Source organism: Pseudomonas sp. HP_08 (genome assembly GCF_055284095.1).
Window position 1 is genome coordinate 57,216 of the sequence record NZ_JBTOQC010000003.1, and the last position, 172,475, is coordinate 229,690.

Annotated in this window: 155 protein-coding genes, 5 tRNA genes, 2 pseudogenes and 1 riboswitch (1 of these 163 only partly in view); of the genes and pseudogenes, 54 read left to right on the top strand and 108 right to left on the bottom strand. The window is 60.5% G+C overall.

Features of this window, described 5'->3' with window-relative positions; genetic code table 11:
* Nucleotides 1-205, top strand: partial view of an NAD(P)/FAD-dependent oxidoreductase gene (locus ACYAS9_RS04295; protein ID WP_463567082.1) — the final stretch only. 1,064 nt of this gene lie to the left of the window's left edge; the window shows 205 of its 1,269 coding nt (coding positions 1,065-1,269); its start codon lies off the left edge, out of view; its stop codon occupies nucleotides 203-205.
* Here ACYAS9_RS04295 and ACYAS9_RS04300 read toward each other — a convergent pair.
* The 4 genes from ACYAS9_RS04300 to kynB are packed head-to-tail and all read right to left on the bottom strand — an operon-like array spanning nucleotide 202 to nucleotide 4,446.
* The gene (locus ACYAS9_RS04300) at nucleotides 202-1,620 is read right to left on the bottom strand and encodes an amino acid permease (protein WP_463567083.1); all 1,419 of its coding nucleotides are present in this window, start codon (nucleotides 1,618-1,620) and stop codon (nucleotides 202-204) included. The genes ACYAS9_RS04295 and ACYAS9_RS04300 overlap by 4 nt on opposite strands.
* Nucleotides 1,621-1,676: 56 nt before the next feature.
* Entirely contained in the window at nucleotides 1,677-2,531 is an 855-nt protein-coding gene (gene kynA / locus ACYAS9_RS04305; RefSeq protein ID WP_463567084.1) for a tryptophan 2,3-dioxygenase, read from the bottom strand.
* Nucleotides 2,532-2,541: 10 nt separating this feature from the next.
* Nucleotides 2,542-3,798, bottom strand: coding sequence for a kynureninase (gene kynU, locus ACYAS9_RS04310; RefSeq protein WP_463567085.1), 1,257 nt, complete (start codon nucleotides 3,796-3,798; stop codon nucleotides 2,542-2,544).
* Between the two features lie 6 nt (nucleotides 3,799-3,804).
* Nucleotides 3,805-4,446, bottom strand: a complete 642-nt coding sequence (kynB, locus tag ACYAS9_RS04315) for an arylformamidase (protein WP_463567086.1) — start codon at nucleotides 4,444-4,446, stop codon at nucleotides 3,805-3,807.
* 137 nt (nucleotides 4,447-4,583) lie between these two features.
* Between kynB and ACYAS9_RS04320 the strand changes: the two genes are divergently transcribed.
* Both ACYAS9_RS04320 and ACYAS9_RS04325 read left to right on the top strand, forming a co-directional pair.
* Nucleotides 4,584-5,081 carry an Lrp/AsnC family transcriptional regulator gene (locus tag ACYAS9_RS04320; protein WP_463567087.1) on the top strand — a complete coding sequence of 166 codons (498 nt, stop codon included), beginning with the start codon at nucleotides 4,584-4,586 and terminating at the stop codon, nucleotides 5,079-5,081.
* Nucleotides 5,082-5,158: 77 nt separating this feature from the next.
* Nucleotides 5,159-6,259, top strand: coding sequence for a M50 family metallopeptidase (locus ACYAS9_RS04325; RefSeq protein WP_463567088.1), 1,101 nt, complete (start codon nucleotides 5,159-5,161; stop codon nucleotides 6,257-6,259).
* Here the strand turns inward: ACYAS9_RS04325 and ACYAS9_RS04330 are convergent.
* Nucleotides 6,243-6,965, bottom strand: coding sequence for a FadR/GntR family transcriptional regulator (locus tag ACYAS9_RS04330; protein ID WP_463567089.1), 723 nt, complete (start codon nucleotides 6,963-6,965; stop codon nucleotides 6,243-6,245). The two genes, ACYAS9_RS04325 and ACYAS9_RS04330, sit on opposite strands and share 17 nt — an antisense overlap.
* A 94-nt stretch (nucleotides 6,966-7,059) precedes the next feature.
* On the opposite strand from ACYAS9_RS04330, the gene ACYAS9_RS04335 reads away from it, so the two are divergent.
* Nucleotides 7,060-7,803: a FadR/GntR family transcriptional regulator gene (locus tag ACYAS9_RS04335; RefSeq protein WP_463567090.1), complete on the top strand. Its 744-nt coding sequence runs from the start codon at nucleotides 7,060-7,062 to the stop codon at nucleotides 7,801-7,803.
* Nucleotides 7,804-7,819: 16 nt separating this feature from the next.
* Here the strand turns inward: ACYAS9_RS04335 and ACYAS9_RS04340 are convergent, their stop codons facing one another.
* From ACYAS9_RS04340 to ACYAS9_RS04380, 9 genes are all read right to left on the bottom strand, one after another.
* Complete coding sequence (locus ACYAS9_RS04340; protein ID WP_463567091.1) at nucleotides 7,820-9,634, bottom strand: glycosyl hydrolase family 28 protein; 1,815 nt, start codon at nucleotides 9,632-9,634, stop codon at nucleotides 7,820-7,822.
* 56 nt (nucleotides 9,635-9,690) lie between these two features.
* Nucleotides 9,691-10,059: a 5-carboxymethyl-2-hydroxymuconate Delta-isomerase gene (locus ACYAS9_RS04345; protein ID WP_463567092.1), complete on the bottom strand. Its 369-nt coding sequence runs from the start codon at nucleotides 10,057-10,059 to the stop codon at nucleotides 9,691-9,693.
* Between the two features lie 310 nt (nucleotides 10,060-10,369).
* Nucleotides 10,370-11,143 carry an ABC transporter ATP-binding protein gene (locus tag ACYAS9_RS04350; protein ID WP_463567093.1) on the bottom strand — a complete coding sequence of 258 codons (774 nt, stop codon included), beginning with the start codon at nucleotides 11,141-11,143 and terminating at the stop codon, nucleotides 10,370-10,372.
* Nucleotides 11,144-11,153: 10 nt separating this feature from the next.
* On the bottom strand, nucleotides 11,154-11,993 hold the full coding sequence (locus ACYAS9_RS04355; RefSeq protein WP_463567094.1) for an ABC transporter ATP-binding protein: 840 nt from the start codon (nucleotides 11,991-11,993) through the stop codon (nucleotides 11,154-11,156).
* Nucleotides 11,994-12,004: 11 nt separating this feature from the next.
* Nucleotides 12,005-12,919: an ABC transporter permease gene (locus ACYAS9_RS04360; RefSeq protein WP_463567095.1), complete on the bottom strand. Its 915-nt coding sequence runs from the start codon at nucleotides 12,917-12,919 to the stop codon at nucleotides 12,005-12,007.
* Between the two features lie 62 nt (nucleotides 12,920-12,981).
* Nucleotides 12,982-14,592, bottom strand: a complete 1,611-nt coding sequence (locus ACYAS9_RS04365) for an ABC transporter substrate-binding protein (protein ID WP_463567096.1) — start codon at nucleotides 14,590-14,592, stop codon at nucleotides 12,982-12,984.
* 53 nt (nucleotides 14,593-14,645) lie between these two features.
* Nucleotides 14,646-15,683, bottom strand: a complete 1,038-nt coding sequence (locus ACYAS9_RS04370; protein WP_463567097.1) for an ABC transporter permease — start codon at nucleotides 15,681-15,683, stop codon at nucleotides 14,646-14,648.
* 65 nt (nucleotides 15,684-15,748) lie between these two features.
* On the bottom strand, nucleotides 15,749-17,359 hold the full coding sequence (locus ACYAS9_RS04375; RefSeq protein WP_463567098.1) for an ABC transporter substrate-binding protein: 1,611 nt from the start codon (nucleotides 17,357-17,359) through the stop codon (nucleotides 15,749-15,751).
* A 69-nt stretch (nucleotides 17,360-17,428) separates the two neighbouring features.
* Entirely contained in the window at nucleotides 17,429-18,583 is a 1,155-nt protein-coding gene (locus ACYAS9_RS04380) for a mandelate racemase family protein (protein WP_463567099.1), read from the bottom strand.
* A 351-nt stretch (nucleotides 18,584-18,934) separates the two neighbouring features.
* Here ACYAS9_RS04380 and ACYAS9_RS04385 point away from each other — a divergent pair, with 351 nt between their 5' ends.
* On the top strand, nucleotides 18,935-19,660 hold the full coding sequence (locus tag ACYAS9_RS04385) for an oligogalacturonate-specific porin KdgM family protein (protein ID WP_463567100.1): 726 nt from the start codon (nucleotides 18,935-18,937) through the stop codon (nucleotides 19,658-19,660).
* A 65-nt stretch (nucleotides 19,661-19,725) separates the two neighbouring features.
* Nucleotides 19,726-20,538, top strand: coding sequence for an NAD-dependent epimerase/dehydratase family protein (locus ACYAS9_RS04390; protein ID WP_463567101.1), 813 nt, complete (start codon nucleotides 19,726-19,728; stop codon nucleotides 20,536-20,538).
* A gap of 22 nt (nucleotides 20,539-20,560) precedes the next feature.
* On the opposite strand, the gene ACYAS9_RS04395 is transcribed toward ACYAS9_RS04390, so the two are convergent.
* Nucleotides 20,561-21,916, bottom strand: coding sequence for an amidase (locus ACYAS9_RS04395; protein WP_463567102.1), 1,356 nt, complete (start codon nucleotides 21,914-21,916; stop codon nucleotides 20,561-20,563).
* Nucleotides 21,917-21,929: 13 nt separating this feature from the next.
* Nucleotides 21,930-23,261 (bottom strand): MFS transporter, encoded by a 1,332-nt coding sequence (locus ACYAS9_RS04400; protein ID WP_463567103.1) that lies wholly within the window; start codon nucleotides 23,259-23,261, stop codon nucleotides 21,930-21,932.
* A 210-nt stretch (nucleotides 23,262-23,471) separates the two neighbouring features.
* Here ACYAS9_RS04400 and ACYAS9_RS04405 point away from each other — a divergent pair, with 210 nt between their 5' ends.
* From ACYAS9_RS04405 to ACYAS9_RS04415, 3 genes and pseudogenes are all read left to right on the top strand, one after another.
* Nucleotides 23,472-24,515 carry a LacI family DNA-binding transcriptional regulator gene (locus ACYAS9_RS04405; RefSeq protein WP_463567104.1) on the top strand — a complete coding sequence of 348 codons (1,044 nt, stop codon included), beginning with the start codon at nucleotides 23,472-23,474 and terminating at the stop codon, nucleotides 24,513-24,515.
* Between the two features lie 1,270 nt (nucleotides 24,516-25,785).
* Nucleotides 25,786-25,908 (top strand): annotated as a pseudogene (locus ACYAS9_RS04410) (HAMP domain-containing protein); the annotation flags it as partial.
* A 159-nt stretch (nucleotides 25,909-26,067) separates the two neighbouring features.
* Nucleotides 26,068-26,772 (top strand): methyl-accepting chemotaxis protein, encoded by a 705-nt coding sequence (locus ACYAS9_RS04415; protein ID WP_463567233.1) that lies wholly within the window; start codon nucleotides 26,068-26,070, stop codon nucleotides 26,770-26,772.
* A gap of 123 nt (nucleotides 26,773-26,895) precedes the next feature.
* Here ACYAS9_RS04415 and ACYAS9_RS04420 read toward each other — a convergent pair.
* The 5 genes from ACYAS9_RS04420 to ACYAS9_RS04440 all read right to left on the bottom strand — a co-directional run bounded on the left by ACYAS9_RS04420 (nucleotide 26,896) and on the right by ACYAS9_RS04440 (nucleotide 27,463).
* Nucleotides 26,896-26,971, bottom strand: a tRNA-Gly gene (locus tag ACYAS9_RS04420).
* 80 nt (nucleotides 26,972-27,051) lie between these two features.
* Nucleotides 27,052-27,127, bottom strand: a tRNA-Gly gene (locus ACYAS9_RS04425).
* Between the two features lie 4 nt (nucleotides 27,128-27,131).
* Nucleotides 27,132-27,207 (bottom strand) — tRNA-Glu (locus tag ACYAS9_RS04430).
* Between the two features lie 99 nt (nucleotides 27,208-27,306).
* A tRNA-Gly gene (locus ACYAS9_RS04435) sits at nucleotides 27,307-27,382 on the bottom strand.
* Between the two features lie 5 nt (nucleotides 27,383-27,387).
* Nucleotides 27,388-27,463 (bottom strand) — tRNA-Glu (locus ACYAS9_RS04440).
* A gap of 272 nt (nucleotides 27,464-27,735) precedes the next feature.
* Here ACYAS9_RS04440 and ACYAS9_RS04445 point away from each other — a divergent pair.
* Nucleotides 27,736-28,506, top strand: a complete 771-nt coding sequence (locus ACYAS9_RS04445) for a hypothetical protein (RefSeq protein ID WP_463567105.1) — start codon at nucleotides 27,736-27,738, stop codon at nucleotides 28,504-28,506.
* A 48-nt stretch (nucleotides 28,507-28,554) separates the two neighbouring features.
* On the opposite strand, the gene ACYAS9_RS04450 is transcribed toward ACYAS9_RS04445, so the two are convergent.
* Nucleotides 28,555-29,037 (bottom strand): GAF domain-containing protein, encoded by a 483-nt coding sequence (locus tag ACYAS9_RS04450; protein WP_463567106.1) that lies wholly within the window; start codon nucleotides 29,035-29,037, stop codon nucleotides 28,555-28,557.
* Nucleotides 29,034-29,924: an ATP-binding protein gene (locus ACYAS9_RS04455; RefSeq protein ID WP_463567107.1), complete on the bottom strand. Its 891-nt coding sequence runs from the start codon at nucleotides 29,922-29,924 to the stop codon at nucleotides 29,034-29,036. Before ACYAS9_RS04455 ends, ACYAS9_RS04450 begins: the two co-directional genes overlap by 4 nt.
* An 86-nt stretch (nucleotides 29,925-30,010) precedes the next feature.
* Here ACYAS9_RS04455 and ACYAS9_RS04460 point away from each other — a divergent pair, with 86 nt between their 5' ends.
* Nucleotides 30,011-32,383 (top strand): hybrid sensor histidine kinase/response regulator, encoded by a 2,373-nt coding sequence (locus ACYAS9_RS04460; RefSeq protein WP_463567108.1) that lies wholly within the window; start codon nucleotides 30,011-30,013, stop codon nucleotides 32,381-32,383.
* A gap of 21 nt (nucleotides 32,384-32,404) precedes the next feature.
* On the opposite strand, the gene ACYAS9_RS04465 is transcribed toward ACYAS9_RS04460, so the two are convergent.
* Nucleotides 32,405-32,887, bottom strand: a complete 483-nt coding sequence (locus ACYAS9_RS04465; RefSeq protein ID WP_463567109.1) for a glutathione peroxidase — start codon at nucleotides 32,885-32,887, stop codon at nucleotides 32,405-32,407.
* A 13-nt stretch (nucleotides 32,888-32,900) separates the two neighbouring features.
* Entirely contained in the window at nucleotides 32,901-33,314 is a 414-nt protein-coding gene (msrB, locus tag ACYAS9_RS04470; RefSeq protein WP_463567110.1) for a peptide-methionine (R)-S-oxide reductase MsrB, read from the bottom strand.
* A 189-nt stretch (nucleotides 33,315-33,503) separates the two neighbouring features.
* On the opposite strand from msrB, the gene ACYAS9_RS04475 reads away from it, so the two are divergent.
* From ACYAS9_RS04475 to ACYAS9_RS04485, 3 genes are all read left to right on the top strand, one after another.
* Entirely contained in the window at nucleotides 33,504-34,715 is a 1,212-nt protein-coding gene (locus ACYAS9_RS04475) for a pyridoxal phosphate-dependent aminotransferase (RefSeq protein WP_463567111.1), read from the top strand.
* A 213-nt stretch (nucleotides 34,716-34,928) separates the two neighbouring features.
* Nucleotides 34,929-35,816, top strand: coding sequence for a protease HtpX (htpX, locus tag ACYAS9_RS04480; RefSeq protein ID WP_463567112.1), 888 nt, complete (start codon nucleotides 34,929-34,931; stop codon nucleotides 35,814-35,816).
* Nucleotides 35,817-35,983: 167 nt separating this feature from the next.
* On the top strand, nucleotides 35,984-36,751 hold the full coding sequence (locus ACYAS9_RS04485; protein WP_463567113.1) for a DODA-type extradiol aromatic ring-opening family dioxygenase: 768 nt from the start codon (nucleotides 35,984-35,986) through the stop codon (nucleotides 36,749-36,751).
* Nucleotides 36,752-36,820: 69 nt separating this feature from the next.
* Here the strand turns inward: ACYAS9_RS04485 and ACYAS9_RS04490 are convergent, their stop codons facing one another.
* A complete protein-coding gene (locus ACYAS9_RS04490) occupies nucleotides 36,821-38,539 on the bottom strand; it encodes a DEAD/DEAH box helicase (RefSeq protein WP_463567234.1) in 1,719 nt (572 codons plus the stop codon).
* 408 nt (nucleotides 38,540-38,947) lie between these two features.
* A complete protein-coding gene (locus ACYAS9_RS04495) occupies nucleotides 38,948-39,703 on the bottom strand; it encodes a spermidine synthase (RefSeq protein WP_463567114.1) in 756 nt (251 codons plus the stop codon).
* Between the two features lie 163 nt (nucleotides 39,704-39,866).
* Between ACYAS9_RS04495 and ACYAS9_RS04500 the strand changes: the two genes are divergently transcribed.
* Nucleotides 39,867-41,213, top strand: coding sequence for a class II 3-deoxy-7-phosphoheptulonate synthase (locus tag ACYAS9_RS04500; RefSeq protein WP_463567115.1), 1,347 nt, complete (start codon nucleotides 39,867-39,869; stop codon nucleotides 41,211-41,213).
* 1 nt (nucleotide 41,214) lies between these two features.
* Here the strand turns inward: ACYAS9_RS04500 and ACYAS9_RS04505 are convergent, their stop codons facing one another.
* The gene (locus ACYAS9_RS04505) at nucleotides 41,215-41,961 is read right to left on the bottom strand and encodes a sulfite exporter TauE/SafE family protein (RefSeq protein WP_463567116.1); all 747 of its coding nucleotides are present in this window, start codon (nucleotides 41,959-41,961) and stop codon (nucleotides 41,215-41,217) included.
* Between the two features lie 107 nt (nucleotides 41,962-42,068).
* Here ACYAS9_RS04505 and ACYAS9_RS04510 point away from each other — a divergent pair, with 107 nt between their 5' ends.
* From ACYAS9_RS04510 to ACYAS9_RS04525, 4 genes are all read left to right on the top strand, one after another.
* Entirely contained in the window at nucleotides 42,069-42,518 is a 450-nt protein-coding gene (locus ACYAS9_RS04510; RefSeq protein WP_463567117.1) for a MarR family winged helix-turn-helix transcriptional regulator, read from the top strand.
* Between the two features lie 174 nt (nucleotides 42,519-42,692).
* Nucleotides 42,693-44,792 carry a TonB-dependent receptor gene (locus tag ACYAS9_RS04515; RefSeq protein ID WP_463567118.1) on the top strand — a complete coding sequence of 700 codons (2,100 nt, stop codon included), beginning with the start codon at nucleotides 42,693-42,695 and terminating at the stop codon, nucleotides 44,790-44,792.
* A gap of 114 nt (nucleotides 44,793-44,906) precedes the next feature.
* Nucleotides 44,907-45,326, top strand: coding sequence for an organic hydroperoxide resistance protein (locus tag ACYAS9_RS04520; RefSeq protein ID WP_459749195.1), 420 nt, complete (start codon nucleotides 44,907-44,909; stop codon nucleotides 45,324-45,326).
* Nucleotides 45,327-45,407: 81 nt separating this feature from the next.
* Nucleotides 45,408-46,154 carry an SDR family oxidoreductase gene (locus tag ACYAS9_RS04525; protein WP_463567119.1) on the top strand — a complete coding sequence of 249 codons (747 nt, stop codon included), beginning with the start codon at nucleotides 45,408-45,410 and terminating at the stop codon, nucleotides 46,152-46,154.
* A gap of 71 nt (nucleotides 46,155-46,225) precedes the next feature.
* Here the strand turns inward: ACYAS9_RS04525 and ACYAS9_RS04530 are convergent, their stop codons facing one another.
* Nucleotides 46,226-46,795, bottom strand: a complete 570-nt coding sequence (locus ACYAS9_RS04530; protein ID WP_003226785.1) for an elongation factor P — start codon at nucleotides 46,793-46,795, stop codon at nucleotides 46,226-46,228.
* A gap of 99 nt (nucleotides 46,796-46,894) precedes the next feature.
* Nucleotides 46,895-48,028, bottom strand: coding sequence for an elongation factor P maturation arginine rhamnosyltransferase EarP (gene earP, locus ACYAS9_RS04535; protein WP_463567120.1), 1,134 nt, complete (start codon nucleotides 48,026-48,028; stop codon nucleotides 46,895-46,897).
* 117 nt (nucleotides 48,029-48,145) lie between these two features.
* On the opposite strand from earP, the gene ACYAS9_RS04540 reads away from it, so the two are divergent.
* From ACYAS9_RS04540 to ACYAS9_RS04550, 3 genes are all read left to right on the top strand, one after another.
* Nucleotides 48,146-48,535, top strand: coding sequence for a hypothetical protein (locus ACYAS9_RS04540; protein WP_463567121.1), 390 nt, complete (start codon nucleotides 48,146-48,148; stop codon nucleotides 48,533-48,535).
* A 3-nt stretch (nucleotides 48,536-48,538) separates the two neighbouring features.
* Nucleotides 48,539-49,021 (top strand): GreA/GreB family elongation factor, encoded by a 483-nt coding sequence (locus tag ACYAS9_RS04545; protein WP_463567122.1) that lies wholly within the window; start codon nucleotides 48,539-48,541, stop codon nucleotides 49,019-49,021.
* 167 nt (nucleotides 49,022-49,188) lie between these two features.
* A complete protein-coding gene (locus ACYAS9_RS04550; protein ID WP_463567123.1) occupies nucleotides 49,189-49,386 on the top strand; it encodes a hypothetical protein in 198 nt (65 codons plus the stop codon).
* Between the two features lie 51 nt (nucleotides 49,387-49,437).
* Here the strand turns inward: ACYAS9_RS04550 and ACYAS9_RS04555 are convergent, their stop codons facing one another.
* Nucleotides 49,438-50,715: a serine/threonine transporter gene (locus ACYAS9_RS04555; protein WP_463567124.1), complete on the bottom strand. Its 1,278-nt coding sequence runs from the start codon at nucleotides 50,713-50,715 to the stop codon at nucleotides 49,438-49,440.
* A 295-nt stretch (nucleotides 50,716-51,010) separates the two neighbouring features.
* Here ACYAS9_RS04555 and ACYAS9_RS04560 point away from each other — a divergent pair, with 295 nt between their 5' ends.
* A complete protein-coding gene (locus ACYAS9_RS04560; RefSeq protein WP_463567125.1) occupies nucleotides 51,011-51,565 on the top strand; it encodes a TetR/AcrR family transcriptional regulator in 555 nt (184 codons plus the stop codon).
* Between the two features lie 4 nt (nucleotides 51,566-51,569).
* Here ACYAS9_RS04560 and fabF read toward each other — a convergent pair whose 3' ends face one another.
* From fabF to mtnA, 15 genes are all read right to left on the bottom strand, one after another.
* Nucleotides 51,570-52,844 carry a beta-ketoacyl-ACP synthase II gene (gene fabF, locus ACYAS9_RS04565; RefSeq protein ID WP_463567126.1) on the bottom strand — a complete coding sequence of 425 codons (1,275 nt, stop codon included), beginning with the start codon at nucleotides 52,842-52,844 and terminating at the stop codon, nucleotides 51,570-51,572.
* Between the two features lie 163 nt (nucleotides 52,845-53,007).
* Nucleotides 53,008-53,346, bottom strand: coding sequence for a ComEA family DNA-binding protein (locus tag ACYAS9_RS04570; RefSeq protein ID WP_463567127.1), 339 nt, complete (start codon nucleotides 53,344-53,346; stop codon nucleotides 53,008-53,010).
* 151 nt (nucleotides 53,347-53,497) lie between these two features.
* On the bottom strand, nucleotides 53,498-55,492 hold the full coding sequence (locus ACYAS9_RS04575) for a polysaccharide biosynthesis protein (RefSeq protein ID WP_463567128.1): 1,995 nt from the start codon (nucleotides 55,490-55,492) through the stop codon (nucleotides 53,498-53,500).
* A 115-nt stretch (nucleotides 55,493-55,607) separates the two neighbouring features.
* Nucleotides 55,608-56,624, bottom strand: a complete 1,017-nt coding sequence (locus tag ACYAS9_RS04580; protein ID WP_463567129.1) for an MraY family glycosyltransferase — start codon at nucleotides 56,622-56,624, stop codon at nucleotides 55,608-55,610.
* Nucleotides 56,617-57,597: a UDP-glucose 4-epimerase family protein gene (locus ACYAS9_RS04585; RefSeq protein WP_463567130.1), complete on the bottom strand. Its 981-nt coding sequence runs from the start codon at nucleotides 57,595-57,597 to the stop codon at nucleotides 56,617-56,619. The genes ACYAS9_RS04580 and ACYAS9_RS04585 overlap by 8 nt, the downstream gene beginning before the upstream one ends.
* 347 nt (nucleotides 57,598-57,944) lie before the next feature.
* Nucleotides 57,945-59,417, bottom strand: a complete 1,473-nt coding sequence (locus ACYAS9_RS04590) for an MBL fold metallo-hydrolase (RefSeq protein ID WP_463567131.1) — start codon at nucleotides 59,415-59,417, stop codon at nucleotides 57,945-57,947.
* A 404-nt stretch (nucleotides 59,418-59,821) separates the two neighbouring features.
* Complete coding sequence (locus tag ACYAS9_RS04595) at nucleotides 59,822-60,064, bottom strand: lipopolysaccharide assembly protein LapA domain-containing protein (RefSeq protein WP_463567132.1); 243 nt, start codon at nucleotides 60,062-60,064, stop codon at nucleotides 59,822-59,824.
* Nucleotides 60,065-60,068: 4 nt separating this feature from the next.
* The gene (ihfB, locus tag ACYAS9_RS04600) at nucleotides 60,069-60,383 is read right to left on the bottom strand and encodes an integration host factor subunit beta (protein ID WP_463567133.1); all 315 of its coding nucleotides are present in this window, start codon (nucleotides 60,381-60,383) and stop codon (nucleotides 60,069-60,071) included.
* A 286-nt stretch (nucleotides 60,384-60,669) separates the two neighbouring features.
* Entirely contained in the window at nucleotides 60,670-62,355 is a 1,686-nt protein-coding gene (gene rpsA / locus ACYAS9_RS04605; RefSeq protein WP_463567134.1) for a 30S ribosomal protein S1, read from the bottom strand.
* 121 nt (nucleotides 62,356-62,476) lie between these two features.
* On the bottom strand, nucleotides 62,477-63,166 hold the full coding sequence (cmk, locus tag ACYAS9_RS04610) for a (d)CMP kinase (protein WP_463567135.1): 690 nt from the start codon (nucleotides 63,164-63,166) through the stop codon (nucleotides 62,477-62,479).
* Nucleotides 63,163-65,370: a bifunctional prephenate dehydrogenase/3-phosphoshikimate 1-carboxyvinyltransferase gene (locus ACYAS9_RS04615; protein WP_463567235.1), complete on the bottom strand. Its 2,208-nt coding sequence runs from the start codon at nucleotides 65,368-65,370 to the stop codon at nucleotides 63,163-63,165. Before ACYAS9_RS04615 ends, cmk begins: the two co-directional genes overlap by 4 nt.
* 28 nt (nucleotides 65,371-65,398) lie before the next feature.
* A complete protein-coding gene (pheA, locus tag ACYAS9_RS04620) occupies nucleotides 65,399-66,493 on the bottom strand; it encodes a prephenate dehydratase (protein WP_463567136.1) in 1,095 nt (364 codons plus the stop codon).
* On the bottom strand, nucleotides 66,493-67,578 hold the full coding sequence (serC, locus tag ACYAS9_RS04625) for a 3-phosphoserine/phosphohydroxythreonine transaminase (RefSeq protein ID WP_463567137.1): 1,086 nt from the start codon (nucleotides 67,576-67,578) through the stop codon (nucleotides 66,493-66,495). The genes pheA and serC overlap by 1 nt, the downstream gene beginning before the upstream one ends.
* 122 nt (nucleotides 67,579-67,700) lie before the next feature.
* Nucleotides 67,701-70,484 carry a DNA gyrase subunit A gene (gyrA, locus tag ACYAS9_RS04630; protein WP_463567138.1) on the bottom strand — a complete coding sequence of 928 codons (2,784 nt, stop codon included), beginning with the start codon at nucleotides 70,482-70,484 and terminating at the stop codon, nucleotides 67,701-67,703.
* Nucleotides 70,485-70,796: 312 nt separating this feature from the next.
* Nucleotides 70,797-71,873 carry an S-methyl-5-thioribose-1-phosphate isomerase gene (gene mtnA / locus ACYAS9_RS04635; protein WP_463567139.1) on the bottom strand — a complete coding sequence of 359 codons (1,077 nt, stop codon included), beginning with the start codon at nucleotides 71,871-71,873 and terminating at the stop codon, nucleotides 70,797-70,799.
* 177 nt (nucleotides 71,874-72,050) lie between these two features.
* Here mtnA and ACYAS9_RS04640 point away from each other — a divergent pair, with 177 nt between their 5' ends.
* From ACYAS9_RS04640 to ACYAS9_RS04660, 5 genes are all read left to right on the top strand, one after another.
* On the top strand, nucleotides 72,051-73,382 hold the full coding sequence (locus ACYAS9_RS04640) for a TRZ/ATZ family hydrolase (RefSeq protein ID WP_463567140.1): 1,332 nt from the start codon (nucleotides 72,051-72,053) through the stop codon (nucleotides 73,380-73,382).
* Between the two features lie 82 nt (nucleotides 73,383-73,464).
* Entirely contained in the window at nucleotides 73,465-74,163 is a 699-nt protein-coding gene (ubiG, locus tag ACYAS9_RS04645; RefSeq protein WP_463567141.1) for a bifunctional 2-polyprenyl-6-hydroxyphenol methylase/3-demethylubiquinol 3-O-methyltransferase UbiG, read from the top strand.
* A 2-nt stretch (nucleotides 74,164-74,165) separates the two neighbouring features.
* Nucleotides 74,166-74,837, top strand: a complete 672-nt coding sequence (mupP, locus tag ACYAS9_RS04650; RefSeq protein WP_463567142.1) for an N-acetylmuramic acid 6-phosphate phosphatase MupP — start codon at nucleotides 74,166-74,168, stop codon at nucleotides 74,835-74,837.
* Nucleotides 74,838-74,874: 37 nt separating this feature from the next.
* Nucleotides 74,875-75,615, top strand: coding sequence for a YciK family oxidoreductase (locus tag ACYAS9_RS04655; protein WP_463567143.1), 741 nt, complete (start codon nucleotides 74,875-74,877; stop codon nucleotides 75,613-75,615).
* 211 nt (nucleotides 75,616-75,826) lie between these two features.
* Complete coding sequence (locus ACYAS9_RS04660) at nucleotides 75,827-76,762, top strand: GGDEF domain-containing protein (protein ID WP_463567144.1); 936 nt, start codon at nucleotides 75,827-75,829, stop codon at nucleotides 76,760-76,762.
* A gap of 12 nt (nucleotides 76,763-76,774) precedes the next feature.
* Here the strand turns inward: ACYAS9_RS04660 and ACYAS9_RS04665 are convergent, their stop codons facing one another.
* From ACYAS9_RS04665 to ACYAS9_RS04695, 7 genes are all read right to left on the bottom strand, one after another.
* Nucleotides 76,775-77,566, bottom strand: a complete 792-nt coding sequence (locus ACYAS9_RS04665) for a TenA family transcriptional regulator (protein ID WP_463567145.1) — start codon at nucleotides 77,564-77,566, stop codon at nucleotides 76,775-76,777.
* Nucleotides 77,567-77,600: 34 nt separating this feature from the next.
* On the bottom strand, nucleotides 77,601-80,084 hold the full coding sequence (locus ACYAS9_RS04670) for an EAL domain-containing protein (RefSeq protein WP_463567146.1): 2,484 nt from the start codon (nucleotides 80,082-80,084) through the stop codon (nucleotides 77,601-77,603).
* A gap of 111 nt (nucleotides 80,085-80,195) precedes the next feature.
* The gene (locus ACYAS9_RS04675; RefSeq protein WP_463567236.1) at nucleotides 80,196-81,986 is read right to left on the bottom strand and encodes an ABC transporter ATP-binding protein; all 1,791 of its coding nucleotides are present in this window, start codon (nucleotides 81,984-81,986) and stop codon (nucleotides 80,196-80,198) included.
* Between the two features lie 31 nt (nucleotides 81,987-82,017).
* Nucleotides 82,018-82,650 carry a DsbA family protein gene (locus tag ACYAS9_RS04680; protein WP_463567147.1) on the bottom strand — a complete coding sequence of 211 codons (633 nt, stop codon included), beginning with the start codon at nucleotides 82,648-82,650 and terminating at the stop codon, nucleotides 82,018-82,020.
* Between the two features lie 3 nt (nucleotides 82,651-82,653).
* Nucleotides 82,654-83,592, bottom strand: coding sequence for an oxygen-dependent tRNA uridine(34) hydroxylase TrhO (gene trhO, locus ACYAS9_RS04685; RefSeq protein ID WP_463567237.1), 939 nt, complete (start codon nucleotides 83,590-83,592; stop codon nucleotides 82,654-82,656).
* Nucleotides 83,593-83,815: 223 nt separating this feature from the next.
* Nucleotides 83,816-84,112 (bottom strand): BolA family protein, encoded by a 297-nt coding sequence (locus ACYAS9_RS04690; protein ID WP_463567148.1) that lies wholly within the window; start codon nucleotides 84,110-84,112, stop codon nucleotides 83,816-83,818.
* A 16-nt stretch (nucleotides 84,113-84,128) separates the two neighbouring features.
* Nucleotides 84,129-84,653 (bottom strand): DUF2059 domain-containing protein, encoded by a 525-nt coding sequence (locus ACYAS9_RS04695; RefSeq protein WP_463567149.1) that lies wholly within the window; start codon nucleotides 84,651-84,653, stop codon nucleotides 84,129-84,131.
* A 206-nt stretch (nucleotides 84,654-84,859) separates the two neighbouring features.
* Between ACYAS9_RS04695 and ACYAS9_RS04700 the strand changes: the two genes are divergently transcribed.
* On the top strand, nucleotides 84,860-86,254 hold the full coding sequence (locus tag ACYAS9_RS04700; protein WP_463567150.1) for a class II fumarate hydratase: 1,395 nt from the start codon (nucleotides 84,860-84,862) through the stop codon (nucleotides 86,252-86,254).
* On the top strand, nucleotides 86,247-86,861 hold the full coding sequence (locus ACYAS9_RS04705; protein ID WP_463567151.1) for an NAD(P)H-dependent oxidoreductase: 615 nt from the start codon (nucleotides 86,247-86,249) through the stop codon (nucleotides 86,859-86,861). Before ACYAS9_RS04700 ends, ACYAS9_RS04705 begins: the two co-directional genes overlap by 8 nt.
* Before the next feature lies 1 nt (nucleotide 86,862).
* On the opposite strand, the gene ACYAS9_RS04710 is transcribed toward ACYAS9_RS04705, so the two are convergent.
* Nucleotides 86,863-87,816, bottom strand: a complete 954-nt coding sequence (locus ACYAS9_RS04710; protein WP_463567152.1) for a DMT family transporter — start codon at nucleotides 87,814-87,816, stop codon at nucleotides 86,863-86,865.
* A 99-nt stretch (nucleotides 87,817-87,915) separates the two neighbouring features.
* On the bottom strand, nucleotides 87,916-88,506 hold the full coding sequence (locus tag ACYAS9_RS04715; protein WP_463567153.1) for a tRNA-uridine aminocarboxypropyltransferase: 591 nt from the start codon (nucleotides 88,504-88,506) through the stop codon (nucleotides 87,916-87,918).
* Nucleotides 88,507-88,689: 183 nt separating this feature from the next.
* Here ACYAS9_RS04715 and ACYAS9_RS04720 point away from each other — a divergent pair, with 183 nt between their 5' ends.
* On the top strand, nucleotides 88,690-89,004 hold the full coding sequence (locus ACYAS9_RS04720; protein WP_463567154.1) for a hypothetical protein: 315 nt from the start codon (nucleotides 88,690-88,692) through the stop codon (nucleotides 89,002-89,004).
* Between the two features lie 61 nt (nucleotides 89,005-89,065).
* Here the strand turns inward: ACYAS9_RS04720 and ACYAS9_RS04725 are convergent, their stop codons facing one another.
* Entirely contained in the window at nucleotides 89,066-89,188 is a 123-nt protein-coding gene (locus ACYAS9_RS04725; RefSeq protein WP_463567155.1) for a PA1414 family protein, read from the bottom strand.
* Nucleotides 89,189-89,376: 188 nt separating this feature from the next.
* Nucleotides 89,377-90,741, bottom strand: coding sequence for a DNA recombination protein RmuC (locus ACYAS9_RS04730; protein WP_463567238.1), 1,365 nt, complete (start codon nucleotides 90,739-90,741; stop codon nucleotides 89,377-89,379).
* Between the two features lie 1,073 nt (nucleotides 90,742-91,814).
* Between ACYAS9_RS04730 and ACYAS9_RS04735 the strand changes: the two genes are divergently transcribed.
* The 3 genes from ACYAS9_RS04735 (at nucleotide 91,815) to ACYAS9_RS04745 (ending at nucleotide 94,153) form a co-directional block, all read left to right on the top strand.
* A complete protein-coding gene (locus ACYAS9_RS04735) occupies nucleotides 91,815-92,042 on the top strand; it encodes a hypothetical protein (protein WP_463567156.1) in 228 nt (75 codons plus the stop codon).
* 216 nt (nucleotides 92,043-92,258) lie between these two features.
* Nucleotides 92,259-92,738 (top strand): hypothetical protein, encoded by a 480-nt coding sequence (locus ACYAS9_RS04740; protein WP_463567157.1) that lies wholly within the window; start codon nucleotides 92,259-92,261, stop codon nucleotides 92,736-92,738.
* A gap of 152 nt (nucleotides 92,739-92,890) precedes the next feature.
* Nucleotides 92,891-94,153, top strand: a complete 1,263-nt coding sequence (locus tag ACYAS9_RS04745) for an OmpP1/FadL family transporter (RefSeq protein ID WP_463567158.1) — start codon at nucleotides 92,891-92,893, stop codon at nucleotides 94,151-94,153.
* A gap of 76 nt (nucleotides 94,154-94,229) precedes the next feature.
* On the opposite strand, the gene ACYAS9_RS04750 is transcribed toward ACYAS9_RS04745, so the two are convergent.
* The 27 genes and pseudogenes from ACYAS9_RS04750 to cobO form a co-directional block, all read right to left on the bottom strand.
* Nucleotides 94,230-94,781 carry a glutathione peroxidase gene (locus ACYAS9_RS04750; protein ID WP_463567159.1) on the bottom strand — a complete coding sequence of 184 codons (552 nt, stop codon included), beginning with the start codon at nucleotides 94,779-94,781 and terminating at the stop codon, nucleotides 94,230-94,232.
* A 45-nt stretch (nucleotides 94,782-94,826) separates the two neighbouring features.
* Nucleotides 94,827-96,050, bottom strand: coding sequence for a glycosyltransferase family 4 protein (locus ACYAS9_RS04755; RefSeq protein ID WP_463567160.1), 1,224 nt, complete (start codon nucleotides 96,048-96,050; stop codon nucleotides 94,827-94,829).
* Nucleotides 96,047-97,273 (bottom strand): glycosyltransferase family 4 protein, encoded by a 1,227-nt coding sequence (locus tag ACYAS9_RS04760; RefSeq protein ID WP_463567161.1) that lies wholly within the window; start codon nucleotides 97,271-97,273, stop codon nucleotides 96,047-96,049. Before ACYAS9_RS04760 ends, ACYAS9_RS04755 begins: the two co-directional genes overlap by 4 nt.
* Nucleotides 97,266-99,194 (bottom strand): asparagine synthase (glutamine-hydrolyzing), encoded by a 1,929-nt coding sequence (gene asnB / locus ACYAS9_RS04765; RefSeq protein WP_463567162.1) that lies wholly within the window; start codon nucleotides 99,192-99,194, stop codon nucleotides 97,266-97,268. The genes ACYAS9_RS04760 and asnB overlap by 8 nt, the downstream gene beginning before the upstream one ends.
* Before the next feature lie 58 nt (nucleotides 99,195-99,252).
* Nucleotides 99,253-100,452 carry a glycosyltransferase gene (locus ACYAS9_RS04770; RefSeq protein WP_463567163.1) on the bottom strand — a complete coding sequence of 400 codons (1,200 nt, stop codon included), beginning with the start codon at nucleotides 100,450-100,452 and terminating at the stop codon, nucleotides 99,253-99,255.
* Between the two features lie 40 nt (nucleotides 100,453-100,492).
* Nucleotides 100,493-101,473: a hypothetical protein gene (locus ACYAS9_RS04775; protein WP_463567164.1), complete on the bottom strand. Its 981-nt coding sequence runs from the start codon at nucleotides 101,471-101,473 to the stop codon at nucleotides 100,493-100,495.
* 72 nt (nucleotides 101,474-101,545) lie between these two features.
* Nucleotides 101,546-104,563 (bottom strand): glycosyltransferase, encoded by a 3,018-nt coding sequence (locus ACYAS9_RS04780; RefSeq protein WP_463567165.1) that lies wholly within the window; start codon nucleotides 104,561-104,563, stop codon nucleotides 101,546-101,548.
* On the bottom strand, nucleotides 104,560-106,272 hold the full coding sequence (locus tag ACYAS9_RS04785) for an ABC transporter ATP-binding protein (protein ID WP_463567166.1): 1,713 nt from the start codon (nucleotides 106,270-106,272) through the stop codon (nucleotides 104,560-104,562). Before ACYAS9_RS04785 ends, ACYAS9_RS04780 begins: the two co-directional genes overlap by 4 nt.
* Before the next feature lie 64 nt (nucleotides 106,273-106,336).
* Entirely contained in the window at nucleotides 106,337-107,119 is a 783-nt protein-coding gene (locus ACYAS9_RS04790) for an ABC transporter permease (RefSeq protein WP_463567167.1), read from the bottom strand.
* A complete protein-coding gene (wecB, locus tag ACYAS9_RS04795) occupies nucleotides 107,116-108,201 on the bottom strand; it encodes a non-hydrolyzing UDP-N-acetylglucosamine 2-epimerase (protein WP_463567168.1) in 1,086 nt (361 codons plus the stop codon). Before wecB ends, ACYAS9_RS04790 begins: the two co-directional genes overlap by 4 nt.
* On the bottom strand, nucleotides 108,198-109,292 hold the full coding sequence (locus tag ACYAS9_RS04800) for a DegT/DnrJ/EryC1/StrS family aminotransferase (protein ID WP_463567169.1): 1,095 nt from the start codon (nucleotides 109,290-109,292) through the stop codon (nucleotides 108,198-108,200). The genes wecB and ACYAS9_RS04800 overlap by 4 nt, the downstream gene beginning before the upstream one ends.
* Nucleotides 109,289-109,873 carry an acyltransferase gene (locus ACYAS9_RS04805; RefSeq protein WP_463567170.1) on the bottom strand — a complete coding sequence of 195 codons (585 nt, stop codon included), beginning with the start codon at nucleotides 109,871-109,873 and terminating at the stop codon, nucleotides 109,289-109,291. Before ACYAS9_RS04805 ends, ACYAS9_RS04800 begins: the two co-directional genes overlap by 4 nt.
* A 7-nt stretch (nucleotides 109,874-109,880) precedes the next feature.
* On the bottom strand, nucleotides 109,881-110,828 hold the full coding sequence (locus tag ACYAS9_RS04810; protein WP_463567171.1) for a Gfo/Idh/MocA family protein: 948 nt from the start codon (nucleotides 110,826-110,828) through the stop codon (nucleotides 109,881-109,883).
* Nucleotides 110,829-110,879: 51 nt separating this feature from the next.
* Nucleotides 110,880-112,190 (bottom strand): UDP-N-acetyl-D-glucosamine 6-dehydrogenase, encoded by a 1,311-nt coding sequence (wbpA, locus tag ACYAS9_RS04815; RefSeq protein ID WP_463567172.1) that lies wholly within the window; start codon nucleotides 112,188-112,190, stop codon nucleotides 110,880-110,882.
* A 395-nt stretch (nucleotides 112,191-112,585) separates the two neighbouring features.
* Nucleotides 112,586-112,708, bottom strand: a complete 123-nt coding sequence (locus ACYAS9_RS04820; RefSeq protein ID WP_463567174.1) for a hypothetical protein — start codon at nucleotides 112,706-112,708, stop codon at nucleotides 112,586-112,588.
* Complete coding sequence (locus ACYAS9_RS04825; RefSeq protein ID WP_463567175.1) at nucleotides 112,705-113,913, bottom strand: MFS transporter; 1,209 nt, start codon at nucleotides 113,911-113,913, stop codon at nucleotides 112,705-112,707. The genes ACYAS9_RS04820 and ACYAS9_RS04825 overlap by 4 nt, the downstream gene beginning before the upstream one ends.
* Before the next feature lie 135 nt (nucleotides 113,914-114,048).
* Nucleotides 114,049-114,501 (bottom strand): annotated as a pseudogene (locus tag ACYAS9_RS04830) (glycoside hydrolase family 5 protein); the annotation flags it as partial.
* 120 nt (nucleotides 114,502-114,621) lie between these two features.
* Nucleotides 114,622-115,350 carry an adenosylcobinamide-GDP ribazoletransferase gene (locus tag ACYAS9_RS04835; RefSeq protein ID WP_463567176.1) on the bottom strand — a complete coding sequence of 243 codons (729 nt, stop codon included), beginning with the start codon at nucleotides 115,348-115,350 and terminating at the stop codon, nucleotides 114,622-114,624.
* 1 nt (nucleotide 115,351) lies between these two features.
* On the bottom strand, nucleotides 115,352-115,936 hold the full coding sequence (gene cobC / locus ACYAS9_RS04840) for an alpha-ribazole phosphatase family protein (protein WP_463567177.1): 585 nt from the start codon (nucleotides 115,934-115,936) through the stop codon (nucleotides 115,352-115,354).
* The gene (gene cobT / locus ACYAS9_RS04845) at nucleotides 115,933-116,985 is read right to left on the bottom strand and encodes a nicotinate-nucleotide--dimethylbenzimidazole phosphoribosyltransferase (RefSeq protein ID WP_463567178.1); all 1,053 of its coding nucleotides are present in this window, start codon (nucleotides 116,983-116,985) and stop codon (nucleotides 115,933-115,935) included. Before cobT ends, cobC begins: the two co-directional genes overlap by 4 nt.
* On the bottom strand, nucleotides 116,982-117,503 hold the full coding sequence (gene cobU, locus ACYAS9_RS04850; RefSeq protein WP_463567179.1) for a bifunctional adenosylcobinamide kinase/adenosylcobinamide-phosphate guanylyltransferase: 522 nt from the start codon (nucleotides 117,501-117,503) through the stop codon (nucleotides 116,982-116,984). Before cobU ends, cobT begins: the two co-directional genes overlap by 4 nt.
* A 1-nt stretch (nucleotide 117,504) precedes the next feature.
* The gene (locus ACYAS9_RS04855; protein WP_463567180.1) at nucleotides 117,505-118,965 is read right to left on the bottom strand and encodes a cobyric acid synthase; all 1,461 of its coding nucleotides are present in this window, start codon (nucleotides 118,963-118,965) and stop codon (nucleotides 117,505-117,507) included.
* A complete protein-coding gene (cobD, locus tag ACYAS9_RS04860) occupies nucleotides 118,962-119,966 on the bottom strand; it encodes a threonine-phosphate decarboxylase CobD (RefSeq protein ID WP_463567181.1) in 1,005 nt (334 codons plus the stop codon). Before cobD ends, ACYAS9_RS04855 begins: the two co-directional genes overlap by 4 nt.
* A complete protein-coding gene (cbiB, locus tag ACYAS9_RS04865; RefSeq protein WP_463567182.1) occupies nucleotides 119,959-120,867 on the bottom strand; it encodes an adenosylcobinamide-phosphate synthase CbiB in 909 nt (302 codons plus the stop codon). The genes cobD and cbiB overlap by 8 nt, the downstream gene beginning before the upstream one ends.
* The gene (gene bluB, locus ACYAS9_RS04870; RefSeq protein ID WP_463567183.1) at nucleotides 120,864-121,514 is read right to left on the bottom strand and encodes a 5,6-dimethylbenzimidazole synthase; all 651 of its coding nucleotides are present in this window, start codon (nucleotides 121,512-121,514) and stop codon (nucleotides 120,864-120,866) included. The genes cbiB and bluB overlap by 4 nt, the downstream gene beginning before the upstream one ends.
* Nucleotides 121,511-122,809: a cobyrinate a,c-diamide synthase gene (locus ACYAS9_RS04875; RefSeq protein ID WP_463567185.1), complete on the bottom strand. Its 1,299-nt coding sequence runs from the start codon at nucleotides 122,807-122,809 to the stop codon at nucleotides 121,511-121,513. The genes bluB and ACYAS9_RS04875 overlap by 4 nt, the downstream gene beginning before the upstream one ends.
* Nucleotides 122,806-123,417: a cob(I)yrinic acid a,c-diamide adenosyltransferase gene (gene cobO, locus ACYAS9_RS04880; RefSeq protein WP_463567186.1), complete on the bottom strand. Its 612-nt coding sequence runs from the start codon at nucleotides 123,415-123,417 to the stop codon at nucleotides 122,806-122,808. Before cobO ends, ACYAS9_RS04875 begins: the two co-directional genes overlap by 4 nt.
* Before the next feature lie 95 nt (nucleotides 123,418-123,512).
* Nucleotides 123,513-123,725: riboswitch (cobalamin riboswitch) on the bottom strand.
* A 104-nt stretch (nucleotides 123,726-123,829) separates the two neighbouring features.
* Between cobO and ACYAS9_RS04885 the strand changes: the two genes are divergently transcribed.
* Nucleotides 123,830-125,143, top strand: a complete 1,314-nt coding sequence (locus ACYAS9_RS04885; RefSeq protein ID WP_463567187.1) for a PQQ-dependent sugar dehydrogenase — start codon at nucleotides 123,830-123,832, stop codon at nucleotides 125,141-125,143.
* A gap of 21 nt (nucleotides 125,144-125,164) precedes the next feature.
* Here the strand turns inward: ACYAS9_RS04885 and ACYAS9_RS04890 are convergent, their stop codons facing one another.
* The 6 genes from ACYAS9_RS04890 to ACYAS9_RS04915 form a co-directional block, all read right to left on the bottom strand.
* Complete coding sequence (locus ACYAS9_RS04890) at nucleotides 125,165-125,707, bottom strand: C40 family peptidase (RefSeq protein WP_463567188.1); 543 nt, start codon at nucleotides 125,705-125,707, stop codon at nucleotides 125,165-125,167.
* 72 nt (nucleotides 125,708-125,779) lie between these two features.
* On the bottom strand, nucleotides 125,780-126,481 hold the full coding sequence (locus ACYAS9_RS04895) for a C40 family peptidase (protein WP_463567189.1): 702 nt from the start codon (nucleotides 126,479-126,481) through the stop codon (nucleotides 125,780-125,782).
* A 75-nt stretch (nucleotides 126,482-126,556) separates the two neighbouring features.
* Nucleotides 126,557-127,303, bottom strand: coding sequence for an NAD-dependent deacylase (locus tag ACYAS9_RS04900; RefSeq protein ID WP_463567190.1), 747 nt, complete (start codon nucleotides 127,301-127,303; stop codon nucleotides 126,557-126,559).
* 23 nt (nucleotides 127,304-127,326) lie between these two features.
* Complete coding sequence (gene hda / locus ACYAS9_RS04905) at nucleotides 127,327-128,031, bottom strand: DnaA regulatory inactivator Hda (RefSeq protein ID WP_463567191.1); 705 nt, start codon at nucleotides 128,029-128,031, stop codon at nucleotides 127,327-127,329.
* A 136-nt stretch (nucleotides 128,032-128,167) separates the two neighbouring features.
* Entirely contained in the window at nucleotides 128,168-129,241 is a 1,074-nt protein-coding gene (locus ACYAS9_RS04910) for an AI-2E family transporter (RefSeq protein WP_463567192.1), read from the bottom strand.
* A gap of 39 nt (nucleotides 129,242-129,280) precedes the next feature.
* Nucleotides 129,281-130,309 carry a DUF2066 domain-containing protein gene (locus ACYAS9_RS04915; protein ID WP_463567193.1) on the bottom strand — a complete coding sequence of 343 codons (1,029 nt, stop codon included), beginning with the start codon at nucleotides 130,307-130,309 and terminating at the stop codon, nucleotides 129,281-129,283.
* A gap of 308 nt (nucleotides 130,310-130,617) precedes the next feature.
* On the opposite strand from ACYAS9_RS04915, the gene purM reads away from it, so the two are divergent.
* The 4 genes from purM to ACYAS9_RS04935 all read left to right on the top strand — a co-directional run bounded on the left by purM (nucleotide 130,618) and on the right by ACYAS9_RS04935 (nucleotide 133,485).
* A complete protein-coding gene (gene purM, locus ACYAS9_RS04920; RefSeq protein WP_463567194.1) occupies nucleotides 130,618-131,676 on the top strand; it encodes a phosphoribosylformylglycinamidine cyclo-ligase in 1,059 nt (352 codons plus the stop codon).
* Entirely contained in the window at nucleotides 131,676-132,338 is a 663-nt protein-coding gene (gene purN / locus ACYAS9_RS04925) for a phosphoribosylglycinamide formyltransferase (protein WP_463567195.1), read from the top strand. The genes purM and purN overlap by 1 nt, the downstream gene beginning before the upstream one ends.
* An 8-nt stretch (nucleotides 132,339-132,346) precedes the next feature.
* Nucleotides 132,347-133,060, top strand: a complete 714-nt coding sequence (locus ACYAS9_RS04930) for a DUF3108 domain-containing protein (RefSeq protein WP_463567196.1) — start codon at nucleotides 132,347-132,349, stop codon at nucleotides 133,058-133,060.
* A 245-nt stretch (nucleotides 133,061-133,305) separates the two neighbouring features.
* The gene (locus ACYAS9_RS04935; protein WP_463567197.1) at nucleotides 133,306-133,485 is read left to right on the top strand and encodes a DUF3110 domain-containing protein; all 180 of its coding nucleotides are present in this window, start codon (nucleotides 133,306-133,308) and stop codon (nucleotides 133,483-133,485) included.
* A gap of 149 nt (nucleotides 133,486-133,634) precedes the next feature.
* Here the strand turns inward: ACYAS9_RS04935 and ACYAS9_RS04940 are convergent, their stop codons facing one another.
* The 5 genes from ACYAS9_RS04940 to cysM form a co-directional block, all read right to left on the bottom strand.
* The gene (locus tag ACYAS9_RS04940) at nucleotides 133,635-134,174 is read right to left on the bottom strand and encodes a DUF2058 domain-containing protein (RefSeq protein WP_463567198.1); all 540 of its coding nucleotides are present in this window, start codon (nucleotides 134,172-134,174) and stop codon (nucleotides 133,635-133,637) included.
* 29 nt (nucleotides 134,175-134,203) lie between these two features.
* On the bottom strand, nucleotides 134,204-135,037 hold the full coding sequence (gene mazG / locus ACYAS9_RS04945) for a nucleoside triphosphate pyrophosphohydrolase (RefSeq protein WP_463567199.1): 834 nt from the start codon (nucleotides 135,035-135,037) through the stop codon (nucleotides 134,204-134,206).
* A gap of 112 nt (nucleotides 135,038-135,149) precedes the next feature.
* Nucleotides 135,150-137,390: a GTP diphosphokinase gene (relA, locus tag ACYAS9_RS04950; protein WP_463567200.1), complete on the bottom strand. Its 2,241-nt coding sequence runs from the start codon at nucleotides 137,388-137,390 to the stop codon at nucleotides 135,150-135,152.
* A gap of 155 nt (nucleotides 137,391-137,545) precedes the next feature.
* Nucleotides 137,546-138,901: a 23S rRNA (uracil(1939)-C(5))-methyltransferase RlmD gene (gene rlmD / locus ACYAS9_RS04955; RefSeq protein WP_463567201.1), complete on the bottom strand. Its 1,356-nt coding sequence runs from the start codon at nucleotides 138,899-138,901 to the stop codon at nucleotides 137,546-137,548.
* Entirely contained in the window at nucleotides 138,901-139,803 is a 903-nt protein-coding gene (gene cysM / locus ACYAS9_RS04960) for a cysteine synthase CysM (RefSeq protein ID WP_463567202.1), read from the bottom strand. Before cysM ends, rlmD begins: the two co-directional genes overlap by 1 nt.
* A gap of 241 nt (nucleotides 139,804-140,044) precedes the next feature.
* On the opposite strand from cysM, the gene ACYAS9_RS04965 reads away from it, so the two are divergent.
* The 3 genes from ACYAS9_RS04965 (at nucleotide 140,045) to ACYAS9_RS04975 (ending at nucleotide 143,726) form a co-directional block, all read left to right on the top strand.
* On the top strand, nucleotides 140,045-142,798 hold the full coding sequence (locus tag ACYAS9_RS04965; RefSeq protein WP_463567203.1) for a response regulator: 2,754 nt from the start codon (nucleotides 140,045-140,047) through the stop codon (nucleotides 142,796-142,798).
* Nucleotides 142,799-142,887: 89 nt separating this feature from the next.
* The gene (locus ACYAS9_RS04970) at nucleotides 142,888-143,325 is read left to right on the top strand and encodes a hypothetical protein (RefSeq protein ID WP_463567204.1); all 438 of its coding nucleotides are present in this window, start codon (nucleotides 142,888-142,890) and stop codon (nucleotides 143,323-143,325) included.
* Complete coding sequence (locus ACYAS9_RS04975; protein ID WP_463567205.1) at nucleotides 143,322-143,726, top strand: META domain-containing protein; 405 nt, start codon at nucleotides 143,322-143,324, stop codon at nucleotides 143,724-143,726. The genes ACYAS9_RS04970 and ACYAS9_RS04975 overlap by 4 nt, the downstream gene beginning before the upstream one ends.
* Nucleotides 143,727-143,729: 3 nt before the next feature.
* Here the strand turns inward: ACYAS9_RS04975 and ACYAS9_RS04980 are convergent, their stop codons facing one another.
* Nucleotides 143,730-144,197 (bottom strand): TlpA disulfide reductase family protein, encoded by a 468-nt coding sequence (locus ACYAS9_RS04980; RefSeq protein WP_463567206.1) that lies wholly within the window; start codon nucleotides 144,195-144,197, stop codon nucleotides 143,730-143,732.
* A 124-nt stretch (nucleotides 144,198-144,321) separates the two neighbouring features.
* On the opposite strand from ACYAS9_RS04980, the gene arsC reads away from it, so the two are divergent.
* The 3 genes from arsC to ACYAS9_RS04995 are packed head-to-tail and all read left to right on the top strand — an operon-like array spanning nucleotide 144,322 to nucleotide 145,962.
* The gene (gene arsC, locus ACYAS9_RS04985) at nucleotides 144,322-144,675 is read left to right on the top strand and encodes an arsenate reductase (glutaredoxin) (RefSeq protein ID WP_463567207.1); all 354 of its coding nucleotides are present in this window, start codon (nucleotides 144,322-144,324) and stop codon (nucleotides 144,673-144,675) included.
* Nucleotides 144,672-145,271: an NAD(P)H:quinone oxidoreductase gene (wrbA, locus tag ACYAS9_RS04990; RefSeq protein ID WP_463567208.1), complete on the top strand. Its 600-nt coding sequence runs from the start codon at nucleotides 144,672-144,674 to the stop codon at nucleotides 145,269-145,271. The genes arsC and wrbA overlap by 4 nt, the downstream gene beginning before the upstream one ends.
* Nucleotides 145,272-145,290: 19 nt before the next feature.
* Nucleotides 145,291-145,962 (top strand): DNA-3-methyladenine glycosylase I, encoded by a 672-nt coding sequence (locus ACYAS9_RS04995; RefSeq protein ID WP_463567209.1) that lies wholly within the window; start codon nucleotides 145,291-145,293, stop codon nucleotides 145,960-145,962.
* Here ACYAS9_RS04995 and ttcA read toward each other — a convergent pair.
* Complete coding sequence (ttcA, locus tag ACYAS9_RS05000; protein ID WP_463567210.1) at nucleotides 145,959-146,783, bottom strand: tRNA 2-thiocytidine(32) synthetase TtcA; 825 nt, start codon at nucleotides 146,781-146,783, stop codon at nucleotides 145,959-145,961. The genes ACYAS9_RS04995 and ttcA overlap by 4 nt on opposite strands.
* 312 nt (nucleotides 146,784-147,095) lie before the next feature.
* Here ttcA and ACYAS9_RS05005 point away from each other — a divergent pair, with 312 nt between their 5' ends.
* Together ACYAS9_RS05005 and ACYAS9_RS05010 are read left to right on the top strand one after the other, a co-directional pair.
* Entirely contained in the window at nucleotides 147,096-147,695 is a 600-nt protein-coding gene (locus ACYAS9_RS05005; protein ID WP_463567211.1) for a Yip1 family protein, read from the top strand.
* A gap of 73 nt (nucleotides 147,696-147,768) precedes the next feature.
* A complete protein-coding gene (locus ACYAS9_RS05010; protein WP_463567212.1) occupies nucleotides 147,769-148,263 on the top strand; it encodes a SprT family zinc-dependent metalloprotease in 495 nt (164 codons plus the stop codon).
* 60 nt (nucleotides 148,264-148,323) lie between these two features.
* On the opposite strand, the gene ACYAS9_RS05015 is transcribed toward ACYAS9_RS05010, so the two are convergent.
* The 3 genes from ACYAS9_RS05015 to ACYAS9_RS05025 all read right to left on the bottom strand — a co-directional run bounded on the left by ACYAS9_RS05015 (nucleotide 148,324) and on the right by ACYAS9_RS05025 (nucleotide 151,972).
* The gene (locus ACYAS9_RS05015; protein ID WP_463567213.1) at nucleotides 148,324-149,670 is read right to left on the bottom strand and encodes a dicarboxylate/amino acid:cation symporter; all 1,347 of its coding nucleotides are present in this window, start codon (nucleotides 149,668-149,670) and stop codon (nucleotides 148,324-148,326) included.
* A gap of 281 nt (nucleotides 149,671-149,951) precedes the next feature.
* Nucleotides 149,952-151,298, bottom strand: a complete 1,347-nt coding sequence (locus ACYAS9_RS05020; protein WP_463567214.1) for an ATP-binding protein — start codon at nucleotides 151,296-151,298, stop codon at nucleotides 149,952-149,954.
* Nucleotides 151,295-151,972, bottom strand: coding sequence for a response regulator (locus tag ACYAS9_RS05025; RefSeq protein WP_463567215.1), 678 nt, complete (start codon nucleotides 151,970-151,972; stop codon nucleotides 151,295-151,297). The genes ACYAS9_RS05020 and ACYAS9_RS05025 overlap by 4 nt, the downstream gene beginning before the upstream one ends.
* A gap of 167 nt (nucleotides 151,973-152,139) precedes the next feature.
* On the opposite strand from ACYAS9_RS05025, the gene ACYAS9_RS05030 reads away from it, so the two are divergent.
* Nucleotides 152,140-152,928 carry a dienelactone hydrolase family protein gene (locus ACYAS9_RS05030; RefSeq protein ID WP_463567216.1) on the top strand — a complete coding sequence of 263 codons (789 nt, stop codon included), beginning with the start codon at nucleotides 152,140-152,142 and terminating at the stop codon, nucleotides 152,926-152,928.
* Nucleotides 152,928-153,644: a 4'-phosphopantetheinyl transferase family protein gene (locus ACYAS9_RS05035; RefSeq protein ID WP_463567217.1), complete on the top strand. Its 717-nt coding sequence runs from the start codon at nucleotides 152,928-152,930 to the stop codon at nucleotides 153,642-153,644. Before ACYAS9_RS05030 ends, ACYAS9_RS05035 begins: the two co-directional genes overlap by 1 nt.
* Nucleotide 153,645: 1 nt before the next feature.
* Here the strand turns inward: ACYAS9_RS05035 and fhuF are convergent, their stop codons facing one another.
* Complete coding sequence (fhuF, locus tag ACYAS9_RS05040) at nucleotides 153,646-154,350, bottom strand: siderophore-iron reductase FhuF (RefSeq protein WP_463567218.1); 705 nt, start codon at nucleotides 154,348-154,350, stop codon at nucleotides 153,646-153,648.
* Nucleotides 154,351-154,656: 306 nt separating this feature from the next.
* On the bottom strand, nucleotides 154,657-154,872 hold the full coding sequence (locus ACYAS9_RS05045; RefSeq protein ID WP_463567219.1) for a hypothetical protein: 216 nt from the start codon (nucleotides 154,870-154,872) through the stop codon (nucleotides 154,657-154,659).
* A 75-nt stretch (nucleotides 154,873-154,947) separates the two neighbouring features.
* Between ACYAS9_RS05045 and ACYAS9_RS05050 the strand changes: the two genes are divergently transcribed.
* The 4 genes from ACYAS9_RS05050 to ACYAS9_RS05065 all read left to right on the top strand — a co-directional run bounded on the left by ACYAS9_RS05050 (nucleotide 154,948) and on the right by ACYAS9_RS05065 (nucleotide 160,630).
* On the top strand, nucleotides 154,948-157,863 hold the full coding sequence (locus tag ACYAS9_RS05050) for a ribonucleoside-diphosphate reductase subunit alpha (protein ID WP_463567220.1): 2,916 nt from the start codon (nucleotides 154,948-154,950) through the stop codon (nucleotides 157,861-157,863).
* Between the two features lie 121 nt (nucleotides 157,864-157,984).
* Entirely contained in the window at nucleotides 157,985-158,155 is a 171-nt protein-coding gene (locus ACYAS9_RS05055; RefSeq protein WP_463567221.1) for a YhfG family protein, read from the top strand.
* Nucleotides 158,155-158,751 (top strand): putative adenosine monophosphate-protein transferase Fic, encoded by a 597-nt coding sequence (locus ACYAS9_RS05060; RefSeq protein ID WP_463567222.1) that lies wholly within the window; start codon nucleotides 158,155-158,157, stop codon nucleotides 158,749-158,751. The genes ACYAS9_RS05055 and ACYAS9_RS05060 overlap by 1 nt, the downstream gene beginning before the upstream one ends.
* Before the next feature lie 628 nt (nucleotides 158,752-159,379).
* Nucleotides 159,380-160,630: a ribonucleotide-diphosphate reductase subunit beta gene (locus ACYAS9_RS05065; RefSeq protein WP_463567223.1), complete on the top strand. Its 1,251-nt coding sequence runs from the start codon at nucleotides 159,380-159,382 to the stop codon at nucleotides 160,628-160,630.
* Between the two features lie 69 nt (nucleotides 160,631-160,699).
* On the opposite strand, the gene ACYAS9_RS05070 is transcribed toward ACYAS9_RS05065, so the two are convergent.
* The 3 genes from ACYAS9_RS05070 to ACYAS9_RS05080 form a co-directional block, all read right to left on the bottom strand.
* Nucleotides 160,700-162,148, bottom strand: a complete 1,449-nt coding sequence (locus ACYAS9_RS05070; protein WP_463567224.1) for a short-chain fatty acid transporter — start codon at nucleotides 162,146-162,148, stop codon at nucleotides 160,700-160,702.
* Between the two features lie 67 nt (nucleotides 162,149-162,215).
* Nucleotides 162,216-163,163 carry a bifunctional Delta(1)-pyrroline-2-carboxylate/Delta(1)-piperideine-2-carboxylate reductase gene (lhpI, locus tag ACYAS9_RS05075; protein ID WP_463567225.1) on the bottom strand — a complete coding sequence of 316 codons (948 nt, stop codon included), beginning with the start codon at nucleotides 163,161-163,163 and terminating at the stop codon, nucleotides 162,216-162,218.
* Nucleotides 163,163-166,570, bottom strand: a complete 3,408-nt coding sequence (locus ACYAS9_RS05080) for a molybdopterin-dependent oxidoreductase (RefSeq protein WP_463567226.1) — start codon at nucleotides 166,568-166,570, stop codon at nucleotides 163,163-163,165. The genes lhpI and ACYAS9_RS05080 overlap by 1 nt, the downstream gene beginning before the upstream one ends.
* A 100-nt stretch (nucleotides 166,571-166,670) precedes the next feature.
* Here ACYAS9_RS05080 and ACYAS9_RS05085 point away from each other — a divergent pair, with 100 nt between their 5' ends.
* Complete coding sequence (locus ACYAS9_RS05085; protein ID WP_463567227.1) at nucleotides 166,671-167,582, top strand: LysR substrate-binding domain-containing protein; 912 nt, start codon at nucleotides 166,671-166,673, stop codon at nucleotides 167,580-167,582.
* Here ACYAS9_RS05085 and ACYAS9_RS05090 read toward each other — a convergent pair.
* The 3 genes from ACYAS9_RS05090 to ACYAS9_RS05100 form a co-directional block, all read right to left on the bottom strand.
* Nucleotides 167,557-169,002 carry an aldehyde dehydrogenase family protein gene (locus ACYAS9_RS05090; RefSeq protein ID WP_463567228.1) on the bottom strand — a complete coding sequence of 482 codons (1,446 nt, stop codon included), beginning with the start codon at nucleotides 169,000-169,002 and terminating at the stop codon, nucleotides 167,557-167,559. The two genes, ACYAS9_RS05085 and ACYAS9_RS05090, sit on opposite strands and share 26 nt — an antisense overlap.
* Nucleotides 169,003-169,218: 216 nt before the next feature.
* Nucleotides 169,219-170,832 carry a 5-guanidino-2-oxopentanoate decarboxylase gene (locus tag ACYAS9_RS05095; RefSeq protein WP_463567229.1) on the bottom strand — a complete coding sequence of 538 codons (1,614 nt, stop codon included), beginning with the start codon at nucleotides 170,830-170,832 and terminating at the stop codon, nucleotides 169,219-169,221.
* Nucleotides 170,829-172,346 carry an amino acid ABC transporter permease/ATP-binding protein gene (locus ACYAS9_RS05100; protein WP_463567230.1) on the bottom strand — a complete coding sequence of 506 codons (1,518 nt, stop codon included), beginning with the start codon at nucleotides 172,344-172,346 and terminating at the stop codon, nucleotides 170,829-170,831. Before ACYAS9_RS05100 ends, ACYAS9_RS05095 begins: the two co-directional genes overlap by 4 nt.
* Nucleotides 172,347-172,475: the final 129 nt, after the last annotated feature.

Genomic DNA, 172,475 nt, shown 5'->3' on the forward strand with positions numbered 1-172,475 from the left:
TCGGCCCTCGCTGCCGGACTCGCTGCCGATCATCGATCATGTCGAGAACGGCCGGGTGTTGCTCGCCTTCGGCCATCAACACCTGGGGCTGACCCAGGCGGCGGTGACTGCCGAATGGGTCGCTGCGATGGTCCGGCGCCAAGCAACCGGACAGCCGGCCGAAGCGTTACCGGCACTGGCGCCTTACCGGCTGGGGCGCTTCTAGCGATTGGCGCCTCTCGCGGGCTGGAAAATGTTGACGCCTGGACCCGAGGGCCGCTTGAGCCTGAACGCGCACCACAACAGCAGTATCCAGAGCGGAATCATGAACACCGAAATGCGGATGCCGGGAATCATCAGCATGATGATCAGGATCATCGCCATGAACGCCAGGCACAGGACATTGCCGGCCGGGTACCACAGCGCCCTGAACAACAACGCCTCGCCCTTCACGTTCATCGCCTTGCGAAAGCGCACATGGGTCAAGGTGATCATCACCCAGTTGATCAACAGCGCGGCCACGGCCAGGGTCATCATCAGTTCAAAGGCATTGCCCGGCACCAGGTAGTTGATCAGCAGGCACACGCCGGTGACCGCCGCGCTGGCAATGACCGCCGGCACCGGCACGCCGCTGCGGTTGACCTTGAGGAACACCCTGGGCGCGTTGCCTTGTTCGGCCAGGCCAAACAGCATGCGGCTCATGCAATAGGTGCCGCTGTTATAAACCGACAAGGCGGCGGTCAGGATCACGAAGTTGAGGACATGGGCGGCAACATCGCTGCCGATCAACGCGAAGATTTTCACGAACGGGCTGGCACCGTAGGCATCCTGCGACGCCGACAGGCTGACCAGCAACTGATCCCACGGATAAAGCGACAACAGCAGGGTCAGGGCGCCGACATAGAAAATGATGATGCGGTACACCACCTGGTTGATCGCTTTGGGAATCACCCGCTGTGGGTTGTCGGACTCGGCAGCGGTGATGCCGATCATTTCCATGCCGCCAAAGGCAAACAGGATGAAGGCCATCGCCATCATCATTCCGCCAAATCCGTTGGGAAAGAAGCCGCCGTGCGCCCACAGGTTACTCACCGAGGCCTGCGGCCCGCCGTCGCCGCTGACCAGCAGGTAACTGGCCAGGCCGATCATGCCGATGATGGCGAACACCTTGATGATCGCGAACCAGAACTCGGTCTCGCCAAAGGCTTTGACGTTGGTCAGGTTGATCAGATTGACCAGTACAAAGAACGCCGCCGCGCTGGCCCAGATAGGAATTACCGGCCACCAAAACTGCACGTATTTGCCCACGGCGGTCAATTCGGCCATGCACACCAGGGCGTACATCATCCAGTAGTTCCAGCCCGACAGAAAACCGGCAAAGCGTCCCCAGTACTGCGTGGCGAAATAACCGAAAGAGCCTGCCACCGGTTCCTGAACCACCATTTCGCCCAGCTGGCGCATGATCAGAAAAGCGATGAATCCGGCAATCGCGTAACCCAGAATCATGGAGGGCCCGGCTGTTTTCAACACACCGGCCGAGCCCAGGAACAGCCCGGTGCCGATCGCACCGCCCAGCGCAATAAGCTGGATATGCCGGCTGCTCAGGCCGCGTTTCAACTCGGCCGTTTGATGGTTGTTCATGGCGTACCTTTTTTATTATTGGCGTATCAAACTGCCGAGATGAACACGACAGGCCATCACAAGGTGGAGCGCAGGCTCCAGAGTTCGGGAAAGAGTTCGGTGTCGAGCATCTTGCGCAAGTAACCGACGCCCTCGGTGCCGCCGGAGCCTTTCTTGAAGCCGATGATGCGTTCCACGGTGGTGACATGGCGGAAGCGCCATTGCCGGAACGAGTCTTCAAGGTCGATGAACTTCTCGGCCAACTGGTACAGGTCCCAGTATTGATGCGGCTGCTGGTAAACGATTTTCCACGCCGCCTCCACCGACTCATCGTGCTGAGTGCGTGAATGTGAAACCCGCGCCAGGCGCTCGGGGCTGATTGCAAGCCCGGCCTTGGCCAGCAGGCCGATGGCTTCGTCGTAAAGAGAAGGCGCCTCAAGGGTCTTTTGCAGCTCGGTCATCAGCTCGGGACGGTGCGCATGCGGCTGCAACAGCGGCACGCTCTTGTTACCGAGGATGAATTCGATCTCGCGGTACTGGAATGACTGAAACCCCGACGACTCGCCGAGCGAGGGCCGAAACGCCACGTACTCGCTCGGCGTCATGGTCGCCAGCACCGTCCAGGCATGCACCAGTTGATCGAAGATCCGCGACACCCGCGCCAGCATCTTGAATGCCGGTGGCAGGTCGTTGAGTTTCAGCTGCTCACGCGCGGCGCGCAGTTCATGCAGCATCAGCTTCATCCACAGCTCGGAGGTCTGGTGCTGGATGATGAACAGCAATTCGTTGTGGTCGCTCGACAGCGGATGCTGGGCGCTGAGAATGCGCTTGAGGTCCAGGTAATCGCCATACGACATGGCGTCGGTGAAATCCAGTCTGGCGTCGTGCCAGGCTTGAGTGGCATTGGCCTGCGAGTAAGGGCATTGGCTCATGGGGCGCTCCTCAGGTCACTGAATGACGGGTCTGGAATTGCGGATCGCGCCATTGCTCGGTGTCTAGCACCTCGACCAGCGCCTGCACCGCCCGCCCGACATCGGCAAACGAGGTGTACAGCGGGGTAAAACCGAAGCGCATGATGCGCGGCTCGCGGTAATCACCGATCACGCCCCTGGCTATCAGCGCCTGCACCACGGCGTAGCCTTCAGGGTGTTCGAAGCTGACATGGCTGCCGCGCTGCGCATGTTCACGCGGAGTGATCAGGGTCAGCGGGTGATCCTTGCAGCGCTCTTCAACCCGCTGGATAAACAGGTCGGTCAGCGCCAGCGATTTGCTGCGCAAGGCCTGCATGCTGGTCTTGGCGAAGATATCCAGGCCGCACTCGACCATGCCCAGCGACACCAGCGGCTGGGTGCCGCACAAGTAGCGGACAATGCCCGAGGCCGGCTCGTAATGAGGCTCCATCGCAAACTGTCGCGCATGCCCCCACCAGCCCGACAGCGGCTGCCAGACCTTGTCGCACAGCGCTGGCGACACCCAGACGAAGGCCGGCGAACCGGGCCCGCCATTCAGGTATTTGTAGGTGCAACCGATCGCATAGTCGGCCTTGGCGGCCTTGAGCTGCACCGGCACGGCACCGGCCGAGTGCGCCAGGTCCCACAAGGCCAGGGCGCCGTGCTGATGGATCAGCTCGGTGGTCGCGGTCATGTCGTACATGTGGCCGCTCTTGTAGTTGACGTGGGTGAGCAGCACCAGCGCCACCTGGTCGTTCAGCAGCGACGCCAGGTCGTGCGGCGTGTCGATCAGGCGCAGCTCGTAGCCTTGCTGCAGCAGGTCGGCCAGGCCTTCGATGACATACAGGTCGGCCGGGAAGTTGTGCAGCTCGGACAGAATGATTTTGCGTTGCGGGGCGCGTTCGGCCTGAATGCGCAGGCCGGCCGCGAGGATCTTGAACAGGTTGACGGTGGTGGTATCGGTGATCGCCACCTCGCCGCTGTCGGCGCCGATCAGGGTCGCCAGCTTGTCACCCAGGCGGGTCGACAAGGTGCTCCACTGCGCCGTGTTCCAGCTGCGGATCAGGCCTTCGCCCCATTCCTGTTCGATCATCTGCGCGGCCCTGGCCAGCGCTGCTTTCGGGCGCGCGCCTAACGAGTTGCCGTCCAGGTAAATCACGCCTTCGGGCAAGGCGAATTCATCGCGCAGTGCAGCCAGCGGGTCGGCGAGGTCCAGCTCGCGCCAGTGTTGTTCTTGTTCTGTCGACATGGGTGGTTATCCTTTCAGGGGCCGCAATACGGCGCGAACCGGACTGGCGTCCAGATGAGAAAAGCGCAGGGGCAAGGCAATCAGCTCATAGTCGCCTTCGGGCACGGCATCGAGGACGATGCCTTCCAGAATCGCCATTTCGAAGCGCTCGACCGTGTGGTGAGCGTCCAGCGTCTTGGATTCCTGAGGGTCGAGCGACGGGGTGTCGATACCGATCAGGCGCACGCCACGGCTGGCCAGCAGCTCGATGGTGGCGGGCGCGACGGCGGTGAAATCCGGGTCCCAGTGGGTCAATGGCGCCGTTTGATAAGTGCGCAACAGCACGCGGGCGGGCAAGTCATCGAGCTGGTGTTCGATATCGCCCGGCTCGACCAGTGCGCCACTGCCCAGGCAGTGAATGACCCGGCAAGGCCCCATGTAGATATCGAGCGAGACCTCACCGATCGGCAGGCCATCTGCGCTGTAGTGCAGCGGCGCATCGACGTGCGCGCCGGTGTGGGGAGACAGTGTGATGCGTCCGACATTGACCGGGCATTGCGGCCCGAATGCCCAGACGCGCTCTTCCTGAAACGGCGTGTCGCCGGGCCAGGTCGGGGTGTGCGTATTGAGTGGCGGACTGATGTCCCACCAGGGGTTTTGCTGTTTCATTGTTGTTTTCGTCCCTGCAGCCTGAACAGAATTTTATCTGCGAGGGAACAGAATTATCTTGCCAATTCATCGAGCCGATGCGATTTAATCCGCAGATTATTCGAACAAGAACATAAAAAACGAAGGATTCTGCACCCATGAAACTGGACAGTATTGACCTGCGCATCCTGGCGTTTCTGAATCAGGATGGGCGCATGAGTAATCAGGACCTGGCCGAGAAAATCTCGCTATCGCCTTCTGCGTGTTTGCGTCGTTTGCGCCATCTGGAAAACGAAGGAATCATCGCCGGCTACGGCGTGCGCCTGGACGCCGCCAAGCTGGGCATCGAGGTGCATGCGATGGTCAACGTCAATGTGCGGCAGGATATCGAAGGCTGGCACGAGCGCTTTGTCGAAGCCCTGCAACGCTGGCCGGAAGTGGCCGATGCCTGGATCGTGACCGGGGCCAGCAACTATCTTTTGCGGGTGCGCACCCGCAACCTCACTCATTACACCGACTTTATCGTCAATCAGCTGAATGCCACGCCGGGGGTAACAGACATTCGCTCCGACATCATCCTGCAAAGCCTGAAATCCAGGGACAACCTGCTCGACCTGGTGCGGCCTACCCGCCAGGTCGGCAAGGCAACGGGCTGAACAATAACGGGTTATCGATTACCCGGAGAAACCGTAGTAGGGTCTGTCAAACGCAAATCCCCGACCTAAGGTTGCTCATGACGACCCTGACGACACGCCTGTACAAGGGGCTGATGACGGCACTGCAAGTGCTGGTCTACGGCGCCGGCTGCGCCATTACCGGCATTTTGCTGGGCTCATCCTTTGACTGGGCAAGCCCGCTGCTGGCCACCGTGGTGTTGATCGTCATCATGCTGCTGCTCGCCACGTGCGTGCATGAGGCCGGTCACTGGCTGGGCGCTCGCCTGGCCGGGATGACCGTGTTGTATGTGCAGGTTTTTGGCATCGAGCTGCAATTGCACAAGTACGGTTGCCGGGTGCGCGGCTGGCGCGGTTTCAGTGGCCTGTCGTTGCTCGGCTATGTGTTTGCGGTGCACACCCCTCACCAGCCGATGCGGCCGGCGCAATTGCTGTTTGTTGCGATGGGCCCGTTGCTGAACCTGCTGGTGGGAGTGGTCTCATTGGGTGTGGGAGCGCTGCTTTGGCCGTCTCCCAACCTGCTGCTGGCCTTTGCCACGATCAACATGACGCTGGGGCTCTGTAACCTGATCCCCACCCAAAGCCGGGTGCACAGCGATGGGTTTCAGTTGCTGACGTGGTGGCGCAAACCGGACGAAAGCAAACCCGAATTTGCCCACGCGCGCCTGCTGGCCTTATACACCGCAGGTGTTGCTGCCGAACAACTGCCGGCCGCCGATCTGGCGCAGCTGGACCAGCAACCGATGCCCATGCCGTTGATTGCCCTGTCGCTGAGGCTCAGCGCCTTGCAAACCGCCGGTGACTGGCCGGGTACCTTGCGCCTGAATGAAGAGATGAAAGCGTTGCTGGCCGCCAACCCTGCTGCGCTCAAGCCCTGCGCGGCGACCATTGCGCTTCTGGAACAGGAAATGCGTTTCTGCCAGGCCATGGCTCAGGTAAACGCCGACAGCCTCGACACCCTCAAGCCCCACCGCGATGTCGAGTGGTACGCGCCCATCCTGACCCCGCGCTGCCATGCGCTGCGGGCTGCGCTGCACGGCGACAAACGCCTGGCCGAGCGGTTTTTGGGCGAAGCGCAGCGGCTCGCCGAGCAATCGCAAGTGCGGGCGCTGGCGCCGTTTGAAGCGGCGATGGCGGTGCATATCAGGGCGTTGATGTGACCTGTGCAGCCACAGCGATGCGCGCATGGTGCAGGCAATTGGTCAGGTGCAGGCGCATCGCGGCGCGCGCGCCTTCGGTGTCTGCATGGGCAATGGCGGCGTAGATCTGCTCGCGTTCACGAATATGCCAGGTGCGTTCTGTCTCGGTCACGGCGGCGGTTGCCTGCTGTACAGCGGTCATGCGCGTATTGCGCATGTGGGTCATGGCATCGATAAAGAAGCTGTTGCCGGTGCACAGGGCAATCTGCAGGTGAAACTCAAAATCCAGACGGGCGCTTTCTTCGCTGGCCGGCGCAAGCGCATTGGCCTCATCCAGTGCGGCGCGCAGGGCCAGTAACTGGCGAGGTGTGGCGCGCTGCGCGGCAATGGCCGCCGCTTCGATCTCCAGGCTCAAGCGCAGTTCGATGAGCGCCACCACGTCCAGCGCACCGCCCTCTTCATCGCGGCTGCCCTGGAAATCGCCAGAGCCGGTGGCGTCGACCACGAAGGTGCCAATGCCACGCCGGGTCTCGACCAGGCCCTCGGCCTGCAAGCGCGACATGGCTTCACGTACCACGGTGCGGCTGACGCCGCGCTCAAGGGTCAGCGCTTGTTCGGTCGGTAACTTACTGCCCGCTGGCAGCTCGCCGGCAAGGATTTTACGCGACAAGTCGAGCACCAGTTGCTGGGCCAGACTCAGGCGTCGTTCAGGAGAAGAACTCGGCATGCAGGGATCCATTCAAACCAGAAGATGTCGGAGTTAAACACAGAGTTGTACCGAATCGCACTATAATGCCCATCGGTCTTACTAGAGCCTGACAATGCCGGATTCATTAGCGCACGCCCCGAACAAACCTCGCCGTCTCGCGGAATCTCTGGTTGAACGCTTTGCGCAGCGCATGCGCGATGGCACGCTCAAGCGTGGCGAAAAAATGCCCACCGAAGCACACATCATGCAGACCGAAGGGGTCAGCCGCACGGTAGTGCGCGATGCCCTGTCACGCTTGCAGGCGGCAGGTCTGGTCGAGACCCGTCACGGCGTCGGCACCTTTGTGCTCGACATGCCTGCGCCCGAGGGCTTTGCGATTGGTCCTGCAACGATTGTGCAGTTGTCGGATGTGCTGGATTTGCTGGAATTTCGCCTGAGCCTGGAAGTGCAGGCCGCTGGCATGGCCGCCGAACGCGCCACCCCGCAAGCCCTTGCAGAGGTCGAGCATGCCCTGAAGGCGTTGTTGCAGGGTCCGGAAAAATCCGGCAGTACCACCAATGCCGACTTTCAGTTTCACCTGCAGATCGCCAAGGCTGCCGGCAACCTGTACCTGATCGACATCATGAAGCACCTGGGGACCAAGCTGATCCCGCGCACCCGGATGAATTCGGCCTATATCGGCCAGACCAACCGCAGCACCTACCTGGCCGGGATCAACCTGGAACATCAACAGATCTTCGACGCCATTACCAGCCGGCAGGTGGATGCGGCGCGTGCGGCCATGTATTTGCATCTGAGCAATAGCCGCATGCGCCTGCGCGAGGCGCAACAAGTGCAAGCGTTTTACCGCGAGTGAAACAGGCTCGCCTGCTTCACTCGGGTTTTGGCTCTACGTTGCGAAAGGTCAGGCCCTGGCTGTTACTGACCTGCCATGGCGACGCCTGACCGGTTTCGCTGAAGCGCACGTTGTCGAAGCGTGAATCCTTCAGGCCATTGATCTTCGCCACGGCCGGGCCGCTGAAGCGTACGCGCTCGAACACCAACTGTTGATGGTAGGCATCGTGCTCGCTGTCGCCCTTGACCTCAATCGCGGTGTTGGCGTTTTCCACCGTCACGTCGCTGACCCGTACATCGCGGAACTGGCCGGGAATGGTCGAGCGCTGGTAATCGAGCTTGGCGTTGGGGTCGTGGTAATCGAGGGTGAAGATAAAAGCCTGCTTGACGGTGTTGCGAATCGCCGAATCACGGAAGGTGATGTTGCGCGCGCCGCCGCCCATGAAATTGGTGCTCTTCATGCGCAGGCCGGCATCGGTGCCGTCGGACACATTGTCTTCAGCCACGATGTTCTGAATCCACGCCCCGGTATGACTGCCGGCAACGACCATGCCGTGGCCCTTGCGGAAATAGTTATTGAAGATCCACGCATCTTCCTGGGGCTTTTGCTTGACGGCATCGGCGCCGGTGCCGGCTGCGAAGTTGACGCAGTCGTCGCCGGTGTCGAAGAAGTTGTTGAACACCATGGCGCCGCGACTGTTGGCGAACTCGATGCCGTCGCCGTTGTTGGCGTCGTAGGTCTTGTGCGTGGTGTTGGCCATCACCACGTTCTCGGTTTCCAGGTTCATGATGCCGTGGTACGCCGGGTTGAGCACGGTGAAGCCGCCGTAGAAGACGTTCTTGACGTCGCGCAGGGTGATCAGCGACGAGCGCATCTGGCCGTAGGCGTCCTTGACGTTCAGGCCCTCGGCCACTGCGCGTTCGACCTGGGCCTTGGCCAGAATGCCGTCCTGCATATAGCGGGTGTTGTCGCTGGGCAGATAGAACGGCAGCGACTGGCCACGCTCGTCGACGACATCGGCCTTGCGCTTCCAGCCGTTGCCGTCGATGGTGCCCTTGCCGACGATGCGGATGTTCTCGAACGCCTGGTGCTTGCGCGGGTCACGCGGCAAGGCGTTGATCAGCGAGGCCGGGCGCACGGTGGTGGAATACGGGTACTGGATATAACCGTCGCGCGGGTAATCTTCGGCGCGCTCGGAGCCAAGCAGGGTCGCGCCCTCGGCGATTTCCAGGGTCATGTTGCTCTTGAGGTACAGCGCGCCACTCTTGTAGGTGCCCGCCGGCAACAGCACCTTGCAGCCGGCGGTGCAGGCGTCGATGGCGGCCTGGATCGCGGCGGTGTCCAGCGTGCTGCCGTCGCCCTTGGCGCCATGCTTTTTCACATCGAACAACGCCGGCACCGCCGTGGTTCGCTGCACGACGGTGGCGCTGTCAGCCGACTCCTTGCCGTCGCGGCCCACCGAACGCACCGTGAAGCGGTACTCGGTGTCAGGCGCCAGGCCTTGCGCGGTGAAGCTGTGAATGGAGATACGGTGATGGAAGTTGCGCGTGTCCTGCTCGTAGAAGCGGTCGATATAGGGCTTGGCCGGCGACACCTGGTCATTGTTGGCATTGCTGGCGCCCAGCAGCTTGCCATTGGCGTACACGCGGTAATCCTGGATATCGGCGTGGCCGGCCGGTTTTTCCCAGACCAGAATGATCTGTTGATCGTCGTAGGCAAGCGTGGGCACCTGCACCTTGACCGGCGCTTCCAGCGCCAGCAGCGGCAGGCTGAAACCCATGAGCAGCGCGGCAAAGGCCGATTTAGCCAGCGGGAAACGGGGCAGCGTTACAGCAGGGTGTACAGAGGGCATGGGGTCTTCCTTGTTATTGTATGAATCGTTGCAACGGTGGGGTTGACGCAGCGGGGTCAGGCCGACAACCCGGCCTCTTCGAGGTACTGGCTGCGGTTGACGAAGGTCGCCTTGGGCATTTCCCGTACATCCATGGATAGCGCCTCGACCGTTGGCAACAACGCCACCAGTGCCGCCACGGTGGCCGAGGCCAGGCTGCGTTGTTGCTCGGCGCTGCGGCCGGCGAACAGGTACAGCGCGACATGGACGAAATCGTCCTGCGTGTCACCGCAGCGGTAATGGGCAAAGGTGTTCAGACGCACCTTGATATCGCCCGGCTTGAACACGCCAAAGGCGTCCAGGGCATCGTGTACGGTGGCCAGCAGTACGTGCTCGCCCACTTGCCGGGCCAGGCTGACGGGACAATCGATGATGCAATGCGGCATAGCGTTTTTCCTTGAGTGATGGGGCAAGACTACAAGCGAAAGCGCGCGACCGACTCACGCAAATGCGGGGCGCTGCGCCAGCGCTGGTCTGGCTGGCAATGTTGCTGATCGCACAAGCAGACCCAGTACGGCACACGACACCATAAGCGTGAGTCGATGATGGAGCTTCATTACGCCTTCCTGTGCGTTTGAACGGGTTGCGAAAGCGACACCCGCAGTCCTCCTGCGGGCAGCGTGCTGATCAGGTCCGCAGACTTGAAAAGCACGACCCGTCAGGTCGACAAGAACAGTTTGCTGAAACTGCCGGCAATCAGACCGCAGCGCGCGGTGACTCGGCGCTGAAGTCGCGGCTGGCTTGTACCAGCATGCGCGTGTAGTCGTGGCTGGCGAGGTCCTGGCTCAACGCCTGGCTGTCGAGGCGCTCGACGATGCGGCCCTGCTGCATCACCGCGACCTTGTCGCACAGGTGGCTGACCACGCCCAGGTCGTGGGTGACCATCAGGTAGGTGAGTTTCTCGCGCTGGCGCAGGTCCGACAGCAGGTTGAGGATCTCGGCCTGCACCGACACATCGAGGGCCGAAGTCGGCTCATCGAGCAGCAGTACGCGCGGTTCCAGAATCAGGGCACGGGCAATCGCCACGCGCTGGCGCTGGCCACCCGACAACTGGTGCGGGTAGCGGTAGCGGAAGCTGTCGTTGAGGCCGACCTTGAGCAGGATGTCGTTGATGCGGTCATCACGCTCGTCCATGCCGTGGATGGTCAGCGGCTCGCGCAATGCCGTGTCGATGGTATGGCGCGGGTGCAGCGAACCATAGGGATCCTGGAAGACCATCTGCACCTTGCGAAAGTGGTCCTTGGGGATCTTGTGCTGCAGCGGCACGCCGGCAATGCTCAGCGCCCCGCTCCAGTGCCGGTACTGGCCGGCCAGGCAGCGCAGCACGGTGGTCTTGCCGGAGCCCGACTCACCGACCAGGCCGAACGACTCGCCGTCCTCGACGCTGAGGTTGACGTCGTGCAACACCTGATTGAGTGCAGGCCCTACGCCGAAGCTCAGGTTCAACGATTGTGCTTGGATCATGGACATGTCAGTTACCTCAGGCGGTGAGCCATTGCGGGTCGCGTTGCAGCACCGGCAAGCGCGGGCGGCGGTTGTCCATGCTGGGCAGGGCAGCCAGCAGGCCTCGGGTATACGGGTGTTCGGCGTATTGCAGGTCGCAGGCGGCCAGCGACTCGACCACACGGCCCGCGTACATCACCAGCACGCGGTCGCAATAGTTGCGCACCAGGTTGAGGTCGTGGCTGACGAAGATCAGCCCCATCTGCTGCTCGACCACCAGCTCTTCAAGCACGTTGAGCACCTGCTGGCGCACCGACACATCGAGGGCCGAGGTCGGCTCGTCGGCGATGATCACCTCAGGGTTGGTGATCACCATCATGGCGATCATGATGCGCTGGCCCATGCCGCCGCTGACTTCATGCGGGTACAAATCGTAGACGCGCTTGGGGTCGCGGATGTGGACCTTCTCCAGCATCAGCAGCACCCGGTCGCGGGCTTCGGCACGGCTGGCCTTGTGGTGCGCCAGGTACGCTTCGGCGATCTGGTCGCCGACCTTGACCACCGGATTGAGCGAGTACTTGGGGTCTTGCATGATCATCGAGATGCGCTGGCCACGAATCTTCTGCATGGCCTTTTCGCTGGCGTTGAGCAGGTCGACATCGCCGAACTGCAAGGCCTTGGCGGTGATCTGCGTGCTGCCGGGGTGCAGCTTGAGCAGGCTGCGGCCGACGGTCGACTTGCCCGAACCGGACTCACCGACGATGGCGAGTTTCTCACGGCCCAGGGTGAACGACACATCGCGGACCGCGTGCATTACTTTCTTGCCGTTGACGAAACGCACATTGAGCGAATCGACATTGAGTTTGATCGTCGACATAAAGCCTCCAGTTATTCGCTGCGCGGATCGAGGATGTCCCGCAGGCCATCGCCCAACAGGTTGAACGCCAGGCTGACCAGCATGATCGCGCCACCCGGCACGGCCACCAGCCACCAGCACTCGAGCATGTAGCGACGACCGGTGGAAATCATGGCGCCCCACTCGGGCAGCGGCGCCTGTGCGCCAAGGCCCAGAAAGCCCAGGGCAGCGGCGGTGAGGATGATGCCGGCCATGTTCATGGTCAGGCGGATGATTACCGACGACATGCACATCGGCACGATGTGCTTGAGGATGATGCGGGTCGAAGACGCGCCTTGCAGCTCGACCGCAACGACGAAGTCGGCCTTGCGCAGCGACAGGGTTTCAGCCCGTGCCAGACGCGCGATCGGTGGCCAGGAGGTCAGCGCGATGGCGACCACCGCATGCTCAAGGCCAGGGCCGAGGGCGGCGATGAAGGCCAGGGCCAGGACCAGGCTGGGGAACGAAATGAAGATGTCGGTGATGCGCATGAACACCGTGTCGACAATGCCGCCGAAGTAACCGGAAACAGTGCCGATGAACAGCCCGATGGGGCCGACGATGATGGTCACCAGGGCAATGATGTACAGGGTGATGCGCGAGCCGTACACCAGCCGGCTGAAGATGTCGCGACCGTATTCGTCAGTGCCGAACCAGTGGGCGGAGCCTGGCGCCTGCAAGGCACCGGCAAGGTTTTGCACCACCGGGTCGTGGGTGGCAATCCACGGCGCGAAGGCCGCGACCACCACCAGCAGCAACGCCACCAGCAATCCGGCGAGGGTCATCGGGTTGCGCAACAGGTGGTTGAGCACCCGCAGGCTGCTCTTGTACAGCGCTTCCATACTGGAAGCGGGCGTGTCGGCCTTTGGCTTAACGGCTGATTCGGTAGAAGACATGTTGGCAATCATCGGCATGCTCTCGATTTGAAATCATGGCCACCCAAAGCGCCCGCAGGCGCCCGGGGCGGTGTTCAGCGTTGTTTGTAGACGCCCAGGTAGCGGGTCGCTTCGGCGTCATCGCCGGTGAAACCCTTGACGTCCACCGCGCTGACGGCGGTGTCGGTCATTTGCGAGACGATCATGATCGGGCCAACGTCCTGGTCGTACAGCTTCTGCACCTGGTGGTACATGCTCAGGCGTTTGCCGGCGTCACGCTCCACGCCCAGCTGGTCGATCAGCTCGTTGATCTGCTGATTGAAGAACGACGCGCGCCAGCCCTGGAAGTTGGGCAAGCCTGCGTTGTCGCTGTTGTCGGGGTTGTAGACGAAGGTGCGCAGGCTGAAGTACGGGTGCGGATAACGCTCGGCACCACGGGCCACGATCATCTCGAAGTTACGGGCGCGCATGGCGCCGTAGACCTGGTTACCGGTGCCGGTGACGATGCTCGCCTTGATCCCGCCTTCGGCCAGGGTCGACTGCATGCGCGCTGCAATATCAATGAACGGCGGCTCGGACAAGGTGCGGATGGTGGTGCTGAAGCCTTGCGGGTAGCCAGCTTCGGCCAGCAACGCCTTGGCCTTGGCCACGTCCATTTTGTAGCCAGGGTCGGGCAGGCGCGCTGCCAGGCCGAGCTGCATCGGTTGCTGGTTGAGCGTGCCGTAGTGCGGCATGACCTGCTCGTCCAGGCCTTTGTAATCGATCAGGTTGCGCACCGCTTCACGGACTTTCTTGTTGGCAAATTCCGGCTGCTTCATGCTCATGGCCACGTAGTACATGGTGCCGCGTTGCAGCGGCTGGACCTGCAGCTTGTCGGAGCTTTCGATGGCCTTGATGTCGGGCGCGGCCATGCCGTAGGCCAGGTCGAGGTCGCCGCGCTCCAGCATCAGGCGCAACGATTGCGACTCGGTCATGTGCCGCACCAGCACCCGCTTCATTTTTGCAGGGCCGCCCCAGTAACCGTCGAAGCGGGTCAGCACCAGTGAGTCGTTGGCGCTCCATTTGGTCAGGGTGAACGGGCCACTGCCGGCTTCGTTGGTGACCAGCCAGGCGGCGCCCAGGTCGCCGTTTTTCTCGTGTTTCAACGCTTGCACGCGGTCGACGATCACGGCGCTCGGCGAGACCGCCAGCGAGTCGATCATCAGCAGCGGATCGGTGGGCTGAGGCAGGTCGACCACCAGCGTGTGCGTGTCGGTGGCACGGATCAGCCTCTGAATATTCTCGGCGCTGTAACCGTAGGCTTTCCAGGTCGTGGCCAGGCCGAAGTTGAGCTTCATGACCCGGTACAGCGACCAGGCCACGTCTTCGGCGGTCAGCGCATTGCCGGAGTGGAACTTGACGTCGGTGCGCAGGTGAAAGGTGATCTGCTTGCCGTCGTCACTCACGGTCCAGCGCTCGGCCAGCTGTGGCAGGTGCTTGTCGGGGCTGCCGTTGTCGCGCTTGATCAGCGTGTCATACAGGTTGGCGTTGACGCCTGAGGCATCCAGGCCCGGTGCGTTGGCAGGGTCGATGGAGAACAGGTTGACCATGCTCATGCCGACGATCAACTGGTCGGCCGGGGTCTTGGCCTGCGCCGCGGCTATCGGGCCCAGCGCCAGGATCACCCCTAGCAGGCTCATGCGCAGGGTCGGAAATACAGTCTTCATGTGAACGTCCTTCTTTTTATAGTTATTCGTGGTGTTCGCGCAGCCCTCCTGGGCTAGCGGGTCCTTGGGTCGAACACTTTGTACAAGGCATCGCTGATCAGGTTGAGGGCGACAAAGATCAGGCCGATCACCAGTACGCATCCCATCACCGCGTTCATGTCACCCAGCATCAGGCTGCTGGTCAGGTACTGGCCAAAACCGGGCCAGGCAAACACGGTCTCGATCAACACTGCACCTTCGAGCAGCGAGCCGTAGGCCAGGGCGACGACGGTGAGCAGTTGCACGAGGATGTTGCGAAACGCATGGTTCCAGACCACCTGGCGCCGCGACAGGCCTTTGACCCTGGCAGTGATGATGTATTCCTGCGACAGCTGTTCAAGCATGAAGCTGCGGGTCATGCGGCTGATGTAGGCCACCGAGTTCAGGCCCAGAATCAAGCCCGGCAGGACGATGTGGCGCAGCGCACTGGAAAAGGCATCCCAGTCGCGGGCAAGGGCGGTGTCGATCAGCAACAGGCCGGTGACGTCGGGCACCATGCCGTCGTAGGCCAGGTCGATACGCCCTGCTCCGCCCGCCCAGCCAAGCCAGGCGTAGAAGATCAGCAGGCCCATCATGCCGACCCAGAAAATCGGTGTGGAATAGCCGAACAGGGTGATCACCCGCGCCACATGGTCGCCGATGCGTCCCTGGTTGCTGGCGGCGATCACGCCCAGCGGCAAGCCGATGACGATACCGAACAGAATGGCCAGGGTGGCCAGTTCGATGGTCGCCGGGAACACCCGGCGGATGTCATCCAGTACCGGGTGACCGGTGAGCAGCGCGTTGCCGAAATCACCGTGCAGCAAATCGCTGAGGTACATCCCGAACTGGGTCCAGATCGGTCGGTCCAGCCCCATCGAGCGGTACACCTGGTCATAGGTGGAGCTGTCGGCGTCCGGGCCGACCACGGCCAGCACCGGGTCCAGCGGCATGACCCGACCAATGAAGAACGTCAGCGCCAGCAGACCCAGCAAGGTCACCAGAACGGTGCTTGCCCGGCGGGCAGTTCCGGACACGCGGGCGCCCAGAACAGAGGCAGTCGAAAGAAACATAACAGGCTCCTGAGATAGCTTTACCAATCACCGAGGTGTAAGGGGCGCGCACGCCCCTCTGCCACTCAACGCGACTTGTAGACGTCTTTATAGCGGGTGGTGGCCGCGGTGTGGCCCTGATAGTTCTGAACGTCGTGATACAGCACCACGGTGTCCGTCATCTGCGACACCGGCATGATTGCGCCCACTTGTTCGTCCAGAAGCTTCTGAACCTGCTGGTACTGCGCCAGTTGCTGGGCCTTGTCGGGCTCGACTTCAGCCTTTTCGATCAGGCTGTTCAACTCCGGGCTGTAGAACGAGGTGCGCCAGCCCTGGAAGTTGCTCAGCTTGGCTTCGTCGCGGTTGTCCGGGTTGTACACCAGCGTGCGCAGGCTTGAATGCGGATGCCGCTCGGCACCGCCACCGCCGCGCCCGACCATGATGTCGAAGCTGCGCTCACGCATGGCGCCGTAGATCTGGTTGCCGGTGCCGGTGATGATGGTCGCCTGAATGCCGGCCTGGGCCAGGGTCGATTGCAGGCTGGAGGCAATGTTGATGAACGGTGGCTCGGTGAGCACGCGGATGGTGGTCTTGAAGCCGTCGGGGTAACCGGCTTCGGCCAGCAGCTTTTTCGCCTCGGCCACGTTCAGGGTGTAGCCCGGATCATCCAGGCGCGCCGGCAGGCCCAGCGGCAGCGGGCGCTGGTTGATCAGGCCGTAGTGCGGCATTACCGTCTGGTTGATGCCTTGATAGTCGATCAGCGAACGGACGGCCTTGCGTACGCGGGCATCGTCATACGGCTTGTTCTTGACGCTCAGGGCCACGTAATAAAGGGTGCCGCGCTGCACGGTCTCGGCACGCACCTTGTCGGATTTCTCCAGCGCGGCGATGTCGGGTGCGGACATGCCCTTGGCCAGGTCCAGGTCGCCGCGCTCGACCATCAGGCGCAGCGATTGCGACTCGGTCATGTTGCGCATGACGATGCGCTTGAGCTTGGCAGGGCCGCCCCAGTAACCGTCGAAACGGGTCATCAGGATCACGTCGTTGGCGCGCCAGTCATTGAGAATGAACGGGCCGCTGCCGGCGGCATGGGTGGTCAGCCAGGCGCCGCCCATGTCATCGCCCTTCTGGTTCTTTTGCACGACCTTGCGGTCGAGAATGAACGCGCTTGGCGAGGTGGCCAGGGTGTTGAGCACCAGCATCGGGTCGGTCGGGCGAGGCAGTTCGACGACGAAGGTGTAGTCGTCGGTGGCGCGCATGTACTGGGCCACGTTGCCGGCGGTGAAGCCGTAGGCTTTCCAGGTCGAGGCCAGGGCGAGGTTGAGCTTGAGCACCCGCTGCAAGGACCAGGCGACGTCTTCGGCGGTCAGCAGGTTGCCGGACTGAAACTTGACGTCCTTGCGCAGGTTGAAAGTCAGGGTCTTGCGGTCGTCGCTGATGGTCCAGCTCTGGGCCAGGGCCGGTTGCAGGATGTCAGGTTGCTTGACGTCCTGTACCAGCAGCATGTCGTACAGGTTGGCGTTGACTTCGGACACATCCAGGCCGGTGGCGGCAGCCGGGTCCAGCGACAGCAGGTTGATCATGCTCATGCCGACGATCAGCTGATCGGCAGGTGTCTTGGCGAATGCAGCAGGGACTGAGGTCATCGCCAGCGATGCGGCAAAAACCCCCGCCCAGAATTTGGGGAGAACGGTCATGTGAGATAGCCTTTTTATAGTTATTGGACTCTCGGGCGGCACGCGATGGCGCGTGCCGCCATGCACGAATCAGTAGCTTTGTAGCGTGTTGGTTTCCACGAAGTTGAAATCGATGTCTTCGCCCAGGCCCGGCAGGTCGGACAGGTGTACGAAGCCGTCCTTGTCCATCGGGTCGACCAGGCGCGTGAGGTACGCCGGCACTTCGTCATAGTCCAGGAACGGGTGCAGCAGGCCGCGCTCGTACCAGGTGCAGTTCTTGATGGCGCCGACCACGGCGAGGTTCGCCGCACCGTTGCCGTGGATCTCGCAATCCATGCCGAACGACTCGGCCATGTGCGCCACTTTAAGGCACGGGGCGATACCGCCGACACCGGCGACACCGGCACGCAGGATGTCGCAGACATCGTTCTTCACCCAGCTGGCACGGCTGAGGTGTTTGCCGCCCAGGCTTTCAGGGCCCAGGATCGGGATATCCAGTTGCCCCGCCAGCCAGGCATAGGACTCGGCGGAGTCTTCCATCATGGGTTCTTCGAACCAGGCGAAGTCGAGTTTTTCCAAGGCGCGGCCGATGGTCAGTGCTTCGGTGCGGCTGTACCAGTGATAACCGTCGATCATCAGCGCGATGTCGGGACCGACGGCTTCACGGACGGCGGCGCAGGCCTTGATGTCCATGCTCACGCTTGGCGCGAACGAGACCGGCGGCATCCAGGTGTGCAGTTTGATTGCCTTGTAGCCGCGCTTGACCAGGGTCTCGGCGAAGCGGCCGTATTCTTCAGGGGTCGACAGACCGCCTTCCAGCTCGTCACCGCACATGGTCGAACCGTAGGCCGGAACCTTGTCGCGATAACCACCGATCAGCTTGTGTACGGGCAGGTTCAGCTTGCGCCCGGCCCAGTCCCACAGTGCCTGTTCAACCAGCGCCAGGGCGCGGTCGGTCAGCTGGCTGGCGCTGCCACGCTGCCAGTGCGCCAGGTCGTGCCAGATTTTTTCACGGTCGAATGCATTGGCACCCACCAGCACTTTGCGTACGAAGTTATCCAGCACATAAGGGCGGATGAGTTCCGGGGCACCCAGTGCATAACCTTCGTTGCCGCATTCGGTCTTGATCCGCAGCAAGGCCATCTTGGCCTGGGTCACATCGCCCGGGTGGGCATGGCCGGCGCTGTCGACAGCGCGGCGGGTTGGGTAGGAAAACACCTGGACGTTAACAGCAGTAATGATCATGGACGTTGAGCCTTTTTCTTGGATTTATGGCCGGTGTGTCGTGCCGTGAGAGCGATCCTACGTCATCATACAACGTTTGAAAAGCACCCCCCGCAAAACTTTTAAAGAGGGAGTTTTCTACGCTTATCCCTCTCATCAACCCACCGATCAAATCACTAACACCCCCTGAAAACACTGATATAGAGCCATCAATACAAGTGATATGACAACATTTCAATAAATCGTAGACAACTGAAAAGTCGTACGATAACTTATTTGGAAATTCACCACGGAGCCCGCCTACCCCTCTACACACCCGATAGCCGCACACGCCTCATACCGACCTCAACAACAACAAAAAAAGAAGATCGCATGAACACTACACTCCGCAACCTGATTGCTGTCAGCGCACTAGGCCTTTCCTTCTACGCTTGTGCAGACTCAGCCAGTATCAACTACCGCCACGGCTTCACCGAAGACGACAGCATCCACTCCGACCGGATCAAGCTCAGCTACCGGATGGACAATGGCCTGGGGCTTGCCGCCGAAATCAAATACAGGACGGCCGGCGACCGCGAAGACGTCGCTTACGACAACATGGTTAACAACGGCCATGAATTCACCGCGGACTACAACTACAAGTTGAGTGCCAATTCGTCGCTGCAGCCGGCGTTCCAGATGGACAGCGGCAAGGATTTCACCACCTACAAATTCGGCATGAAGTACAACTACAAGATCACTGATGAGTGGTACGTCGCCACCCGCGTGCGCTACGACGCCAAAAGCCTCGACCGCGACCAGATCGATCGCAGCAAGGATGACCGCGCCAAGGACAACCAGAACACCACCCGTCTGGAAGGCTGGCTGGGTTACACACCCAAAGGCCCGTGGGGCTTCGAGTATCAGTACATCTATTTCGATACCGACTACATCCGCTACGACAACAAGAAGAGCGACTACGAACAGAACCTGATCGTGCGCTACAGGATCAACAAGCAGTGGCAGCCGTTCATGGAAGTGGGCGACATCAAAGTCAGCTCCACCACCGATGACCGTCAGGCCCGCTGGCGCCTGGGCATCCAGTACAACTTCTTGTAATACCCCGCTACCGGGCAGCCTCAAGTGCTGCCCGGCTGTGCTTTCATCAAGCAAAGGCACCCGCCATGACCACGAAAAAACCCTTCAATCGCCTGCTGTTGACCGGCGCCGCCGGTGGACTCGGGCAGATCCTGCGCGAAACGCTGCAAGCCCATGCCAATGTCGTGCGCGCATCCGACATCAGTCCGATGGCGCCGCCTGCCGGCGATCACGAAGAAGTCATCAGCTGCAACCTGGCCGACAAGGCCGGCGTGCTTGCACTCGCAAGCGACGTGGACGCCATCGTGCACCTGGGCGGGATTTCTACGGAGCGCGCCTTTGAAGAGATTCTTGAGGCCAATATCCGCGGCACCTTTCATATTTATGAAGCGGCGCGCAAACACGGGATCAAGCGGGTGATTTTCGCCAGCTCCAATCATGTCACCGGCTTCTATCCACAGACCGAGCAGCTCGATGCGCACTCGCTGCGCCGCCCGGACTGCTACTACGCATTGTCCAAGTCGTACGGCGAAGACCTGGCGACGTTCTATTTCCACCGCTACGGCATCGAAACCGTCAGCCTGCGCATTGGCTCTTCATTTCCTGAACCCCGCAACCTGCGCATGCTCAGCACCTGGCTGAGCTACCAGGACCTTGCGCACCTGGTAGAACGCGCCCTGCTCGCCGAAAACGTTGGCCACACCGTGGTGTATGGCGTTTCGAACAACCGCGATTTGTGGTGGAACAACCGCTACGCGGCGCACTTGGGCTTCAACCCGCAGGACAGCTCGGAGCAGTTTCGCAGCAAGCTGGAAGCGCAGCCGGCCTCGACCACCGACGACCGCACCGCCGGCCTGCAAGGTGGCGCCTTCACGGCGGCGGGTCCTTTCGGCGACTGAGGCCTTGCAGGCCGCCAGGCCGCTATTGCCTTGAGAATCGCTGCGCCATCACCTGTAACAAGTGATCATCTTTTCCCGCCGCCCCAATCACCTGCAGCCCCACCGGCATGCCCCTCACCTGCCCCACCGGCAGGCTGATCGCAGGCAGGCCGGTGAGGTTCCAGGCGCTGGTATGACTGAGCACGGCAGCGCGCACATCGATGTCCTGCTCGCCAACCCGCACCTCGCGCGCATCCACCGCTGTCGCGGTGATTGGCACGCTGGGCGAAACCAGCACGTCAAAGCGCTCGAACAGTTGCGCCATCAAAGCCTTGAGTCGCACCTGACTGGCCTGGGCACGAATGTATTGCCAGCCCCTGACCTCACGCGACAACACGAGGCGCTCGCGCACCTCTTGCTCGAACATCTGCGGTGCATGCTGCATGCGCTCGGCGTGTACATCGTAGGCTTCGGCACGTTGCAGCATCAGCAAGGTGTCTTTCATTTCGGCCGACAGCCGTTGCAGGTCGTCGACCGCTTGCAGCCCCTCGCCAAACAGCTGTTGCGCCGCCTGGTACACCTCGCGCTCCACCTCTACGTCGACCGGGCCGAAGCTACCGGAAGTGATCCAGCCAACCCGCAGCGGTCGGCTGTCGACCAACGGCGCGCACGCCCGCCCGGCGATGACCTCGAACAACAGGCGAGCATCCTCGACCTGGCTGGCGATCGGGCCGACGTGATCCAGGCTCGACGCCAGCGGGAACACGCCCGCAAGCGGCACGCTGGCAAACGACGGCTTGAAGCCGACCGCGCCGCACAATGCCGCCGGAATACGGATCGACCCGCCGGTGTCGGTGCCCAGCGCCAGCGGCACCATGCCGCTGGCCACCGCCGCCGCACTGCCGGCGCTGGAACCGCCAGTGATGCAACGGGCATCCCAAGGATTGCGCGCGGCGCCCTGCAGTGAGCGGTCGCCCGTTGGCCCGTAGGCAAATTCATGCGTCAGGGTCTTGCCGACGATAACCGCGCCCGCCTCACGCAACCGCTTCACGCATTCGGCATCGTGCTCGGGCCTGAAACCCGCAAAATGCGCCGAGCCGTAGGTGGTGACATAGTCGAACGTATCGATGTTGTCTTTGACCGCCACCGGAATACCTTGCAACGCCCCCCTGTCCTGACCGCGCTCGAACAGCTCATCGGCCTGGCGCGCCTGCGCCAGCGCCACGGGCGCATCGACGCAAACGAAGGCGTTCAACAGCGGATTCAGGCGTTCGATACTATCAAGAGCCGCCTGCGTCAGTTCGACACTGGTCAGGCTGCCCGCGCGCAGGCGCCGGGCCAGCTCGACGACCGACTGACCGAAAAAATAACCAGCGTGAGCAGGCTTCACAAAATTCATACAAACAACTCCATCAAACCGTTGCAGGCAAAGGGGAAGGCGCAACGTTGCGCGCACCGGGACGCACCATCAGCATCGCGCTCATGCCCAGCGCCGTGGCGACCGCCGCGGCCACGAACATCGACGAGTAGCCGTAGCGTACGGTCAGGTAGCCGGTCAGCATCGGCGCGATAAACGAGGCGGTGTTGGCAATGAAGTGCGTCATGCCGCTGTAGGCGCCGACCCGGTTCGACGGCGCGGTGTCGATCACCACCGCCCAGTACACCGAGTTCGGCAGCGCATTGAGCGCATTGGCCACGGTCATCAGCGCAATCACGCCCCACACTGTCTCGGCCTGCGAGACCAGGATGAAACACAGCGTGGTCAACAGCAGGCAGGTCGCGGCCAGCCAGCTACGCGCCACTTTCAGGTTGCCGGTACGGCGCAGCAGCAGGTCGGAGATCTTGCCGCCCAACAACACGGTGAAGCAGGCGCCAGTCCACGGGATCATGCCCATGTACCACAGCGACGACAGGTTGTAGTGAAACTCGTCCTGTAGGTATTTGGGGGTCCAGGTCAGCAGCAGAAAGGTCACGTACACGAACGAGAAGTAACCGACAGCGTTGAGCAGCAGGTCCTTGTTCTTGAAGAAATGCCACACCGGTGTAACGCGGGCATCAGGTGGCGAGGCGTGAGCTGACGCGGCACGCTCCTGACGCAGGAACTCACGCTCGGCCTTCGACATGCGCGGGTTTTCATCCGGGGTGTTGGTGAAGCGTGTCATGAAGAAAATCAGCAGCGCCAGGCTGACCACGCCAAGCACCACGAACATGCTGCGCCAGTCGCCGGTCAGGGTTTGCAGACCGACCGCCACCGGCGCCGTCAGCAGCGCGCCGAGCGGTGTGCTCAACAGACCGACCGACACCACGAAACCCCGCTCTTTGGGCGTGGCCCAGTTGGCGACGCTCTTGTTGATCACCGAATAAGCCGGACCTTCGGCAAAGCCGAACAAGACACGAATGGTGGCGAACCCCGCCATGGCCGAGCCGCCCATGAACGCAAGCCCAAGATCACCTGCAAACGCAGTGGCGATCTCGAAGATCGACCAGGCCGCACCGGCGATCAGCCAGATGCGCTTGGCACCGAAACGGTCGGCCAGAATGCCGCCGATCAGCGCGCCGAGAATGTAGCCGTAACCGAAGAACCCCAACACATTGCCCCAGTCAGCCTTGTCGAAGCCGTACTCGGGAAGAATGCTCGCCGAGGCGTAGGAAATCGCGCCGCGGTCAATGTAGTTGAGCAATGCCATCAGCATGATCAGGAAGAAAATCTGGTAGCGGAAACGCGGGATAGCGGGACTGTTCATAGGATCTGACTCTTCAAATGATGGCAGAAGTCAAAAAATCGGCCGCGTCCGGCGTATTTTTATTTTTTTACCCAAACGTTTGGGTTGTCGAAATGTAGAGTCTGGAAAAGTGTTAGTCAATCGTTTGGGTAAAGATTTATATCGAGGGCCCGCGCAGCGATTGGGATAGAATCGCGCGCAGGAAAACAGACGGTTGGAAGCCTCTCAGACATGCCGAATCAAGCTCGCCCCGCCACACTGAAGTCCATGGCGACCACGCTGGGGATACACGTTTCCACGTTGTCCCGGGTACTCAATGGCGACCCGGCAGGCGTCGAGCGAGCCGCTTCGGCCGAGGTGGTAGCGCGCATTCGCGCGCTGGCCAAAGAGCTGGACTATCAGCCGAACACGCAGGCATCCAACCTGAAATTGCGCAAAAGCCAGGAGATCTGCGTGCTGATGCCGCGCCTCACCGACCTGGTGATGGCGACCATTTACGACAGCATCGACAGCGCCGCCGAACAAGCGGGCTTTCACACGTTCGTCTCCAACACCGACGACCAGCCGGTGCGACAAATGGCGCGCGCCGAGCACGCCTTGCGTCGCTCGGTGGCCGGGCTGATCGTCGGTGACTCGCACGTGGGTGAAAACCAGCCACTGCTGGACTTGCTACAGCGCAAGCACATTCCCTATGTGCTCGTCAGCCGCCAGATTGCCGGCCACCTGATGGCGGGCAGCGACGACGAATTGGGCGGCTGGCTGGCGGCCGAGCACCTGTATCAGCAGGGCTGCCGCGATGTGGCGATACTGGCAGGCGAACGGCATGCTTCCACCGGCGCAGACCGCACCCGCGGGTTCATCCGCTACTACCGCGAAAAAGGCATCACACTGCGCCCGGAGTGGATCCTCAATGGTCCCTTCGACAGCCTTACCGGGCACCGGCAAGGCGAACACCTGTTGGGGCTCAACCCTGCCCCGCAGGCGTTTTTTGCGGTCAACGACTTCCTCGCCATCGGCCTGATGGGCGCGGCGCGCGACAAGGGACTGGAGCCGGGCAAGGACATTGCCGTGGTGGGCTTCAACGACACCCCGCTGGCCAAAGAACTTTTTGTGCCGCTGACCAGCGTGCGCCTGCCATTGGCGCAAATGGGCGTGCATGCAGTGGAACTGCTGCAAAAGCGCATCAAGGGCGAGCCCGCTGAGTCGATCATTCTCGCGCCGCAATTGCAGGTGCGAGCGAGCTCCGCCATGAAGGGCCGAGGTCTGAAGCAGTGATGTCATTGCGACATTAATCGAAAAAAATCGTTCTCGAACTGTACAAAAATATACTTTTGTACAAGTAATTTGAAAGTTATTAGGATCCCCTCCACGCAGCGTCCGACATGTCTAGCCACATAAGAACGCTGTCGGCCAGAAAGCCGGAAAAGGCTCGGCCGCATGAGAAAAAGGACCGTTCTCACTCCTAAAACATTTCAAAAGCGCCCCGCTTCGGGCCGTGAGAACGTCTATGAATATTTTGACTCCTGCCATAAGCGTGGCCAACCGGCTGCGCTTTCCTGCCAAGTTCAGCCTGCTGGCAATCATTGTCCTGATTCCCCTGCTGATGCTCGGTACACGCCTCATCCATCAGATCAACAACAGCCTTGAAAGCATCAACTCTGAACAGCTGGGTCAGCGCTATCTGATGGATGTGACGCCGGTGCTCAGGCTATCGATGCTGCAACGAGCCCTGACCAATCGCTTGCTGAGCGGTGATCCAACCGCGCAATCCGACGTGTCGGCGAACCAGGTCAAGCTGGAAGATGCCTTCACCAGGCTTGAAGCCACCGACATGCAGTTCAATCGCCAACTGGAAACCGGCGATCGTGTACCGCGTCTTCATTCAGGGGCGCGACAACTGATCGAACGCGCCCGGAACAATGCCGACCAGGCCAAAATGTTCGACGACTGGAATGATCAACTGACCGAGACATTGAATTTCGTTTACTTCGTGTCTGCGACATCAGGGATGGTACTGGATGAAGATTTCGCATCGCTGTTCATGATCGACCAAAGCACGATCAGGCTGCCCCGGCAAATCAACATCGTCGGACAACTGCGCGGCATCGCGAGCGGGCTGCGCAATGGCGAGGTGCTCAATGACAGCACCCGCTCAGTGATCAAGTCATTGCTCAAGCAAGAAGTGCTGATCCGTAAAGAGTTGCAGCAAAGCCTGAGTTTGTTGCGCCGCAAGGAACCTGCACTCGCCGACACAATTCAGGCACCGGTGACCCGCTCACTGGCGGACCTGGACAGCTTTCGCGAGGACCTTGAGTCGGTCATCGCCTCGACCAGCGAAACACTGGGCGGCGTACAAAACCTTCCCGCCAAGGGCAATGCTGTCGTGGCCGAACTGTATAAGGCTCAGGACATCCTGCAGGATGCACTGCTGAACCTACTGGCCCAACGGGCCCAGGAGCAGGCCACTGAACGAGCCTTGCTGCTCGGTATGTTTGTCTTGATGGGCTTGCTGCTTGTCTATGCATTCAGCGGCATTTACAGCGCCATGCGCCACGCCATCAATCAAGTGCTGGAGGCTACGCGCCTTATCGCTCAGGGTGACCTGACGGCCCGCGCTCAAGTGCCAGGCAAGGATGAAGTCGCCGATGTGGGGAACGCCCTGAATCATATGGTCCAGGCCTTCAGCCTTTCACTTGCCCAGGTAGAGCGCAGCTCGCAATCGGTAGCGGATGCCGCCATCCGCATGGGCCTGTCGATCGATCGTGCCAAGCACTCGATGCATGCCCAGCAAAGCGAAACCGAGCAAGTCGCTACCGCCATCAACGAGATGACCACCAGCGTTGCCGATGTTGCGCAAAACACCGAAGGTGCAGCCCAGGCCGCAGCGCAGGCCAGCCAGGCATGTGGCTCGGGCCTTGCCATGATGCAGCAAACCCGGATAACCGTTGAAACATTGACTCATGAAGTCGAACTCAGCGCTCAAAAGGTGTCGGCGCTCGCTGAACACAGCAATCAGATCGGCGGGGTCATCGAGGTCATTCGCAATATTGCCGACCAAACCAATCTGCTGGCGTTGAACGCCGCCATCGAGGCCGCTCGTGCAGGCGAACAGGGTCGCGGCTTTGCCGTGGTGGCCGATGAAGTCCGGACCCTGGCCTCACGCACGCAAAATTCCACGGAGGAAATTCGCCGGATCATTCAGGCATTGCAACTGGCAACCTCAGCGACCGTCGAGCAAATGAAAGCGAGCAAACAACGCACCCAGGAATGCATTGAATCCGCCGATCAGGCCTCAACGAAGCTGGATGCGATCAACGAGGGCGTCGATCAGATTGTGGGCATGAACACCCAGATTGCCAGCGCGGCAGTGCAGCAACATGCCGTGTCGGAGGACATCAATCGCAACGTGACCGAAATCCGTAATGGCAGCCAGGCACTGATGGAAGGCATTGAAGATAATGCGCACACCGCAGAAGAACTCTCGCAGCTAGCAATGGAGCTGCGCACCGTGGTGGCGCGCTTCAAACTGTGAATGCACAAGGCCGGTAGCGGCTATCGCCGGACTTTGCGATAGCCCACAACGAAAAAAGGACCCGAAGGTCCTTTTTTCAATCGCTTGCAGAACTCATCAGAACCCTACAGCGCACTACGTATATGGAGCGGGAAACGAGACTCGAACTCGCGACCCCGACCTTGGCAAGGTCGTGCTCTACCAACTGAGCTATTCCCGCATTGTTGCTGTAAAAAAAACACCCCGAACAAGTCGAGGCGTTTTCTTTGCCTTGAAGCCCTAAAGCTTCAACGCCATATTTGGAGCGGGAAACGAGACTCGAACTCGCGACCCCGACCTTGGCAAGGTCGTGCTCTACCAACTGAGCTATTCCCGCTTAATGGCGTCCCCTAGGGGACTCGAACCCCTGTTACCGCCGTGAAAGGGCGGTGTCCTAGGCCACTAGACGAAGGGGACGTTGCCCGAAACATATTCATAATGTTTCAAACTACCAGAAGGTGACAAATGGTCACTTTCTGTTTTCACCAGTACCGCCTGAGCAGTGCTGCTTGAAACTGGAGCGGGAAACGAGACTCGAACTCGCGACCCCGACCTTGGCAAGGTCGTGCTCTACCAACTGAGCTATTCCCGCTTATATGGCGTCCCCTAGGGGACTCGAACCCCTGTTACCGCCGTGAAAGGGCGGTGTCCTAGGCCACTAGACGAAGGGGACACACTACAACTTCACTCCCTACCGCGTTTCGCTGTGTGCTTTACGCTGTAAGTGGCGCGCATTCTATGGATGGATTGAAAGGTCGTCAACCCCCATCTGAAAATTTATTTAAATCAAATACTTCGTGATGATTGATGGTCCAACCGCAGGTCGCCTCATGCGCTGCAAGCATCAAGATTTTGCCGCGCAAGCGGATAACAACATCTAGGCGCAATAGTGCTTAGCCACTACACTCGCCATCAATTACCTGGACTACAAAAGAGGTCTGCACAGTGACACCACTCATGATCACGGTGCTCATACTGGTTGGTATCGCACTGCTTATAGCAATCGGTTACCTGAACCATGTGTCTGAGAACAAAAAGCTGGACAAGGCACGCCATAAAGTCGAACTCAACGACCGCCTGCGACGCTGCTCGGAAATAAGTGAAACCTTCCCCGGGCAATTGATGACGCCTGCTCTCAAGCTGTTGCTGACGCGCCTTGAGCTTAATGTTGTGCAGCGCATGCTGAACCTGGAAAAGACCAATGCGCAGCTCAAGTTTCGCGCAGAAGAACTTGAAGAGCTGGTTGCCAAGGGCGAGGCGATTCCGATCACCAACCCCGTGGCGGCGATTCAGACCGAAGCCAAGGCCAAGGATGTGCGCTTCCTGCTTGAGGCGCTGCATGCCCAAGTGACCCGCGCCGCCCACGATGGCTTTCTGCACACCAGCGAAGCGAAACACTGGATTCGCGAGATCCGCCATATCCTGGTGCTGCTGCACATCGAGTTCTTCAATACCCTTGGCCAGGAAGCGATGAACCAGGAGCAGCCAGGCCAGGCGCGCCTGGCCTTCGAACGTGGTGTGAACTACCTGCGCAATCAGCCGGACCCTGTGACCTACCAGAACCAGCTGGCGACCATGGAAAAGCAACTGGCTCGCGTCAACTCGATCGTGCTGACCAACACCGCACCGACCGAAAACGACGAGAACGCCCTGACCGAAGGCTTGAAGGCCGACGCCGAGCAGACCGAATGGAAGAAGAAGGTCATCTACGACTGATGACCGCTGTGCCGGTGCGCATGACCCGCATGCGCACCGCAGACAGGCTCAGCAGTCGCTGGCCTGCAGAAAGATCGCCGCCAGGCGCTCGATACCTTCCTGGTCCTGTACGCTGAAACGCCCCAGCCGCGGGCTGTCCAGGTCCAGTACGCCGATCAGGCGCCCTTGCTTGATCAATGGCACCACCAACTCACTGTTCGAGGCACTGTCGCAGGCGATGTGACCGGCAAACGCATGCACGTCTTCGACACGCTGAGTCTGCAGGCTTTGCGCTGCGGCCCCGCACACCCCGCGCCCGAAGGGAATGCGTACACAGGCGATCTGCCCCTGAAACGGCCCCAGTACCAGCTCTTCATCGCGATTCAGATAAAAGCCTGCCCAGTTGAGGTCTTCGAGCTGGGTATAAAGAAAGGCCGAAAACTGCGCGGCATTGGCAATGAAATCACGCTCGTCAGCCAGCAGAGACTGCAACTGGGCCGCCAGCAGTGCATAACCTTGCAGGCCTTCGCCGGCTTCGCTGAGGTCGATCATGGGCGTTGCTCCAGCAGTTGCAGGCCAACCCAGTAACGGGCGAACTGATAGGCACAGCGACCATTACGGTTACCGCGGCCGGTGGCCCAGCGCACCGCCAGAATATCCAGCGCTTCGTCGCGCTGCCATTTCAGGTCAGCGGCAGCGGCCAACTGGCCGACCCAGTGTTCGACCACATCCAGATAATGCGACTGGGTAAAAGGATAGAACGACAGCCACAGGCCGAACCGGTCTGACAACGCGATCTTGTCTTCGACTGCCTCGCTGGGGTGCAACTCGCCGTCGACGTGCTTCCAGTTGAGGTTATCGCTCTCTTTTTCCGGCACCAGGTGGCGGCGGTTGGAGGTGGCGTACAGCAGAACGTTGTCGGGAGCCTGCTCCAGCGAGCCATCGAGCACGCTCTTGAGCACGCGGTAGTCACCCTCCCCCGACTCGAACGACAGGTCGTCGCAGAACAGCACGAAGCGCTGTGGCAGCGCCTGCAATTGCTCGACCAGACGTGGCAGGTCGCCCAGATGATCGCGCTCGATCTCGATCAGGCGCAGGCCGTCAGCGTGGTACTCGGCCAGCAAGGCACGCACCAGCGAAGACTTGCCGGTGCCGCGCGAGCCCCAGAGCAAGGCATGGTTGGCAGGCAGGCCGTCGATGAACTGGCGGGTGTTGCGCCCCAACTGGTCGCGCTGCAGGTCCACCCCGATCAGGTCGGACAAGCGCATGTCCAGGCTGACCTCAAGGGGCAACAAGTAGCCACTGCGGCCTTCGCGCACCCAGCGCGCGGCCAGGCTGTGCGACCAGTCGACGGCCTGGCGCGGCGCAGGCAACAAAGGCTCAAGGCGGGCCAGTACCGTTTCTGCGCGTTCAAGAAAAGCATTGAGCCGGGAATCCACTGTAACTCCTTCTATATTGATCGATTTAACCCGACCTTCATCGGCTATGCTACGTGCGCAATGCAGACCGGAAGTAGCATTAACCTATGGATATAGCCTTTACCAAGAGGTTGTCGTTCAAACAGGCGCGTCTTGCCGTGGCGATCGGCTTCGTGCTCGGAACGCTGCTCAGCCTGTTCCAGATTGGCCTCGATTATGCCAGCGAAGACGCCTCCATCGATCGTGAAATTCACGCGCTGCTGGAAATCAGCCACAACCCGGCCTCGCGGATTGCCTACAACCTGGACGCCGAACTGGCCCAGGAACTGACGCTGGGCCTGCTGCACTCATCGGCCGTGATCAGTGCGCGACTGACCGATAACAACAATATGGTGCTGGCCAGTGTCGATCGCCCCATGACCACCGGGCGCTATCGCCTGCTCAGCGATTACCTGTTCGGTGAAAGCCGCGAATTCGAACAGCGGCTGAGCCTGGACAGCATGCCCAATGAACCCATCGGCACCCTGCGCCTGACCGTCGACACCTTTGCCTTCGGCAGCCCGTTTCTGCAACGCGCCGAGATCACCCTGCTCAATGGCTTTGTGCGCAGCCTGGTGTTGGCGGCGATCCTCTGCAGCCTGTTCTATATGACCCTCACCAAGCCGCTGGTCGACTTGATCCGCGCCCTCACCGTCCACGACCCGCGCCGCCACGAGCAGGACAGGATGATCTGCCCGCCCGGCCATGAACACGACGAGATCGGCGTACTGGTCAAGGTGGTCAATGGCCAGATTGCAACCGTGGCCAGCGAGTTTGCTCAGCGCCGCGAAGCCGAAGACCGGCTGACCCGGCATCTTGATGAGCTGGAAAACATCGTGGCCGCCCGCACCACCGAGCTCAAGGCCAGCAACCTGCGCCTGAGCCAGTCCAACGAAGAACTGCAACTGGCACGCAGCACCGCGCTGGACATGGCCCAGGCCCGCTCGGCATTTCTGGCGCACATGAGCCACGAGATCCGCACCCCGCTCAATGGCCTGCTGGGCATGCTGGCACTGTCACTGGACGGCCCGCTCGGCCCTGAGCAGCGCCAGCAACTGATGATCGCCCACGACTCGGGCAAGGTGCTGGTCGAGTTGCTCAACGATATTCTCGACATGTCCAAATTCAATGCCGGGCATCTGGAGTTCGAGCGCATTCCCTTTGACCTGTGTTCGCTGGCCGAAGACACCGCCATCCTGCTTTCGCAGAACACCGCGCCCAGCGTTGAGCTGACCTGCCTGATTGCGCCGGACTTCCCGGCCTCGGTGCTGGGCGACCCGACGCGGGTGCGGCAGATCGTCAGCAACCTGCTGTCCAACGCCTTGAAGTTCACCCGCTTCGGCCGGGTGGATGTGCGGCTGAGTCATTATCTGGACAATGACAGCCAGAGCCATCAGGTGCGCATCGAAGTCCGTGACACCGGCATCGGGATTGCCCGGGAAGCCCAGGCAAAAATCATCCAGCCGTTTACCCAGGCCGAAACCGCGATCACCCGGCAGTTTGGCGGCACCGGCCTGGGCCTGGCGCTGACCCATAACCTGTGCGAGGCCATGAACGGCCGGTTGTCCATCGAATCGCAGCCCGGATTCGGCAGCCGCTTCAGTGCCGAACTGCCGTTGCCGGTGCACCTCGATACCGTGCCCCATGCGCGCCTGAGCGGGCGGGTCACGGTGATCAGCATGGCCGGCAGCGGCCTGGTCGAACTGCTCGGCAAGCAGTTGCCAGGCTGGGGCGTCACGCTGGAACGGCGCAGCATCGATGAGGCCAGCACGTTTCTGGAAGCCGAAACCCGCCCCGACCTGCTGATCACCGACTGCCCCGAATGCCTGTTCGATATTCGCCGTGGCACCTCGGTGCCGATTCTGCTGGTCACCGCCTATGGCAATTTCATGCCCGCCGAACAGGTCAGCGCTCTGGCGCCACTGCAACAACTGGCCAGACCTCTTGCACGCAATGCGCTGTACCAGATTTTGCGCCGCGCCCTGCGCCAGGAAACGCCTGACGGTGAAGACCACCCCAAGGAAGCCACCGCGCCGTGCAAGGCGCGCGTGTTGCTGGTCGAGGACAACCCGGTCAATCAGATGGTCGCCAAAGGCATGCTCAACAAGCTTGGCTGCGAGGTCACGATTAGCGCCCACGGCGGCGAGGCGCTTGAGGCACTGGAGCACACCTCGTTCGATCTGGTCCTGATGGACTGCAACATGCCGGTGATGGATGGCTATGAAGCCAGCCGACAGATTCGCCACAGCGGGCGCTGGCCAGACTTGCCAATCGTCGCACTGACGGCCAATGCCATGCCTGAAGAGCGCGAACGCTGCCGGGACGCCGGAATGGACGACTATCTGGCCAAGCCGTTTCGTCGTGCAGAATTGCTCAGTGTGCTGGATCAGTGGGTGCCGGCAACCCAGGAGCCCACTGGCTTGCCGCACATTGCACAGTGATTGCCGGCTGTGATCGCAGGCTTATGAAAGCAGCGCTTCGATCTGCGCTTCAAGGGCTTGCGGCTTGACCAGCGGCGAGAAGCGCTGAACCTGCCCATCCCGGGTGATCAGGAACTTGGTGAAATTCCACTTGATGCGCTGGCTGCCCAACAGGCCGGGCGCGCGTCGCTTGAGTTCGACGAACAGCGGGTGCGCCGCATCGCCATTGACGTCGACCTTGCCGAACAGCGCAAAGCTGACACCGAAGTTCAACTCGCAAAACTCGCCGATCTCCTTCGCGCTGCCTGGCTCCTGGCGGCCGAACTGGTTGCAGGGAAAGCCCAGTACCACCAGCCCGCGCGCCTTGTAACGCTGCCAGAGTTGCTCCAGCCCCTTGTATTGCGGGGTGAAGCCGCACTGGCTGGCGGTGTTGACCACCAGCGTCACCTTGCCTGCAACATCGCCGAATGTCTTGCGCTCACCCGTAAGCGTCGTGCAGGGGATGCTCAGCAAATCGTCGCTCATGGTCAGTTCCGTGTCAGTCAGATGGGGTTGCAGTGTCACGCGGCACCAGGGTCAGGCACACCGAGTTGATGCAGTAGCGCAGACCGGTCGGCGGCGGGCCATCGGGAAAAACATGCCCCAGGTGCGCATCGCAACGCGCACAGACGGTTTCAGTGCGGATCATGCCGTGGCTGATATCGCGCACCTCGACCACAGCACCGTCGTCGATCACGTCATAAAAGCTGGGCCAGCCGCAACCGGAGTCGAACTTGGTCTTCGAGTCGAACAACGCCAGGTCGCAGCACACGCAATGATAGACGCCGTCTGTCTTGGTGTCGGTGTATTTGCCGGTATACGGCCGCTCGGTCCCTTTAAGGCGACACACCTGATATTGCAGGGGGTCGAGCATCGCTTGCCACTCTTCACGGGTCTTTTGCAACTTGTCCACAGGTACACCTCCGCATCCGAAAAACCCCGATCTGTGTCTTTTCCACAGGTCGGGTGGCACGTATGATTGCGCCTCATCAGTCGTCAGTCTGTCACCCGCTTCTGACCCAGACAAACCCAATTTTTCACGGCCTTCGTGCCGTCAGACCGTTGCTCAGGCAATCGCACGTCCATTTTCGGGATCTTCCACATGCAGTTCAGCAAATCGAACAAGCTCGCCAACGTCTGCTACGACATTCGCGGGCCTGTGCTCAAGCACGCCAAACGCCTGGAAGAGGAAGGCCATCGCATCCTCAAGCTGAACATCGGCAACCCGGCGCCATTCGGTTTCGAGGCGCCGGATGAAATTCTTCAGGACGTGATCCGCAACCTGCCTACCGCACAGGGCTACAGTGACTCCAAGGGCCTGTTCAGCGCCCGCAAGGCGGTCATGCAGTATTACCAGCAGAAACAGGTCGAAGGTGTCGGCATCGAAGACATCTACCTGGGCAACGGCGTCTCCGAACTGATCGTGATGTCGATGCAGGCACTGCTCAACAACGGCGACGAAGTGCTGATTCCGGCCCCGGATTACCCGCTGTGGACGGCAGCCGTGAGCCTGGCCGGCGGCAACCCGGTGCATTACCTGTGCGACGAGCAGGCCAACTGGTGGCCCGACCTTGCCGACATCAAGGCCAAGATCACCCCCAACACCAAGGCCCTGGTGATCATCAACCCGAACAACCCCACAGGCGCCGTGTACCCCAAAGAGGTGCTGCTGGGCATGCTGGAGCTGGCACGCCAGCACAATCTGGTGGTGTTCTCCGACGAGATCTACGACAAGATTCTCTACGACGAGGCTGTACACATCTGCACCGCTTCGCTGGCACCGGACGTGTTGTGCCTGACCTTCAACGGGTTGTCCAAGTCGTATCGCGTGGCGGGCTTCCGCTCCGGCTGGCTGGCCATTTCCGGTCCCAGGCACACCGCGCAAAGCTATATCGAAGGCATCGACATGCTGGCCAACATGCGCCTGTGCGCCAACGTGCCGAGCCAGCACGCCATCCAGACCGCACTGGGCGGCTACCAGAGCATCAATGACCTGGTGCTGCCGCAAGGCCGTCTGCTGGAGCAGCGCAACCGTACCTGGGAGTTGCTCAACGATATTCCCGGCGTCAGCTGCGTCAAGCCGATGGGCGCACTGTATGCGTTCCCGCGGATCGACCCGAAGGTCTGCCCGATCCATAACGACGAGAAATTCGCCCTCGACCTGCTGCTGTCGGAAAAGCTGCTGATCGTCCAGGGCACAGCGTTCAACTGGCCATGGCCGGACCACTTCCGCGTGGTGACCTTGCCGCGCGTCGATGACCTGGAACAGGCCATCGGTCGCATCGGCAGCTTCCTCAAAGGCTACCGCCAGTAACAGCCTGCCTGCCGTCCCTGCCCTCTTCGGGCAGGGACAGTCACTGCCCGCCCCGCCTGCACCTCTCTCAGCGTACGTTCAGCCTGAGCGGTTTACGCTTGCCTGAAAGAAAACGACACAGTTTGAAATAGTCCCTCAGTTGAATAGCGACTGGCATCGCCTTATATACCCGGCATCGCGTTACATATTTGTTCCGAGGAGAACGTTTCGACCATGATGCGCATCTTGCTGTTTCTGGCCACCAACCTGGCGGTGGTGCTGATTGCCAGCATCACCCTGAGCCTGTTCGGCTTCAACGGGTTCATGGCGGCCAACGGGGTGGATCTGAACCTCAATCAGCTGCTGGTGTTCTGCGCCGTGTTCGGGTTCGCAGGTTCGCTGTTCTCACTGCTGATTTCCAAATGGTCGGCAAAGATGAGTACCGGCACGCAGATCATTACCCAGCCCCGCACCCGGCATGAGCAATGGCTGCTACAAACCGTCGAGCAACTGGCCCGCGAGGCCGGCATCAAGCCCCCGGAGGTCGGTATCTTCCCGGCCTACGAGGCCAATGCCTTCGCCACCGGCTGGAATCGCAACGATGCACTGGTGGCGGTCAGCCAGGGCATGCTGGAGCGTTTTTCGCCCGATGAAGTCAAGGCGGTTCTGGCTCATGAAATCGGCCACGTGGCCAACGGCGACATGGTCACCATGGCGCTGATGCAAGGCGTGGTGAACACTTTTGTGATGTTCTTTGCACGCATCATCGGCAACTTTGTCGACAAGGTGATCTTCAAGACCGAGAACGGCCAGGGCATTGCGTATTACATCACCACGATCTTCGCCGAACTGGTACTGGGCTTTCTGGCCAGCGCCATCGTTATGTGGTTCTCGCGCAAGCGCGAATACCGCGCCGACGAAGCCGGTGCGCAACTGGCCGGCACACAGGCCATGATTGGCGCCCTGCAGCGCCTGCGTTCCGAACAGGGCGTGCCGGTGCAAATGCCCGCAACGCTGAGCGCCTTCGGTATCAACGGCGGCCTCAAGCATGGCCTGGCAGGCCTGTTCATGAGCCACCCGCCGCTTGAAGAGCGCATCGAGGCCTTGCGCCAGCGCGGCTGATCATCTGCTGAAGCTGTGAAGCTGGAGTTACCAAAAGGGCGACGTGAGTCGCCCTTTTTGCGTCAGACACTTCAACAAATTCGATCATTGAACCGCAGAACTTATATTAGATCTGGATCGATCTTGTGCCTGAAGATAGGCCATTGCCCATTTTCAGGAGACCCTTCATGTTTCCCAGCCTGTTCATTTCCCACGGCTCGCCCATGCTGGCGCTGGAGCCCGGCGCTAGCGGCCCTGCCCTTGCACGTCTGGCCGCCGAATTGCCACGCCCACGCGCCATCGTCATTGTCTCGGCGCACTGGGAAAGCGCGCGCCTGAGCGTCAATATCAACCCGCAACCGGAAACCTGGCACGACTTCGGCGGCTTCCCGCCCGAACTGTTTGCCGTGCAATACCCCGCTCCAGGGGCACCTGAGGTCTCCAGAGAGGTGATCGAGCAACTGGAGGCCAACGGTTTGCCGGTACAGCCCGACAGCCAGCGGCCGTTTGATCACGGCGTCTGGGTGCCGCTGTCGCTGATGTACCCACAGGCCGATATCCCGGTCGTGCAGGTCTCCCTGCCCAGCCGGCTGGGACCCGCCTTGCAGACCCGTGTCGGCCGGGCGCTGGCCGGATTGCGCGAACAGGGCATTCTGATCATCGGCTCCGGCAGCATCACCCACAACCTGCGTGAGCTGGACTGGCACGCCGGGCCCGAACACGCCACCGGCTGGGCGCTTGAGTTTCGTGACTGGATGATCGACACGCTGGCCAGCGATGACGAGGCCGCGCTGCACGACTATCGCCGCCTCGCACCGCACGCCGCGCGCAACCATCCCAGCGACGAGCACCTGCTGCCGCTGTACTTTGCCCGCGGCGCTGGCGGCGAGTTCAGCATTGCGCACCAGGGCTTTACCCTGGGCGCGCTGGGGATGGATATCTATCGTTTCGGCTGATACGCGCACAAAAGATACAGGCAAAAAAAATCCCCGAACCAGTCGGGGATTTTTTTAACTCAGACTGAATCAGTCTTCGCGATACCGGCGCAGCTTCAGTTGCTTACCAGCGACACGGGTGTCTTTCAGCTTGGTCAGCAGACGCTCCAGGCCTTCTTCCGGCAGTTCAACCAGGCTGAAGCTGTCACGGATCTGGATACGACCGATCGCGTCACGTGCCAGGCCACCTTCGTTGAGGATGGCGCCGAGCAGGTTCTTGGCGGCGATACCGTCACGCGCGCCCAGCGCGGTACGGCAACGGGCACGGCCTTCGGCCAGCGGCAGCGGAGCACGACGCTCGCGCTCTGGACGGTCGCCACGATCGGCGCGGTCGGCACCGGAACGCTCAGGGCGATCGCCGCGTGGTGCATTGTTCGGCACCAGTGGACGCTCACGCTCGATGTCAGCCATGGTCAGCGCCTGACCCAGGGTAGCCTTGCGCAGCAGGGCAGCAGCCAGGGCGCGCGGCGAGCAACCGATGTCGGTTGTCAGGCGGTCCAGCAGTTCGCCGTGGCTGGCTTCAGCATCGGCGACCAGCGGCGTCAGGCTGTTGGTCAGCTTCTTGATGCGGGCGCTGAGGATGGTGGCGGCGTCCGGCAGGCGAACTTCAGCAACCTTCTGGCCAGTCACACGCTCGATAACCTGCAGCATGCGGCGCTCACGCGGGGTGACCAGCAGCAGTGCACGGCCTTCGCGACCGGCACGGCCGGTACGGCCGATACGGTGAACGTAGGACTCAGGGTCGTACGGCATGTCCACGTTGAATACGTGGGTGATGCGCGGAACGTCCAGACCGCGAGCGGCAACGTCGGTGGCAACCACGATGTCCAGGCGGCCATCCTTGAGCGAGTCGATGACGCGCTCACGCTGGTTCTGGGCAATGTCACCGTTCAGGGCAGCAGCCTTGTAGCCTTTGGCTTCCAGGGCGCTGGCCAGGTCGAGGGTGGCCTGCTTGGTACGCACGAACATGATCAGTGCGTCGAAGTCTTCGACTTCCAGCAGGCTCAGGACGGCGTTGGTCTTCTGGTCAGCGTGAACCAGCAGGTGAGCCTGCTCGATCTTGGTGACGGTCTGGGTCTTGGTCTGGATCTTGACGTGCTTCGGATCGCGCAGGTGGCGTTCGGCGATGGCACGGATCGACTGCGGCAGGGTGGCCGAGAACAGGACGGTCTGACGGGTCTCAGGCATGGCAGCGAAGATGACTTCCAGGTCATCCATGAAGCCCAGCTTGAGCATTTCGTCGGCCTCGTCGAGAACCAGATGGTTCACGGTGGCGAGGACTTTTTCGTCACGACGCAGGTGGTCGCACAGACGGCCCGGGGTGGCGACGACGATTTGCGCGCCATTACGGATAGCCTTGAGCTGCGGGCCCATCGGCGCACCGCCGTAGACAGCCACAACGTTCACGCCCGGCATCTGCTTGGCGTAGGTTTCAAAGGCGGTGGCCACTTGCAGGGCCAGCTCGCGGGTGGGCGCCAGGATCAGAGCCTGGGGCTCACGCTTGCTCGGGTCGATACGGCTCAGGATAGGCAGGGCGAAGGCGGCGGTTTTACCGGTACCTGTCTGCGCCTGGCCGATCATGTCGTGGCCGGCAAGAATAATAGGGATCGATTGCTGCTGAATCGCCGAAGGCTCTTCATAGCCGGTCGCGATGACAGCGGCAACAATACTTGGGTGAAGGTCGAGAGCGGCGAAGCCGCCAATTTCCTGGGTCATGGGTCTGCCTCTGGTGCATCCGCAAAGACCCATGCTGCAAAGCTGCGCGTGCCGTGTACGACTCAAGAGTCACCCTGGCTGCTTTGTGGCGGGGATTTGCGAAAACAATTGATGAATGGATTAACCAGGTTAGTTCGCGTTGCGAACCAGCAACCGAAGCAGGCTCCGGTGAGTGCATCGCCTGGATAACGGCCCTGTAAAGGCCGGCGCGCACTATACCGGAATTGCACGGATAAGTGAGGCTTTTTTTATGAATAGTTGTGCTCTGGAGGCATGTTTCATGCGCCGTGAGCGCTGGTTTTTCCACCATAACGGGCCGCGCACGAGCAATTATCCGGCTGCGCCTGCTAAAACGATTCATGTTCGGCGAAAAAAACGCCCTTCACCGCTGGTCGGGCGCGACAAAATGCCTCGCCCGTCGCGGCGTTTCAGAGCGCTGTTTCAGGTCGCAGGACGCAAATCGCGGATCAACGTCTGTAATGAATAGCCCAGGCGCGGCGCCAGCGCTTCGGCGCGCTCGATCAGCGATTCCCTGCTCAATTGCTGATCCAGATCGGCCGGCACGATGAGGATGACATTGCCCTCCTTGACCGGCAGTTCCCAGTAGTGCCGATGGTAGAGGCCGCGAAACAGCGCAGCACCCAATGGCCGGCCGTCTTCGGCGGCCCACTGATTGATGATCAGCCAGCCGCCGGGGTTCAGGCGCTTCTGGCAGTTTTCCAGAAAGGCCCACGCCAGGTGCCCGACACCGGGACCGACATCGGTATAAAGGTCAACGAAGATCAGGTCGGCGGGTTCGGCCGTTTCAAGCAGTTGCACCGCATCGCCGATGCGCACATACAAGCGCGGGTCGTCGTCCAGGCCCATGAACTCCATGGCCAGGCGCGGCACCTCGGGACGCAGCTCGATGGCTTCGACATCTTCCAGGGGCAGAAACTTCAGGCAGGCCTGGGTCAGGGTGCCGGCGCCAAGGCCGAGGAACAAGGCGCTTTCCGGCTCGTCATGGCACAACGCACCGACCAGCATGGCGCGGGTGTAGTCGTACTCCAGCCAGCTCGGGTCAGCGGTGAAGGTACAGCTTTGCTCGATGGCATCGCCGAATTCGAGGAAACGGTAGTCGTCCACTTCCAGTACGCGAATCATGCCGAAGTCATCATGGACTTCGGCCAGAATCCGCTCTTCACGCTCGTGGGTCATGACCTCTCCTGAAGGCACGCGCCAGCCTTGGCAGCGCGCAAAGCGCGAATTGTCGGCCAAGCGCGCCGCTTTGTCGACGTAGCCGCGCAGGGCTTCGGTGCGGCGCGGCGCCGAGCTGATACCATGCGGCCTTCGATCAGCCCTGATAAAAGAGCCAACAAGAATGAACCCAACCTGGAGCCCCGACAGCTGGAGGGCCATGCCGATCCAGCAACAACCCCTCTACCCCGACGCCGCCCATGTGCAGCGCGTCGAGCAGAGCCTGGCCAGTTTTCCGCCGCTGGTGTTCGCCGGCGAAGCCCGTGAGCTGCGCCGCCAGTTTGCCGAAGTCACTCAGGGCCGCGCCTTTCTGTTGCAGGGCGGCGACTGCGCCGAGAGTTTTGCCGAGTTTTCGGCGGCCAAGATCCGCGACACCTTCAAGGTCTTGCTGCAAATGGCGATTGTCATGACCTTTGCCGCCGGCTGCCCGGTGGTCAAGGTCGGGCGCATGGCCGGCCAGTTCGCCAAGCCGCGCTCCTCCAACGATGAAACGATCGACGGCGTGACCCTGCCGGCCTACCGGGGCGACATCGTCAATGGCATCGGCTTCGACAGCAAGAGCCGCGTGCCGGACCCCGACCGCTTGTTGCAGGCTTACCATCAGTCGACCGCGACCCTCAACCTGCTGCGCGCCTTCGCCCAGGGCGGTTTTGCCGATCTGCATCAGGTACACAAGTGGAACCTGGATTTCATTGCCAACTCGGCACTGGCGCAAAAGTACGCGCAACTGGCTGATCGCATCGACGAAACCCTGGCCTTCATGCGCGCCTGCGGCCTGGACACCGCGCCGCAACTGCGCGAGACCAGCTTTTTCACCGCCCACGAAGCCCTGCTGCTCAATTACGAAGAAGCCTTCGTACGGCGCGACAGCCTCACCCAGGATTATTACGACTGTTCGGCGCACATGCTGTGGATCGGCGACCGCACCCGGCAACTGGACGGCGCGCATGTCGAGTTCTTGCGCGGGGTACACAACCCGATCGGCGTCAAGGTCGGGCCCAGCATGAACACTGAAGACCTGATCCGCCTGATTGATGTGCTCAACCCGGACAACGATCCCGGCCGCCTGAACCTGATCGCGCGCATGGGCGCCAACAAGGTCGGCGACCACTTGCCCGCGCTGATCCGCGCCGTAGAACGTGAGGGCCGCCAGGTGTTGTGGAGCTCCGACCCGATGCACGGCAATACCATCAAGGCCAGCAGCGGTTACAAGACCCGGGATTTCGCGCAGATTCTCAGCGAGGTGAAGCAGTTCTTCCAGGTGCATCAGGCTGAAGGCACGCATGCCGGCGGCATTCATATCGAGATGACCGGGCAGAACGTCACCGAATGCATCGGTGGCGCGCGGCCGATCACCGAGGATGGCCTGTCGGACCGTTACCACACCCACTGCGACCCGCGGATGAACGCCGACCAGTCGCTGGAACTGGCCTTTCTGATTGCCGAGACGCTCAAGCAGGTCAAGCGCTGATTCAGACCTTCAGAGCGAGAATCACCGCGCAAAACATCAGAAACAGGCAGAACAGCGTGCGCAAGCGCCGCTCGGGCATCGAGTGGGCCAGTTTCACGCCCCAACTGATACTGGCCAGCCCGCCGACGGCCAGCGGAATGCCCATGTGCCAGTCGACATGGTGATGCCAGGCATAGGTCAGCAAGGTGATGCCGGTACTCGGCGTCGCCAGCGCCAATGCCAGGCCTTGGGCAACCACCTGGCTGGCACCGAACAGGCTGGTCAGGATCGGCGTGGCGACAACGCCACCGCCGACCCCGAACAGGCCGCCGGTAATCCCTGAAACAACCCCCAGCACCCACAGCCAGCGCTCGCGCTTGAGCCCGGTACCGACCCGTGCGCTGCTGCGCACCATCTGCATCAGGTTGAATGCAATCAGCACCAGCAAAAACGCCACGAAACCCAGACGCATGCTTTGCGGGTCGATACGTACCGCCCATAATGAGGTCAGCCAGGCAAGCGCGAAGCTGGGCACGATCAGCATCAAGGCATGCTTGAGGCGAATACGGTTACGCTGGTTATAGCGCCACAGCGCCAGCAGTACGTTGGGCAATACCATCAACAAGGCTGTGCCCTGTGCCAGCTGTTGATCCAGGCCGAACACCACACCCAGCACCGGAATCGCCACCAGACCGCCGCCGATCCCGAACAATCCGCCCAGAGTGCCCATGGCCGCCCCGAGTAACACGAACATCACAACCTCGACCACACGGCCTCCTCAATCGACACTCAAACGGATCACGGCATGAATTATCTGGTGCATTAAAGATTGCAGCACTAAATTAAACGCCTATTTGCCATGACTCAGGATTATCCATGACCGACAACGCCGCTTGCGACGCACTGCGTCTTGATAACCAGCTATGTTTCGCGCTGTATTCCACCTCGCTGTCGATGACCAAGGTCTACAAGCCCTTGCTCCAGGCGCTGGGCCTGACCTACCCGCAGTACCTGGCGATGCTGGTGCTCTGGGAACAGGACGGCCTGACAGTCAGTGATGTCAGCAGCCGCCTGCTGACCGACCCAGGCTCGCTGACACCATTGCTCAAACGCCTGGAAGGTGAAGGTTTGATCAGCCGTACGCGCAGCAAGCAGGACGAGCGCGTGGTGCAGTTGTACTTGACCGAACAGGGCCGCGCCTTGCAGCAGAAGGCCTTGAGCGTGCCCAATTGCATTCTGTCGGCCAGCGGCCTGGAGCTGGAAAAACTGCGTGAGCTACAAGCACAGCTGCTTGGCCTGCGCGACAGCCTGCAGGCACACCTGTAGGAAAACATCGGTCAAAGACTGCAAGCGTCTAGAATAACCTTTACAGGCAATCACGACATAAAATGTAACAAATGCTCTACAAAGGCGACAAAGAAGACCTAACAACAGCAAATAGCAAGCATTACCATTCGCATCCTAAAACTATAACGCCACACACTCAGGATGCATCACCTCATGTCTGCCCCTTCACGCCTCACGCCCCTGGCCCTTGGTATTTCGGCCTTGCTTGGCGCGGGCTTCGCTTGCGCTGCCCCTACCAACCTGCCGGCTCTGTCGATCAACGCCGACGTCGAGCAGGACGAGTCCAACCCTCGGGTAAAAGAGGTCAGCACAGCGACCCGCACCTCGACACCCGCACGCTACGTGCCGCAAGCCATCGATACGGTCAAGACCGCCAATGTGCTCGACTACGGCGTCAACGATCTGGGCACGGCCTTGAGCGGCCTGCCCAACGTCAGTAACAGTGCCGACACGCGCTTCGACGGCCTGCGTATTCGTGGCTTCGATGCCAGCAACGACTTTTATCTGGACGGCATTCGCGACGACAGCCAGTACGTGCGCGACCTGCACAACATCGAGCGCCTCGAAGTGCTCAAAGGCCCGGCGGCGGTACTTTACGGACGTGGCAGCCAGGGCGGCATCGTCAACCGTGTCAGCAAGGCACCACAGGCCGGGCGGCGTTCGGAGATCGAAGTCCAGGGCGGCAGCGAAGACCTGCGCAGTCTCTACGCCGACCTGAGCAGCGATCCCAGCGAGAACATCAGCCTGCGCCTGAACATGGGCAATATGGACAGCAACAGCTTTCGCGATGACATTTCCAGTCATCGGCAGCTGTTCGCACCCTCCATGAGCTGGCAGCTCACGCCCGATCTCAACTGGCTGGTGCAGTACGAATACAGCCGCTTCGATCGCACGCCGGATCGCGGCATCCCCAGCATCAACGGGCGCCCGGCCGATGTCGGCCGCGGCACCACGTATGGTGACAGCCGCGATTTCATCGACGACAAGGCACAATCGCTGCGCTCTCGCCTGAGCTACGACATCAATGAGCACTGGCAACTGCGCCAGACCCTGGGCGTATTCAAACTCGACAGCGATTTCGACAACACCTACCTGACCGGCTATACACCGGCGACCGGCCGGGTCGCCCGCCAGCACTGGCAGCAAGACCTGCGTACCCGCAACGTCTTCAATAACATCGAGCTTGAAGGCAGCTTCGACACGTTCGGCCTTGAGCATCGCCTGCTTACCGGCGTCGAAACGGGCAGCCAGCGCCGCGACCCGAAACTGTACACGGCAGCCACCAGCGGTGTCGGCAGCCAGGTCGTGCCGTCGCTGGACCCGTTCAATCCGGATCGCACTCAACGCCATACCGGGCTGATGACCACCTCGAGCAGCAACTACACCGAAGTCGAAAGCCGTGCTGTGTATGTGCAGGACCAGTTGCGCATCAACGACCAATGGCAGTTGCTCGGTGGCCTGCGCTACGACCGTTTCGAGGTCGACACCACCAACCGCCTGCGCAATATCAGCGAAGAACGTGACAGCCACAGCACCAGCCCGCGGGTTGGCGTGGTGTGGACGCCGCTGACCGATCATTCGTTCTACGCCTCGTGGACCAAGACCTTTTCGCCGGTCGGTGGCGGCCTGATCGGCATCACGCCCGGTGCTGCAGGCAATACCAACGACTTGAGCCCGGAGCTGACCAAGCAGAAAGAAATCGGCGTCAAGAGCGACTGGCTGGGCGATCGCCTGAGCACCACCCTGGCCGTCTACGAGCTGGAACTCTACAACCGCCGCACCACCGACCCGGACAATCCGGGCCTGACCATTCTTTCCGGCCTGCAACGTTCACGCGGCATCGAGTTGACCGCCACCGGGCAACTGACCGGCAACTGGTACATGCGCGGCGGCATCGGCGTCCAGGACGCGACCACTGTCAAAGACAACAACGGCCTGGAAGGTAATCGGGTCAGCAACGTCGCCAAACGCAACGCCAGCGTATTCCTCACCTGGAAGCCGGAAATGGGCTGGTACGCCGAAACCGGGCTGACCCTGGTCGGCCAGCGTTATGCCGACAACCAGAACACCGCCGTGTTGCCAGGCTATGGCCGCTGGGACGCGCTGGCCGGCTACCGCCAGAAAGACTGGGACCTGCGCACGGCGCTGAACAACATCACCGATCGCACCTATTACAGCTCGGCCACCAGCGCAGGCCAGATCCGCCTTGGCGACCCGCGCAGTGTGGTGGTGACAGGCACCTATAAGTTCTGACCGGCCATTTTCAAAAATTAACTTGCGCGCAAGATTATTGCGAGCTACATTTCCTTCGCATTCAGTTGGCGCACAAACCTTTTGTGCGCCAAACCACCACTGTGAGGTCATCCCATGCAAGCGCTCTACACTGCTGTTGCCACATCCACCGGCGGCCGTGACGGTCGTGCGATTTCCAGCGACCAGATCCTCGACGTCAAACTGGCGACGCCGAAAGAGCTTGGCGGTGCGGGCGGCGCAGCTACCAACCCTGAGCAACTGTTTGCCGCCGGCTACTCAGCTTGCTTCATTGGCGCGCTGAAATTCGTTGCCGGCCAGGCCAAGCGCAGCATTCCGGCCGATGCGTCGATCACCGCCCATGTCGGCATCGGCCAGATTCCTGGCGGCTTCGGCCTGGACATCGACCTGCACATCAGCCTGCCAGGCCTGGAGCAAGCCGATGCTCAGCAACTGGTCGACGCCGCCCACCAGGTGTGCCCGTATTCGAACGCCACCCGTGGCAATGTCGATGTTCGCCTGCACGTCACTGTTTGATCGTTAAACGGCTTGCCGGTTGACACCTGTCCGGTGTTGCCCTCCTATTCCAGAGTCTTATGGATATCAGGAGGAACCGGCATGCAGGAAGTTGCCCTCGTTACAGGCGGTAGTCGCGGAATCGGCGCGGCCACCGCACGCACACTAGCCCGGGACGGTTACACCGTTGCGGTGAACTACACCCAGGATGAAGCCAGCGCCGAACAACTGGTGCGGGAAATCCGTGACAGCGGTGGCCGGGCACACGCCTTTCGTGCCGACATCGCCGTTGAAGCCGAGGTGCTGGCGTTGTTCGATCAGGTCGAAACGGTCCTCGGACCGATAGCGGTGCTGGTCAATAACGGCGGCATCACCGGCGGTTTTTCGCGACTCGACGAGTTACGTGCCGATGTGCTGGCCCAGGTGTTTGCCGTCAATGTATTCGGCGCCTTTCTCTGTGCACGCGAAGCGGTGCGGCGGATGTCAACAAGGCATGGCGGACGCGGCGGCTGCATCGTGAATATTTCCTCGCGCGCCGCCCAGTTGGGCAGCCCCGGCGAATGGATTCATTACGCCGCCAGCAAAGGCGCGCTGGATACATTGACTACGGGCCTGGCCAAAGAAGTCGCACAGGAAGGTATCCGGGTCAACACGGTAGCGCCCGGCCTGATCGAAACCGACCTGCACGCCAGCGCCGGCCGTCCCGACCGGGTCGAACGCATGGCGCCCGGCATCCCGATGGGCCGCGCAGGCTCGCCGCAAGAAGTCGCCGATTGCGTCAGTTGGCTGGTGTCGTCGGCAGCGACCTATGTGACCGGAGCAATCATCCCGGTGGCCGGCGGCCGTTGACTCAAACGCCAGCCACAAAAAAACCCGCAATCATGCGGGTTTTTTTGTGAAGCGCAGCTACAAAGCAGTGCTTATTTAGCACGGCCTTTGTAGGAACCGCCTTCACGGGTATCGATCTCGATCATGTCGCCGATTTCGATGAAGTCAGCCACGCTCAGCTCGGTGCCGTTTTTCAGTTTGGCAGGCTTCATGACCTTGCCCGACGTGTCGCCGCGAGCGGAACCTTCGGTGTAGTCAACCTGACGCACGATGGTGGTCGGCAGCTCTACGGAAACCAGGCGCTCTTCGAAGAACACGGCTTCGCAGACGTCGGTCATGCCTTCTTCGACGAATGGCAGAACGGACTCGATGTCTTCGGCGTTCAGTTCGTACATGGTGTAGTCAGTGGTGTCCATGAACGTGTAGGTGTCACCGCTGATGAAAGACAGGGTGGCTTCCTTGCGGTCCAGAATCACGTCGTCCAGCTTGTCGTCTGCACCGTACACGGTTTCAGTCTTGTAACCGGTCAGCAGGTTCTTCAGCTTGGTCTTCATGATTGCGCTGTTACGACCGGACTTGGTGAACTCGGCCTTTTGCACCAGCCAAGGATCGTTGTCGATACGGATCACGGTACCGGGTTTCAGCTCTTTACCAGTTTTCATTGCATATATCCGAAATTGGATGGAATTAACCAAAGGCTCTGTACGAGAAATAGCCTGCGCAGGCAGTTTCCGTACAGAGCCTGATATCAAGGCCGCGTATCATAGCGAATTTCGGTAAAACTGTACTAGCGCCTCGGCAAGATCACGCCGCACGCCCTGCTGTTCACACCAGTCAGCCGCTTGCTGGCGAAACAGCGGCCAGTGCCTGGAAAAGCGCCGCCAGTGCTCGCCCAGCGCCTCGCCTGCACTCCAGGCGCGCCAGAAATCGGCCAGTGCCTGCGCAGCCTCGATTGGCAGTCCTGCACTGTAAAGCTCAACAAATGCATCAAGCTTGGGCTCATGGGCATCACCGTCCTGCTGATAGATGTGCCAGAGCATCGGCTGCGCCGCCCACTGCGCGCGCACGAACGAGTCTTCGCCGCGCACCACATTGAAATCGCAGCACCACAACAACCGGTCATAGTCTTGCTGACGGACGAACGGCACGACCTGCACGGTCAATGCCCCGCGCCGACGAATGGCGCCTATTTGAAGGTCGGGTTCATCCAGCCAGCGCTGCAAATCGCCCAGGATGCGCCCCGGCGGTACCAGCAGGTGAGTGGCCAGCGCCTCGCCGGCCAGCTCATCCAGCCAACTGCCCAGATTCGGGTTTTCATAAGCGAACAGCGAGATCAGCCGCGCGCCCTCCTCCGGCTGCGCCCCCAGACTTTTCAGGAAGTCGCGCTGCGCCTGCGGATCGGCCATGAAGGCTCGGCGCTGCTCAAGCAATCCCTGCTCACGCAGCAGGCCGCCGGTGCGATCATTGAAGCCAGGGAAAAAGAAGAACTTCTTCAGACCGTTGGCCTGCGGTGACGGCAGGCCATGACAGCCGCTGACCCAGTCTTCGGCACTCAGGTAATCGAGGTTGAGCCAGAGCGGCCGGGGCGTACGTTGCAGCATCGCCTCGGTGTAGGCTGGCGGCAGGCGACAGGCAAAGGCTTCGAGCACCACGTCGGGCACCGTGGCCGGTTGCCAGGGCTCGGCCCATTGACACACCTGCACGCCGGCATGCCATTGCACGGCGGCGGCGCCATCGGCATCCGGGCACAAACGCACGAACGCGGCCAGGTCGTTGATCCACAGGCGCACGGCGCAATGATGCTCGGCGACCAGTTGCCGGGCCAGGCGCCAGGTGACGCCCACGTCGCCGTAGTTATCCACGACATCACAGAAAATGTCCCAAGAGGCTTGCATGACGGCTCCGTGAGGCCCAAGGGCGAAAAAGCCGATTGTCCATTAGATCAAGGCCCTTGCACCAGCGTCGGTCGTGGCACAATTGCTCCTGTCGTCCCGCACCCGGAAGTGATCGCCATGCCGTCCTATAGCAGTCGCCGCGAAGTGTATGTTTCTCTCAAGCTGATTCTGTGTATTGCACTGGGCATCTGGCTCGGCGTGGTTGCCGTGGTCCTGACCGCTCTGTTGCTTTACAAGGCCTTGCCCGCCGAGCAGACCCAGGCGCTGGAAGCGGCGGCCAGCCGCTTGACTGCACCGCCTGCGGCCCCGATCGAAACGCAGCCCAGCGCCTTGTTCGACAAGTACCAGCAAAGCCTGCGCGAAAGCGAAGCACGCCAGGCCCGCGAATATGCCGACAGCCAGCGCCGCAACAACTTCAATCGGGCCAAGTGCGATTTCTGGATGCAGCAGGACCGCACCGCGCCGAGCGACAAGAGCCGCGCCGGCATCAATGAATACTGTGGATAGCCCATGAACAAGACTCACCTGCTGCAATTGATCAGCGATCGCTTGCAGTTCGACCTGGACATCGCCGAGCGTGCGGCGCAGACCGCCTATGAAGCGGCGACCCACGAAGAGAATATCGCTGAAAACAAGTACGACACGCTGGGCCTTGAAGCCTCGTACCTGGCGGCAGGCCAGGCGCGGCGCGTCGAAGAAATCCGCCAGTCGCTGGCGCTGTACCGCCAGGCCTCGGCCAAACCCTTCGATGAGTCACGGGGCATTCAGGTCGGTGATCTGGTGACGCTGGAAGGCGACAACGGCGAAATGCGCTATTTGTTTCTCGGCCCGGATGCCGCCGGGCTGAAAATACACCTGGGCGACTGCCTGGTGACAGTGATTACCGCTCGGGCACCCTTGGGCCAGAGCCTGATCGGCAAACTGCAGGACGATAGTGTCGAAATCGTGGTCAACGGTCAGCGTCAGGTGTTCGACGTCACACAAGTGCTGTGACATGCCCCACATTTACGGGCTTGCCGGTGTACGGATTTTCTGGGTAAGGTGCGTCGTGGCCATATAAGTCGTGGCTATATAAATGGCTACGCAAGACGCTACGTGAAAGCCTGCGCGTGGATGTGACGGGGCAGTACAACAAGGACCCATACCCAAGGAGATTTTTCATGACGAACGTCATTGCATTCCCTGACGCCCATGAACGTGATCGCCTGAAGTCCAGCGACAGTCCGGCGTTGAGATACCTGAGCAAGAAAGAGCGGCAGCTGATCGATCAATTACGCCTGACCAGCCATGCAGGCCGTCAGTATGTGCATGAATACGCCAGCATCATGTACATGACCCGGCCGCTGCACCCCAACTGAAGCGGATACAAGAGCCCTGCCTGATGACAGGGCTCTGCATCACCACTTGACTTAGTGTGTCAGGGACCAGATCAGCGCCGAGATGGCGACGACGCCTGCGACCACGACAAACACATTCGACAGCTTGCCGGCGTATTGGCGCATGGCCGGCACTTTGCGAATGGCGTACATCGGCATCAGGAACAGCAAGACCGAAATCACCGGGCCGCCCAGGGTTTCGATCATGCGCAGGATGCTGGGGTTGAGTGTGGCCACGATCCAGCACACCAGCAGCATGGCCAGCGCGGTCAGGCGATCCAGGGTCTTGGCACCCGGACGCAGGCCAGACTTGACCACCAGCCCTTTCAAGCCTTCGCTGGCGCCGATGTAGTGGCCCAGGAACGACTTGGAAATCGCCACCAGGGCAATCAGCGGAGCCACCAGCTCGATGGTCGGGTTGCTGAAGTGGTTGGCCAGGTAAGACAGGATCGACAGGTTCTGGTCCTTGGCTTCGGCCAGTTGCGCAGGCGACAAGGTGAACACGCAACTGAATACAAAGAACAGCACCATGAACACCATCAACAGGTGCGCACGCGCCAGGATGCGAGAGCTGCGCACTTCGGCCTGATCGCCATACAGACGCTTCAGGTCGACGGCAAATGCCGAAATGATGGGCGTGTGATTGAACGAGAACACCATCACCGGAATGGCCAGCCACAGCGCCGGCAGAAAGCTCGAAGCCTCAGGCAACGTGCTGGCGGTGCTGAGAATGCCGCCGTTCCAGTGCGGAATCAGATACACCGACAGGAACAGCAGCGAAACGATGAACGGATAGACCATCAGGCTCATGACCTTGACGATCACCTGCTCGCCGCAGCGCACCACTGCCAGCAAGCCGAGAATCAGCACGAAGGCCAGCAAAGCGCGCGGTGGCGGCTCGATGTGCAGTTGATGCTGCAGGAAGCTGCTGACGGTGTTGGTCAGGCCCACGCTGTAGATCAGCAGGATGGGAAAGATGGCGAAGAAGTACAGCAGGGTGATCATGGCGCCGGCGCCTTTGCCGAAGTGCTCCTCGACCACCTCGGTGATGTCGCCACCGTTGCGGCCCGAGAGCACGAAGCGGGTCAGGCCACGGTGCGCATAGAACGTCATCGGGAATGCCAGCACGGCCAGGGCCAACAGCGGCCAGAAGCCGCCCATGCCTGCACTGATGGGCAAGAACAAGGTGCCCGCGCCGATGGCGGTGCCGAACAGCCCGAGCATCCAGGTGGTGTCGTTACGATTCCACGCGGTGCTGACTGCGGGTGCTGCATCCAGGCGTTCTGCGACGCCATTGGCCTGATCGTTCATCCGGTCGTGTCTCCGTTGCCGGTTAGCGCAAAAGCAGAGCGCCGCGGTAAGGTGCCGGAATACGCCGGCAACACAGGATTGGCAGCGCGGCGCCTACCCTGAAAAACAGGGTCGCGATTTTCCGCGATCAGCAACGTAAAGCAAGGACTATCGGATCAAAAGCTCAATAATCGAGCGTTAAAGTGGCGATCATGAGCATTTCTTCCACATAAAATGCACGCCAGACGCACGATAAAGCCTGATTCATGCAAGAATTTCGCACACCTTATCAAGCGCCCCGATCAGGAGCCGGTACATGCGTTACACCCAGGACCACAAGACCCAGACCCACCAGAAAATCGTCAAGGAAGCCTCGGTACGCTTTCGCCGTGACGGCATCGGGGCAACCGGTCTGCAGCCCTTGATGAAGGCGCTGGGCCTGACCCACGGCGGCTTTTATGCGCACTTCAAGTCCAAGGATGATTTGATCGAGCAAGCACTGCATTGTGCGGTCGACGAGATGCGTCAGCGCGTCGATGCACTGAAAAGCACAGACAACCCGCTGCATGACTTTATTGATTTGTATCTGTCGGCCAAACACCGCGACACCCCCGAGCGAGGTTGCCCGTTACCGACCTTGTGCGCCGAACTGGGCCAGCGTGAGCAGCCCAGCGCCCTGACCGATGAAGCACTGGCGCTGCGCCTGGATTTCATCGAACAACAGCTGCAAGGCCCTGATACAAAGGCCCGCAGCCTGATGATGTTTTCTTCGCTGATCGGTGCGCTGGTGCTGGCTCGCAGTGTTCAGGACCCGCAATTATCAGAGCGCATTCTGCAAACAGCTGCCGCCAGCCTCAAACAGCAAGACTGAGCCCTCAGTCTGTCCAGCGCCGCAGCAGCAGGCTGGCATTGACCCCGCCAAACCCGAAGCCGTTGGACAAGGCGTACTCGATCGGCGTCGTGCGCGCCGCGCCGCGCACGATATCAACGCCCTGTGCGGCCGAATCAGGATGATCGAGGTTCAGCGTCGCCGGAATAATCTGGTCACGAATGGCCAGGGCGGTGAACACCGCCTCGATGCCACCGGCAGCGCCCAACAGATGGCCGGTGGCCGACTTGGTGGACGTGACGGCTACGGCATTGTGCTCGCCAAATAGCGCCTTGATGGCTGCCAGTTCGCCCTTGTCGCCCACCGGAGTCGAGGTGGCATGGGCATTCAGGTGCTGGATTTGTGAAGGCTCGATGCCCGCCTGACGAATAGCCGCGCGCATCGCTCGTTGTGCGCCGCTGCCATCTTCCGGGCCAGCGGTAAGGTGGTAAGCATCGGCGCTGGTGCCATAACCCACGATTTCAACAATCGGTCTGGCTCCACGCTGAAGGGCATGCTCCAGCGATTCGATGACCAGCATGCCCGCGCCCTCGCCCATGACAAAGCCGTCACGGTCCTGGTCAAAAGGCCGCGAGGCGCGCTCGGGCGTTTCGTTGAAACCACTGGACAGCGCCCTGGCAGCGGCAAAGCCGGCCAGGCTGACGCGATCGATTGCCGCTTCCGCGCCGCCGCACACGGCAATGTCGGCCTCGCCGTCACGAATCATCCGCGCCGCATCGCCAATCGCCTGAACGCCTGCAGCACACGCCGTCACCGGCGCACCCAGCGGCCCTTTGAAACCATGCTGAATCGAAACATGCCCGGCGGCCAGATTGACCAGAAAAGACGGAATAGTGAAGGGTGACAAACGCCGTGGCCCACGGCTGTCGGTGATGCGTACCGCTTCGGCAATCGAGCCAAAGCCGCCGACACCCGAGCCAATCACGGTGGCGGTGCGCTCCTGCTGCGCTTCGGTTACCGCGACCCAGCCGGCCTGATTCAGCGCCTGCCGTGCGGCGGCCAGGGCAAACAGGATAAAGCGGTCCATCTTTTTCTGCTCTTTGGCGGGAGCGGCCATTTCAGCATCGAAGCCGGCCACGCTGTCCTCATCAAGCCCGCGCACGCGACCACCGACGCTGGTCGGCAGATCCCGTACGACGTCGTCAGGCAGCCGGGCAATGCCCGAGTGCCCGGCCAACAGGCGCTGCCAGACCGTTTCCAGCCCGGTCCCCAATGGCGTTACCAGCCCCATGCCAGTTACCACGATGCGCCGCTTGTTCATATACACCCCTTGATCGGACCTTGATAACCAAAGCCTTCATATGTTGACCATCATTCAAAACTTAATATGTCGACCGACATGCAATGTGTCAAGGCACAGAACCGTGGCGTGCAGACGCACAAAGGCCGATCAGTGATCGGCCTTTGGTAACGCAGGGGTAGATTTATTCGATGCTGACACGGTCGCGATTACGATCCAGCAAGGTCTTGCCAACGCCTTTTACTTCAAGCAATTCGTCGACCGAGGTAAAGCTGCCATTGGCTTCACGGTAGGCCACGATGGCATTGGCCTTGTTGGCACCGATGCCTGACAGGTTCTTTTGCAGTGTTGCGGCGTCAGCCATATTGATATTGGTCTTGTCGACGGACTGCTGCATCGCGGTCGTCGCAGGCTGGGTGCTAGCGGCGGCCGGGGTCATTGGCGAGGACGAGTTCGCCATGGCGCCCATCGATACAGTGGTCAGCAAGGCCGCCAGAAGGGATGAAAACAAGGCATTGCGCATAACAGGTACTCCGTAAGTTCACAGGTTCGAGGCAGCAGTCCAGTGCTGCCCTTGCAAACTAGTTCAATGTACGGAGCGGCATAAGAGCCAGAGCGTGTCGGGGTATGTCCTTAAAATCGCTTACAAATGCCGCTTGAAACAGCGGCCATTTTCAAGGTTCCTGACGGCGCTCCTGATAAATCCAGTCAACAATCTCACCCTCAGGCGCATAACCGCTGACCGTATCGCGCAGTAACTGGCGCACGGTGGTGTAGTCGTCGTTGTTGACGGCCGTCAGCAATCGGGTCAGCAGGACTTTCATGACCTCCCATGGCAAGTAATCCTCGCTGGCGCTCATGATCATCGGGTGCTCGGTGGCCACCACGTTGTCGCCAATCAGTAACTCTTCGTAGAGTTTCTCACCGGGGCGCAGGCCGGTGAACTCGATGGAGATGTCGCCATGCGGGTTCTTCTCCGAGCGGATGCTCAAACCGGAAAGATGAATCATCTTCTCGGCAAGCTCGATGATCCTGACCGGCTCGCCCATGTCGAGCACGAACACATCGCCGCCCTGCCCCATGGAGCCTGCCTGGATAACCAGTTGCGCAGCCTCCGGGATGGTCATGAAATACCGGGTAATCTTCGGATGAGTAACGGTCAGCGGGCCACCCGATTGAATCTGCTTGTGAAACAGCGGAATCACCGAGCCGGAAGAACCCAGCACGTTGCCGAAACGGACCATGCTGAACCGGGTCTTGTTGACCTGATGCACATTGGACTGATCGCCAAACATCACCGGTGCCGCTTCACGACTCAACGCCTGCAGAATCATCTCGGACAGGCGCTTGGTGCTGCCCATTACATTGGTGGGCCTGACGGCCTTGTCGGTCGAGATCAGTACAAAGTTGGCGACCCCGGCCTGCAACGCTGCCTGCGCGGTGTTGAGAGTGCCGACCACGTTATTGATCACGCCTTCGGCAATATTGTGCTCGACCATAGGCACATGCTTGTAAGCGGCGGCGTGGTAGACCGTGTCTACCTTCCAGGTCTTCATGATGTCGACCAGCTTGGGGTGGTTGCGCACCGACCCCAGAATAGGCAGCAACTTGACGGTCAACGACTCGCGGTTAATGCGCTGCTCAAGCTCACAAAGAATGGTGTAGAGATTGAATTCGCTGTGATCGAACAACAGCAATACGGTCGGCTTCAACAGCAGTATCTGCCGGCAAAGCTCCGAACCGATGGAGCCACCTGCGCCCGTCACCAGCACGGTCTGACCCTTGATACAGTGCTCCAGCAAGTTCTCTCTGGCCGGCACCGAATCGCGGCCCAGCAGGTCGGCGATATCGATTTCCTGCAAGTCGTCGACCTTGACCCGGCCAGCCGCCAGGTCCATGAAACCCGGCACGCTGCGTACGTGCAGGGGAAAACCTTCCAGATAGCCAAGCACTTCACGACGGCGGCCACGGGTCGAGGACGGAATAGCCAAGAGCACTTCCTGCGCGCCAGTGACCTCGATCATACGCTGGATATGCCGGGGCTTGTAGACCTGAAGACCGGAGATGACCCGATTGGAAATCGACTCATCGTCGTCGATAAAGGCCACCGGACGCATCAAACGGCCCATGCGCAGTGCAGCGACCAACTGGTTGCCTGCGGCACCGGCGCCATAGATCGCCACTTTGCGCAAACCATCGTCACGGTTGGCGAAAGGCACATGCTGCACAGCCGCAAACCAGTCACCGAGAAAATACTGACGCATGGCCAGGCGCAAGCCGCCGATCATGACCATGCTCAACCACCAGTAGTTGAACATGATCGAGCGCGGCACAATCTGTTGATGATTGCTGTAGGCGTAAACCAGGCAGCCGAGGATCAAGGCGGACAGGGTCACGGCCTTGATGATCGCAATCAGTGCATCGTTGCCGAAATAGCGCATCACCGCCCGGTACATGCCGAAACGAATGAACAGCGGGATAGCCACCACCGGCGCACTGATAAACAGCCAGGTGTGCTTCTCCAGAGGGTTGATCAGGTCATCGACTCCCAGGCGAACCAGAAACGACGCCCACAGGGCAATCCAGACCAGCAAGACATCGGTCGAGACCTGAATTATTCGCTTTTGCCGACGCGGCAGCGCCAGCAGAAAAGCTCGCAATTTGTCCATGACTCCCTCAACCAATCCCTTTCACCTCTTTGGAATCGTTTCTGCGACCATCTACATCATGAAATGCGCAGAAACGATTATGACAATCTATATGAAAAAACCGGGTCCCGCCGCGTCAATCACCCTCGGCCTGACCTGCGTTGAATTTCCAGGCCAGTGCCACCAACGGCGCATAGGCCAGCACCACACCGACAAGACCCTCGATCCAGCCCAGTGATACGGCAAAGGCCCATGGCAGCAGCCAGCCGATATTGATCACCGCGACAAACAGGGTCACCGGCAAGTGACTGCCGTAGCGACGCGACGCGAACTGATAAGCATGGCTGCGGTGCGCCTGATAGACCTTCTCGCCGCGCAACAGACGGCGCAGCAAGGTCAGCGTGGCATCGACCACAAAGCTGCCCAGCAAAATCAGCCAGGCCCAGAACAGCAAGGGCGATGACCACGCGGCCTGCAACGACAGCACGCCCAGTGCAATGCCCAGAAAACCACTGCCGGCATCGCCCATGAAGATCCGCGCCGGCGGAAAATTCCAGTACAGGAAGCCCAGCACTGCGGCTGCCAACAACGCAGGCGCTGCAACCAACACGCCAAAACCGGTGGCCGAGTAAATAAGACAAGCGCCAACGCAAACTGTTACCGCTTCGACGCTGGCAATTCCATCAATCCCGTCCATGAAGTTATAGAGGTTGAGCATCCACACCAGATAAAAGGCCGCCAGAATCGTACCGATCCAGCCCGACTCCAACCGCCAGCCGAAAATATCCAGCGGTGCCAGACCTCCCAGCCAGAACAGTGCCCAGGCCGCTGCAGCAAAGTGCCCCAGCAGCCGCCAGCGTGCGGCGATATGGCCATGGTCGTCCATGAAACCTATGATCGCCACCAACCCACCGCTGCCGACCATCGCCAACAGGAAATCACTGCCGACAAGGCCGCTGGCACCCAGTAGCGCAACGGCCAGCACAAATGCGATCACAATCGACACACCGCCGCCTCGCGGCGTGGGGATGGAATGAGAGCTGCGTGCATTGGGAATGTCCATGAGGCTTCTGGACAAGGCATAGCGGCGAACCACTGCGGTCAGCGACAGCGACAACAGGGCAATAGCGACGACCCACAACCACTCAAGCATGTTTTTTGTGTTCCAGAAAATAAGCTGCGGTTTCGCTCATCGCTTCATCGACGCCGACCGGCGGTGCCCAGTCGAGCAATGTCCGGGTCTTGTCGATATCGACCTGCAGCGAACTGCACAAACGCTGTGAAAATGCGCGCCTGCCCAAAAGTGTGGCAAAGCCGGTGAGTATCCATGCCGGCACCGGAAGCAGACGAGCCGGCTTGCCAAGCGCCTTGGCCATGCGCTGCAAGAGCTGCGTGGTCGACAGGTCCTGGCCGTCACTGACCAGAAAGGTCTGGTTGGCTGCATTCGGATGATCGATACACCTCACCACCAGGTCCACCAGGTTGGCCAGTGCGACCAGGCTGCGGCGATTATCGATAGCCCCCAGGGGCAGCGGTATGCCTTTGTCGAGCCAGCGCATCATGTTCAGGAAATTGGCCTTGACTCCCGGCCCATAGACCAGCACGGGGCGGACAATGACCACCTCCATCGCGGTACGCCTGGCCAGTTCGCGCAAGCCCTCTTCAGCCACCTGCTTGGACACCCCGTAAGGATCCAGCGGCCGGGCACAGTCGTCAGCCTTGAAAGGCAGGCCCGAGGGTGAATACTCGCCATTGACCTTGATCGAACTGATGAAAATAAACCGCTTTACCCCGGCCTTTGCAGCCTGCTCGGCCAGATTCAGCGTTGCAGCAACGTTGTCTCGAACATAGTGGGCTTCAGGGTCGGCAACTGAGTCATTCAATACATGCACACGAGCGGCACAATGGATAACCACTTCGCGACCGGCCACAAGCGCTTGCCACTGATTGTCCGGCGCAAGATCGCCGACCCTGACAACTTCAATGCGCGAGTCGGCCTTCGGGTAATCGCGACGAACCGCAATACAGACTCGATGTGAAGTATTGTCCACAAGATGCCGAACGATTGCACTTCCGACAAAACCTGTTGCACCAGTGACCGCAATAGAGACAGGCAGGCCTGTCATGCGTTACCTCTCATTATTCCGACCTTTGATCACATAACTGAAAGTTCATTTGAAACAGTGCCGCCAGTCTAGCATTAACCTCCCTCGGCGCAGGGGGTTTCGTAGCGTCGGCTTCATAGACCCGGCGATGAAATGGCCCGTGGCCAGCTTATCCAGAAGCAACGGTCGACTGCAAACTACCCAGGCAGGCAACCCTCAAACAATAAGATAAATATCTTTGCGGGCGCTATCCATCGAACAGGCGACATGCACGGCAGAAATGACTTAGTTAAAGGTAGGTTATGTCCTACAGATTGTTTTATCTGAAGTTATAAGCACGGCATATTCTGTCCCTATACACGCTTCCCTTAACTACCCTGTGGTTCTTCGTGCTTGCCAGGGATCAATAGTTGAAGCGCCTTGTCATGCTGGCGATAAACACGGACAAGGCTCTCGCCCAGGGCTTTCTTGGCAGCGGCCTCGCCATGCACCAGACGTATCTGGCCAGGCCATTGCGCCATGCCGGTGACGAATGACAGCAAGCCCTGCTGATCCGCATGCGCAGAATACCCGGCCACTGTACTGACACCGGCGTGGATATCGAAAAGCACGCCATCCAGCTCGACACGCGCAGGCTTTTTCGATTCGCCTTGAGACTGTATGACCCGGCCAGGCGTGCCCTTGGCCTGGTAGCCGACAAACACGATGTTGTGCCGCGGATCCCCCAGCATGGCCTTGAGGTAATTGACGATTCGCCCACCCGAGCACATGCCATGCCCGGCAATCACAATGGCAGGACGCGCGGTGCTGGCCAGGTAATTGACCGCCTGCATATGTTTCACATGACCATCAATAGTGACCAGTTGATCAAAACCCAGCGGGGTACGGCCTTCGGCCAGCCGTTGCTGAGCATTGCGGTCCCAGTCGGCATGGAATGCGCGATACACCTTGGTAAAGCGACTGGCCAGCGGCGAGTCCAGAATGACCGGCAACTGTGCCCAATCGATCGATATGCCTTGAGCCATCTCTCGTTGCGCAGCCGTGGCAGGACCTGACAGGGCTTTGCGACGCAAAATATCCTCAAGCTCATACAACAACTCTTGAGTACGCCCGATGCTGAAGGCTGGCAGCAATACCGTGCCGCCATTTTCCAGAGCCTGGTCGATAACCGCCTCCAGGCGCGCCTGCCGCTGAGTGCGATCGGCATGTAATCGATCGCCATAGGTGCTTTCCAGAACCAGCACATCGGCACGTTCCGGCGAACGCGGACTGCGCAGGATCGGGGCATGACAAGCCCCGAGGTCGCCGGAAAAAACGACCCGTACCTCGCGCTTCTGTGCAGGGTCCTGTGCAGGGTACTGGAGATCGCATTCAACATAGGCCGACCCCAGAATGTGTCCGGCACGCTGCAGGCGCAGGCGACACAGCAAGGATGGCGTATCAACGATCGTGAACCAGCGCTCGAATGGCAAAGCGACGATTCTGCGCCGGATTATTTCCAGAAAGCGCTTAACCTGCTGGCTGTCGTGGGTATAGCCATGCTTGAGCACATCCTCCATGACCAGCGGCAACAGCCTGGCTGAGGCATCGCTGCACAGAATGGGCCCTTTGAAACCCGATGCCAGGAGTTCGGGCAGACGACCCACATGATCGTTATGAACATGGGTAACAATCAGCGCCTTGAGCGTCTCGGGTGCGATGTCCAGCACACCCGGGCTTGTCGCATCATTATCGGCTCCGCAATCGATCAACACACTGCTGTGCGGATCCATGAACAGTTGGTGGCAGGAACCTGTCACGCGCTCGGTCGCGCCGTGATGAAGCATGTGCGGATAATGCATTCAATGACCTCATCATCGGGACCTGACCGGGGAATAGTGCAGGCAGACCCGCAGAAATCGTGCTCGGCAGATTTCTTTATAAAAGAGGCGCATTTTGCATGGGCGTCGTTGATTTTCAATCGGCAAGGCAAACTCGCCAAACCTTGAAGAATCACGCAATTTTGACGAAGAATGCTGCCGATAGCGACCTGATAAGAACAAGTAGATATCAGCGACAACTTAAGTGGAACATTCCCCTCAATATGAGAGAAATCTCCTACAGGCAGGAATGAAAAATTACCAAACCAGTCAGACTGGCTCGTACATAGACATGTCGTCACAGGCGTCGCAGGCACGACGCACACATTTGCGATCCACGGCAATCCGGACTCTCACCGACACAGGCAGCACGTTGTCAGTGAGTATCAGACAGAGCGTGTAGAGACCGGACGTTTCTTTGTAAGACCCGCAAACCAGGCCAGTACCGGCCCAATCAACATGCCCAGCAACAACGCCAGAATAACGGGTACCGCCAGAGACAACTGCGGTGCCGACCACCCGAAGAATGTCAGGCCGACGGGCTGGCGATTTTCCAGCACGAACACTGCTGTCACTGCGATCAGCAACAACAAGACCGCAACCGAAAATATTTTTTTGAATGTACGCATGGTGCTAATCCCTCTGTGCTGCGTGGGCGAACTCTTCTTCATCTTCATTTACCCGGTCGCGTAGCTCCTTGCCCGGTTTGAAGTGAGGAACAAATTTGCCGTCCAGACTGACCGACTGACCGGTCTTGGGGTTACGGCCCAGGCGTGGAGCCCGGTAATGCAAAGAAAAGCTGCCAAAGCCTCGTATCTCGATACGATCGCCAGTGGCCAGGCATTGGGACATTTGCTCGAGCATGGTCTTGATGGCCAGCTCCACATCCTTGGATGAGAGCAGCCCCTGATGGGTGACAATTCGTTCGATCAACTCCGACTTCGTCATAATTTTCCCTTCTTTTTCAAGCAGCTAGATCAGCGCTTCGAAGGTTTTAGCATGACCGGATGAATTTGAACAGCCTGCATCTTGACTTATCAGAGACATTCTTGGCGCTGCATATCAAGGTGACCGTAGCATGACGGACGGCAGCTTGCGGCCGGCCGGCATTTGGGGCACAACCCACCCGACCAGGACCGTACTGAGAAGGCAAGCAAAAAAGTGACGAAATATTTCTGTCGCCCACAAAAAAGGGCGACCGAAGTCGCCCTTTTTCTTGATGGTTAAGCAGAACTTAGTTCTGTTTTTCCATCTGGGCACGCAGCAGATCACCAATGGTGGTCGGACCGGTGCTTTCAACCGCTTCAGGCTTGTTACGCAGGCTCTGAATGGCTTCTTTCTCTTCTTCGACGTCTTTCGACTTGATCGACAGGCTGATCACGCGGCTCTTGCGATCAACGCTGATGATCTTCGCTTCGATCTCTTCGCCTTCTTTCAGAACGTTACGTGCGTCTTCAACGCGGTCACGGCTGATTTCGGAAGCTTTCAGAGTCGCTTCGATGTCGTCTGCCAGGGTAACGATAGCGCCCTTGGCATCAACTTCTTTCACGATACCGCGAACGATAGCGCCTTTGTCATTGACATTGACGTACTCGGAGAACGGATCGCTTTCCAGTTGCTTGATACCCAGGGAGATGCGCTCGCGCTCCGGGTCAACCGACAGGATGACGGTGTCCAGCTCGTCGCCCTTCTTGAAGCGGCGAACGGCTTCTTCACCGGCTTCGTTCCAGGAGATGTCGGACAGGTGAACCAGACCGTCGATGCCGCCGTCCAGACCAATGAAGATACCGAAATCGGTGATCGACTTGATGGTGCCGGAGATACGGTCGCCCTTGTTGAACTGGCCAGAGAAGTCTTCCCATGGGTTGGACTTGCACTGTTTGATGCCCAGGGAGATACGACGACGCTCTTCGTCGATGTCCAGAACCATGACTTCCACTTCGTCGCCAACCTGAACGACTTTCGAAGGGTGGATGTTCTTGTTGGTCCAGTCCATTTCGGAAACGTGCACCAGACCTTCCACGCCTTCTTCCAGCTCTGCGAAGCAGCCGTAGTCGGTCAGGTTGGTAACGCGTGCAGTCACGCGGGTGCTCTCTGGGTAACGAGCCTTGATAGCAACCCATGGGTCTTCACCCAGTTGCTTCAGACCCAGGGAAACACGATTGCGCTCGCGATCGTACTTCAGAACCTTGACGTCGATCTCGTCGCCAACGTTGACGATTTCCGACGGATGCTTGATGCGCTTCCAGGCCATGTCGGTGATGTGCAGCAGGCCATCGACGCCACCCAGGTCCACGAACGCGCCGTAGTCGGTGAGGTTTTTGACGATACCCTTGACTTGCTGACCTTCCTGCAGGGATTCCAGCAGAGCTTCGCGCTCGGCACTGTTCTCGGCTTCCAGGACACTGCGACGGGAAACGACAACGTTGTTGCGCTTCTGGTCCAGCTTGATGACCTTGAACTCGAGCTCTTTGCCTTCCAGGTGCGTGGTGTCGCGCACTGGACGAACGTCGACCAGCGAACCCGGCAGGAACGCACGGATGCCGTTGACGTCGACGGTGAAACCGCCTTTGACCTTGCCGTTGATAACGCCCTTGACCACTTCTTCAGCGGCGAAAGCTGCTTCCAGAACAATCCAGCACTCGGCGCGCTTGGCTTTCTCGCGGGACAGCTTGGTTTCGCCAAAGCCGTCTTCGACCGCGTCCAGCGCTACGTGAACTTCGTCACCGACCTTGATGGTCAGCTCGCCAGCATCGTTGTAGAACTGCTCGAGCGGGATGACGCCTTCGGACTTCAGGCCGGCGTGTACAGTTACCCAGTCGCCGTCGATGTCGACAACGATACCGGTAATGATTGCGCCTGGCTGAAGGTTCAGGGTTTTCAGGCTTTCTTCAAAAAGTTCTGCAAAGCTTTCGCTCATTTTAATTCCTGTTGATCAAGGGCGAAGAATACGCCCATCTGCCACGTTCCAGACCACGTGGGTTTCGTTCATATAAGAGATGCCTGCGGGACGTTGTCTGGTCCCCCGCAAGACGTCTTGATCATCCTGCGATGTCGCGTAGCGCGACTTCGCTCAGGATGCGTTGCAACACCTGCTCGATGGACAATTCCGTGGAATCCAGCTGAATGGCGTCGTGCGCTGGTTTGAGCGGCGCAACCGCTCGCTGGGTGTCACGCTCATCGCGGACACGTATCTCATCTAGCAGACTCGTAAGACTAACATCATCACCCTTGGCCTTCAACTGCAGGTAACGGCGACGCGCACGTTCTTCGGCGCTGGCGGTCAGAAAAATCTTCAGCGGTGCGTCGGGAAAAACCACGGTTCCCATGTCCCGGCCATCGGCCACCAGGCCCGGCGCCTCCTGAAATGCCCGCTGGCGCAGCAACAGGGCGTCGCGCACCGCTGGCAACGAAGCGACTTGCGAGGCACCGCTGCCGACCTGTTCGTTGCGGATCGCCAGGGTCACTTCGTCGCCTTCCAGAATAATGCGCTGGCCCTGACCGTTTTCACCGGCCACAAACTGCACATCCAGATGCGCCGCCAGCAACTTGAGCGCCTCTTCATTGGTCAGGTCGACCCCATGATTGCTGGCAGCGAACGCCAACAGACGGTACAGCGCGCCAGAGTCGAGCAAACACCAGCCCAATTGACTGGCCAGCAAACCTGCGATGGTGCCCTTGCCCGAACCGCTTGGTCCGTCGATGGTGATAACAGGTGCTTTGATTTTCACAATGATTCCTCTTGCGCAACAGGCATGCCGACTTGAGCGCACAGCGCCAGGAAATTAGGAAAGGATGTCGCAACGTTTGCACAGCCGCGAATCCGGATCGGTGCCGTCGCCCGCAAGGCGGCGACACTGAAAGCCATGGCGACGCGGTGGTCGCCATGGGCGTTGATGTCGCCGCCACCCGGCGCGCCACCTTCGATAATGATGCCATCGGCTGTAGGCTGGGCATTGATCCCCATCACCTGCAAGCCGTCAGCCATAAGCTGGATACGGTCCGAGTCCCTGCCCCGCAACACCTGCGCACCGCGCAACACCGTGCATCCGCGGGCACAGGCGGCAGCGACGAACAACACCGGAAACTCGTCGACAGCCAGCGGCACCAGCGCTTCAGGAATATTTATTCCGACCAGCGGTGCCGAGCGTACCCGCACGTCAGCCACTGGCTCGCCGCCCACTTGCCGGACGTTTTCAAGGCTGATATCAGCGCCCATCAGACGCAGGATATCAATCACGCCTGTACGGGTCGGATTGATGCCGACGTGCTCAAGCAACAGCTCGCAGTCTTTGGCAATGGAGGCGGCGACCATGAAGAACGCTGCCGAAGAAATATCGCCTGGCACTTCTATGCGCGCCGCCTGCAGTCGATGCCCCGGCTCGACAGTGACCTGTCCTTCGCTACGCTCCAGCGGATAACCGAAGCCCTGCAGCAAACGCTCGGTATGGTCGCGGGTCGCGGCCGGCTCGCTGACCGTGGTGCGGCCCTCGGCGTAAAGCCCCGCCAGCAACAGGCAGGATTTGACCTGAGCACTGGCCAGCGGTGACTCGCACACCTGCCCGACAAGGTGCTGCCCGCCACGAATGATCAGCGGCGCACAGCCTTCGGCGGCGGTTTCGATCACCGCGCCCATGGCCCGCAAAGGCTCGACCACCCGGCTCATCGAACGCCTGGACAAGGTCGCATTGCCGGTCAGGGTACTGTCAAAGCTTTGCGCTGCCAGCAAGCCTGCCAGCAAACGCATCGAGGTTCCGGAATTACCCAGATAAATCGGCCCCGGCGCCGATTTCAAACCCTGCAGGCCGACGCCATGAATGCTCACCCGGCCGTGGTGCGGACCTTCGATGACCACACCCAGGTCACGGAACGCCTGCAAGGTCGCCAGACCATCCTCACCCTCGACAAAGCCTTCGACCTCGGTCGTGCCCTCAGCCAGCGAACCGAAAATGATTGCCCGATGGGAAATCGATTTATCGCCCGGCACCCGCAAGCGACCACTGACCTGCCCGCCCGGGCTGGCCACAAAGACCTGGTCGACCTCAGCCTGGGGCTCGACGTACGCGCGCCGGGCGAGAATCTTGCCGAAATGCTCACGCGCCATGCGCGCCCGGGTAAACACCCCGAGCAACTGGTGACCGTCGCCGGCCTGAACCGCCTCACGCAGGTCATCCAGGTCACTGCGGTAGAGGTCCAGCGTGCGCAGCACCGCCTCGCGATTGGCCAGAAAAATGTCATGCCACATCACCGGATCACTGCCGGCAATGCGGGTGAAGTCACGGAAACCACCGGCCGCATAGCGGAAGATTTCCAGATTCTCGTTACGCTTGGCCAGCGAGTCGACCAGGTTGAACGCCAGCAAATGCGGCAGGTGGCTGGTCGCCGCCAGCACTTCGTCATGCCGCTCGACGCGCATGTGCTCGACATCGGCGCCCAGCGCAGCCCACAGTCGATGCACCACACTGACCGCCTCGGGGTCGGTGTCCGGCAGCGGCGTGAGAATCACTTTGTGACGGCGAAACAGGTCGGCATTGGACGCTTCCACGCCGCTCTGCTCGGAACCGGCAATCGGATGCCCCGGCACAAAACGCGCAGGCATGGCCCCGAAGGCTTGCTGCGCGGCCCGTACCACATTGCCTTTGGCGCTGCCGACATCGGTGAGAATGGCATTGCCCAGGTCAAGCGGCGCCAACCGGGCAAGGACTTTCTCCATGGCCAGGATCGGCACCGCCAGCTGGATCAAGTCAGCGCCGCAACAGGCACTGGCCAGATCCGCCTCGCAACGGTCGACCACCCCAAGCTCGACCGCCAGACGCCGTGACTGCGGGTCCAGGTCAACGCCGACCACTTCACGACACAGGCCGCTCTGCCGAATGCCCTTGGCAAAGGAGCCGCCGATCAGGCCGAGTCCGACCACCACCAGGCGACCGATCAACGGCCCGCTCGCTTGCACTGTCATGACCTCACAACACCGCTTTGGGGTACGAGCCCAGTACTTTGAGGGCCACCGCTTCCTGACGAATTGTCTCCAGCACCGCTTTGACCAGCGGGTCCTGGTGATGGCCAACGAAGTCGATGAAGAACACGTAGGTCCACTTGCCGCTGCGCGACGGGCGGGTTTCGATGCGGGTCAGGTCCAGGCCGTTCTCGTGGAACGGCACCAGCAGCTCGTGCAAGGCGCCGGGCTTGTTGCTCATCGACACAATGATCGAGGTCTTGTCGTCGCCGGTCGGCGGCACTTCCTGATTACCGATGATCAGAAAGCGCGTGGAGTTGTCCGGGCGATCTTCGATCTTTTCCGCCAGACGGGTCAGGCCGTACAGGCTGGCCGCCATATCGCCGGCGATGGCCGCCGAATTCCACTCGCTTTTCACCCGCTTGGCCGCTTCGGCGTTGCTGGCCACGGCCACACGCTCGACGTTCGGGTAATGCGCATCCAGCCACTTGCGGCACTGCGCCAGCGACTGGGCATGCGAGTAAATACGCGTGATGCTCTGGGTCTTGGTGCTCTCGCCCACCAGCAGGTGGTGGTGAATGCGCAGCTCGACTTCGCCGCAGATCACCATGTCGTGCTCAAGGAAGCTGTCGAGGGTGTGGTTGACCGCACCTTCGGTGGAGTTCTCCACCGGCACGACGCCAAAGTTCACCGCGCCGGCAACCACTTCACGGAACACTTCGTCGATGGCCGCCATGGGCTTGCTGACCACGGCATGACCAAAGTGCTTCATGGCGGCGGCCTGGGTAAACGTGCCTTCCGGCCCCAGGTAGGCGACATTCAGCGGCATCTCAAGGGCCAGGCACGACGACATGATCTCGCGGAACAAGCGGGCCATCTCTTCGTTGCTCAGCGGGCCACGATTACGCTCCATCACCCGCTTGAGCACCTGGGCTTCACGCTCGGGGCGATAGAACACCGGCACTTCGCCTTCGGCCAGAGAAGACATCTTGACCCGCGCCACTTCCTGGGCACAGCGAGCGCGCTCGCCGATCAGTTCCTGAATCTTCTCGTCGAGCGCATCGATACGCACCCGCAGCGCCTTGAGTTCCTGCTCGGACATCAGCCGTGTTCCTTCTCGAAGTCTTTCATGTAGGTCACCAGCGCATTGACCGCATCCAGGCCTACGGCATTGTAGATCGAGGCGCGCATGCCGCCGACCGAACGGTGGCCCTTGAGGTTGAGCAGGCCGTTGGCCTCGGCACCGACCAGGAACGGCTTGTCCAGGCGGTCATCGGCCAGGCGGAACGGCACGTTCATCCACGAGCGGTCAGCCTTGTTGATCGGGTTGTTGTACAGCGCGCTGGCATCGATATAGTCGTACAGCGTGCGCTGCTTGAGCTCGTTGACCCTGGCGATCGCCTCGACACCGCCCTGCTCCTTGAGCCACTCAAACACCAGGCCGGACAAGTACCAGGCCAGGGTCGGCGGGGTGTTGTACATCGAGCCGTTATCGGCGGCGACCTTGTAGTTGAGCATGGTCGGGCACAGGGCGCGGGCGCGGCCCAGCAGGTCTTCACGGATGATGACCACCACGATGCCGCTCGGGCCGATGTTTTTCTGGGCACCGGCGTAGATCATGCCGAAGCGGGAAATATCGACCGGGCGCGACAGGATGTCGGAAGACATGTCGGCGACCAGCGGTACGTCGCCGGTCTCCGGGATCCAGTTGAATTCCAGACCGCCGATGGTTTCGTTGGGCGCGTAGTGAACGTAGGCCGCGTTTTTCGACAGCGCCCACTCGTCCTGGCCTGGAATGGCGAAGTAGTCATAAGGCTTGGCGGTGGCGGCCACATTGACCTTGCCGTAGCGCGAGGCTTCTTCGATAGCCTTTTGCGACCAGATGCCGGTGTCGACGTAATCGGCCTCGCCGTTTTCCGGCAACAGGTTCAGGGCGATCTGGGCAAACTGCTGGCTGGCACCGCCCTGCAGGAACAGCACCTTGTAGTTGGAAGGGATATTGAGCAGGTCGCGAAAATCCTGCTCGGCCTTGTTGGCAATGGACACGAACTCATCGCTGCGATGGCTCATTTCCATGACCGACAGACCTTTGCCATGCCAGTCCAGGAGCTCGGCCTGGGCACGCAACAGCACAGCTTCCGGGAGCGCAGCAGGGCCTGCGCAGAAGTTAAAGACTCGCTTGCTCATATCCACTCTCGTCAAATGCGTTGGGTCTGTTCACGCTACGTTGCGCAGCCGAAACGTAGCAAGGGCCGGACAGGTATGTGCACGCACAAACGAGCCAGCCCTCAACTGATTTACTTCATCACTCAGCCTTGCGGCTCTTCGCCTTCTGCGCTGTCGGCTGGCAGATCATCGCCCGCTTCGTCGCCTGCTTCATCGATAGCCTCGTCAGCGTCAAGCGCCCGCTCGTCCAGCTCGGACTCTTCGTCCTCTTCGCTTTCCGAAGGCTCCTGAACCCGCTCGAGACCGACCAGTTTTTCGTCGCTGGCCAGCTTGATCAGGGTCACGCCCTGGGTATTACGGCCCAGACTGGAAACCTCGGCGACACGGGTGCGAACCAGTGTGCCCTGGTCGGAAATCAGCATGATTTCTTCGCCATCAAGTACCTGAACCGCGCCGACCAGACGGCCGTTACGTTCGTTGCTGACCATGGCGATAACGCCCTGCCCGCCACGTTTGTATTCAGGGAACTCGGAAATCGCCGTGCGCTTGCCATAACCACGCTCGGAAGCGGTGAGAATCTGGCTGCCTTCTTCCGGGATCAGCATCGAAATCAGCTTCTGCCCTTCTGGCAGACGCATGCCGCGAACGCCGCGAGCGGTACGGCCCATGGCACGAACGTCGGATTCCTTGAAGCGCGTGACCTTGCCGCCGTCAGAGAACAGCATGATTTCCTGCTCGCCATCGGTGATGGCTGCCGAAATCAGGATGTCGCCTTCGTCGAGCTCAAGGGCGATCAGGCCAACGCTACGCTGACGACTGAATGCCACCAGCGGGGTCTTTTTGACCGTACCGTTGGCGGTGGACATGAAGATGAACGGAGCCTTCTTCTTGTCTGCAGCCTTGATACGCGCCTTGCGCTCTTCTTCGGTTTCGCCACTGTTCTCGTCATCGATTTCGCCGTCGATGACTTCGCCTTCTTCCTCGTCAGCCCGCTTGCGCATGGCTTCCAGGTCGACCGGCAACATGGTGGTGATGTATTCGCCATCGCTCAACGGCAACAGGTTGACCAGCGGACGGCCACGGGCAGCGCGAGACGCTTCCGGAATCTCGTAGGTCTTGAGCCAGTACACCTTGCCTTTGCTGGAGAACATCAGCAGCGTGGTGTGGCTGTTGGCGACCAGCAGGTGCGAGATGTAATCCTCGTCCTTGATGCCGGTGGCCGATTTGCCCTTGCCACCGCGACGCTGGGCCTGGTAGGCGGTCAGCGGCTGGGTCTTGGCGTAGCCGCCGTGGGAAATGGTGACCACACGGTCTTCTTCGGTGATCAGGTCACCCAGCGTCAGGTCCAGGCGCGCCTCGAGAATCTCGGTGCGACGCACATCGCCGTATTCGGCGCGGATCAGCTCCAGCTCTTCACGAATGACTTCCATCAGTCGCTCGGCGCTGTTGAGGATGCGGATCAGCTCGCCGATCTGCTTGAGAATTTCCTGGTACTCGCCCAGCAGCTTCTCGTGTTCAAGACCGGTCAGGCGGTGCAGGCGCAACTCGAGGATGGCCTGGGCCTGCTCGGGCGACAGGTAATACTTGCCGTCACGCAGACCGTATTGCGGATCGAGGTTTTCCGGACGGCACGAGTCGGCACCGGCGCGCTCGACCATCTCGACCACGGCACTGGATTCCCAGGCGGTGCTGATCAGTCCTTCCTTGGCCTCGGCCGGCGATGGCGAGGCCTTGATCAGGGCGATGACCGGATCGATGTTGGACAGCGCAACGGCCTGGCCTTCAAGGATATGACCGCGCTCGCGCGCCTTGCGCAGTTCGAACACGGTACGGCGGGTCACGACTTCGCGGCGGTGACGCACGAAGGCTTCCAGCAGGTCCTTGAGGTTGAGGATGCGCGGACGGCCGTCGATCAGGGCAACGATGTTGATGCCGAACACGCTTTGCAGCTGGGTCTGGGCATAAAGATTGTTGAGGATGACCTCAGGCACTTCGCCACGGCGCAGCTCGATGACCACGCGCATGCCGTCCTTGTCGGACTCGTCGCGCAGCTCGGTGATGCCTTCGAGCTTCTTCTCTTTCACCAGCTCGGCGATCTTTTCGATCAGGCGGGCCTTGTTGAGCTGGTACGGCAGCTCGGTGATGACGATCTGCTGGCGACCACCGACCTTGTCGATGTCTTCGATCGTGGAGCGGGCGCGCATGTAGATGCGGCCGCGACCGGTGCGATAAGCCTCGATGATGCCGGCACGACCGTTGATCACGCCCGCCGTCGGAAAGTCGGGGCCGGGGATGAACTGCATCAGTTCATCGATCGACAGGTCGGGGTTGTCGATCAGCGCCAGGCAGCCGTCGATGACCTCGCCCAGGTTGTGCGGCGGAATGTTGGTCGCCATGCCCACGGCGATACCGCTGGAACCGTTGACCAGCAGGTTGGGAATCCGCGTCGGCATGACCGCCGGGATCAGCTCGGTGCCGTCGTAGTTGGGCACCCAGTCGACGGTTTCCTTGTGCAGGTCGGCCAGCAGCTCGTGAGCCAGCTTGGTCATGCGCACTTCGGTGTATCGCATCGCCGCGGCATTATCGCCGTCGACCGAACCGAAGTTGCCCTGACCGTCGACCAGCAGATAGCGCAGCGAGAACGGCTGGGCCATACGCACGATGGTGTCGTAGACAGCGGTGTCGCCATGCGGGTGGTACTTACCGATCACATCGCCGACCACACGGGCAGACTTCTTGTACGGCTTGTTCCAGTCGTTGCCCAGCTCGCTCATGGCATACAGCACACGCCGATGCACGGGCTTCAGGCCATCGCGCGCATCCGGCAGTGCGCGACCGACGATCACGCTCATGGCGTAGTCGAGGTAGGACTGTTTCAGCTCGTCTTCGATATTGACCGGGAGAATTTCTTTGGCCAGTTCACCCATGAGAAGCCTGATTCCTTTTTCTGGTGAAACCCCGCCACTCCATGCGGAATGGCCAAGGCTCGCCGCCACTGGCTAAGGCCAGACGGCGATTTACGACAAATCAACGGGTTACGCCATGGATCTGCGCAGTAGGAGGGACTGCGATTAGCGTCCCCGGAAACCGCCGGATGTTACCACAACCGCCGCTACGCTCCTATCCTTTGCAAGCGCCAGAAACGAGCCACCCAGGCGTAAATCGTCCGAGAAGCGCTCACAGGCCCGTATAGGGAACCCTGCGCAGAGAGAACGCCACTGATGACCAACCGCCAGCACTCAATGCAGATGCTTGCGACTCATCAGCTGCGCCAGCTTGGCGGTGTCGGGTCGCTCGACGATGCCTTTTTCGGTAACGATGGCGTCGATCAGGTCCGCCGGGGTCACATCGAACACCGGATTGAACACCTCGACATCGGCGCCTACACGCTGCCCGCCCAGCTCCAGCAACTCGCGGCCATCACGTTCTTCAAGAATGATGTCGTCACCGCTGGGCATGCTCATGTCGATGCTCGAACTCGGCGCCACGACCATGAAGCGCACGCCGTGGTGCATGGCCGCCACGGCCAGCTGGTAAGTGCCGATCTTGTTGGCCACATCGCCATTGGCGGTGATCCGGTCAGCACCGACGATCACCCAGGTGATGCCTTTGGTGCGCATAAGGTGCGCTGCCGCCCCGTCGGCATTGAGGGTGACCGGTACGCCGTCGTTGAGCAGTTCCCAGGCGGTCAGGCGCGAGCCTTGCAGCCAGGGACGGGTTTCATCGACGAACACCCGCTCGATCATGCCTTCCAGATAAGCGGCGCGGATGACACCCAGTGCCGTGCCGACACCACCGGTGGCCAATGCGCCGGCATTACAGTGGGTCAACACGGTTTGCAGGTTGCCCTGATGCTTGCGAATCAGTTCGGCGCCCAATTGCGCCATGGTCAGGTTGGCCTCACGGTCGCTCAGATGAATCGCCACCGCCTCGGCCTCCAGAGCCGCCAGCGGGTCTTCACCCTGTTTCAGACGTTGCAGGCGCTCACGCAGGCGATTCAGCGCCCAGTTCAGGTTGACCGCTGTAGGCCGTGCATCGGCCAACAGGGTGAAATCCGCCTCCAGCGCCGCCCGCCAGTCACCCCCGGCAGCGATCCGGGCGCGCGCCCCCAGCACCAGCCCGTAGGCGGCGCTGATACCAATGGCCTGGGCACCGCGCACCACCATGTTGCGGATCGCCTCCACCACAGCGGCTGTGCTGTGATAACCCAGCCAGACCTCTTCAAACGGCAATGCCCGCTGATCCAGCAGGTAAAGAGCGTCATCCCGCCAATCGATGGCCTGTACTTTCTCCGCAGCCAATAACCGATCGCGCATCGCCCACTCCGTTTTCACAATCCAGACCTGAATAAAAAAGCGGTCGATTATAGCGAGCCCACCTCAAGGGTGCTCGGGTATACTTCGCCATCACCCTTGACAGAGCGCGTGCCATCGGCGCCGGCGTTATCCTTGCAAGCGTTTTACACAATCTGAACGAACCCCGGAAGCCTTGTCATGCCAACACCCCATACGCCTTTCGATTTGCTGCTCCTGCCCGCCTGGCTGGTGCCGGTCGAACCTGCAGGCGTAGTGCTCAAGGAGCATGGCATTGGCATCCGCGATGGCTTGGTCGCCTGGATCGGACCGCGCGCCGAAGCCTTGCGCAGGCCCAGCGCCGAGGTGATCGAACTGCCCGGCATGCTGCTCGCCCCCGGCCTGATCAACGCCCACGGGCATGCCGCGATGACCCTGTTCCGCGGCCTGGCCGATGACCTGCCGCTGATGACCTGGCTGCAGGAACACATCTGGCCCGCCGAAGGCAAATGGGTCGATGAAGCCTTTGTACGCGACGGCACCGACCTGGCCATCGCCGAGCAGCTCAAGGGTGGCATCACCTGCTTCTCGGACATGTACTTTTATCCCAAGGTGGCCGCCGAACGGGTGCATAACAGCGGCATGCGCGCGCAAATCTGTGTTCCGGTGCTGGATTTCCCGGTCCCCGGCGCACGTACTGTCGACGAAGCCCTGCACGTCGGCATCGAGCTGTTCAACGACCTGGCGCACCATTCGCGCATCACGGTTGCCTTCGGCCCGCACGCCCCTTACACCGTCAGCGACGAAAACCTGGAGCGGGTGCGGGTCATCGCCGATGAGCTCGACGCCATGATCCACATGCATGTGCATGAAACCGCCTTCGAGGTCGAGCAATCCCTCGAACAGCGCCAGGAGCGCCCGCTGGCGCGCCTGCAACGCCTGGGCCTGCTCGGGCCGCGCCTGCAAACCGTGCACATGACCCAGATCAGCGATGAAGACCTGGCCCTGCTGGTAGAAAGCAACACCAGCGTGGTTCACTGCCCCGAGTCGAACCTGAAGCTGGCCAGCGGCTTTTGCCCGGTCGAACGCCTCTGGCAGGCCGGGGTCAATGTGGCCATCGGCACCGATGGCGCGGCCAGTAACAATGACCTCGACCTGCTGGGCGAAACCCGCACCGCCGCCTTGCTGGCCAAGGCCGTGGCCGGGTCTGCCACCGCGCTGGATGCCCACCGGGCATTGCGCATGGCTACGCTCAATGGAGCCAGGGCGCTGGGGATTCAGGCCCAGGCCGGCTCGCTGGAGATCGGCAAGGCTGCCGACATGGTCGCCTTCGACCTCAGCGGGCTGAACCAGCAGCCGGTCTATGACCCGGTATCGCAACTGATCTACACCTGCAGCCGCGACTGCGTGCGCCATGTGTGGGTGGCCGGCAAGCCATTGCTTGAAGATGGCCGCCTGACCCGCATGGACGAACAGGCCTTGCGCGACACCGCCATTGCCTGGGGCCGGCGCATTGCCGGCCAGACCGAATAATGCTGCACCGGCCCATTATCAGTGCCAGGCCTTTTGCCGGCCGCCGGATCACACCGAATCCAGAGTTAAAGAGGTACACCCCATGAGCAACGTCGACCGCGCAGAAATCGCCAAATTCGAGGCCCTTGCCCATCGCTGGTGGGACCGCGAAAGCGAATTCAAGCCCCTGCACGACATCAACCCGCTGCGGGTCAACTGGATTGACGAACGGGTCAGCCTGGCTGGCAAGAATGTCCTCGATGTCGGCTGTGGCGGCGGCATTCTCAGCGAGGCCATGGCCTTGCGCGGCGCCACCGTGACCGGCATCGACATGGGCGAAGCGCCACTGGCCGTCGCCCGCCTGCACCAGCTTGAGTCCGGCGTACAGGTCGAGTACCGGCAGATCACTGCCGAAGACATGGCCCTGGAAATGCCCGAGCAGTACGACGTGGTCACGTGTCTGGAAATGCTTGAACACGTGCCGGACCCTTCCTCGGTGATCGCGGCCTGCTACCGCATGGTCAAGCCGGGCGGCCAGGTGTTCTTCTCGACCATCAACCGCAACCCCAAGGCCTACCTGTTCGCCATCGTCGGCGCCGAGTACATCCTCAACCTGCTGCCACGCGGCACCCACGACTTCAAGAAATTCATCCGCCCTTCCGAGCTGGGTGCCTGGAGCCGCGCCACCGGCCTGCAGGTCAAGGACATCATCGGCCTGACCTACAACCCGCTGACCAAGCACTACAAGCTGTCCGGCGATGTCGATGTCAACTACATGATCCAGACCGTGAAGGAGGCTTGAGCATGCGCCTGCGAGCCATCCTGTTCGACATGGACGGCACCTTGCTGGACACCGCGCCGGACTTCATCGCCATCTGTCAGGCGATGCTGGCCGAGCGCGGCTTTCCAGCGGTGGACGACAAGCTGATCCGCGATGAGATCTCCGGTGGCGCCAAGGCCATGGTCGCCGCGACCTTCGCCCTGTCGCCCAATGCCCCGGAATTCGAAGCCCTGCGCCTGGAATTTCTGGAGCGTTACCAGGCCGATTGCGCGGTGCACACCCGGCTGTTCGATGGCATGGGCCAGTTGCTCGCCGACATCGAAAAGGCCGGCCTGATCTGGGGCGTGGTCACCAACAAGCCGGTGCGCTTTGCCGCGCCGATCATGGAGCAACTGGGCCTGGCCGAACGCTCGGCGCTGTTGATCTGCCCCGACCACGTCACCTACAGCAAGCCGCACCCGGAACCGTTGATCCTGGCGTGCAAGCAGCTCGACCTGGACCCTGGCAGTGTCTTGTTCGTTGGCGACGACCTGCGCGACATCGAGTCGGGCCGCGACGCCGGCACCCGCACCGCCGCGGTACGCTATGGCTACATTCATCCCAACGACAACCCCAGCCATTGGGGCGCCGACGTGGTGGTCGACCATCCGCTGGAGTTACGCAAGGTGCTCGATAACGCCCTGTGCAGCTGCTGAATCACCCGATCCGTCGTCATTTCCAGGGAGGTTACCGATGTTCGATTACACTGCCCGCCCCGACCTGCTCAAGGGCCGGGTCATCCTGGTCACCGGCGCAGGCCGCGGCATCGGTGCGGCGGCAGCCAGCACCTTTGCCGCCCACGGCGCTACGGTGCTGTTGCTGGGCAAGACCGAAGCCAACCTGAACCAGGTGCATGACCGCATCAAAGCCGCCGGTCACCCGCAACCGATGGTGATCCCCTTCGATCTGGAAACCGCCCAGGCCGACCAGTACGACCAACTCGCCTCGATGATCGAAAGCGAATTCGGTGCGCTCGATGGTCTGTTGCACAATGCCTCGATCATCGGCCCACGCACGCCGCTGGAGCAGTTATCGGGCGAGCAGTTCATGCGCGTGATGCACATCAACGTCAATGCCATGTACCTGCTCACCCATGCGTTGCTGCCGCAGCTCAAGCAATCGGTCGATGCCTCGGTGGTGTTCACCTCCAGCAGCGTGGGACGCAAGGGGCGCGCCTATTGGGGCGCCTATGGCATTTCGAAATTTGCCACCGAAGGCCTGATGCAGACCCTGGCCGACGAACTGGACGGCGTGACGGCGGTGCGCGCCAACAGCCTTAACCCTGGCGCCACGCGCACCGACATGCGCGCCCAGGCCTATCCGGCCGAAGACCCGCTGGCCAACCCGACACCGGCGCAGATCATGCCTGTCTATCTGTACTTGATGGGGCCTGACAGCACAGGCATCAATGGCCAGGCATTCAACGCTCAATGATGGAAAAAAGCGTCAGCGGTGACGGCACTCCGACACAATCTGACGCAGCAACCGGTTAAAACACTCACAGCGTCAAGCTAATGCCGTAGCACTGCTCTGAATCCTGCTTGCAAGCCGTTGATTTTGAATAACTCAGGGATGAATGAACCGAATGGCACGAGTTTCGCTCTAACCCAACCAGCCAGCAAGGAATGTGCTGAGGAGTGAAGACATGAATTCTCCCACCCGGATCGATTCAGTGGCCATCGACACAGATGTCGTGCAACGCCTGCATGCGCAACACCGCGCGCAGGACCGTTCGTCAGCCACTCGTCCGCCCATGGATCTGGCGCAACTGAGCCTGCTACTGGCTCAACAGCTGCAAACCAGCCTGGAGGCTGATCGCATCCTGAGCCTGTTTTTTCAGAGCCTTCAGCCTTACCTGGCGCTCGATGGCCTGCGCTACAGCCACAGCCTCAGTGACTTGCAGTTGCAACTGGGCGAGAAGACCCTTGAAGTGGCCAGCTACAGCCTCAGCCATGAAGGCGAGTCGCTCGGGCAACTGACACTGCACCGGCAACAGCCGCTCGACGCCTCGCAGCACAATGACCTCGAAAGCCTGCTGAGTTGCCTGCTGTACCCGTTGCGCAATGCCCTGCTCTATCGCATCGCTATTCAGAGTGCCATGCGTGACCCGCTGACCGAAACCGGCAACCGGATCGCCATGGAACAGACCCTGTCACGCGAAGCCGAAGCATCGCTGCGTCACAGACAGCCACTATCGCTGTTGATGCTGGACATCGATCATTTCAAGCGCATCAACGACAACCACGGCCACTTCAATGGCGACCATGTCCTCAAAATCGTCGCCCAGACCCTGAAGAGCCAGGTGCGCAATGTCGACCGGGTGTTTCGCTATGGCGGGGAAGAGTTTGTGATCATTCTGGCCAATACCGACCGTGACACCGCCGCATTGGTCGGGGAGCGTTTGCGCCAGGCGGTGCAGGACCTGGACTTCAGCAGCCTGGGCAACCTCAGGCCGAGTATCAGCCTGGGTTGCTCCACCTTGTTGCCGGCCGAATCTACCGACAGCCTGCTGCGCCGGGCCGACAGCGCCCTTTACGTGGCCAAGCGCGAAGGCCGCAACCGGATGATGATGGCCGGCTGAGGCCCTCTTCAATCACGCCGGCTGGGCCATCCGCTTACGTGACGATTTGCTGCGCTCCTGCCGCTCCGATTGCAGGCAGCGCTCCAGAAACAGGTACATGTAGTCGTAGCTGCGGGTGATCGCCTGGCGCAGTTCATACTGCTGGGCATCGCTGGCATGATGACCGACCAGCGTGCAGATGATTTCCAGGGCTTCCCAGGGATGCGCATCGTCATACTGGGCATGCATTTTCAACCACTTCATCGCCCGCTTGCGCGACTCGTCCGGGAACGCCTGGGCGTACACACCGGTCGAGCACACCAGCGCCGACCACTCACCGGTCGCACCCTCGATAGCGTAGTTGGTGGCGGCCATCGCCACCGCCAGGCTGTCACTGGCGCAACTCTGTGCGCACCAGTGGCTCAGGGCATGCAGTTCCGGTGGCACGTGCTGGGCCTTGAGATCATCCAGGCTGACATCGTGGGCCTGGCACCAGTTGACCCAATAGTCGGCATGATTGAGTTCGACACGAATGTTACGCATCAGCCAGCGCCGCGCCATATCTTCGCCCGGATGACGGGCAAAGCGGGTCTTGGTCAGGTTCTGCGCCATATAGACAGCAAACTGCTCGACCACCGGCCAGCCGCCGATCAGGTAGTTGCGCATAGTTGCAGGGCTCAGACGCCCGTCGCGCATGCGCTGGTAAAGCTCATGTTCCACCACGCGAGCCTTGGCAGCGCTACAGTCCTGTATCAACTGCTGTGCCCATGCGGGGTAACTGCTGGCTTCCATGAGCGGACCGGTTCTGACGAAAGTTTCGATCACTGTGTAACTCCTGTTAAAAATCCTTGCGTTGGATCTATGCCCGGTGAACGGAGGCATCCCGCCCCGGACCTGACTGCTGCGGTACTGGCTGCACGCCTAGCCGTACCGGTTTTTTATAAAGGCTCTCACACGTCAACAGCTCAGGGCGACCGATCAGGTAACCCTGCGCAAAGTCCACGCCCATCTCACGCAGGACACCTTCGATCAATGGCGTCTCGACATATTCGGCGATGGTGCGCTTACCCATGACATGACCGATATGATTGATCACCTCGACCATCGAACGGTTGACGGCGTTGTCGAGCATATCCTTGACGAAACTGCCGTCAATCTTGAGAAAGTCTACCGGCAGGTGCTTGAGGTAAGCGAACGAAGACATACCGGCACAAAAATCGTCCAGTGAAAACAGACAGCCCAATGCCTTGAGCTCGTTGATGAACGTGATGGCACGGCCCAGGTCGGCGATGGCAGTGGTTTCGGTGATTTCGAAACAGATCATGCCCGGCGCGACGCCATGGCTGTGAAACTGCTGTTTGAGATACGCCAGAAAGGCGGTATCGCCGATGCTGGCGCCCGACAGGTTGATCGCACACAACGCCGGCAATGCCTGGGCAGGCTCATGTTCGCGACTGTGCGCAATCAGCTTGAACACCGTACGCACCACCCATCGGTCCAGCGTAGTCATCAGGCCGAATCGCTCGGCGGCAGGGATGAACCGGTCCGGCACTACGATATTTCCCGACTCATCGCGCAGGCGCAGCAGAATCTCGATATGGCGCTGGTCGTGGTCCGTGCCTTGCGGGTCTATCGGGGCGATTTCCTGGGCATACAGGCAGAAGCGATCTTCTTCCAGCGCCATGCGCAGCCGCTGGATCCAGGCCATTTCTCCGGAGCGCAGCGACAGTTCCAGGTCGTCCGGGTGATAGACCTGCACCCGATTGCGGCCCCTTTCCTTGGCCATGTAACAGGCCAGATCTGCAGCGCGCAGGGCATCTTCCAGGCTCAGCCGGACGGCATCGATCAACACCACACCGACGCTGGCCGTGGTCATGAAGGTGCGGCCCTTCCAGACGAAATGCAGGTTTTCCACCATGCGCAGCAGGACTTCGGCGATCTCCTGCGCGGTGTCCGGCGAGCAGTCCTGCAGCAGAATGCCGAATTCATCACCGCCCAGCCGCGCCAGGGTGTCGCCCTCACGCAGGCCTTGAGGCAGCACCGTACACAGGTGACGCAACAACTGATCGCCAGCGGCATGCCCGTGGCCGTCATTGATCAGCTTGAACTGGTCCAGGTCGAGCAACAGCAGCGCATGACTGGCGCCTTCACGGCTCAGCAACTGCTCCAAGTGGTATTCGAACTCACTGCGGTTGACCAGCCCGGTCAACGGATCATGGGCCGCCTGCCACGACAGATTGGCGATGTACTGGCGTTCCTGGGTCAGGTCGTGCAGTACCAGTACCGCGCCACTGACCTGACCGTCGGTGTGAATCGGTGAACCCACCAGTGCCACCGGCACAGTGCTGCCGTCCAGGCGCTGGATCAGCTTGCAATGCACACTGCCGCTTTTGAGCTGGCCCTGCTGGATACGCTCGATCAGCACCGAGCTGTCCTGGCGGTCGCCCTCGTCCAACAGATGAAACAAGGCCGCCAACGGCATGCCGCTGGCCTGCGCACTTTGCCAGTGGGTGAGTTTTTCGGCTGCCGGATTCATGTAGACGATGCTGCCATCGACATCGGTGCTGATCACCCCGTCGCCGATGGACTCAAGCGTCACCTGCGCCCGCTCCTTCTCCAGCCGCAAGGCATCGGCGATGGCCCGGCGCAACGCCAGCAGCTTGTGGGTGCGTAACAACGCCAGCACGATCAGAGTCAGTGCGGTGATCAGGTTGACGCCCACCAGCAGCCCCAGCATCTGCCGGGAGCCGGCGCCCAGCGCCTCGCTGAAGGCCATGGCGGCCGGGCTGATTTGCGCATTCAGGTTGTCGATATGCTCAAGCCATGCGCCGACCTCGGCCGGCGTCGGCTCAGCCTGGGCGATACGCGCGTGCACGCTCTGCGCCAGGGCGTCGAGTTCGGCAAGGTAAGCGTCACCCAGCGTCCACCAGTGCAAGGCCTCCTGCATCGGCGCGAAACCGCGAAAGTAGCGGTACAGCCAGATGATTCCCGAGACATCCTGCGGGTGATTGCCGCCTTGCAGAATGCCGGCCCGCGCCGCTGCAAGGTCCGGCTCAGGCATATTGAGCGACTCGCGCAACATGCGGTCGCCCTGGGGAATGGCGATAGCCTGACGGTATCTGCGCCAGTCACGCTCGTCGCGACTTTGCACATAACGGTCAAGGTAATGAATGGCGTCCTTCTGGCCCTTGGACCAGAGACTTTCACCGCCGACATAACTGCGCACGGCCGACATCAGATACAGGCTGAAACAGCCCAGCAGCACCTGAAACAGCGCTATCGCCATAAAGGGCCAGACAATGCCCATGAAACGAGGCTTTGCGAGAGGTCGCGAGGGTTTCATGGATTCCGTTCACCGACTGCCAACTGATGGTCCTGACCTGAGACTAGGCCAAATCCGCTTGTGCAGCAGGCGGATTAACCGATTGAGCGCTCGCAAACAGTGAAACGGGTCTCAGACTTGCTGCAAATGCCCATAAAGCCTGGCATACAGACCGCCTTCGGCCATCAGTTGCTGATGATCGCCATCTTCGGCAATGCGCCCGCCATCGAACACCAATACCCGGTCGGCCTGTTTCACCGCCGACAGACGGTGCGCGATGATCAGCGTGGTACGCCCCTGCAGAAAACGCCCCAGCGCCTGATGCAGGTTGTACTCGGTGGCGGCGTCCAGCGCCGAGGTCGCCTCGTCGAGTATGACCACCTTGGGTTCGGCCAGTACCATGCGGGCAATCGCCAGGCGCTGGCGCTGGCCACCGGACAGACGCACACCGGAACGGCCCAGCACAGTGTCCAGCCCCTGCGGCATGCTGCGCACCGTGTCCTGCAATTGCGCAATATCCAGCGCCCGCCAGCACTCTTCGTCGCTGCACGTGCGGCCCATGGTCAGGTTGGCGCGAACACTGTCGTTGAACAACGCCGGATGCTGCAGCACCACCGCCACTTGCTCACGCAGGTACGCCAGGCCAATCTGCTGCTGGGTCGCACCGCCGAAGCGAATACTGCCGCTGTCGGGGGTGTACAAGCCGAGCAGCAGTTGCACCAGGGTACTCTTGCCACCGCCGCTGGCACCGACGATGGCAACCTTCTCGCCCGGCGTGATGGACAGGTTCAACTGGTCCAGCACCCGCTCCGGGCCATAGCCAAAACTCAGGCCGTGTACTTCGATGCCCACGGTGTCGTGACCCTTGAACGGATCGGCGCCGCCCGGGTAATGCGGCTCATCGGCGCGCGCCAGCAGTTCGTTGATGCGCGTCAGCGCGCCACCGGCGGCGTACCAGGCGTATTGCAGGTTCAGCAACTGCTCGACCGGGCTGATCATGAACCACAGGTAACTGAACACCGCCAGCATCTGGCCGATGGAGAGGTCTGAAAACAGCACGGTGAGCATCGCCGCCGCGCGAAAGATATCGATGCCGAACTGAAACAGCAGCGCACTGGCACGCCCCGAGGCGTCGCTTTTCCACTGCGAATTGACCGCGAAATCGCGCACCTCGCGAGCACGCAGCCCAAGGCGGCCCAGAAAGAAGTCCTGACGGTTGCTGGCGCGCACTTCCTGGATGGAATCCAGGGTTTCACTCAGCGTCTCGGTGAAACGCGCAGTGCTGTCGTTTTCAAGCTTCTTGAGGTGTTTGACCCGCTTGCCCAGACGCACCGTGGCCATGACCACCAATGGGTTGAACAACAGAATCAGCAGCGCCAGTTTCCAGTGCATCCAGACCAGAATGGCCGAGGTGCCCGCCAGGCTGAGCATGGCCACCAGAAAGCGGCTCAGGGTTTCACCGATAAATTTGTCCAGCGTGTCCAGGTCGGTGACCAGGTGCGTGGTCACCGTGCCGCTGCCCAGGCTTTCGTATTCACGCAGGGCAATGCGCTTGAGGCGCTCGATCAGGCGCAGACGGATGCGGTAGACGATGCCCTTGGACAAGCGGGCGAACAACCGCGCCTGCAAAACGTTGAACAGCAAGGCGCCCAGGCGCAGCAGCAAGGTCAGCAGCAACATCAGACCGATATAGCCAACCGCCTTCTGCAAGCCTTCAGGCAGCAGGCGGTCCATGACACGTAACGCGCTATTGCCATGGCCGAGCAGCACTTCATCGACCAACAAGGGCAACAACAATGGAATCGGCACACTGCACAGCGTGGCCATGACCGCCACGCCATTGGCGGCCCATAGCGCCTTCTTGTGTTGCAGCACCAGCCGGCGAATTTCAGCCCAGCTCAGACGATCGCGAGGGCCGGACAATTGAGTGGACGTTGCCGTGTCGCCAGGGGTTTCAGGCACAGGCCGCACGCTCCAGCCAGCGGCCCAGCAAAGACGCCAGCGCCTCCAGCGGTTGATAGCCATTGGTCAGCAAGGCCAGTTGGCCATTGCGCTCGGCCAGCAGGGTCGGAAAGCCGGCGATGCCCAGGCCTTGTACCCAGGCAAAATCAGCCTGGGTCGCCGTCAGGCTGGCAACATTGTCGAACGCCTCGGCAAACGCCTGGCGCGACAGCCCGGCTTGCCCGGCCAGTTCGACCAGTGCCGCGGGTTGAGTCACATCACGTCCCTGGGCATAGAACGCGCTCTGGATCAGGCCGGCCAATCGCCAGGCGGCCAGCGGGTCGAATTGCCGGGCCGTGACCAGCGCCCGACACGCAGGCGTGGTGTCGTAGACAAAGCCGTCGGGCAAGGCGCCGTCAAACGCGAACGGCTGGCCGGTGGCCTGCGCCACCGATTGCCAGTGGTCAAGGATATAGCGGCGTGTCGAGGCTTCCAGCGGCGCATCGTTGGAGCGCAGGCCACCCATTACCAAGTGCAGCGCCACACCGCTCTCTTGAGCCTGACGTACCAGGGCCTCGGCGACCGGGGCAAAACCCCAGCACCAGGAACACATCGGGTCCATGACATACACCAGGCGAGCGGACATGGCTCAGGCCTCCGGTTGCTGACGGTAGTTGAAACCGATCGGGTGCGGCTGATTGCGCGCCTTGGCCAGTTCGATCTGCTTTTGCCGGTCAATCGCACTGCGCCGGGTTTTCTCGCTCAGCGTGTTCCAGCAGTGCGGGCAACTGATGCCGGGCGTGTAGTGTTCGCTGGCACGATCTTCGACACTGACCGGCGTGCGGCAGGCATGACATTGATCGTAGTCGCCTTCGGAAAGGTCATGACGCACCGTGACGCGATTATCGAAAACGAAACAGTCGCCACGCCATTTGGTCTGCTCCTGCGGGACTTCCTCAAGGTATTTGAGAATCCCGCCCTTGAGGTGATAGACCTCTTCGAAGCCCTCACCGAGCATGTAGCTGGAGGCTTTTTCGCAACGGATGCCGCCGGTACAGAACATCGCGACTTTCTTGTGTACCGCAGGATCGAAGTGTTCCTTGATGTAGTCGGGAAACTCACGAAACGTGGTGGTCTTGGGATCGATCGCGCCCTCGAAGGTACCGATCGAGACCTCATAGTCGTTACGGGTGTCGATCAACAGCACTTCAGGGTCGTTGATCAGCGCATTCCAGTCCTTGGGCTCAACGTAGGTGCCGACCTTCTTGTTCGGGTCAACGCCGGGCACGCCCAGGGTCACGATCTCTTTCTTGAGCTTGACTTTGGTGCGATAGAACGGCTGCTCGTCGCACAACGACTCTTTGTGATCGATGTCGACCAGACGCGCATCGCTGCGCAGCCAGGCCAACAGGCCATCGATGCCTTCGCGCGTCGCGGAAACCGTACCGTTGATGCCTTCTTCGGCGATCAGCAACGTACCCTTGACGTCGTTGTCGACCATTGCCTTGAGCAGCGGCTCGCGCAGTTCGACGTAGTCTTGCAGGGTGACGAATTTGTACAGCGCAGCCACGACGATCGGCTGGGTCATCGATGTTTGAGTCATGAAAATCTCCAGGTGGTGACCCTCGCAAAGGGCCTACCGGATAAAACTGAAATTGAGCTGAAATTTAAAAACAGGCGACCAGAATCGGCGCGGCGCGGATTCTAGCAAAAACAGATACGCGACCGACAGTCGCACAGGGTGATCCAGATCAAGCGAACGCTTGCCCGGCGGGCATGAGCGGCCTTGACTGGCCGCTCATCGTCATTATTCAGTCATGACCGCCAGCGCAGGTCGGCGACGCCGGCGCAGCACCGGTGACCGCCCATTCCTCAGGCGTATACGTGTGCAACGCCAGGGCGTGAAACTCACTCATCAGTTCGCCCAGGACGCCATAGACCTTCTGATGCCGTTTGACGGCATTGAGACCCTGGAACTGCTCACTGACCAGCACCGCCTTGTAGTGGGTTTCAAGGCCACGGCTATGCATGTGGCTCTCATCCAGCACCTGCAGGTGCTGGGGTTGCAAGGCGGCCAGAGTCGATTCGATACGTTGTTGCATGCTCATGTCAGGTCTTCGCCAGTCAAGGAGTCTTGGTGGCCGGGGCCTGAGCCTTGGCAGGTTCAAGCTCGGCGCTCATGTCGGTGAGCAGTTTGTTGACCACCGGTACCGCACTTTGCGATTTGGTCTGGATCAGCATCACCGACTGCTGGGCCAGTTCAGGCATCTTGCTCAACACCTTTTTGCCCAGAGGCGACTGATAGAAATTCACCAGTTCCTTGAGTTCGGCTTCGGTGAAGTTGCTGGTGTAGATGCGCACCATGTCTGGCTTGAGCTTGTTCCAGCCGATGGCCTGGTCCAGAGCCGTATTGGCCTTGGCCTGGTAGGTTTCCAGCAAGGCTTTCTTGGAGGCCGGAGCCTTGGCTTCGGCAAAACGCTGAGCGAACAGCTGTTGGGCCTGGGCATACATCGGCGTGGCCAGCTTGTCGGCATTGGTCAGGTTGAGAAGCGTTTCGGCGCTGGCATTATGGCTGGCGGTATCGGCAAGTACCTGACCGCTGGCGCAGGCCAGAACCAGCACGGCGAATGTGGCACGAAAACGGGTCATCGGTTTTCCTTTTTCAGCAGACGAGGCTTGACCTCAAGGCCGGCCATTCTGCGCTCATGTTCGTACGCGGCTCAAGCCCCGGGCTTTTTCGCAAAAGTTCAATCCACGGGAACCGAAGCTGATATTGAGCAACTAAACTCTTGGCTCTCCTGGCAATCGGCCAAGAGAGGAAGATGGCCGTAACGCATATTGAAGGAGCAGCCCCTGTGAGCCGTACTGAAACCGACAGCCTTGGCCCGATCGAAGTCCCCGAGGACGCCTATTGGGGTGCGCAGACCCAGCGCTCGCTGATCAACTTCGCCATTGGCCGCCAGCGCATGCCGCTGCAGGTTGTCCACGCCCTGACCCTGATCAAGAAGGCCGCCGCGCGGGTCAACGACCGCAACGGCGACTTGCCCGCCGACATCGCCCGGCTGATCGAACAAGCGGCTGACGAGGTACTGGCAGGAGAGCACGACGAGCAGTTTCCGTTGGTGGTCTGGCAGACCGGCAGCGGCACCCAAAGCAATATGAACGTCAACGAAGTGATTGCCGGACGCGCCAACGAACTGGCCGGCAATGGCCGTGGCGGCAAGGCGCCGGTGCACCCCAACGATCACGTCAACCGCTCACAAAGCTCCAACGACTGCTTCCCTACCGCCATGCACATCGCGGCCGCTCAAGCCGTAAAAGAACAATTGCTGCCTGCGGTTGCCGAGTTGTCCAGCGGCCTGGCCGAACAGGCGGCCCGGCACAGCAAGCTGGTCAAGACCGGCCGCACGCACATGATGGACGCCACGCCGATCACCTTCGGGCAGGAGCTGTCTGGCTTTGTGGCGCAGCTCGATTATTCGCAAAAGGCTATTCGCGCCACCCTGCCCGCGGTCTTCGAACTGGCGCAAGGCGGCACGGCCGTGGGCACCGGGCTGAATGCGCCCAAAGGCTTTGCTGAAGCCGTAGCGGCAGAACTGGCCGCCTTGTCCGGGCTGCCGTTCGTCACCGCGCCAAACAAATTCGCCGCACTGGCAGGGCATGAGCCGCTGGCTGCGCTGTCGGGCGCGCTTAAAACCCTGGCCACCAGCTTGATGAAAATCGCCAATGACCTGCGTCTTCTGGGCTCCGGGCCACGCGGAGGCCTTGCTGAAGTGCGCCTGCCGGCCAACGAGCCGGGCAGCTCGATCATGCCCGGCAAGGTCAACCCGACCCAGTGCGAGGCCTTGTCGATGCTCGCCTGCCAGGTGATGGGCAACGATGTCACGATTGGCTTTGCGGCCAGCCAGGGACATTTGCAGCTCAATGTCTACAAACCGGTGATCATCCACAACCTGCTGGAGTCCATCGAGCTGCTGGCCGACGGGTGCCGTAACTTCAACGAGCACTGCATTGCCGGCATGGAGCCGGACGCGGAAAAAATGGCCGAGCACCTGGAGCGCGGCCTGATGCTGGTCACAGCCCTCAACCCGCATATCGGCTATGACAAGTCGGCACAGATCGCCAAGAAGGCCTACACCGAAGGCCTGACCCTGCGTCAGGCGGCGCTGGACCTTGGCTACCTCACCGAGGAAGAGTTCGACACCTGGGTACGCCCGGAAAAAATGCTCGAGGCCGGCAGCCATGGCTGATTCACGCAGTGGCGCCACGCCACTGGAAGGTAATGGCAAGCGTATCCTGGTGATCCACGGCACTCCCAAGGCCAGCAGCCTCTGCCATGCCCTGGGCGATGCCTATGCCCAGGGCGCGCGCAGCCAGGGGCATGTGGTGCGCGCCATCCGGCTTGGTTCGCTGGCATTCGACCCGGTGCTGCACAACGGTTACGAGCAAAGTCAGACCCTGGAGGCAGACCTGCTCGATGCCCAGCGGCAGATTCACTGGGCCGAGCATCTGGTGTTCGTCTACCCGGTCTGGTGGGGCGGTATTCCGACGCTGCTCAGCGGCTTCTTCGACCGGGCCTTCACTCCCGGATTCGCCTTCAAGGTGCATGGCCGCAAAGACCCGGCCAACGAACTGCTGCGCGGTCGCAGTGCCGAACTACTGGTGACGCTGGACACCCCGCCACGCTATTTCCGCTGGGTGTATGGCGCACCGGCCCACCGGCAAATGGTGCGTACGATTCTGGGCTTTTGCGGGATCAAGACCACACGCCTGACAGAGTTCGCACCTGTTCACACCGCCAACGAAGCCCAGCGCCAGGAATGGGTGCGCAAGGCTGAACAATTGGGACAAAAGTAACTCACCCCACACGCTGATGCCGCGCTCGCCAGGCGGCAACCAGCGACGGCCCCAACGCCGTCAGCGCAGAACCTGCAACCACCAGCACCGCACCGCCATAACCGAGCAGGTTGAGCTGCTCGGCCTGCACATCAGCCGGCCACAGCCAGGCAGCGATGGCCACCGTCACCAGAGTGACCAGCGGCGTCAGGGCCAGGGTTGCACTGACCTTCGAGGCCTCCCAGTGCGCCAGCGCTTCGGCAAAGGCGCCATAGGCAACCAGGGTATTGAGGCAACAGGCCAACAACAGAAAGCCCTGCAGCGGACTCAACTGCAGGGCCTCAAGCGGATGTGCCCATGGCGTGATCAGCAACGCGCAGAACAGATAAATCACCATCATCACCTGACGCGAATCCCACACCGTCAGCAATTGCTTCTGACTCAAGCCATAGAAGGTCCACACCAGCGAAGCCAGGAGCACGAGCAGCACGCCTGTGGTGTATTCACCAAACGAGGTGAACAACTCCACCAGTCGTTCGTTGAAAAACAGTCCAAAGCCCAGCAGCATCACCGCCAGGCCAATGCCTTGCCCCAGGCTGAAGCGCTCTTTGAAGACAAAAATGCTGCCGATCAACAACATGATCGGCCCGGTCTGAATCAGCAATTGCGTCGTTCCGGGACTGAGTACCCGCAGACCGATCAGGTACAACACATAGTTGCCCACCAGCCCCAGCACTGCCATGACCACCAGCCCTTTGCCCCGGGTCCCCAATGGCTTGAAGCTCGGCAACTTGCCCATGGTTTTAAGCCAGATAAACAGCAGTGCGCCGGACACCAGCAAGCGATACCAGGTCACTGTGACCGGGTCCATGACCTGCAAAACCTGCTTGAGCTTGACCGGCAGGATTCCCCACAGCAATGCAGTCAGCAGCGCCAGGCTCAAACCCAACAGCCAGCGGCCGGAAGAAATATGCATCGGGGAATCCAAGTGTTTGAAGAGACAGACCATTCTAGGCGCGACGGCATCGATCACACAGTTACAGCTGTGTGCAGATAAGCCCCCCAAGTGTTTTCTTCAGGAATGGTTGCGGCGAAAGGTCTCCTCGCCCATGGCCTCGATCTGCCGGTCGATCAAGGCGTCGAAGGGCCGCAGCAGGGCATCGAAGTCATCTGCGCCCTCAAGCACATTCAGCGCCTGCACAATCGACTCCAGAGTCGACAGCGCCTCAGGGGCCGGCGCCTTGCGCAGCCGGTAGCGCGACGCCGGGACATCACCCAACGTGACTCTGGGCAAGGCCGCCAACAAAGGATTGAGGTGCAGGAGTTTACGCGCCTTGCGCCACGTACCATCCGGTACTACCAGCAAGGTTGGCAGCGCATCAGCCGGTATCGGCGTTACCACCTCGGCGTTTTCCCCCGGAAACAGCAGACGCGCCTGATAACCGGGAAGATTGAGCAAGCTTGGCAGATCGTCGAATACCTCGCCCACCCGCAACTGGGCGTTGCGCAGGCCCAGCGCCGCCAGACGCGCCGTATTCAGGGCATGACTGACCTCACTGGGATGTTGTAGCACCAGCACCCGGGTACGACTGTCGAGGCTCGGAATCAAGGCACACAGGCAATGGCTGACCGGGCGCAGGCAGCGCTCGCAACAGACGCGGGACATCAACACACCTCGACACGGGCAAACGGATACGGCCGCACAGTCTATCCCAACCTCTGTGCAGTGGCTGATGCAGCGATGCGTCGGTCGGAGTAAAGTTCATTCAAGGTGCGGCTGAACTAACCTGCAAGCACCGAAGCGGCTTTGCAAAGACTTCGTCAGAGCACGATACGCCCGGGGGTCCAGATGGATCGCGAGGGAATAAAACAACGAGTATTCGATGCACTGGGCATCATTCTGGTCGACAAGTCGCAGATCCACGAAGACTCGACTTTCGAAGAGTTGGTGCTGGATGACGATGATGTCCACGAGCTGTTCAAACGGCTCGAAGTCATGTTCGCCTGTCGCTTCCCGAGCTTTATCAGAGAACGCGCCAACCGACGGCCGGAGCATGTATCACTGCCCATGCTGGTCGATCTGATCGTAATGATGCAGCAAGAAGCCGACCCGGCCGGGCAGCCAGTCGGTAAAGGCACGCCTTGCGAAAAACGCAGATCGTGAAGAACGCAACACTAAGACGCGCCCTCTTCCCGACCTGCACAGGCGACCGGTCAAGCAAGGCTCACCGACGGGGACGGCGTCGCTCGTCGTCGTTGCGCACCGGTACAGGCTGCAATTTCGGCCGTTCGATCAGGCCAAGGGCAACCCCCAGATCATGAAGCCATTCCTGCACTTTACTGTTCATACATGCCCCCTTCAGGGAAAAACCGGCAACCTGTGACTGTTTAACTATCGGCTGCCTGAGATGATTCTAGAGCCAATTCAATATTTCGCCGACTGTAAACCGGAAACATCATATTTCATAAGGGCAATTTGACACTAAACACGCCGGACTTCCTGGCTTGGCGATGAACGGCGAGCACTTGCAGACGATCATTCCGGCAGGTGCATCAGCCCTTCTTCATCGGTCATCGCCCGCTCCAGCAGGTCCGCTGGCAAACTCTTGCTGGCGCGCGCCCCCAAGAGGCGCAACTGCTCGCTACGACTGACCAGATTGCCGCGCCCTTCAGTCAGTTTGTTGCGCGCAGCACCGTAGGCCTTATCCAGTTGCTGCAAGCGATTACCGACTTCGTCCAGATCCTGGATGAACAGCACAAACTTGTCATACAGCCAGCCGGCCCGCTCAGCGATTTCCCGGGCGTTCTGGCTCTGGCGTTCCTGCTTCCACAGACTGTCGATAACCCGCAGGGTGGCCAGCAGCGTGGTCGGGCTGACGATCACGATCTGCCGGTCGAAGGCCTCCTGAAACAGATTCGGCTCAACTTGCAAGGCCGCCGCAAAAGCGGCCTCGATCGGCACGAACAGCAAGACGAAATCCAGGCTGTGCAGCCCCTCCAGACGCTTGTAGTCCTTGCCGGACAAGCCTTTGACATGGTTGCGCAGCGACAGGACATGCTGTTTGAGGGCCGCCTGACCAATAACTTCATCGGCAGCGCTGACATATTGCTGCCAGGCCGTCAGGCTGACCTTGGCGTCGACCACCACCTGCTTGTCGCCTGGCAGCATGATCAATACATCAGGCTGGAAACGCTCGCCGTCGGCACTCTTGAGGTTGACCTGAGTCTGGTATTCGCGGCCCTTCGTCAGCCCTGCGTGTTCCAGCACCCGCTCCAGTATCAGCTCGCCCCAGTTGCCCTGGGTCTTTTGCCCCTTGAGCGCCTGGGTCAGGTTGGTTGCTTCATCGCTCAGGCGCAGGTTCAACTGCTGCAGACGCTCAAGTTCCTTGCTCAGCGAAAAACGCTCACGCGCTTCATTCTGATAGCTTTCCTCGACCCGCTTCTCAAACGACTGAATGCGCTCCTTGAGCGGGTTGAGCAACTGACCCAGCTGCTGCTGGCTGGTTTCGGCGAAACGCTGCTCGCGTTCATCGAAAATTTTCCCGGCCAACTCAGCGAACTGTGCCCGCAGCTCATCACGCGAACCTTGCAGATCGCTGAGACGCTGCTGATGGCTGTCCTGCTGCTCACGCAGCTCTGCCTGCAACGCCGCGCGACTGGCCTCCAGTTGCCGTAGCTCGGCCTCCTTGACCGATCGCTCCTGATTCCAGCCTTGAACAGCATCGCGGCGCTCGTCGCACTCCTCACGCAGCAGCTCGACTTCACGACGCAGCGCTGCCAGGTCAGCCTGACGCGCGGCATTGGCTTCGCTCAGATCACTGATCTCATCGCGGCTGGCATCCAGCTGAGCATTGAGCCCGTCCTGCGCCAGTTGCGACATGCTCAGACGCTCGTCGAGCAATGCGCTGGCAGCCTCGCGAGCAGCCAGCCGACGCTGCAACTGCCAGGCCAGCGCCAGCAAAGGCAGCCCGGCCAGGCCAAGCCCCAGCAACAGACTGGTGAGGTCAAACGCCATATCGACTCCATAGGGATATTCTGGTCGGCAGCATTATGCGCACAACGACCAACAGAAAGAGAGGCAGCGTAGTGATCGCCAAAAGGCAGGGGTAAATCGAGGAGGGCCGAACACTCTACGCCCTTTTTGTGATAGGTAAACCCCCTGATACACCCGGACATGCCCTGGGACAATCCACAGAAGCTGTGGATAACTCAGTGGACAACCCTGCCTTACCCCCCGCAAAGGCACGCCGTATGGGGCTTTGGCTCAAACTGTCGATTTTTTCACCAGTTCAAAAAAGCGATGTTTTTCATTGACTTATTAATTCACTACAGTAAATCAAACGCTTAGGTGCCTACGTGACAGTGATAGGTCATCTTGCATCACCAATGTGCACAACCACTGTTCATGCGCAACACCATTGTCAAGAAGTCTTTACAGTCCTGACCGAAATTGCGCCTCTGGATGTGCATAAAATCACCTTGACAGACCATGAAAAATAAATTCGATACAGGCTTCCATTAGTGCTTTAAGTGCGTTAGCATTCTCGCCGTTAGTACCAAGCTGAATATCAATTCTCTCAGGTCGATCACGTTAGCTCTCTTCAGCAGCCTCTAACAGGCACTGTTACCAACTAGAGCGACACCTTCGCCGGTTCCCCGGACATGCCCCTTGCTACAGCAGCCGAAGATGCGCTGTACGATCAAGGCCCATGCCCCACCAACCCACCTGCAATTGATCAGGATCTTCACCCGGAGCACGGAACCTTAGCTCCTGTCGTGATGCCTGTCCTCTCAAGTACCTACCAGTCAGCCCAAGCGCACTTTTCATAATATGACGCGCTTCAACCGACTGCTTTTATTCCAGTCAGGTTCTGCGCCCGGCCACAGCCCACAATTTCTCTGTAGGCCCGCGTTTACTGGAATCCTTATGGATATACGGCGTCAAAGAATGCCGTTTCAGGAAACATTACACTCATGACCATTCAAAATACTCATACCCAGAAAGCCATCAACGCCCTGACCCACGCCTTCGCACCAATGCACTGCCTCATTCTTGCCTCGCGCAAGGGCAGCTTCAGCTTTACGCTGGTCAACGAACACGGTATTGCCCGTCACAGCGAACGCCTGTACCCGGAGCAATACGAGAGCGCCGCGCCATTGCAGGCAATCATCGAACGCACCCGCCAGGCCCTGGCTGCCTGAGCCGGGCGCACCACCTGGATCGTGCTGGCTAATCACTAACCGATCTAGGCAAGCGATTGCATAACGGCAAATGATGTAAAAACAGACCTTTACATCACAGATATGACACTACACTTGAACTCAAGCGGCTTGCTGCTTCCGACGGACCTGCTTCGACTTATTGCTGCCATGCGCCAGGGTCCGCCGGCCACTTTTCTGAAGTGAGTGGACTGTCTCATGGGTATTGCCGCCTTGGATCTGCACCGTCACGTCATCCGACCGACCCTGGCCTACCTGGGCTACCGCTCCTCCAGCGCCGAGGCACTGTTGCTGGGTATTGCCGCCAGCCAGTCAGCACTCGGCGCCGCGCTGGACAGCCGCCGCGGGCATGGTCTCTATCATATTTCCGAACAACGCCACCAACAGCTCTGGGACAACTACCTCGCCCTGGACCCTGATCTGGCCAGCCGGGTCCGTGGCCTTGCCAGCCAGCATGCATTTCTCACAGGCCCCCATCTGGAACTGACCGTCAACCTGCGCTATGCCACAGCCATTGCCTGGCTGATGATCCAGGCGAAGATCACTATTCTGCCCGCTGAAGACGACCCTTTGGCCATGGCCCGAATATGGCGCCAGATATTTCAGCCCCAAGGCTGCCTGAGAGATTTCGTAACAGCATGGCAAATCAATGTCGCGCCTCTCTTTACACCTGCGTGAACATTCTTCCCGTTTCGCATGTTCGCAGACGTTCGAGGCACAGATGTCGGATTGTCCTACAAGAAAAGGCTCTATTTCGCACTCCTCAGCCTATGGCGCACTGTAAAAAATGTTGATACTTTCGACGCGGTGATTCTCACGGAGTACTAATAATGAAAAAACCAATGCTCAAGACCACACTCGGATTTGCTGCCTGTATCGCGTCTTCACACCTTCTCGCTTCCGGCTTTGCTCTGAACGAACAAAGCATCAGCGGCATGGGCACCAGCTTTGCCGGCCGCTCCTCGGCTGCCGAAGATGCCAGCACCGTGAACGGTAACCCTGCCGGCATGTCGCGCATCAAGCGCGAACAGATCAGCCTCGGCGCGGCGGCCATCTTCGCCAAAACAGACATCGACAACGGCCGTGGCACCTTTGGTGGCAGCAACGACGGCGATATGGTTCCGGTGGTTGCCGTGCCCATGGGCTACTACGTCAAACCACTCAATGAGCAATGGACCTTCGGCCTGGGCGTCTACGCGCCTTACGGCCTGTTGACCGACTACGAAAGCGGCTTCGCCGGCCGCTACTGGTCGGACAAGAGCGAAGTCAAGGTGGTCACTGTCCAGCCGACCATCAGCTATGCCTTCAACGACAAGGTGTCGATCGGCTTCGGCCCGACCCTTAACCGCATCGAAGGCGAACTGAGCTCCAGAACGCCACTGGCTGCCACTCCCGGTCGTAACGACGGCAAGGTCACCATCACCGGCGACGACACCGCCGTCGGCTTCAATGCCGGCCTGCTGGTCCAGGCCACCGATGCTACCCGTCTGGGCCTGACCTATCATTCCAAGGTCAAGTACACGCTCAAGGGCAAGACCAAGGTCGAAGGCCTGGGTTTCGGGCCTTTCAGCGGCCAGAAGTACGACGCCTCACTGGACCTGACAACCCCGGAATCGGTGGACTTCTCCGTTACCCATCAACTGGATGACCAGTGGACCCTTTACGCGGGCAGCACCTGGACACGCTGGAGCCGCCTGCAATCGATCGATGTGGTCAACAAGACGCCAGCACCACTGACGCCGACCATTGGCCTCATTTCCGAACCACAGGAATGGAAAGACACCTGGTACCACGCCATCGGTGCAGCCTATAAGGTCAACCGTGAGTGGACCCTGCGCGCCGGTCTGGCCATGGACGATTCGCCGGTCAGTAACTCGCACCGCTCACCACGCATCCCGACCGGTGATCGCAAGATCGTCAGCTTCGGTGCCGGCTGGAGCCCGACCGACGACATCACTATCGACGTCGCCTACCTGTACCTGCGTGAAGACGAAGCCAAGCTGCGTGACAGCAGTGCCACCAAAGGCACCTATAACGCTGACTATCGCAACAGCGCCCACACCCTCGGTACTTCTCTGACCTACAAGTTCTGACTTTACAGGCCAGATGCAAGAAAGCCCGCGATCAGCAATGATCGCGGGCTTTTTCATGATGCCGGGATAGCTGCGCTCAAGGTTTGGACGCGATAGCCTTCTCAACAGCGGCGAGCAGTTCGGGATCATCCGGTTTGGTCGTGCTGGCAAAAGAGGCAATCACCTTGCCCTGACGATCGATCACATACTTGTAGAAGTTCCAGCGCGGCGCCCCGCTTTGCTCGGCCAGCCCTTTGAATAACGCGATTGCATCATCACCTCGCACCGGCTGTGGCTCGGTCATGGTGAAGGTGACCCCGTAGTTGACGTAGCAGACTTTGGCGGTTTCTTCACCGTCCCCGGACTCTTGCTTGAAGTCGTTGGACGGCACGCCCAGTACTTCCAGGCCTTGCGCCTTGTACTTTTGATTCAGCGCCTCCAACCCCTTGAACTGCGAAGTGAAGCCACAGAAGCTGGCGGTGTTGACCACTACCAGCGGCTTGCCGGCATAACGCTGGCACAGGTTGATCGTCTCTTTGGCCCGCAGCTTGGGCAACTCGCCCTGCAACAGGGCCGGGCAGTCGGCAGCATGTACTGCGCCGCTCATGGCCAGCAGTAAAGCCGGCAGCGTAATCCAGCGAAGGGTCATGCGGGCATCCCTGTTTATTTGCGTGATGCCCGACACATTACTCCATTACCGGACCACACTCATCAACAACGCCTCCATGGCGCGACGATTGTCCAAGGCATCGAAATGTTCGCGCACATACGCCTGGGCTCGCTGCCCCATGCGTAAACAATCGTCCTTGTCGTGGCGCAGTTGCTCGACCAGTTCGGCCAGCCGCAACGCATCATTAGGCGCAAAGATCACCCCGGCCCCGGCCTTTTCGACGATCTGCCCAGCCTCTCCGGCGACCCCGCACAGTACAGGTCGTGCACAGGCCATGTAATCAAGCAGCTTGGTCGGAATGGCCCCCAGAAACAGCGGAATATCCAGCAGCGTCACCACGCAAATATCAGCGGCATTGATATAGGCGCGGGCCTGATGCTTGGGCACTGGTGGCAGGATCAATACATTGTTGAGCCCTAAAGCCTTGATACGTGCCTGTAGCCAAGGCCTGCGCATGCCATCGCCGACCAGTAGGTAACGTAAACGCTTGTCCTGGCTGTGACAGGCAGCCTCCAGCAGCACATTGAGATTATTGGCTTCTCCCATCGCCCCCAGATACAGCACGATATGGCAGTTTTCCCAGCCCAGTTCGCGGCGTATTCGATGCCCTGCCGGCGGGTCTGGAAACAGCATGTGCTGATCGATGCCACAGGTGATCACGTGCAGTTTCTCGGGCGGCCAGCCACGGGCAACGATATCGTCGCGAATCCCGGTGGTCAGCGCGACGATGCGCGTGGCCTGCCAGTAGAGCAGCCGCTCCATCCACGCCATGACCGAAATCAGCAGCTTGTTACGCAATATCCCCATCTGCACCGCCGACGCAGGCCATAGATCGCGCACTTCAAAAACCAGCGGAATGCCACGCAGCTTGCACACCAGCCACACAGGAAGCATCGGAAATATGGGCGGCGACGAGGCCAGTACCACATCGGGCCTGGGAACACGAAGCAGGCCGATGGGAGCGGTCAGCGAAAACGAGATAAAGCCAAGCAAGCGGCCAAAATAGCTGCGGTGCAACTGAGTGTAGGTAAAGGTGCGGATGACATCGACCGCCCCCTCGCGTTCGCGGCGCAACAAGCGTCGATACCAGGGCAATACGGGCTGGTCGGTCTGCATGTAACCCGTCTCACCGGACACTACCGTCACTTCATGCCCGCATTCGGCCAGATGCTGAGTCAGTTCATAGACCAGCGAATGTCCCGGAGCCCCATGGCCCTGGTAATACTGATAAACCACAGCGACTTTCACTGAAGCCCCTCATATATCTGCTTGAGTTTCTCGCCTTCGCATTGCCAGCTCAGGGTCTGGCGCACCTGTTGCAACTTTTCACGCCAGGCTTGCAGGCGCTGTGGATCACCGAAGAAATCATCGATTGCACTGGCCAGCCGCGCAGCACTGCTCAAATCACCGACCAGACCAATCTGCTGGTCATGCACCAGACGGCGTAATTCGGGCAGATCGCTGGCCAGAACAGGCAGGCCGGCGGCAATGAACTCGAACAGCTTGTTGGGCGTGCAGTAGTAATTGTTCAGGCAGATCGGCTGATACGGAATGATGCCGGCATCGGCAGCGCAGGTGATCGACAGCAGACGTGCCTGCGCCACGGCCGGGTGCAGATGAACACGCCGCTGTAATCCCAGGCGGTCGACGAGCCGGCGCAAGACTTCGCCCAGTTGTCCGTCGCCAAGCAACACCAGATGAACATTGGTCGTCTTGAGCAAGCCCATGGCCTGAACCAGCTGGCTCAGGTGGCGACCGGCCGACAGCCCGCCCTGAAACAGCAGAACGTGCTGGCCGACAGGAATACTGAAGCGCTCATGCAGGTAGCGCGAGCGTGGCAGCACCGATTCGACCCGCTCGGCGTTATAGATGACAAACACCTTGGGCAACCCGTAGCGCCTTTGCAGTTCGGCGGCAATCGAGGGGTTGACCGTGATCACCCGGTCGCAGGCCTGGATATGCCGCCGCTCGATTTCAGCCCAGGTCAGCTGTTGCCAGCGGGCAAATTCCTGCTCGCTGTAAAGCTCATGGCTGTCGTAAACCAGCCGGGCGCCAGATTCGGTCGCCAGGGCGCGCGCCACAGCCAGCATTGGCAGATCATGGGCGACGATCACTTCAGCGCAATGCTCACGCCCTGGCGCCAGAAACAGGTTCAGGTAGAAACGCTCCTGATCGACTACCCAGCGCCAGGCCGCCGACTTGAGCAGGCGCATCACTCGACCATTCATCGGCAGATAACGGCGCACCAGGCGGTAAGCCTGGAGCACCCGGTTTTCACGGCGGGCCGCCGCTTCCCTGCCAGCCCCGATGCGCACGACGCGCGGGTCATCTTCGGCATTGGCCTGGTCGAGCGGCATGGCTAGGATCGTCACCTGCCAGCCAGCCTCCTGCAGGCTGTCGGCCTGCAGCAGAATCCGGCGATCTATCTGTCGATCATTGCAAAGCATCAACACACGCGGCGACTCAGACATGGCCTGATGGCCTGTCTGAGTCGATGAAATTACGATGCCACAACTCAAGGCACAACAGCCCCCAGACTACCCGCCCGAACTCATGCTCGTTGCCCAGGGCTTTCTCGACCGCCGCCACGTTATACAGCCCACGCTGACGAGCACGCTCGCTGAGCAAGGTGTCACGTACGAAATCACGGGCTACGCCCTTGGTCCACTGAGTCAAGGGCGTTGGAAACCCCATCTTGTCCTGCCGCTCGAAAATGCTCGCCGGCACAGCACTGCGCACCGACTCCTTGAACAAATGCTTCATCCGCCCATTGGCGAACTTGATAGTGGGCGGGATGGTTGCCATGAACTCGACGATCCGGTGATCGAGCAACGGCACCCGCGATTCGATGGACGCCGCCATGCTGGTGCGGTCCTCGACATGCAGCAGCGCCGGCAACGAGCCCTTCAGGTCGAAATAGGTCATCTGGTTGACCAGCGAGTGCAGACCGTCGCGGTTGAAAATGCGCTGGAACGACTCGAAGGGCGAATAATCGCGTTTACCGCGCAATGCTTCCTGATTGAAAAGCTGGCTCATGCCCTCGCTGCGGTCCACCAGGCTGAAATAACGCTGATCATGGGGGCCGAACAGACCGTCTTTCCACAAGCCCTGAAGCATCGGCTGATACGTCGCCAACAACGGCAGGTTCGCGACGATAGACTCCAGTGACACCGCATAGCGATGCTGGCTGGCCGTCTGGTAGATCGCGCCTGACAGGCACTTTTCCAGATAAGTCGCCATGTAACGGGCATAGCCGATAAACAGCTCATCTCCGCCCTGCCCGCCCAGCACCACCTTCACATGCTGGCTGGCCAGCTGTGAAACGTAGTACTGAGGAATCACCCCCGGCCCTGCCAGCGGCTCATCCATGAAATGCATCAGGCGCGGCAGCACATCGGCCAGTTCGTTGCCGGCCGGAATATAGATCTCGTGATAGGCGGTGCCGGCAAATGCCGATACATCTCTGGCATAGCGCGTCTCATCGAACTGCGGACCTTCATGAAAAGCGCCGGTAAACGTGTTCATCGGCTCGCCACCGAGCATGCGCGAGGCCAGACAAACGATGGCGCTTGAGTCCAGGCCGCCGGACAGATGTGCGCCCAGCGGCACATCCGAACGCATGTGCAGACGAATCGAATCGTCAATCAGGCCCGACAGCGTGTCGATGAAATAACGCTCGTCATGCTCTTCATCGATGTTGTACTGCACATCCCAGTACTGACGGTCACGGATCCTGAGCGTATTGCCCTCATACCAGACTGTCAGGCAATGACCGGGCTCTAGTTTGTCGATGCCCTTGAACAGGGTCTTCTGGTCGAGGCAGAACTGGAAGGTGAGGTAATCCTGCAAACCTTCCTGACTGGCCTGCGCCGGCACCGAGCCATCTGCCAGGATCGCCTTGATTTCGGAAGCGAACAGCAGGCGCTGGCCATCGAAATGGTAATAGAACGGCTTGATGCCGATTCGGTCCCTGGCGCAAAACAGCTTCTGCTCATGCCTGTCCCAGATGGCAAAGGCGAACATGCCCAGCAAGCGATCGAGCATCGACTCGCCCCACTGCCGGTAGGCATGTAGCAGTACCTCAGTGTCCGAATAACTGTGAATCGGATGGCCTTTGCCAATCAGTTCACGACGCAGCTCCAGGTAGTTATAGATCGCACCGTTGAACACCACGATGAAACGGCCGTCTTCGGTGAGCATCGGCTGCTTGCCGTGTTCGGGGTCGATGATGGCCAGTCGGCGGTGACCCAAGGCTACCGGGCGACCAGGGTCGACCCAAAGGCCTTCACCATCAGGGCCACGATGAGCAATCGCGCTCATCATTCGACGAGTTGAAGCCGTGATCGACTCGTATGATCCCGAGATGCTGATACTCCCTGCGATACCACACATAAAACACCTAAGAGCAAGCGGGTGATGACTGACGCTTTAAAAAGAGTCAATCCAGGAATCAGTTTATAAAGCGCCGGTAAATAGCCAGCAGTTTGCGTGCCTCTACTTCCCAGTTGAGTTCCTCGCGCGCCACAGCAGCACCGCGCTTCAAAGAGGCCAGCCGCACAGGATCGGCAAAGAGCCGGTTGACACTGCCGGCAATGGCATCAGGCGAATCAAGGTCGGCCATCACACCGTTACCGTATCGCTTGGCGATATCGCTTAGAAACGGTAGGTCATTACTGATGAAAGGCAGTTCGGCGATGGCAAACTCGAACAACTTATTGGGGCTGCAAAAATAGTTATTCTCGTCAACACCATGATAGGGAATGATCCCAAGATCAGCGTCACACGTCAGTGCGTGCAACTGATCAGAAGGCACACCGCCATAAAAGAAGACGCGACGCGTCAGGCCCAATTCAGAAACTTGCTGTTTCAAGGTTTCCTCAAACGCGCCGTACCCCACCATGACAAGGTATATATCGTCGTCAAAACAGGCGGCTGCCTGGACAATTCTTTCAAGGCCACGGTGATCGGAAATCCACCCCTGATAAAGCAGGATATGGGCATCTGCTCCGATATCAAAGCGCTGCCGCAGGGGTGAGCCCGACAGGAGTGGAACCTTCGGGGCAGCGTTCATGATCACATCAGGTGCCGCCACGTTATAACGCTCCCCCATCAGCATGGCGATATAAGGATTTACGGTAATCGCCGCATCAACCTGCTTGATCAATAGCGACTCTTTCTTTTTATAGTTACGCTGAGTGGCCTTGGGCAATTGCACTTGAGCGTAATACAGCTCATGCGCATCATAAATCAAGGGCACACCGCGGACAGCCGCCAGCTTGACCGCAGGGGCAAGCATGGGAAAGTCATGCACGTGTAATAGATCAACCTGATATTCCATCATTCTTTCCAGGATGAAATGCTCAAACGAGTTCAGGCCGGCAACACGGTTGGCCCAGGCGCGAAACACACGCCATGCCCCGTTATAAGCTTTCGAGCCGGGCACCAGTTTGTGACGCTGGACGAGCCTGTTAAAGCGCGAGTCCCCCCAATCGAAAATGAAACGCTCAACCCTGATGCCCTCATGAATATACGATTCTCGCTCTGGACATTCGAAACCCGCCAGCAATGTCACTTGGTGACCCTGGTCAACAAGCGTTCTGGCTTCCTGCAGAATTCGCCTGTCGATCATCAGATGATCGGCGGTTGTCATTAGTATGTTCATCAAGGTCAGCCGTCGTTTTTTAGAATGTTCACTGACACTGTGCCGTGTCCAGTTTGCTGGCCAGTTTCTCTGGGTCATAGGTTCCGACACCGACCTGGCCACCCTCTTGCGCACCGAGGCCCTTGATACCGTTGTAATAAACTTCTGGCGGCGAACCCTCTTGAGTAAAATACATGCCGTACTTGAGGCTATTCCACGACGTATTTTTTTCTTTATCCAGTTCAAGCAGTGCGCTTTTTGAAACCTGAACCAAACGTCCGGACGTGTTGAAGCACAGTGCAATCCAGTCTTTATAGGTTTCCAGAATCAGGATCGGATGATTATTTACGACCATCGTCCCCATTGTATAAATCCCATTGGCAGACGAGTACACCGTTTGACCATGCCCTGCATTGGCACCCTGTAAATCAGCAAAGCGGATGACACTACTGCCCTCGATGACGCTGGTGTAGACAATGATATCCTTGCCGTCTTTCGTCATGACCAGAGGATCAAGGGCGTTATCGGCCAACACCTTCACAGGGGCGGACCACGTTAAGCCGCTATTACTGACCGCCTGATAAATCGCTGTATAGCGACTCGGTTCATCAGTGTCCGCCGCCGAGAAATAGAGAGTGAAGAGGGGTTTACCATTAACACTTGAGGTTTTTACGAAAGGGAATGCATAGCCACCCTCGAAAGGCAGCTTTGCTTCATCAAAAATATTGCCCTGTTTGACAAAGTCATGATCCGCTTTGGCGACGGCCAGCTTTATTCGCCAACGACCGTCATCCCCGAAGGCCGAGTACAAGAGTCCTTTGCTATCTGCCATGTTATAAACCGTCGGGTACTCAACATGCAGGGACTCCTCCGACACGGGCTGAGTCTTGATGATGGGCTGAGCCTGCCAGGCAAAAACTTCGTCATGCCCAACGCCCTGCCATGCATATCCCAACCCAACCATGGTCATGACCGACGCCACCAGAATCACAGCAATATTATATTTCTTCATATGAACCTCAAAAACCATGCGTACACAACTACTGTTTCAGTGCCATTATCATGAATATTCACTCATGAAATTATAAAAGACTGGCCTGTTTTACTGTTGAGGCTCTATCAGCAACTCCGAATAGGTAGCCACTAGCCTTTGTGCAATACTCGGCGCAGAAAATCTCAGCTCGGTTAACCTTCGAATAACTTTCCCATCGAACTGCTCACGTTGAGCGGCCATCTCAAGCATGCCATCGGCCAGAGCGCCGACCGACTGGTCAACGATTCGCCCAAGTGCCGGATGCGTCACCACATCTTCCGGGCCACCACAGCAGCAAGCCAGTACAGGACGGCCACAGCTCATGGCTTCAATCGCAACGACACCAAAGGTCTCGCTTTCACTGGAAATAACCAAAAAATCACATTGGCGGTAATACTCCACCAGTTGTTCTCGACTCGCGTGCCCAAGAAACTCAACAGCTTCAGTTACGCCGAGTAGTTGTACCTGGCGTCGAGCCTCATCCACTCCTTCGCCGCTGCCGGCAAGGCGCAACCGCAGATGGGGTTGTGCCTTGAACGCCTGAGCGAATGCTTCAATAAGTACCGACACACGTTTTATCGGTACAAAGTGTCCGACCCAAAGCATGCTGACCCGTGAACTGTGTGGTCTGGATTGCTCAATAAAAAACTCACTGTCTACAACGTTACCGATGACCTGCACGCGCACTTGAGGATCAAGTTTAACCTGGCGTTGAATATCTTTTAGCAGTGAGGTACTGACCGCTATAACATGACTCGCTGCATTGAGTGCCTTTTGCGTCATGTGTTTGAGATAGCGTGTTCGTGTCAGCGTCGTAAACGGCCCTGTGTGCTCGGTAATGACCAAAGGTACATTAAACTTTCTGGCCAGGTATCGACCCGCCGTTCCGTCGGTATAGGCGGTATGGGCATGGACCAGCTCGAAGGGAAAATCGCCATGTAGCCATTTGGCCTGGCGCATCAACCCATGCGTGTAGGTGGCCGCATGGGTCTGAAAAGGTAGCGCGCCGCTGACGATGTATGCAAAGCGTATGACAGGAACGCCGTCATGGTGCTCCCACGCCAGGCTCTTCTGCGCACGATAAACGTCCAGGGCATGCTTCACTCGTTTCGGATTAAGCGTGTTTATCCAGAAGGGCTCACCACTGACAACCCGTGCGTCAACACCTTTTGCACGTAAAGCCTTTACTTGCTCATGAACAAAAATACCGCTCGCCGTATTGTAGTGACGCGGGTACATGTGAGACACGATCAGAACTTTTCTGTCAGGCCCAGCGTCCGCCAGGCGGGCTTCATCCAGATACATATCAAGTGCATTGACAAGTACCTGATGTTGATTTTTTTCTTCAGTCAAATCGTGAGCAAGTCTTGAACACTCACTGTTCATCTCTTTCAAATCAAACAGCGCGCCCTCATTTTCAACAACCAGTTGCTGTACAAAGGTGATGGTTTTGCTGTGCTCATGCAGTAACTGTTCGTATTGCCGGCCCTGCCTGTTCAGACGCTCGATTTTCAGCGCCAGGGTTTCCAGTTGTTGACGGTGCTGCTGATTGTCTTCACGAAACCGGCTATTTTCAGTCTCGAGACGTGATTGCTCTGACGTGAGCCGACGCTGATCGGCGGTCAGGCTTTCAATCATTTTCTGTTTTTCGCCCAACTGTTTTTCCTTATCAGTCAACAGCAGGCTAAAACGAGTAAAACGCTCCTCTGTTTCGGCACGTTTTTTTTCAATCTTATTGGCCAGCCCATTGATCTCAGCTATCGACTGCACAGACTCGCCGAGTGCCTTCTCTTTCGCCTTGAATCTGACTTCCAGTTCGGCACGAGCAGCTTCTTGCGATTCGGTCAGCGCTAATAACCTGAAAAAGTCCCGCCTGATCTGATCCGTGGCAGGATCATCACCCAGGCAACAACTCATTACATCCAGCCTGTCACGGTGCTTGACCGTCAGCTGAAAACCAAGATCGGTGCTGGGGTGTAAAATTCGCAAAATACAGCCATGAGGCCCGAAAGGCACATCGGGCAATTCGAATGTCGAATTTTTATTCTCGAGCTGCACAGGCACATAACGCGCACGAACATGATCGTATACCTCGACACCCTCGAAACTGCCTGCAGTCAGCGACAGGATAGCCGGGCGCCTGGGAAGGGCCAGGGTGCAGTAATTCAGGTCATCATGAATACGATAAATACAACGCGGGTAGTTGATGGGGTCGGCGCGTTCAGTAAGGCCGGAAATAGAAAATATTCGCTCATCATCCGGCGCTGGCACATGCACCTTGAGATTGTTCTCTTGAGACAGAACGTTGCGTTTGAAAAGTATAAGTATCTCACTGCTCGGCGGCCTCTCACGTAAACCTTCCGCGATCAGCATCGCCTGCAGGGATTCAATTCGACGATACACTTTCTGGGCACTATCAGAGTGTTTAACAGGCCCACGACGTGTTGCACACTCAGGACATACGGCCTCTTCAAACGAATAGTCCAGTCCTGAAAGCTGGTGGGCCATATTGACCAGTTCAGGGTCCTCGAATGTCCAGCACTCACCGGCCAGCTGGACACTGATAGCCGTAAACTCTGGAGCAAAGAGGGACAGCACGTCATCAACGTCATACGCTCGCTGATGTAAATGAGCGTGATACCGATGACCGCAAGCCGGGCAGTCGATGCCCGCCGCTTCGAGTAACTCGCGATAAGGCACCGCCACCAGAACATAGTGTGCCGACACACGAGCAATCTCTTTCAAAGCCTGCGAATAGATAGCATCAGGCAAGTGTTCGATGACATCACTGGACAGCGTGAGATCGAACTGCTTGTCGGCGAAAGGGATTGCACGCAGGTCCGCCACCACGGCAGGGGCCTCAAGATACCCGACCGCAGACTCGCTGAAATCACAGCCAATGACATCCCAGTGTGGGAACAACACATTTGTCACTGTTCCATTACCACAGCCCGCATCGAGAATGGTCACCACATCATTGGGAATCATGGCTATCAGATCTTCGGCAACAGCCAATTGCTCGGAAACCGCAGTGCGGCTCCAGAGATCTTTCTGGGAAAAATAGCGAATCTCGGAGCGATTGTTCATGCCGCTGTTTCCTGTTGACTCCAATCGACAGGGTGCACCACGACACCTCGCTCCATGAGCACTTCGCCCGGCGCGACTATCCGAATGCGATACATACGGTCGTGTACATCCAGTGGATGTTGCCCGCTGGCCTGCTCTTGCGTCATGCCATCGAATATCCCGACCGAGATAACGTAATCCCCGGCCCCGATCATCAAGGGGTTGAAACAGGCATTGACTACACCCGTGCGGCGTTCACGCGTAGATGCGATAAAGGGCGACAGCACCTGCGAAATACAACGCCCATCCATTCCGTAGATACAGACGATGAAGGCCATCGTGGGAATATCGACCCTGGCGCCCCACTTGATATGGACGTCGAGACGCTCGCCAAAGGAAAAAACCCGACGCGATACCTGCTCCTGATCGAAGAAATCGACCCCGTCGATCCAGGCACTGCCTTCACCGTATTCAAACTTGGAACGCGCGCTTGCTACCGTGGCCTGTGCATCAGCAAGCAATAGCGAAGACCCATTCAATTGATAACGCTGAGTGAGTGCCTGCCCCTCTTCGATAGCCGGATTCAGAGGGCCGAGAGTGACGTACTCCAGCCCGTCGAATAGCTGAAACAACAGGCACTCATCAACAGCCGCACCGCCATGCCTGACAACCACCGAGTACTCATTCATCGTTCCCAGTCCGAGAGGAATCCTGATACTGATAGGGGCATGCTGATACTGACCACCACACTCCTTGAACTCACGGAAACTGACACCTTGAGGGTCGATTCCGGGTGCCCCCCAGTTCGTATAGCCCTGAGCAGTCAGCAGATGCACTCGTTGATTACGATCATCGTCCAGTGCTTCGCCGACCAACACGTTGTCGATTAGCTCGCCTTCACGCTCAAGCCGGACTTCATACACAATCAACGGGCTGACAGGTGCTGTGTCACTGGCTGACACGAGGCGAAGGATCGAGACCCGATCCTGATCCGAGTCGGTCAGTAACTCACTGACATCGCCTTGACTGAGCTTCAGGTTTATAGCCCTGAGACGAAGCTCTTCCTGCTTACGAATAGAGGCGGCATAAGAGCGGCCGATCTCGATGGGGTCACCATCGGCAATAACCCGTCCGCGCTCGATCCATATCACCCGGTCGCAGATCATCTGTACAGCCGACATGTCATGCGAGACAAACAGAACAGTAGACCCCTCGGCCGTCAAGGTGCGCATACGCCTGGCAGACTTCGCTGCAAAGTAGGCATCACCGGCACCGAGAATTTCGTCGATGATCAGAATTTCCGGACGGATCGCAGTGGCTGCCGCGAATGCCAGCCGCGAGTACATGCCCGAGGAATAGGTTTTGACCGGCTTATCAATAAATTCGTCGAGTTCGGCAAAATCCAGAACGTCTTCCAGAAGCTTCCGGGCCCGCGCGCCCGTGACACCCTGGTAGGCAAAAGATGACAAGACATTCGCGCGTCCGGTGAACTCAGGATGAAATCCTGTTCCCAGTTCCATCAACGCCTGCACATTACCGGTGACCTCAAGACGCCCTTGCGTCGGCTGTATCAAGCCGGCGATCAACTTGAGCAACGTGCTCTTGCCTGCGCCGTTACGCCCGATAAGACCGACCCGTTCACCGGGGTAGATCGTTAATGAAAGGTTACGGACAGCCCAGAACTCTTCATAAGAAGACCGCGCAATCGGTAACCCCAAGGCTTCAATCATTCGATGACGAGGCGAACGGAAGATCCTGTACATCTTGGCTATTGAAGCCAGTTCAATGATGGGCTCAGACATAATCGGAAAACAGAGGCTTCAAGCGAGAGAAGATGAATCCACCGAGGCACAATGTGCAAACCGATATCATCGAGAAAATACCCAGTAACTCCATTTTCACATCACCGATAAATGCCGCATCGCGATACAGCATGATCAGGTAGTACAACGGGTTGGGGTACATGAAAGGAATGAGTTCCTGCGGAATCATTTCATGCGTGTAAGCGATGGGCGAAACCAGCATCAGGAACAGAATGAGCACGCCCACCATCTGGCTCAGATCGGGAATAAATACATTGATCGCTGCCAGGATCCATATAAGCCCGACGGTAAATATGATTTGCAGAATCAATATGAGCGGAATCAACAATTGGGTCGAATGCACAATACCCCTGGACCATAAAATACACATCAGCATGAGCAGGCCGACCAGCATCGTCACACTGCTGGCCAGTACGGTTTTCACCGGAATCAACTCAATGGGGAATAACGTGTTCTTCACCAGCCCCTTGTTACCCAGCACCGACCCGACGCCACTGCCCAATGCCTCGGCAAAGCCCAGGAAAGGAACCAGGCCGCAAAAGATCAGCAGCACATAATCAAACGTACCGAACTGTGCCACGCGCACCTTGTAGATCATGGTGTAGACAACGGCATACAGTCCGAGAAACAGCAGCGGATAGATGACAATCCATGCCGCACCAAACACCGTACCGATAAACCGACTGCGAATGTCGGTAAGGGTCGTCGCCCAGAGCACATGATGGTGACGCCAGATCATGGCAATTGGATTCATTGGGCAATACCTTGCAGGCAGGAAACGATTCTGCCGGCGGCACGGCCATCACCATAAACAGCAATGCGGTGCTGCGGCATCGCCTGACTGTTGACGGCTGCCACAATCGCTCCACGATCAGCCCCGACCAATTGGTTGAATCCAAGCTGGACTGTTTCGATCCATTCGGTTTCATCACGCAGCGTGATGCAAGGCACACCGTAGAAGTACGCTTCTTTCTGCACCCCGCCCGAGTCTGTGAGAATGACGCTGGCGGCCTGTTCAAGGGCGACCATGTCCAGAAACGGCAAGGGCTCGACCACTTGCAGGGACTTCAAGTGAGAAGCCAGCCCATAATCGTGCAGCAATTTGCGCGTGCGCGGGTGCAAAGGCAGGACAACCGGCATTTGCTGCGCAATGTCGTCCAGCGCCGCCATGATTTCTGCCAGGCGTCGCGGGTCATCGGTATTTTCTGCACGATGGCAGGTGGCCAAGGCAAATTGACCTGCCTGCATCCCTAGCTGGGCAAGAATCCGGCTCTGGGTTCTGGCGCGCTCACGATAGTAGAGCGCAACGTCGTACATGACATCGCCCACATTGGAAACACCCTCGACCCTGCCCTCCCTTGCCAGATTTTCAACAGCCACCGCCGTCGGGCACAGCAACAGCGTCGAGACCCGGTCAGCAAGAATCCGGTTGATCTCTTCGGGCATGCGCATGTTGAACGAGCGCAGGCCGGCCTCGACATGCGCCACCGGAATATGCAGTTTGGCCGCGGCCAGCGCGCCGGCCAGCGTGGAGTTGGTGTCGCCGTAGATCAACACCCAGTCCGGTTGCTCGTCGAGCAGGATGCGCTCGATGCCTTCGAGCATTCGTCCGGTCATCTCCCCATGCGCCCCTGCACGTACTTCCAGGTTGTACTTCGGCGCTGGAATATCCAGCTCATCAAAGAACACCTGGGACATGTTCGCGTCGTAGTGCTGGCCGGTATGCACCATCACTTCTTCGATCTGCCCGGGATGCTTGAGAATCTCTCGGGACACGGCAGCGGCCTTGATGAATTGCGGACGGGCGCCGACGACAGTGAGAACTTTGCAGGTCATGAATAAACACTCGCTTTCAGTGCCGCGACAATGGACACCTGGGTCGATTCGTCCAGATAGGGGTGCATCGGCAGGCTCAGGACTTCATTGGCCACTTGATCGCCCACCGGCAGGTGCGCCGAAGGATCTGCCACAGCAGGCTGACGGTTCAGCGGTATCGGGTAATGCACCGCCGTTGGAACGCCGGCATTGCTCATGGCTTGCCAAACCTTGTCACGCTGGGTCACACGCACCGTGTACTGCGCCCAGGCGCTGGTGTTACCGGTCTCGATCTGCGGCGTGGTGTAAATCCCTCTCGCCTGCAGCAATGCGCTGTAGCGCTCGGCGACGATCTGACGCCGCTCAAGTTCTTCACTGAAGATCTCAAGCTTGGGCAACAGGATTGCTGCCTGCAGCGTATCGAGCCGGCTGTTCACGCCGACCCGGACATGGTGATAGCGCAGGCTTTGGCCATGGCGGGCAATTTGCCGCAACACCACGGCCAACTCATCGTCATCCGTGAACAAGGCACCGCCATCGCCATAGCAGCCCAAGGGTTTGCTGGGGAAAAAGCTGGTGCAGGCGATACGGGTCAGCCCGCAGGAGCGACGCCCTTCAAAGGTCGCCCCAAAGCTTTGCGCCGCATCCTCGATCACTGTCACGCCATGCCGGTCGGCAATGGCATTGATGCGCCTGAAATCTGCGCACTGGCCAAACAGCGACACCGGAATTATGGCTCGGGTACGCGGCGTGATAGCCGCTTCCAGCAGCGCGGGGTCGAGGTTGTAAGTGAACGGGTCGATGTCCACATACACAGGTTTTGCACCGAGCAGGGCCACCGTCTCGGCGGTCGCAATGTAGCTGAATCCCGGAGTGATCACCTCGTCGCCTGGTCCGACGCCAATGGCCATCAGGGCTATCTGCAAGGCATCGGTACCATTGGCCACGCTGATGCAGTGCCTGACACCGACAAAGGCGGCAAGCTTCTCTTCCAGCTCGGAAACTTCCGGGCCGAGAATGTATTGACCATGCGCCAGAACCCGCTCGATACCGGCGGCAATACGCTGCTTGAGGCGCACCTGCTGGGTCTTGAGATCAATGAACTCGATCATGTGGCCGACTCCTTGCTCACGACCCGGCCTTGCAGACGATAATCTGCACCGGTGTGTTCGCAGCGGGCGATACCTTCGCCTTCCAGGGGCAGGTCCAGTTGCTCGCCAAACTCGCTCATCCAGCCGGTTTGCCGGCCCGGTACACCCACCACCAGCGCATAGGCCGGTATATCCCTGTTGACCACGGCTCCCGCGCCGACGAAGGCAAACTCACCGATGGTCACGCCACAGACAATGGTGCAATTGGCTCCCAGAGTGGCGCCCTTGCCGACCCTGGTACTGCGGTACTCGTCCTTGCGCTCGATCAGCGAACGCGGGTTATAGACATTGGTAAACACCATGCTCGGCCCGCAGAAGACGCCATCGTCCAGCGTGACGTTGTCGTACACCGAGACGTTGTTCTGGATCTTCACCTCGTTGCCGATCACCACCCGGTTGCCGACGAACACGTTCTGCCCCAGCGAGCAGCGCTTGCCGATCCTTGCACCGGCACACACGTGCACGAAGTGCCAGACCCGGCTGCCCTCTCCTATTTGTGCGCCCTCATCGACGATAGCGCTGCCATGCACCTGAAAAGTCATGTTCACCTCAGCGCAACAGACGGGTCAGAAACGGATGGTTTTCGCCATCGCGGGGGGACACAGGCTTGACACTGCGAATCACCTCGACGGTCTCGACACAGTGCCGCGCTTCTTCGATGCCATAACCCTTGCCGTCGAGAATGGCCTGATAACTGGCGGTGTGCAGATCGGTAAAGCCTTCGGAAAACTCGATTTCCTGGCCATCGACCGTGATCGAGCGCCAGGTGGATTGGCGACCTTTCACGCTATCGGGCAGGTCATCGGCATCGATTGACAGGAACCAGCGTACCCGGGCGTTTTCGTACTCCAGATAACCGGCCGCCTTGTACGGGTCGGAAAAGTGCACGACATTGCGCTGCAGCTTGCCGAAGATGAAATGCAGCATGTCGTAGAAATGCACGCCGATATTGGTGGCCACCCCGAACGATTTTCGCGGGTCGCCCTTCCAGCTCTGTGCGTACCATTTTCCACGCGAGGTGATGTAGGTCAGGTCGACCTCATGCTTGTGCGCAGCGCCCGGCCGGATGCGTGCCTTGAGGTCGATGATCGACTGGTGATGGCGCAGTTGCAGGATATTCCACAGCCGGCAACCGGTTTCCTGCTCGGTCTTCGCCAGGTCATCGAGCAGATGCGCACTCGGCACCAGCGGCTTTTCACAGATCACATCGCACCCCAGGCGCAAGCCTGCATTGATGTGCGAGTGATGCAGATAGTTGGGGCTGCACACCGAGACGAAATCCAGCGCCTGGCCGGGCTGTCGCTTAAGTGACCAGGCATGGTCGTAGAAACGCTCGAACTCGGTGAAGAACTCACTGTGTGGGGACAGGCTGTCGATGATCCCAACCGAATCATTGATGTCATAGGCGCTGACCAGCCGGTTGCCAGTCTCCTTGATTGCGCGCATGTGCCGAGGGGCGATGTAGCCGGCAGCACCGAGCAGAGCAAAACGTTGCATGGACAACTCCAGATGATGAGCCCGGCCTGGTGAAGGCCGGCCCCGAACGGATCAGGCTTTCACGATGTGAGCTTCGGGCTGGCGGTACCTGCCACGGCTGTCGACCAGCAGACGTGAATGCAGGCGAATCAGCTCATAGTCGAAACGGGCGTGATCGGTCGCCAGCAGCACGGCATCGAAAGACGCCAGGTTGTCCGCCGTCAGCGGCTCGCTGCACAGATCAAAACGGTGCTCGCGCATCTTTGGAAACGACGGAACATGCGGGTCGCTGTAGGCCACTACCCCGCCTTTGGCCTCGATCAGTTCCATGATTTCCACGGAGGGCGATTCGCGCATGTCGTCCACGTTCTTCTTGTAGGCGATGCCCAGAATCAGCACGCGGCAGCCCTTGAGCGCCTTGCCGCGCTGATTCAGGCCATCCATGAGCTTGCCCACCACGTATTCGGGCATTGCCCTGTTCACCTCACCCGACAGTTCGATGAAGCGGGTGTGCAGGCCGTATTCGCGGGCTTTCCAGGTCAGATAGAAAGGGTCGATGGGAATGCAGTGGCCACCCAGGCCTGGACCTGGGTAATACGCCGTAAAGCCGAAGGGCTTGGTGGCGGCAGCATCGACCACTTCGAAGATATCGATGCCCATACGGTCAGCGACAACTTTCATTTCGTTGACCAGACCGATATTGACGGCGCGATGGATATTTTCCAGCAGCTTGGTCATCTCGGCTGCCTTGGTGGAGCTGACTGGCACCACCTGGTCAATCACCTGTTCATAGAGCGCAACACCCACTTTCAGGCACTGCGGGGTGTGGCCACCGATGACCTTGGGAATGGTCTGCGTCCTGAAATCTGGATTGCCCGGGTCTTCACGTTCCGGCGAATAGACCAGAAAGAGCGACTCGCCGACCGTCAGGCCACCGGCCTGCATCCGCGGCAACAATTCTTCTTCGGTGGTGCCGGGGTAAGTCGTGCTCTCGAGGGAAATTATCTGGCCTTTACGCAACCAGGGCTTGATTGCCTCGATGGTATCGACGACAAAACTCAGGTCCGGCTCACGGTATTTGTTCAGCGGAGTAGGCACACATAGAATCAAGGCATCGCACTGGGCCGCGCGGGAGAAGTCCACCGTGGCTTCGAAACCCGAAGCGCGCGCCCTGGCAATAGCGGCGCAAGGTATATGCTCTATATAACTATTACCGGCATTCAGTGTTTCAACTTTGAACGCATCGATGTCTATTCCCATAACACGGTAACCCACCGCATTATAGCGAAGCATCAGTGGCAAACCGACATAGCCAAGACCGACGATACCGATCAATGCTTCCTTGGACTTTAATCGGTCCAGAACACTACAACGAAACTCCACGTTTGATACCTTTCTGAAATCGAAAGAACAGGAACCCGCTGCAAACAATCGCACGCAGGCAGACCTATCAAAGGACAAAGAAATACGAAAGCTTACTGCCTTGGAGAAAGACGTTATACGAAAGAGTTCAGGTACTTCCAAGCAATGAAAATGATCATAGCAGTATTCTAAAATATAAAAACGGCCACTACGGCAAAAGACCAGCCAGTCATCCTTTTCCTACAAGCTCTGTTGAACTTTCATACAAAAACAGGGTGATGGCTTATTGCAAGCCACTGGAGATATGAACTCTGGCCAAAGGCTACTTATATAAATAGCCCGACTGACAAGTCATTGATAGAAAGGAATGGCTGCATACGCGCAGAACGCGATGCGTACACAGCCCGACAGCGTTTTCAACAATTACCCATGCCCAACTGCAGGCCGGCCAGCCCCATCTGCTGCCAGCCCCACCACGCCAGCCCGAGCAGCCCGCCGGCAATCGCCAGCGCCGGCAGCCAGGTCCAGAGTCGCTTCACGCTGCCGCCTGGGCATGCAACCGGGCGACTGGACGCTCACGCACCGGCCAGCTCAGCGCTGCGGCCAAGACACTGAGCAGCACCGAGATCTGCCAGACCAGGTCGTAGCTGCCGGTGTGGTCATACACCACCCCGCCCAGCCAGCCGCCCATGAACGAGCCCAACTGATGGAACAGAAACACAATACCGGCCAGCATCGACAGGTTGCGCACCCCGAAGATGCTCGCGACGGTGCCGTTGGTGAGAGGCACCGTCGACAGCCACAACAACCCCATTGCGATGCCGAACAGATAAGCCGTGGTCTGGCTGAGCGGCACCCAGAGGAACAGCACGATCACCACCGCACGCAGCAAGTAGATCGCACTCAGCAGGCGCGGTTTGGACATCTTGCCGCCCAGCCAGCCCGCGGTATAAGTGCCGAAGATATTGAACAGCCCCACCAGCGCCAGCACCGTGGTGCCAACCTGTGCCGGCAGGTGCTGGTCCACCAGGTAAGCCGGCAAGTGCAGGCCGATGAACACCACCTGAAAACCACAGACGAAAAAGCCCAGCGCCAGCAGCCAGAAGCCTGAATGCGAGCAGGCTTCACGCAGCGCTTCGCCGAGACTTTGTTGGGGCCCTGCGACCACCACCGGCTTGCTCTGTTTGAGCATCGCCGCCAGCGGCACGATCAGCGCCACCAATGCAGCCAGCACCAGCAAGGCGCCGGACCAGCCCAGTCCGCCGATCAGGCCCAGAGTGCCTGGCAACATGGCGAACTGACCGAACGAGCCCGCCGCACTGGCGATGCCCATGCCCATGCTGCGTTTTTCAGGCGGCAGCGAGCGGCCGACAAGGCTTAACAAGATTGAAAACGAGGTACCGGACAGACCGATACCGATCAGGATGCCGGCGCTCAGAGACAGGCTCAAGGGCGAATCGGCCATGCTCATCATTGCCAGGCCCGTGGCATACAGAACCCCGCCAATCACCACGATGCGCGCCGAACCATAACGGTCGGCCAGCGCTCCGGCAAACGGCTGGGCCAGTCCCCACAACAGGTTCTGCAAGGCAATGGCAAAGGCAAACACTTCGCGGCCCCAGCCAAAATCGCTGCTCATCGGTGACAGAAACAGGCCGAAGCCATGCCGCGTGCCCAACGACAGCGCCAGAATCAACGCACTGCCCACCATGATCCAGCCACTGGTTCGCCAGGCTGATGTCATTGTTACTCCTTCCGTGCAGTGCACGCCATGCGGGCCTATACCCGTTTTTGTAGTAATGGATCAGGCCAGTTGCTGTCCTGTCATCGGGTATATAGGCCGGCACTATGCTTATTGCAAGATGTTTCTCGGGCGTCTGTAGAAGGCCCAGTGCACACGCTGACGGTCGAGCACCGCCAGAACATCCTCCAGATACTGCCGACAGCCGGGCCACACACGCATACAGCCAAATTCGCCTACCACCAGCCGCGACGGCGCTACATTCACCCTCGCCGCCCAGTCCAGAGGCTTTTGTAGTCAGGCCGCCACCTGATCGCGTGCATACCACTGATGCATGTGCGTCAGTTCAGCATGCTCGGGCAAATCGCTGTGTTTCTCCGGCACCGGTTCGTTAATCAGGTTATAGGCCGCAATGGCCGGATGATCCTTGAGCACCTGCGCCAGATCGCGCCAGTAGGCAGCGGCCTGCGTCCGGTAGCGCGGGTCTTGCCATAGGCGATCATCGAACTGCCCCTGATTGTTCTGCGCCCAGCGCATGCCTGGCAGCGACAAGGGGGCAATCACCACTTTCAGGCCGGCCTGATGAGCACGCAGGCGAATATGCAGTGGCGCATAAGGCCTCCCTGGCCGATGGAAAGGCTCAGAAGGTACGCCGTGGTTGACCGTCCAGCCTTTGAAGGTTTACAGAGGGTTGCTATGGGTTACAGCACGTTACAGGGCAAGCCCCACCAGCACTGCTACCTCAAGCAACTCCAGCAGCGCACCGGCCGTATCGCCGGTGGTGCCGCCCAGCCGGCGCAGCATCAGCTGGCGAAGCCAATAAAACCCCGCCACGCTTACAATCAGTGCCAGCAACTTGCTCGACCCTGCCAGCAACATACAAACAGCCGCGACCATAGCCAAAACATGCCAGCCCGCCTTGCGCGGCAAATGATCGGCCAGTGCCTGGCCCAACCCGCCTGCACGGACATAAGGCGTGGTCAGAAACAACCCCAGCAAGGCGCTGCGCCCTATCAGCGGCGCCAGCAACAGGCCAAGCAGTTGCTGCTGCTCGATCAGCGCCAGGATCGCGGTAAATTTCAGCAACAGCACCAGCACCAGGGTGACCACCGCAATCGGCCCGCTGCGCGGGTCTTTCATGATGGTCAGGGTGCGCTCGCGGTCGCCGAAGCCGCCCAGCCAGGCGTCGGCACTGTCGGCCAGACCGTCCAGATGCAGGCCACCACTGAGCAGCACCCAGGCGCTGAGCAGCAACGCCGCCTGCAGCATCACCGGTGCGCCGCCAAGCAGATGGCTCAAGCCGATCAGCACCACCCCGAACAGACCACCGACCAGCGGGTAGAACAGCAGCGAACGACCCATTTGCCAGGGTTCGGGCATGCCCGGCAAACGCACCGGCAGGCTGCTGAGAAATTGCAGGGCAATCCAGAACGGCAACATTTCAGCGCTCCGTCAGTTGTCCATCGGCGGCGACATGGATGCCCAGCAAGGCGCCATGGCCGACCTCGACCTGCAGCAGTTGCTCACGCGGCAGGCCGCGAGCCTGCGCCAGCAACAAGCGCATGACCCCGCCATGGCTGATCAACAGCAGGCGCTCGCCGGCATGCTGCTGTTGCAGGCGTTGCACGCTACCCAGCACGCGCTCGGCAAAGGCCTGCACCGGCTCGCCGTTGGGTGGCGTAAAGGTATACGGGTTATCCCAGAAAGCCCCGAGCCCGGTCGCATCGGTTTCCATGATCTGCGCCGCACTGCGGCCTTCCCAGTCGCCGAAATGCAGCTCCTGCAAGCCCGGCTCCAGCGACAGCGGCAATTGCAGGCGCTCGGCAAGGGATTCGGCAAAGCGCGCACAACGCTGCAAGGGCGAGCTGACAATACGTGCCCATGGGCCGCCCTCGACAACGGCCGCGTGCATTTGCGCCCAGCCCTTTTCGGTCAGCGCATCATCCAGGCTGCCGCGCAAGCCGCCGCCCAGTTCGGTTTCGCCATGCCTGAGCAGGTCCAGGCTCAGGCTCGAATTCCGGCTCATGCCGGACGGTCCGCCACAGCGGCTTCGGCAAAGGTTGCCATGCCGTTGTGCAGCTCACAGGCCAGGCGCACCAGCGGCACCGCCAGTGCAGCCCCGCTGCCCTCACCCAGGCGCAGGCCCAGGTCAAGCAGCGGTTCGGCGTGCAGCACTTCAAGCACATGACGATGGCCAGTCTCGGCACCGCGATGACCGAACAGCAGCCAGGGCCGGCAGGACGGGTTCAAGCGCACTGCGACCAGCGCTGCAACGCTGCAAATAAAGCCATCGACCAGCGCGACGATGCCTTCCTGGGCGCAGGCCAGATAGGCGCCGACCAGGGCGGCGATCTCGAAACCGCCCAGGCAGAACAGGCTGCACAATGGATCGCCGGCATGCTCGGCATGCAGCGCCAGGCCGCGCTCGATGACGGCGGTCTTGTGCAGCACGCCCTCGGCGTTCAGGCCGGTGCCGGCGCCGACCAGCAGTGGCGCGGCGCACTCCAGTACCGAGCAGGCCACGGCGCTGGCCGCCGCGGTGTTGCCGATGCCCATTTCGCCACCGACCCACAACTCAGTGCCGGCAGCCTTGGCGCGCAGCACGCTGTCACGCCCGGCCTGCAAGGCGGCATGGCCCTGCTCGACGGTCATCGCCGGGCCCTGGACAAAGTTTGCGGTGCCAGCGCCCAGGTGCAGATGGCGCACGCCGGGCAGGTTCAAGGGCGACACCGTGCCCAGGTCGACCACGTCCAGTTGCGCCGCCAGTTGCCGGGCCAGCACGCTGATTGCCGCGCCGCCGCTGACGAAGTTGCTCAGCATCTGCCCGGTCACCGCCTGCGGATAGGCCGAGACGCCTTCGCTGACCACGCCATGGTCACCGGCGAAGATCGAGATCCACAGCCTGTCGACGCCGGGTTTTTCACGCCCCTGCAAACCGGCGATCTGGACGGCCAGACGCTCCAGCTGCGCCAGCGAACCGGCCGGTTTGGTCAGTTGTTGCTGCCGCGCCAGCGCCGCTTCCCGGGCCGGTACATCGATTGCCTGAGCCGGCACTAGCCACCAGGATTGAGTCATGGAGCGGTTCCTTTCAAAGTCAGGGGCAAGCCGGCCACGGTCAGCACCACGCGCTGGCAGCGCTCGGCCAGGGCTTGATGCAACAGGCCGGCTTCGTCGACATAGCGACGGGTCAGCTCGCCGAGGGGCACCACGCCCATCCCGGTTTCGTTGCTGACAAAAATGATTTCGCCGGGCAATTCAGCTACGCAATCAAGCAGTGCCTGGCGCTCTTCGGCCAGACGCTCGGCATCGTCGAGCATCAGCAGATTGGTCAGCCACAGGGTCAGGCAGTCGACCAGCAGGCAGTGGTCGCTGGCAGCGTGCTCGCGCAGCACTTGGGCCAGGGCCAGCGGCTCTTCCACCAGCCCCCAACTGTCCGGGCGGCGCTGGCGATGCAAAGCCACGCGCTGGTTGAGTTCACTGTGCACTGGCTGGCTGGTGGCGATATAAGTCACCGCCAGCCCGCTGCGCGTGGCCAGTTCTTCGGCCAGGCGGCTCTTGCCGGAACGGGCGCCGCCGAGGATCAGTTGCAACATATCAGTGAGCCTCCAGGCCGCAGAGCTGGCGCAGCAAGGTGACATCCAGATGCTTGTCGACCAGATCGGCCAGGCGCTCGATATCGTATTCGCGCAGCGCGTGGTAATCGATGCTCTGCACCTCGCGCAGCCCTGCCCAGCGCAGCAGCGCCGTGCAGGCCGCCGGCGACTCGAACAGGCCGTGCAGGTACGTGGCGTAAATCTGCCCGTCCGCGCTTTGCGCGCCGTCACAGCGGCCGTCGTCCAGTTGCACGGCGTAGTGAGCCAGCGCAGCGCCCGTGGTCACTCCGGCATGAATCTCGTAGCCGGCCACTTCGGCCTCTTCCAGCGCCAGTCGACCGCGCACGTTACGCAGTTGTTTTTCGCTTTCAAGCACGGTGCTCATGTCCAGCAGGCCCAGGCCAGGGCTGGAACCCGGCGTGCCTTCAAGCCCCAGCGGGTCATGCAATTGCTGCCCGAGCATCTGCAGGCCGCCGCAGATGCCCAGCAATTTGCCGCCATAACGCAAATGCCGGGTGATGGCGTCTTCCCAGCCGTTGGCGCGCAGCCAGGCCAGGTCGCTGCGCACGCTCTTGGAGCCGGGCAGGATGATCAAGTCGGCCGCCGGAATCGGCTGGCCGGGGCCGATGAATTGCAGGTTGACCTGCGGGTGCAGGCGCAACGGATCGAAATCGGTGTGGTTGCTGATGCGTGGCAGCACCGGCACCAGCACGTTCAGCACTTGCTCGGCCTTGTCGGTCTGGCGTCGGTCCAGGCCATCCTCGGCCTCCAGATGCAGGTCCATCAGGTACGGCAGCACGCCGACCACCGGCTTGCCGGTGCGCTGTTCCAGCCAGTCCAGGCCCGGTTGCAGCAAGGCGATATCGCCGCGAAAACGGTTGATCACAAAACCTTTGACCCGCGCCTGTTCGCTGGGCGACAGCAGCTCCAGCGTACCGACCAGATGGGCAAACACCCCGCCACGATTGATGTCGGCAATCAGCAGCACGGGACAATCGACGACCTCGGCAAAGCCCATATTGGCAATGTCGTTTTCACGCAGGTTGATCTCGGCCGGCGAGCCTGCGCCTTCGACCATCACCACTTGATAGCCTTCGCTCAAACGCTGGTGCGAGGCCAGCACGGCCTGCATGGCGATGGTCTTGTAGCCGTGATAGGCCACCGCGTTCATGGTGGTCACGACGCGACCATGAATGATCACCTGCGCGCCGGTGTCGCTGTTGGGTTTGAGCAGCACCGGGTTCATGTCGGTGTGCGGTTGCAGCCCGCAGCCCTGGGCCTGCACCGCCTGGGCGCGACCGATTTCGCCGCCATCGGCGGTGACGGCGCTGTTGAGGGCCATGTTCTGCGGCTTGAACGGCACGACGCTGACGCCCTGGCGGGCCAGCCAGCGGCACAGGCCGGTCACCAGCGTGCTTTTGCCGGCATCGGAAGTGGTGCCCTGCACCATCAGGGTGGTCATTGCAATTCCTTGCGGTAATCGTGCAAGAGGTTATCGAGACGTTGCCAGTCGGCTTCATTGACCGGCAGGCCGATGCGCAGGCTGCAGGTATCGGCAGACTCGCCAACAAACAGCCGCAGTAATACGCCACGTTTGGCGGCGAACTCATATAAAGGTTGCGCATGCGCCGTGACCCGCCATTGAAACAAGGCGCAGCCGCCCGTGGGCGTCAGGTCATGGGCGGCGAGCAGTGTAGCCAGGTGTGCAGCGGCCTGCTCGGTGCGCTGGCGCTGCACCTGCTGGCCGGCCTGATCACTCAGGCAGGCCAGGCCGATCTTGCGCGTGGGGCCGCTGACCGCCCACGGGCCGATCTCACGGGCCAGCGCCTTGAGCAAGCCCGGTTCGGCCAGGGCAAACCCCAGGCGAACGCCGGCCAGACCAAAGAACTTGCCGAACGAGCGCAATACGATCAAGCCGCTGCGCCCGGTTTCGGCCGCCAGGCTCGACGCCTGGGTGTTGTCCATAAAGGCTTCGTCGACCACCAGCCAGCCGCCGCGCTCGGCCAGCCGCGCATGCCATTCCAGCAAACGCTCGGGCGCCAGCAACAGGCCAGTAGGATTATTGGGGTTGACCACCACCAGCACATCGAGGCTGTCGAGAAAGTAGTCGACCTCATGGGCAAGTACTTCACGCACCAGAAAACCGCCCTTGCGCCAGGCATGCGCGTGCTCGGCGTAGCACGGCGACACCACCCCGACCTTGCCGCCGCTGCGCAATCGCGGCAGTGCCTGGATGGCCGCTTGCGAACCCGGCAGCGGCAAGGCGCGCGGCGCGTTGTAGTAGGCGCAGGCCGCTGCTTCGAGTCCGTCATCCGCTTCGGGCAAGCGTGCCCAGTCGCGTGCGTCGATGGGCGGAATCGGCCAGGCCCATGGCGCAATGCCGGTGGACAGATCGAGCCACTCGGCCTCGGGAATGCCATAACGCTGCGCCGCTGCGCGCAAGCGGCCACCGTGTTCAAGCATACAATTGCGCTCCTGCGCACAGCACCAGCAGCCACAACCAGACGCCGCGCTGCACCAATTGCCAGCCGGCCTCGATGGACTCGGCATCGGCAGGCTGGCCCTCACCCAACGGCGGGCGTTCGTGCAGCTCGCCGTGATATATCGCCGGACCGCCCAGCTCGACGCCCAGCGCCCCGGCGCCCGCCGCCATGACCGGGCCGGCATTGGGGCTGTCCCAGGTCGGCGCCTGGGTGCGCCAGCAGCGCAACGCCAGGCGGGTCTTGCCCAGCACCGCGTAGGTCAAGGCCACCAGCCGTGCCGGTACGTAATTGAGTACATCGTCGATCCTGGCTGCCGCCCAGCCGAAACGCTCGAAGCGTTCGTTGCGATAGCCCCACATGGCATCCAGCGTGTTGCTCAGCCGGTACAGCACCACGCCCGGCGCGCCTGCGATGGCAAACCAGAACAGCGCGGCGAACACCGCGTCGCTGCCGTTCTCCAGCACCGACTCGGTGGCCGCACGCGCGACGCCATTGGCATCGAGCTCCGAGGTTTGTCGGCTGACCAGATAACCGACCCGCTTGCGCGCCTCATCCAGATCTCCACCGCGCAGCGCGGCGGCCACCGGCTGCACATGCTCGCCCAGGCTGCGCATGCCCAGCGCGCAATACAGCGCCAGAATCTCGACCAGTGTGCCGATATACGGCAACCAGCTGAGCAGCGTGATCAACAACGTCAATGGCACCACGGCCAGCACCCAGGCGGTGACGCCATGGCTGCGCCAGCCACGGCCTGCGGCATTGAAACGTTGCTCGATACGCTCGGCATAACGCCCGAACGCCACCAGCGGATGCGAGCGTTTCGGTTCGCCGAGCAACGCATCCAGCGCCACCCCCGCCACGCTCAACAGCGCCACACTCATGGATGCACTCCCCATTGGTTTTCATACAGCAGTTGTTCAAGCGGACGCGCTTGTGCCCAGCCTTCGAGCACCAGCATGGGTGCCGGATAAAAGCCTTCGACCGGCCCCAGGCACAGAATCGCCAGCGGCCGTGCGCCGTCCGGCATGTTCAGCAACCGGGCCAGTGCATCGGGGTCGAACAGCGACACCCAGCCCATGCCCAGGCCTTCGGCACGCGCGGCCAGCCACATATTCTGAATCGCACACGACAACGACGCGATGTCCATTTCCGGCAAGGTGCGCCGGCCGAAGATATGTTGCTCGCGGCCATCCATCAGCGCGGCGACGATCACCTCGGCGCAGTCGTTGATGCCCTCGACCTTGAGTTTCATGAAGTCATCGGCACGTTCGCCCAATGCATGAGCGGTGCACACCCGCTCTTCCTCGACCTGCGCCTGCAACGCAGTGCGCAAGGCCGGGTCGCTGATACGAATGAAGCGCCAGGGTTGCATCAGGCCGACGCTGGGCGCGTGATGCGCCGCTTCCAGCAACCGCGCCAACAGCTCGGGCGCTACCGTGCCGCCGCTGAAATGGCGCATGTCGCGGCGCTCGGCAATGGCGCGGTACACCGCAGCCCGCTCATCAGGGCTGAACTCTGCATCGCTCATGGCTTGAACAGCGCCGCCACCGCCTGGGGATTGGAAGGAAAGTAAAAATGCACGTACGAGGCCGTCAGCCGGCCCTGGCGATAAACCGCCTCGGCACCGCGCCCGCCATTGGGGCTCACGCCACGCGCAATCGGCTCAAGCCCGGTGCTGGTCAACGAATGGTGATACGTGTGGCCGCGCAGCAGGCCTTCGGGCAGTTCGACATTCTGCAAGGCCAGCGCCGCCAGGCGCTTTTGCATCACGGCCTCGCCCGACAGCAAGCCGACAAGTTCGGCCCGTACGCCTTGCACATCGGTCAGTGCATCAAGCAGATACAGCATGCCGCCGCACTCGGCCAGAATCGGCTTGCCGGCCGCATGGTGGGCGGCAATGGCCGCGCGCATCGGCTGGTTGGCGCACAGCGTCACATGGTGCAACTCGGGATAGCCGCCGGGCAGGTACAGGCTGTCGGCGTCGGGCAGTTGCGTGTCATGGATCGGCGAAAAGAAGCTCAGCTCGGCGCCCATATTGCGCAGCAAATCAAGGCTGGCGCCGTAGGTAAAGGCAAACGCCTCGTCACGCGCGATGGCGATACGCACCCCGGCCAGCAGCGGCTCGACCGCTTGCGGCTCGGGGGCAGCAAAGCTGACCGGCGGCGGCAACGTGACTTCGCAGGTGCTGCCCAAGGCATGGGCGGCGGCGTCCAGGCGTGCATCCAGATCGTTCAGCTCGCTGGCCTGCACCAGCCCCAGGTGCCGGCTGGGCAACTCGATGCCGGTTTCGCGTGATAGCGCGCCGTACCAGCGCAGGCCTTCGGTCAGGCTGTTTTCCAGCAATTGCGCGTGGCGCACGGTGCCGACCCGGTTGGCCAGGACACCGGCAAACGGCAGGTCCGGTTGATAGCGCGCCAGCCCCAGTGCCAGCGCGCCGAAGGTCTGCGCCATGGCGGTGCCGTCGATCACGCCCAGCACCGGCACACCGAAGTGCCGTGCCAGATCGGCGCTGGACGGCGTGCCGTCGAACAGCCCCATCACGCCTTCAATCAGAATCAGATCGGCCTCGCTGGCCGCTTCCCACAACAGACGGCGGCTTTCTTCGGCACCGACCATCCACAGGTCGAGCTGATAAACCGGCGCACCGCTGGCGCGCTCCAGAATCATCGGATCAAGAAAGTCCGGCCCGCATTTGAAGACGCGCACCTTGCGTCCCTGGTTGCGATGCAAGCGGGCCAGGGCCGCCGTTACTGTGGTCTTGCCCTGCCCGGAAGCCGGGGCGGCAATCAATACAGCGGGGCATTGGCGTGCAGCGTCACTCACAGCTCGATGCCCTTTTGCGCACGAATGCCGGCCTGGAAGGCATGCTTGACCATGGCGATTTCCGACACGGTATCGGCCAGCTCGATCAGTTCGGGCTTGGCGCCGCGACCGGTGACCACCACGTGCTGCATGGGCGGGCGCGCCTGCAGGTCGCTCAGGACCTGATCCAGGTCCAGGTAGCCGTGCTTGAGGGCAATGTTGAGCTCATCGAGAATCACCAGGCCGATGGCCGGGTCACTGAGCAATTGCTTCGAGACTTCCCAGGCAGCCTCGGCGGCAGCGATGTCACGCTGGCGATCCTGGGTTTCCCAGGTAAAGCCTTCGCCCATCACGTGGTAGCGCACCTGCTCGGGAAAACGCCGGAAGAACAGCTCTTCGCCAGTGCTGTTGCGGCCCTTGATGAACTGCACCACGCCGCACTGCATGTCGTGCCCCATGGCGCGGGCAAGCATGCCGAACGCCGAGCTGCTTTTGCCCTTGCCGTTGCCGCTCAAGACCAGCAGCAAGCCGCATTCGTTGGGGGAGTTGGCAATACGCTCGTCAATAATGGCTTTTTTGCGCAGCATGCGCGCCAGATGGCGTTCGTCACGTTCGGGGGATTGGTTCATCTTCAGCTCTCCGCTGGGGGGCACGCGAAAGCAGACGACAGGACAGCATCGGGCCGCAGGCGCGTAACCCTGTGCAGAGCATCGCCCGCCGTGATGCTGTGAAAAAGTGACAGGCCGGTCTCCGGGCTCATGAGCGGGACATTGTCCCTGGCGGTGCGCCTTCCCGGGACAAACCCAGTGGCGTCGGACACAGCCTTGACTCATCTACCGTTGCGGGGGCAGCGCCGGAATCGGATGGCTCCTGACCGGCTTCCCTGTTTCACCTTGCCAATCAATGATTGCCAGGCACCTGAAACAAGCGGCGAAGGGTAGAGGGTTGGGCAAACAGCGTCAAACAGTATTGGGATTGAACCTCCCGAGCGGGCACTTCTCTACTCTTTAACCTCCTCTGGTTTTGCGAGATAACCCCGGCATGTTCAGACTCGACCCGCGTTACGCAATCATTCTGCTCACCGCTGGCGGCCTTGCAGCCTGTGGCGAAACCTCCAAGCTGCAAGTCGCCGACGGCTTCGGCCCTGATCCGCAATTGCCCGAGCCCAACAAGACCCTGATCCCGACGGTCAATATCGCTCCGGCCATCGGCTGGCCGGAAGGCGGCAAACCGGTCGCCGCACCGGGCACGCAAGTGGTGGCGTTCGCCGAGGGTCTGGACCATCCACGCTGGCTGTATGCGTTGCCCAATGGCGATGTGCTGGTGGCCGAGTCCAACGGGCCGGCCAAGGAAAGCTCGGGCCTGCGCGACTGGGTGTCGCAGAAGGTCATGAGCCGCGCCGGTGCCGGCGTGCCCAGCGCCAACCGCATCACCCTGCTGCGCGATGAAAACCGCGACGGCATCGCCGAGACCCGCTCGGTGTTGCTGGAAAACCTCAATTCGCCGTTCGGCATCACGCTGGTGGACAACACCTTATATGTGGCCGACACAGACCGCCTGATCAGTTTTCCATATGAAAGCGGCCAGACCCGCATCAGTGCAGCGGCCACCAAAGTCACTGACCTGCCCGGCGGCCCGCTTAATCACCACTGGACCAAGAACGTGATTGCCAGCAAAGACGGCAGCAAGCTGTATGTCACCGTCGGCTCCAACAGCAATGTCGGCGAAAACGGCATGGACCAGGAACAAGGCCGGGCCGCCATCTGGGAGGTGGACCGCGCCTCGGGCCAGAAACGCATCTTCGCTTCGGGCCTGCGCAATCCCAACGGCATGGACTGGGAACCTGTGACCGGCAAGTTGTGGACAGCGGTCAACGAGCGTGACGAGATCGGCAGCGATCTGGTGCCCGACTATGTGACCTCGGTGCAGGACGGCGGCTTTTATGGCTGGCCCTACAGTTATTACGGTCAGCATGTCGACAAGCGTGTCGAGCCGCAAAACCCGGAACTGGTCGCCAAGGCCATCGCGCCGGACTACGCGGTAGGCCCGCACACCGCTTCGCTGGGCCTGGTATTCGCTGACGGCAAAACCCTGGCCGCGCCATTCAATCAGGGTTTGTTCATCGGCCAGCACGGCTCATGGAACCGCAAGCCGCACAGTGGTTACAAGGTGGTGTTTATTCCGTTCAAGGACGGCAAGCCCGCTGGTCAACCGATCGATGTGCTGACAGGCTTTTTGAACAAGGAGGAAAAAGCCCAGGGTCGCCCGGTCGGCGTGATCAACGATCAGCGCGGTGGCTTGCTGGTGGCCGATGATGTAGGCAACAAGATCTGGCGGGTGACCTCAACGCAATGAGGCGGGAACCGGCCGCTGCAATCAGCGGCCGTTCTGTGCCAGGTTTTCCGGGTGGATAATGCGCTTGGCATTCAGATAGGCTTTCTGCCAATACGGCTTGCTCAGGCTGTCGAGCTTGACCGTGCCGCCCGTGGCCGGGGCATGCACGAAGCGGCCTTCGCCGACATAGATACCGGCATGCGATACCTGCGAGCCGCCTGAGGTGGCGAAAAACACCAGGTCGCCGGTCTGCAGCTGCTCGCGACCGACAGTGGGCGCATTCATCACGATCATGTCGCGCGTGGAGCGCGGCAGGCTGATGCCGGCCATGTCACGGTAGACATAACTGATCAGGCCACTGCAATCGAATCCGGAATCGGGGGTATTGCCGCCCCAGCGATACGGCGTACCCACCAGGCTAAAGGCGCGGAACAGCACGTCTTCGACAGCTGCCGAAGGCACGGTGGCAGGCGCGGCCAGTACAGGGCGCTGAACGATACGGGGTTGCGGGGGCGGCGGCGCGCTGGCACAGGCACCCAGCAGCGCAGCAAGGGAAATTACAGCCAGGCGCAATGTCATCGACATAACCACAACTTCTCCATCCGGATGCGGCCTAGTTGCCGAAAGCAAAAACCCGGTCAGAGACCGGGCATCACGTCATTTATGGCGTTTGATAGTAGCTGGTTTCACGCTGGTCGAGGTCATCGCAGTGGTTTGTACTTCACCGGCGGCGGGCGCCATGACCAAAGCACGCTTGGCCTCGATGAAAGTCTTGCTCCAGTACGAGTCGTCCAGGCTGTCGATACGCACCCCACCGCTGCGGCGGCTGCTGGAGTGGATGAACTGATCATCGCCCAGATAGATGGCTGCATGGCTGACCCGACCGCGGCCGGCGGTGCTGAAGAACAGCAGGTCGCCTGGCTTGAGGTCGCGGCGTGCCACTTGCGGCGCATCGATATTGATCATTTCCCGGCTGGAACGCGGCAGGCTCATGCCAGCCTCTTCACGGAACAGGAAGTTGATGAAACCACTGCAATCGAAGCCCGACGTGGTCGAGCTGCCGCCGAAGCGATAACGAGTGCCGATCAGCGACTTGCCGCGCTCCAGAATGGAGTCGGCCAGCAGAGGCAACTGATAGTTGGTTTCCCTGGAGAATTCGGCCAGTTCTTCTTCGGCTTCGTGCGCCTGCTGCAATTGTGCAGCTTGAGCACGGCGAGCGCTGGACTGGGCGGTAACGGAATTCGTGTACTGAGCCTGGTACTCAGGCTGTGGCTGGGTGACCGATGACTGGGTCGAGCAACCGAACAGAAACGTAGCGAAAACGAGTGGCACGAGGGGTGCTAAGCGAACAACCTGCATGGGCACGACCGTGGGTGAAAAATTGAGGAGCCGCGACTATGCCCGCTATCAAAGTGATTTGCAAATTCTATCGAATTAAATGTGACTTATGAGTTCGGGCATGACATGTGCCGCGCGGCCCTTGAGGAAAACGTCCATGCCTGCGCTGTAATCCGTGGCCAAAGGATTGATTTCCAAAGTAAAACCACCTGAGACACGGGCCCGCAGCACAGGTTCATGTATATAAGGAAAACTCGCGGTAGTGCCGATACTTAGAACCGCATCGAAGCCCAGACTCATTTGCTGCTCCAGAGCGCTCATAGCCTTCTCTGGGAGCATTTCCTGAAATAACACAACCGGGGGTCGCAAAATGCCATTACAAGCGCCGCACAGAGGCGGTAGAGGGCGTTGCAAATGCTCACTCAGCTGCGGGTCTTCGGCACCGCACGATTGACAGAATAATGGCGCTATCTGCCCATGAATTTCGATCAGCCGCTCCGGCGGACTTCCGGCCGCGCGGTGATAGCCATCGACATTCTGGGTCAGCACCCAGCATTCAGGTTTGAGGCGCTGCAACTGCGCGATGGCGTAATGCGCAATATTGGGCTCACCGTTCAGGCAAGCCTTGCCCAACTGCGCGATGTACTTCCAGCACAACGCAGGGTCACGCCGCAGCATCGGCCCGGACAAGGCCATTTCGATAGGCAGATCGTCTTCGGTGCGGCCGTTGTACAAGCCGCCGACACCGCGATAGGTCGGCAGTCCTGAATCGGCTGACAGCCCCGCACCGGTGATCACCAGGATGCGCCTGGCATGGCGCAGCGCTGCACCGGCCTGACGCATCAGTTGCGGGTCGATCGGGGCGTCTACCACCCCAGGGTTTCCTTGAGGAAAGGAATGGTCAGCTTGCGTTTTTCCTGCAACGAGGCCTGATCGAGACGCTCGAGCAGATCGAACAGCGCACTCATGCTGCGCGTGCCACGAGTCAGAATGAAGTGCCCGACATCGTCGGTCAGGTGCAGGCCGCGGCGCGAGGCGCGCAATTGCAAGGCACGCAGCTTGTCTTCATCGGACAAGCCGCGCATCTGGAACACCAGCGCCATGGTCAGGCGCGACTTGAGGTCCGGCAGCTTGATCTGCAATTCACGCGGGGATTTGGAGGCGGCGATCAGCAGGCGCCGACCGCTGTCGCGCAGGCGGTTGAACAGGTGAAACAGCGCCTCTTCCCAGTCCGGCTTGCCGGCAATGACATGCAGGTCGTCCAGGCACACCAGTTCGTACTGCTCCAGGTGATCGAACAGTTCGACCCCCTCTTGAAGCAACTGGGCCAGCGGCAGGTACACCGCAGGCTCGCCAAGCTGCTTGAAGCGCAGGCACGCGGCCTGCAACAGATGAGTACGCCCTACCCCGTCCTTGCCCCATAAATAGATGAGGCTCTCGGTCCACCCGGCATCTGCTTCACACAGGCGCTCGACATAGCCCAGCGCCGCCGCATTGGCACCGGGATAGTAGTTGACGAAGGTGGCGTCATCACGCAGACGCACACTCAGGGGCAGCTGAACGGGTTTCATGCTGACTGGGCGCTTCCTGGAGGCAAGCGAACCTCGGAAAAAAGAATGCAAAGTCTATACCTGCAAGGCGGGCCGCACAATGCGACACACCTCAAGGAAAATCAAAGGCTTGCATACGTGCCATCAGGCAACCGGCTTACAGCTCCGGATCGCGGGGACCGGCATACACGTCCGAGTCCTTGTAAAGGGTATGCACATGACGCAACAACACCATGATCACCGCCGCCGCCGGCAGCGCCAACAGAATGCCGGTAAAGCCGAACAGCTCGCCGCCCGCAAGGATCGCGAAAATCACCGCCACCGGGTGCAGGCCAATACGGTCACCTACCAGCAACGGGGTCAGGACCATGCCTTCCAGCGCTTGCCCGACCATAAAGACAGCCACAATGCCGAGCATCGGGTACAGGTCGCCGCCAAACTGAAACAGGCCGGCAATCAGCGCCGCGCCAATGCCGATCACGAAGCCCATATAAGGCACGATAGCCGCCAATCCGGCGATGACCCCGATCAACAGCCCCAGCTCCAGCCCCACCAGCATCAGGCCGGCCGCATAGATAACGCCCAGCGCGACCATCACCAGCAACTGGCCACGAATGAACGCCCCCAGCACCTCATGACACTCGCCGGCCAGGTTGACGATCTGCGCCTCGCGCTGGCGCGGCAGCAGGCCGTGGATCCTGGCCATCATCACATCCCAGTCGCGCAGCAGGTAGAAGCACACCACCGGGATCAACACTAGATTGGTCAACCAGCCAATCAGCGCCAGGCTGGAGGCGGTGGCTTGAGACAGCACAATGCTGACGACATCGCCCGCCTCGCTCATGTGCCCGGACAACGAAGTCTTGAGCTTGTCGAAGCGCCAGAAGCCATCCGACAAACCGAACTTCGCCTGCGCCCACGGCAGCGCTGTGTGCTGCAACCAGTCAAGCATCTGCGGCGCCAGCTCATACAGGCGCATCAACTGCCTGAACAGCATCGGCACCAGCACCAGCAGCAAGGCCATCAACACCAGCGTGAACAAGGTGAACACCGCCACAACACCCAAGGTACGCGACAGGCCGAGCCGCTCCAGGCGGTCCACCAGCGGGTCGCCCATATAGGCCAGCAACAACGCCACCAGAAACGGCATCAGGATGGTGTGCAACAACCCCAGAAAGACCAGTAGCAGAACAGCCCCGCCGATCCAGAACCAACGCCGCGTATCAGTCATTTAATGCCTCTGCATCTGAAAACCATTTATAGGTCCGCCTTACCAGCGGAAATACAGCCGTGATGCGTTGGCCGGAGTGACGCCTGGCGTAACGGGTGCAGCGGCGTCCACGGGCGCCGCCTCGCTGGCCGGCACTTCCTGCAGACGGGCCATGCCCAGTTGCGAACGAACCTGCTCGGCGCTGGCACTGACATCGAAGGTCAATTTGTCGCCCTCAACCAGCGCCAGCCGGCCACCGAACGGATCCAGCAGGCGTTGCAGTTCAGCATAGCGTTCCAGCGTCGAGCCCTGAACCTGCAATTGCAACGCACTGGCTGCGGCGCCCGGCTTGACGGCAAAACGCGGCGCCAGTCGCTCGCTCACCGCCAGCAGCACCGCATCGGCCAGCGCCTCGGAGCTGGCGCCGGTGGCGGTGCCCTGCTCGCGCTGATCGCCCAGCCATAGACGCCAGGTGCCTTGCCATTGACCGTTTTCTTCACGGGCATGCACGGCCAGAATCGCATCGGCGCCATAACGCTCGGAAGCCTGCCTGATTTCAGTGGCGTCCTTGTCGGCCAGATGTTGCGCGGTGCCCAAGCCCTGCTCGCTCAGGTCGGCCAGTGGCAATTGCAGCGGCAAACCACGGTGTTCAGCGGCGCGCCGCAACGGCTCGGCGGCGCCTTGACCGTCGCCGACCAGGTTCGAGCCCTCGACAGAATCGTTGAGCCACCAGCCAAGAATGCTGGGCCGATTGCTACCCCAGATCGGCAACCCGGCCTGACGCAGGGCGCGGTCGGTGCTGGCGGGATCGAAATCCACCAGCAACGCCTCGGGCGGCCCGGCTTCATAGCCGAACTGACTGATGATTTGCTGCGGATTCTTGCGCACCTCAGGCAAAGACGCCTTGGCATTGCCGGTCAGGCGCAGCACCAGGGTTTGCACGGCCGCCTGGGTGGCACGGTCACGCTCGTCCGGCGACTGGCTGGCCACCGGTTCGCGCACTTGATAGAGATTGTTCATGGTCTGCGCGAACGCCGGCAGGCTCGCCAGGCTCAGGCAGCCAAGTAAAAGATATCTGGAAAAACGCATGGGGCAGTTCCCGAACAGAAGGAAGACAGCAGGCAAATACGGGGCGTAAGACAACAAAAACCGCCCAATCATTCACATTAAAGCCGTGTTTGTACAGGTTGCAGCCTTTACTGAATACAAGCGCCCGTAGCGCAGGGCTCTGCCCGTCGGCCCAAGGATGGCCCCCACGCGGCAAGCCTGTTAAAATCGCGCGCCTTCACAGACCGACGATGGCACCGACTCCAGAACGGCACAGCTAAGGCTGATCCACGCTGGACCCGGGTGTTGCGGTCGATCCCCCGAATCCCCCCTAAAGGCCTGGATTTTTTATGAGCAAGCAACCCTCCCTGAGCTACAAAGACGCCGGTGTAGACATCGACGCCGGTGAAGCATTGGTCCAACGCATCAAAGGCGTGGCCAAGCGGACCGCGCGCCCCGAGGTCATGGGCGGTCTGGGAGGTTTCGGCGCTCTCTGCGAAATCCCGGCCGGCTACAAGCAGCCTGTGCTGGTGTCCGGCACCGACGGCGTCGGCACCAAGCTGCGTCTGGCGCTGAACCTGAACAAACACGACACCATCGGTATCGACCTGGTCGCCATGTGCGTCAACGACCTGGTGGTGTGCGGCGCCGAGCCGCTGTTCTTCCTCGACTACTACGCCACCGGCAAACTGAATGTCGACACTGCCGCCCAGGTTGTGACCGGCATCGGCGCCGGTTGCGAACTGGCCGGTTGCTCGCTGGTCGGCGGCGAAACCGCTGAAATGCCGGGCATGTACGAAGGCGAAGACTACGACCTGGCCGGCTTCTGCGTCGGCGTCGTGGAAAAGGCCGAGATCATCGACGGCTCCAAGGTTGCCAGCGGCGACGCCCTGATCGCCCTGCCGTCTTCGGGTCCGCACTCCAACGGTTACTCGCTGATCCGCAAGATCATCGAAGTCGCCGGTGCCGACATCGAAAACATCCAGCTCGACGGCAAGCCGCTGACCGAACTGCTGATGGCCCCGACGCGCATCTACGTCAAGCCACTGCTCAAGCTGATCAAGGACACCGGCGCGGTCAAGGCCATGGCCCACATCACCGGCGGCGGCCTGCTGGACAACATCCCGCGCGTACTGCCAGAAGGCGCACAGGCTGTGGTCGACGTGGCCAGCTGGCAGCGCCCGGCGGTCTTCGACTGGCTGCAACAACAAGGCAACGTCGAAGAGCATGAAATGCACCGCGTTCTGAACTGCGGCGTCGGCATGGTCATCTGCGTGGCTCAGGAACACGTCGAGCAGGCGCTGAACGTCCTGCGCGCCGAAGGCGAGCAACCGTGGGTGATCGGCCAGATCGGCACCGCTGCCGAAGGCGCCGCTCAAGTCGAGCTGAAAAACCTCAAGGCGCATTGATGCCAGCTTTGCATCCAGCGGCACGCAATGTCGTGGTGTTGCTGTCGGGTACCGGCAGCAACCTGCAAGCGATGATCGACAGTTTCAGTGACGCCGACAGCCCGGCGCGCATTTGTGCGGTGATTTCCAACCGCGCCGATGCCTTCGGCCTGCAGCGTGCTCAGGATGCGGGTATCAGCACCCGCGTGCTGGACCACAAGGATTTCGAGGGCCGCGAGGCCTTCGATGCCGCCCTCGCCGAACTGATCGACAGCTTTGAGCCGGACCTCGTCGTACTCGCAGGCTTCATGCGCATTCTCAGTGGCGATTTCGTGCGCCACTACCAGGGTCGCCTGCTCAATATCCACCCTTCGCTGCTGCCGCTCTATAAAGGGCTGCATACCCATCAGCGAGCGCTGGAAGCCGGCGACACCGAACATGGCTGCAGTGTTCACTTCGTCACCGAGGAACTCGATGGCGGACCACTGGTCGTACAGTCGGTGATTTCGGTAGAGTTACACGACTCGCCCGCCACCCTGGCGCAGCGCGTCCATGTTCAGGAACACCGGATTTACCCGCTGGCCATCCGCTGGTTTGCCGAAGGCCGTCTGCGCCTCAGTGAACAGGGTGCGACCCTGGATGGCCAGTTGCTCCCGGCCAGCGGCCACCTGATTCGAAACTAGGAGATCCCATGCGTCGTGCACTGCTCTTCGCTGCTGCTCTGCTTGCCCTGCCTACCAGCCAGGCAGCCGACCTTCAGCCCTTCTCCGCCAGCTACACCGCCGACTGGAAACAGCTGCCCATGAGCGGCACCGCCGAGCGCAGCCTGCAGGCTGGCGCCGACGGCGTCTGGAACCTCAATTTCAAGGCGTCGATGGTCATCGCCAGCCTGACCGAGTCCAGCACCCTGAAGGTCGATAAAGACGTCATGGTGCCGCAGACCTACAACTTCGAACGCAGCGGCCTGGGTAAATCCAAGAAGGTCGACCTGGTGTTCGACTGGTCAACCAAGTTCGTCACCGGCACCGACCGTAACGACCCGATCAAGCTGCCGATCAACCGCGGCGTGCTCGACAAGTCCACGTATCAACTGGCCTTGCAGCATGATGTGGCGGCCGGCAAGAAGAGCATGAGTTACCAGGTGGTCGACGGCGACGAGCTGGACACTTATGACTTCCGCGTCCTGGGCTCGGAAACCGTCAGCACCAAGGCCGGCCAGGTCGATGCGATCAAGGTCGAGCGCGTGCGTGACCCGACGCAAAGCAAGCGCACCACGGTGCTCTGGTTCGCCAAGGAGTGGGACTACCTGCTGGTTCGCCTGCAACAGGTCGAGACCGACGGCAAGGAGTACAACATCATGCTTCAGGACGGTACGGTCAACGGCAAGGCGGTCAAGGGCCGCTAAGCCTGAACAAAAAAGCCCCGGTTCGCGAGAGCCGGGGCTTTTTTTCGTCTTGATGAAACAGATGAAATATCTTTCACGAAACATTAAGAAACAATCAATTCTTTATATATCAACCAGTTACACAGAAACCGATGAATTTGTGTCGTAACTGATACGCGATCGGGTCTTTACTTAGCAAGCTAACAAAATCTATAAAGAAGGCCTGCGACATGTTGACGCAGTTTCCAGAATCGGGAGATCATACCATGACCGTAACAGTGACTGAACGCGACGAAGCCCACATTTCTCACGAAACCGTTGCCCACGGCATTCACATCTGGGATGTACGCCAACAGGACCAATTGGTCGGCATGTTCCACGAAGAAGCCGACGCCCAGCGCTACAAGCAAGAACTTGAAGCGCTGGAGAACAAGCAGTCGTCGTAGGCGCGCGTGCTGCCGGAATGCCGGACCACCGCGACCGGCTGCGTTAGCAGTCGTGAATTTTCAGCGTCTCCGAGATTTTGCGAGCGCTTCGCACTCGGTCGCGGGCAAAGCGCGCTCCTACAAGGGGCAGCGCTTGCCGTGTGGCGGTGTTACCACATCAAATCGTCAGGAATCTGATAAGCCGCATACGGATCATCGGCATCCGGCGCTTCGGTCGGGGTGTTGAGCAAAACGATGCGGCGCGGATCGCGCTCCTGGATCTTCAGCGCAGGTTCGCGCGGGATGATCTCGTAGCCGCCACCATGGTGCACGATGGCCAGTGAGCCGCTGCTGAGCTTGTTGCGCACCAGGGTGTTGACCGGGATACGCTTGACCTTCTTGTCGTCGACAAAGTTGTAATAGTCTTCGGTGGTCAGCTTGGGCAGCCGCGAGACTTCGATCAGTTGCTTGATCTGCGCGGCACGGGCCTTGGCCTCGACCTTTTCCTGCTGCTGGCGATTAAGCTCCTGATCGCGCCTGGCCTTCTCGGCCATGGCGTCCTGGGCTGCGCGCTTTTGCGAGTCGTCGGCCTCGATCTGGCCTTTATGCACCAGACGCTGCTCTTTCTGTTTGGCTTTGCCGACCTGTTTGGCCTGCTTTTCATTGACCAGACCTGCCTTGAGCAACTGGTCGCGTAGGGAAAGGCTCATTGTCTACTCGCTTATTCGATTTCACGCACTCAGCCACAACGGGCCGGGTTCTTTTCCTGACGTTTGGCTTCGCCCCACAGGGCATCGAGTTCTTCCAGGCTACAGGCTTGGAGCGCTCGCCCCTGTTGCCGTACCGCCGCCTCGATAAAACGAAAGCGTCGGTCGAACTTGCCGTTTGCCGAGCGTAGCGCAGTTTCCGGGTCGACTTTAAGGTGGCGCGCCAGGTTGACCACTGAAAACAGCAAATCACCGATTTCTTCGGCCACCTGAGCGGTCTCGCCGTCGGCCATGGCCTCCAGCACTTCATCGAGCTCTTCACGGACTTTATCGACCACCGGCAACGCTGCCGGCCAGTCAAAACCCACCTGGGCTGCACGCTTTTGCAGCTTGCCGGCCCGCGACAATGCCGGCAAGGCCACTGGCACATCGTCGAGCAACGACAACTGCTCAGGCACCTGCGCCTGTTCTGCGCGCTCTTCAGCCTTGATCTCGTCCCAACGCCGATTGACCTCACTTTCGCTCAGTTGCGGCGTTTCCAGCGGTGCATACAGCTCGCCGGTGGGAAACACATGCGGATGGCGGCGCAACAGTTTGCGAGTGATGCCATCGACTACCGCATCGAACTCGAAGCGCCCTTCTTCCTTGGCCAACTGGGCATAAAACACCACCTGAAACAACAGATCGCCCAGCTCACCCTGCAGATGGGCAAAATCGGCGCGCTCGATGGTATCAGCCACTTCGTAGGCCTCCTCCAGCGTGTGCGGCACGATACTGGCGTACGTCTGTTTCAGATCCCACGGGCACCCGTACTGCGGATCACGCAGCCGGGCCATCAGGTTCAGCAGGTCTTCAACGCTATACATAAAGGCTTCCTTCGGTCGTAGGACCGGCTTTAGCCGGGAAAGCAGACGCTACCATTCGCGTCGTAGCGTTCGCGGCTAAAGCCGCTCCTACGGATGTCGAGCAGCGTGCATATCATGACGTCTTGTTACGCCGCGTCTCGATAATGTTCGGCAACTGGGCAATGCGCCCCAGCAGCCGGCCCAGTGCGTCGAGACCCGGAATCTCGATGGTCAGCGACATGAGCGCCGTGTTGTCTTCCTTGTTCGAGCGGGTATTGACCGCCAGTACGTTGATGCGCTCGTTCAGCAGCACCTGGGTGACGTCACGCAGCAAGCCGGAGCGGTCGTAGGCACGAATGATGATGTCCACCGGGTAGGTGAGCACCGGCGCCGGGCCCCAGCTGACCTGGATGATGCGCTCAGGCTCGCGCCCGCCCAGCTGCAACACCGAGGCGCAGTCCTGACGGTGAATGGTCACGCCACGGCCTTGGGTGATGTAGCCGACAATCGCATCGCCCGGCACCGGCTGGCAGCAACCGGCGATCTGCGTCAACAGGTTGCCCACGCCCTGAATCTGGATATCGCCACGCTTGCCCGGCCGGTAGCCGATGGCCTTGCGCGGGATCAGCTCGACCTCGTTGAGGCGTTCGGGCTCGACCTGCTGCTGCGCCAGGTTGACCAGTTGGGTCAGGCGCAAATCGCCTGCCCCGAGGGCGGCGAACAGATCTTCGGCGGTCTTGTAGTTGGCCTTGTCAGCCAGCTTGTCGAAGTCGACCTGGCCCAGCGCCACGCGGGCCAGCTCGCGTTCGAGCAAGGTCTTGCCCGCCGCCACGTTCTGGTCGCGTGCCTGCAGCTTGAACCAGTGAACGATCTTGGCCCGCGCCCGCGAGGTGGTGATGTAGCCCAGGTTGGAGTTCAGCCAGTCGCGGCTCGGCGTGCCGTGCTTGCTGGTGATGATCTCGACCTGCTCGCCGGTCTGCAGGCTGTAGTTGAGCGGCACGATGCGCCCGTTGATCTTGGCGCCCCGGCAGTTGTGGCCAATCTCGGTGTGTACCCGGTAAGCGAAGTCCAGCGGCGTCGAGCCTTTGGGCAGGTCGATGGCGTGACCGTCCGGGGTGAATACATAGACCCGGTCGGGTTCGATATCGACGCGCAGCTGTTCGGCCAGACCACCGATATCACCGAGTTCTTCGTGCCATTCCAGCACCTGGCGCAACCACGAGATTTTCTCTTCGTAGTGGTTGGAGCCCGATTTGACGTCGGTGCCCTTGTAGCGCCAGTGCGCGCAAACACCCAGCTCGGCCTCTTCGTGCATGGCGTGGGTGCGGATCTGCACCTCCAGCACCTTGCCTTCCGGGCCGATGACCGCAGTGTGCAGCGAGCGGTAGCCGTTTTCCTTGGGGTTGGCGATGTAGTCGTCGAACTCCTTGGGAATGTGCCGCCACAGCGTGTGCACGATGCCCAGCGCGGTGTAGCAGTCGCGCATTTCCGGCACCAGCACGCGCACCGCACGCACATCGTAGATCTGGCTGAACGCCAGGCCCTTGCGCTGCATTTTGCGCCAGATCGAATAGATATGTTTCGCCCGGCCACTGATATCGGCCTTGACGCCGGTGGCCAGCAACTCGCCTTCAAGCTGGCTCATCACGTCATTGATGAAGCGCTCGCGGTCCAGACGCCGCTCGTGCAACAGCTTGGCGATCTGCTTGTACTGCTCAGGCTCAAGGTAGCGGAAAGACAAGTCTTCCAGCTCCCACTTGATATGACCGATGCCCAGGCGGTGCGCCAGCGGCGCATAGATATCGAAGACTTCGCGGGCGACGCGGTTGCGCTTTTCTTCGTCGGTGTTCTTCACCGCACGAATCGCGCAGGTGCGCTCGGCCAGCTTGATCAGCGCGACACGCACATCGTCGACCATGGCCACCAGCATCTTGCGCAGGTTCTCGACCTGCGTCTGGCTGCCCAGCACCAGCGACTGGCGCGGGCTGAGGCTGGCGCTGATGGCGGCCATGCGCAGCACGCCGTCGATCAGCTTGGCGACCGTGGCGCCGAAACGCTCTTCGACCTGCGCCAGAGGAATGACCCCTTCGCGCACGCCGCGATAAATGACCGCGGCGATCAGGGTGTCCTGATCGAGCTTGAGATCCGCCAGAATCTCGGCGATTTCCAGGCCCGTCTGGAAGCTGGACGTACCGTCAGCCCAGTCGTTGGCGGTGACTTTTTCCTGCTGCTCGGCTTGCCGGGCGAATTCGCAGGCCGCTTTCATGGCCTCGCGATCCAGAATCAGATCGACGCTGACGATATGATCAAGCCATGCGTCGAGATTGATACTGCCGTCGGTGTTGACCGGCTGGTGTGCTCTCACCTGTACCATGCATTACCTTCCCTACGGCGCGATGAATGGCGCCGACAGTCGCCTGCCTTCTTGCGCGAATGCCACTTGCGGGGCCCACAAGCACCGGCATTCGCGGGCCGGTCGGATTAAACGAGATTCCCTGTCAGCAAAGGTTCGATCCTCTGAACCGCTGCTCACTCACTCATTTCGAATAAAGCCATCGCCTCGACATGCGCCGTCTGCGGAAACATGTCGAGGATTCCGGCGCGTTTTAACCGGTAGCCCTGCCTGACCAGCTCGACCGTGTCGCGGGCCAGGGTTGCCGGGTTACATGACACATATAATAAACGCCGGGCGCCTGACTGGCCGATCTGGCGTACCACTTCAAAAGCGCCGTCGCGCGGCGGGTCCAAGAGTACCGCAGAAAATCCTTCTACAGAGCCACCCACCTGAGCCAGCGACCCGGAAAGATCGGCCTGCCGGAACGTCACGTTCTCAAGCCCGTTGGCCTGGGCATTGAGCCCTGCACGGTCGACCATCACTTGCACACCTTCGATCGCCACCACTTCACGCACGCTGCCTGCCAGCGGCAAGGCAAAGTTGCCAAGGCCGCAAAACAGGTCCATCACCCGCTCGTGCGGTTGTGGCGCCAGCCAGCTCAAGGCTTGCTCGATCATGGCGGTGTTGACCACGGCGTTGACCTGAATGAAATCTCCCGGCCGCCAGGCCAGGCTCAGGTTCCAGGGTTCCAGCCGGTAGCCGAGCGAATCACTGGCATTGGCAGGATACGGCTCACCGTCGCCGTGCAACCAGAGCTGCGCCTCATGCTGCTTGCAAAAGTCATGCAGGATTGCCAGGTCAGGCTCGGACAAGGGCGCGGTATGGCGCAGCAACAAGGCCTTTGACGTGCCGCTGAACAGCTCGACATGCCCTAACGCCTGGGGTTTGCCGAGGCGGGCGAGCAGCTCCGGCAATTGTTCCATCAGCGGTTGCAGCTCGGGCACCAGCACCGGGCAATGGCCGATAGCGACAATATCCTGACTGGCTGCTGCGCGAAAACCGATGTCCAGGCGTCGAGCCTTCTGGTCCCAGCGCACCGCGACACGCGCCCGGCGCCGGTAGCCCAGCTCGGGACCGACCAGCGGCGCGGCCCATTGTTCGGGCGCCACGTGGGCGACGCGCTGCAACTGCTCGGCGAGCATCTCTTGCTTGAGCGTCAATTGTTGGGCGTGGGGCATGTGTTGCACGCTGCAACCACCGCAGCGGCCAAAATACTCACAGGCAGCCGGCCGGCGCGACTCACTGGCCTTCAACACCCGCTCGGTGCGCGCCTCGACCACCTTGCCGCGGGCATTGAGCACCCGCGCCTCCACCTCTTCACCGGCCAGGCTGCCGGCGACGAACCAGGTGCGGCCCTCGACGAAACCGATACCACGGCCGTCGCTGGCCAGGCGCTCGATGACCAGACGCTGTTTCTTGCCGACCGGCACTTGCGTGGTTTTCACGCCACCGGCGGGCTGAAAGCGCAGCCCTCGTACTTGTTTGGCCATCAGTTGGGTGCGTCGTAGACGCCGGTCGACAGGTAGCGGTCGCCGCGGTCACAGATAATGGCGACGATCACAGCGTTCTCGACTTCACGGGACAGGCGCAGCATGCCGGCCACGGCACCGCCGGACGACACACCACAGAAAATGCCCTCTTCACGAGCCAGACGACGCATCACGTCCTCGGCCTCGGTCTGGCCCATATCGATGATCCGGTCGATACGATCGGACTCATAGATACGCGGCAAGTACTCTTCAGGCCAGCGGCGGATACCCGGAATGGCAGCGCCTTCCATCGGTTGCAGGCCGACGATCTGTACAGCCGGATTCTGCTCCTTGAGGTAGCGCGAAGTCCCCATGATCGTGCCGGTGGTGCCCATCGAGCTGACGAAATGGGTAATGGTACCGGCGGTCTGCTGCCAGAGTTCCGGGCCGGTGCTGGTGTAGTGCGCCTCGGGATTGTCGCCGTTGGCGAACTGGTCCAGCACCTTGCCACGGCCTTCGGCCTGCATGCGCTCGGCCAGGTCGCGGGCACCTTCCATGCCCTCGTCCTTGCTGACCAGAATCAGTTCGGCGCCATAGGCAGTCATCGCCGCCTTGCGCTCGGCACTGGAGTTGTCCGGCATGATCAGGATCATCCGGTAGCCTTTGATGGCCGCCACCATCGCCAGGGCGATGCCGGTGTTGCCGGAAGTGGCTTCGATCAGCGTGTCACCGGGCTGGATCTGACCGCGCAGTTCGGCGCGGTTGATCATCGACAGCGCCGGACGGTCCTTGACCGAGCCTGCCGGGTTGTTACCTTCGAGCTTCAACAGGAGGGTATTGCTGGTGTTGCCACCGATACGCTGCAGGCGCACCAGTGGTGTGTTGCCGACGTGATCGGCAATGGTCGGATACTGCAGGGTCATGGCGTCTTCGCAATCCAGACTGCGGGGGCGCCTATCATAACGGCAAACGCCCAAAGCCCATATCACGCAAAGTGAGGCACTTATCACCAAATGGAATAAGTGACTGACATCATTGTGATCAGCCCATGGCTCTGTGGGGCCCGCCAGGCTGTAACATGCGCTCATTGAATGGCTACACTGCCTGTGCCGTACGTCTGTTTTCTGACAGAGTTCCACCCTGACCTGCCGCCGGAGAACGCGTGTGCTGACCAAGCTGGGTATCAAAAGTCGGGTCCTGTTGCTGACCATCCTGCCCACCAGCCTCATGGCACTGGTATTGGGTGGCTACTTCACCTGGATGCAGCTGTATGAACTGCAAAACCAGTTGCTGGCCCGTGGCGAGATGATCACCCGCCAACTGGTGCCGCTGGCCGCCCCGGCGCTGGGCCGCAAAGACAAGGCGGTGCTCAGCCGCATTGCCACCCAGACCCTGGAAGAGGACGACGTACGCTCAGTGACCTTTCTGGACGCGGAGCGCACGGTGCTGGCTCACGCCGGCCCCAGCATGATCAACCCGCCGCCCACCGGCCAGGGCACGCAACTGGTCAACAGCACCGGCAGCGACGCCACCCGTTACCTGCTGCCGGTGTTCGGCAACCAGCGCCACCTGACCGGCGCGCTCATTCCCGACGAAGCCGACCGCCTGCTGGGATGGGTGGAGCTGGAGATTTCCCATAACGGCACACTGCTGCGCGGCTACCGCAGTCTGTTTGCCAGCATGCTGCTGATTCTTACCGGTCTTGCGATCACCGCCGTGCTGGCGCTGCGCATGAGCCGCAGCATCAATCAGCCCTTGGGGCGCATCCGCCAAGCGGTCAGCCAGCTCAAGGAAGGCCATCTCGAAACCCGCCTGCCACCGCTGGGCAGCCAGGAGCTGGATGAACTGGGCTCGGGCATCAACCGCATGGCCTCGACCCTGCAAAATGCTCAGGAAGAATTGCAGAACAGCATCGACCAGGCCACCGAAGATGTACGCCAGAATCTGGAAACCATCGAAATCCAGAACATCGAGCTGGACCTTGCGCGCAAAGAAGCGCTGGAGGCCAGCCGCATCAAGTCGGAGTTTCTGGCCAACATGAGCCATGAAATCCGCACGCCGCTCAACGGCATTCTCGGCTTCACTCACTTATTGCAGAAAAGCGAGCTGACGCCACGCCAGAACGACTATCTCAACACCATCGAGAAATCCGCCGACAGCCTGCTGAGCATCATCAACGAGATTCTCGACTTCTCGAAGATCGAGGCCGGCAAGCTGGTGCTCGACAGCATTCCGTTCAACCTGCGCGACCTGTTGCAGGACACCCTGACCATCCTTGCCCCGGCCGCCCACGCCAAAGAGCTGGAACTGGTCAGCCTGGTGTACCGCGACACGCCACTGGCGCTGACCGGCGACCCGCTGCGGCTCAAGCAGATCCTTACCAACCTGGTCAGCAATGCGATCAAGTTCACCCGCGAAGGCACCATCGTCGCCCGCGCCATGGTCGAGGAAGAAACCGAAGACACCGCGCAATTGCGCATCAGCGTGCAAGACACCGGCATCGGCCTGTCCAGTCAGGATGTGCGGGCGTTGTTCCAGGCGTTCAGCCAGGCCGATAACTCGTTGTCGCGCCAGCCGGGCGGCACCGGTCTGGGGCTGGTGATTTCCAAGCGCCTGATCGAACAGATGGGCGGCGAAATCGGCGTCGACAGCACGCCGGGCGTCGGCTCGGAGTTCTGGATCAGCCTGAAACTGCCCAAGGCCCGCGACGACGCCGAAGACCCGGTGGTGCATCCGTTGCAGGATGTGCGCGTGGCGGTCATGGAGCGGCATGAACTGGCGCGTCAGGCGTTGGAGCATCAGCTTGAAGACTGTGGCCTGGAGCCTCTGGTGTTCAAGAATCTGGAAAGCCTGATCAATGGCGTGACCGCCGCCCACCAGACCCCGACCGCGATCGAACTGGCCGTGCTTGGCGTGACCAGCTACGACATTCCGCCGGAGCGGCTGCGCCAGCATATCTGGGATCTGGAAAATCTCGGCTGCAAGGTGCTGGTGCTGTGCCCGACCACCGAGCAATCGGCCTTTCAGGTCTCGGTACCGGACGTTTTCAGCCAACTGCAGGCCAAACCTGCCTGTAACCGCAAGCTGCACCGCGCGTTGTCAGAGCTGATCGCCCCTAAAGTGGTGCGCACCGACATCAGCCTGCCACTGCCCAGCCGCGCGCCGCGCATCCTCTGCGTGGACGACAATCCGGCTAACCTGCTGCTGGTACAAACCCTGCTCGAAGACATGGGCAGCATCGTGGCGGCGGTCGACAGCGGCTATGCCGCCGTGCAGGCGGTGCAGAGCGACACCTTCGATCTGGTGCTGATGGATGTGCAGATGCCGGGTATGGACGGGCGTCAGGCCACCGAAGCGATTCGTGACTGGGAGGCGCAACGGCAAAGCAGCCCGATGCCGATCGTCGCCCTCACCGCTCACGCCATGGCCAACGAAAAACGTTCGTTGCTGCAAAGCGGCATGGACGACTACATGACCAAGCCGATCGGCGAGCGGCAACTGGCGCAAGTGGTGCTCAAGTGGACCGGCCTGGCCCTGCGCACCGCGCAGCCTGAAAGCCCGGCCGACAAGAGTGACAGCCATCTGGGCCCGCTGGTGCTCGACCACGAGGAAGGCTTGCGCCTGGCCGCCGGCAAACCGGACCTTGCCGCCGACATGCTGGCCATGCTGCTGGCCGCGCTGGACTCGGACCGCGAAGCCATCCGCGCCGCCCGCGCCGCCACTGACATCCAGGCCCTGATCGAACGCATCCACCGCCTGCACGGCGCGACCCGTTACTGCGGCGTACCGCAACTGCGCGCCGCCTGCCAGCGTGCCGAAACCCTGCTCAAACAGGATGCCCCGCAAGCCGACCAGGCACTCAACGACCTGGACAAAGCCATCACCCGCCTGGCCACCGAAGCCCGCGTCACCGCTTAGGGCAGCGGCAAGTTGTACGGCGTGCGGCTTATAGCTTGCAGCTTGCAGCGGCCCCTGCGTGGTAAGATGGCCGGCATTTTGGAGGACCCATGGCCGAACACGATTTCCGTTACAGCATGCTTAACCCGCAACACACCCTGACCGAGTGCCGCACGCTGGCACCGGGTCGCTATCAGGTCACCGGCAACGGCGGCTCGATCCACGAAGGCGATCAATTGCTGGTCACCCTCAAGGGCAGCAAGACGTTGTATATGCGCCTGTCGGTTGAAAAAGTCCGTCACCTGATTAACCCGCCCGGTCAATGGGTCGCGGTGGCCAAGGGGCCGGTGTTCGACGAACTGGCGATTCATGAATGGAAGGTCAATTGCGACAGCTGCAACAGCGAGCTGACGTTCGAGTTTTCGGTCGAAAGCAAACTGGGCATCAAGGCGCAGAAACCTGCCGCCGTGGCGCGCATTGCCGAGCTGGGCTGGAAAACCGAAGGCGACAAACACCTGTGCCGCAAATGCCAGGTGCAACCGGCATGAAACACCTCGCCGCAACCGGCCTGATCGGCGCCTTGCTGCTGGCCGGTTGTGCCAGCCAGCCGGCAACCCAGGTCGAACTGGACAAAAGCTATGTGCTGGAGTGGATCGGTGAGCGCCCGCTGATCGACCGCAGCCGCCTGACCATGACCCTGGGCCGCGATGGCCGGGCCTACGGCAATGCCGGCTGCAACCACTGGTTCGCGACTTACACCCTGCAAGGCCAGACGCTGACCTTCGACAAGGTGGGCAAGACCCGCAAGCTGTGTGTCGAGTCGCTGATGGAGCAGGAGCAGCGTTTTCTCACGGCCCTGCCCGGCACCCGGCGCTGGGACATCTCGCCGATCCAGCAACTGCGCCTGTGGCCCGCCGAAGGCCAGCCCCTGCGGTTCTGGCCAGAATAAACGTCAGCTATCGCCGCGCAATGCCTTGATTCTCGCGATCACACCCTCGGCGCTTTGCTCGCCCAGCAACTGCTCACGCATCTTGCCCTTGTCGTCGATGATGTACGTCACAGGCAAGGCGTCAGCCGGGGGCAGTTCATAGCGCTCGGCCGGGTCCTGGGCCAGTACGGTGAACTTGATGCCCAGCGCATTGGCGGCCTTTTTCAGCTCTTCACCCTGCAGGTTGTCGAAGTTGACGCCCAGCACGGTGACCTTGCTGTCCTTGAGCTGCTCGGCCAGGCCATTGAATTCGGGGATTTCAGTCCTGCACGGGCCACACCATTCAGCCCAGTAGTTGATCACCAGCCAGTGCTTGTCGATGCGCTCGCTGGCAATTTTCTGGCCGTTCTGGTCAGTGCCCAGGTCTACGCCACACCCACTGAGCAGCATGCTGCCGACCAGTGCCATCACTGCTGCCAATCGCCTTGCCATCTGTATTTACCCTCTTTCGCCATGACCTTTACTGATGCGATGCAACCGCTGGCGACTGTCTATGTCGAACGCTTGCATGGCGCAGGTAGAATACGCGCCACCCCGTATTCGATGCGACCCACAAATGACCGATCTGACGCTTTATCACAACCCGCGCTGTTCAAAATCCCGTGCTGCGCTTGAGCTGTTGCAAGCCCGCGACCTGACACCGGAAATCGTCCTGTACCTGCAAACGCCACCGGATGCAGCGCAATTGCGCCAGTTGCTCGACAAGCTGGGCATCGCGCCGCGGCAATTGCTGCGCAGCGGCGAGGACGAGTACAAGAGCCTGAACCTGGCCGACGCAAGCCTGAGCAACGAACAACTGATCGCCGCCATGGCCGCGCACCCCAAACTCATCGAGCGGCCGATTCTGGTCGCCGGTGACCGCGCCGTGATTGGCCGGCCACCGGAAACCATTCTGGAGTTGTTAGCGTGAGTACGCCTTATATCCTGGTGCTGTTTTACAGCCGTAACGGTTCGACCAGCGAGATGGCCCGGCAGATCGCCCGCGGCATCGAGATGGGCGGCATGGAAGCACGACTGCGCACGGTGCCGGCGATTTCGGCCGACTGCGAAGCCACCGCGCCGGCCATTCCCGACAGCGGCGCGCCTTACGCCAGCCTCGATGACCTCAAGCACTGCCACGGCCTGGCGCTGGGCAGCCCGACGCGCTTCGGCAACATGGCCGCCCCGCTCAAGTACTTTCTCGACGGCACCAGCAACCTGTGGCTGACCGGCGCACTGGTGGGCAAGCCTGCTTGCGTGTTCACCTCCACCGCCAGCCTGCACGGCGGTCAGGAAACCACGCTGATGTCGATGCTGCTGCCATTGCTGCACCACGGCATGCTGATCACCGGCCTGCCGTACAGCGAATCCGCCCTGCTGGAAACCACCGGCGGCGGCACGCCGTATGGTGCCAGCCACCACGCCGGTGCCGACGGCAAGCGGCCGCTGGACAAACACGAGACAGACCTGTGCCGCGCGCTGGGTCAACGCCTGGCGAAAACCGCGTTGTTGCTTGAACCGAAATAACCCTGCCGCTGGAGTACCCATGCTCGATTACAAATGGCTTCACGAGTACTGCCTGAACCGCTTCGGCTCGGCCAAGGCGCTGGAAGCCCAGTTACCTGTTCCGAAAACCACGCGCCAATTGCAGGCGATCAGCGATGATCGCTACCTGTCGACCATGGCCTTGCGGGTCTTTCGCGCAGGCCTCAAGCACAGCCTGGTGGACGCCAAGTGGCCGGCCTTCGAGCAGGTGTTCTTTGGCTTCGACCCGGAGAAGGTCGTGCTGATGGGTGCTGACCATCTGGAGCGGCTGATGCAGGATGCGCGCATCATTCGCCACCTGGGCAAGCTCAAGAGCGTGCCGCGCAATGCGCAGATGATCCTGGACCTCGCGCACGAGCATGGCAGTTTCGGCAAATTCATTGCCCAGTGGCCGGTTGAAGACATCACCGGCCTGTGGCAGTACCTGAACAAACACGGCACCCAGCTGGGCGGACTGTCGGCGCCGCGCTTTCTGCGCATGGTCGGCAAGGACACCTTCGTGCCCAGCAACGATGTGGTCGCCGCCCTCAACGCGCAGAACATTGTCGACAAGGTGCCGAGCAGCAAACGCGATCAGGCGGCGGTGCAGGCCGCCTTCAACCAGTGGCAGGCCGAAAGCGGCAGGCCGCTGTGTCAGCTTTCAGCGATGCTGGCGTTTACCGTCAACCACTAAATGTTCACCACATTGACGAAGCGCGATGCCGCGCTTTCGTCCATGCGCAGGCTGGTGAAGTCGAACAGGTTACGGTCGGCCAGTTGCGAAGGCTGAACGTTCTGCAACGCGCGGAAAATACTCTCGGTACGCCCCGGCGTCTTGCGCTCCCAGTCGATCAGCATGTCCTTGACCACCTGGCGCTGCAGGTTTTCCTGCGAGCCGCACAGGTTGCACGGAATGATCGGGAAGCCCTTCAAGTCCGAATAGGCCTGAATGTCTTTCTCGTGGCAGTAGGCCAATGGGCGAATCACCACGTTGCGGCCGTCGTCGGAGCGCAGCTTGGGCGGCATGGCCTTGAGCGAACCGTTGAAGAACATGTTCAGGAAGAACGTTTCGACGATGTCGTCACGGTGATGCCCCAGCGCCATCTTGGTCGCGCCGATTTCATCGGCAAAGGTGTACAGCGTGCCGCGACGCAGGCGTGAGCACAGCGAGCACGTGGTCTTGCCCTCGGGAATCAGTTCCTTGACCACCGAATAGGTGTCTTTCTCGACGATGTGGTACTCGACCCCCAGGTTTTTCAGATAAGCCGGCAGCACCTCTTCAGGAAAGCCGGGCTGCTTCTGGTCCATGTTGACGGCCACGATGTCGAACTTGATCGGCGCCACCTTCTGCAGGTGCATCAGCACATCGAGCATGGTGTAGCTGTCCTTGCCGCCGGACAGGCAGACCATGACCTTGTCGCCGTCCTCGATCATGTTGTAATCGCTGACAGCCTCGCCGGCCAGCCGACGCAGGCGTTTCTGCAGTTTGTTCTGATTGACTGAAAGAGTGCCCATGGTGCTGGTGGTATCCGCTGCAAGGTGTCGACAAGTGGCCTGGAAAAGAGAACTTTGAGCAAGACCGCTGAAAGGGCCGCTATTTTACCCACAACCTCGGCATCATTGAACATGCTGTGGCATGGGGTATTAGCCGCGCCGCTCCCATTGCCAAACGCTCTAAGCCCGCGCCGCCGTGGGCAAGGCCGTTTCCTATACTGCCAAGTGAGGGTCGCACGCCGACAACCGGTGGCGCCCTGCCTCTATCTCCGGCGGCGGTCATCCGCCACACCTTGCCGGGATATGTCTTGCACACTGATCAGGAGTGACCCTGTGATCAATCATGTCTGGGGCTTGTTCACCCACCCGGAACGCGAATGGCAGCAGATTCGCCAGGAAGACGAGAGTATTCGTCATACCTACCTCACCCATACCTTGCTGCTGGCAGCCATTGCGCCACTGTGCGCCTACATCGGTACCACCCAGATCGGCTGGGTGATCGGCGAACGCGCGCCGATGATGCTCTCCCACGGCAACGCCTTGGGCATGGCCTTCATGTCCTACCTGGCCCTGTTGGCCGGCGTGGCGACCATGGGCGGCTTTATTCACTGGATGGCGCGCACCTATGGCGCCGACCCTAGCCTGGCGCGCTGCATCGCCTTTGCCACCTATACCGCCACACCGCTGTTCATCGGCGGCCTGACGGCGCTTTACCCGCACCTGTGGCTGGGCCTGATAGCCGGCACGGCGGCGATCAGCTACACGGTGTACTTGCTGTACACCGGGCTGCCGCCGTTCATGAATGTCTCATCCGAAGAGGGTTTCATGTTCTCCAGCGCCGTTCTTTCGGTCGGCCTGGTGGTACTGGTCGCGATCATGGCCTTCACCGTGGTCTTGTGGGGGCTGGGCGTCAGCCCTCAATACACGGGTTGAGGCAGGCAGAGATGCGGGTTTCCAGCGCATGAGCGCCTTCGGCATAATGGGCGCTTCTGGAGAGTTGTCACGCATGCCCGAGCTACTGAAGTCCCGAGTCGAAACCTGTTACCAACAAGCCGAAGCTTTCTTCAAGCGCCCGTTCAAACGTCCCGTGGTCAGTTTCAAGCTGCGCGGCCAGAAGGCCGGCGTCGCCCACCTGCAGGAGAACAAGCTGCGCTTCAATCCGCAGCTGTACCTGGAGAACAGCGAAGATTTTCTGTACCAGACCGTCCCGCACGAAGTCGCCCACCTGATTGCCCATCAACTGTTCGGCGCCAGCATCCAGCCGCATGGCGAAGAGTGGCAGTTGATCATGCGCGGCGTGTACCAGCTGGCGCCCAACCGTTGCCACACCTATGCCGTACAACGACGCAAGGCAACCCGCTACATCTATCACTGCCCGTGCCCCGACAGCGATTTTGCGTTCACCGCGCAGCGTCACCGGCTGGTCGCTCAGGGCCGGCGCTACCTGTGCCGGCGCTGCAAGCAGGCGCTGGTCTTCAGCGGCACTGTCCGCGTCGAATAAAACCAGATGCCCTGAACGAAAAAACCCATCCGAAGATGGGTTTTTTCTGTCTGGGAAGTATCAGACCACAGGCTTGGTGGTGCTCACCGGAGCCGGGCCTTCAGCAACACCCAGGTCGTCTTCGTGGCGGGTTTCAACGATGGACGAGCCACCGGAAGCCAGCTCGGACTGCAGCTTGTCAGTGTCCAGCTCGCCGACCCACTTGGCCACAACCACGGTGGCAACGGCGTTACCGACCAGGTTGGTCAGGGCGCGGGCTTCGGACATGAAGCGGTCGATACCCAGGATCAGCGCCAGACCGGCAACCGGCAGGTGGCCTACGGCCGACAGGGTTGCAGCCAGAACGATGAAGCCGCTACCGGTCACGCCAGCAGCACCTTTGGAGGACAGCAGCAGCACCAGCAGCAGGGTGATCTGGTGGGTGATGTCCATGTGGGTGTTGGTCGCCTGGGCGATGAACACGGCGGCCATGGTCAGGTAGATCGAGGTACCGTCGAGGTTGAACGAGTAACCGGTCGGGATCACCAGACCCACTACCGATTTCTGTGCACCCAGGCGCTCCATCTTGATCAGCATGCGAGGCAGGGCCGATTCCGACGAGGAAGTACCCAGTACGATCATCAGCTCTTCACGGATGTAACGCACCAGCTTCAGTACGCTGAAACCGTGAGCGCGGCAGATGGCGCCCAGCACCAGCACCACGAACAGTACGCAGGTGATGTAGAAGCAGATCATCAACTGGCCCAGCTGCACCAGCGAGCTGACACCGTAGGCACCGATGGTGAAGGCCATGGCACCGAAGGCACCGATCGGGGCGAGCTTCATGATCATGTTGATGATGTTGAACATCACATGGGCAAAGCGATCGATGAAGTCCAGCACCGGACGACCGTAGGAACCCAGGCGATGCAGGGCGAAGCCGAAGATCACCGAGAACATCAGCACTTGCAGGATGTCACCGGTGGCGAAGGCGCCAACGATGGTGTTCGGAATCACGTTGAGGATAAAGCCGACGATGCTCTGGTCTTTACTGGCCGTTACATAAGCCGCGATCTTGGAGGCATCGAGGGTGCTGACGTCGATGTTCATGCCGGCGCCCGGCTGAACGACGTTGACCACGACCAGGCCGATGATCAGGGCCAGGGTGGACACGATTTCGAAGTACAGCAGCGCGTAACCACCGGTCTTGCCGACCGACTTCATGTTCTGCATGCCGGCGATGCCGCTGACAACGGTACAGAAGATGATGGGGGCGATGACCATTTTGATCAGCTTGATGAATCCGTCGCCCAGCGGCTTGAGGGCCTTGCCGGTGTCAGGATAGAAGTGACCGATGAGAATACCGATCACGATGGCCACGATGACCTGGAAATACAGAGTTTTGTAGAAAGGCTGACGAGTCGTCATTGCAATTATCCTCAAGGGCTTCGCACGCACAGTCCGTCTGATGCTTGCGTTGCCTATAAAGCGTAACCCTCCTGCACTGGAGGGATTTGTTTTGTCGAGCTGCGCGTGGCAGACATCTGCGACTTGTATAGCAACAGCTGTGCCAGCCTTTGATTTTTTCTATAAAGCCCCACCCGGCAAGGGCCGCACTTATGAAACTAGACGTTTCTGAAGAGAGTGCGTGGCGGATTTCCGCCGTATTCGAAAAAAATCTCCTGAGGGGTGGCGGGTATCCGCCAGAATTACTCAGCCATGAAGTGAATGCGGAACAACGCGCCGCCCAGTGGCGAGTCTTCCAGAGTCAGGTGGGCGTTGTAGCTTTCGATGATGTCCTTGACCACCGCCAGGCCAATGCCCTGCCCCGGGTTTTGCCGGTCCAGCCGTTCGCCGCGCTGCAGGATGCGCGCACGCTGGTTCGGCGGTACGCCCGGGCCGTCGTCTTCGACACACAACTGGTCGCCGTCAGGGCCACTGACAAAGCTGACGCGCACTTCGCCCAGGCACAGGCGATAGGCGTTCTCCAGCAGGTTGCCGAGCATTTCCATCAGCGCCGCCTCCTCCATCGGCACCTGGCCATGGTCCGGCAGGTCGAGGCTGACCCTGACTTCCTTGTCGCGATAGACCTTCTGCAAGGTGTTGCACAGGCTTTCGACCACCGGCCGCAGCTTGACGTGATAACGCACCAGGCCGCTTTTACGCAGGCTGGCGCGCTGCAACTGATAGCCGATCTGCTGGCTCATGCGCTCGATCTGCGATTGCAGCACCCGCGCCTGCTCGACATCTTCAGGGCGCTTGGCGATGTTCTCGCTGACCCCTTGCAACACCGCCAGCGGCGTTTTCAGGCTGTGCGCAAGGTCGCCCAGCGAGTCGCGATAGCGGATGCGCTGCTCACGCTCGCTGCGCAGCAGGCGGTTGAGCGAGCCGGTCAGGCGCAGCAATTCGCTGGGGTGATCTTCGCCGAGGCTGTCGCGCTCGCCGGCTTCCACCTGGTCCAGCTCCTTGCTGACACCCTTGAGTGCGCGCAAGCCCCAGGTCAGGCCCAGCCACAACAAGCCGAGCAACACCACAAGCGCCGCACCGAAGCCCAGATAAAGCTTCTTGCGCAACTCGCCGACCGTCTCCTGATAACCGCGCAAGGACTGCACCGCGACAATGCTGAACGCCACGTTGCGACCGCCCAGCAGGCGGATTTCGACGTCATAGACGAAGAACTCCTCGCCCTCGGCATTCTTGATGCGCACGAACTTGCTGCCCTGCCCGTCATAGTACGGGTGGTAATTGATGTCTTCGGCTTCGGCCGCCAGCGAGCGCCACACCAGTTGGCCCTGACGGTTATAGATGTAGCCCAGCAGGCGACTGCCCGGCAGGTTGAACTGCTCACCGGGCAACAACGACGGCATCAACAGATGGCCGCCTTCAACACGGGCCGCAGAAATCAGCGTGGTCACGTCCGAAGCCAGGCGCTGCTCGATGGCGCCGCGCAAGGCCATGCTGAAGCCGCCTTGCAGGGCCGGCAGCATCAGCAGCATGAAAATCACGGCAAGGGTCGCTGCGCCCAGCATCAGGCGCAGGCGCAGCGAGCGGATCATGTGCAGCGCTCAGTAAACAGATAGCCCATGCCGCGCACGGTTTCGATCGGCTTGAAGGCCGCCGCCGTGTCGAGCTTGCGGCGCAAGCGGCCGACCAGTACCTCGATCACATTCGGGTCGCGCTCGTCGTCATCGGGGTACAACTGCTCCATGAGCCGCTCTTTGGGCACCACTTGCTGATGATGCAGCATGAGGTATTCAAGAATCCGGTACTCGTAGGCGGTCAGCGCCAGCGGCTGTTCCTGCAAGGTCGCCTGCTTGCGGTTGAGGTCCAGCAGCAAGGGGCCGGCGGTGATGGTCGACTGAATGAAGCCGCTGGAACGGCGCAGCAAGGCATTGAGCCGCGCTTCGAGTTCTTCGAACTGGAACGGCTTGACCACATAGTCGTCGGCACCGGCGGCCAGGCCTTCGACCTTGTCCTGCCAGTTGCCACGCGCGGTCAGCACCAGGATCGGGAAGGCCTTGCCCAGTGTGCGCAATTGACGAATCAGATCCAGCCCGCCGAGCCCCGGCAAGCCCAGGTCGATCACCGCCAGGTCATGATTGAACTGCCCGACCTGATACAACGCCTCTTCGGCATTGGCCACCGCCTCCACCACATGCCCGGCCTCGCTCAGGCGCGTGCGCAAGTGATGGCGCAACAGCGCCTCATCCTCGACCACCAACAACTTCATTCAGCTCTCCTCGATCCGTGAACGCCCATGATAACGACCTTGGGCGACGACGCTATGCCTTCACAGTAATGGCCAGGCCCTGAACTTCAACTGAACACCTGCCGTGCATCCCGATAAGCAAATCGGCTAGGCTTGGCCTTCCAGCTTACGTTGAAAAGGATTTACACATGCGCGTCTTGATTGGATTGACCCTCATGGGCCTGGCCGGACTGGCCCAGGCCGCGATCAAAACCGAGCAGGTCAATTACAAGAGTAGCGATGGCACGCAACTGGTGGCCTATTACGCTTATGACGACGCGATCAAAGGCCAGCGCCCCGGCGTGCTGGTGGTACACGAATGGTGGGGCCTGAACGACTACGCCAAGCGCCGTGCCCGCGACCTTGCAGAACTGGGCTACAGCGCCCTGGCCATCGACATGTACGGCGACGGCAAGAACACCGAACACCCCAAGGACGCCATGGCCTTCATGCAGGCGGCCCTGAAGGACAGCGAGGCGGCCAACAAGCGCTTCGATGCCGGCCTTGAGCAGTTGAGGAAACAGCCACAGACCAACCCGGACAAGATCGCCGCCATCGGCTACTGCTTCGGCGGCAAAGTCGTGCTCGATGCGGCCCGTCGCGGCGAGCCACTGGCCGGCGTGGTCAGTTTCCACGGCGCCCTGGCCGCACAAAGCCCGGCCAAACCCGGCATCAAGGTGCCGCTGCTGGTCGAGCATGGCGCCAGCGACAGCATGGTCACGCCGAAGGATGTCGCAGCCTTCAAGCAGGAAATGGACGCGGCCGGTGCCGACTATAAATTCGTCAGTATTGAAGGCGCCAAGCACGGCTTCACCAATCCTGACGCCGATCGCCTGAGCCATGGCGACCACGGCGGCCCGGACATCGGTTACAGCAAGACCGCCGACCAGAGCTCGTGGGCGGACATGCAGGCATTCTTCAAGAAGATCTTTGGCTGATGACATCCCTGCCCGACTGCTGCCCCGATCTCAAGCCGGACTGGCCGCTTCATCAGCCGTTGAAAGGGGTGGTATTGATAAGCGCCCACTTCGATCCGAAACGGCTGACGCCCGACGACTGGCAGCGTTGCCGGATCGAGCCGCCGGCCAGCATTCAGCGCTCGGTCGCCAAGCGCCAGACCGAGTTTCTTGCAGGCCGCTTGTGTGCCCGTGAAGCGTTGCGCCGGCTTGATGGGCGTGTGCAGGTGCCCGCCATCGGTGAAGACCGCGCGCCGGTCTGGCCGCCGGGCATTTGCGGCTCGATCACCCACAGCACCGGCTGGGCCGCCGCCATCGTCGCGCCGCAAACGCAATGGCGCGGCCTGGGCCTGGATGCCGAGCATGTGCTGGATGCCGAACGCGCCAGCCGCCTGGCCGGCGAAATCCTGACCGCCGACGAACTGACGCGCATGCAGGCATTGCCGGCCGATCAGGTGGCACTGTGCGTCACCCTGACCTTTTCGATCAAGGAGGCGCTGTTCAAGGCGCTTTACCCGCTGGTTGGCAAGCGCTTCTATTTCGAGGATGCGCAGGTGCTGGACTGGTCCTCCGATGGCCAGGTGCGACTGGGCCTGCTGTGCGACCTGTCTGAAGAGTGGTATCACGGCAAGCAGTTGCAGGGCCAGTTCAGCCTGCACAACGACCACCTGCTGAGCCTGGTGGCCATCGCACAGTGATTCAGCCCGGCAGCGGGCAATGCTCGCAGCGCCCGACCCATTCCACTTGATAGCTCAGGCAACAGGCGCGCCGCCGACGACGCGGCTCGCCACTTGCCTGCGGCACGTAAGTCACGCTGTTGAATAACGGATTGGCCTGCCCGTCAGCGTGCCGCGGCTGATCCAGCAACGGCCAGCCATCACGCGCAAGGATCGGGTCGATACGCTCAAGCCGCGTCAGGCAGTGCTCCAGCGTGTCGCCGGCGCTGCTCCACAGCACGGCGCGGGGCAGCTTGGCATAGGCGCTCAAGGCCTCGATGAACGGCTGCAGATTGTCATCCAGCAACCCGGCAAAACGCTGCAACGGCTTGCCGGGCACAGACGGCTCACATTGGCCTTGCCCGAGAAACCTGATGCCTTGCGGCACACCGCGCTCATCCAGCGCCAGGGCGATGTGCGGCAGCGTCAACGGCCAACGCCAGTCATGGGCGAGACTGGCCACCAGCACCGGCGGGATCAACAGCATGAAATAGTACTTGGCCCACTGCGAAACCAGCACCGGCTTGTGGCTGGCCAGCAAGTGCGGCCCATAAAGATCGTGAAGCACAACCTCCAGGCGTTCAGGCACCAATAACGAGGGCAACGCCACACTGGCAGCCTCTGCATTTTCAGCCAGTACCGTCTGGCCGAAAGGCTGCAGCGGCCCCTCGAATAATGTCTGGATCATCGGGTTACCTTTTCATTGCGACGGCAATGCACGACACATGCCAGATCACCCTTGCACATTACAAATTCTGTGATAGGGTTCGCGCCCGCAAAATTCAGCGTCAGTTCGTCGGTAAATTTAAAAAAACAGGCAAGGACAGCCCGCCCATAAGTTATGCGGGCTGAGGCCCAATCATGCACAGCTTTACTCACAACCTATCCACAGGCAGCACCGGACAGTGCGTTGAACTGATGTGCAAAACGCATTATCTTGTAGCCCCTGAGCGAAACAGACCCTAGATGTAGGGTTTGAGCCAAAAAATCACGATCACAACTCCAGGCCATATTTCAAGCCTTTTATCACGCCTGCGAGGTTGAACTTACCACCGGTTTCATAGACCAATCGCTCGCGCGAATGGTCGAGGTCGCAGAACGACCACCACGCATGTTCTGCAATAACCAGCCGGCACTCTTCAAATGATTTCCAGGCACCGGGCTTCAATCCGGTGTCTTTGATTTTTCCAAGCCGGGGAGCGGCGCCCAACCCTCCTCCAGCCGGTAGCAGCCGGCATGGTGGGCAGCAATGCCCGAACATACTTAAAGAACTGTGGAGACCCCCATGCAGACAGACACAACTCGCGAGAATCAGCCGGCCAACGCGCCGCACGCGAGCCAGGCCCAGCAGGACCTGAGCGCGACCGCACCCGGTCAATTGCGTGTGATCAAGCGTAACGGCACTGTCGTCCCGTACACCGACGACAAGATCACCGTCGCCATCACCAAGGCGTTCCTCGCAGTTGAAGGCGGTACCGCCGCCGCTTCGTCGCGCATTCATGACACCGTTGCCCGCCTGACCGAACAGGTCACTGCGACCTTCAAGCGTCGCATGCCATCGGGCGGCACTATCCACATCGAAGAAATCCAGGATCAGGTCGAACTGGCTCTGATGCGTGCCGGCGAGCAAAAGGTCGCTCGCGACTACGTCATCTACCGTGATTCGCGCGCCAAAGAGCGTGCCGGTCGCGCTGGCAGCGATACCGCCGTCAAGCCGCACCCGTCGATCCGCATCACTCGCCCCGACGGCAGCCTCGAGCCTCTGGACATGGCGCGCCTGAACACCATCGTCACCGAAGCCTGCGAAGGTCTGGCCGAAGTCGATGCGAACCTGATCCAGAACGAAACGCTGAAAAACCTCTATGACGGCGTGGCCATCAAGGACGTCAACACCGCCCTGGTGATGACCGCCCGTACCCTGGTCGAGCGCGAGCCGAACTACTCGTACGTCACCGCCCGCCTGCTGATGGACACCCTGCGTGCCGAAGCCCTGGGCTTCCTGGAAGTGGCCGAGAGCGCCACCCACCACGAGATGGTCGACCTGTACGCCAAGGCCCTGCCTGCCTACATCGCCACCGGTATCGAAAACGAGCTGCTGGACCCTGAGCTCGCCAGCTTCGACCTGGAAAAACTCGGCAAGGCCATCAACCACGAGCGTGACCAGCAGTTCACCTACCTGGGCCTGCAGACCCTTTACGACCGTTACTTCATCCACAAGGACGGCGTACGTTTCGAACTGCCGCAGATCTTCTTCATGCGCGTGGCCATGGGCCTGGCCATCGAAGAGAAGCAGCGTGAAGACCGCGCCATCGCGTTCTACAACCTGCTGTCGTCCTTCGACTACATGTCGTCGACCCCGACCCTGTTCAACGCCGGCACCCTGCGTCCACAGCTGTCGAGCTGCTACCTGACCACCGTGCCGGACGACCTGTCGGGCATCTACCACGCGATCCACGATAACGCCATGTTGTCCAAATTCGCCGGTGGCCTGGGCAACGACTGGACGCCAGTGCGCGCGCTGGGCTCTTACATCAAGGGCACCAACGGCAAATCCCAGGGCGTCGTGCCGTTCCTGAAAGTGGTCAACGACACCGCCGTTGCGGTCAACCAGGGCGGCAAGCGCAAGGGCGCTGTCTGTGCCTACCTGGAAACCTGGCACATGGACATCGAAGAGTTCATCGAGCTGCGCAAGAACACCGGTGATGACCGTCGTCGTACCCACGACATGAACACCGCCAACTGGATTCCGGACCTGTTCATGAAGCGCGTCTTCGACGACGGCCCGTGGACCCTGTTCTCGCCATCGGAAGTGCCGGACCTGCATGACCTGACCGGCAAGGCCTTCGAAGAGCGTTACGAGTATTACGAAGCCCTGAGCCAGTACCCAGGCAAGATCAAGCTGTTCAAGACCATCCAGGCCAAGGATCTGTGGCGCAAGATGCTCTCGATGCTGTTCGAAACCGGCCACCCATGGCTGACCTTCAAGGACCCGTGCAACCTGCGCAGCCCGCAGCAGCACGTGGGCGTGGTCCACAGCTCGAACCTGTGCACCGAGATCACCCTGAACACCAACAAGGACGAGATCGCAGTCTGCAACCTGGGCTCGATCAACCTGCCGAACCACATCGTCGACGGCAAGCTGGACACCGCCAAGCTCAAGCGCACCATCGATGTAGCCGTGCGCATGCTCGACAACGTGATCGACATCAACTACTACTCGGTACCGCAGGCACGTAACTCCAACCTGCGTCACCGTCCGGTCGGCCTGGGCATCATGGGCTTCCAGGACGCGCTGTACCTGCAGCACATTCCTTACGGTTCCGACGCTGCCGTGCAGTTTGCCGACGACTCGATGGAAGCGGTCAGCTACTACGCCATCCAGGCCTCCTGCGACCTGGCCGACGAGCGCGGCGCCTACGAGACGTTCCAGGGTTCGCTGTGGTCCAAAGGCATCCTGCCGCTGGACTCGCAACAACTGCTGATCGAAGCGCGTGGCCAGAAGTACATCGATGTCGACCTGAAAGAAAGCCTGGACTGGGCACCCGTCCGCGCCCGTGTACAGAAAGGCATTCGTAACTCCAACATCATGGCCATCGCACCGACCGCCACCATCGCCAACATCACTGGCGTGTCGCAGTCGATCGAACCGACCTATCAGAACCTGTACGTGAAATCGAACCTGTCGGGCGAATTCACCGTGATCAACCCGTACCTGGTACGCGACCTCAAGGCCCGCGACCTGTGGGACTCGGTCATGATCAACGACCTGAAGTACTACGACGGTTCGGTGCAGCAGATCGAGCGTATCCCGCAAGAACTGAAAGAGCTGTACGCCACCGCCTTCGAAGTTGACGCTCGCTGGATCGTCGACGCGGCCAGCCGTCGCCAGAAATGGATCGACCAGGCCCAGTCGCTGAACCTGTACATCGCCGGCGCTTCGGGCAAGAAGCTGGACGTGACCTACCGCATGGCCTGGTACCGTGGTCTGAAAACCACTTACTACCTCCGTGCCCTGGCCGCGACCAGCACCGAGAAGTCGACCATCAACACCGGCAAGCTCAACGCTGTATCGAGCGGTGGCCACGGCCCGGACGAATCGTCCATCGCCGCCCCACGCCCAAGCGAAGCAGCGCCAGCCGGTCCTGCTCCAGTGCCGAAAGCCTGTGCGATCGATGAGCCGGATTGCGAAGCCTGCCAATAAGGCCTGACTGAGCAATACCACAAGCCCCGCCTGCTTCTGTTGAAGCAGGCGGGGCTTTTTTGCGCCATGACCTATGTATTTTTGGCTACACTTGCACCTTTGTCACAGCCGAGGCCGCATCATGTCCACGCCCTCTCTGGAAACCAAAAAGGCCTACTGCGCCAAGACCCGAAAATCCAATTACGCCGCCAGCCTGCGTCTTGAAGGTTTTGATAGCAGCCCATCCGATATAGAACGGGCACGTCCTACTCGTGAGCAACTGCTTAAAACCTACCGCACCCAAAAAGCCTGATGCTTGATAAATATGGTGCCGGCCAGGACCCCTACTGTTACCCCGGCACTCAAGTGTTGCGTAACCGTCTGGGTATCGAAGACGACTCAACGCTGACACAAGCCGAGCGCGCGCTATCCGAACTGTCTGCCGACGCTATCGACTTTGCCCTTCCCCCGTACAATCTTGCCTATCTGAAAAGCCTTCACAAACGACTGTTTTCAGACCTGTATGACTGGGCCGGAGAGTTACGTACAGTCGACATTTCCAAGGCAACGACACACTTTTGCACCGTATCGCGCATCGAGCCCGAGGCCAATAAGCTGTTCGCTGCGCTGGCACGCGCAAACTGGTTCGAAGGCATGAGTCGCCCAGCACTGATAAGCGCCAGTGCAGAGTTGTTTGGCGATCTGAACATGGTGCACCCGTTTCGTGAAGGTAACGGCAGATCTCAGCGCATCCTGTTTGAGCATCTCATCGTCAATGCAGGCTATGAAATCGATTGGTGGGGGATCGAAATGGACCAGTGGATCCAGGCTAATATCAATGCCGTGGTGTGCGATTACGGTGCCATGCACGCAGTGTTCGAACGGTGCATAGGCCAACCTCTCCAATAGCGCCATTCGTCGCTTGCCAGGCAATCGATAGACCTCCGTACGCAAGCCGTAATGGCTCATCGCGAATCACCGTTTACAGCAGCCAACTCAAGGCCTGAAACCCTGATCCGGATCAGAACCTCACGCTCTTTTCGCGGTCAGAATCCTGCTGACGCACAAACACTGAGCACACTGTCACGAAACTATATGTTGTGCCTTCTATCAAAAAGAAACACAATATGGACCCTTTCGACGTAACCCCAAGTGTTTGCCCCAACGGGGAAAATCACCTTGCAGGTACGCGAAAGAAAGCCACTTTTTCAGACTGATTTTCTGAACGGTTTAAGGCAGCGCGGCGCAATATTCTGTATAATCCGCGCCCTCGATCCGGGGGTACTCATATGACCAATGGCGTACGCAAGGCCGGCTCACCGGAATCCAGCATGGATTCGAATCCCAGGTTCGCCTGCCGCTGTCAGCGTCGTAGCGTCCCGGACCACACGCACACTCTCCCGGATCCGACACCTTAGAACACCCGAGACTACTCGACACATTCCCGTTGCCAGCCGCAGCATCGCAACGCTGGCAACGCCTACTTCAAAATCCATCGGTCATCCTCAAGGTGACCCTCTCGCAGGAGATGTAACCCATGCTGAGCTGGGACGAATTCGACAAGGACGACGGCGAAGTCATCGCCGCCAAACCCAACCAGGCCGCCCAGGCCCATGAAGCGGCCATGGACCGCCTCGACAGCGCCGGTGGTGCTGCAGCCAAGGAAGCGCGCGCTGTAACCGCCGCCGACTCGGCCGCACTGGTCCGCGCCAAGCAAGCCCTGGACGCTCTGGATGTCGCTGAAGGCCTGGCTGAACTGGAAGGCGCCTCGGCCCGCGTTGCGGTCGACGAGAAGCGCATGATCAACTGCCGCGCCGACCTCAACCAGCTCGTACCCTTCAAGTACGACTGGGCCTGGCAGAAGTACCTCGATGGCTGCGCCAACCACTGGATGCCGCAAGAGGTCAACATGACCGCCGACATCGCCCTGTGGAAAGACCCTGAAGGCCTGACCGACGACGAGCGCCGCATCGTCCTGCGTAATCTGGGCTTCTTCTCCACTGCCGACTCGCTGGTTGCCAACAACCTGGTGCTGGCCGTGTACCGCCTGATCACCAACCCGGAGTGCCGCCAGTACATTCTGCGCCAGGCCTTCGAAGAAGCGATCCACACCCACGCCTACCAGTACTGCATCGAATCGCTGGCCATGGATGAAGGCGAGATCTTCAACATGTACCACGAGATTCCATCGGTCGCCAAAAAGGCAGCCTGGGGCCTGAAGTACACCCGCTCGATCTCCGACCCGGAATTCAAGACCGGCACCGTCGAGACCGACAAAGAGCTGCTGCGCAACCTGATCGCCTACTACTGCGTACTGGAAGGCATCTTCTTCTATTGCGGCTTCACCCAGATCCTGTCGATGGGTCGCCGCAACAAGATGACCGGCGTCGCCGAGCAGTTCCAGTACATCCTGCGCGACGAGTCGATGCACTTGAACTTCGGCATCGACGTGATCAACCAGATCAAGATCGAAAACCCGCACCTGTGGGATGCCGAGATGAAAGAAGAAGCCACGCAGATGATCCTGCAAGGCACCCAGCTTGAAATCGAATACGCCCGCGACACCATGCCGCGCGGCGTACTGGGCATGAACGCGGCGATGATGGAGGACTACCTCAAGTTCATCGCCAACCGCCGCCTGACCCAGATCGGTTTGAAAGAAGAGTATCCGGGCACCACCAACCCGTTCCCGTGGATGAGCGAGATCATGGACCTCAAGAAAGAGAAGAACTTCTTCGAGACCCGTGTGATCGAGTATCAGACTGGCGGGGCGCTGAGCTGGGATTGATCGGCTCGCGGTAATGAAAAAGCCAGGCGCGCAAGCGGCCTGGCTTTTTTGTGGGTCAACGCTTACCGGTCAGGGCATCACTGGCGGCGTATACGTCAGGGTCAACGAAAATACCCAGAGCATGAACATCACCAGCGGCAGGTGCACCAGCAACTGGGTGAACGTAAAGCCCACCATGTCTCGGGCCTTGATGCCCAGTACGCCCAACAGCGGCAGCATCCAGAACGGGTTGATCAGGTTCGGCAGTGCCTCGGCGGCGTTGTAGACCTGCACCGTCCAGCCCAGGTGCATTTGCAGCTCGTTCGCTGCCTGCATCACATAGGGCGCTTCGATGATCCATTTGCCACCGCCAGATGGAATGATGAATCCCAATACCGCCGAGTACATGCCCATGACCACGGCGAAATTGTCCTTGTCGGCAATCGACACGAACGCAGCAGCAATGTGATGTGACAGCGTGGCGCCATCGCTGCCGGCGGCCTTGGTGAGGATGAAGGCAATCGAGCCGTACAACGGGAACTGGATCAACACGCCGGCCACCGAAGGTACCGAACGTGACACCGCCCGCAGGAAACGCTTGGGTCGCCAGCACAGCAGCATGCCGATCAGCAGGAACAGCAGGTTGTAAGTGTTCAGGTTGGAAATCGCGAACACCGGATCCTTGGTTGAGAACTCGCGAAACACCCATACGGCCCCTAGCGCTACCACCAGCAAGGTCAGCAACGGGCTGTATTCCAGCCATTCACCGGGGCGCTGTTTAGGCGGCAAATCATCGCTTTCTTGCGACAGATCGACACCCATTTCCTGCGCGGTACGGGCCCGCTCCGGGGATGGCGCACTGGCCCAGGCGACCAGCATCGAGACCACCATCAGAATCACCGCCATCAGCATCGACTGCCAGAGGAAGATCGTCTCGGAGAAGGGAATGACGCCCGTGATGTCCAGCAAAGACTTGGGCAGACTGGCCGGGTTGGCCTGGATCTGCGCGGCGGCTGAACTCAAGCCCAGTGCCCAGGTGGCCCCGATGCCCAGATAGGCTGCGGCGCTGGCGGCGCGGTAGTCCATGCGCAGCGCTTGGCGACGGGCGATGGCACGCACCAGCAGGCTGCTGAAGATCATGCTGATTGCCCAATTGAACAACGAGCAAAACATGCTCACGAACGCGATGAAGGTGATCGCCCCTCGCGCGGTTCTGGGCAAGGCGGCCATGCGCTCGATCAAGGCAGACGCCGGCGGTGATACGGCCACCACGTAACCAGAGATAGCCACCACCGCCATCTGCATGGTGAACGGGATCAGGCTCCAGTAGCCATCGCCGAAGGCGCCGGCCACCGAGGTGATGGACGCGCCACCGGCCAGTGCACCGATGGCCACCAGTACCACTGCCAGCACGGCAAAGATGTAGGAATCGGGAAACCAGCGCTCGGACCAGTTGGACACGCTCACGGCGATCCACTCGAAGAAACCCGGCTTGGGATGGGGCTCAGTCGTATCAGTGCGTATCAAAGTATCTTGCATAGCTGTCTTCCTCTTGTGTTGGTTGGGCTGGACAGGCAGTAACTAAAAAGGATGCTTGATCTAATTGTTATGAGTGACTCGAGTACACCAACTGCGCAGCGGCGAGGTCCTCCAGGGCAGTGCCCACTGCTTTGAACACCGTGATTTGCTGCGCATCGCTGCGCCCCGGATGACGGCCCTGACACAGGCCTGCCAGATCGGCAAGTACGCGGGTGGCGGCGAATACACCGCTGTTGATCGGTTCCAGCAGGTCACCGGCCTTGAGCAACGCTTCGTCGGTATCGATGAATACGCAGGTATCGCTAAAACACGCGTCGTCGGTCTCGCGCATCTGCGGTGTGAAACCGCCGATCAGGTCCAGATGCGTGCCAGGGCGCAGCCATGCACGCTGAATCAGAGGTGCGGTCGACAAGGTCGCGCAGGTGACGATATCTACCTGGGCACAGGCCGCTTGCAGGTCGGGGGCGACTTCGGCGTCGAAGCCTTCGGCTTGCAAGCGCTCACACAGCGCCTGGGCCTGGGCCTCATTGATGTCCCACACCCAGACGCGCTCGATGGCTCGCACACTGTGATAGGCAGCAGCCAGCAAGCTGCCGACCCGGCCGGCACCGACCACCAGCAGGCTGCGGGCATCTTCACGCGCCAGTCTCGACGCTGCCAGCGCAGAGGCTGCAGCGGTGCGCCGCGAGGTAATCTCGTTGCCGTCGATCAGCGCCAGCGGCACGCCGCTGGTCGCGTCGTACAGCATGTAGGTGGAATGCAGGCCCGGCAGTTGCCGCTGCGCGTTTTCCGGGTAGACCGCCACCGTCTTGAGTCCGAAGTAGTGCGTGTTCCAGGCTGGCATCAGCAACACCGTCGCGCTGCTGCCAGCCTGTGCCGAGACATCATGGATATGCCGCAATGGCACCTGCGCAGGCGTAAGAAACGCCTCATGCAGCGCCGGGATCAATGTCTCGAAAGGCAACGCAGCGCGCGTTTGCCCAGTGTCGAAAATCAGCATTTCAGGGGTCTCCATCAAGCCTCCAGCGTCAATGCACTGGTGGGTATCGCCTGGCATGCCAGGCAGGTGTCATCGCTGTCGGGTGACTGGCCATGCAGGTGTGCGACCTGCCCTTGGGTGATACGCACGGCACAGCTCTCGCACTGGCCCACGCGACAGCCGCTGGGCAAACTCAGGCCCAGGCGTTCGGCAAAGTTGAGCAAGGGGCCATCGCTTGACGTCCAGGTATGGGTGACACCGGAGCGGGCAAAGACCACATCGAACGCCTGGCCGGGTAAAATGCTGGCCACCTGCGGCGAACGAAATGCCTCCTGATGGACGTCCATCCTCGGCGTACCCAAGGCATCCAGCGCTTCGCTAAAAGCCTTCATCATCGCCGGCGGACCGCATTGATAGATCAGCGGGCGCTGCCTGAGCAGGGCCTTGGGCACCTGGACCAGAGACATCCAGCCCTTGAACTGGTAGTCCACACCCTCACGGTCTTCGGGGCGCGGGGCGCTGTAAACATTGATCACCTGCACGCGCGGCAAGCGTTTGATCAACGCCTCGATGCGTGACTTGAAGGCGTGGGTGGCGGCGTCGCGGTTGCCGTACAGCAGCACGATCGGCGGGCCGGACTGATCGAGCGGCAAGGATTCGAGCAGGTTGAGGAATGGCGTAATGCCGATGCCACCGGCAATCAGCAACAGCGCGCGACGCCCCTCGATGGGCACGACGAAGTTCCCGGCCGGCATGCGCAGTTCGACCCGATCCCCCAAAGCCAGGCCTTGATGCACAAAGCTGGACATCAGCCCTTGCACCGGTTTGCCCTCTTCATCCTTGCCCACGGCATGGCGCACCGCAATGCTGTAGCCGCGTCGCCCGGCCAGTCGGGCCGGACCGGTCAGCGAATAGGAGCGCAACAGCGGACCCTCGGGCGTCTGCACTTGCAAGGTCAAGTGCTGGCCGGGCAAAAAGTCAGGTACCTGGCCACCGTCCTCGGTCTCGAAATGCACACCCATGACATCGCGTGCCTCAAGCACGAGCGCGCTGACGACAAAGGTGCGAAAACCTTCCCAGCGCCGCAACTGGTCGGGTTGTTGCGGATCGCGTATTACCTGGCAACGTGCTCCGCGCAGCGGCGATGAGCCACTGATCGGGTCCTGACGCACCTCGCTGATCAGCGCATTGAAGTTGCTGCCCAGATTGCCAATGGGCAGCTCACCCTGCCCCATCACTTCGCAGGCCTGCCACCAACCGTGCTCGCCCAGTACCACGGCCGGATGCAGGTTGGCACTGATACGCGCAGTGAAACGTGCCTGGCCCTGTGGCGTACTGAGGAGCACTCGGTCGCCGTTATCGATACCACGCTCACCGGCCAGTTGCGGGGATATTTCCAGTACCGGCTGCGGCGCCTTCTTGCGCAGCGAAGCAAGGCTGCGATGCTGGCTATGGCAGTAATAACCGTTCTTGGCTGAGCTGAGCAGCAACGGAAAGGCCGCCTCCAGCACAGGATTTTCCTGCCCTTCGAGGGGGCGCGGCAACGGCGCATAACCATGCTGCAACAACCGTTCCGAGTAGAGTTCCACCAGCCCGCTGGGCGTATTGAACGCTTTACCGCGCAGGCGCTGGCTGAAGGCCCGCTCGCGATTCTCGGTCGGTACGGCAATGCCTTGCGGCCGGTTGCGCAGTTGCGCGACGCTCAAGCCGGTCGGCGCCAGCATGTGGTCCCAGCCCTTCTCCAGCGAACCGCCAAAGAAGTGTTCGCCCAACCCCAGGCGCTCGGCCAGCGCAAACACCAGTTCGCAATCGGAACGCGATTGCCCTTGGGCCGGCACCATCTGTTGGCGAAGTTGCACCCACTGCTCGGCTCGCTCGCTGGTCTCAAAGCCGATGCGCAAGCCTTCGCGCTCCCAGGGTGTGTTCATCGGCAACAGCAGGTCGGCGTAACGGACACTGGGCGATTCGAACAGGTCGCAATGCACATAGAAGTCGAGTTTTTCCAATGCCTCGCGGCCCAAGTGGGTTTCCGGCTGTGACACCAGCAGGTTGGTGCCGAACGCCATCAACGTACGAATGGCATACGGCTGCTCGTGCACAATCGCCTGGTACAGGCTACGGGCGGTGATCCAGCCCTGGCTCGGCGGCCCCAGCGGGCGCTCGCTCAACCCCAGGGCCTTGGCACGCTGCTCTGGCGCCAGCAGTTCATGACTGGCGACTGAATTGAACGGCGGCTTGTTGTACTGCCGGTTGCCGCCGCATCGATCGAAACTGCCGGTCAATGCATACAGGCATGCCATGGCCCGGTCGGTTTGCGAGGCATTTTCCTGCTGCCCGACACCGGACCAGGCATGAAAGGCCACGCGCTTGCCGCCCCCCAGTAAGGCGGCGGTGTGCTCAAGTTGCGACGGACTGATCCAGGCCAGTTGCTCGACTCGCTCAGGCGTATACGCGGCGCAAGCCTGGGCATAGGCGGCAAAGGCCGGCTGACAACGCAAACGCTGTCCGGCCTGGTCGAGCACCACAACGCTGGCGTGCAACTCAGCGCTATCCAGTTGCGCAGGCGTTGCGGTTCTGGAACAGCACACCTGACCGGCGACCCAGATCAACGCATCATCGCCTTCCAGCCCCAGATCGGCGGCACGCAGCAGCAAGCCGTTATCCTCGCGTACCAACAAGGGTCCGTTGCTGTAATGGCGAATGAACGCTTCATCGAAGTCATGACGCTGAATCAGCCGATTGGCCAGCCCCATGGCCAGGGCCAGGTCGGCGCCCGGTTTGACCCGCAGCCAGCTGTCGGCCTGGGTGGCAAGGGAGGTTTCTCGCGGGTCGACGACGACCATCCGCGCACCGGCCTGCACGCCGGCACCAATGGCTTCGGCCTGAGCCAGCCAGGTATTACTGGGGTTATGCCCCCATAGCAGAATCAGCTCGGCGTGGCGGTAATCGGCGGTGGGCATGCCGCAACCGAAAGTAAAGGCATGGGCATGGTCCTTGTGCCAGTTGCAGATCTCGGTGGCATAACAGGTATTGGGACTGCCAAACAGGCGGATGAAACGCTCGATCCAGTCGATGCTGTCAGACAGCGGCGTACCGCTGGGCGTGGTCACGGCAAACCCCACTGACTCGGCACCGTGACTATCGCGTGCCTGGCCCAGACGCAGCGCCACTTCATCCAGAGCCTGCTCCCAGGAAATCACTTTCCAGCCGGGGTCGGGATGATGTTTGGGCGTGGTGCGGCGCATGGGCTGCAGAATCCGGTCGGCACTGTAGACCAGTTCTGGCGCCGCCTTGCCCTTCAGGCACATGGCCTTGCCGTTAGGGTGTTGCGGGTCGGGTTGCACGCAAATCAGCCGGCCCTCTTCCACACGATTGAGCGTGCCGCAACGCGAGCGGCACAGGGTGCAGTAACCGGGTTTGTCCTGGAATGGGGCGCTAGTCATCTGCATCAATGCCGAGTGGTAAACATCATGGCTCGATGGTATTACTGGCTCGGATGCATTGATAATTTAAAGAATGACTGCTGGAGTATCGAAAAAACCAATGCTGCCATCGACCAAACAACTTCAGCATTTCATTGCCATCGCCGAGACGGGACAGGTATCAAAAGCGGCGCTGCGATGCCATGTGACCCAATCGTCGATGACCGCCTCGCTCAAGGCACTTGAGCAAAGCGTGGGCGCTACTCTGTTCAGCCGTCATGCCGCAGGCGTGCGCCTGACAGAGGCCGGCATACGCTTCCTGCGCCACGCCCAGCAGATAGAAACCACCCTGCGCGAAGCCGTGGCCTCGGTGACCGAACACCCCTCGCCGGTCAGCGGCCCCTTGCGCCTGGGCGTCACCGAAACCATCTCGGCCTATGTGCTTGCCCCATTGCTGGCCAGCCTTACGCATCAGTTCCCGCGCCTGGAACTGCACGTGGTGGAAATGAACCGCGAACGGATCGAAGCACAATTGAACAGTGGCGAGCTGGACCTGGCCATGTTGCTGGCCTCCAACCTGCCGCCGGGTAACCTGATGTGCCAACCGTTGGTGCGCTCGCCGCGTCAGCTATGGGGGCATCATGAACACCCTTTGATGAACGCTGACCGTGTCACTCTCGCCGATGTTGCGACGCAGCCTTATATCCTGCTCGACATGGACGAGCATGTGCGCACGGTCGAGACTTATTGGTCCAATTACCACCTGACCCTGGTCCCGCACTTTCGCACCACCTCCATCGAGGCCGTACGCAATCTGGTGGCGTGCGGGTACGGTGTCGCGATCCTCTCGGACCTGGTTTACCGACCCTGGTCACTAGACGGGCAACGTATCATTCGTCGCCCGCTGATGGACCCGATTCCCTCCATGGATGTCGGGCTGGCCTGGGCCAAGGGCCGCCCACAGGCGGCAGCATTCTTCGAGTTAAAGACGTTTTTGCAGGAATGGTTCAAGGCGCCGCATCGGAACCGGTGAGACAGCGCGTCACATGCTTGACCGCCTGATACGCCGCCAGCCCCCAAGGCCCCAACTCCCTTCCAATCCCGCTGCCCTTGCTGCCGCCCCACGACGTTTCGACGAACACCGCCTGAATCGAGTTGATCCACACGTGCCCGACCTCCAGCGCATCGGCCACTCGCTCGGCGCGGGCGATATCGTGGCTGGCCACCGTGGCGACCAGGCCAAAGCGGCTGTCGTTGGCGCGATCTATCGCTTCTTGTTCACTGCTGAAACGCTGGGTACACAGCACCGGGCCGAAGATTTCTTCGTTCCATAAACGGCTGCTGGCCGGCACGTCCTGGTACAGCGTCGGGCTGACGAACCAGCCGTCTCTTGCCAATGCGGCGCCGCCAGTCAGGCAGTGCAAACCCTCGGCATCAGCAATGGAGAAATACTCGCGCACCTTGTGCCACTGCGCCTGGCTGGTGAGTGGTCCCATGTCGATTTCTTCGGTCAGCGGATTACCGACCCGCAGCGCCGCGAACGCAGCCTGCAAGCGCGGGATCAGCGCCTCGGCGATGCCGTCCTGAATCAGCAACCGCGAGGTGGCCGAGCACATTTGCCCGGCGTTCCAGCAGATGCCGCCGACGATCCATTCCACGGCCTGATCGGGGTCGCAGTCGTCGAACACGATAAATGCCGATTTGCCGCCCAGCTCCAGGGTGACTGGCCGGCAGAATGCCGCTGCACTGCGCATCACCTGGCTGCCCACGCCGTTGCTGCCGGTGAACGACAGTTTGTCCAGACCCGGATGGTTGCTCAGCGCAGCACCCGTGTCGGCCTTGCCGCTGACGATATTCAGCACGCCGGCGGGCAAGCCGAGGCTGTCGGCGATTTCAGCGTAGGCCTGCTCGATCAGCGGGGTGACTTCCGAGGGTTTGAGCACCACGGTGCAGCCGGCCGCGAGCGCCGGGGCGAGTTTCCAGGCGCTGGTGACCAGTGGGAAATTCCACGGCACGATCAGGCCTACAACGCCCACCGGCTCCAGTCGCGTGCGGGAGCTGAAACCCGGCGCGGCCAGTTCGACGTCGCGGTGGCTGGCTTGGGTTTCGATCAGGTTGGCGTAATAGCTGAACGTTGCCACGGCGTCGTCGAGATCGACTTCAGCTTCATGGCGAGGCTTGCCGTTGTTGCGCATCTGCAAGGCGATTAAGGCTTCGCGGCGCTGGGTCAGGTGCTCGGCGAAACCGCGCAGTACAGCGGCGCGCTCGGTGACGGGGGTGTTTTTCCAGACTGGCAGCGCGGCGCGGGCGGCGGCCACGGCCTGATCGACCTGCGCGCTGCTGGCAGCGATCAGTTCGGCGAAGGGCTGGCCCAGCGCTGGATCGTAAACAGTCAGGACATCAGCGCCCTCGCCTGCCTGCCAGCGGCCGTTGATGTAGTGCGGGGTGTTCATGGTGTGGCTCCATCATAAATATTGAGTCCAGCGCAGTCCCTGGGACTAATGCCGATCAGTTAAGGCTGTTTTCACACACTCTCCGACTGTAATCGAATACGTAGGAGCGAGCGGTAGCTCGCGAAAGGGCCCGTAAAACCGCCACATTTGCTGTGAATTCACCTAAGCATTCGCGAGCTCGTGCTCGCTCCTACGAGGATTGCGTCGATAGCGGGCTCACGGGGCAAACGGTGGGGCCTGGTTGATTTCGATGATCAGCGGGCGGTCATCCGGGGCTTCGCGCAGCAGGGTTTGCAGGTGTTGGTAATCGCGGGCGCGCTCGGCCGCGCAGCCAAACCCGCGGGCTATCGCGAGAAAGTCCGGGGTATAGATGTCGACGCCCAGTGGCGTGATGTCGCGGCGTTGCATGTAGCTCTTGATCTCGCCGTAGCCCTGGTTATTCCACAGCAGCACGATGATGCCGACCTGCGCTTCTACCGCGCTGGCCAGTTCCGGCAGGGTGAACTGAATGCCGCCGTCGCCCATCAGGCTGATCACCGCCCGCGCAGGCTCGGCCAGTTTGGCGCCGATGGCGGCCGGTAGGCCGTAGCCGAGGGTGCCGTAGCCGGTGGAGGCGTTGAACCAGCGGCGCGGGCTGCTGAGCTCGACCAGGTGGTTGCCGCTGTACACCGTCTGCGTCGAGTCGCCGACAAAGCGCGCCTCGGGCAGCACTTCAAGCACGCAGTCGAACAGTTTGCGGTAGTGCGCCCAGCCGCGGAAATCCTCGGCCAGTTGCTGCTGCACCGCCGCCGTGCGTTGCACGCCAAGGCTATCGGCACTGGCCGCACGCGCCGGCAACTCAGCGAGCAAGGCGCGTATCGCCGCCGTTGCATCGCTGAGGATCGCGAGATGCGGCGCGTGGTTGCGGGTCAACTGCTCGGCATCGATATCGATGCGGATCAGCTCGCCGCCGATCCTGAAATTGCCGTCGAACACCACGTCGTAATCGGTCTCGCCCAGCTCGGTGCCGATCGCCAGCACCACATCGGCGTCCAGCGCCAGTTGTCGCACTGGCACCAGCGACTGGTTACTGCCCAGCAACAATGGATGCCCGCCCGGCAACAGGCCTTTGGCATTGATGGTCAGGGCCGTCGGTGCATCCAGTCGGGTGACCAGCTCACGGACCTCATCCATCGCGGCCACGCAACCGCCGCCGAGCAACAGCAGCGGACGCTGGGCTGCGCGCAACCGCGCAGCCGCCTTGCTGATCGCTTCAAGATCAGGCGCCGGTCGGGCGATGACCTGGCGCGGCGACAGCGTCAGGTGCTCGGCGCTAGCGGTGATGATGTCCAGCGGCAGCTCGATGTGCACCGGGCGTGGGCGCTGGCTGTCGAACACCGCAAAGGCCCGCGCCAGCACGGCGGGCAGTTCGTCGACGCTCATCAGCGTATGGCTGAAGGCACTGACGCCGGCGACCATCGCCCGCTGGTTGGGCAGCTCGTGCAGATAGCCGTTGCCCAGGCCCAGGCGGTGACGCTCGTTGACGCTGGAAATCACCAGCATCGGAATCGAGTCGGCATACGCCTGGCCCATCGCGGTGAGGATATTGGTCATGCCGGGGCCGGTGATGATGAAACACACCCCAGGCTTGCCGCTGACCCGCGCATAACCGTCGGCCATGAAGCCCGCGCCCTGTTCGTGGCGCGGCGTGACATGGCGAATGCCGCTGTCCGGCAGGCCGCGATACAGCTCGACGGTGTGCACGCCGGGAATGCCGAACACCGTGTCGACGCCCCAGGCGTGCAGTTGCTTGACCAGAAACTCTCCACAAGTGCTTCCACACGTACTCATGCCGCGCTCTCCTGTTCCAGACCGATAAAGCGCCGCACCCGCGCATCGCCTTCTTGGCGGATCGCCGCCGGGGAAGCGTCGGTGACCACGTAGCCGTTTTCCATGAACACGATGCGGTCGGAAATCGACAGGGCGAAATCCATCTCGTGGGTGACGATCAGCATGGTCATGCCTTCGGCCGCCAGATCGCCAATCACCTTGAGCACATCGCCCACCAGCTCCGGGTCCAGCGCCGAGGTCGGTTCGTCGAACAGCATGATGTCCGGCTCCATCGCCAGCGCACGAGCAATCGCCACACGCTGTTGCTGACCGCCCGACAGCTGATGCGGGTACTTGTCGGCATGCGCCAGCAACCCGACCCGGTCCAGCAACGCATGGCCCTTGCGGCGCAGCTCGGCGGTACTGGCCAGGCCGTGGTAACGCGGGGCAAGGATGACATTGTCGAGAATGGTGCGGTGCGGGAACAGGTTGAAGTTCTGGAACACCATGCCGATGCGCCCGATGCCCTGGCGGATCACCGGAGAATCGGTGCGCTTGCCGGCCTTGATGAAGTCATTGCCGAACAGCACGATCTCGCCTTGATCAATGGTTTCCAGGCTGTTGATGGTACGGATCAACGAGGTCTTGCCGGAACCGGACGGGCCGATGATCGAAATCACCTCACCGGGCCGCACCGCAAGGTCGATGCCTTTGAGCACTTCATGGTTGCCATAGCGCTTGTGAATGTTGCGCAGTTGCAAGGCGTCGGCTTGCCCCGGAACCTGCTCGCAACGCGGCTTGGCGAGGCCGGCCGGTTGACGCAAGGCTTCGGCCTGCGCGGCCTCCAGGGTTTGTGCGTTTTTGCGCGACAGGTCCAGATGACGCTCGGCCCACTGCAACAGCCAGCCGAACAGGGTGACGATCAGCACGTAATACACGGCCACCGCCGCCAGGGTTTCCAGCACCAGAAAGTTTTGCGCGTACATGCGCTGGCCGACCAGCAGCAACTCGCTGAGCGAGATCACCGAGACCAGCGAGGTGAGTTTGACGATGGTCACGTATTCGTTGGTCAGCGTCGGCAACGAGATACGAATCGCCTGCGGGATGATCACCAGCCGCTGCGCGCCCAGCCCGCGAATGCCCAGCGCCTTGGCCGCTTCGCGCTGGCCCTTGAGCACCGACAACAGGCCGCCCCGGTGAATCTCGGCCATGTACGCGGTTTCAGTCAGTACCAGCGCGATCAGGCCGGAATAAAACGGCTGCGACAGCACGCTGCCGGCGGCCGGAAACAGCTGCGGCAGGTTGTAGACAAACACCAGCAGCACCAGCAACGGGATGCTGCGAAACAGCCAGATGTACAGGCTGGCCGGCAGGCGCAACCAGGCATGCGTCGACAGCTTGGCGCTGGCCAGTACAAAGCCCAGCACCAGACCCAGAGTCCAGGACAAGGTGCTGAGCTGCACCACCGTCAGGCAGGCTTTCCAGAACGCCTGGACGGAGAACAGCGAGAAAAAATAGGCCCATTCGAATGCCATGATGACCTCGGTGTAGCAGATGGATGGCGATCAGCTCAGGGCTGGCACGTAACCTGTAGGAGCGCGCTTGCCCGCGACCGAGTGCGTAGCGCTCGCAAAGTTGTGTAAACGCCACAAATTTACGACTGC

Excerpts from the sequence above, each read along its gene's own strand:
- ACYAS9_RS05065 (WP_463567223.1), top strand. The coding sequence starts at position 159,380 with ATGCTGAGCTGGGACGAATTCGACAAGGACGACGGCGAAGTCATCGCC.
- ACYAS9_RS04735 (WP_463567156.1), top strand. The coding sequence starts at position 91,815 with ATGACCATTCAAAATACTCATACCCAGAAAGCCATCAACGCCCTGACC.
- ACYAS9_RS04995 (WP_463567209.1), top strand. The coding sequence starts at position 145,291 with ATGCTCGATTACAAATGGCTTCACGAGTACTGCCTGAACCGCTTCGGC.
- ACYAS9_RS04495 (WP_463567114.1), bottom strand. The coding sequence starts at position 39,703 with ATGACCCACGAGCGTGAAGAGCGGATTCTGGCCGAAGTCCATGATGAC.
- ACYAS9_RS04855 (WP_463567180.1), bottom strand. The coding sequence starts at position 118,965 with ATGACCACCCTGATGGTGCAGGGCACCACTTCCGATGCCGGCAAAAGC.
- ACYAS9_RS04370 (WP_463567097.1), bottom strand. The coding sequence starts at position 15,683 with ATGTTTCTTTCGACTGCCTCTGTTCTGGGCGCCCGCGTGTCCGGAACT.
- ACYAS9_RS04680 (WP_463567147.1), bottom strand. The coding sequence starts at position 82,650 with ATGTCCGCTCGCCTGGTGTATGTCATGGACCCGATGTGTTCCTGGTGC.
- ACYAS9_RS05100 (WP_463567230.1), bottom strand. The coding sequence starts at position 172,346 with ATGGCATTCGAATGGGCCTATTTTTTCTCGCTGTTCTCCGTCCAGGCG.
- ACYAS9_RS04405 (WP_463567104.1), top strand. The coding sequence starts at position 23,472 with ATGCCGAATCAAGCTCGCCCCGCCACACTGAAGTCCATGGCGACCACG.
- mtnA (WP_463567139.1), bottom strand. The coding sequence starts at position 71,873 with ATGCGCGATCGGTTATTGGCTGCGGAGAAAGTACAGGCCATCGATTGG.
- ACYAS9_RS04555 (WP_463567124.1), bottom strand. The coding sequence starts at position 50,715 with ATGAACGATCAGGCCAATGGCGTCGCAGAACGCCTGGATGCAGCACCC.
- ACYAS9_RS04515 (WP_463567118.1), top strand. The coding sequence starts at position 42,693 with ATGTCTGCCCCTTCACGCCTCACGCCCCTGGCCCTTGGTATTTCGGCC.
- ACYAS9_RS04790 (WP_463567167.1), bottom strand. The coding sequence starts at position 107,119 with ATGAATCCAATTGCCATGATCTGGCGTCACCATCATGTGCTCTGGGCG.
- ACYAS9_RS04590 (WP_463567131.1), bottom strand. The coding sequence starts at position 59,417 with ATGCATTATCCGCACATGCTTCATCACGGCGCGACCGAGCGCGTGACA.
- ACYAS9_RS05020 (WP_463567214.1), bottom strand. The coding sequence starts at position 151,298 with ATGATCCGCTCGCTGCGCCTGCGCCTGATGCTGGGCGCAGCGACCCTT.
- purM (WP_463567194.1), top strand. The coding sequence starts at position 130,618 with ATGAGCAAGCAACCCTCCCTGAGCTACAAAGACGCCGGTGTAGACATC.
- ACYAS9_RS04770 (WP_463567163.1), bottom strand. The coding sequence starts at position 100,452 with ATGACAACCGCCGATCATCTGATGATCGACAGGCGAATTCTGCAGGAA.
- ACYAS9_RS04725 (WP_463567155.1), bottom strand. The coding sequence starts at position 89,188 with ATGAACAGTAAAGTGCAGGAATGGCTTCATGATCTGGGGGTTGCCCTT.
- ACYAS9_RS04705 (WP_463567151.1), top strand. The coding sequence starts at position 86,247 with ATGGCTGATTCACGCAGTGGCGCCACGCCACTGGAAGGTAATGGCAAG.
- ACYAS9_RS04835 (WP_463567176.1), bottom strand. The coding sequence starts at position 115,350 with ATGTTGCCGTTCTGGATTGCCCTGCAATTTCTCAGCAGCCTGCCGGTG.
- ACYAS9_RS04360 (WP_463567095.1), bottom strand. The coding sequence starts at position 12,919 with ATGATTGCCAACATGTCTTCTACCGAATCAGCCGTTAAGCCAAAGGCC.
- mupP (WP_463567142.1), top strand. The coding sequence starts at position 74,166 with ATGCGCCTGCGAGCCATCCTGTTCGACATGGACGGCACCTTGCTGGAC.
- ACYAS9_RS04900 (WP_463567190.1), bottom strand. The coding sequence starts at position 127,303 with ATGCGTCAGGCCGGTGCAGCGCTGCGCCATGCCAGGCGCATCCTGGTG.
- ACYAS9_RS04660 (WP_463567144.1), top strand. The coding sequence starts at position 75,827 with ATGAATTCTCCCACCCGGATCGATTCAGTGGCCATCGACACAGATGTC.
- purN (WP_463567195.1), top strand. The coding sequence starts at position 131,676 with ATGCCAGCTTTGCATCCAGCGGCACGCAATGTCGTGGTGTTGCTGTCG.
- ACYAS9_RS04810 (WP_463567171.1), bottom strand. The coding sequence starts at position 110,828 with ATGCAACGTTTTGCTCTGCTCGGTGCTGCCGGCTACATCGCCCCTCGG.
- cobT (WP_463567178.1), bottom strand. The coding sequence starts at position 116,985 with ATGACTCAATCCTGGTGGCTAGTGCCGGCTCAGGCAATCGATGTACCG.
- cbiB (WP_463567182.1), bottom strand. The coding sequence starts at position 120,867 with ATGAGTGTGGCGCTGTTGAGCGTGGCGGGGGTGGCGCTGGATGCGTTG.
- ttcA (WP_463567210.1), bottom strand. The coding sequence starts at position 146,783 with ATGGGCACTCTTTCAGTCAATCAGAACAAACTGCAGAAACGCCTGCGT.
- ACYAS9_RS04545 (WP_463567122.1), top strand. The coding sequence starts at position 48,539 with ATGAACAAGACTCACCTGCTGCAATTGATCAGCGATCGCTTGCAGTTC.
- ACYAS9_RS04890 (WP_463567188.1), bottom strand. The coding sequence starts at position 125,707 with ATGTCGATGACATTGCGCCTGGCTGTAATTTCCCTTGCTGCGCTGCTG.
- ACYAS9_RS05015 (WP_463567213.1), bottom strand. The coding sequence starts at position 149,670 with ATGACGACTCGTCAGCCTTTCTACAAAACTCTGTATTTCCAGGTCATC.
- ACYAS9_RS04740 (WP_463567157.1), top strand. The coding sequence starts at position 92,259 with ATGGGTATTGCCGCCTTGGATCTGCACCGTCACGTCATCCGACCGACC.
- cobU (WP_463567179.1), bottom strand. The coding sequence starts at position 117,503 with ATGTTGCAACTGATCCTCGGCGGCGCCCGTTCCGGCAAGAGCCGCCTG.
- fhuF (WP_463567218.1), bottom strand. The coding sequence starts at position 154,350 with ATGATCCAGACATTATTCGAGGGGCCGCTGCAGCCTTTCGGCCAGACG.
- ACYAS9_RS04560 (WP_463567125.1), top strand. The coding sequence starts at position 51,011 with ATGCGTTACACCCAGGACCACAAGACCCAGACCCACCAGAAAATCGTC.
- gyrA (WP_463567138.1), bottom strand. The coding sequence starts at position 70,484 with ATGGGTGAACTGGCCAAAGAAATTCTCCCGGTCAATATCGAAGACGAG.
- ACYAS9_RS04525 (WP_463567119.1), top strand. The coding sequence starts at position 45,408 with ATGCAGGAAGTTGCCCTCGTTACAGGCGGTAGTCGCGGAATCGGCGCG.
- pheA (WP_463567136.1), bottom strand. The coding sequence starts at position 66,493 with ATGTCCGAGCAGGAACTCAAGGCGCTGCGGGTGCGTATCGATGCGCTC.
- ubiG (WP_463567141.1), top strand. The coding sequence starts at position 73,465 with ATGAGCAACGTCGACCGCGCAGAAATCGCCAAATTCGAGGCCCTTGCC.
- ACYAS9_RS04340 (WP_463567091.1), bottom strand. The coding sequence starts at position 9,634 with ATGCCCTCTGTACACCCTGCTGTAACGCTGCCCCGTTTCCCGCTGGCT.
- ACYAS9_RS04300 (WP_463567083.1), bottom strand. The coding sequence starts at position 1,620 with ATGAACAACCATCAAACGGCCGAGTTGAAACGCGGCCTGAGCAGCCGG.
- ACYAS9_RS04975 (WP_463567205.1), top strand. The coding sequence starts at position 143,322 with ATGAAACACCTCGCCGCAACCGGCCTGATCGGCGCCTTGCTGCTGGCC.
- ACYAS9_RS05025 (WP_463567215.1), bottom strand. The coding sequence starts at position 151,972 with ATGAAGTTGTTGGTGGTCGAGGATGAGGCGCTGTTGCGCCATCACTTG.
- ACYAS9_RS04380 (WP_463567099.1), bottom strand. The coding sequence starts at position 18,583 with ATGATCATTACTGCTGTTAACGTCCAGGTGTTTTCCTACCCAACCCGC.
- lhpI (WP_463567225.1), bottom strand. The coding sequence starts at position 163,163 with ATGGAGACCCCTGAAATGCTGATTTTCGACACTGGGCAAACGCGCGCT.
- ACYAS9_RS04775 (WP_463567164.1), bottom strand. The coding sequence starts at position 101,473 with ATGGTTTTTGAGGTTCATATGAAGAAATATAATATTGCTGTGATTCTG.
- relA (WP_463567200.1), bottom strand. The coding sequence starts at position 137,390 with ATGGTACAGGTGAGAGCACACCAGCCGGTCAACACCGACGGCAGTATC.
- ACYAS9_RS05010 (WP_463567212.1), top strand. The coding sequence starts at position 147,769 with ATGCCCGAGCTACTGAAGTCCCGAGTCGAAACCTGTTACCAACAAGCC.
- ACYAS9_RS05090 (WP_463567228.1), bottom strand. The coding sequence starts at position 169,002 with ATGAACACCCCGCACTACATCAACGGCCGCTGGCAGGCAGGCGAGGGC.
- ACYAS9_RS04805 (WP_463567170.1), bottom strand. The coding sequence starts at position 109,873 with ATGACTTTTCAGGTGCATGGCAGCGCTATCGTCGATGAGGGCGCACAA.
- serC (WP_463567137.1), bottom strand. The coding sequence starts at position 67,578 with ATGAGCAAGCGAGTCTTTAACTTCTGCGCAGGCCCTGCTGCGCTCCCG.
- ACYAS9_RS04585 (WP_463567130.1), bottom strand. The coding sequence starts at position 57,597 with ATGACAGGCCTGCCTGTCTCTATTGCGGTCACTGGTGCAACAGGTTTT.
- ACYAS9_RS05080 (WP_463567226.1), bottom strand. The coding sequence starts at position 166,570 with ATGACTAGCGCCCCATTCCAGGACAAACCCGGTTACTGCACCCTGTGC.
- ACYAS9_RS04345 (WP_463567092.1), bottom strand. The coding sequence starts at position 10,059 with ATGCCGCATTGCATCATCGATTGTCCCGTCAGCCTGGCCCGGCAAGTG.
- kynA (WP_463567084.1), bottom strand. The coding sequence starts at position 2,531 with ATGAGCCAATGCCCTTACTCGCAGGCCAATGCCACTCAAGCCTGGCAC.
- kynB (WP_463567086.1), bottom strand. The coding sequence starts at position 4,446 with ATGAAACAGCAAAACCCCTGGTGGGACATCAGTCCGCCACTCAATACG.
- ACYAS9_RS05035 (WP_463567217.1), top strand. The coding sequence starts at position 152,928 with ATGACATCCCTGCCCGACTGCTGCCCCGATCTCAAGCCGGACTGGCCG.
- ACYAS9_RS04640 (WP_463567140.1), top strand. The coding sequence starts at position 72,051 with ATGCCAACACCCCATACGCCTTTCGATTTGCTGCTCCTGCCCGCCTGG.
- wecB (WP_463567168.1), bottom strand. The coding sequence starts at position 108,201 with ATGACCTGCAAAGTTCTCACTGTCGTCGGCGCCCGTCCGCAATTCATC.
- ACYAS9_RS04510 (WP_463567117.1), top strand. The coding sequence starts at position 42,069 with ATGACCGACAACGCCGCTTGCGACGCACTGCGTCTTGATAACCAGCTA.
- cysM (WP_463567202.1), bottom strand. The coding sequence starts at position 139,803 with ATGACCCTGCAGTATCCGACCATTGCCGATCACGTCGGCAACACACCA.
- kynU (WP_463567085.1), bottom strand. The coding sequence starts at position 3,798 with ATGTCGACAGAACAAGAACAACACTGGCGCGAGCTGGACCTCGCCGAC.
- arsC (WP_463567207.1), top strand. The coding sequence starts at position 144,322 with ATGACCGATCTGACGCTTTATCACAACCCGCGCTGTTCAAAATCCCGT.
- ACYAS9_RS04940 (WP_463567198.1), bottom strand. The coding sequence starts at position 134,174 with ATGAGCCTTTCCCTACGCGACCAGTTGCTCAAGGCAGGTCTGGTCAAT.
- ACYAS9_RS04355 (WP_463567094.1), bottom strand. The coding sequence starts at position 11,993 with ATGTCGACGATCAAACTCAATGTCGATTCGCTCAATGTGCGTTTCGTC.
- ACYAS9_RS04760 (WP_463567161.1), bottom strand. The coding sequence starts at position 97,273 with ATGTCTGAGTCGCCGCGTGTGTTGATGCTTTGCAATGATCGACAGATA.
- bluB (WP_463567183.1), bottom strand. The coding sequence starts at position 121,514 with ATGAGCGATGCAGAGTTCAGCCCTGATGAGCGGGCTGCGGTGTACCGC.
- ACYAS9_RS04400 (WP_463567103.1), bottom strand. The coding sequence starts at position 23,261 with ATGAACAGTCCCGCTATCCCGCGTTTCCGCTACCAGATTTTCTTCCTG.
- ACYAS9_RS04745 (WP_463567158.1), top strand. The coding sequence starts at position 92,891 with ATGAAAAAACCAATGCTCAAGACCACACTCGGATTTGCTGCCTGTATC.
- ACYAS9_RS04575 (WP_463567128.1), bottom strand. The coding sequence starts at position 55,492 with ATGGACAAATTGCGAGCTTTTCTGCTGGCGCTGCCGCGTCGGCAAAAG.
- ACYAS9_RS04385 (WP_463567100.1), top strand. The coding sequence starts at position 18,935 with ATGAACACTACACTCCGCAACCTGATTGCTGTCAGCGCACTAGGCCTT.
- ACYAS9_RS04595 (WP_463567132.1), bottom strand. The coding sequence starts at position 60,064 with ATGCGTACATTCAAAAAAATATTTTCGGTTGCGGTCTTGTTGTTGCTG.
- htpX (WP_463567112.1), top strand. The coding sequence starts at position 34,929 with ATGATGCGCATCTTGCTGTTTCTGGCCACCAACCTGGCGGTGGTGCTG.
- ACYAS9_RS04520 (WP_459749195.1), top strand. The coding sequence starts at position 44,907 with ATGCAAGCGCTCTACACTGCTGTTGCCACATCCACCGGCGGCCGTGAC.
- ACYAS9_RS04450 (WP_463567106.1), bottom strand. The coding sequence starts at position 29,037 with ATGATCGACCTCAGCGAAGCCGGCGAAGGCCTGCAAGGTTATGCACTG.
- ACYAS9_RS04970 (WP_463567204.1), top strand. The coding sequence starts at position 142,888 with ATGGCCGAACACGATTTCCGTTACAGCATGCTTAACCCGCAACACACC.
- ACYAS9_RS04885 (WP_463567187.1), top strand. The coding sequence starts at position 123,830 with ATGTTCAGACTCGACCCGCGTTACGCAATCATTCTGCTCACCGCTGGC.
- ACYAS9_RS05070 (WP_463567224.1), bottom strand. The coding sequence starts at position 162,148 with ATGCAAGATACTTTGATACGCACTGATACGACTGAGCCCCATCCCAAG.
- ACYAS9_RS04325 (WP_463567088.1), top strand. The coding sequence starts at position 5,159 with ATGACGACCCTGACGACACGCCTGTACAAGGGGCTGATGACGGCACTG.
- ACYAS9_RS05030 (WP_463567216.1), top strand. The coding sequence starts at position 152,140 with ATGCGCGTCTTGATTGGATTGACCCTCATGGGCCTGGCCGGACTGGCC.
- ACYAS9_RS04550 (WP_463567123.1), top strand. The coding sequence starts at position 49,189 with ATGACGAACGTCATTGCATTCCCTGACGCCCATGAACGTGATCGCCTG.
- ACYAS9_RS04365 (WP_463567096.1), bottom strand. The coding sequence starts at position 14,592 with ATGAAGACTGTATTTCCGACCCTGCGCATGAGCCTGCTAGGGGTGATC.
- ACYAS9_RS04690 (WP_463567148.1), bottom strand. The coding sequence starts at position 84,112 with ATGAGCATGCAACAACGTATCGAATCGACTCTGGCCGCCTTGCAACCC.
- cobD (WP_463567181.1), bottom strand. The coding sequence starts at position 119,966 with ATGCTTGAACACGGTGGCCGCTTGCGCGCAGCGGCGCAGCGTTATGGC.
- ACYAS9_RS04500 (WP_463567115.1), top strand. The coding sequence starts at position 39,867 with ATGAACCCAACCTGGAGCCCCGACAGCTGGAGGGCCATGCCGATCCAG.
- asnB (WP_463567162.1), bottom strand. The coding sequence starts at position 99,194 with ATGTGTGGTATCGCAGGGAGTATCAGCATCTCGGGATCATACGAGTCG.
- ACYAS9_RS04330 (WP_463567089.1), bottom strand. The coding sequence starts at position 6,965 with ATGCCGAGTTCTTCTCCTGAACGACGCCTGAGTCTGGCCCAGCAACTG.
- ACYAS9_RS04570 (WP_463567127.1), bottom strand. The coding sequence starts at position 53,346 with ATGCGCAATGCCTTGTTTTCATCCCTTCTGGCGGCCTTGCTGACCACT.
- ACYAS9_RS04335 (WP_463567090.1), top strand. The coding sequence starts at position 7,060 with ATGCCGGATTCATTAGCGCACGCCCCGAACAAACCTCGCCGTCTCGCG.
- ACYAS9_RS04915 (WP_463567193.1), bottom strand. The coding sequence starts at position 130,309 with ATGCGTTTTTCCAGATATCTTTTACTTGGCTGCCTGAGCCTGGCGAGC.
- ACYAS9_RS04670 (WP_463567146.1), bottom strand. The coding sequence starts at position 80,084 with ATGAAACCCTCGCGACCTCTCGCAAAGCCTCGTTTCATGGGCATTGTC.
- ACYAS9_RS04465 (WP_463567109.1), bottom strand. The coding sequence starts at position 32,887 with ATGAGCGACGATTTGCTGAGCATCCCCTGCACGACGCTTACGGGTGAG.
- ihfB (WP_463567133.1), bottom strand. The coding sequence starts at position 60,383 with ATGACGAAGTCGGAGTTGATCGAACGAATTGTCACCCATCAGGGGCTG.
- mazG (WP_463567199.1), bottom strand. The coding sequence starts at position 135,037 with ATGTATAGCGTTGAAGACCTGCTGAACCTGATGGCCCGGCTGCGTGAT.
- ACYAS9_RS05055 (WP_463567221.1), top strand. The coding sequence starts at position 157,985 with ATGTCCACGCCCTCTCTGGAAACCAAAAAGGCCTACTGCGCCAAGACC.
- ACYAS9_RS05095 (WP_463567229.1), bottom strand. The coding sequence starts at position 170,832 with ATGAGTACGTGTGGAAGCACTTGTGGAGAGTTTCTGGTCAAGCAACTG.
- ACYAS9_RS04750 (WP_463567159.1), bottom strand. The coding sequence starts at position 94,781 with ATGACCCTTCGCTGGATTACGCTGCCGGCTTTACTGCTGGCCATGAGC.
- ACYAS9_RS04320 (WP_463567087.1), top strand. The coding sequence starts at position 4,584 with ATGAAACTGGACAGTATTGACCTGCGCATCCTGGCGTTTCTGAATCAG.
- ACYAS9_RS04935 (WP_463567197.1), top strand. The coding sequence starts at position 133,306 with ATGACCGTAACAGTGACTGAACGCGACGAAGCCCACATTTCTCACGAA.
- ACYAS9_RS04485 (WP_463567113.1), top strand. The coding sequence starts at position 35,984 with ATGTTTCCCAGCCTGTTCATTTCCCACGGCTCGCCCATGCTGGCGCTG.
- ACYAS9_RS04580 (WP_463567129.1), bottom strand. The coding sequence starts at position 56,624 with ATGCTTGAGTGGTTGTGGGTCGTCGCTATTGCCCTGTTGTCGCTGTCG.
- hda (WP_463567191.1), bottom strand. The coding sequence starts at position 128,031 with ATGAAACCCGTTCAGCTGCCCCTGAGTGTGCGTCTGCGTGATGACGCC.
- ACYAS9_RS04540 (WP_463567121.1), top strand. The coding sequence starts at position 48,146 with ATGCCGTCCTATAGCAGTCGCCGCGAAGTGTATGTTTCTCTCAAGCTG.
- ACYAS9_RS04695 (WP_463567149.1), bottom strand. The coding sequence starts at position 84,653 with ATGACCCGTTTTCGTGCCACATTCGCCGTGCTGGTTCTGGCCTGCGCC.
- ACYAS9_RS04910 (WP_463567192.1), bottom strand. The coding sequence starts at position 129,241 with ATGACTGATACGCGGCGTTGGTTCTGGATCGGCGGGGCTGTTCTGCTA.
- earP (WP_463567120.1), bottom strand. The coding sequence starts at position 48,028 with ATGCAAGCCTCTTGGGACATTTTCTGTGATGTCGTGGATAACTACGGC.
- ACYAS9_RS04980 (WP_463567206.1), bottom strand. The coding sequence starts at position 144,197 with ATGGCAAGGCGATTGGCAGCAGTGATGGCACTGGTCGGCAGCATGCTG.
- ACYAS9_RS04530 (WP_003226785.1), bottom strand. The coding sequence starts at position 46,795 with ATGAAAACTGGTAAAGAGCTGAAACCCGGTACCGTGATCCGTATCGAC.
- rpsA (WP_463567134.1), bottom strand. The coding sequence starts at position 62,355 with ATGAGCGAAAGCTTTGCAGAACTTTTTGAAGAAAGCCTGAAAACCCTG.
- ACYAS9_RS04720 (WP_463567154.1), top strand. The coding sequence starts at position 88,690 with ATGGATCGCGAGGGAATAAAACAACGAGTATTCGATGCACTGGGCATC.
- ACYAS9_RS04895 (WP_463567189.1), bottom strand. The coding sequence starts at position 126,481 with ATGCAGGTTGTTCGCTTAGCACCCCTCGTGCCACTCGTTTTCGCTACG.
- ACYAS9_RS05060 (WP_463567222.1), top strand. The coding sequence starts at position 158,155 with ATGCTTGATAAATATGGTGCCGGCCAGGACCCCTACTGTTACCCCGGC.
- ACYAS9_RS04475 (WP_463567111.1), top strand. The coding sequence starts at position 33,504 with ATGCAGTTCAGCAAATCGAACAAGCTCGCCAACGTCTGCTACGACATT.
- ACYAS9_RS04800 (WP_463567169.1), bottom strand. The coding sequence starts at position 109,292 with ATGATCGAGTTCATTGATCTCAAGACCCAGCAGGTGCGCCTCAAGCAG.
- ACYAS9_RS04930 (WP_463567196.1), top strand. The coding sequence starts at position 132,347 with ATGCGTCGTGCACTGCTCTTCGCTGCTGCTCTGCTTGCCCTGCCTACC.
- ACYAS9_RS04785 (WP_463567166.1), bottom strand. The coding sequence starts at position 106,272 with ATGATTGAAGCCTTGGGGTTACCGATTGCGCGGTCTTCTTATGAAGAG.
- ACYAS9_RS04415 (WP_463567233.1), top strand. The coding sequence starts at position 26,068 with ATGACCACCAGCGTTGCCGATGTTGCGCAAAACACCGAAGGTGCAGCC.
- ACYAS9_RS04350 (WP_463567093.1), bottom strand. The coding sequence starts at position 11,143 with ATGTCCATGATCCAAGCACAATCGTTGAACCTGAGCTTCGGCGTAGGG.
- rlmD (WP_463567201.1), bottom strand. The coding sequence starts at position 138,901 with ATGGCCAAACAAGTACGAGGGCTGCGCTTTCAGCCCGCCGGTGGCGTG.
- ACYAS9_RS04780 (WP_463567165.1), bottom strand. The coding sequence starts at position 104,563 with ATGAACAATCGCTCCGAGATTCGCTATTTTTCCCAGAAAGATCTCTGG.
- ACYAS9_RS05085 (WP_463567227.1), top strand. The coding sequence starts at position 166,671 with ATGCTGCCATCGACCAAACAACTTCAGCATTTCATTGCCATCGCCGAG.
- ACYAS9_RS04490 (WP_463567234.1), bottom strand. The coding sequence starts at position 38,539 with ATGGGTCTTTGCGGATGCACCAGAGGCAGACCCATGACCCAGGAAATT.
- ACYAS9_RS04375 (WP_463567098.1), bottom strand. The coding sequence starts at position 17,359 with ATGACCGTTCTCCCCAAATTCTGGGCGGGGGTTTTTGCCGCATCGCTG.
- cobO (WP_463567186.1), bottom strand. The coding sequence starts at position 123,417 with ATGAACCAATCCCCCGAACGTGACGAACGCCATCTGGCGCGCATGCTG.
- ACYAS9_RS04655 (WP_463567143.1), top strand. The coding sequence starts at position 74,875 with ATGTTCGATTACACTGCCCGCCCCGACCTGCTCAAGGGCCGGGTCATC.
- ACYAS9_RS04825 (WP_463567175.1), bottom strand. The coding sequence starts at position 113,913 with ATGACATCAGCCTGGCGAACCAGTGGCTGGATCATGGTGGGCAGTGCG.
- fabF (WP_463567126.1), bottom strand. The coding sequence starts at position 52,844 with ATGAACAAGCGGCGCATCGTGGTAACTGGCATGGGGCTGGTAACGCCA.
- ACYAS9_RS04710 (WP_463567152.1), bottom strand. The coding sequence starts at position 87,816 with ATGCATATTTCTTCCGGCCGCTGGCTGTTGGGTTTGAGCCTGGCGCTG.
- ACYAS9_RS05050 (WP_463567220.1), top strand. The coding sequence starts at position 154,948 with ATGCAGACAGACACAACTCGCGAGAATCAGCCGGCCAACGCGCCGCAC.
- ACYAS9_RS04390 (WP_463567101.1), top strand. The coding sequence starts at position 19,726 with ATGACCACGAAAAAACCCTTCAATCGCCTGCTGTTGACCGGCGCCGCC.
- ACYAS9_RS04715 (WP_463567153.1), bottom strand. The coding sequence starts at position 88,506 with ATGTCCCGCGTCTGTTGCGAGCGCTGCCTGCGCCCGGTCAGCCATTGC.
- cobC (WP_463567177.1), bottom strand. The coding sequence starts at position 115,936 with ATGAGCCGGAATTCGAGCCTGAGCCTGGACCTGCTCAGGCATGGCGAA.
- ACYAS9_RS04395 (WP_463567102.1), bottom strand. The coding sequence starts at position 21,916 with ATGAATTTTGTGAAGCCTGCTCACGCTGGTTATTTTTTCGGTCAGTCG.
- trhO (WP_463567237.1), bottom strand. The coding sequence starts at position 83,592 with ATGACCCAGCCGATCGTCGTGGCTGCGCTGTACAAATTCGTCACCCTG.
- ACYAS9_RS04460 (WP_463567108.1), top strand. The coding sequence starts at position 30,011 with ATGGATATAGCCTTTACCAAGAGGTTGTCGTTCAAACAGGCGCGTCTT.